At 32.8% G+C, this 167,289-nt stretch carries 124 protein-coding genes, 1 tRNA gene and 1 riboswitch; of the genes, 50 read left to right on the top strand and 75 right to left on the bottom strand.

The window, feature by feature from the left end:
- Positions 1-347: 347 nt before the first annotated feature.
- A complete protein-coding gene (locus DMZ43_RS12175) occupies positions 348-2,084 on the top strand; it encodes an FG-GAP-like repeat-containing protein (protein WP_131508598.1) in 1,737 nt (578 codons plus the stop codon).
- A 68-nt stretch (positions 2,085-2,152) separates the two neighbouring features.
- Here the strand turns inward: DMZ43_RS12175 and murA are convergent, their stop codons facing one another.
- The 3 genes from murA to DMZ43_RS12160 form a co-directional block, all read right to left on the bottom strand.
- Positions 2,153-3,469 (bottom strand): UDP-N-acetylglucosamine 1-carboxyvinyltransferase, encoded by a 1,317-nt coding sequence (gene murA, locus DMZ43_RS12170; protein WP_129761673.1) that lies wholly within the window; start codon positions 3,467-3,469, stop codon positions 2,153-2,155.
- A 6-nt stretch (positions 3,470-3,475) separates the two neighbouring features.
- Positions 3,476-4,114 (bottom strand): DUF4290 domain-containing protein, encoded by a 639-nt coding sequence (locus DMZ43_RS12165; protein WP_131508596.1) that lies wholly within the window; start codon positions 4,112-4,114, stop codon positions 3,476-3,478.
- Positions 4,115-4,200: 86 nt separating this feature from the next.
- Positions 4,201-4,494: a DUF493 family protein gene (locus tag DMZ43_RS12160; protein WP_131508594.1), complete on the bottom strand. Its 294-nt coding sequence runs from the start codon at positions 4,492-4,494 to the stop codon at positions 4,201-4,203.
- 170 nt (positions 4,495-4,664) lie between these two features.
- Here DMZ43_RS12160 and DMZ43_RS12155 point away from each other — a divergent pair, with 170 nt between their 5' ends.
- The 5 genes from DMZ43_RS12155 (at position 4,665) to DMZ43_RS12135 (ending at position 9,216) form a co-directional block, all read left to right on the top strand.
- Positions 4,665-5,204, top strand: a complete 540-nt coding sequence (locus DMZ43_RS12155; RefSeq protein ID WP_131508592.1) for an AAA family ATPase — start codon at positions 4,665-4,667, stop codon at positions 5,202-5,204.
- A 2-nt stretch (positions 5,205-5,206) separates the two neighbouring features.
- The gene (locus DMZ43_RS12150) at positions 5,207-7,105 is read left to right on the top strand and encodes an ATP-dependent DNA helicase RecQ (RefSeq protein ID WP_131508590.1); all 1,899 of its coding nucleotides are present in this window, start codon (positions 5,207-5,209) and stop codon (positions 7,103-7,105) included.
- A gap of 3 nt (positions 7,106-7,108) precedes the next feature.
- Positions 7,109-8,059, top strand: a complete 951-nt coding sequence (gene fmt / locus DMZ43_RS12145) for a methionyl-tRNA formyltransferase (RefSeq protein ID WP_131508588.1) — start codon at positions 7,109-7,111, stop codon at positions 8,057-8,059.
- 195 nt (positions 8,060-8,254) lie between these two features.
- Entirely contained in the window at positions 8,255-8,527 is a 273-nt protein-coding gene (locus tag DMZ43_RS12140; protein ID WP_129761679.1) for an HU family DNA-binding protein, read from the top strand.
- A 125-nt stretch (positions 8,528-8,652) separates the two neighbouring features.
- The gene (locus tag DMZ43_RS12135; protein WP_131508586.1) at positions 8,653-9,216 is read left to right on the top strand and encodes a YqgE/AlgH family protein; all 564 of its coding nucleotides are present in this window, start codon (positions 8,653-8,655) and stop codon (positions 9,214-9,216) included.
- Here the strand turns inward: DMZ43_RS12135 and DMZ43_RS12130 are convergent.
- Both DMZ43_RS12130 and DMZ43_RS12125 read right to left on the bottom strand, forming a co-directional pair.
- Positions 9,213-10,058 carry an aminotransferase class IV gene (locus DMZ43_RS12130; RefSeq protein WP_131508584.1) on the bottom strand — a complete coding sequence of 282 codons (846 nt, stop codon included), beginning with the start codon at positions 10,056-10,058 and terminating at the stop codon, positions 9,213-9,215. The two genes, DMZ43_RS12135 and DMZ43_RS12130, sit on opposite strands and share 4 nt — an antisense overlap.
- Positions 10,059-10,113: 55 nt before the next feature.
- Positions 10,114-10,506 carry an START-like domain-containing protein gene (locus DMZ43_RS12125; protein WP_129761682.1) on the bottom strand — a complete coding sequence of 131 codons (393 nt, stop codon included), beginning with the start codon at positions 10,504-10,506 and terminating at the stop codon, positions 10,114-10,116.
- 136 nt (positions 10,507-10,642) lie between these two features.
- On the opposite strand from DMZ43_RS12125, the gene DMZ43_RS12120 reads away from it, so the two are divergent.
- The 3 genes from DMZ43_RS12120 (at position 10,643) to DMZ43_RS12110 (ending at position 12,773) form a co-directional block, all read left to right on the top strand.
- Positions 10,643-10,716: transfer RNA gene (locus tag DMZ43_RS12120), tRNA-Met, on the top strand.
- Positions 10,717-10,771: 55 nt separating this feature from the next.
- The gene (locus DMZ43_RS12115) at positions 10,772-12,115 is read left to right on the top strand and encodes a tyrosine-type recombinase/integrase (RefSeq protein WP_131508582.1); all 1,344 of its coding nucleotides are present in this window, start codon (positions 10,772-10,774) and stop codon (positions 12,113-12,115) included.
- A gap of 4 nt (positions 12,116-12,119) precedes the next feature.
- The gene (locus DMZ43_RS12110; RefSeq protein ID WP_131508581.1) at positions 12,120-12,773 is read left to right on the top strand and encodes a hypothetical protein; all 654 of its coding nucleotides are present in this window, start codon (positions 12,120-12,122) and stop codon (positions 12,771-12,773) included.
- Positions 12,774-13,292: 519 nt separating this feature from the next.
- On the opposite strand, the gene DMZ43_RS12105 is transcribed toward DMZ43_RS12110, so the two are convergent.
- The 10 genes from DMZ43_RS12105 to hsdR all read right to left on the bottom strand — a co-directional run bounded on the left by DMZ43_RS12105 (position 13,293) and on the right by hsdR (position 31,646).
- On the bottom strand, positions 13,293-14,540 hold the full coding sequence (locus DMZ43_RS12105) for an McrC family protein (protein ID WP_131508579.1): 1,248 nt from the start codon (positions 14,538-14,540) through the stop codon (positions 13,293-13,295).
- Complete coding sequence (locus DMZ43_RS12100) at positions 14,527-17,601, bottom strand: EVE domain-containing protein (protein ID WP_131508577.1); 3,075 nt, start codon at positions 17,599-17,601, stop codon at positions 14,527-14,529. Before DMZ43_RS12100 ends, DMZ43_RS12105 begins: the two co-directional genes overlap by 14 nt.
- 2 nt (positions 17,602-17,603) lie before the next feature.
- The gene (locus DMZ43_RS12095; protein WP_131508575.1) at positions 17,604-22,421 is read right to left on the bottom strand and encodes a RecQ family ATP-dependent DNA helicase; all 4,818 of its coding nucleotides are present in this window, start codon (positions 22,419-22,421) and stop codon (positions 17,604-17,606) included.
- A 3-nt stretch (positions 22,422-22,424) separates the two neighbouring features.
- Positions 22,425-23,063, bottom strand: coding sequence for a viroplasmin family protein (locus DMZ43_RS12090; protein WP_131508573.1), 639 nt, complete (start codon positions 23,061-23,063; stop codon positions 22,425-22,427).
- A 36-nt stretch (positions 23,064-23,099) separates the two neighbouring features.
- A complete protein-coding gene (locus tag DMZ43_RS12085; RefSeq protein ID WP_131508571.1) occupies positions 23,100-24,638 on the bottom strand; it encodes a reverse transcriptase domain-containing protein in 1,539 nt (512 codons plus the stop codon).
- 336 nt (positions 24,639-24,974) lie between these two features.
- Entirely contained in the window at positions 24,975-25,352 is a 378-nt protein-coding gene (locus tag DMZ43_RS12080; protein WP_131508569.1) for a hypothetical protein, read from the bottom strand.
- A 15-nt stretch (positions 25,353-25,367) separates the two neighbouring features.
- Entirely contained in the window at positions 25,368-26,546 is a 1,179-nt protein-coding gene (locus DMZ43_RS12075; protein WP_131508567.1) for a restriction endonuclease subunit S, read from the bottom strand.
- Complete coding sequence (locus tag DMZ43_RS12070) at positions 26,539-28,080, bottom strand: class I SAM-dependent DNA methyltransferase (protein WP_131508565.1); 1,542 nt, start codon at positions 28,078-28,080, stop codon at positions 26,539-26,541. The genes DMZ43_RS12075 and DMZ43_RS12070 overlap by 8 nt, the downstream gene beginning before the upstream one ends.
- 11 nt (positions 28,081-28,091) lie before the next feature.
- The gene (locus DMZ43_RS12065; protein ID WP_131508563.1) at positions 28,092-29,339 is read right to left on the bottom strand and encodes a PD-(D/E)XK nuclease family protein; all 1,248 of its coding nucleotides are present in this window, start codon (positions 29,337-29,339) and stop codon (positions 28,092-28,094) included.
- Positions 29,340-31,646, bottom strand: coding sequence for an EcoAI/FtnUII family type I restriction enzme subunit R (gene hsdR, locus DMZ43_RS12060; RefSeq protein WP_131508561.1), 2,307 nt, complete (start codon positions 31,644-31,646; stop codon positions 29,340-29,342).
- Between the two features lie 214 nt (positions 31,647-31,860).
- Here hsdR and DMZ43_RS12055 point away from each other — a divergent pair, with 214 nt between their 5' ends.
- On the top strand, positions 31,861-32,895 hold the full coding sequence (locus DMZ43_RS12055; RefSeq protein WP_131508559.1) for a hypothetical protein: 1,035 nt from the start codon (positions 31,861-31,863) through the stop codon (positions 32,893-32,895).
- Positions 32,896-32,899: 4 nt separating this feature from the next.
- The gene (locus DMZ43_RS12050) at positions 32,900-35,977 is read left to right on the top strand and encodes a choice-of-anchor D domain-containing protein (protein WP_131508557.1); all 3,078 of its coding nucleotides are present in this window, start codon (positions 32,900-32,902) and stop codon (positions 35,975-35,977) included.
- A gap of 3 nt (positions 35,978-35,980) precedes the next feature.
- On the opposite strand, the gene DMZ43_RS12045 is transcribed toward DMZ43_RS12050, so the two are convergent.
- A complete protein-coding gene (locus tag DMZ43_RS12045; RefSeq protein ID WP_131508555.1) occupies positions 35,981-36,754 on the bottom strand; it encodes a LexA family transcriptional regulator in 774 nt (257 codons plus the stop codon).
- A 52-nt stretch (positions 36,755-36,806) separates the two neighbouring features.
- Between DMZ43_RS12045 and dinB the strand changes: the two genes are divergently transcribed.
- From dinB to DMZ43_RS12015, 6 genes are all read left to right on the top strand, one after another.
- Entirely contained in the window at positions 36,807-38,021 is a 1,215-nt protein-coding gene (gene dinB, locus DMZ43_RS12040) for a DNA polymerase IV (RefSeq protein ID WP_131508553.1), read from the top strand.
- A complete protein-coding gene (locus tag DMZ43_RS12035; protein ID WP_131508551.1) occupies positions 38,021-41,005 on the top strand; it encodes a DNA polymerase III subunit alpha in 2,985 nt (994 codons plus the stop codon). The genes dinB and DMZ43_RS12035 overlap by 1 nt, the downstream gene beginning before the upstream one ends.
- 52 nt (positions 41,006-41,057) lie before the next feature.
- Complete coding sequence (locus tag DMZ43_RS12030; RefSeq protein ID WP_131508549.1) at positions 41,058-41,795, top strand: SOS response-associated peptidase; 738 nt, start codon at positions 41,058-41,060, stop codon at positions 41,793-41,795.
- 448 nt (positions 41,796-42,243) lie between these two features.
- Positions 42,244-43,368, top strand: a complete 1,125-nt coding sequence (locus tag DMZ43_RS12025; protein ID WP_129761706.1) for a T9SS type A sorting domain-containing protein — start codon at positions 42,244-42,246, stop codon at positions 43,366-43,368.
- 464 nt (positions 43,369-43,832) lie between these two features.
- A complete protein-coding gene (locus tag DMZ43_RS12020; RefSeq protein ID WP_131508547.1) occupies positions 43,833-44,579 on the top strand; it encodes a hypothetical protein in 747 nt (248 codons plus the stop codon).
- Positions 44,580-44,677: 98 nt separating this feature from the next.
- Positions 44,678-45,172, top strand: a complete 495-nt coding sequence (locus DMZ43_RS12015) for a YqiA/YcfP family alpha/beta fold hydrolase (protein ID WP_131508545.1) — start codon at positions 44,678-44,680, stop codon at positions 45,170-45,172.
- A gap of 84 nt (positions 45,173-45,256) precedes the next feature.
- On the opposite strand, the gene DMZ43_RS12010 is transcribed toward DMZ43_RS12015, so the two are convergent.
- The 14 genes from DMZ43_RS12010 to DMZ43_RS11945 all read right to left on the bottom strand — a co-directional run bounded on the left by DMZ43_RS12010 (position 45,257) and on the right by DMZ43_RS11945 (position 74,970).
- On the bottom strand, positions 45,257-46,603 hold the full coding sequence (locus tag DMZ43_RS12010) for a hypothetical protein (protein WP_131508543.1): 1,347 nt from the start codon (positions 46,601-46,603) through the stop codon (positions 45,257-45,259).
- Positions 46,603-49,953 carry an AAA domain-containing protein gene (locus DMZ43_RS12005; RefSeq protein ID WP_131508542.1) on the bottom strand — a complete coding sequence of 1,117 codons (3,351 nt, stop codon included), beginning with the start codon at positions 49,951-49,953 and terminating at the stop codon, positions 46,603-46,605. Before DMZ43_RS12005 ends, DMZ43_RS12010 begins: the two co-directional genes overlap by 1 nt.
- A gap of 103 nt (positions 49,954-50,056) precedes the next feature.
- Positions 50,057-53,266 (bottom strand): type I restriction endonuclease subunit R, encoded by a 3,210-nt coding sequence (locus DMZ43_RS12000; protein ID WP_131508540.1) that lies wholly within the window; start codon positions 53,264-53,266, stop codon positions 50,057-50,059.
- 3 nt (positions 53,267-53,269) lie between these two features.
- Entirely contained in the window at positions 53,270-54,562 is a 1,293-nt protein-coding gene (locus DMZ43_RS11995) for a hypothetical protein (protein ID WP_131508538.1), read from the bottom strand.
- A complete protein-coding gene (locus tag DMZ43_RS15115; protein WP_305036027.1) occupies positions 54,552-56,918 on the bottom strand; it encodes an AAA family ATPase in 2,367 nt (788 codons plus the stop codon). Before DMZ43_RS15115 ends, DMZ43_RS11995 begins: the two co-directional genes overlap by 11 nt.
- Positions 56,915-58,243: a restriction endonuclease subunit S gene (locus DMZ43_RS11985; RefSeq protein WP_131508536.1), complete on the bottom strand. Its 1,329-nt coding sequence runs from the start codon at positions 58,241-58,243 to the stop codon at positions 56,915-56,917. Before DMZ43_RS11985 ends, DMZ43_RS15115 begins: the two co-directional genes overlap by 4 nt.
- Complete coding sequence (locus DMZ43_RS11980) at positions 58,240-59,847, bottom strand: class I SAM-dependent DNA methyltransferase (protein ID WP_131508534.1); 1,608 nt, start codon at positions 59,845-59,847, stop codon at positions 58,240-58,242. The genes DMZ43_RS11985 and DMZ43_RS11980 overlap by 4 nt, the downstream gene beginning before the upstream one ends.
- A gap of 9 nt (positions 59,848-59,856) precedes the next feature.
- Entirely contained in the window at positions 59,857-62,088 is a 2,232-nt protein-coding gene (locus DMZ43_RS11975) for a hypothetical protein (protein WP_131508532.1), read from the bottom strand.
- 386 nt (positions 62,089-62,474) lie between these two features.
- Positions 62,475-63,206 carry a hypothetical protein gene (locus DMZ43_RS11970; RefSeq protein ID WP_131508530.1) on the bottom strand — a complete coding sequence of 244 codons (732 nt, stop codon included), beginning with the start codon at positions 63,204-63,206 and terminating at the stop codon, positions 62,475-62,477.
- 242 nt (positions 63,207-63,448) lie between these two features.
- On the bottom strand, positions 63,449-64,114 hold the full coding sequence (locus DMZ43_RS11965; protein ID WP_131508528.1) for a response regulator transcription factor: 666 nt from the start codon (positions 64,112-64,114) through the stop codon (positions 63,449-63,451).
- On the bottom strand, positions 64,114-65,766 hold the full coding sequence (locus tag DMZ43_RS11960; protein ID WP_131508526.1) for a tetratricopeptide repeat protein: 1,653 nt from the start codon (positions 65,764-65,766) through the stop codon (positions 64,114-64,116). Before DMZ43_RS11960 ends, DMZ43_RS11965 begins: the two co-directional genes overlap by 1 nt.
- Positions 65,767-66,256: 490 nt before the next feature.
- Positions 66,257-67,261, bottom strand: a complete 1,005-nt coding sequence (locus tag DMZ43_RS11955) for a PorP/SprF family type IX secretion system membrane protein (protein WP_131508524.1) — start codon at positions 67,259-67,261, stop codon at positions 66,257-66,259.
- A 9-nt stretch (positions 67,262-67,270) separates the two neighbouring features.
- Positions 67,271-73,267, bottom strand: a complete 5,997-nt coding sequence (locus DMZ43_RS15050; protein WP_131508522.1) for a PKD domain-containing protein — start codon at positions 73,265-73,267, stop codon at positions 67,271-67,273.
- Between the two features lie 188 nt (positions 73,268-73,455).
- Positions 73,456-74,970 carry a hypothetical protein gene (locus DMZ43_RS11945; protein WP_131508520.1) on the bottom strand — a complete coding sequence of 505 codons (1,515 nt, stop codon included), beginning with the start codon at positions 74,968-74,970 and terminating at the stop codon, positions 73,456-73,458.
- A gap of 476 nt (positions 74,971-75,446) precedes the next feature.
- On the opposite strand from DMZ43_RS11945, the gene DMZ43_RS11940 reads away from it, so the two are divergent.
- The 4 genes from DMZ43_RS11940 to DMZ43_RS11925 all read left to right on the top strand — a co-directional run bounded on the left by DMZ43_RS11940 (position 75,447) and on the right by DMZ43_RS11925 (position 95,958).
- Positions 75,447-85,604 carry an HYR domain-containing protein gene (locus tag DMZ43_RS11940; protein ID WP_131508518.1) on the top strand — a complete coding sequence of 3,386 codons (10,158 nt, stop codon included), beginning with the start codon at positions 75,447-75,449 and terminating at the stop codon, positions 85,602-85,604.
- Positions 85,605-85,769: 165 nt separating this feature from the next.
- Positions 85,770-86,588 (top strand): hypothetical protein, encoded by an 819-nt coding sequence (locus DMZ43_RS11935; protein ID WP_131508516.1) that lies wholly within the window; start codon positions 85,770-85,772, stop codon positions 86,586-86,588.
- A gap of 128 nt (positions 86,589-86,716) precedes the next feature.
- Positions 86,717-89,239 (top strand): M14 family zinc carboxypeptidase, encoded by a 2,523-nt coding sequence (locus tag DMZ43_RS11930; protein WP_131508514.1) that lies wholly within the window; start codon positions 86,717-86,719, stop codon positions 89,237-89,239.
- A 185-nt stretch (positions 89,240-89,424) separates the two neighbouring features.
- Positions 89,425-95,958 carry a choice-of-anchor D domain-containing protein gene (locus DMZ43_RS11925; RefSeq protein WP_131508512.1) on the top strand — a complete coding sequence of 2,178 codons (6,534 nt, stop codon included), beginning with the start codon at positions 89,425-89,427 and terminating at the stop codon, positions 95,956-95,958.
- Between the two features lie 60 nt (positions 95,959-96,018).
- Here the strand turns inward: DMZ43_RS11925 and hisS are convergent, their stop codons facing one another.
- Positions 96,019-97,389, bottom strand: coding sequence for a histidine--tRNA ligase (hisS, locus tag DMZ43_RS11920; protein ID WP_131508511.1), 1,371 nt, complete (start codon positions 97,387-97,389; stop codon positions 96,019-96,021).
- Positions 97,390-97,675: 286 nt separating this feature from the next.
- On the opposite strand from hisS, the gene DMZ43_RS11915 reads away from it, so the two are divergent.
- Complete coding sequence (locus DMZ43_RS11915) at positions 97,676-98,917, top strand: ABC transporter permease (protein WP_129761358.1); 1,242 nt, start codon at positions 97,676-97,678, stop codon at positions 98,915-98,917.
- A gap of 112 nt (positions 98,918-99,029) precedes the next feature.
- On the opposite strand, the gene DMZ43_RS11910 is transcribed toward DMZ43_RS11915, so the two are convergent.
- The 4 genes from DMZ43_RS11910 to rpsF form a co-directional block, all read right to left on the bottom strand.
- Positions 99,030-99,503 carry a DUF6495 family protein gene (locus tag DMZ43_RS11910; protein WP_131508509.1) on the bottom strand — a complete coding sequence of 158 codons (474 nt, stop codon included), beginning with the start codon at positions 99,501-99,503 and terminating at the stop codon, positions 99,030-99,032.
- Between the two features lie 67 nt (positions 99,504-99,570).
- A complete protein-coding gene (gene rplI / locus DMZ43_RS11905; RefSeq protein WP_129761356.1) occupies positions 99,571-100,032 on the bottom strand; it encodes a 50S ribosomal protein L9 in 462 nt (153 codons plus the stop codon).
- A gap of 12 nt (positions 100,033-100,044) precedes the next feature.
- A complete protein-coding gene (gene rpsR, locus DMZ43_RS11900; RefSeq protein WP_187347862.1) occupies positions 100,045-100,344 on the bottom strand; it encodes a 30S ribosomal protein S18 in 300 nt (99 codons plus the stop codon).
- A complete protein-coding gene (gene rpsF, locus DMZ43_RS11895) occupies positions 100,345-100,683 on the bottom strand; it encodes a 30S ribosomal protein S6 (protein WP_129761354.1) in 339 nt (112 codons plus the stop codon).
- Between the two features lie 199 nt (positions 100,684-100,882).
- On the opposite strand from rpsF, the gene DMZ43_RS11890 reads away from it, so the two are divergent.
- On the top strand, positions 100,883-101,578 hold the full coding sequence (locus tag DMZ43_RS11890) for a LytTR family DNA-binding domain-containing protein (RefSeq protein ID WP_129761353.1): 696 nt from the start codon (positions 100,883-100,885) through the stop codon (positions 101,576-101,578).
- Between the two features lie 3 nt (positions 101,579-101,581).
- Here DMZ43_RS11890 and priA read toward each other — a convergent pair whose 3' ends face one another.
- From priA to DMZ43_RS11870, 4 genes are all read right to left on the bottom strand, one after another.
- Positions 101,582-104,035, bottom strand: coding sequence for a primosomal protein N' (gene priA / locus DMZ43_RS11885; RefSeq protein ID WP_131508507.1), 2,454 nt, complete (start codon positions 104,033-104,035; stop codon positions 101,582-101,584).
- 145 nt (positions 104,036-104,180) lie between these two features.
- The gene (locus tag DMZ43_RS11880) at positions 104,181-105,080 is read right to left on the bottom strand and encodes a tetratricopeptide repeat protein (RefSeq protein ID WP_131508505.1); all 900 of its coding nucleotides are present in this window, start codon (positions 105,078-105,080) and stop codon (positions 104,181-104,183) included.
- Positions 105,067-105,498, bottom strand: coding sequence for a hypothetical protein (locus DMZ43_RS11875; protein WP_131508503.1), 432 nt, complete (start codon positions 105,496-105,498; stop codon positions 105,067-105,069). Before DMZ43_RS11875 ends, DMZ43_RS11880 begins: the two co-directional genes overlap by 14 nt.
- Before the next feature lie 12 nt (positions 105,499-105,510).
- Positions 105,511-106,650, bottom strand: a complete 1,140-nt coding sequence (locus DMZ43_RS11870) for a T9SS type A sorting domain-containing protein (protein WP_131508501.1) — start codon at positions 106,648-106,650, stop codon at positions 105,511-105,513.
- A gap of 163 nt (positions 106,651-106,813) precedes the next feature.
- On the opposite strand from DMZ43_RS11870, the gene DMZ43_RS11865 reads away from it, so the two are divergent.
- Together DMZ43_RS11865 and DMZ43_RS11860 are read left to right on the top strand one after the other, a co-directional pair.
- Positions 106,814-108,592 carry a histidine kinase gene (locus tag DMZ43_RS11865; RefSeq protein ID WP_131508499.1) on the top strand — a complete coding sequence of 593 codons (1,779 nt, stop codon included), beginning with the start codon at positions 106,814-106,816 and terminating at the stop codon, positions 108,590-108,592.
- Between the two features lie 3 nt (positions 108,593-108,595).
- The gene (locus DMZ43_RS11860) at positions 108,596-109,330 is read left to right on the top strand and encodes a LytTR family DNA-binding domain-containing protein (RefSeq protein WP_131508497.1); all 735 of its coding nucleotides are present in this window, start codon (positions 108,596-108,598) and stop codon (positions 109,328-109,330) included.
- On the opposite strand, the gene DMZ43_RS11855 is transcribed toward DMZ43_RS11860, so the two are convergent.
- Both DMZ43_RS11855 and nadC read right to left on the bottom strand, forming a co-directional pair.
- On the bottom strand, positions 109,327-110,280 hold the full coding sequence (locus DMZ43_RS11855) for a YihY/virulence factor BrkB family protein (protein ID WP_131508495.1): 954 nt from the start codon (positions 110,278-110,280) through the stop codon (positions 109,327-109,329). The two genes, DMZ43_RS11860 and DMZ43_RS11855, sit on opposite strands and share 4 nt — an antisense overlap.
- A gap of 24 nt (positions 110,281-110,304) precedes the next feature.
- Positions 110,305-111,165, bottom strand: a complete 861-nt coding sequence (nadC, locus tag DMZ43_RS11850) for a carboxylating nicotinate-nucleotide diphosphorylase (RefSeq protein WP_131508493.1) — start codon at positions 111,163-111,165, stop codon at positions 110,305-110,307.
- Positions 111,166-111,257: 92 nt separating this feature from the next.
- Here nadC and rlmH point away from each other — a divergent pair, with 92 nt between their 5' ends.
- Positions 111,258-111,731, top strand: a complete 474-nt coding sequence (gene rlmH / locus DMZ43_RS11845; protein WP_131508491.1) for a 23S rRNA (pseudouridine(1915)-N(3))-methyltransferase RlmH — start codon at positions 111,258-111,260, stop codon at positions 111,729-111,731.
- Between the two features lie 256 nt (positions 111,732-111,987).
- On the opposite strand, the gene DMZ43_RS11840 is transcribed toward rlmH, so the two are convergent.
- Positions 111,988-114,051 carry a M3 family metallopeptidase gene (locus DMZ43_RS11840; RefSeq protein WP_131508488.1) on the bottom strand — a complete coding sequence of 688 codons (2,064 nt, stop codon included), beginning with the start codon at positions 114,049-114,051 and terminating at the stop codon, positions 111,988-111,990.
- Between the two features lie 131 nt (positions 114,052-114,182).
- On the opposite strand from DMZ43_RS11840, the gene DMZ43_RS11835 reads away from it, so the two are divergent.
- Together DMZ43_RS11835 and DMZ43_RS11830 are read left to right on the top strand one after the other, a co-directional pair.
- The gene (locus tag DMZ43_RS11835; RefSeq protein ID WP_129761338.1) at positions 114,183-114,758 is read left to right on the top strand and encodes a non-canonical purine NTP diphosphatase; all 576 of its coding nucleotides are present in this window, start codon (positions 114,183-114,185) and stop codon (positions 114,756-114,758) included.
- Between the two features lie 102 nt (positions 114,759-114,860).
- Positions 114,861-115,346: a hypothetical protein gene (locus DMZ43_RS11830; protein WP_131508486.1), complete on the top strand. Its 486-nt coding sequence runs from the start codon at positions 114,861-114,863 to the stop codon at positions 115,344-115,346.
- Between the two features lie 78 nt (positions 115,347-115,424).
- On the opposite strand, the gene DMZ43_RS11825 is transcribed toward DMZ43_RS11830, so the two are convergent.
- Positions 115,425-115,919, bottom strand: coding sequence for a hypothetical protein (locus tag DMZ43_RS11825; protein ID WP_238155817.1), 495 nt, complete (start codon positions 115,917-115,919; stop codon positions 115,425-115,427).
- A 267-nt stretch (positions 115,920-116,186) separates the two neighbouring features.
- Between DMZ43_RS11825 and DMZ43_RS11820 the strand changes: the two genes are divergently transcribed.
- Positions 116,187-117,992: a DEAD/DEAH box helicase gene (locus DMZ43_RS11820; protein ID WP_131508484.1), complete on the top strand. Its 1,806-nt coding sequence runs from the start codon at positions 116,187-116,189 to the stop codon at positions 117,990-117,992.
- 96 nt (positions 117,993-118,088) lie between these two features.
- Positions 118,089-118,868, top strand: a complete 780-nt coding sequence (locus tag DMZ43_RS11815; RefSeq protein WP_129761335.1) for a carboxypeptidase-like regulatory domain-containing protein — start codon at positions 118,089-118,091, stop codon at positions 118,866-118,868.
- Between the two features lie 9 nt (positions 118,869-118,877).
- Here the strand turns inward: DMZ43_RS11815 and DMZ43_RS11810 are convergent, their stop codons facing one another.
- The 3 genes from DMZ43_RS11810 to DMZ43_RS11800 are packed head-to-tail and all read right to left on the bottom strand — an operon-like array spanning position 118,878 to position 120,488.
- A complete protein-coding gene (locus DMZ43_RS11810) occupies positions 118,878-119,252 on the bottom strand; it encodes a VOC family protein (protein ID WP_131508482.1) in 375 nt (124 codons plus the stop codon).
- A gap of 7 nt (positions 119,253-119,259) precedes the next feature.
- Positions 119,260-119,793 carry an SRPBCC family protein gene (locus tag DMZ43_RS11805; RefSeq protein ID WP_131508481.1) on the bottom strand — a complete coding sequence of 178 codons (534 nt, stop codon included), beginning with the start codon at positions 119,791-119,793 and terminating at the stop codon, positions 119,260-119,262.
- A 38-nt stretch (positions 119,794-119,831) separates the two neighbouring features.
- Complete coding sequence (locus DMZ43_RS11800; protein ID WP_131508479.1) at positions 119,832-120,488, bottom strand: RNA methyltransferase; 657 nt, start codon at positions 120,486-120,488, stop codon at positions 119,832-119,834.
- A gap of 37 nt (positions 120,489-120,525) precedes the next feature.
- Between DMZ43_RS11800 and DMZ43_RS11795 the strand changes: the two genes are divergently transcribed.
- Entirely contained in the window at positions 120,526-121,203 is a 678-nt protein-coding gene (locus DMZ43_RS11795; RefSeq protein ID WP_131508478.1) for an NAD-dependent deacylase, read from the top strand.
- Here DMZ43_RS11795 and DMZ43_RS11790 read toward each other — a convergent pair.
- The 3 genes from DMZ43_RS11790 to DMZ43_RS11780 form a co-directional block, all read right to left on the bottom strand.
- Positions 121,192-123,678, bottom strand: a complete 2,487-nt coding sequence (locus DMZ43_RS11790) for a T9SS type B sorting domain-containing protein (protein ID WP_131508477.1) — start codon at positions 123,676-123,678, stop codon at positions 121,192-121,194. The two genes, DMZ43_RS11795 and DMZ43_RS11790, sit on opposite strands and share 12 nt — an antisense overlap.
- A 95-nt stretch (positions 123,679-123,773) precedes the next feature.
- Positions 123,774-125,015 carry a glycosyltransferase family 4 protein gene (locus DMZ43_RS11785; RefSeq protein ID WP_131508476.1) on the bottom strand — a complete coding sequence of 414 codons (1,242 nt, stop codon included), beginning with the start codon at positions 125,013-125,015 and terminating at the stop codon, positions 123,774-123,776.
- 17 nt (positions 125,016-125,032) lie between these two features.
- Positions 125,033-125,500, bottom strand: coding sequence for a heme-binding domain-containing protein (locus DMZ43_RS11780; protein ID WP_131508475.1), 468 nt, complete (start codon positions 125,498-125,500; stop codon positions 125,033-125,035).
- Positions 125,501-125,537: 37 nt separating this feature from the next.
- Here DMZ43_RS11780 and DMZ43_RS11775 point away from each other — a divergent pair, with 37 nt between their 5' ends.
- From DMZ43_RS11775 to DMZ43_RS11765, 3 genes are all read left to right on the top strand, one after another.
- Positions 125,538-126,101 (top strand): adenylosuccinate lyase, encoded by a 564-nt coding sequence (locus DMZ43_RS11775; protein ID WP_131508473.1) that lies wholly within the window; start codon positions 125,538-125,540, stop codon positions 126,099-126,101.
- A 77-nt stretch (positions 126,102-126,178) separates the two neighbouring features.
- Positions 126,179-127,522, top strand: coding sequence for an adenylosuccinate lyase (purB, locus tag DMZ43_RS11770; protein ID WP_131508471.1), 1,344 nt, complete (start codon positions 126,179-126,181; stop codon positions 127,520-127,522).
- 29 nt (positions 127,523-127,551) lie between these two features.
- Positions 127,552-127,740 (top strand): hypothetical protein, encoded by a 189-nt coding sequence (locus DMZ43_RS11765; RefSeq protein WP_129761325.1) that lies wholly within the window; start codon positions 127,552-127,554, stop codon positions 127,738-127,740.
- 41 nt (positions 127,741-127,781) lie between these two features.
- On the opposite strand, the gene DMZ43_RS11760 is transcribed toward DMZ43_RS11765, so the two are convergent.
- Genes DMZ43_RS11760 through DMZ43_RS11745 form a run of 4 tightly spaced genes read right to left on the bottom strand, consistent with a single transcriptional unit; the run spans position 127,782 to position 129,906 of the window.
- A complete protein-coding gene (locus DMZ43_RS11760) occupies positions 127,782-128,333 on the bottom strand; it encodes a DUF4252 domain-containing protein (RefSeq protein WP_131508469.1) in 552 nt (183 codons plus the stop codon).
- Positions 128,334-128,340: 7 nt separating this feature from the next.
- A complete protein-coding gene (locus tag DMZ43_RS11755) occupies positions 128,341-128,907 on the bottom strand; it encodes a DUF4252 domain-containing protein (protein ID WP_129761323.1) in 567 nt (188 codons plus the stop codon).
- Positions 128,908-128,921: 14 nt separating this feature from the next.
- On the bottom strand, positions 128,922-129,410 hold the full coding sequence (locus DMZ43_RS11750) for a hypothetical protein (RefSeq protein ID WP_129761322.1): 489 nt from the start codon (positions 129,408-129,410) through the stop codon (positions 128,922-128,924).
- Positions 129,397-129,906, bottom strand: coding sequence for an RNA polymerase sigma factor (locus DMZ43_RS11745; protein WP_129761321.1), 510 nt, complete (start codon positions 129,904-129,906; stop codon positions 129,397-129,399). Before DMZ43_RS11745 ends, DMZ43_RS11750 begins: the two co-directional genes overlap by 14 nt.
- A 163-nt stretch (positions 129,907-130,069) precedes the next feature.
- Here DMZ43_RS11745 and DMZ43_RS11740 point away from each other — a divergent pair, with 163 nt between their 5' ends.
- The gene (locus tag DMZ43_RS11740; protein ID WP_131508467.1) at positions 130,070-131,533 is read left to right on the top strand and encodes a S41 family peptidase; all 1,464 of its coding nucleotides are present in this window, start codon (positions 130,070-130,072) and stop codon (positions 131,531-131,533) included.
- A gap of 33 nt (positions 131,534-131,566) precedes the next feature.
- Here the strand turns inward: DMZ43_RS11740 and DMZ43_RS11735 are convergent, their stop codons facing one another.
- Positions 131,567-133,495, bottom strand: coding sequence for a TonB-dependent siderophore receptor (locus DMZ43_RS11735; protein ID WP_131508465.1), 1,929 nt, complete (start codon positions 133,493-133,495; stop codon positions 131,567-131,569).
- Between the two features lie 66 nt (positions 133,496-133,561).
- Positions 133,562-133,800, bottom strand: a riboswitch (cobalamin riboswitch).
- Positions 133,801-133,868: 68 nt separating this feature from the next.
- On the opposite strand from DMZ43_RS11735, the gene DMZ43_RS11730 reads away from it, so the two are divergent.
- Entirely contained in the window at positions 133,869-135,017 is a 1,149-nt protein-coding gene (locus tag DMZ43_RS11730; protein WP_131508463.1) for an ABC transporter substrate-binding protein, read from the top strand.
- A 2-nt stretch (positions 135,018-135,019) separates the two neighbouring features.
- Here DMZ43_RS11730 and dapB read toward each other — a convergent pair whose 3' ends face one another.
- Genes dapB through DMZ43_RS11715 form a run of 3 tightly spaced genes read right to left on the bottom strand, consistent with a single transcriptional unit; the run spans position 135,020 to position 136,540 of the window.
- The gene (gene dapB, locus DMZ43_RS11725) at positions 135,020-135,826 is read right to left on the bottom strand and encodes a 4-hydroxy-tetrahydrodipicolinate reductase (protein WP_131508461.1); all 807 of its coding nucleotides are present in this window, start codon (positions 135,824-135,826) and stop codon (positions 135,020-135,022) included.
- Positions 135,823-136,065 carry a YgjV family protein gene (locus DMZ43_RS11720; protein ID WP_131508459.1) on the bottom strand — a complete coding sequence of 81 codons (243 nt, stop codon included), beginning with the start codon at positions 136,063-136,065 and terminating at the stop codon, positions 135,823-135,825. The genes dapB and DMZ43_RS11720 overlap by 4 nt, the downstream gene beginning before the upstream one ends.
- Positions 136,049-136,540: a MarR family winged helix-turn-helix transcriptional regulator gene (locus tag DMZ43_RS11715; RefSeq protein ID WP_131508458.1), complete on the bottom strand. Its 492-nt coding sequence runs from the start codon at positions 136,538-136,540 to the stop codon at positions 136,049-136,051. The genes DMZ43_RS11720 and DMZ43_RS11715 overlap by 17 nt, the downstream gene beginning before the upstream one ends.
- 185 nt (positions 136,541-136,725) lie before the next feature.
- Here DMZ43_RS11715 and DMZ43_RS11710 point away from each other — a divergent pair, with 185 nt between their 5' ends.
- The 4 genes from DMZ43_RS11710 to DMZ43_RS11695 all read left to right on the top strand — a co-directional run bounded on the left by DMZ43_RS11710 (position 136,726) and on the right by DMZ43_RS11695 (position 140,703).
- A complete protein-coding gene (locus DMZ43_RS11710) occupies positions 136,726-137,748 on the top strand; it encodes an iron ABC transporter permease (protein WP_131508456.1) in 1,023 nt (340 codons plus the stop codon).
- A 111-nt stretch (positions 137,749-137,859) separates the two neighbouring features.
- The gene (locus DMZ43_RS11705; RefSeq protein ID WP_131508454.1) at positions 137,860-138,654 is read left to right on the top strand and encodes an ABC transporter ATP-binding protein; all 795 of its coding nucleotides are present in this window, start codon (positions 137,860-137,862) and stop codon (positions 138,652-138,654) included.
- 107 nt (positions 138,655-138,761) lie between these two features.
- Positions 138,762-140,153 carry a DNA recombination protein RmuC gene (gene rmuC / locus DMZ43_RS11700; protein ID WP_131508452.1) on the top strand — a complete coding sequence of 464 codons (1,392 nt, stop codon included), beginning with the start codon at positions 138,762-138,764 and terminating at the stop codon, positions 140,151-140,153.
- On the top strand, positions 140,140-140,703 hold the full coding sequence (locus DMZ43_RS11695) for an acyl-CoA thioesterase (RefSeq protein ID WP_370450275.1): 564 nt from the start codon (positions 140,140-140,142) through the stop codon (positions 140,701-140,703). The genes rmuC and DMZ43_RS11695 overlap by 14 nt, the downstream gene beginning before the upstream one ends.
- 5 nt (positions 140,704-140,708) lie before the next feature.
- Here DMZ43_RS11695 and DMZ43_RS11690 read toward each other — a convergent pair whose 3' ends face one another.
- From DMZ43_RS11690 to rpmH, 5 genes are all read right to left on the bottom strand, one after another.
- Positions 140,709-141,500, bottom strand: coding sequence for a T9SS type A sorting domain-containing protein (locus DMZ43_RS11690; protein ID WP_131508448.1), 792 nt, complete (start codon positions 141,498-141,500; stop codon positions 140,709-140,711).
- Positions 141,501-141,618: 118 nt separating this feature from the next.
- Complete coding sequence (locus DMZ43_RS11685; RefSeq protein ID WP_131508446.1) at positions 141,619-142,416, bottom strand: T9SS type A sorting domain-containing protein; 798 nt, start codon at positions 142,414-142,416, stop codon at positions 141,619-141,621.
- A gap of 7 nt (positions 142,417-142,423) precedes the next feature.
- Positions 142,424-142,945 (bottom strand): ankyrin repeat domain-containing protein, encoded by a 522-nt coding sequence (locus tag DMZ43_RS11680; protein WP_131508444.1) that lies wholly within the window; start codon positions 142,943-142,945, stop codon positions 142,424-142,426.
- A gap of 77 nt (positions 142,946-143,022) precedes the next feature.
- Complete coding sequence (carB, locus tag DMZ43_RS11675; RefSeq protein ID WP_131508442.1) at positions 143,023-145,875, bottom strand: carbamoyl-phosphate synthase large subunit; 2,853 nt, start codon at positions 145,873-145,875, stop codon at positions 143,023-143,025.
- Between the two features lie 100 nt (positions 145,876-145,975).
- Positions 145,976-146,137 (bottom strand): 50S ribosomal protein L34, encoded by a 162-nt coding sequence (gene rpmH, locus DMZ43_RS11670; protein WP_129761309.1) that lies wholly within the window; start codon positions 146,135-146,137, stop codon positions 145,976-145,978.
- A 168-nt stretch (positions 146,138-146,305) separates the two neighbouring features.
- Here rpmH and DMZ43_RS11665 point away from each other — a divergent pair, with 168 nt between their 5' ends.
- Positions 146,306-146,884 (top strand): DUF2892 domain-containing protein, encoded by a 579-nt coding sequence (locus tag DMZ43_RS11665; RefSeq protein ID WP_131508440.1) that lies wholly within the window; start codon positions 146,306-146,308, stop codon positions 146,882-146,884.
- A gap of 4 nt (positions 146,885-146,888) precedes the next feature.
- Here DMZ43_RS11665 and cls read toward each other — a convergent pair whose 3' ends face one another.
- From cls to DMZ43_RS11650, 3 genes are all read right to left on the bottom strand, one after another.
- Positions 146,889-148,343: a cardiolipin synthase gene (cls, locus tag DMZ43_RS11660; RefSeq protein WP_131508438.1), complete on the bottom strand. Its 1,455-nt coding sequence runs from the start codon at positions 148,341-148,343 to the stop codon at positions 146,889-146,891.
- On the bottom strand, positions 148,343-149,281 hold the full coding sequence (locus DMZ43_RS11655; protein ID WP_131508436.1) for a lytic transglycosylase domain-containing protein: 939 nt from the start codon (positions 149,279-149,281) through the stop codon (positions 148,343-148,345). The genes cls and DMZ43_RS11655 overlap by 1 nt, the downstream gene beginning before the upstream one ends.
- 131 nt (positions 149,282-149,412) lie before the next feature.
- On the bottom strand, positions 149,413-150,075 hold the full coding sequence (locus tag DMZ43_RS11650; RefSeq protein ID WP_129761305.1) for an alpha/beta hydrolase: 663 nt from the start codon (positions 150,073-150,075) through the stop codon (positions 149,413-149,415).
- Positions 150,076-150,236: 161 nt separating this feature from the next.
- Here DMZ43_RS11650 and DMZ43_RS11645 point away from each other — a divergent pair, with 161 nt between their 5' ends.
- Positions 150,237-150,533 carry an N-acetyltransferase gene (locus DMZ43_RS11645; RefSeq protein WP_187347861.1) on the top strand — a complete coding sequence of 99 codons (297 nt, stop codon included), beginning with the start codon at positions 150,237-150,239 and terminating at the stop codon, positions 150,531-150,533.
- A gap of 52 nt (positions 150,534-150,585) precedes the next feature.
- Here the strand turns inward: DMZ43_RS11645 and DMZ43_RS11640 are convergent, their stop codons facing one another.
- Positions 150,586-151,068 (bottom strand): hypothetical protein, encoded by a 483-nt coding sequence (locus tag DMZ43_RS11640; protein WP_131508434.1) that lies wholly within the window; start codon positions 151,066-151,068, stop codon positions 150,586-150,588.
- Positions 151,069-151,161: 93 nt separating this feature from the next.
- Positions 151,162-152,493 carry a tRNA (N(6)-L-threonylcarbamoyladenosine(37)-C(2))-methylthiotransferase MtaB gene (mtaB, locus tag DMZ43_RS11635; RefSeq protein ID WP_131508432.1) on the bottom strand — a complete coding sequence of 444 codons (1,332 nt, stop codon included), beginning with the start codon at positions 152,491-152,493 and terminating at the stop codon, positions 151,162-151,164.
- A gap of 44 nt (positions 152,494-152,537) precedes the next feature.
- Between mtaB and DMZ43_RS11630 the strand changes: the two genes are divergently transcribed.
- On the top strand, positions 152,538-154,172 hold the full coding sequence (locus DMZ43_RS11630; RefSeq protein WP_131508430.1) for an ABC transporter substrate-binding protein: 1,635 nt from the start codon (positions 152,538-152,540) through the stop codon (positions 154,170-154,172).
- Between the two features lie 51 nt (positions 154,173-154,223).
- Here DMZ43_RS11630 and DMZ43_RS11625 read toward each other — a convergent pair whose 3' ends face one another.
- Together DMZ43_RS11625 and DMZ43_RS11620 are read right to left on the bottom strand one after the other, a co-directional pair.
- Positions 154,224-155,399, bottom strand: coding sequence for a GlmU family protein (locus DMZ43_RS11625; protein ID WP_131508428.1), 1,176 nt, complete (start codon positions 155,397-155,399; stop codon positions 154,224-154,226).
- Between the two features lie 137 nt (positions 155,400-155,536).
- On the bottom strand, positions 155,537-155,788 hold the full coding sequence (locus DMZ43_RS11620; RefSeq protein WP_129761299.1) for a type B 50S ribosomal protein L31: 252 nt from the start codon (positions 155,786-155,788) through the stop codon (positions 155,537-155,539).
- Positions 155,789-155,951: 163 nt separating this feature from the next.
- Between DMZ43_RS11620 and DMZ43_RS11615 the strand changes: the two genes are divergently transcribed.
- From DMZ43_RS11615 to DMZ43_RS11585, 7 genes are all read left to right on the top strand, one after another.
- Entirely contained in the window at positions 155,952-156,482 is a 531-nt protein-coding gene (locus tag DMZ43_RS11615) for a DUF4199 domain-containing protein (protein ID WP_131508426.1), read from the top strand.
- Between the two features lie 44 nt (positions 156,483-156,526).
- Positions 156,527-157,474 (top strand): glycosyltransferase family 2 protein, encoded by a 948-nt coding sequence (locus tag DMZ43_RS11610; RefSeq protein ID WP_131508424.1) that lies wholly within the window; start codon positions 156,527-156,529, stop codon positions 157,472-157,474.
- 84 nt (positions 157,475-157,558) lie between these two features.
- Positions 157,559-159,289 carry a phospho-sugar mutase gene (locus DMZ43_RS11605; RefSeq protein WP_187347860.1) on the top strand — a complete coding sequence of 577 codons (1,731 nt, stop codon included), beginning with the start codon at positions 157,559-157,561 and terminating at the stop codon, positions 159,287-159,289.
- On the top strand, positions 159,289-161,112 hold the full coding sequence (locus DMZ43_RS11600) for an ABC transporter ATP-binding protein (protein WP_131508422.1): 1,824 nt from the start codon (positions 159,289-159,291) through the stop codon (positions 161,110-161,112). The genes DMZ43_RS11605 and DMZ43_RS11600 overlap by 1 nt, the downstream gene beginning before the upstream one ends.
- Positions 161,113-161,418: 306 nt before the next feature.
- Entirely contained in the window at positions 161,419-161,961 is a 543-nt protein-coding gene (locus tag DMZ43_RS11595; RefSeq protein ID WP_131508420.1) for an RNA polymerase sigma factor, read from the top strand.
- A gap of 32 nt (positions 161,962-161,993) precedes the next feature.
- Positions 161,994-162,494 (top strand): hypothetical protein, encoded by a 501-nt coding sequence (locus tag DMZ43_RS11590; RefSeq protein WP_131508418.1) that lies wholly within the window; start codon positions 161,994-161,996, stop codon positions 162,492-162,494.
- A 2-nt stretch (positions 162,495-162,496) separates the two neighbouring features.
- On the top strand, positions 162,497-162,943 hold the full coding sequence (locus DMZ43_RS11585; protein WP_131508416.1) for a Spy/CpxP family protein refolding chaperone: 447 nt from the start codon (positions 162,497-162,499) through the stop codon (positions 162,941-162,943).
- A 30-nt stretch (positions 162,944-162,973) separates the two neighbouring features.
- Here DMZ43_RS11585 and DMZ43_RS11580 read toward each other — a convergent pair whose 3' ends face one another.
- From DMZ43_RS11580 to DMZ43_RS11555, 6 genes are all read right to left on the bottom strand, one after another.
- Positions 162,974-164,071 carry an oxidoreductase gene (locus tag DMZ43_RS11580; RefSeq protein WP_131508414.1) on the bottom strand — a complete coding sequence of 366 codons (1,098 nt, stop codon included), beginning with the start codon at positions 164,069-164,071 and terminating at the stop codon, positions 162,974-162,976.
- A gap of 94 nt (positions 164,072-164,165) precedes the next feature.
- Complete coding sequence (locus tag DMZ43_RS11575; protein ID WP_131508412.1) at positions 164,166-164,861, bottom strand: SCO family protein; 696 nt, start codon at positions 164,859-164,861, stop codon at positions 164,166-164,168.
- Positions 164,836-165,456, bottom strand: coding sequence for a toxin-antitoxin system YwqK family antitoxin (locus DMZ43_RS11570; RefSeq protein ID WP_131508410.1), 621 nt, complete (start codon positions 165,454-165,456; stop codon positions 164,836-164,838). Before DMZ43_RS11570 ends, DMZ43_RS11575 begins: the two co-directional genes overlap by 26 nt.
- 15 nt (positions 165,457-165,471) lie before the next feature.
- Entirely contained in the window at positions 165,472-166,215 is a 744-nt protein-coding gene (locus DMZ43_RS11565) for a YHYH protein (RefSeq protein ID WP_131508408.1), read from the bottom strand.
- A gap of 26 nt (positions 166,216-166,241) precedes the next feature.
- The gene (locus DMZ43_RS11560; protein ID WP_131508406.1) at positions 166,242-166,565 is read right to left on the bottom strand and encodes an EF-hand domain-containing protein; all 324 of its coding nucleotides are present in this window, start codon (positions 166,563-166,565) and stop codon (positions 166,242-166,244) included.
- A gap of 145 nt (positions 166,566-166,710) precedes the next feature.
- Entirely contained in the window at positions 166,711-167,208 is a 498-nt protein-coding gene (locus tag DMZ43_RS11555) for an EF-hand domain-containing protein (protein WP_131508404.1), read from the bottom strand.
- Positions 167,209-167,289: the final 81 nt, after the last annotated feature.

Raw genomic sequence — 167,289 nt, 5'->3', positions numbered from 1 at the left:
AACATCAGTTAAACCAACCCTTTGTTCAAGCTTACTAGCAGGACTAGATTGTGGTGTTTCAATTTGAGCATTCACGCTAAATGTAAACGCAATTGCCAAAGTGAGTAGTAATAGTTTTTCATTTTTGATTAGATTTTAATTAGAATTAATGTATCGCTTTTAAAAAATTAAAATTACAAATTAGAAAGTCCTCTAGATGTTAATAAAACCTTAAATTAAAGCATAAATCAACCATCTTGACCACAAAAAAAGACTAAACATTCTACAAACTTTTAAAGAACAAATTAACTAACAATTAGACAATTATATAATAAAAACACTATATTTAATCACAAAAAAATCTCATCATGATAAAAAAATTACTTTTAAGTAGTATACTACTTTTTCCTTCTATTTATTTCGCACAGGTAACATTTACTAATGCAACTTCAAATTTGGTAAACCCTAATTTAACTAGTGGAGTGGCCATAGGTGTTTGCGATATGAATGGAGACGGTTTAGATGACATCATTAGACTGGATGATGCAAGATATCTTCAAATAGAATATCAAAATACGAATGGCGTTTTCACAAGATTAAATTATGGAAATTTAGCTGGCACTGGTAATGAATGGGGACTATGTATTGCCGATGTTGATGAAAATGGCTATAACGATATTTTTACAGGAGGAGCTTACAATGGCAAAAAGCTATTAATTGCAAATTCAACTGGAACAAATTACACTTCAAATTCATTAAGTGGTTCAAATATTTTCATTCAAAACCTTAATTTTATTGATATTGACAACAATGGTACAATTGATATTTTTGCTTGTCATGATGAAGGTGTTTCATCTGCTTACAATAATGATGGCAATGGTAATATGACACAAGACAATGCTGGTTTAATAAATGCTGTTTCTACGATTCCTTCTGATAATTCAGGTAATTATGGTTCTATTTGGGTTGACTATGATAATGATGGCGACCAAGACCTTTACATCTCAAAGTGTAGACTTGGAGTAAGTAACCCAAACGATGGTAGACGTGTCAACCTATTATTTCAAAATGATGGCAGCGGTAACTTTACCGAAGTTGGTGTCGCAGCTGGTTTAGTGCCTTATGCACAATCATGGTCAGCTAATTTTGAAGACATAGACAACGATGGCGATTTAGACTGCGTGTTAATAAACCATGATGTTAGCAGTATTATATACGTAAATAATGGTAACGGTACGTTTACAGATATAACTGCAACTTCTGGGATTGCTACAGAGTTGAACGATTTAGGTAGTGGAGGAATTCAGGTTATTATGGAAGATTTTGACAATGACACTTTTATTGATCTTTTTATCACTAGTAGATATGCTTCTCATGCACTATTTAAAAACAATGGCGACCTTACTTTTTCAAAAATGCCATCACCTTTTGGTTTAGGCAGTGACAATATACAAAGTGCTGCTGTTGGAGACCTCAACAATGATGGTTTTATTGATGTTGTAGCTGGTTTTGCTATAGGCTATAACAGCCCAACAAACGACCCAGACATTTTATTCTACAACAATGGAAACTCTAATAATTGGAGTGAAATACGTTTACAAGGAGGTCCAAGTAATATTAATGGTATTGGAGCAAGAATAGAATTACATACTGCGACTGGTGTTCAAATTAGAGAAGTACGTTCGGGTGAAAGCTACGGAACTATGAACTCACTAATGACACATTTTGGTTTAGGAACACAAACTGCAATCACTAAGATAGTTGTTAAGTGGCCTTCTGGTATCGTTGATGAGTTATTTAACCCTAACATTAATGAATCTATATTAATTATTGAAGGTGCAACACTTGGAGACAATCAATTTACTAATACTGATATTAAAATTTATCCTAATCCAACAAAAAACAATGTAACTATTGAAGGCTTAAAAGATATTACTAATGCCTCTTATTCAATCTTTGATATTTCAGGGAAAATGATAAAAAACAATAGCATATTTTTTAACAATGAAGCTACTATAAATTTATCTAGTTATGATAGTGGTGTATACTTTGTACATCTTAAAACTGATAGTAAAAAACTTGTTTACAAGGTTGTAAAAGAATAACCTTGTATAGATACATACAAAAAAAGGCTTCGAAATTTCGAAGCCTTTTTTATACTTATATTTTAGGTTTAGTTACCTTCTACTCTAGTAATTTTTGCACCAATTGCTCTTAAGCGTTCATCAATATTTTCATAACCTCTATCAATTTGTTCAATATTATGAATTGTAGATGTTCCTTTAGCTGATAAAGCTGCTATTAATAAAGACACTCCCGCTCTAATATCTGGCGATGTCATAGTCGTTGCTTTTAATGTAGATTTAAAATCATGACCAATAACAGTTGCTCTATGTGGATCACATAGTATAATTTTCGCTCCCATATCAATCAATTTATCCACAAAAAATAGTCGGCTTTCAAACATTTTTTGGTGTACTAATACACTACCTCTAGCTTGTGTAGCCACTACCAAAACAATACTTAATAAATCTGGTGTAAATCCAGGCCATGGCGCATCAGCTACAGTAAGTATTGAGCCATCAATGTAACTTTGTATTTCGTAACCATCAGTATGCGCTGGTATATGAATATCATCACCTTGTTTTTCAACAGTAATACCTAGTTTTCTAAATACATTAGGTATTTGTCCAAGGTCATCCCAACTTACATTAGTAATGGTCAACTCACTTTTTGTCATTGCAGCAAGTCCAATCCAGCTTCCTATTTCAATCATATCAGGAAGCATTCTGTGTTCAGTTCCTCCTAAGCTATCAACACCTTCAATAGTTAGCATATTAGAACCTACTCCAGTTATCTTTGCTCCCATTCTATTGAGCATTTTACAAAGTTGTTGTAAATAAGGCTCACATGCAGCATTGTAAATTGTAGTAGTCCCTTCGGCTAAAACTGCAGCCATAACAATATTTGCTGTTCCTGTTACTGAAGCTTCATCTAAAAGCATATAAGTACCTTTTAGTTTTTCGGCTTCAACACCATAGAAATAGTCTTCGCGATTGTATCTAAATTTTGCACCTAAGTTTATAAAACCCTCAAAATGGGTATCTAGTCTACGTCTACCAATTTTATCACCTCCAGGTTTAGGAATATATCCTTTTCCAAAACGTGCTAAAAGTGGACCAACAATCATAATTGACCCTCTTAAACCTCTACCATCTTCTTTAAACTCGGCAGATTCAAGATATTTTAAGTTAACCTCATCTGCTTTAAACGTGTAAGACCCAGAACCTATTTTGTTGATTTTTACACCTAGCTTTTTTAATAATGCGATAAGTTTATTAACATCAACTATATCTGGTATGTTATTAATAGTTACTTGCTCTGGAGTTAGTAAAACTGCGCATAAAATTTGAAGTGCTTCGTTTTTTGCGCCTTGAGGTTGTATTTTTCCTTTTAATTGGTGACCTCCTTCAATTACAAATGTACCCATGAAATGTTAGTAGCGTTTTCTGTTACGATTAGAATTACTTTTTTTGTGTCCTTGTTTTTTAGAATACTTCTTTTTACCTCTCATTAAACTTGTTGAGTCCGAAAGGTCTTCATCACTATTCTTAAGGTTTATTTTACCACCTGAAAGTTCAAATAAATGATCAAAAATTACATCGTCTTCAACTGTGTCTTTGTTCCAGTTTAAGAAGCATTTTTTCATGTGGTTTGCAATGGTATAGATTAAAGCGTCTTTTAGCTCTCCTTCTTCCCATGTATTAGCAACGTCAATCATCGTCTTTATATTGTTTCCATAAAAACGATATTTAGGATGATTTTGCGGGTATGTTAAAGGCTCTGGTCTTGCTTGCAACTCATCTTTTGATGGTTGTGGATATGGCGAATCAGCATCTAGCTCAAAATCGGCCATAATAAATAATTGGTCCCAAAGTTTATGTTGAAAATCTGGTACGTCTCTTAAATGAGGTTGCAAATTTCCCATTACAGATATAATGGCTTTTGAGACTTTATTGCGCTCTTCCTTTGTTGGAAGTTCTTTAGCGTAATTAATCATTTTCTGCAAGTGCCTTCCATATTCCGGAATGATTAAATGCTCACGCTCTGTATTGTATTCTAAATCGTTTATCAAAATAAGATATAGGTATTTTATTACTGTGCATGTAGTTGTTTATGCACTAGCGCAAAATACAAAAAAATAATTAGTTCTATCTTAAATTATAATGAAATTACGCCTTCTACTTTCTCGGTAACTTCCTTATATTTTGCAATAACAGCATCAGGATCTCTCATCAATAAATTAATCGAAACACTAGTATATTTACCGTTTTTAGATTCAATAGTATTTATAACTGCTCCCATATTATCAAAAAGCGCTTCTATTTCAGCTATTTTATCTAGTTCTGATTTTACTATAAATTTATATAAATACTCTGAAGGCCAACTAGCTGTATCGTATAATTGTGCTCTTAATTTGTCATAAAATTCCTCTGTTCTTTTATCTTCTGCCATAGTTTTTATTTAAAAATGCAAAAATACATTTTGCTTTACTTTATTCTGTTATATTTTTCAGGTAATTGTTGCTTCAAAAATATTATGCAATTAAACCTTTGTTTTGTTAAAAAATAATTATTTTCGACCAAAACACATTATACGCTTTATATAGCTAAAATCTTGCCAATTTGAGTACGAAAACAATTGTTATTACTGGAGGACCAGGTACAGGAAAATCTTCTATAATTAACGAACTAAAAGAAAGAGGATATACTTGCTTTGATGAAATTTCGCGTCAAGTAACACTTGAAGCTAGAAAAAATGGTATAGAGCAACTATTTTTAACTGAACCTTTACTATTTAGCGAGCTTCTTTTAAAAGGTAGAATTAAGCAGTTTGAAGATGCAAACGCTCACAGCTCCAATACTATTTTTCTTGATAGAGGTATACCTGACATATTAGCATATATGGATTATATTGGTGACACGTATCCTGAACCTTTTATTGAGGCTTCTCAAAACCTTGTCTACGATCATGTTTTTGTTTTAGCACCTTGGCAAGAGATTTTTATTAGCGATGCTGAACGCTACGAAAATTTTGAGCAAGCAGTAGAAATACACAAACATTTACTAAACACTTACAAAAGATTCAACTACAATTTAATTGATGTTCCTTTTGGTCCTATTGAAGAAAGGGCTAACTTTATACTAGAGTTGTTAAATTTATAGTGATGCAACATCCTATAACCATACTTGAACATTATTTTAACCACACTAGTTTTAGACCACTGCAAGAAGACATCATTAATGCAGTACTAGATAATGAGGATACTTTTGTATTACTCCCTACTGGTGGAGGAAAATCTATTTGTTTTCAAATTCCTGCACTTATTAAAGACGGTATTTGTATTGTTATTTCTCCATTAATTGCCTTAATGAAGGACCAGGTTAATGCACTTAACCAAAAAGGAATAAAAGCAATGGCTTTAACAAGTGGCATTTCTTATGACAGGCTAGATACGCTTTTAGACAATTGCATTTATGGCAACTATAAGTTTTTATACTTATCTCCTGAACGTTTGCAACAACAAATTGTAAAAGATCGCATACAGCAAATGAATGTAAACCTAATTGCTGTTGATGAAGCGCATTGTATTTCGCAATGGGGAAACGACTTTAGACCTGCTTATAAAAACATAAGTATTTTAAGGCAATTACATCCTTCTGTTAATATTATTGCACTTACAGCTACTGCAAAAGCAAACGTTGTTGATGAAATTATAACCGAACTGGATTTTATTTCACCAAAAGTATTTAAAGCCTCATTTAGTCGTCCAAACATTTCGTATCAAATCATTGAAACCGAAGACAAGTATTATAAACTTGAGCAAGCTTTACAAGCCAATAAAGGATCGTCGATTGTTTATGTAAGAAATAGAAAAGCGACCGTTGAAGTAAGTGAGTTTTTAGCAAAAAAGGGGTTTAGTTGTACTTTTTTTCATGGTGGTATAAATACTAAAGAAAAGCAAGACCGTTTGTACCAATGGACCAACAATGCGGTTGAAATAATGGTTGCCACAACAGCTTTTGGAATGGGAATAGACAAAGCCGATGTAAAAAATGTTATCCACTTTAATTTACCAGAGAGTCTTGAAAGTTATTATCAAGAAGCAGGTCGAGCAGGAAGAAATGGTGATGATGCTTATGCTATTTTATTAAAAACAAATGCCGATGAGCAACATTTAAGAAATCAATTTTTAAAAACATTACCATCAATAGACTTTATAAAACTGGTATATAGAAAACTATGCAATTACTTTCAAATCTCTTATGGCGAAGGTGAACAAACCCAGTATCAGTTTAGTTTTGTCAATTTCTGTAAAGCTTATGACTTTAAATCTTCATTAACCTTTAACGCTTTACAAATATTAGACAGAAATAGTGTAATTAGCTTATCGCAACAATTCAATTATAAAACCAAACTACAATTTATTGTAAGTAATGCTGCGTTGTTCAATTATCTTGAAACTCATGAAAAGCAAGCTTTAATTATAAAATCTATACTTAGAACTTATGGAGGAATTTTTGAACATTTACTTAATATTAATGTTTCAATAATCGCCAAAAAAGCATCAACTACAGAAGAACACGTTCTTAAAGTATTAAGCCAACTTAAAACCGATGAGATTGTAGACTTTCAATATTCAAACACTGATTCTGAACTTACTTTTCTACAACCTAGAGAAGATGATAAAACCATAAACAGGATTGCTGCAAATATTGAAAAACAACATCAGCTAAAGCACGATCAAATTGAAGCTGTTTTACACTATACAAATACTAATTCTGTATGTAAAAACACTGTATTGCTAAATTATTTTGGCGAGAAAACCTCTACTAATTGCGGAATTTGTTCAGTATGCAAATCCAAAGAAAAATCTAAACATTCAACAGATACTAAATCCGTTAAAAATGGTATTATTGTTGCTTTAAAAGGACAAGACATGTCCTCAAGAGCATTGATAGAATTGCTTCCGTTTGATGACACCGAAATATTACATACTTTAAAATTACTGTTGGAGCACAACATTATAAGTATTACTCCAACAAACACATATAAATTAAATTAATCTATGACTGAAAAGTTACGAATAGTATTTATGGGAACTCCAGATTTTGCAGTTGCCACTTTAAAAACTTTGGTTGAACACAATTACAATATTGTAGGTGTAATTACTGCACCAGACAAACCTGCTGGTAGAGGACGAAAACTAAACGAATCGGCAGTAAAGGTTTATGCACAATCACAAAACCTTAATGTGATGCAACCTACAAATTTAAAATCTGAAGCTTTTCTAGATGAGTTAAAAGCACTAGATGCTAACCTTCAAATTGTAGTTGCTTTTAGAATGCTACCAGAAGTGGTTTGGAGCATGCCTAAATATGGAACGTTTAATCTCCACGCATCATTACTTCCTAATTACAGAGGTGCAGCTCCAATACATTGGGCTATTATTAATGGTGAAACTAAAACTGGTGTTACCACCTTTTTTATTGATGAAAAAATTGACACAGGAGCTATGATTCTTCAAAAAGAAACAACTATTTCTCCAAACGAAACTGTAGGTCAATTACATGACAAGCTAATGAGTATTGGTAGTGAATTGGTTATTGATACTGTTAAGCAAATTGAAAATAATGAAGTTACTACAACTATTCAACCTAAAAATGACAACCTAAAAACAGCCTACAAGCTTAATAAAGACAATTGTAAGATTGACTGGACTATGCCTTTAGATGCTATCTATAACAAAATACGAGGTCTTAATCCGTTTCCTTCTGCTTGGAGCTTTTTAGAAAACAACGGAGAAACTGTTAGTGTTAAAATTTTTGAAGTTGAAAAGGAGCATACAGCCCATTCAAATACTGTTGGTTCATTAAAAATTGACCATAACAGCTTAAAAGTTTCAGTCAAAGACGGTTACATTATTATTAAGGAAATTCAGCTTCCAGGAAAGCGAAAAATGGATGTAAAATCATTAATAAATGGATATTCATTTAATGACGACGCTAAAGTGCTGTAAACCCTTATATTTACTGATATATTAAAAACATCGATAAAAAGCACCTTCTTTATTAACAAATTCTCAAAGTTATTAACAAAAATTTGCATTTCCCTTGCTATTACTTGCGTGAATGGATATTCCGTATAAATTTGTACGAGGATTAACAATAACGTTTAACCCAACTATTATTTTAATAATTAAAAATTTAAATTTATGAACAAAACAGATTTAATCAATGGAATGGCAGAAAACGCTGGAATTACTAAAGCTGCTGCAAAAAAAGCATTAGATTCATTATTAATTGATATCGAAGGATCTTTACAAAAAGGTAACAGAGTTTCTTTAGTAGGATTTGGTTCTTGGTCAGTTTCTAAAAGATCTGCTAGAGAAGGAAGAAACCCTCAAACAGGACAAACAATAAAAATAAAAGCTAAAAACGTAGTAAAATTTAAAGCTGGTTCAGATTTAAATAATGCTATCAACTAGTATTTTAATTTCTTTTAAAAAAGCCCACTCCCTAAAAGTGGGCTTTTTTGTTTTATAGGGTTTCCTAGTCAAAATGTTGGTTTTTATTAAAATATGTTTTAGTTTTAATACAAAATCATTTGCCTATGATTACTTTAAAGCCCGAAAAAGGATACTTACTCATTGCCGAACCTTCTATTATTGGTGACATGTCGTTTAACAGATCAATAATTTTACTTGCCGATCATGGTACAGAAGGCTCTATTGGTTTTATTTTAAATAAACCTTTACAATACAAGCTAAAAGACTTAATAACAGATACTGACGCCGATTTTAAGATTTACAATGGTGGACCAGTAGAACAAGACAACTTATACTTTATCCATAAAGTTCCTGATTTAATACCTGACAGTATTGAGATTTCTTTAGGAATATATTGGGGAGGAGATTTTGAAGTTGTTTTAGACCTTATTAATAATAACAAGCTTAAACCCTCTGATATTAAATTCTTTTTAGGCTACTCTGGATGGGAACCTAACCAACTAGATATGGAGTTACAATCTAACTCTTGGGTAGTTTCAATGAACATGTATAAAAACGGTATCATTGAAAAAAGCTACGATAATTTCTTTTGGAAAGAGAAAATGCTAGAGTTAGGTGGTGATTATTCTATTTGGTCCAATGCGCCTGAAAACCCTAGTTACAACTAAGATAGTCTTACCTTAATATTTAATTTTTCAACTAGTAAAGTAGCTACATCAGTTGTGAAACTTTTCTTTCTATAATTGGTTATAGGTTGTATTCCTGTAATTACGTTTGTTGTAAACAGCTCATCTGCTTTTTGAAGCTCAAAAGGAGAAATTGATGCTTCTAAAAGCTCGTAATCTTCTAGTTTTGTAATTATCTCAATAAGTTGTTTTCGCATTATTCCTTTTAAGCAACCATCTTCTAGTGGTGGTGTTTTAATGGTTTTGCCTTTTACTAAAAACAAGTTTCCATTAAGTGCTTCAACTACATTTTTATTGGTATTAAGCAGTAAGCAGTTTTCAAAACTGTTTTCTTGAGCGTAAATACTTCCTAGAACATTAATAATTTTATTGTTTGTTTTTATAGTACTTAGTAAACCAGGAGACATATAGTAGTCTTTAAACAAATCGACAGTATAAGGTTTTGTATCTATAGTGTAAAACTCGTTTTCTAGTTCATCAACTACAATGCTATAATTTATGTTTTTAGTAATTGGCGTATACTTACCTCCTTCTCCTCTATCAATGTTTAATCTAACGCGAGCAGCAGACTTTGCTAAACCATTCACTGAAATTGTTTTGATAATTTCCTGCTCTAAAAATTCCATTGTAAACTCCATAGGAATTTCCATACGCAGAATACGCATAGAAGCCATAAGTCTAAAATAGTGATCTTCCCAAAAAAATATTTTGGAGTGCACCACTTTTAATGTTTCAAAAAGTGCGTCTCCATACTTATAACCTCTATTTTCTAGTGTTATATTTACTTCGTTTTGGTCTAAAATAGTTCCGTTTAAATTAACCATAAAAAAAATCCCGATTAAAAATCGGGACAAATATATCAATTATAAAAGTGTTTGTCTAAGCAGAACCTAAAACTTGTTTTAAATCTGAAATTTGATTATCCCAAAGCATTTTGGCTTCGTCAATTTCATCTTCTTCAGTAAAATCTGTCACAATCAAAGACACGTCTTTAGTTATTTCATCTACTTGAATTTTAATTTCAAAAAAATATGATGCTCCATCTTCATCGTCACTCATCCATCTAAATTTTATACGCTCGCCACTTTTTTTACTTAACATTTTTGCTTTCTCCTCACTACCATCCCAAATAAAGGTATATATTTCTCCTCTAGAATTTACATTATCAGCAAACCATTCAGATAGTCCTGAAGGCGTTGAAATATATTGATATAACAACTGTGGAGAAGCGTGAATAGGGAATTCCATTTCAAACTTAATCTTTTCGTCCATAGGTAAATTTAATTATAGTGCTCAATATATACATTAATTGTTTAGTTTAAAAACTAATTTTTAAAAAATATTTTAAGTGTATTATGTTTGTTGACATTAATTTTGTTTTTATATTTGCAGCCGCATTAGAGCAAATGGCGAGGTAGCTCAGTTGGTTAGAGCGTCGGATTCATAACCCGGAGGTCTCGAGTTCAAATCTCGATCTCGCTACAGAATTTTAATTATTTGTAAATAAACGGTTTAGTTCGCGCTAAACCGTTTTTTTATGTGTATTATTTATGAATTAATTACCTTAGAGTTTTCAAATGAACACGATTTAGAACACGAATTGGAACACAAAAGAAAATTTTCAACTCCTAAAATTTTTGATGCTAATGGCGATTTAAAGAAACGTTGGTATGTTTATTTCTCATATCGAGACCCAAATACGGGAAAAATGAAACGAATGAAAAATATCTATGGTGGTGTTAATAAATTCAAGACAAAAGCTGAGCGTTATAGTATTTTAAGTCTTTATCGCAAACGGCTACTTTACTTCTTAAAACAAGGCTACAATCCTTTTGAAGACAACACACAGTTATATAAAAAACATACCCAGTTCAAGAAACAAGAAAAGGAACACATTTTAGAAGAAAAACTCATTTCGAAACCAACAGTTTCTGAAAAACAAGTTCCAGCTAAGGAAATCGGCAAAGCGCCAAAGCCTAAGTCACCAAAGGTTTTAAAAGCATTTGAGCGCGCAATAGAACTCAAGACCAATGTCATCAAAGAGAAATCACTTGAAGATTATAAATCTCGGATTTTTGCACTTGAAAAATGGTTGAAAAAACATCATAAAGATGTCACACATGTTGAGCATATAACTAAAAAACATATTATAGAGTATCTAAACGAGGTACAACTACGTTCATCCGCTAGAAACAGAAACAATTACAAAACTGTTTTTAGTGCTATTTTTCAAGTTCTTGAAGACAATGAAATCATTAAAAAGAACTTTATAAAAAGTATTAAATCCTTAAAGACTAACCCAAAACGTCATAAAACTTATACGAATAGGGAGCAAGAAACCATATTTAAACACCTTTCAAAAAAAGATCCTTTACTTCTACTATACATTAAATTTATTTCCTACAATTTCCTGAGACCATTAGAAGTATGCAGACTAAGAATTAAGGATATTAATATTGATGAAAAGACTTTAAAGTTTGAAGCCAAAAATAAAGCTTTGAAAACAAAATTAATACCAAATCTTTTATTTGATGAATTACCTGATCTTTCAAAATTTAGTCCTAACGATTTACTATTTACATCTAAACAAATTGGTGGTGAATGGGATGCAACAGAAATCAATAGAAGGACTCACTTTGGCAAACGCTTTTCGAAAATTAAAAAGGAACTAGGATTTACTAACAACTATAGTTTATATAGTTTTAGACATACATTTATTACAAGATTATATCGAGCTATGGTCAAAGACTCCTCACCATTTGAGGCTAAAAGCAGGTTAATGTTAATTACAGGACATAGTACTATGGCTGCTTTAGAAAAGTATCTAAGAGACATTGACGCAGAGTTGCCAAAAGACTATTCAGATTTATTAAAACCGTAAAAAGATGCATAGAAAAATAGAAGAACTTATTGCCAGTGTTAAACAACCACTACTCTTTTTCTTGCCAAAGTCAAGTATTGAGAAATTTACTTCTATAAATTTGAATAATTTTGAAACTCACGATGTATTAAATAAGCTTTATATTTTTGCAACTGATGGTCGGGTGATACAAATTAAAAATGACTGTGACTATCTACAGATATTGAAAAAGGAAAAAATCCTAAAATCAAACTTGTTTGAATTAATACAATTAAAATCAATTTTAGACAAGTTAGCTTTTGATTTCTTTATAAATGAATATTACAAGGAAGTTGCAACTTGGACTTTTACCACTGAAATTATTAAAAATGAAGCTGCAAAACATGCTAAAAATTACAATATCAGTTCACAGGAATATCTAAATTACCAACATAACATATTAAAAAAGCATTGCAACGACGTAGTACAACATTTTGCAACAATTGATATCCAACCTCAACAAACCAACCGAATATTAAACCTACCTACATTTAATAATAAATTAGATGTAGAAAAAAGTAGTACCACTACCACCCCAAAATCATCACTTAATAAGAATGAAGATAAAACATTATTAAAACCTACAGTAAAAGAGATCGACACATTCCTATTACAAAATGTATTTAGTGTAAATTTATAGAGTACTTTTAAGTAGTTGCACTACCATTACTTCCATTCTATTAGATTTTCAGTAATTAATTGGTTCCATAATTAAAAAGTTGTACAACATAACTGAGAAGTTGCACCACCATCTCAACAATTACTACATTTACTAAATTATTGAATAAAATGCTCTACAACCAACTAACTAAATGGTTGCACAACTACAAAATACGAGCTTAGTTTTGATCGAAATTCAAGGTTAAATCGGACTACTTACTTTTTAAATGCGCTACAACCAACATAAAAAGTTGCACCACTATATTTAAAACTACGACTTTTATTTCAAAATAAATAAAATGTGGTACTTCACTCTATAAAAATGTTGCACTACCAGAACACTAGAATGTAAATCTAAAAACTTATACCGTGATAAAAAGGTTACAACTAATCTGTAATCTTGTTGCGTTAAAACTGAAGTCAATTTTACATAACATTACTATTTAAATTTGAATCATACATTACTTGTTAAATAGTATTATTTTTTAAATTAAGTCACTTAGATTGTAACTTCTATAATTCTTAATATATCTAAGCCAATATCAGGGTTTAAATTTTTTCCACAACTATCAAAGACATCTACCATCCCTAATTTACATTGATGCTTAATATCCTTTGGTTCATTTTCTTCTGACTTCGAATAATCATCAGTCTTATAATCTTGAAATTCAAAATTGCTATCACCAGGATATAACAGTATTCCTTTTTTAGCATCCCAAAATCTGCAATAGGTATATATTTGTCGGAGATCATTTACAGATGCTGATAATTTTGGACGTTTCCATTTCGTATCTATGATATAGGCTTCATCATTTTTTCTTAGTACGATATCTGGTCTTAGGTAGTTATTACCCCAAAATGGTTTAGATTCCTGTCCTGAAATTTCAAAATTATATTGATCACTAATCTTGGTGAGTTGCTTTAATATGTAAGTTTCCCACAACTCATTCATATCAAATAGTAAAGACAACATTTTTTCTTTACCACTTGAAATGTCAGGCGAAAAATTTAAAATAATCAATCTTGCCAACTCTAAAGCATACGAATAGTCTTTGGTCTTTCTATTTAGCTTTATGTTCTCTAATTGATTTTTAGTAATGTTAGAATTTGAGACTTCAGGAAAGTTTAATTGCGCTCTTTTCACATGATCGTACAATCGCGTCCCTTTTGTAAAATAACTAACAATTGACAATGCTTTATATAATACTTGGTGCAGTAGATGATTCTCATCATATACTTGATGCGTGGTATAAAATCGCTCTTTATGAATTATATTTTTTTGAAGATGACCAGCAAACTCCAGTTTTCCTTTTAATGCTTTGGTGTTTTTGGTTTGCTTTCGGTATTTTTTCACTAATCCTTTTCTAAGTAAACTATCTATTTCTTGCAAATACAGCTCAAAATAGACTTCTAAAAGGTTTAGATTCTTACGATTTACGTTGGCAAATCCAACCGAACTTGCCTTTAGTTTACCACAAGCCTTTAACATATTTAACAAAACACCGCTCCATCGAGAATCGTCATCATCCTTATCTGCCTTTGGGTGAATTTGAATAACTAAACCATTGACTTGAATAATACCAACATATTGGTTAAATTTTAATCCTTTTGCAATAGGTTCAAAATATTTACCATCATGATACTCATTAAGTTTTAATAAGGCATCAAGATGCACCTGTTTAAAACCATTTGTACCAACCAATAAACGTTGATGTTCAAATACTGATATTTGTTTAATTTTCTTCAACAGCCTTATTTAATAATTGATGTAAAGCATCTATAATATTTTCAGAATCAATGATCTTTAAATTATAACTAGGTATTTTAAAATCTTCGGAATTTTCATAACCAAAATCTGCAAAGGTTATTTTGTCATTCTTAATTGTTTCAACAAACCCCTTTCCTAACACTAAACCTATTTTACCATAATCTCCATAAAAGTATTCTTGTAGGAGTGGTACAATCTTATTATTAAAAGCATGTGCCAACTTCTCTTTAGTATTAGCATTTACGAAATACGAATGTCCTATGGTGTGATCTCGATCAACTAATAGCTCTATACGTTTATTAATTGTCTCTAAAACTTCTGACAATAAAACTTCTTCGACTTCTAAACCTTCAATTACATCTACATTAGGCATCATTTCTTTAAATTCAAATCGACGACGTAACGCTGTATCTAAAGCTTCTACTGAACGGTCTGCGGTATTCATGGTTCCATAGATATCTAAATTTGATGGCACACTAAATTTCTTCTTAGAATATGGAAGTTCTATTGATATTTCATTAATTGCTCCTCGCCTTTTATCCTTTTCTATTAAAGTTATAAGCTCACCAAAAATAGCAGACACATTTCCTCGGTTTATCTCATCAATAAAAATAGCATATCGGTTATTAGGATCTAATGCAGCATCTTTACAGATTTCTTTAAAAATTCCATCTTCTATTTTATAACCTAAATCTTCTGACATTTCAGTATTATCAGACATAACAGGTTTAATACCTTCAATAAAATCCTCATAGCTAAATGACTGATGAAACGTTACAAATTTGTATCGTTTTATTTCTTTGTCGGGACTAGGATTAAAGTTCTCCACCTTGTTAATCAACTCATATAATTCAGGCACCTCGTTATCGACTTTGTCTTTTAAAATTTCCCAACTAGAATCTTCTGTTTTATTAAAAATAAGTGGTTGTTGTTTTGACTTTACATTGACATAATTACACTCTTCAATTGTATGACTCTGCAACTGTCCCCAAAGCGTTGGTTTTACCGTGTTAGAATTAGATAGTTCCGCCTTTTTTTGTACCCATTTATGATTAAAAACATCATTAACTTTAGATTTACCTAATTGTAAAAGTGCAATTGCAATAACTTCCCACCATGAACACTCTTTCACAACAGATTCAAAATGTTGATCTAAACTAATAGAAGTTTCTTTTGTTGTATATAATGGAAAAAGTTCTCTTTTTAACGCATATGTTTTTCCTGTACCTGGTGGTCCGTAAAAAATTTGATTCTTGGCGAGAGTCATTTGCTTATCTTTTATTATGTTAGATTTGATTTCAAAGACATAATTTTCAAAATCAATGTCATTAAATTTTGAATAACCCGATCTCTTAGTTTTATCTAAAACAGCTCCAACAGCATCAATAACAGTTCTCCTCTCATCAACTTGTAAAACAAGTTCATTAAGGTAGTTATAGTATGTCTTTGGAGATTGTCCTGAGAACTCAGTACTCCTATCGGTAAGTCTTACAGTAGATATTACACCAAAATTCTCTTTATTTTTAGAATTGTAAACATTGCAACAATATTTTTGACCAACAATAAAATTTAGACTATTCTCCCTAACACTAAAGACAACCCTAGGATCATTAGGTTTTAATTCCAATGATTTTATTACAGATCTTAAGAAAGTTATATAATTATTAAAAACTGTAGAGTCTAATTTTACTCTTGTCTTTTCAAAAGAATTATCTTCATTAACAGTTCCCAAACTTAACAATGCATTGTACTCTTCTTCTGTTGCACTAAAATTAGTGCCTTGATTGCCACCCTTGAAATTTGAAAAAATTGGGTCTGTAAGAACCTCATCTTTTAATATAGGTCTATCTGTAAATTCTTTTGTTATTTTAATTTTTACACGTTCTGTAGCTTCAATCTCTTTAGTGTTTGTATAGTACTGTATTTCAAATTCATCTTCCTCCATTCTTTCAACATTAGAAATAACCTCAGCTAAAGCATAACATCCAGATTCCTCACCTGTTTGCCAAAGAATTATTTTATCACCAATTTTGATATTGTCTTTATGAGCAGCTACCTTCCAACTGCTTACATGTTGCGCCTTCAATGCAGCTGTCAAATCATATATCTTAGGATTTCCTTGAAAAACCCAATAGTTTATTTCATCTTTCTTTTCTAGCATTTGATATAGAATATCTTGAGCTAATAACAAATGATTATCTCCTTTGTAATATTCTGGAATTAGACCTTTCACAAGATCTATCAATTCCACATCATCTACTATATAATCCTCAATTAGATTATTAATCAACTCTAAATAATGAATATATTTTTCATTTTTCTTAGCTTGTTTTATCCCTAGTAATTTGCAGTAGGCTTTATAAAATGAATGTTTATAGAACGTATATTTATCAGGATTTCGATAGGTTAAATAGGTTGCAATTGTGCGTTCATCTTGATGATGCTGCAAGGTTTCTCCAATACTTCTATAAAGTTTTAGAGTTTCTGTATTGTAATTTTTAATTCTGGTTTTTAAATCAATCTGTTCATCAAACAACTGTTTTAAGAGCGATCGTATCTCTTCAGGCTTTTCAGTTACTAAGTGCTTTAAAACTGCTTTACTCATTGCATACAATAAATTACTATAGTCTATGCCTTTAAGTTCTTCCCATAAGTTATCTGCATCTAAATTTGGTTTGCCTTTATAAACATTTAACAGCTCCCACTTATATCTTTCATCTTTTAAACCTGTATTTTTTATACGCTGCTTATAGTTTTCTATTAAATTAATAATTGGGTCTCTTTTTTTACTGACTGAGAATCCATTTCGCTCTAAAGCATTGAAACAATCGGTACCGACACCACCTTTGAAATAGCGCTCAATTTTTCGACCTTCGGCATGAAAATTAGCATAGGCCATAATTGCTTTTGGTGGATACGCTTTTCCTTCGTGAACAATGTCGTAAGTTGAAGATGGACCAAACTCGTTTGGGTAGCCTTTTTCTTCAAAGTCTTTTATTCCTTGTATTATGTGTTCTCTTGTAACTGAATCAAATTCCATAGTTATTGATATGTACTTAAACCTTTTTTAAACGTTATTCTTGGTAATACAATTTTGTATTGCTTGTTATCATCTTTATTATACCAAAACACAATATATTCAACACGAGCGTTAATAAGCTTATAACCTTGACTTAACATTGGATTGTATGTGTTTTCGATGAATTTTTTTGAAAACAATAATAAATTGCCCTTATTAGACTTTTTCAGTCCTGGTATTTTATCACTCCCAAAAATCATTTCGTCCTCCTCAAGTAATTCTCCAGTTTTGATGACACGAAGTATTCTAAGTGCATCAGGATAGTTCTGAGAGCTTAATCTAACATCTTTATGATTCAGAATCATATCATATTGTGAAGGAGGTTCAAGTTTACCTTCATACTTAAATAAGGAAAGATAATCTGCTTTAATAGCATCATAAAATTGAACATTTGAATGAATATGTAACGTTTTCTTTGCTCTCGAACTTGCTACATATAATAATCTTCTTGACTCAGAACTTGAGTAGTCGAAGTTATTAAGCATCATTATGACATGGTCAAACTCCTTTCCTTTTGACTTATGCATTGTTGATACAATAATTTTGTCTGAATTTGGCAAAATAGCATCCTCCATATTGATTTCTCTGCAATACTCCCTCCAATCGACTAATAATTTCTTTTCTGGATTGGCAAAATCAAATTTTCTAATTAAATCTATACATGTTTGAAAATGTAAGGAATGTTGAAATTGTTGCTGAAACCATGTATTAGCTTCTTCCCAATTTGCTTCTAATATGATACCTGATTCACCTATTGAATCTTTTAAATGACTGTCAAAGGATTGAATCTCAAACAAATCAGACACACGAAACCCTTCAAAACCAGCTATTAGCCTTGTTGGAATTCCTTTCTTATTTAGTAAAGAACTGATTAACAAAGCCTCCATGTTAGTTCTCGTCAAAACAGCTTTTGTTCCCGTTAACTTCAAACTGGCTATGTAATCAGATGTAGGCTGCTCTATATATTTCCCATCATATTTTGCAATATGAACACTCCCTCCACCTCTACTTTTACCAGCAATGAGCTGTTGTGACTTAAGTCTGTTCTTTAAATAAATAAGAACTCTATTGTTAAAATCAACTATTTCAGGGTAACTCCTATAATTTTTTGGCAAGGTATAAAGTGTTGCCTCATAAGACTTCCTGAACTTTGCCATATAAGCATTAGATGACCCTCTAAAACCATAAATATTTTGATCATCATCTCCTACTGCAATAACCCTTGGATTTTCTGCTTTTTTAATTATTAATTCGATTAAATCCCACTCTTCCTTATTAATATCTTGAAACTCATCAAACATTAATATGCTTTTGTTTTCAATTTGTGAAATATCAATATCATCATTTTCAATTGCCTTGATACAATCTCTGATGACATTCTGAGACTTATAGAGATCTCCTAATTGTCCCAATAATTGAAAGCAAAAACCGTGAAATGTATTTATTTTAATTAATCCAGAATATTCAGGAATAAGTTTTCTTACACGATGTTTAAATTCTAATGCGGCAGCTTTTGAAAAGGTAAGCATCAAAAACTGTTCTGGTTTTATATCTTCTATCAATAATAAACTCGCAATCTTATGCACTAAAACTTTTGTTTTACCGCTTCCAGGACCTGCATATACCAAAATCTTATCAGATTTGTTATCATTTATAACTTTACTCTGATCTGTATCTAAATCTCCAATGATTTCAATAAATCGTTTTGGTGTTATTGAACGCTGAATTTCTTTTTTCTTTCTTGGAAAATATCTTGCCAAAAATTCCTCATAGCCAAGCGTAAAATAATCGTTAACATAAGTTAAAGCTGACTCATAATTTTCAACACATTTCCTTGCATATTCCCCAACGATATGAATTTGTTCAGTACGATGAAGGTAAAAATCTTTCATTTTTTCGTAGTCATCGACCGTAAAGGTTCTCTTTTGCGTATCAACTTCCGATATATTGAGCTTATTGTAGGAAACCATAAAGCCACCTTCTAATTTAATTGCCTTTATATCATTTAAGTATAATAAGCATTGCTCATACTTCTTGGTATTTTCTTCTATGAGCTCACCCATGAATTGATTAGATTCTTTTAACTCGATTAAGCTAAATGATACTGGTACTTCGTCTCTATTTCCTTGGTGCTTCGTGTTTGAGTTTGCTAGATTTTCTAAATAACCTAATGTTGATAATGTAAGATTATGCCTCCATTTAATATCATCAAGTAACCTATCTTTATTGATGAAAATAATTTCATAAATATCTCTCTCCTTGTCTTTTCGACTTTTCTTCACAAATCTATTTTTATCCCAATAGGTCAAAAGTAATCTAATATGCTCAACGCTAGATTCAATTATACCGTCATCTAATAGTCTTTGATTAAGTTCCCTTAAAGGGATGGTAATTTTATTAGATTTAATTTGTTGTACTAATCCTTTCTCTATTTTTAGAATTGCATCAAGTATCTTGGTGGAACTATTCTTAGATTGCATTAAATTTAAAAAGGCCGTTAAATCTTTAGCATCACCTAAAATTGCATGATCTCTTAGTATGCGAATAACATCTTGTATTCTGCGTGTGTTTAATTGCGTAATATCTGCCAGATAATCTACACGTGTTTCTTTATCTGTAATAATTCTTTTGAGTACGGTTGCACAATCTTTTTTATCTTCTTCAGTAAGACGTTTGCTTCTGTGTAAAATATCTTGTCCACTACTAAAACTTTTTACCAATAAACTATCTGCAAAAACCCTAGGTGTATTTAAAGACCTAACCAAAAAGCCTTGATTTTCTAATGCTGAAATCGCTGTCTTTACTTTAGTTTCGAGATCTAACATTTCTGCATCCCAACCAGACTTTTTGGCTATCTCTAAAGCAGACTGACTAATTTTACTACGATATTTAGCTTGACCTTTTATGGCCCTCCATATATCTTTAATCTCTTTATGATTAAGCTTAGTTTGTTGCAATAAACTAAAATGTTTGTTCAAATCCTCATCACTAAATAAGATATAGCACTTGGCTTGAATACGCTCATCTCTACCTGCTCGCCCTGCCTCTTGGATATAATTTTCCAGAGAATCTGAAATATTATAATGAATAACAGTTTTAACATTTTCTTTATCCACACCCATACCAAAAGCAGACGTTGCCACTATTATTTCTTTTTCCCCCTGAATGAAGAGGTTCATGTTTTCTTTCTTTTGGTCTTTATCTAATTTTCCATGAAAAAAAGTGGCATCAAAACCGGCTTCATTTATAAGTCCACTTATTTCCTCTACACGTTTGGTCCTTGAAGCATAAATAATAACTGGTTTTTCACAAGTTTCAAGTATAGGCAGCAAATAGCTCATCTTTCTTGCCGGATCTTCAACATTAACTACCTCATAGGCTAAGTTCGTCCTGCCCTTGTTTGTTATGTATTCATTCAACTCTAGACCTAGCCTGTCTTCAAAATAAAATTTAATGTCCTTTATAACTTCTGGTTTGGCTGTTGCTGTAAAACAAGACACAGGTATTTGACTCCTATTTTTCTCAGTTTCGATTTTCTTTATAAAGTCTGCAATAAAGAGATAATCTACCCTAAAGTCTTGTCCCCAATTAGAAAAACAATGTGCTTCATCAATAACTACTCTACCTATAGTTCTAGAAAGAATCAATCGATAGATAGATGGTGATCTAAGGGACTCTGGTGACAAATACAGTAAATCGGCTCTTCCATCTGAAACCATTTCAAAAGCCTCCTGACGTTCTAAAGGAGATAATAAACCATTTATAGCAACAGCTCTTGTAATTCCAAAACGATCTCTTAAATTATCAACTTGATCCTTCATTAAGGATATCAAGGGAGAAATAACAACTGTTAAATGCCTGGTTGAAGCACCTCGCATTAAGGCTGGTAACTGAAAGGTCAAGGATTTACCACCACCTGTTGGAAACACGGCTACAAAGGACTCTCTTTGCAAACCAGCTCTTACGGCTTGCTCTTGTAGACTTATTGCTCTATTTTCTTCAAACTTTCTAAAATCAGAATAGTTAAAGTATTCCTGAAGCGCTTTTTTGGGATTTAATTTATTTTCACAATAACGACACTTTGGATCACCACAAAGGTTAAATCTAATTTCATTAAGAATTTGTTCCGCCTCTGGAAACTCATTCTGAACCCATGGTGGTAATACAGCACCTTTATCACCTAATTTTAATAAGGTAAATACATATGACAAACCAACTGGATTGTTTTGTATAAAATCTTCTAATTTGATATTAGAACAAATAGTCTCTCCTAAGATTTTTTTAATACTGGTGTCTTCAACATTAGAATGGTTAAAACCAGCTAAATCAAAAAAAGAATTAAATGCAGGTTGTTCTTTTAAAAGCATATAATACACGCTCTTCTCGGAATTACTTAAAGCATTAAATCGATTCAGTTCTTTTATTAAGTAATTCTCTGTTAACTTACAATCTGAAAGCGGATTATTTACTTCCGAAGGGTTTACTATTCTATAGCCTTTGGTGAGTTTATGGTTGGGGCGTTTTACAAAAAGTAATGGTGACCATAATAAAGTATCTACATATTTTTTATTGTCAAAAATTGAACTCCCTAACTTTTTTTTGAGTTCAGGTATGTCGTGCTTTATAATATTATGACCACAAATATATTTTGCCGCCTTTATCCATTGCTCTAGTTTAGCCGTATTCCTTTCATGTAATTCTTTACCATTGAATACCGCTCCGTAATCAATGGTTTTACTTTTAGGGTTAGTCTCTATGTCAAGAAAAAGTACGTTTTGCATATATTACTTTCTTCCAAAATCAGCAGGAATCTCTCCCCAAGCTTTAGTCTCCCATTTAAGGATTTTATTTTCTATTTTATTTTCCTTCAACCAATTTTCAGCTCTTTCTAAAAGTTCAAATGACTTTTTATTCCTTTCGGTTTTTTCTAGATAACTTCTATGAGTTTTGTCTTTAACCCACCCCATGGCAATTTTACTATCTGTATAAATAGGTCTCCTATCATTAACTTTTTTCATATGAGCTAATGTATGGACAAGGCCTAAAAATTCTCCGATATTATTTGTAGAATCGTAAAGAGGTCCAAAGTGAAAGATTTTCTCTTTTGTTTTCGTATCAACACATTGATATTCTACTATCCCTGGACTACCACTGCAAGCCGCATCTACTGAAACAGTATCTAAATTTGGCTTTCCAATTAAACGCAATTCTTCTGTAGATAATGTCGTTTCAAAAACACTCTTTCCTTTATAATCTTCATACTTTTCTGAGAATGCTTTTTCTGCCAATTCCAAAGTTTTAAATGATTTATATTCTGCACCTTTAAAACCATGAATGGATTTTTTACATTCTTCCCATGATTGTAAAACTCCAGTTTTAAAACCTTTCCATACCACATAATATTTTTTATTTTTTTTACTCATATAAATTTGGGGTTTATATTGTTGAATATTTTTAATTTACTTTTGCTTAATTAATCTACTCTCATGGAATCTCATTAATTTGTGAAATTGATTCCAAAATTTTCTACTTTGTCTCTTAATTATATCTCTACCATCATTTAAAGATCTCATACTATCATTTGCTTTATAGATGTAGCTTAAATAATTGCCCCAATAATATTTTTTTGTCCTTTCATATATGGTCGGATCTGTTTTGGAAGGATGGTAAATGAGCTTTCGTTTGGCACCTCTATGAGTAAATCGCTTGTATAATTTTGGTTTAAAAATCCTCTTATCAGGATTTTTACTGTAAAGCGCTAAAGAAGTAGATTTTTTAAAGGATCGTTTCATAGACCTATAAAACTTTGAAAAGCCTGAATCTTTGATTAGTACTCGTTGTCCATCAAAAATAAAACCTAAATACTCAAGACTCTTGTTATAATTACGTTCCTTAGATTTTTCATCTATTTCATACCCTTTAAAAATTCCATTAATTTCCTCAAATCTATAAACTGTAGTTTTAGATGGATGTATTTCTAATTTTGCTAAGTTTTGAACTTTATCTCTTATGTATTTTATTATTTCGTCTTCATACTTTTGTTCACAGACTATTATTAAGTCATCACTATATCTCTGATAATAACCACCAATAGCCTCAACTTTGTCATATACTTCCTGATCAAAACTCAACATATAGACATTTGCTAAAGTAGCACTAATTGGACTGCCTTGAGGTATTCCCTTTTTATTTTTTCCAGAAATAATAAGGTTTAGATTGTTTTGTATAAATTCTTCTTTAGTACAATATGCTACCGCATTTTTCTCTTTGAAATATTTATTAGATTCTATTTCTATTCTCTTTATTTCTTTTTCCTTATAAGAGTTGGGCACTCCTCTCTCAACTAACATTGACCCTTTGTAACTGTTAAAAAGTTGATCACTTTCAACATAACGTAATTTGGTGAGTGCTTTAAAGACATTGTAATGGTCTTCTGGCAGCGTTTTTAGATTTAAAACTTTGCACCATTGTTTTTTTAAAACTTTGTGATCTAAATTATCGAAGAAAGCCGTAACGTCTGCAACAATTGCAGTTAGCTTTTTTTCTTCATTCTTCTTTATAAATTCAAAAGTACTTTTAGCAAAATCTATATTACATTTATTTTTATCAGAACCTTTAGTGATTGGTATTTTGCGATAAGCGACGATAGATTCATTAAAGTTTTTAGTTGCTATTAATTTTTCATACGCTTCACTAATTAGATGATTGTAATATGAAAAAACTATAGAATCTAAGTGAGATGCGTAGTAAATATGTCTAACTTTTGGTTTATCAATAAAACGCATACGTTCACCTGTCTTTTTATTCCTAACAAGGTTAACCGTATCTGCTCTATACTTGCGTTTTATAATGCATTTATGAATTAAGGGTAGAAAACTATGCTTTTTAACAGATACTGGATTTTCCACATAAGCTTTTATCCATTTATAATCTTTTAATGATAATGGCTCACCAATGTGTGGGTAACGTTTTAATTTAAACCAATCTTCTGTTTCCATAATTTTTAAAATAGGGCCAGATACTAATAGTAGCAGGTTTAGAATGTACATGCCTTTCGAAGCTTTCACTCTATTGAGCTATTGCGACGCTACTCTTTTCAGGTATAGAAATTGTTATCTTTGTAATAACCCTCTTAAACACCTTTACGATGCTTAGAAAATTAATCCTTAGACACAAGTTCAGGAAGCCAACAGTTATGACACTGTTGTCAACCATATCCTCATTTCTCACTTTTCAGGGTGATTATTTGGATATTGGTATCATCCTTCCAATCTAACGTAGATCTTAGAATGTAAAACTGAGTAAAACGTAACATTCCGACCTTCTGGCCCATTTTATTTTATCAAATTATTATTCCATAATGCCAGTACAACATCTAGTTGAGAATTATGAGATTTTCCTTCCAGTTTTAATTTTTCCCATAACTCTCTTGTTGAGTATACTTCATTATTGTTTTCCTTTAAAATCTTTAATGCTTTCAAAGCATATGATTTATTTAATTTTGAACGTGTATAACTCCCTTTCATGATTCCTTTAACCAAACCTTCTTTACATAATCCTAAGAAAGCATCTTTAGGACAACTTTTATTCTGAGAAGAAATGCTATTAAAGTAATTTTTACACGCAGCCTCCCAAGCTTCTTTGGGTGATGAAAATTCTGAAATAGTTCTTACAGCCTCTACAGCTACCGATCCATAATTATTATATTTCATTTTTTCTAATATTATTTACAACTTGCCCTTAAAAGCCTGATCTAACAAACTACTTTTTAAGGCTTTTAAATTTTCTAAATTTTGATTAACTAAATCTTGAGTTTTGTCAATTTTAGGAATAGCAGATTTTATTTTATTAACTATAACTTTTTGCTCTTCTATTGTAGGAATAGCAATTTCATAAGCTTCTAATGCTTTTTTATTAACTCCTGATTGACCTGCAGAACGTTGAGAAATTGAGATAATATAATTTTGAATTTTACCATTCATTAAAAAGTAATACAAATAGTCTTTTAAAATTACTTTTTCATCTGGTATTGCTTTCATTAAAGCAACATTATAAGCACCTTTAATTCCTCTTAATATTTGAAATACTGGTGGACCATAACGACCAATCATAACATCATCTTCTTCACAAAATTTCTTTGTACTATCTTCCTTTATATAAACTAAATGCTTATCGCTTTTGTAGTCCCTAATCTGAATTAGCCTAACATAACCTTCTTTCTGTTTATATGAAAAAGAACTTTTTGGCGGTTGCGAACCACCAACAAATTTCACATATTTTAATAACGGTACAGCTTTATGTTCTTCAGACACCTTATCAAAAATACCATCCAACACGCTACCCATTAAGGCTTGGGTATGTTGTAGGTTGGCTTCTAAAAAACTAATTGCCTGATCTATCTTGGCAAACAAACCATCTAACTTGGTGACGATACGTTGTTGTTCTGGTAATGATTGAGGGTAACTTATTATTATTCTATCAATATGCTTATTATTAATTTGAGGAATAGTACTTTCATCAACAAAATCTGATAAGTCAATAGAATGCATAAAAGAAAAAAGATAATCATCTGAAATAATATCATTTTTAGCTTTCAAACCCATAATATTACTATCATATGAAGCATCTTCAACAAGAATTCTTTTCTTATTGGTTAATATTGCTCCTCCTCTTTTAGGTATCAAAACAGATCCTTTTGGAAAAATTTTGATTCTTGCTTCCTTGGCTATTTCTCTATCAAAAGTCAACTCAGAATCAATCATAATACTTTTATGATTATTCATTTGAGCTACTTTATAAAAAGGAATATCTCCTGAAATATTATTTCCTCTAAATATTTTAGGTAAAGCAATTCCACTATTTATATAGACAACTTCACTTAATTTTTTTTCCTTCCACTTACCCATCAATCAAACTTTCAATTTGGGTTAATAATTGGGCGATTTCGGCATCGTTTTGTTTAATGCTGGTCAATAGCTCTTTTGGGCTTTGGTGTACCACTTCTACTATTTTGTGTGGGTTTTTGGCGCTTAGGTCGTAGTCTTTAATATCTGCGATGTTAATGGTCCAGTCGTTGCAGTCTTCTCGATACAATTCACTCGTGCCTCGCGAATCACTCGAAGTGACGGCTACTTTGGCGTTGGTGTGATTGCGTTTTTCTGGATTATGGAACAGGTCTATAAACTCGGCTAAATGCTCGTAAGCAATGGGCTTGTTTTTGGTGAGTTTGTATGGTGGGTTGACCTCATAATACCAAATATTATTGGTGGCACCTTTACGGTCAAAATACAAGATGTTGGTTTTTACACCACTATAGGGTAAAAACACACCACTTGGTAAACTTACAATGGTATGCACGTTGTAGTTTTCTAACAAGGATTGCTTTACTTTAGTAAAGGCATTATTGGTTTGAAACAAGACGCCTTCTGGCACTACAATAGCAGCACGACCTTCTAGCTTAAGCATTTTCATAAAATGCTGTAAAAACAAAATTTCGGTCGCATTACTCTCTACAGGAAAGTTTTGCTGTATTTGCTTTTTTTCTTTGCCACCAAATGGTGGGTTGGCTAAAATTACATCGTGTCTGTCTTTTTCTTGAAAGTCGCGTATGTTCTGGGTAAGTGTATTGCCTTTAAAAACGTTTGGGCTTTCTATACCGTGTAGGATCATATTCATCATACCCATTACGTAACCCAAACTGGTTTTTTCTTGCCCAAAAAAGGTGTCGTTTTGTAGGGTTTCCCAATCGGCAGCCGAGAGTTGTTCTTTTTTACCGTTAGCGGTTAAATATTCAAACGCTTCTACTAAAAATCCACCAGAACCTACAGCACCATCATAAATGGTATCGCCTACCTTAATATTGGTGGTTTCTACCATCGCTTTGATCACCGCACGAGGTGTGTAAAACTCGCCAGAGTTACCACCATCGCTACCCATGCTTTTTAGTAGGTTTTCGTACACTTGAGAGAGTTCAAACAACTCGTCACTACTTTGAAAATCTAGCGCATCTATAATATCTAATACCTCACGTAGTGTATGACCACTTGCTATTCTATTATCTAGATATTCGAAAATCGCTCCTATTTTATAGGTTAAAGATTTTGGATCGTTAGTTGTGGCTTTAAACGCTTTTAAATACGGAAACAAGGTATCGTTAACAAAATCGATTAAATCGTCTCCTGTTAAGGCGCGTTTGACATCTAGTTTACCATCGTCGTCTTTAGGGCAAGCCCATTGGTGCCAACGTAGGTCTTTACGCAATACGTAATTATAGTCGGTACCTTCTAAAAATCCCTCATCGGCTTTATTGTCTTCGTAATCGTTTAAAAATTTGAGGAACAGAATCCATGAGATTTGCTCGGTATAGTGCATAGCACCGCTAATACCATCGTCACGACGAAGGATGTCTGTTATTCTATCTATGTTGTTTTGTATGCTCATTAAAATTTAATTTAGTTCAGATTTGTTTTCCAGTCTATAACTATATCAACAAAATCCTTTATTTCATCCCACAACTCAACTACCATCTGAAGTCTTTTTTGTTGATTAGCCAAATCTAAAGTATCAGTATGATTAAAATGTTCAAAGTTAATTTGCTTTTTAGGGTATTGATAAACAATCCACGGTGACCTATCATGTCCTAAAACAGAGTGAGTTAAAGATTCACTCAATAATTGTATGTCTGAAGAAGATTTTATATTCCAATCTTTATCATTATTTCTATCTTTCGTAAAATCAACTATAATTCCATAAAATAATCTTTGAGAATTTCTTTCAATATATAAACATATATCTTCATTATTATATTCAAAAAGTTTTATAGCTAAACCATATTCATAATTTCTATTTCTTTCATAATGTATGGCATTATCTAGCTTATCACTACTAAATAAAAACTCTTCAACAATTGGTAATCCTTTTAAGCTATCTGGTATTTGATTGTAAAAATCATTCCAAAACTCCCATTCTGTATGCCATTTCATATGAATCCAATTATCTGCTATATAATGAGCTTGCTTCATATTGTCGCCTTTCCCCAAAAAATTTAATAATGCTTCACGTTCTTTTATGTCATTACTCATAGTTAAATGGTTTAACAGTTGTTTGTATTGCACAATGGTTTCTCTAATTTCAGGTTGTGTAGCACATTCCTTGACACATAAGGACAACCACGGATTTATAAACTTTTTATATGATTTGTTGTAAAGTCTATTATCTTTAATATCATCAGGTAGATTCTCTATACTCTGTTGAGACGGCTCCTTACCATCTAAACTTAAATACACGATATGTATATCTTTAATTTTACTACTATGAACAATATTGTAATATCTAGACAATTGTTCAGGCTGATCACCTGCATTAATTTTATTCTCTATAATTATAGCTTGCGAATTGTTCTGAATCAATAAATCAATGTTGTTTTTTTCGCAGAAAACTTCAACATTTTCCAATCTAAAATCTACACCTAATTGTTGAATGAACAATTTTAAAAAAAGAGCTTTCTTTTTGTGAGATCCTTCAGGTGAGAGTAACTCAAACAAAAATTTAGAGTGCAAACCTACTTCTTCATGCCCATTTCGAATAATAGTGAATATATTGAACTTTTCCCTTTCTCTTAAAGGTGTTTGAGCCTTATTAAATAGTGCTATTTCTTTTAGAAAAAAGTCTAGTTGTGTAAAATCTAATAACGTGTTCATTTATCCAGCTCTATAAATGTTTTCTTGTAGTTTGTAGTATGCTGACAGTAGTGTTTTCATATCTCCGAAAGCCGTTTTAGCATCTTTAGGTGTACCTAATTTTAGTTTAACTAAATCACCGAGCTTATCACGTTGCAACTCCTCAATGCCATACTCTTCATAATGTTTAAGAATAAACTCTAGAAACTCTCTAGCCTCAAGATTTTTATATACTTCAAAGAACTTGGGTTCTCCTTTTACAAATTCTACACGTTGTTTTCGTGTCATTAGATTGGTTTCAAAAGAAATATGAGATAGCACATCAAAAATATCGCAATCTGGTGAAGCAATCATATTTCGTAAGTCGTTTAATTGTTCGTTATCAAAACCTAGCTGACCCAATTGTTTTAAAAGATCAGTACGTGTATCTGGGTTAGACCAAATTTTACGTAAATGCGCTTCGTCTTTATAAATGGCTGGTAACTCACCGATTAGTTTTTCTAAAAACTCACGTGCGGTTAATGGCTTTCCGTTTTCGTCGATATATCGTGTGTCGACATCTGTGACCTTTAATTGTCTACCATTTGACAACTCTATGATTAATTTTTCTTTACGTTCATAAGGTTCTCCAGGTTCCTTAACTTTAGGTTTACGCGGTGGTTTTGGTGTTGGATCACCATCAGGTCCTTCTCCTTCTGGTGCTTCAGGTTCGCCATCCCATTCTGCATCATAAAACAAATTGGTAGCGCCTACAAAATCGATAATGGTAAAAAAGTCTTTGCCATCAAACACACGTGTACCACGACCAATGATTTGTTTAAACTCTACCATAGATCCTATGGGTGCAGTTAACACAATATTGCGCACATTACGCGCATCTACTCCTGTAGTTAGCATCTTGGAAGAGGTTAATATTACAGGTATATCCTTATCATTGTCCTGAAAAGCTTCTAACAATTCTCTACCATGTTTACCTTCGTCACTGGTTACCCTCACACAGTAATTAACATCAGAAACTTCTTTGTGCTTATTAATAAAATCTCTCAAATCTAAAGCATGGTCTTGGTTAGCGCAAAACACAATTGTTTTATCCATTTTTCTGATGTGTTGCAAAATGGTTTTGGCAACTAACTCTATACGCTGTTTTACTGTAATACTTTTATTAAAATCCTTAAGCTCGTAACGGTCTTTTGTAACTTCTCCCTGAACAATTTTACTGTCATTTGTATGTATATACTCGTCAATATTTGTTGTTACACGCTTTACTTTATAAGGCGTTAAAAATCCATCTTGTATACCATCTTTTAGAGAATATTCATAGACTGGTTTCCCAAAATATTTATAGGTATCTACATTGTCCTCTCGTTTAGGTGTAGCCGTTAACCCTAGATGTACTGCTGGTTTAAAATGATCGAGAATAGCACGCCAAGAACCTTCTTCATTGGCACTTCCACGATGGCACTCGTCAATAACGATTAAATCGAAAAAGTCACTAGGATACTCTTTGTAATAGCCTCCAATATCTTCACGTTCTGCAATGGCTTGATAAATAGCAAAGAAGATATATGCATTTGTAGGTACTACTCCATTTCTTTTTCGTACTTCTTCACCATCAATCTTTATAACATCTTTTTCGTAAGGATTAAAGGTGTTAATCGCTTGATCTGCTAATACGTTTCTATCTGCGAGAAAAAGAACTCTCGGACGTCTATCATTACCATCTAAATTCCATTTTGCTTGCAATAATTTATGAACTATTTGAAATGAAATAAATGTTTTGCCTGTACCTGTAGCTAAGGTTAAAAGGATACGTTTTTCACCGTCAGCAATACTTTCCATTACCTTGCTAACCGCAATTTCTTGATAATAACGAGGTGCGAAATTACCAGTAAGTAAAAACGGAATATTATGCAGTTTTTCTTTTAATTCGTTTTTTGCTCCAAAAAGCTTGTTGTATAATTCTTGAGGTGTTGGAAAATTATTAACGTAACCACCTTTACCAGTTCGTCTATCAAACTCATAAATTTGTTTACCATTAGTAGCGTACACAAAATTGATTTTAAGCTTTTCGGCATATTCTAAAGCTTGTTGTAAACCTTTTGTTGGATGATCACCAAGCTTTTTAGCTTCAATAATAGCTAAATTGGTATTATTAAACTTAAGAAGATAATCTAAGAACAAACGTTTACCACGTTTATTCCCTAAAAGCTTTCTTCCATCTGTAAAGTAATACTCTCGGACTATATGCATAGCGTCCCATTGACTTTTTGCAAGTTTAGGATCTATAAAATTAGCTCTAGTATCTGATTCTGATATTGGTTTGGTCATATATAAGCAATAACAATTCGCATACAATCGAAAAAATGTACAAAAAAGGTCAAACGAGAATTAGTTATTAAGGGAGTTTAAATATATGAAATGACTGTTCAATCACAAACATCTAATTGAAATAAATCAAAATTCATCATATTAAACTGAAAGTTAGACGGTTTAATATTTAGAAGTAACGTTTTTTTTATATTTTGTACTAAAATTCGTAATAATGAAAAACTTACTACTCTTTACATTTCTTATATCTATTTTCAATTTAACTGCTCAAGATTTAATCGCTGTTCAAAACGGAAATGATCCCACCTTTTACACTGATTTGAGCGAAGCAATTGAAGGTTCTGTTGCTGGTGACACATTATATATACCAGGTAGAAACTATGTTGTTAACGATACAATAAATAAACCAATACATTTAATAGGTACAGGAATAAACCCAAACTATACTCAAGCAACAGGAATTACAACTGTGGCAAGTTCTTCAATTGTACTTCCTCAACTAGTATTAGGTGAAAATGCAGACGGTGGGTCTATTACTGGTATTTTTTTTACAACTAACTATTACAATGGTAACCCATACAATAATATTACTGTAGAAAGTGGCGCAGATGTTAGTAATTTTTTAATTGATAGATCTTATTTTGGAAGTAATGTTGGTGGTAAATTTTCAAATTCTCTGATAAAACAAAATATTTTTAGACATAGAAATAATTTTAACGCTCAAGACGGTAACAGTCTAATCTCAAACAATATTTTTTGTGACAGAGGAAATACATTTACTAATTGTAAAGTAGCAAACAATATATTTTTAGTAAGTGCGCAATATTACGAAGCAATCGATGCATCAAATAGTATAATCGAAAACAATATTCTTCCAGCCAATTATGCTTTTGATTATTTAAACAATTGTAATATCAGAAATAATGTTAATACTTCTAATGGAGTATCAGGTAGCATTATAAGAAATGGTAATTTTAATGATAGTGCCGATTTAACTACTGTTTTTTCATCATACTCCAGTATAAGTGATGCCGTAAATCAATCAGCAGATTTTCATCTACCTGACAACTCTCCATATAAGAACGGTGGATCAGATGGAAATGATATTGGTATCTATGGTGGTCGCTACCCATGGAAAGATGGCTCGGTACCTTTTAATCCTCATATCGTTTCAAAAAACATATCTGGTACAACAGATGAAAATGGTGATCTACCAATAGAAATCGAGGTTGAAGCACAACAAAACTAGACTTATGAAAATGATAGTTTTTTTAATGTTGGGCTTATTCTCGCTGGTTGGTTTTGCGCAGTCGGATTTAGGGTTTCAATCTTATTTTGCAGGCGCACCTGGAGCCACACATTACAAAGGAGAAGAGCTAGTTTGGGAAATTAATGTTATAAATAATGGAACAAGTTCCGCTTCTGTAGTAGACTTTAAGATTTTCCTATCTGAAGATGAAAATTTAGATCCTTTAGAAGATATAATACTAAAAGAGGGTGAAATTTCTCAAGACCGTTTTACTAATTTAATCGGTCTAGGTGTAGGAGATATAGCTGAAAGAAAAGAATTCTGGGAAGGATATATAAGACTTCCATTGGATATTGAAGCTAACAAAACCTACTATTTTATTTTTTGGATTGAACAAGACATTGATAATGTAGAAACTAATATTTCTAATAATATCGTTACACAATCAGTTTTTGTTGGATTAAAGGATAAACTAGATATTTTTCCTGTGGATATCAACGTATTAGATGATATTCAATGTGTCGCAGATAATTATGAATTAAATGATAGGACACCATTACTTTTGATACATGGTTGGCAACCAGAAGGTGAGGATGTGGAAGGTAACATAAATATTTGGACTAATTTTTTAAGATATTTCGTTTGTGATGAAGATTTGAAAAGTCAATATAAACCATATTATGTTAAGTATAATTCAAACATCGTAACTGTTGATGATTTAGGGCATCAACTAAGAATTGAGCTAGATGACAACTATGTTGAGTTCCATGATAGAGAGATTACAATCATAGCGCATAGTATGGGAGGCTTGGTTTCAAGGTCTTTTTTGAACAGAAATAGGTTAGTTGGACCTTTTTCGAATCAAAAAGGTGGTGAAAGAATAGATAAATTAATAACGTTAGGAACACCTCATCACGGAAGCCCTGTAGCAAATGGTAGTATTGTCTCAGATGTATCATCCTATAATTATGCACTTTTTAATGAATTAATATTTGATTTAAATATTGCTTGGTTAGGGATAAATTATACAATGTATGGTGTTTTTTCAATTCCGACATCAACCAAAGTTAATAGATGGGATTTAAGATGGGATAATTATGATGACTACTTCGATTACGATATATATCCTATTGAGGAAAACACATGGCTAAATGGTGAGAAAATGAATCTAGATACTACTTTTGACAATAAGATTATTGCTTATGCAGGAGGATTATTTGATACAAGAGAGGAAACTAGTATTTCTGATGATTTAATTAGTAAAGGATATTTTAAAATAGAAAAAGCATTTAAAAATTTGGGGCATGTTAATGATGGTGTAGTACCTTTTCTAAGCGCAATATATCAAGGACATCAATTACAAGAGGTTAGGCCTTTTAGTGGATACTACCATGATGAGATAGCAAAGGGGAGATTTGATATGTTGGATGCTAATGGATTGGATTCTCTTCTGTTTAACTTTTTAAAACAAGATTTATTAGACGAAACCATAGATGCACAAGTTATGGTTTCATCTAATGACGTTCAATATCCACAAACCTCTTTAGGAAATTCTTCTCAGCAAACAATAACAATTCAATGCATAGGTGATGTTGCATTAAACATTTCAAGTATTCAATTGTTGGGTTCAGATAATAGTCAGTTCGATTTTACGTTTCCAACAGTTCCGTTTGATATTCAACCTAATCAAACCGAAACCTTTGAGATAGATTTTGCACCAAACTCAATAGGCGAAAAAGAAGTTGTTTTTAGAATCAATAATTCCTCTGTCAATAACCCTCAATTAGATATTCATCTTTCAGGATTAGCAGTAGAAACCGCAGAAACAGATTACAACACCAATACAGACTCAGTCTATGATTTTGGTGATGTTTACATTTATGGAGGTACAGAACTTGTAACATTAACGGTTTCAAATTCTAGTAGTGCGCCTTATACAGTTACAGATATAGACATTACAGGTGATGATGCAAATTTGTTTAGTATTGTGCAACAACCCGAACTGCCAAAATTGTTTAATCCAGGTGATTCAGAAACAGTTATTATAAGTTTTGATCCCGATTCGGTTGGCGAAAAAACAGCAACTATTGAAGCAAGTTTTCAAGACAACTCAATACTAGATACTGCTAATTTAATTGGAAATGGTGTTAGTACAATAGGCAATCCTAATGCGCCAAAGTTAGCATCTTACGAGTATTGGTTTAATAATTATTATTTTACAAGACAAACAACAAGTTTAAACTTTGCGAACTCAATTGAAAATTTAAGTTTTGATGCTTATACCTTTAATTTAAGTAATGGATTAAATACACTACATTTTAGGACTAAGGATGAAGATGGTCAATGGTCTTCTGTACTATCAGAATTTGTTTATGTTCAAAATCAAGAAACAACTGGTACAAGCAATATTTCCGAATATGAATATTGGTTTGATAGTGATTATGCAGGTAAAGTAACAGGGAATGGTAATAATACAAATACTTTGATTTTAAATTTAAATGCTAATGTCGCAGGACTAGATAAAGGATTACATCAATTCCATATGAGATTTAAAGATGACAAAGGTGCTTGGTCATCTATAGTTTCGGAATTTATATATAATAATAATCCTGAAAGTTTAGGTGAAAATAAGATTTCAGCCTACAGATATTGGTTTAATAATGATTTTGACAATAGAGTGTCAGAAATTGTTAGTCCAGAGGTTAACTATATGTTTTTAGAGGATATAAATATTTCTGGCTTACAAAACAATACAATTAACTATATCCATTTTCAATTTAAAGACATTTATGATAATTGGTCCTCTGTTTTAACTGAAGAGTTTTTATTTGAAACGTTGTCTAACGAAGAATTTAATGAAAGTCATTTTAGAATTTTTCCTAATCCTACAAATGGTAAGGTCGATATTGTGACTAGCTATAATACAGGTACATTGAATGTTTACAATAGCTTAGGCAAAACTGTTTTAGAATATAATTATATCCCATCAAAAATTAACTTAGAAAATCTTGATAGTGGGCTATATATATTTGAGATTAAGACAGAGGATAAAGTAATTAAGAAAAAGTTAGTAAAAAGGTAGGTTTTATTTCATAACATTTTCCAAAGCCTTTAACTCAACACCAAGCTCATTAAACATACTAAGAATACTACTAATTTTAAGCTCTTCCTCTGTATATTCTTGCGTATTTATACTACATGTAAATTCCCAAATTTCTAAAACCTCGTCTATAGGCACACTGTAGTCGTTATAGGTTTTGTTATCTGACATCAATAACAATGACCCATTAAAATCTATATTGTTCATTACGCGTTTATACACCATACCATCATTAAGTGTAACCAGTACATAGGTACGTCCTGTCTTAATTTCATTTCTATCTTCTATAAATCTACCTACAACAAAAGCTCCATCTTTCATAGGTAACATAGAATCTCCTTTTATAGGAAAAGCTCTGTGCTTTCCAGTAGGTAAAAAAGGCAACTTTATCTTTTGCAGCTGTTCAATATATTCAGGATCATCATAGCCACTTAAATATCCAGCAGATGCTTTAGCAGGAACAATTTCGATTAAATCATCACTATCAGTATCTACAGTTATAGGGAATAAAACACGTTGATTACCAATTTCAATAAATGATGCATCCTTTGATTTAGTTAAATCATTTTTCAATAGTATGTCTATAGGCAATTTAAAAAAATCGGATAGTTGTATTAAAAACTCTATAGTAGGCGCTGATCTATTTTCCTCATAAGAACCAATCCTAGACCTTGATACGTTTAGATGTTCAGCTAACGCTTCTTGGGTTAACCCTTTTAGCTTTCTAAGATGACGAATATTTTTTGCTACAATTTTCATAATACTACAAATATAAGCAATAATTGCTTTAATATGTAGCTAATTTTGTGTTATGGAAAAGAATATTTTACATCTGGATTTAGATACATTTTTTGTTTCATGTGAGCGTCTTATTGATAGGCGTTTACAAAACAAACCATTATTGGTTGGTGGTACTGGAGACAGAGGAGTTGTAGCTGCTTGCAGTTATGAAACTCGACCTTTTGGTGTTCACTCTGGGATGTCTATGAAAGTTGCTAGAAGATTATGCCCTGAAGCAATAGTTATTAGAGGCAATTCTTCCATTTACACTAAATATTCGCACACAGTAACAGAAATTATAAAGGAGAGTGTTCCTGTATTTGAAAAAGCTAGCGTCGATGAGTTTTATGCAGACCTATCAGGTATGGATAAATTTTATGGCTGCTACAAATACGCCTCTGAGTTACGGAAAAGAATTATTAAGGAATCTGGACTTCCAATATCATTTGGTTTGTCAACAAATAAAATAGTTTCAAAAGTTGCAACTGGAGAAGCAAAACCTAATAATCAATTAAAAATCGATACAGGTTTTGAAAAAGAGTTTCTTGCGCCTTTATCGATTCGAAAGATACCATCTGTTGGAGAAAAGACGTATCAAGTTTTACGTAATCTAGGAGTCGACACAGTGGGTGTTGTACAACAAATGCCTTTAGAAATGATGGTAAGTGCTTTGGGTGTAAATGGAAAAACGATTTGGAAACGCGCACATGGCATTGACAATCCACCTCTAGTACCATTTCATGAACGAAAATCAATATCAACAGAGCGTACTTTCAACAAAGATACAATCGATATTAAAGTATTAAAGACTACAATTTTTGCAATGGCTGAAAATTTAGCCTTTCAATTGAGAAGAGGTAACAAATTAGCTGGCACTATAAGTGTAAAGATTAGATATTCAGATTTCAACACCTACAACAAACAAGTAAAAATACCGTATTCAAGTGCTGATCATATTATAATTCCTAGAGTACTTGAGCTATTTGAAAAACTATACCAGCGTCGCTTATTAATCCGATTAGTTGGTGTTAAAATTAGTGATATAGTAAGTGGTCATTATCAAATCAATCTATTTGATGATACTGAAGAAATGATTAGTCTTTATAATGCCATGGATAAAGTAAGATTACGTTATGGAGAGTTAAGTATAATGAGAGCTTCATCTATGGGAGCTAAAACTATTGGTCGTTTTAATAATCCTTTCAGTGGTGAACCTCCAGTGTTACTGGCACATCGAAAACAATAATGTATTTAAACTGTCACACATATTATTCACTACGTTATGGCACGTTTTCTGAAATTGAACTTTTAGAGCTTGCCAAGGATAACAATGTAGATGCTTTAGCTCTAACAGACATCAATAATACTTCTGCATGTTTAAACTTTATTAGAAAAGCAAAAGAATTTAACATTAAGCCTGTAATAGGAATTGACTTTAGAAACGGTAACGATCAATTATTTGTAGGCATAGCTAAAAACAACGAAGGGTTTAAGGAGTTAAACCAATTTTTATCTTACCATTCTGAAAATGATATAGAATTACCAGATGTACCGACTAAAACACTAGATAATTGTTATTTAGTATATCCTTTTGAAAAAGTCTTACAACTTGAAAAAAATGAGTTCAAACCTAACGAGTTTATTGGTGTTTCGATTGAAGAACTAAAAAAGTTACGCTTCTCAAAGTTGTTAAACCTCAAAAACAAGCTGGTTGTACAACAACAAGTAACTATTAGAAACAAACGAGACTTCAATGCACATCGACTGCTTCGTTCAATTGATAAAAACTGTTTATTAAGTAAGCTAGATAAATCTGAAGAATGTTTAGCAACTGATAAAATGCATCAAAAAGAAAGTTTAGAAGATGCTTTTAAAGATTTTACATTCATATTAAATAATACAAAAAAGATACTTGATAACTGTACAATAGACTTTTCATTTGGCAATGAAAGAGTATCACAAAATTTAAAATTGTATACAGACTCATCTGAAACTGATTTTAAGTTATTAGAGAGCTTATGTTTTAAGAACTTAAACAAACGATATACCGATCCTACAAATGAAGTTTTGAAACGATTAAATACTGAACTTCACACTATCAAAACATTAGGCTTTGTTTCTTTTTTCCTTGTCAACTATGACATTGTTAATTATGCAAAAAGTAAAGGGTATTTTCATGTAGGTCGTGGTAGTGGAGCTAATAGCATTGTAGCCTATATTATAGGCATAACTGATGTTGACCCAATTGAACTCGATCTTTACTTTGAGCGTTTTATAAATCCTTTTAGAGCTTCGCCTCCTGATTTTGACATTGACTTCTCTTGGAAAGATAGAGATGATGTTACTGCATATATTTTCAAGCGTTTTAACCATACAGCTTTGATGGCTACCTACAACACCTTTAAATATCGTGCAGTGGTTAGAGAATTAGGCAAAGTTTTTGGTTTACCTAAAGAAGAAATTGATAAACTTAGTAAAGGAAATTATAGGCAATCCGATTTAGACGAACTATCTCAATTGGTTTTACGTTATGGAAAATTAATAGAGGGATTTCCTAATTACCTTAGTGTACATTCTGCTGGAATAATAATTTTAGATAAGCCAGTACATTATTATTCAGCAACAGATTTACCTCCTAAAGGCTTTCCTACTGTTCAGTTTGATATGATTATTGCTGAAGATGTAGGCATATTTAAGTTTGATATTTTAGGGCAAAGGGGTTTAGCTAAAATAAAAGATGCACTAGAAATTATTAAAACCAATAGACCTGAAGTTAATGATATTGACATTACAAATGTTGAAGCATTTAAGACTGACAAAAACATCAACCAACTTCTAAAAACAGGTGGTGCAATTGGAGCGTACTATGTTGAGTCACCTGCTATGCGAGGTTTAATGCAACAACTCCAAACTGAAGATTACTTGGGCTTAGTGGCAGCTAGTTCTATAATAAGACCAGGTGTATCTGGTTCAGGAATGAAAGACGAATACATTAGACGCCATAGAAACCCTGAAAAACGAAAAGATGCGCATCCAATATTATTACAAATAATGCCAGAGACCTATGGTGTCATGGTTTATCAAGAAGATGTATTGAAGGTTGCCAATCAATTTGCAGACCTCACCCTTGGGGAAGCGGATATATTACGTCGAGGTATGAGTGGAAAATATAGATCGCGAAAAGAGTTTTTAGAAGTAGAACAAAAGTTCATTTCAAATTGTAGAAACAAAGGGTTTGAAGATGACTTAATTTTTGAAGTTTGGAATCAAATTAAAAGTTTTGCTGGTTACGCTTTCGCTAAAGGACACTCAGCATCTTATGCTGTTGAAAGTTATCAAAGTTTGTTTTTGAAGTGCTACTACCCTTTGGAGTTTATGACTGCAGTTTTAAATAATGGCGGTGGATTTTACAGTACAGAACATTATCTACATGAAGCTAAACAACAAGGTGCAAAGATTTGTTTGCCATGCATTAATAGAAGTGACCATCCCAATAGATTAATTGGTAGTTCCATTTATTTAGGGTTTGGGTATTTGAAAAATTTAGAGACCTATACCATACAAAGAATTTTAAGTAATAGACAATTATTTGGCGCTTACAAGTCTCTTGATGATTTTATAGATCGTGTTTCTATTAGCATTGAACAATTAACAATCCTCATACGCATTAATGCATTTAGATTTACAAAAAAACATAAAACTGAATTGTTGTGGCAAGCTATTTTTAAACTAAATGCCCAAGGTTCTAAAACTAAACAAGCTCAGCTATTTAAAATTCAACATAAGAAATTTGAGCTACCTAAATTAAAGACTAATTGGATTGAAGATGCTTATGATGAAATGGAACTACTAGGTTTTCCATTATGCAATTACTTTAATTTAGTTAGTGAAAAAATACATGGTGGTATTACAGCAAGTGAGATGAAAAACCACATTGGTGAAAATGTAATAATATATGGGAGTCTTGTGACTACTAGATTTAATAGAACATCACAAGGTAAATTAATGCGGCTTAGCACATTTATAGATCAAGAAGGCAAATATTTTGACGCTGTACACTTTAGTGATAATGTAGATAAATTTCCTATTAACGGTCTAGGAGTGTACATGTGTTACGGTTCAATTAAAGACCGATTTGGCTTTTATAGCATGGTTGTCGTATCAAGTAAAAAAATGGGTATAATTACCGATCCACGTAACGCATCCTTAAAACATCTTAAATCAATATAGCCATAAACTTCGCCTAATCCATTTGATTTCTTAATTTTAAGAAAAAATAAACATGTGTTTTCATACTAGTACCACTAACAAGGTTAAAAAATTAGAGAAACATTTTAAAGTAAGTGTTGTTGACCCTTCAATGGAATCTTATTTTGACAAACCTACTTATCATCACAATGGTTTTTCACACCCAAACATGCTGGTAATACCACAAGAGCGTTCGGACGTATTAGCTCCTGGGATTTGGGGTATTGTCCCCAGTTATAAAACGAAAGATGACATAAAAGATTACCACAAAGAGGCAGTCCGTTATGGAGGAGGTCTAAACGCCCGATCAGAAAAAGCATTTGATCATTTTATATACAAAAATACCATAATGGAAAAGCGTTGTATAATTCCTGTTTCTGGTTTTTTTGAACCACATGATTATAAAGGAAAAAAATATCCTTTTTATTTCAAAAATAAGGAAGACTATCCTTTAGCATTAGCAGGTCTTTATACAGTTATTGACACATACATAACTTTTACAATTTTAACCAAAGAAGCTTCTCCTCTATTTGCTAAAATTCATAACAAAAAGAAAAGACAACCTTTAATATTGGATGAAAAATTGACCCACAATTGGCTATCTATAGATTTAAGCGAATCTGAAATAGAGGACATACTACAATTTAGTTATCCAGAAGAACAACTTAGTGTTTTTCCTGTAAGTAAAGATTTATTTAGTCCAAAGGTTGATAGTAATAAAAAAGAAATAATTGAAGAGGTCACTTATTCTGAGCTAACAAACCTTGCTTAATTTTTTTAAAAAAATCTAAAAAATTTACTATCTTCACCCTATAAATCAGCGAACACAATCCGAACACGTTTTGAACACGATTCAAAATTTTACAAAAAATTAAAACACTGCAAATCAGACACATAAAAACAAGATTTAGCAATTCATAACCCGGAGGTCTCGAGTTCAAATCTCGATCTCGCTACAAAATGTTAAATCAAAACAAATCAACGGTTTAGTTCACACTAAACCGTTTTTTTATGTGTATTATTTATGAATTAATCTGCTTAAACTTTAATGCACTTTATTTTTTATATGAAAAGGGCACGATTTTAATACTAAAGTATTTAATCAAAAACTATAAATACTGTATAGCTTAAAAATAAGATTTTTACTACATTGCGACTCAAAACGATACCGCTTAAACTTAACACGTTTTAGTTAACATTAAACCAAATTATCAAATCAAATGAAACAAACCTACTTATCTCTTGCCCTATTTTTTTATTTATTCTATGCCAACACTGTTAATGCCCAAACCGATTTAATATACCATGTTGATTCTGGAGAAGGTATATTTACTACTCACTTAGATGGTACTTCAAAAAACTCATTAGTTTCTTACACAGCTAGCTCTTCTTCTTTAGCGCATGATGTTGAATTAGATGTTGCCAACAGCCATATATATGTGCTTGACTTTAATGGCAGAAACTTAATGCGATATGATTTAGATGGTAACAACTCTACACTTATTTACTCCTACTCAACAATACCAAGAGATATGGAATTAGATACCACAAACGGTATAATTTATCATACTGTAAATGGTGAAGTATTCTCAACAAATTTAGTGGGCAACAACAAAAACTCTCTTATAACATATACACCATCAGCTACTAATTTATTGGACGAACTAGAGTTGGATGTCAATAATAATCATATGTATCTTTTAGATGTTAATGGAGATCATTTAACACGATACAATTTAGATGGTAGTAATAGTACTCTTATATATAGCTATACAGGTGGTACACAATACCCTAGTGACTTTACTACAGACCTCGCTAATAATTTAATTTACCACATTAGTAGAGATTTTACCGCTGGAGAAATTTTTACAACAGATCTATTAGGGAACTCAAAAACTGTATTAACGACCTTTACTGCAGGTGCTTCGCTTTTATATGTTGATATTGAGTTAGATGTTGAAAACAACCATATGTATCTACTTTCAACAAACGGAGATTTACTGGATCGTTATAATTTAGATGGTTCTAATAAAACTACAATACAGAGTTATCCTGGTAGTTTCCCTAAAGATATTGTTATTTTTAAAGTTGATTCTACATTATCTTTAAATGACTCTGAAGTTTTTAATGAGACACTCTCTCTTTACCCAAATCCGTCAAGTGATTTTATTCAAATTATGAATATAGAATCGAAGCTTTCTTATACTATTTATAATGCATTAGGTGCAGAAATTGAAAAAGGTAGTATTACCAGTGAAGATCAAATTGATGTTCGAGGATTCGTAAATGGATTGTATTTTATAACATTTGAGAATGGGACAGCGCTTCAGTTTATAAAAAAATAAGACTTCTTTTGTCTTTTAAAGTCGAAAGCCACAACTACACGTTGTGGCTTTTGTTTTTATAGTTGTTTTTAAGAAGTAAGCTCTACAAATGTCCTCAGTATTACCCGCTCAAAAAATTACGATTCAAGCTTCTTTGAGCTCATTTTAATTTTATTTTTTCCTATTAATAGAAAGCTCCTATACTATCCTAAGACAGGTGTGCTAATAGATTTTGTTGCAATAGTGTCTCTTCTATTTCTTATGTTTTAACATGCTATACTTTACTGCTTATTTTATACTAAATTACTGGAAGTTGTAGTAGATTAGGCATAAAAGATGGTTTGGTATTGGTGGTGACCTGGGTTTGTATTAAGGTTAATGCAAGGAAAACCCGAATAAAACCTGAATATCACCTAGAGTTAATACGCTATACATACGCTATACCTATTGATTAACTTACTAATTTTCATTACCTTATATGCATTATGGCGCAACAAAAAGGCATATTGAAAATTAGTGGTACACTAGACGGTATTAATTATTACTTCATTAAAGGTGTTGGCTATGCTAGAAAGGCAGGTGGTGGTTTTAATAGTAAAGCTATACGTACACAACCCAATATGCAGCGCGTACGTGAAAACGCTAGTGAGTTTGGGCATTGTAGTCAAGTGAAAAAATGTTTGCGATTAGCTTTAATGCCTTTTTTACATGCGCATAAGGATAGTACTTTGCATGGTAGAATGATGTCTTTACTGATCACAGTAAAAGCTCTTGATTTGGTTTCGAAACGTGGGTTTCGACGTGTTGGTATTGGGCTACAAACTGCAAAAGGGAGGACCCTTTTGCGACAGTTTGCATTTACTCCTCATCACAAGTTGCTTGAAGCTTTTACAAAATATTGTCATTTTGATTGGGCCTCACAAAAGTTATCTCTTTCTGATTTAAAGATTAGCGGTTTTAAGTCTCCTAAACCTGCTACTCACATTGGAATTAGTCTTGGTGTTATGGATTTTGACTTTGAAGGTTTAACCTCTTCATTAGAGGTTTCGCCCACACATTTTTTTGCTATTGACTCTGACTCCATCTCTTTTGAATTGATTCCTGAGGTTGTTGTTGCTCCAACATATATTGGTCTTGTTGTTCTTGGTATACGCTATTATGAAGTCATTGACAATGAGGTTTATGCTTTGAATAGTCAAATTGGTGTAGGGTTGTTGGATGTTAGGGTATAGTTATATAACTGTGAAGACTTTTGTTTGAGTCTGTTTTTTTTATATACACTACATTCCTCGGTTTTCTTATAGTATATTTGATTTTAATTTAAAACACAATGAATATCTTATACCTACACGGATTAAATGGTAGTTTAAAACCAGAAAAGCGCAACATACTTGAGGCTTATGGAACTGTTATTGCGCCTTCTATTGATTATCAGAATAACTCTAATGCTATTTCATGGCTTTACGACTCATATGCAAACAAAAGTATTGATGTTGTTATAGGTAGCAGCATGGGTGGATTTACTGGGTTTCACCTTAGTAAACTGATGCAAATACCAGCACTACTTTTTAATCCTGCCCTAGCCTCTAGATCTGTTGTGCAACAACTACCAAATACGCCTTCTAATAATGGAAGTACTATTTCTATGGTGCTAGGTGCAAAAGATACTGTTATAGACCCAAAAGGCACGCTGTCTTTTTTAGGCAACACCTTATCACAAAAGCAGCTTTACAAGCTAACTATTCTCCCAAATATGGAACATCGTATTCCACTAGATGTTTTTGAGGAGGCTGTTTTAAAATTTTTAAAAAATAAAAGGGCATAAAAAACTTGTAATTACACCCTTAAAGAAAATAAATCGAATTTAATATACGCATTTATTACTTATATTAATCTCATCTAAATTTGATTATTTCAAGTTAAGGTTAATTTCATATTCTTTCAGGGTATTTTCCCATTTCATTTCCACATTTTGAGGAATTAATGTGCTTTCTTCGTTTGCTATTTTTTGACCTTGTTCTTTATTGAATGAGAGGAAATTAAAACTTCCGTTTATATAGTAATCGTTGTCCTTAATAATTAGTTTTTTGTGAGTTCCTGTCATTTTAGAATTACCTATTTTATCAAAATGAGTAGGCAAATGTATTAAATGAAAGTTTACATACAGGCTAGTCAATCGCTCCATTTCCTTTTCAGCTTTTCTATGATGTTCATCTTTTTCTTCAATGCCGTATAGTACAATCACATTCACATTCCGTTTCAATGCTTGTTCAAAGGCTTCAATATATTTCAAAGTTGCACGCTTTATCCAAGGGCTTTCTATCAGTATTTTAGATTTAACTGTTTTTAATGCTTCAGCAAATTTTTCTTGCGTTTCCCAAACGGATAATGTTTGAACTTCTGTGTCCTTTTTCTCTGTAAAGCCTGAATGAAAACTTTCTAAATTTTCTTCTTGAATTTTTGAAAAACTAGTTCTTTCAGAATCCGATAATAGATCGATTAACTCCTGATGTCTATTTTTTAAAATTCCAGTTAGCCTTTTTTGTTTAGAAACATCTTTGTCTGTATTTCTAATTTCCATATATGGTTCTAACTCATTTTCTTTTTCCTTTATTGGAATATACTCAATAAAATAGTACATACAGAATTCTTTATTTTCACTATCAAACTTAATATTTGACTTGTCATAATCTACTAAATAGGCTGCCCCTTCATTCTTATTTTTATAAATATCAGAAAGCTGTACACTCCTATCTTTTAATAATTCAGGGGTTCTATTAGGATATGTTATTTCAGATGGTAATTTTTTAACGTCCTGTTTTATTTGATGTGTTTTGAAATCTTTATTTAGAACTTCATTTGATATTCCATCAATTAAAAATTCGAACTCTTCCTCTTCTAGAATTTTTAAAATACTATTATCTTTTACAAATTCTTCTCCTTGTTCGGTTACTGACCAAACGCCCGAAGCAAAATTCACAAAACCTCTTTCACGTAGAAAGTATAACTCTCTTAATATGAAGTCCTCTTTATTAAGTCCTAAAAACTTAATTATTTGTTCTTCTTTGTTGTAACCTGCTTTTATTGTTCTTAAAAAAACTGAATACACTTGCTGTATTGACTTTTCAGGCGATTTATTTACGGTTGCGTTTATACGAACTCGTCTGTAAGGATAAGCAAATGGTATAATTTCGTTTATTCTATAATCGCTTGGACATTGATTATCCAGCTTTTTATGTATTTCTTGTATGTCCATTAAAATATTTGTTCAACGTTTTTAACAACCCAGTCTTTCTTCAATTCACTTAAATATTTTTGTAATGCTGGTTTTTGATTTTTATCCTCCAAATTTTTTGGTGGTTTAACACTTAATATACTGTCTAAATTACCGACAATAATTAATAGTCTTTTTTGCCTTGATAAAGCAACATTTATACGATTTGCATTAGATAAAAATCCTAATGTTTGTTGCTGACTTCTTACTAAATCAAAAATGATAATATCTTTTTCTAAACCTTGAAATTTATCTACTACATCTATAACTACATTGTTAGATTTCACATTTTTTAGTTTACGATAATCAACTTTACGATTAAGAACTTTTGATATTTCTCTTTTCTGTGCTGAATATCCTGAAAGAATACCAATTGTGTAATTCTTTACTTTATTAAATTTATCTAAACCATTTAGAAGTTCTGGAATTAATTCAGCACTTAATTTATTTCTAGAGGAACCATTTCTGTCAACTTCACTTTTGTATGAATTACCAATATCAAGAAAGACAATTGAACTATCAATTTTTAAATCAAGATTATGTTCTTTGTCTGTGTTTCTTTCAACTGGTTCTATCTTTTCTTCAAAAGGCTCGTAAAAGCATTTTGAAGTAAGTAAAACTTGGTCTTTTGAACATCTTCTACATTCTTCTAACTGACTTTTAAAGTCGTCCCCAATAATTTCTATAATATTTTCAAATAAACTTGGTCTATTAAAATAATCATCCCAACTATCGAATTCATCCGTATCATTTTTAAACTTTTTTCTTAACCATTTTTCAACTTCTCGATTTGCAGTTAGCATTGGTCTTAATTGCCTGTGGTCGCCAACTAAGACTAGTTTATCAGCCATAACAATGGGTATTAAAGCTTCTGCTGTGGTTGCTTTACCACTTTCGTCCATTATGACATAGTCAAACTCAAAATCATATTTTTGATATTTTTTTGACGCAATATGATTAGTTGTTGCTCCAATTACTCTAATACTATCTATTAATTTTTGATTGAGATTGCTATTTTCATCTAACGAACTAATTGCATATATCCAATCTGTATATATTTTTTGTTTTAAAAAATAGTCGCTAAAATTTACTTTTACCAAACCATTGATTGATGTTATAAACTCTGTTTCAGAATTTAAAGATTGCTCTAAATCTATAAAGGTTTTAGAAAATGTTAACGCCTTTTCTATATCTCGTTTTTTTACATTCCATTCTACATCAAGTGAGAGTATTTCAAAAATTTGTTGAATAATCAAATTTTCGTTTTTAAGTTTTTTTTTGATTTCAGACTTATATAAATTCCAATTCGCTTTTGCTTTTTTCTTAACCTCATTTTTCCAACCTTCAATTTTTCTGTCTAAAGTATGTTTTTGTAAACTTTTAATTGGTTTTCTGACACCACTTAATCGGACAATTGGAACTTTTTTTTCTAACAGGTTTTCTAACACATTATCAACTGCATCATTTGTTTGAGAAGTGATTAAAATTTTAGCATCAGGATTGTTATTTAAAATTTGAAAAACAATTTCTGTGATTACAGTTGTTTTTCCTGTACCTGGTGGTCCTTGAATAACAGTTAAAGGTTCTCTATGTATTGCGTTTAGTATTGCTGTTTGTTGATTAGCACTATACTCAAGTGGAACATTATTATCATCAGTCTGATAAACTTTCTCTAAGCCATATTTATCTATAGGTTTATTTGGAATATCTAGAGGATTAAAAATATAATGTATTAAATCTCTATTTTGAACTTCATTATGTTCTACTTTTCTGATAGCATCTTTTTGTCTTCTTTTCTCAACCTCTTGTTTACTTGTATCTTCAAATATGTATCCATTTTTCGGTATTTTATTAAAATTTAAACCTTCACAATCTCTAAACTTTAAAACTCGTGATCCACTATTGAAATTATAAGCAACTCCAGAAAACAATAATGGCTCTTTCATCTTTTTTTCGTCCGCAGTATCACTTATAATAAATTGAATAGGATCTTTATTTTCTTTGTCTAAATTCCCTGCCTTTTTAATGTGAGAGTCGATTAAACCATTTTTACTGTATTTTTCATTGTCTTGAATTTTAAATGAAATTTCATGGTTTCCTTTTTTTTCAAAACTTACAAACTTAAGTCTCAATGAGTTTGTTTTAATTACATCCAATTCTTTGTCAATTAAATCTTTAAAAAACTTTAACTCTTTAGTAATTTTTCTTTTTCCTTTTCTATAATCTCCTTCGTGCTGTTTTTCTTTTTGTATTTTTTTTAAAAAAGGTGTTAAGTTGAAATGTTTACCATAACTATATTGCGAAGTGTAAACTATTGGTAAACCCAACATTGTTCCGTTTTTTAAAACTCTATTATATTTATTTTCATCTCCTGACTTATGCGCATAGTTTCTAATTAGTAATTTGTTTTCAGAAATCAACCATAGGCAGTGGATATTATAGTTATAAGTTATTATGTCAATTAATATATTTCCTCCTGATTTTGGGCTAACATCAAACTTTGGTGTAAAATCAATTGTTTCGTCAATATATTTGTTGTTAAGTTCTTCAATTAATTCTGAATTAAATTCACCATCAATTAAAACTGTATTCACATTATCAAACGATATTTCGTTTACTATTTTAGATAATTGTTCTAAAAAAGCAGTGTAGTTTAATCTATTAGATGGTAATTGTTCACAACTTTTATCTATTAGTTTTTTTATTTCTTCAAATTCATTAATTTCATTCTTTTCAAAATACCATTCAATAACTTTACCTATAGAATAGATATCAGATTGATAAGAGAATCCCTTTGGGATATTTCTATCCCATTTTTCAGGTGGTGCAAATGCTTTTGCGAAAATCTCTAATTCTTGTGATTGGCTTAATGTTGCGGAAATATCTGAAACTCCAAAATCAATTAAGTAGAAATCAAAGTTTTCATCTACAAGTATATTTGCAGGTGTTATATCTCCGTGAGTAAGTTTATGTTTTTGTTGCAATTGCTGTAAGCAATTTGTAATTTGTTCAATTCCTTTTAAAAAATGCGTTGGTTTAATTTCAGAAACACTTTCTTCTAAAGAAGTTGCGGTTTTGTTTTCGAATATGATGCAATAAGCACTTTGATTTTCATCCCAATCATATTCAAAAATTCTTGGCAAAGAATTATGAAATGCTTTTTTTAAGTGTCTTAATTTGTTGTAAAGAATTTTACTCGGTTGCGAGTTTTGCTCAATTCCTTTTATCCATTTGGCAAAATAAATTTCTCCACTTTCATCTGTTACTTTTGCGGTTGATGAATAACCTCTGTTTTGGATTTCTCCGTATTGTTGATATTTGTTTAAAATCATTTAATTAAATTATATCCTAGATTTTTATAAATGCATAAATGAGATGGTAAAACTAAACTTTGATTTTAGATGAACTAAAAAAGATCATTTAAAAATATTACTATTAGCTAACATTGGAATAAACACTCTTTCCACTCCCATAATAGTTAGTAAAGATATGCTGGTAAACATTGGCTGTTTTTATTCCTACTTCTTCATCAGAATATTGCTCTTGTGGCAAGTACAGTAAATTGTCATAAATTAAGCTCTTTACTTGTGCTTTAATTTGACGACTCTCTCTCCAATTATCTATTTTAAGTTTTTCAGACTTTAATGTTTCCAATGTTTTGGCTGCTACTTTTTTTACGTCTTTAATTTCTTTACTTGATAATTCTTTACCCTCTTTTAGCAGATCAAAAATAGCTAGGGTTTCTTGATCTTTTAAATTTTCACGAACTACACGTTGTTCTTCAAAAGAAAGATCTTTTATAAAATCACTTAAGTTCTCAAACGTCTTCATGGTATCTTCAAGACTTTTTCCTTTGTTATATTCTTCTATGATTTTTTTATATCTATCGTAAAATTCTATCCGTAACGGATTTTCTTTCATCATTTGTTCTAAACGTTGCTCAATCGCATCCTGTAAATTAAACACTAAAGTGTTCTTTCGTGGTGTCTTAGCAAAAGCTGCTCTTAATTTATCAAAATCTAAGGATGCTAAATCAACATACACTTCTTCTTCATCTTCTTTAATTATATTATCTTGAATAGTTACACTTTCGCTCACAATCGCTTGAAGATCCATTATGATTTGCGTTACATCTGCTCCTTTTACATTTTGATTGAGAGCTGTATAAATGGCTTCAATTGCATTAAAATCTTTAACATGCTTCTTTAATTTATCTGAAGGAAATAGTGCTTTGTATTTTCTAAATACATTACGCGCCATCGTCTCAAATGTAGTTCTTGTAGTCTCATTAAGACATACAGCATCTGTTGCTTGTTTTATTTTAGCAATTTTAGACATTGGCTTCGCATCTTTTAACTCTTGTAAAGAAAAATTAAGTTCCTTTAAATAGGCTTTTACGTCTTTAATGGCTTGTTTTAACTCTACCTCAACATCTTCTAATGGTTCTACTGGTTTTCCTGGCTTATTTGTATTACCTGAGCCTTTACTTCCTTCTCCATAAATAGAATACGCTTTCTCTAATTGTTTATACACATTACCATAATCGACAATTAACCCATTTTCTTTCTCGTCATCATACACACGATTGGCTCTTGCTATAGTTTGCATTAAGGTATGTCCTTTAATAGGTTTATCTAGATATACTGTAGAAACACATGGCGCATCAAAACCTGTAATCCACATGGCACAGACTATTGCTAAACGAAACGTATTATCTTCGTCTTTAAACTCTTTTTCAAGATTACGCTCAACCATTTTTTTTCGGTGTATTTCAATGTCTAAATTCATTTTCTTGAACTTATCCACTTCATTTTGTTCACCACTAACCACCACACAAACTTCAGTTTCCTTAACTTTGTTATACTTTCGTTTTAACTCCTGCTCTTCCTGCTGGTCGGTTGCGTTATCTATACGCTGTTGCAATTCTTTAAGGTATTCTGGCCTATATTGTTGTACTAAGTCGTACATTTTTACTGCAGTAGGTTTATCTAAAGCCACATACATGGCTTTACCTTGATAACCGCGTTCGTTAAAGTGCCAAACCAAATCTTTCGCAATAGCTTCTAATCTTGGTTGAGAAGTTAATATTGGATAATCTCTACTAAAAAGGTATTCTAATTTCTTTTTTTGATCATCATCTAAATCTTCATTTTCAAACACTTCTGCCATACGTTCATCCAATTCTGGATTAGTAATGTCTAGCTTTTCACCTCTATTCAAGTATCGCAAAGGAAGCGTTGCTTCATCTTCAATCGCACGTTTAAAGTCGTATATAGACACATACTCACCAAAAATGTTTTTGGTTAGCTCTTCTTCTTCTTTTATAATGGGCGTACCTGTAAAGCCTAAATAAGACGCATTTGGTAATCCATGAAAACGCATATTTCTAGCATAGGTACCTGACTGTGTACGATGGGCTTCATCACTGATGACGATAATATTTTTACGCTCTGTAATAAGTGGATATTCGTTTTCTATTTTGGGGTCTATCGAAAATTTATGAATCAACGTAAATACATAACGATGATTTTCGGCTAACAACTCTCGCAAATGCTCACGACCTGTCATACCTTTTTTCTTTCCTGCTATTATATTTTTATCATTAACAACACCAACACCAGAAAACGTATCGTACAACTGGTTTTCTAACTCGGTTCTATCAACCGCAATTAAAAACGTATAAGAACCACCGAGTTTACGATGAATTTTTTCGCATAAAAACACCATAGAATAGGATTTACCAGATCCTTGCGTGTGCCAAAACACACCAAGTTTACCTTCTAGGTCTTCTATATTATCAACATTGTCTATAACTTTATTTACACCAATGTATTGATGATTTTTAGCCATTAATTTAATAACATCACCTTGAGAATCGTCAAACAAGAGAAAGTTTTCAAAAATATCCATCAATCGATGTTTGGCGCAGGTACCACGTAACATCGTATCTAAGCTAACTTCTCCTTCTTCTTCCTCTTCTATACGTTTCCATTCTAAAAAGAATTTGTAAGGGCTAGTTATGGTACCTACTTTAGCATCTGTACCATTACTCAAAATCACAAATCCATTGTTATGAAACACATGTGGTATTGTATCTTTATAATCTTTTAAATTATCGTTGTAGGCATGACGTAAATCTTGGTGATGCGCTTTTAGCTCAAAAAACACTAAAGGAATACCATTTACAAAACCTACCACATCTGGTCTACGTAAATAGAGTTCACCTAAAACCTCAAACTGTCTAACGGCTAAAAAGTGATTGTTTTCGTAATTTTTAAAGTCAAATACCTTTAGCTTGGTTTTTACCAATTCGCCTTTAGTATTGGTATAACTAACTGGCACACCATTTTTAAGATAGTCGGTTTTTTCTTTATTGATTCTTCCTAAGGTTTGATCTGCTACGTTTTGAGTAATTAAATCGATTGCCTGCTCATAGGCTTGCTCTGGATGGTTTGGATTTAGTTTTTGTATGGCTTGGAATAGATAGCGTTTTAAAACTACCTCGGTTTTATCTTCTCTACCTAACAAACCCTCTGTACCGAAAGATTCTTTTTTCCAAGCAGTCACCACAGTCCACCCTAATTCTTCTAACACATCTTGTGTAGCCTGTTCTATTAAACCGTCTTCTGAGTATTCGTAGCTCATAATTTATTCTTTTACTAAAGGTAGTTTAACACCTAACTTATATACATCGTAATACTGGTCTATTTCTGTTTGTTTTAAATCTATTTCTTTCAAATCATCAAAACCATTGTCTTGATCTGGATGAATTATCAAACAGTCTATTATTTCTCCTTGTTTTTTATTTAATGCTTGGTATACTTTTTTTAATCTAGCATAACCGCTTACTTGCCTAATATCTTCATCGTATTTACCATTTAGGTACTTTAACTTATACTTCGCATCTATAACCATTTGGTATTGTTCGTTATTCAATAAATAATCCAATTCATTACCATAATACTTATATTGAAACTTTACTTGATTATGAAATCGATCCTTTAATAACCCCAAAACATACAGTTCAAACAACTTGGTCATATCTATCCAAAATGGTGGTGATTGTACTGTTTCTTTTATGGTATTAGAAATGTTATAACCAAAACGTTTTAAAATTAGTTTTGCTAAATATAGTGCCTGCTCATACTCTTTATAAAACACATTGGTTTTGGTTTGTTTTATTTCCGAAACATCAATAGCATCAGTCACTTGTGCAAAAGCTGGATTGATATAATTATAGGTGTTTTGCAAGTCTTTATGATTTGTTAATTGACCATAAGTTGGCAAATAACGTTTTATAAATAATAAGGCCTTTTTTAATAATCGGTTTTCTTTATTATCAATACCAAACTCATCAAAAGCGCAATATGTATAAAGGCTTTTATTTTTAACCAAGTTCTGTTTTATAGTTTTAGCAACTTGCACTTTACCTTTAACTCTACCTTGTAAATTTTGCTCTACTTTGTAGTAGGATTTTTTCAATCCTTTTCTAACAATCTGCTTTAATAAACTCAAAAATTCTACCACTAAAAAAGGTGTTAACAAGTCTTGTTTTTGAGTTATCTGTATGGTTGGTTTATGCCATTTTACTACAAATAGTTCTTCTAAATTTTTGACTACTGCTTCGTGTTTTAAAGACGATAACAACATTGCTATAAAATCTATTTCTTGAGCCTCATGATTAAGCTTTGGTGCTACATACAATGCCGATTTGTTTGTCTCTATCCAATCTAATCCTATAAAATACCATGTATTTAGTAGATATTCCTTGTCGTCTTCATTTTTTTTATGGATTGAAAAACAAGGCAAACTCGCATCATTACCTTTATGTTGTTTTGCAAATTTTTTTTGGTATTGTGATTTTACAAATCCAGAAGTTTCATCTGAATTTAAAATCACGTTTTGCTCGTGCTCGTAATATGTAAATGGCTTAACACTCAAACTCTGAAATCTCTTTTATTTTGTCTTTTGCTGTTTCTAATAATAAACCATCTTTTACATATTCGCTTAAGATTGGTAAAATTTCATAATCTAATTTTAGTTGTAATTGTTCCGACTCTGTAAGCTCACTATTTTCTTCTAATAAAAAGTAACTATGTCCTAAATGCACATCTTTAGCATCAAAGTCTGACGCTAAATAGTCATCGCTAAACAATTCGCTTACTTTATTAAATAAGGCTTTCGCTTTTTCGTTGATAATCACCTCTGCATTTGGTAATACATCTACAAAAGCAAAACGACGTTTTATAGCATAATCTATATGTCCAACACTACGGTCTGCGGTATTCATAGTACCAATAATATATAGGTTTGCTGGAATGATAATTTTAGCATCACCATCAATGGCGTACATACTTTCTACCGCTTCACCTCTATATTCTAATGCATAAATAAGCTCACCCAAAACTGATGGTAAATTTGCTCTGTTTATTTCGTCAATGATTAGGACGTAATTTTTTAATTGTGGTTTAGAAATGGTTTTAGTTAAAGCTTCATTAATTTGTTCACTAAACTCTTTTCTGAATTGCTCTATTACTTTATAAAAATAGGTTGAATGCTGTTTAGCTAAACCTGAAACATTTTCTAAGGATTTAAAATCTCTTCGTGAATCTACGTTTTGCAAAATAGCTGAAACCAAATCCTTAAATTTCATACGTTGGCTTGTTTTCCACTTGCCTGTATACCTAAAGGCATCTTCTTCTACAGCAACAATAGAAACTGCTTCCGTAATTTTATAAATTTCCTCCTCGTCAATGGTATCTTGAATTTTTTCAGCAAATTCATCCAACAGTTCCCTTAAACCTTCTTCTTTTGAAAAGTCTTCTACATCTTTTTTACTTGCCACCAAATTATTATAAGCTTCCTCAGCAAAAGCTGCTAATGTCTTATTTTCTGTTTCATAGCTAATATGCTCTCCTTCGCTTTTGACAGAAATACCTCTAATAAAATCTTCATAAGAATAAGATGGATGAAACTGTACTAACTTAAACCGTCCACTCTGTTCTAACTTTTCTTTTTGAACTTTTTTATCATTAGAAATTGGGTGATTAGGAAAAATAATTCGTTCTGCTAAATCTTTCCCTGAATATGTTTTACCTGTACCTGGTGGACCTTGTAAAATGATTTGTTTCTTATAATACAGTAAGTTCTCAAATTGACTCTTTTCTACTTCAGTATTCATATTTTCTAGTTCAAGTAAAAATCCATTGTATTTTTTTAGTGATGAAGAAAACATACTATGTCCTACTCGATTTTTTTCTAAATATTCATCATCATTTTTTAATTCTTCCATTAAAACATTGTAAGCTGTTATATCCTGGACTTCATAAAGAGTCTCATTCAATGCGCCATTATTTAATCCGATATTGTTAATAGTTGAAACAGCTGACAAATAGTTTTTAACGCTATTAGGTATTACTCTCGTTAAATAATCTTTGAACATTTCCTCCATTTGTGAAAAAGTAAATCTCATAAATTTTTCTTTTTTATTAGCAACAACTTCTTTATAGGTTTCAAATAAAATACCTTTAAGATTGTTTATCATTTCTTGATAAAAAGCATCGCTTATCTCATAATCTCCATTTTTATTAACAGCATCGGTTTTTTTACCAATTAAAACATAGTTATCGTAAGCCAAATTTTTTAATTGACTTTCATCACCTATGAGATAATCAAAACCTAAAGACTTTAAATTATTGTAATACTCTGATTTAGACAGAAAGCTATCTGCATAAGGTTTTATATACTCAACAGGTGTTTTTTTATTAGCAAAAGGCACGTACTGGGTATTAAAACCTAAACCATAACCAATTTCATTATTTCTTAGATACAGATGATATTGAAGTTCTGTTCCACCACCAGGATTAATCACCCAATCTCTATCATCCTTTGATATAATAAAGAGTTTATCTCTATTGGTTGCACTACCCATATTTAAAAGCTCCTTACGCTTATACTGAAATTGCGAACAAAAGTCACCTAAGTCTTTGTTTATTAGTTCTACTAAGTCTTTTAAATCTTTAAATGTCATTGTATTTTTTAAATTTATTACTGGATAGTTTGTAATTTCTTGAAGGTTGGTTCTGTAATGCGCATTACTACTAAAATCACTTGGCTTTAAACTAATACCAACTAATTTGGCTGCCTCTGTTATCAATAGCTTAAAAGGGTAATTTTTTCCGTTGATAACTACAGCATATTTAGTTCCTTTTCTATCAGATGGAATACCATTTTTATCAATTTCTAAAACAGCCTTATCTATCAGCTCTTTTGTAACAAAATCTAGCTTTTGATTCATTTACTATAAATTTTATTCTCCTCTGCCACCATACCTAAACTATCATTAACTTCATACGTCAAGCTTCCAACATCAAGCTTATCTACATCTATCATCCCACTCATTAAGCGTGGTAACAATATATCGCGTGCTTCTTTTAAGTGTTGGTTTTGATCCTTAAGCTTCATTCTCAATTCTAAAATTGGCTTATAAATTTTCGTGAAATTTTCGATGACATCCTTTGAAGGTAAAAAAGTCTCATAATTAACTATGTCTTTTGTATTAAAATAAAATTGTACTGCACCTTTAGACATAGCTTTCATTCTGCCTATAAATCTTGGATCACTCAATAAAGCATATAAAAATGCGTAATCAAATAATTCAGTATTTGGTCTCAACATTCCGACTCTTTGATTCAATGCATAAGTATTGTCTTTATCAATTATTGCAGATTTAGCAAGAATTCTTAAAGCACTTGTAACATCAGTCATAGCAATTACAATATCATACTTGTTTAAATGAAATTTTGGCAATTCATTGTATAGCTCTTCAGAAATAAATTTTTCTTTTCCAGTTATATTTAGATCACCATACTCTGAGACATTACCTAAATCAATTATTGTATAACCATTTTCAGAATAACCTTTTGTGTAAAAAGCATAACCATTTTGAAAGTCTGCTATTTGATTCAACTTCACCTTTTCCCAACCCTCAGGCAATCCAGTCTCTTCATCAAATTTTGTGGTTTCGTGACCCGGAAATTTAAAGCGTACAAACCACTCTTCATACGTGAGTTGTGCTTGTTCTTCTAAAAGTTTAATGCGCTTTAGGTTGTTTTCTATTAAATCATCATAGGCTGATAAGATACTGGCTATTTTGCGTTGGGTGTTTAATGGTGGTAGGTTGATTTTTATTTTACAAAAAATTGATTTAGGCACAATCGGTGTGACAATTCCCGCATCATGAGACCTAATAAGTGACGTGTTATACCTTAATAAATAATAAACAAAATTGAAATCACTAACTTCAGGGTTCGCAACAATAGAATGGATTTGTTGATTAGTTAAACAAATATCCTTTGCAATCCCCATTTTCCCAAAACCATAACTCAATGAAGTAAAGAAAATAGAATTTTTCGGAAGCACTTGGTTTTTAAATTTTTCAATTGCTAATTCAGTAATAGTTGTTAGTGTATTATTGATATAACGTGAATCATCCCCTAAATCCTTAGGTGAAATAAATTGATATTTACCATCAAAATATTTTTTCTCCTTTGTAGATGGTGTTTTTCCTGTAACAACTTGACCTAAATCACCTATAGTAACCTCTTTCCAACCTTCCCTCATAACTTGACACTTTGTATTTGTTGCATTAGAGTATTAGCTTCGGTGTTTAGCTGGGCTAGTTCGGTATGTATTTCAGCCATTCTGCCTTTATAGTCAAAATCCATATCTATATCTATCTTTACTCCTACATAGCGTCCTGGTGTAAGGCTGTAATCTTGCTCTTTAATCTCGTCTAGTGTGGCAATTTTACATAGGCCTTCTACGTCTTGGTATGTGCCTTTTGGGAATTGCTCTGCTAACCAAGCGTTCTCGACTGTTCCTTCGACAGGCTCAGGATGACAGCTCAAGGTGACATCGTTGTTTCTAAAGGCATTTATAATAGCCGTTAAACCTTCTAGTTGGTCGTCGCTAAAATCGTTAATGGTAGTGCTTACTTTTCTAAAGGTATTTCGGGCATCTATCATGAGCACCTTGTCTTTATTTTCTTTGCTCTTTCCTTTATTAAAAAACCATACATGGCACGGTAAACTACGTGTGTAAAAAAAGTTGTTGCTAATAGCAACAATACATTCTACATCGCCTGTTTCTATCAGTTTTTGGCGTATTAGTTTTTCGGCATTACCAGCATCAGTCGCGGAACTTGCCATTACAAAACCTGCTCTACCAGTTTCGTTTAAATAACTGTGGAAGTATTGCATCCATAAATAGTTACCATTGCTTATGGTACCTTTTCCTGTTAATGGTGCACCAAAAGGTAAACGATCATCGTCTGCTAAAAACTTATTCTTTGCATCGATCTTGTCTACGTTAAACGGTGGATTCGCCATGACGAAATCGCACTTTCCTGTGAGGTTATGTGGGTTCGTATAAAAGCTATTACTTTCTATAATTTTTCCTTCTATACCATGAATGGCTAGGTTCATTTTGGCTAAACGTGTATTGTTACTTTTTAGCTCTGTACCATACACGGTAATGGCTTCGTTAACGCTTTTGTTATCGTGGTCTTTTATAAAATGTGCGGTTTGCACAAACATACCACCAGAACCACAAGAAGGATCGTGCACGATACCATGGTTTGGTTGTATAAAATTAACAATGAGGTTAACCAACGATGGTGGTGTAAAAAATTCGCCACCTTCTTGCGCACCTGCACCTTGCATAGAGAATTTCATTAAGAAAAACTCGTAAATGCGCCCAAACACATCGCCTTTAGCATTTTTTACGGCATCTTTATTAAACACACGTACCAAGTCGCGCAACAGCTTGTCATCAAACTCCTGATAGCTTTTTGGCAGAATACCTTCTAGGTCTGGATATTCGGCTTCAATAAGCTTCATAGCACTATTAATGGCTTGTGCTATATCTTCGCTTTCTGGTAAATTGGCTAAATAATCGTACTTGGCTTTTTCTGGCAACATAATAGCACCAGCTGCTGTGTAATCTTCTTTATTGGCTTCTCGTTTTTCTCCAGTACGCGGATTTATAGGAAGGTTGTTTTGCACTTCAATTTTGGCATCTTCGTAACGGTTTTGTGCAAAACGCAGTAGTACCAAACCTAATAATGGATCTTTATATTCGGCAGCGGTCAATTTAGAATTGGCTCTTAAGTCGTCTGCTGCATCCCAAAGTTCGGTTTCGAGTTGTTTTATATTTTGTTGGGTCATTATGTTTAGTTAGTCTTTTAAAATTCCGTCTTTATATTTTTCTTTTTTAAGCTTATCACCTGCTTTGTTGTAGTAGGTTGTAGTTCCATTACGCAATCCATCTCTAATTCGTCGTTCTTCGTAATTACCGGTATCCTCATCAGTATAGATAAATTCACCATCAAATAATTGGTTGGCATCTAAAGTATAATATGTTTCGGAATTAGGTTTATTACTGTGATCTACGTACTTAGTAATAATCTTTACATTTTGTTTTGGATAGTTATGCTCCCAAATACCAGTCATAGCTGTTTTATACATTTTACCTTTAAAAGAAACACTTCCGTCTGCATTGGCTAGTAAAACAATACCATCTTGGTAGCTTTTACTAGACCCTTTCATTTCTTTATGAAACAATTCTATAAAGTCGTAATGCGGTACTTCTGCTGTTGGTTTAGCAATGTGGTAATCGGCTTCAAGTCTACCTCCTTCTTTAAAGTGATTGATAAAACGTACTTTGTATGCACTTCGGGATTCCGATAAGATTTTATAGACTTTTTCTATGTTATGCCCTTGTGCATCATATACTCTGAGTTCTTTAAGCTCATTACTTGTAAATAGCTTTTCTTCTTGTTTTATACCTTCAAGGTTGTATTTGGTATATAAGCCATTTAAAACATTGTATTTATAATTACTCTCAACTAGAATATGCTCATCGTTAAGATATTCAATCCATTTCCCATCTTTAGCTCCGCTTTGGTAGTTTCCTTTTTTATAGACGTATATTGGGTCTTCTTCTGTTTCTATGGTATAGCTTTCAATCCATTCTCCATGTTCTTTACCATAAATATAATTGCCTTTATAGCGTAAATTTCCGAGGCTATCTTTTAGAATATATTCTCCATGCAGTTCATCATCTTTGTAATTAGCTAAGAGGTGTAATTTTGTATATATACGCCTTTTGCAAGAGTCTACAGGTTTGTTGTTTTCATCTACTTCATTGCACTTATACGTTTCATAGTGCAATTGTGAAAATCGTTCTGATAACCCATTGCGCATACCATTGGTATAATTTTCTACAAGATAAAACTCTTGAGAATAAGGTTCTTCCTTATCGTTACTACTCATTCTTGAGTAATAAAATTTCCAAGGTCCTGTTTTTAAATCTTTACTATAATTTCCTTCACTTAAACCACCAGCAAGATCATAATGCTTCCAATATCCTGTTTTAAGCGCGTTTTGGTATTGACCACTATCAGTAAGATATAACTTTGTTGTATCGGTTTGTATTATACCTCCTGCAAATAGCTTTTTTATATCTCTATACAGCCTGTAATTACCGTGAAGTTTATCATTTTTATAATTGGTAATAATTAAGGTATCTTCAGAGATTTCTTGCGCAAAACCATTTTTTAAGTCATTTTCAAACATCACTTTTGAGAGTACTCGCTGGTTCTGGTCTTCATCGAAATAAATTAATTTAGTCTCACCTTCTAATTTCCCTTCTGAATAGTTTGTAATCAATTTGACCTTTATGCGGTTTGTTTCTTCGTAATAAAAATAATCAATAGTTTCTCCGTGTAATATTCCTTTTTTAAAAACCTTAGTCTTTTTGATTTTTCCGTCAGGCTGATATTCTTTTGATTCGCCATCCAATTCACCATTATTAATGTTATAAACATAGACTATATTTCCACTCTCATCATACTCTTTCCAAAGTCCTTGTTTTTTGTCATTTTTATAAACACCTTCAATACGCAAATTGCCATTTTTATAGTACCCTTTATAATCGCCTTCAAACTTACCATCCTTAACATTGTAGATGATTTCCACTTTTTGGCTATCATCAAAGTATAGTTTTTTTAAACCATTACCAGGATCATAAGCACTCGATTTTTTGATAAGTGTAAAACCATATGCTGTAATACTTTTATCGAAACTGGAATAACTGTCTTTTTCTCGTTTTTCTGTAGATATGGTGAGTAAGAATTTTGAACTAGCATAATTTGAAATTAATTCGTTGTCTTCTATTTCACTATCTTTTAGTTTATAGCCTTTAGAACTTAAAGATTTCTGAATAGCATTATATGATGGCTTATTGAAAACAGAATAGCTCACTTTATTTGGGAAACCCTCATACGTGTATAGATAGAACCATGCAGATGCTTTATCATCATAAGATTTATTGTAAGACCAAGTAATAGTATTGTAACTCTCAGAATCTCCTTTTGAAGACTCGTAATACTCCCATCCTTTATTCATCAAGAACTGGTTAACACTTTCCCAGTTTTTTTTCTGGCAGATATTTTCTAAATCATTTAGAGAAAGTTTTTGGGCTTGAACCTTAAACAAAAACAGGCAAAAGATTGCACACAGAAATCGTAATTTCATTGATTGATTTTTTTTAATTAATAGCAAAATCATTACAACAATTTGCAATGATTTATTAAACTTAGAATTAATTATTAAGGGACTTTAAAGGTAAAAAAAAAGTGATATCCTCAAATACTTTAAAGGTTTTAAATTACCCTTTCTTGTTTCTTAAAACAACTACAAGGTATTAAACATGGCTTATTGCTGTTTACGGATTTTCATAATGTAAAAACGTACTTAATAAGGACACTTAAATTAAACTTTTAAAGTGATAGTTAGTCATTATCCTCATCAAAAAAAAACTCATGAATCTTAATTAAATCCCCTCTACCCATTTGCACTAGGTCTTTAGTTTCTTTTAAAAAAATGCCTAATGAGCGTTCGTTATAGAGTAGTTTCATTTTATCATTATAATCGGTAACCACATACATATCACCTGACAATTTATAAAAAGGCACCACTAATTTACTTTTTATCTTTACACCTTTGTTTACTACCTTACCTTCTTTTAACGTATTTTGGAGTGTTGCATCATCTTTTTCTTTTGAAGACACTTTTACATAGGCTATCATCATGTTCATCCATTCATTGGCATCAATAAGAAACCACTGTATTTTGTCAAAATTAATACCGTATTCGTTTATCCAACCTTGACTTGTAAATGCCAACAGCACGTGTTTTTTACCGTTAAGTTCTGGTTTATCATCTGGCTCAAACTCTTGAATCGTAAAAGACACTACAGAAACCGAAGACATATCTTTAAGTTTTTTACCATCAAAATCCAAGGTTTTAAGGCTAAAACTTTCCATTTCGGGCAAATTAGTCAATACCCATTGTGTCGCAGTTAACTCTGCACTTTCTTTCATTTGTTCAACAGCTGCTATCCCAGAACCTATTGCAAGAAGACCACCAGCTATACCAAGTACTGCATCACCATCGTTTTGTGCTTTTACATTTTGGAAGTTGCAAAGTAGTAGTAAACTTATTACCAGAATTAATTTTTTCATTTTATATGATATATTAAAGATTGTTAGTTAGTACTCTATAAGACTAAAAAATTGCCTCTCAAAAATAGAATTCAACATGCTTAATTCCTTACGGAATTCCGTAAACCGTCCTAACCCATAAAAAAAGCGCACCAAAAACATGATGCGCTTTTACTCCCTATATATTAATTTAATACAAACTAATAGTAAGACAAAGTTATAGTCAAAACACTAATAAGTATTACTGTTATCCGTAACAGTCCTTAAATTAATCCTAAATCTTTAGTAATTGCTACTAAATGGATTGTATTATTGGCTTTAAATTGAACTTTTAATTTATTAAGTCTTTTTTCAATGGTACTTAAGCTATTGGGTGAGATATTTTTCGTTTTTAAATCTTCGCTAATATCATCTTGAGACCATCCTTTGGACAAAAGGTTGATAAGCTGAATATCAAACTCATCTATCTCCATATTAGTATTTGGGTGTAAGGCTCTGTCTACTTGTGGAGATAAAAACAATTGGCCTAAAGCTACAGATTTAATAGCTTCATATAACTCTTTAGAGCCATTACGATCTTTGCAGACATATCCATTAACACCATATTGATTTACCAACAGCCTTACTTTTTGAAGTTGATCTTTCATGGAATATACTATGATGCTCATGTTTGGAAAGTCTTCTCTTACTTTTTGAATGAGATCTTCTCCATTTTCCAAATTAGCATTTCGATGATCTCTTTTAAAGGACAAATCGGTTATTAACAAATCAAATTCTGCAGTTTCTAGCTGAGCCTTTTTTAGTTTTAAATATGCTTCATCACAATACTGTGCACGTTCTATCACATTAACTCCAGCGCTTTTCAGTATTTGTGTTATACTAGAAAGAATTGCATCGTGATCGTCATTTATTAAAACTTTTTGAAACATTATGAAATATTTATTATTGCTTTAAATCCTTTATTTTCTTTGGATTCAAAAGTAATTGTTCCATTAATTGCTTGAATACGGTTTTCCGTATTTTCTAGTCCATTTCCTTTTTTTATAGTACAGCCCACTCCATTGTCGCTATATTTTATTTCAAGTTTACCCTTAGTTTCCAGAAATGAAATAACTACCAAAGAAGCCTTACTATGTTTTTTCATATTAATTAATAACTCTTGTAGCACCTTGTAAACTGTGATTTTATTTATTTCAGAATATCCCTTCCATACAATGTCTTTTACACCTTTAATAATTACATTAGTATCAGTATCATTGTAACTATTCATTAACTCTATCAAACTATCTTCAAATGAGTTTTTCACATCTATGACACTGTGTTGTTTAGAAATATCTCGTGCTTTATAGTATAAACTGTTTAACTCCTTTATCAGTTTGCTTTTTTGTGAGTTCTCTTCCTGATTATCGAACTTTATCATTACTTGAAACACTTCATTTGCAATTTCATCATGGACTTGATTTGAAATGCGCGATTCAGTTTCGACAACTTGTAAGAGTTTGTCTTTGTTATGTTTTGTTTTTAGAAAAACGTATAAAATTAAAGATAGTAGTACTACACCAATAGCTACAACAGAAGCAATAACGGTTTTTGACTTTTGTTTTTGTTCTTGTAACTGACTTAATAGTAGTTTTTTTTCAAAATTAGAATAATCATATTTGAGCAAAGCGAATTTATTTTTCGTCTCTTTTTCTGCTTTATTTATACTATCATTTACTTTTTTATATTGCGTAACATAAGGATCTTCACTTAATGTTATTAATAACCCTAAAGCATCTTGCCTGTAGGATGCCGACTTAATTTTTTCTGCTATTTCAAATGCTTTCAACGCATTTTCTTTAGCCAAACTACTATTGCCTGTATTAAAATAGTATTGTGCTAAATGTGTATAGCTTTTATACTTAGAAACTGTATCTTTAACAAAGTTCCTCATTTTTAAAGCTTGCTTCATTAACCTTAATCCGTCATCAGTATTAGATAACTTTGAATTTATAAATCCTAAATTATCCATTACAAGCGCAATAGTTAAAGTATCGTCTATTCGCTTTGTTAAATCATAAGCCTTAGACAATGCTTGTTTAGCCTTATTAAAATCATTATGTTTTTTATAAGTATTAGAAATATTATTATAGACAATAGCACTATCTTTTGGATTTACCGACAACTCTAACACCTTATTATAAAGGCTTAAAGATTTCTTTTTATTTTGTTGCTCATAATAAAGCATTCCCAAAAGATTATAAAAGCTTTTTTGATAATGTATACTATTTGGAATAGTTGAATGCTTGTTCAAAACACCTATAGCTTTAACTGATATTTGCTCGCTTTCATCATAAGCTCCCAGTTTATAATTGATACTCGACAAATAATACATGCTATTTAATTGACTAGGTTTATCGCTTTTTAATTCAGCCTTTTTTAGTCTTTCATTGAAGAATTTATACGATTGAAATACATCTGTAGCGTTTTTGGGATAGAGAACTTTATTTTGGTAAAAATATAAGCTATCCTGTGCTTGTTGTGAAAAACAAGAACTTAATCCAAGACATAAAAAGAGAAATGAAAATAATATCTGTTTCATTCCTCTAAAATAACAACTTTTTTATTTAATCAACTGGGTCGATTGGAGGTGGTGCTATTGGGTGTATTGTACTTTTCTTTCTATTTTTTTACAACAAAACTGAGCCAAGACTAATGGTATGGGATATAGACCACTATAAAGAAGTTAAACTTGATTTAGAACTATATATATGATTTAAAAGATTTAAAATACTACAAACAAGAACGTATCGATCATTTTAAAAAGGTTCTTCCGGATTGTAATTATGCTTTTTTTAATGATGATGGTAGTGTAAAAATTTGGTATGGAAAAAACCGTGCTAAACAATTAGAATATTTTACTGATTTGGGATTGCATCCTGAAACTGGTAAAACCCTAAAACCCATTACAAAATACATGATAAAAACTCATATTTGTGAATAGTCTAATCTTTTCTGAGTATCGCTATAAAAGGAAACCCCAAATTATAATTTGGGGTTTTTATTTGATATACTAATTTATTTCTCAAGCATTATCTTTTTCTGCCTCTTTGGGTAGTACAACTACGACATCTTGATAAATAGGTAACTGACAACTCATACACGCCATTTGTTCTTCCTATTTGAGATGTATTGAAATCGTACGACACTCCAAATCTAAAATCAGTGTACTCCAAACCAAAAAACGCGTTTACTGAAGTTAACAAATGACTATTAGAGCTACTTCCATTTGGGTTTGAAGCCGCAGTAATTGCAGCTAAAAACTGATTAACCTGAAACATTGCACCTAAATCTAAACGATTGTACTCGCCTTGTTGCATGTAATTGGTTGTCAACATTATACTATAATCGTTTAAAAAGGGAAAACGATAGGTCGCATGAAGTGAATAAAAAATATCTAAAGGAAGATTTTCACCTTGTACAAAAGAAATATTAGGTCTATTAAGATGCTTTACGGAAGCCCCAAACCAATAGGCGATTCCGTTATGCTCTTCTTTTTCAAAAACAATTCCTGAAGAGATATCTAAAAAGAAGACGTTGTCATTATTTAATGCTAAAGGGTCTACTGATGTTGAGCTTACTGTTCCTGTATTGATATTGATTTGGTCAGCAAGTGTTAGGGAACTAAACCTAAAGTCTTTAAAACCTGCTCCTACCTCAACTGCAGGTCTAAAATACCAACCTCCATTAAGGTTAACTCTATGCGCATAATTGGCATTGATTTGATGGTGTGAATAATTGGTAAACGATTCGTGGTGCCTTAATCCACTGAGTCCAAAACCAAACCCTTGTCCTGAACCGTATTCTATAGATTTATTCCAAAAAAAGTACTGCGTGTTGATTTTTAAGTCCAAATTAGGCCATTGTGTTCTGTGTAACAGCCCTAAATGGGTTCGACCGTTATCTTCAAACCCTGAAAACGCAGGGTTTAAGGTTTCTTGCACAAAAAATGATTGTGTAAAAATAGGATCTTGTGCACGTGCAACATATCCAAATAAAAACAATAAAATAGTTAGTAGTGATTTTTTTATCCTCATTATAACGCTCTATTTAATAAATACAAATGCACCTTGTTTTGTAACCGTATCGCCATAAAATGTTTTGGCAGAAAAGGTGTAGTAATAGTTTCCGTTTTCGGCTTCTTCTTCTTTTACTTTTCCGTCCCAACCTCTAATATCGTCTCCAGACTCTGAGTAGATAAGGCTTCCCCAAGTATCATATATGTTAATTTCTAAGGTGTTTAAGCCTACATAAACAGGTCCAAAATAATCGTTTAAAGTATCTTCATTAGGTGTAAATGCATTAGGCATTATAAGTTTATAACCAGGTTCAACAATAAGCGTTATTGTATGGGTGTATACACATCCAAACGGATAGGTTACTGTTTGCGTAACCACATAGTTTCCTACTTCTAAATAGGTATGTGTTGGATTTTCTTCAGCTGAAAAATTGCCATCTCCAAAATCCCACAGAATGCTTTCAAAATCGCCAGTTGCAGTATTTGTAAACTGTATAGGGTCGCTAATAGCATACACTCCATAGTTTTCAAACCCAAAAGACGTAGTCTCGAATCCTGGGTTTCCTAAAACTGGGATGTCTACATTAAAACTATAATTGGTCGTACAACCCTGACTATCTACAACTTCTAAAAGCACTAGTCCGTTAATATCAGTAGTCATTAATTCATTGTTTGCTCCACTAACTGTACCGCTTGACCAATTGTATTGAAATGGTGGCACTCCTCCGCTTGCCATAGCTACAAATGTTTGGTTAACAGTTTGTGTTTCACAATCTACATCAGACTGTGTTTCGACTTGCAACTCTAGAGGTTCAAACCTTGTTACGTCCCAGCTTCCTTGAATTTCGCAACCATTAGCGTCAGTAACTACAACTGTGTAGGTATTTGGAGGTATGCTATTTAAATCTTCGGTAGTTGCACCATTAGACCATAACACATCAAATGGTGGTGTACCTCCTTGAATGAGTAAATTTATTGCACCACTGTTGGTATCATCACAATCAAGCGCATTAGTAATGTTGGCAGATAGTACCAAAGGATTGATATCAAAAATTGTAAAACTTTCTTGAATGACGCATGGTGTTCCGTCAGTAATAGTAACTGTATACGTCCCAGGTGCTAAATTATTACGCTCCACTCCTGCTGTTGGGTCGTCATTCCAATCGACCGTAACAGGGTCAATTCCTCCAACTAAATTTAAAGCTATACTTGCATCGTTTTCTCCTGCACAAGACATTTGAGTAACAACAGGGTCTATTAGAAAAACTGGAGCTTCTTCAATTTCTATCGGAACATCTCTTTGACAGTTTTCAGCATCAGTAATTGTAATGGTATAAATTCCTGCAGAAAGGTTTGTTTGACTATTACCTGTACCAAAATTACTCCAAGCGATGTCGTAAGGCGGAACACCTCCTGAAATGTTATTGATTGTAATTGATGCATTATTATCTCCATAGCACTCTATTTCGGTAGTTGTCACATCAATATTTATTTCATCATTTTGAATAATCGTAACTTCTAAAACAGCAATACAGTTAGAACTATCTGTAACCGTTACTGTATATAAACCAGCAAATAAAGTATCAATATCTTGGTTAGTACTCGCATAACCGTTTGGTCCAACCCAAGAAAAAGTATAGTCTGGTCGACCACCTGAAGCTTCAATTGTAATAGCACCTGTATTATCTCCAAAACACAACACATTGGTTTGGTCTAGTAAACTTACCGTTAACAAAGGAGGTTCATCAATAACAAACTCTTGAGTTATTGGTCCACAGCTATTACCATCGGTTACTGAAACTTCGTACACTCCAGGACCTAAATTTGTTACATCTTCATCCGTTGAAAAAGGACCTCCATTAAGCGTCCAGTTATAGGTGTAAGGCATTGTTCCTCCTGAAATATCAATACCTATTGACCCATCATTTGCACCAAAGCAAGATATTGTATCAGGATCAAAATTGACAGCACTAAACACAAGCTCATCTGGTTCAATAATTTCAAAAATTTCGGTATAAGGACAACCTCCATCATCTTCTATGTTAAGCACATAAGTTCCTGCTTCTAGATTAAAAACATCTTCGTTAGTACTTGTAAATCCGTTAGGTCCTGACCAATCGATATTATAAGGATTTCCTGTTGAAAAAGGCACACCTCCAACAATATCAATTTCTATTGACGCATTATTAGACTCAAAGCAGGTATTATTAATAACTGTTGTAGTTACAGAAATTGAAGGATTTACAGTAACTATCACTTCAAAATTTGCTCCTACACAATTTCCTGAAATAGGCGTAACTGTATAAGTTACAGTAGAAGGATTAACTGTTGTGTTTTCTAAAAATTGTGTTATTGAAGCTACAGGCGTTAACTGCTCAGAAGCACCAACACTACTTCCTGCAGGAGTAACCGTTGGCGTAGACCAAGTATACATTGTATTTGCTGGTACTGTATCTCCATTGGTAGCATCTGGATTGTGTACAAACGCGTTACCACTACAAATTAACACTGTTGCATCGCTAATATCTGGTGTTTCGTTAACAGTAATTTCAGCAACTGCAGAAATCAACTCTGAACAACCACCTGAATTAAACGTTATAATACAGTAATAAAATGTGGTTCCCACAGAAGACACATCAGGTAAATAACTTGCTGTTGTTGCTCCTGCAATAGCTGTTCCTGTTGTGGTGTCATTAACTGTATTTTCATACCATTGGTATGTTGGAGTTCCTGTTCCGTCTACGTAAGCTACTTGAAGCGTTGCTGTTGTTTCTCCTAAGCATAATACATCAGACATTGGTTGAGTTGTAAATTGCGCGCCTGCACTAATTTCAACTTCAGCAGTATCACTTACTACCTCACAACCAGACACATCTTGCTGCACCACGCAGTAATAGTAAAACGTGCCTACAGTATCAACTGGTGGTGTGTAAGTGCTACTTGTTGCTCCTACAATTAGGGTTCCTCCTGTATTACTATTTACAGTATTTACATACCATTGATAACTCACTGTTCCTAAACCTCCATTAGCAACAACTTCTAAATTTTGTACACTGGTATTTTGACATAAACTTTGAGATGCAATAGGTTGCGTTGTTACTACAGGATCATCAACCACTACCACTTCTGCTACATCGCTTACCAAACCTGCACATCCACTTGCTGTAAACACAACCTCAACATAATAGTAATAATTTCCAGCTGTTGTATATGCTGGAGGTGTATAATTTGCCATTGTCGCACCTGCAATTGGTGTTCCTCCTGTTGTACTACTAGTAGTGTTACTAAACCATTGGTATGAAATTGTTCCTGTTCCTCCTGAAGTGACTACAGACAACTCATCTGCTAGACCACCAACACAAACAGATTGCGTAGCAATAGGCTCAACATCAATTTGAGAAGAATTAACTACTTCAACTAGAGCTGCATTAGACGTTATCTCATTACAACCACCAGTTGAAAACGTAATTACGACATAATAATACATCTCTCCAACAGTATCTGTTGGTGGTGTATATGTTGCTGAAGTTGCACCTGCAATAGGTGTTCCTGTTGTAGTATCGTTAACCGTATTTTGATACCATTGATAGTTTGGTGTTCCTGTTCCTTGAATGGTTACCGACAAATCATCAGGTGTTCCATTTAAACATACCGAATTTGGTATGGGTTGATCTGTGATTAATGGTGCAGGTTCTACTGTGATTTCAAAATCTACTGGAGCTCCATTACAACCATTAATATCAGGTGTTACTGTATAAATAAGAATGATTGGATTAGATGTGTTATTTACAAGTGTTTGAGCAGGAATTACATCGGAAGTTCCTGATGGCACATATCCTGTTAAACCTGCAGGATTATTTGATACCCAACTGTATGTTGTAGCACTATTATCAGACGTTAAGTTAATAGCTGCGGTTTCGACTCCAGAACAAATGGATTGCGTTAAATTGGTATTTGTAATTGTAGGTGTTTCATTAACCGAAAAATCTTGAGTTACTGTTGTTGTACCACAACTATTAGTAACACTGAATGTTATTGTGTAGTTACCTATTGTATTATAAGCAATGGTTCCTGGGTTAAGTGTATTGGACGTTGCAGGAACACCTCCAGGAAAGCTCCAACTGTAAGTGACCGTTTCAGATGCTGGAGCACAAGACACAACTGTTGCTACAGGATTTACAGAAGCTGTCCCACAACTATCAGTAACTGGATTTAAGGTCGCTGCTGGAGGTTGTTTAACTTCAACTATTTCAGATATTGTGCTACTTCCACAAGCATTAGTTGCAGTTAGTGTTATTGTATATATTCCTGCATTATCAAATTGGAACGATGGGTTTACAGAATTTTCGTCTGTACCATTAGTAAAACTCCAAGATTCAGTAGTACCACAGAAATCAGGTGTATAAGCTATTTCCCATAAATACGTTTCAGCACTACAAGTCATAGATGTATCTGTAGTATTAGTAGCAGCTACTATAAATGGAGCACAACCATTATTAGCATCTAATGTAAAGTCGGCTACTAGTTCTGGTTCTACACAAATGGTTTTAATTATTTCATCGGTTTCACCACAAAAATTTTCGGCATATAAGGTAATGTTAAAAGTTCCTGCTGCAGTGTAAGTGTGCGACGGATTTTCATCGGTAGACGTATTGCCATCTCCAAAATCCCAATAATACAGTGAGTTTGTGGTACAGTTTTGGTTATAACCTCCTGTGGTTAAATTAGTAAATTGAACAGGTACATCTACACAAGCAGGCGATTCAAATTCAAAATCTACATCAGGCTTACTTAATATAATAATTGGTCCTGCTGTTAAATCGGTTTGTCCGCAAGAGGTCACAATACTCAAAAAGACTGTATAGTTTGGACTTGGACAATTAGATTCAGTATAGGTATGTGGTATTGGATAATTTTGTGATGCAGCAGGATTTGAGGCATTATAATATGTAGATGCTTCTAACTGTGTTTGCGTGTAAGTAACTTGGGTGCCATCTCCATAATTAACATAGTATACAGTGTCTGGTGGGTTAATTCCCCAAGACCCAATAGCAAAATCTATTGGAGACACAGGCAAACAAAGGTTTACTGTATTTCCAGGAATTTCAATCGCTCCTACTGGATTACTTGAATTTTTAATTAAAATCGTTTCGGTATTTATACAGCCTGTATCGCTATAACCAGTAACAACCATATTAAAAGACCCTAACTCCAAATAAGTATGCGAAAGCGGAAACGTCACGTTAGTTTCTGTTGTGCCATCTCCCCAATCAATGTCATAAGATACGATACAGCTATCTGAAGGTGAGGTATTCCCAACGTTTACAGTATATTCTGGATCTGATGTGTTATTTCCACAATTATCAAAAGGTGGACTAAATTGTGCATCTAAATCTTCAAAACTCATATTTGGCTTTTGTTCAACACTAATGGTTTTAGAAATAGACGCTGTACATCCATTAGTATCGGTTACAGTAAGAGTTGCTGAAAAAGTAGAAAACCCACAGCCTTCAGCTACATATTCGTGAGATGGATTTTGAGCAGTTGAAGAATCTCCATCTCCAAAAGCCCAATCGTAAGTATAAGGTCCATTTCCTGTTACATTAGGCGTAAATACAACTGGTGTTCCTGAGCAAGCTCCATTATTACTAAATGTAAAATCTACTGTAGGAGGTGTCCCGACAACTATTGTTACTGTGCCATTTTCGTTAGTTGCGTCTCCATTAGCATCAGTCACTGAGATTAACTCATAAACAAACGTTCCTGCTGTTGCTGTACTTGCATTAAGAGCTACCGAATTATTGCTACCAGTTGTAGAAACCGTTAAAGACGCTCCACCATTTATAGTATAGGTAAAGGTATAAGGTGTAGTTCCATTAGAGCCTGTAAATGTAACTTGCGGATTAGGACTATCGTTAAGACACACGTCTGCATCTCCATCAATAGTAGCGTTTGGCATCATTGCATTGTTTAAACTAATTAAATCTTTATTGTACAGTGACTGAGTAAAAACGTCTTTATTCATATTAAAGACACTAAATAAACAACACACTATGCAAAACGCTATTGCAAGCAAATGGAATGTATTTTTATTCATAAGCAAATGATATTAAATGGCTTAGAAAAAATAAATGTAGTTAAATTCTTATTAAATTAACATTTGTTGTATATTAATTTTAAGTCAATTCAACACTTTGACTATAGGTTTAATTTTTAAATTCTCACAAAACGTTTTTCGGTATCGCTATATTCAAATTCATAAATATCATACTTACCATGATTAGAATCTTTTTCAAGCTTTTGGGCCACAATCATTTTATGTCCATCGCTTCTTAGGTTAATCATACCATGTCTTGTTAAGTAAGAATTAATCTCTTTATATTTTTTTGTAGCATCCTCTTTAAGCGCCTTTATAGCTTGTTCATTTTCGGGTGTATCTACAAAATTATTGAGTAAGTTTTCATAATCTTTTTGAGCTCGCTCCCATGTTTGGTATTTTAAAACCAGTTCTGGTATTGTAGCTGTTGAGAACTCTTTATTGGATCTAGCCAACTCAGTACTAAAAATCAAAGGTTTTTTACTATATCCTGTTTTTCCTATTGCACCTAAAGTATCAGGTCTTGGGTGACTATAGTTTTCATCGTCACCACTAGAGATTACAGTTCCTAATGCATTAACATGCTCTAAAAATTCATAATTAAACAAATGACTTCCATGATGGCACGCTTTTGCAATATCAACTTGAAGTTTATCAGACGCTTCATCACCCAAACATGCATTAATATACTCGCCAGCTTCTTCATTTATATCGCCACCTAATAGTACTTTGAGCTTTTTGTACTTTAGCTTTAATAATACTGAATGTCCGTTTTTGGTTTTTCCTTGACTACCAAAGTATGGCAATGCTTTTTTTCCGTCAATATTTGTAAGAATTGGACTTAACACTTCTAATGAAAAACTTGTATCAGAACCATCACCTACTATAAATCCGTCACTACTATTTAACCCTATAAACTCTGGGTCTTGTAGTTGATTTAATGTCTTAAAAATAGTTTTACAATATTGTGAACCGCTACCGCTTAAGTTTTCGTCATCACTCAATACACTTTTTACTTCATTATCTGAAAACAGCAACGTTGTTATGTAATCTTTACCATCAGAAAGTTCTTCTTTTTTGCCTAATTGAGTGTTCCAGCCTTTATCAGTACGCTTTGGTCTTTGAACTATGCCACTGTGATAAATTTTATCAAACTCAACCGCTGGAGCTTCAAAAATTTGTGAAAACCCTAAAAAATGATCATTATCAGGATGACTCAATAATGCTTTAAACTTAAAGGGCAACGCTGTGTTTTTATCTAAGTTAAATCGCCAATACAAATAGCGATACATATTATCGCCTTTACCAGCATCGATGAGATAATGTTCGTCATTAGGAGTGATTAAATGACACCCATCGCCTTGACCTATATCTACAAAGTTGACTTCTAGAACACGTTCTTTTTGAAGATCGTTAATGTGTATCCAACCTAATTTATTTCTTGATTTTACCTTAACATGACTATTAACAATTTCTAAATCGACTATACTTATATAATCACCAAAAAGAAGGTGTTGAGTCCATTTTCCATCCTCATTTTCATCAGGATAAATTTTCGCATCCGGAAACGCTGCAAAAGAATAATTGGAGTTATTTTTTACATTATACTTTGAAGTATCTAATTGAGCCATAATTAATATTTTAGAGTTAAAAATGAAGTTGACTAAACTCCATGCTATTAACCCATCATTTAAAATGACTATTAGTATATAGGGAAGGGATTATAAATTTACAAAAATCTTTTTAAGCTCCTAGTTTTGCAGATTAATTAAGTATTAAATTATCAAATCACGTTAGTATTTTAACTCAATTTCGCACTTTAATACAGTTTAACAAACCTACTCTACACTTCTGATTGACAAATAATTACCCTCTTGATAATCATCGGGTAAAATTGCATTTTATCGAAGAATAGTTTTTCTCTATTTTTTTTAACAACCGTCAAAGTATAAATAAGCATTTCAACGAGTATTTTTCGTGTAAGGTTATATTGACAATAAATTTGGCCATTCCCTTTTATTTATACAATTAATAGCTATTTAACAACTAAACAATTAGCCCCATTTTTTAAAACAAAGACACATAGTTTGTACAAATTATAGCTAAAATGAAAAAATATTTACTTCGCATCATTGCAATTGTAATTGCTTTGATTTCTAATTTAAGCATTGGTCAATCCAACATATACGAGAGTTATTTAATACTAGATATCAACAGTTCTGGAAACACCTTTTATGATTTACAAGCAAATACAGGAAACCAAGATTTTGATGGTTTAAATCTTGGAACTTTTACCTCATCAAATAGTTTAATACTTAATGGTGCTCAAAATCAAACTTATAAATGCTTTAGCGATAATATTTTAAATAGCTGGTTGGACTACAGGGTTTATTTGATAAGTGATGCTCCTTCAGCTTTTATTCCTCACGAAATTTTATTTAACACTGATGACGGAACTTCTAATCATTGTGGCGGAAACAGTATAGATCAAACTTGGGAATCTTCAGGTGCTAATATTAATATTTTAAACGGATTACCTTCAGGTGATTATTACCTTGAAGTTTATACTAGGTCAGAATACGATACAAATAGTGACAATATTCCTGATGGAACTCACTACGCTAGCAATGGTGGCGCTAACTACAGAGCTACTTTTAGAGCAGATAATCCGCCAACTGCTAACTGTATTGCTACACTAACAGTTTATCTAGACGCTACAGGTAACGCATCAATAAACACTACTGATATCAATAATGGTTCTACTGATGACTTTGACACTCCTACTTTATCAATTGATGTCAACTCATTTGACTGTTCCAATATTGGAAGCCCTGTAATTGTTACCTTGACCGCTGAAGATTCTTTAGGTCAGACTGACACTTGCACTACAACAGTAACAGTTGTGGACACTATCAATCCTGACACACCTGCATTAACAGATATAACTGCTGAGTGTAATGCTACTGTTACAGCTCCAACAACAACTGATAATTGTGGTACTATCATAACAGGAACAACTTCTGACGCAACAACATTTAACACTCAAGGAACGTATACTATAACTTGGAATTTTGATGATGGTAATGGAAATTATATAGATGTTATACAAAACATAGAAATCGATGATGTTACTGCTCCTGTTCCTGATGTGGCGACGCTTGCTGATATGACGGATGAATGTGAAGTGACAGCTTTAACGCCTCCTTCAGCTACTGATAACTGTGGTGGCTATGTTACAGTAACACATAATGCGACTTTACCGATTACCACTCAAGGTACAACTGTAGTGACTTGGACTTATGATGATGGGAACGGAAACTCGTCTACCCAAACTCAAGATGTAGTTATAAATGATGTTACTGCTCCTGTTCCTGATGTAGCGACACTTGCTGATGTGACTGCTGAATGTGAAGTGACAGCTTTAACGCCTCCTTCAGCTACTGATAATTGTGGTGGTACTGTAACGGTAACTCATAATGCCACTTTACCAATCGCTACTCAAGGTACAACTGTGGTAACTTGGACTTATGACGATGGTAACGGAAATACGTCTACACAAACCCAAAACGTGGTTATTGATGATGTTACTGCTCCTGTTCCTGATGTGGCGACGCTTGCTGATGTAACGGATGAATGTGAAGTGACTGCTTTAACACCTCCTTCAGCTACTGATAATTGTGGTGGTACGGTAACTGTAACTCATGATGCCTCTTTACCAATTACTACTCAAGGTACAACTGTAGTGACTTGGACTTATGATGATGGTAACGGAAATACATCTACACAAACTCAAAACGTGATTATTGATGATGTTACTGCTCCTGTTCCTGATGTGGCGACGCTTGCTGATGTAACTGCTGAATGTGAAGTGACTGCTTTAACACCTCCTTCAGCTACTGATAACTGTGGTGGCTCTGTTACGGTAACGCATGATGCCACTTTACCAATTTCTACTCAAGGTACAACTGTTGTGACTTGGACTTATGATGATGGTAACGGAAATACATCTACACAAACTCAAAACGTGGTTATTGATGATATTACTGCTCCTATTCCTGATGTGGCGACGCTTGCTGATGTGACTGCTGAATGTGAAGTGACAGCTTTAACGCCTCCTTCAGCTACTGATAATTGTGGTGGTACTGTAACGGTAACTCATAATGCCACTTTACCAATCGCTACTCAAGGTACAACTGTGGTAACTTGGACTTATGACGATGGTAACGGAAATACATCTACACAAACCCAAAACGTGGTTATTGATGATGTTACTGCTCCTGTTCCTGATGTGGCGACGCTTGCTGATGTAACTGCTGAATGTGAAGTGACTTCTTTAACACCTCCTTCGGCTACTGATAACTGTGGTGGCTCTGTAACAGTAACACATAATGCGACTTTACCGATTACCACTCAAGGTACAACTGTAGTGACTTGGACTTATGATGATGGAAACGGAAATACATCTACTCAAACTCAAGATGTAGTTATAAATGATATTACTGCTCCTGTACCTGATGTGGCGACACTTGCCGATGTAACTGCTGAATGTGAAGTGACTACTTTAACGCCTCCTTCAGCTACTGACAACTGTGGTGGTACGGTAACTGTAACTCATGATGCCTCTTTACCAATCGCTACTCAAGGTACAACTTTAGTGACTTGGACTTATGATGATGGAAACGGAAATACATCTACACAAACTCAAAACGTGGTTATTGATGATATTACTGCTCCTATTCCTGATGTGGCGACGCTTGCTGATGTAACTGCTGAATGTGAAGTGACTGCTTTAACACCTCCTTCAGCTACTGATAACTGTGGTGGTGCTGTAACGGTAACACATGATGCCTCTTTACCAATTGCTACTCAAGGTACAACTGTGGTAACTTGGACTTATGACGATGGAAACGGAAATACATCAACTCAAACCCAAAACGTGATTATCGATGATGTTACCGCTCCTGTTCCTGATGTAGCGACACTTGCTGATGTAACTGCTGAATGTGAAGTGATAGCTTTAACGCCTCCTTCAGCTACTGATAACTGTGGTGGCTCTGTTTCGGTAACGCATGATGCCTCTTTACCAATTGCTACTCAAGGTACAACTGTGGTAACTTGGACTTATGATGATGGTAACGGAAATACATCTACTCAAACTCAAAACGTGATTATTGATGATATTACTGCTCCTGTTCCTGATGTGGCGACGCTTGCCGATGTAACTGCTGAATGTGAAGTGACTACTTTAACGCCTCCTTCAGCTACTGACAACTGTGGTGGTACGGTAACTGTAACTCATGATGCCTCTTTACCAATCGCTACTCAAGGTACAACTGTAGTGACTTGGACTTATGATGATGGAAACGGAAATACATCTACACAAACTCAAAACGTGGTTATTGATGATGTTACTAACCCAACTATAAATTGCCCTGGCAACATTACAACAACTAATGACACTGGACTATGTTCAGCTATCGTAACTTATGCAGCTCCTTCTGGTTCTGATAATTGCGGTTCAGTTACTATTACTCAAACCGCAGGTTTACCTTCAGGAAGTGCATTTCCTGTAGGAACTACTACAAACACATTTGAAATTGAAGACACAGCTGGTAATACAACGTCTTGTTCGTTTACAGTAACAGTTAATGATAATGAAAACCCAACAATAGCCTGTCCTTCTGATATCACAGTAGACGCTGATAACAATTGTGAAGCAACTAGCGTAACATTAATCAGCCCAACCGTTAATGATAACTGTAGCATTGACACCATCACAAATAATGCACCAGCTACATTCCCTCTAGGAAATACAACAGTTACTTGGACTGTAACTGATTTAGCAGGAAACAGTAGTCAATGTACTCAAATTATAACTGTAAATGACGTAACACCTCCTACGATTACTTGTCCTGGAGATATTACTGTAAATGCTGATACTGGACTTTGTACTGCTAGTGGTGTAAGCTTAGGTACTCCAACAGTAGATGATAACTGTGGTGTTGGTTATAGTAATGATGCGCCTGCTATTTTCCCTCTAGGTCAAACGATAGTAACTTGGACAGCAAATGATGGATATAGTAATTCAACTACTTGCACTCAAATTGTAACTGTAGTTGACAATGAAGCACCAAATGTAATATGTCAAAATTTAAGTTTACAGTTAAACCCAACAACAGGCTTAGCAACAATTACTGCTAATGATATAGACAACGGTTCAACAGACAATTGCTCTATTTCAAATATGACATTGTCGCAAACTACTTTTGATTGTAATGATATTGGAACAAACACAGTAACATTAACAGTGACTGATGGTTCAGGAAACTCTGATTCTTGTACTGCAACGGTAACCATAACCGATGCTTCTCAAGGTGCCTCAGTTTCTATAAGTGTAAACAACAACCCTGTTTGTGCTGGTGAAGCAGTAACTTTTACTGCTACACCTGTTAATGGTGGAGCAACTCCATCGTATGAATGGTTTGTTAATGGTGGTTCTGTAGGAAACAATAGTAATACTTTTACTACAAGTACACTCACCAACAATGATCAAGTATCAGTTGAAATGACTTCAAGTGTTTCGGTATGTGCTACAGCAGTGAGCAGTAATACAATTACTATGACTGTTAACCCACTTTTACCTGTATCCTTCAACTTAAACGCATCAGCTAATCCTGCTTGTAATGGAGATAATTTAACCTTTTTTGTTACAGGTTTAACAAATGGAGGCTCTAACCCTTCTTATCAATGGTATGTTAATAGTAACCCTGTTGGAACAAATACCAACTCTTACAGTTCCTCAGCCATTAATAATGGAGATATCATCTCAGTTTCTGTGACATCAAACGCTACTTGCGCTACTCCTATACCTGCTACTGAAAGTTTAACAATGACTGTAACACCTGATGCTACAATTTCATTAACTTCAGCTAATAACAATCAAACAATTTGTAATGGAGATAGTTTAGTTAATATTACATATAATATCACTGATGCTCCTTCTATAACCGTAACAGGTTTACCAACTGGCATAACAAGTTCTTATGTAGGAAGTATTTTAACTATAAGTGGTTCTACTACCCAAACAGGAACTTTTAATTATAATATTACAACAACTGGCTGCGGTACAGCTACAGCTTCAGGGTCAATTACCGTGAACCCTAATGTTACACTTGATTTAATTTCAGATGATGCCTATGAAGGTCTTTGCAATAATGGTTCTGCAATGACTCCTATAGAATTCCAGGTAGGTATTGGATCTACTGGAGTCACTGTAACAGGTTTACCAACTGGAGTTACAGGCTCTTATAATTCAGGAACAGGAATTTTAACTATACAAGGTAGTTCTACACAGGTTGGAACACATTCCTATACCGTAACCGCACAAGGATGTGGACCTGATGTTACAATAGATGGTATAATAAAAGTTTTTAATGGAGCACCTTCACAACCAAACTTAATAAACAATGATTATAACGTTGCAAATGTTTGTACTCCTCCTCAAGCAATAAACTTACAAGTACCACCTGATTCTAATGTTGAATCTTATACTTGGACTTTCACAACTTCTGGAGGTGCACCTGCTGATGCTTTTTTCAATATAATATCAGCCAATCCAAATAGTAACGATATTGATGTGATGGTGACTGCAACTCCACAACTATTTCCTTATCGAGTTTATGTTACTGCCAATAATCCTTGTGGGTCCTCAACTCCTCAAGGTGGGCTTATCCTTGTTTGGCCTTTAGGAAATATTGATATAGAAGTGTTCACTCCTGATGATGCCACAGGAGATACAGACATAATTTACGTTTGCGAGGGAACCACTGAAATACAAATGTATGGCGACAATGGTGGATTAAATTATGAAAACTGGACTTGGACAGATAATAATGCTTTAAATGGCACTGGTTACTTTTCAACTCAAATAATAGGTCAAGAATGTGATTACTATTGCTCTGGAATTGAGGTTTTTGGCAGCTGTTGGTTTGGTGATTGGATTCCTTACAACTGTGTTGACATAACTGATTACGCTGAAGATAGCGTATACTATTTACCAACAAATGCTCAAGGAGGTGATATTATTACAATTACAATGATAGGTAGCAGTACAGCTTGTACTGATGTCGTTGATAATTTAGAAATTCACATTTTAGAACCAACTGAGGCTGAAATAACCTCAACGGACACTACTATTTGTCAAGGAGATAGCACTACAATCACATTTGAAGGTTCTCCTGATAGTCAAATAAGAATTGATGATGGTAGTGGAAATACATGGTATGATGTTCAACCTGATGGAACCTTTTCAATGACTGTTTCCCCTACTGTAACAACAACTTACACATTAAACAGAAGTAGATACCATCAAAACACTTTTCCTAGCTATCCAAATAACACTCTTAATGATAACCGATGCCCAACTCCTATTTCTGGAGAGTCTGTAACCATTACAGTAAACGAACCTATTTCAGTGACTGCTCCTAACGATATTACAATTTGTGAAGGAGAAACCGTTAACCTTTCTTCAACTACTTATTCAGGAACAAACGCTGTAGTAACGTGGACGACTTCTGGATCAGGTAACTTTTCTGGTAACACATATACACCAAGTGCTGGTGATATCTTTAATGGTTCGGTAACACTTACAGCAACAAACACACCTAGTGATGGAATATGTCCTAGCGATAGCGATACTATGGTAGTTACAATAAATCCTTTAGCTACAGTGTATGCTGGTGTTGATCAAACGATATGTGAAGGAGAGTCTGTAACGCTATCTTCAGCTTCTTATGGAGGAAGTGCTACTTCTGCTTCATGGAGTACAGCAGGTGATGGTGGCTTTGTTGGCAACATATATACTCCTGGAACTTCTGACATAACAAACGGAAGTGTAGTGCTTACCTATACCACAAATAACCCTAGTGGACCTTGTGGTTCAGCAAGCGACACTATAACTATAACGATTAATCAAGCGGCTACTGTTAATGCTGGAAACGATGTAACCATTTGTGAAGGAGATGTTGTGAACTTATCTTCTGCTAACTATAGTGGAAGTGCTACTTCAGCTACTTGGAGCACATCAGGAACTGGTAACTTCTCATCTGGAATCTACACTCCAAGTGCTGCTGATATAACTAATGGCTCAGTTACTTTAACTTATACGACAAACAATCCTGCAGGACCATGTGGTGTAGCAGTAGATTCAAAAGTTGTTACTATCAACCCATTACCTGTAGTTGATGCAGGTACTAACCAAGCCATTTGTGAAACAAGTGGTAGCATTAACCTTAACGCAACCTTAGGAGGAAGCACAACTGCCACTTGGTCTTCGTCTGGTGATGGAACTTTCAATAACAACAATCCTAATGCTGTTTATACGTTAGGAGCTAATGATATTACTAATGGTAGTGTAACATTGACTTATACTACAAATTCAGCCATGGCTCCTTGTAGTAACACATCTGACTCTGTTACCTATACTATAGTTCCATTTACAACAGCATCAGCATCTATTGCGGTTCCTGCTACTGGATGTACTGCTCAAATTACTTTATCAGGAAATGGTTCTGGTCAATGGTCAGCAACTTCAAGTACTGGACATAGTTTTAGTTTTTCTAACGTAAATGACCCTAATGCTACATTTATAGGTGAAAGTGGTGGCACGTACAGTATTATATGGACTATTACAAATCCTTCTCCTTGCGGTAATTCACAAGCCACTTTGGCTAATATTAGTTTCCCTAACTGTGGTAATAATATTGATTTTGATGGTATTGATGATACAGTTTCATTCAATGATAATTTTGATCTTAACGGTCCTTTCAGTATAGAAATTTGGGTAAAACCAAATGCACTTGGAACCATCAAGACTATTTATTCTAAAAGGAATGCGCTTAACTTAAGTACTGGTTTTGATTTAAGATTAGTAAATAATACACTATCGTTTAGATGGAATGGTGGCGGACAAGTTTCAGCAACTGGATTAACCACTAACAGATGGTATCATACAGCTGTTACATTTGATGGTTCAACATATAGGCTTTATGTAGATGGTGTTGAAATAAACAGTAACACAGGTGGTGCTCCTAACGCAAACAACAGAAGATTTTTATTAGGTGCAATGGACAGAAGCACTAACATACCAACTAACCATTTTAACGGTTGGCTAGATGAATTGCGTATTTGGAATACAGCACTTACAGCTACCCAAATTCGTGAAATGATGAATCAAGAAATTGAGCAAAATGGTGCAAATGTTAGAGGTTCTGTTTTAGGTTTAGATATTGTTGGATTAACCTGGGCAAATCTTGATGCTTATTATCAAATGAATCAAGCCTTTGATGTTACTGGAGGTCTATTAAATGCAAACCTTGGCGGAATTAATGGTAATCTATTAAACATAAATTCAACGCAGCAAGAAACTTCTCCTCTTCCTTATGTAAGTAATCAAAACGGGACTTGGAACAATCAAAACACATGGTTAAATGGTACTGTACAACAAGTTCCTAACACCAATGGTATTAATGGAACTTTAGTAAACTGGAATATTGTAAGAACTCAACATGATGTAACATCTGGAAATAGAGCAACTACTGTTTTAGGTTTACTTGTTGACGCTAACAGATATAGCATTACCAATGACCAACAGCTAAACGTTAGTAAATACTTAAAAATTGATGGTGTTCTGGATTTAGTTGGTGAGTCTCAGTTATTACAACCGAATAATAGTATTGTTGATTATACAGGGTCAGGACGATTAGAACGTGATCAAGAAGGAACAAGTAACCTATACAATTATAATTATTGGGGAAGCCCTGTAAGTACATTAGGCGCTAGTAACTCTAGAACGTATGATATTGGAAGTATTCTTTACGATGGCAACAATCCTGTGAGTTGGACTACAGGCTATGATGCTAATGGAGCAACCAACCCTGTTACATTAAGTAGCAATTGGTTATATAATTTCCTAAATGGTGCTATCAATGATTACAGCTCTTGGATATCTATTAACCCTACATCAAATGTAAATGTAGGACTTGGATTTACCTTAAAAGGTAGTGGAGCTGCAACACCAAATCAAACTTACACCTTTAGAGGACAACCAAATAATGGTACTATTACTCATTCAATAAGTGGATTGAATCTTGCTTTAGTTGGTAACCCTTATCCTTCAGCAATTGATGCAAATACTTTTATTGATGATAATGGACCTCTTGGAAGCAGTACATTATTAGATGGCGCACTTATATTTTGGGAGCAAGCTCCATCTAACAACTCGCACTACTTGTCTGAATATGAAGGAGTTTACGCATACTACACTAAATTAGGTGGTGTACCCTCTGTAACACCTCCTGAAATTAATGGCTCAGGTAATACAGGAAAAATACCACAAAGATATGTACCAGTTGGTCAAGGTTTCTTTGTACTAGCTGATGCTGATGGTGGTACTATTACTTTTAATAACTCTCAGCGTACTTTTGTTAAAGAAACAAGTGGAGCTTCTGTATTTATGAGGTCAAACGGACTTAATTTAAACTCTGAAAACAGTGAAAGTGAAGCATACAATGATGGTATTAAACGCTTAAGATTAAAAGTAACAACCTCTGAAAATGCTGGTAGACATTTATTGTTAGGTTTTACTCCTAATAATGAAGCTACTGATGGTGTTGACTATGGATATGATGCGCAAAATAGAGATCAACTAACCAATGATGCTTCTTGGAGTATAGAAGATAACAATTATATTATTCAAGGTGTTGGCGAGTTTGATGAACTAAACACATATCCTCTTAATATCCATCTAAGCGATCAAGGAAATGTAAGCATCTCATTAACTGATTTAGAAAATTTTGATGAAGACATTGATGTTTTTGTATATGACAGTACTGAAGACAGTTATACTCAAATTAACTACAGTAACTTTAACATTAATCTTGAAGCAGGTGATTATAATAGTAGGTTTAATATTGTATTTGTCGAAGACAATTCACTATCAGTAATTGATACTCAACTTAAAGATATTACTGTAAAATATTTACATAACTCTAATGAGTTATACATTAAAACACCTTCATCAATCAATGCTAAGCAAATTTATATGATAAATATTGCTGGACAGGTTGTAAAATCATGGAACATGACCAACCTTCCTCTTTCTGATGAACTAAGAATTCCTGTAAAGAACATTTCTGAAGGAAACTATGTAGTAAAAATTGAAACAAACACTAGTTCATACAGTAAAAAAGTTATTGTTAAGTACTAGTTAAAGCACCAAATTTTTAAGTTATTCAAAAAGAGCAAGATATCTTGCTCTTTTTTTATTTTTATGTATTTCATCGATTTTTTGTGCGTTTAATAGATAAAACTGATTATTTCTTATATATTAGCCTGCAACTAAACATATTATGTTCATTTAACCCCAAATCAAATGAATAAAACTACCTACTTAACACTGCTTGTGTTATTACTAAGCATTGCTGTATTTGCTAATACCAATAGCCAAAACACTAGCAACCAAGAAACTCAATCTAGCACTATACAACGTCTTAGAGTAGACTTTGTCACTCCATTAGGTTATACCAGACACCTTTTATTAGGTTTTACTTCTGATAATTCAGCTACTGATGATGTTGATTACGGTTATGATGCCTTAAACATTGAAAACCTTCCCGATGATTTAAGTTGGAGAATTAACGATCAAAACTATATCATTCAAGGTGTAGGCGAGTTTGATATTTCAAAACAATATCCTTTAGGAATGTTTTTGAGCAACTCAGGCGAAATTCAAATTGCATTGAATTCACTAGAAAATTTTGAAACCGAAATAGACGTGTATGTATATGATTCATATTTAGATACCTTTACCTCAATTAATGATAGCAACTATATAAACTCACTTTACAGTGGAGAATACTTAAACAGGTATCATATAACTTTTACCAACGACCTTTCTTTAATAAACTTTGCCAATAGCTCAGCACAATTATCTATTGATGAGTTTGGGTTAGAATCTGCTAGTATTAGATACATAAAAAACACTTCTCAAATTAATATTGACACACAAAACTCAACCACAATTAACTCGTTAAAAGTTTACAGTATTAATGGTCAACTACTTTTTGAAAAGCAAAACATTTTCTCTTCTAGCTTTAAAACTACAATTAACAATATACAATCTAGTACAGTAATTGTACAGATTGAAAACAACAATAAAGCTTCTCTTAGCAAACTTTTATTAGTGCATTAAAACGTAATCGAAATACTACGAATTAATTAAAAAATTGCACTTTATCGGATTTTTTTGCATTTTATGGATGTTTTTTAAAAATTAATTATATATTAGCGCCATAATAATTCATTAAACACGTAAAACTGATGAAAAAAACTACCCTTCTACTTGTAACGCTACTTTGTTTAGCAGGCATAAATGCCAAAGCGCAAACTAGCTTAGAAAAAGCCGAACAATATTTAGATTCGAAAAAAGAAGTTTATTTTGATTTTAAAATAGAAGATGTTTCTGAACTTCAAGAGTTTACAGATAAATTATCTATACTTAATTATGACCCTTCTACTAAAACAGTTTATGCTTGGGCTAATACACAACAATTCAACTTATTTTTAGAAAGAAACCTTAGTTTCAATGTAAACGCAGTAGACAATGAAGCCTATGGTATAGTTATGAGTAATCAGGTAAATACTGTAAACTCGACTGAAGGTTCATACCCATTAACTTTTCCTTTAACTTATTACCCAACTTACGCAGACTATGAAGCTCAAATGTATGCATTTGCTACAATGCATCCTGATATTTGTGAATTAGTTGATATTGGCGGAACCACTGAAGGTGTAGGCGGTGGAGACAAGCGCTTACTATTTATTAAACTATCTGACAACATCGCTACTGAAGAAGCTGAGCCAAAATTAATGTACACCTCCTCAATGCATGGTGACGAAATTACTGGTTATCCTTTAATGTTAGATTTAATTGATTATTTTATAACTGCTTATAAAACACCATCTCACCCAGATAATGCTAGAATTACAAGTCTTATCAATAACTCTGAAATATGGATAAACCCAATGGCAAATCCAGATGGAACTTATTACAATAGTGCTTCTAACACATCTGTAGCAAACTCACGTCGTGCAAACGCTAATAATGTGGACTTAAATAGAAACTATCCAGATAATGTTGCAGGAGCTCATCCTGATGGAGAAGAATATCAAATTGAAACCCAACATTTCTTAGCTTTAGCAGAAGATAATCATTTTGTGCTTTCAGCTAATTTTCATGGTGGAACCGAAGTTGTTAACTATCCTTTTGATAATACGCATACAGATCATGCTGATAGCGATTGGTTTTTCTTAGTAAGTAAAGAGTACGCTGTAAACTGTCAAAACAATAGTCCTTCTGGATATATGGACGCTACTTATAGTAACTATCAATGGCCAGGAGTTACAGAAGGTGCTGATTGGTATCAAGTATATGGTGGTCGTCAAGATTACATGAACTTTTACAAACAGTGTAAAGAAGTAACTATTGAGCTTTCAAATACTAAAGTGATACCTGCATCACAATTAGATGATCATTGGGATTATAACCGTGAAGCTTTAATTGAATATTTAATACAAGGAACTTACGGTTTTCAAGGATTTGTAAAAGACGCTGTGTCTAATAACCCAGTAGAAGCAACAGTTACACTAGTTGGTCACGATGCTGTAGGCTCGCACACAATAAGTAGCGCTCCTTTTGGAGATTATTATAGACCTGTGAAATCTGGAACTTACGACATCTTGTTTGAAGCTCCATGTTACCAATCTTTTACACTAACAAATCAAACAATTTCTGATTATCAAACTTTAGTACTGTCTGATATTCTTTTAACTCCGTTAACAGCATCAGCTCCTACTGGTTTAACAACTACAGGAACAGACTCAAGCTCAACTAATGCATCTTGGACAGCTTCTACTGCTGATGATTTTGACATTAGATATAGAGTAGTTGGTGCCTCTTCATGGATTGAAGTTACAAGTGTTACAAACCCATATCAAATAAGTGGTTTAGACCCTGAAACAACTTATGAGTTTCAAGTTCGCTCTTATTGTGGATCTAATAATACAAGTTATTCTACTTCTCAACAATTCTCTACAACAGGTGTTAACTATTGTGATGCAGAAGGTGGAGATATTGGAGATGAATACATTAGTAATGTCACCCTAAATAGTAGCAGTAATAACACTCAATCAACTACATCTTCAGGGTATTCAGATTTAACAAGCACAGTTTTTACATTAGATTTAAATTCTTCTGGAAACAATATTAGTGTTACCAAATATTGGACAGGTACTCAATACAGAGAAGCCGTATCAGTATGGATTGACTTTAACCATAATGGCACCTTTGAATCGTCTGAAAAAATAATGGAAAGTGCATCTTCCACTACGACACCAGTAAGCACAACCTTTTCAGTACCTAATGCACCTGATGCCAAATTAGGTACAACAAGAATGCGTGTTATAATGAAGTATTATAATAGTGCAGGAAATACAGCTGACGACCCATGTGAAACATTTAGCTACGGAGAAGTTGAGGATTATACTATTGATATTATAGATTCAACTTTAAACACAGATACATTTAATGAAAACAATGTGTTGATTTACCCAAACCCATTCAACAGCAATATTTCAATAAAATTGAATAACATAAACACAAATATAAACCTTAATGTTTATGATGTTAGCGGACGCTCAGTATTAGATTTAAGAGACTTAACCCCTACAAATAATGAAATAAATTTAACCAATTTAAATTCATTATCTAGCGGAACGTACTTTTTAAAAATAACTGACAGTGAAACAAATACGTCGTTTGTTAAGCGATTGGTAAAGCAATAATATATTAAGCCCTCAAAGAAAGACTGCAAACAATTATGCTTGCAGTCTTTTTAAAAAACTTTATATCAATAAATTACAAATAACAAATACACTTTATCGGTTTTTTTTGCATTTCATGGAGTGTTTTTATATATTTGTATCGCTTTTAATTAATTAGTTAGTCCCAAACTAAAATTTAACCGCTTATGAAAAATTATACTTTCACAGTATGTAAGTACCTTATAATATTATGTGTACTTTTAGTTTCGACTATTACTTTTTCTCAAGATTTCAATGTGCAACATCTTGATAGAAACGTTCCAAGAACAGGAGCTACATCATCAATAACAGCTGTTTCTTCTCTAAATAATGCCTTTGTATTAAATAATAACAACAGATTAGCTCAAGCTGGTAGATCTGACGAAAATTCGTCAACTGCTCCTGGGAGAGATGTATCTGGAGCTGTTAGATTAACAGCAACCAATACAGTCACTTATTACAGAGAAGGTAATTCAACTAACAATAACACTAAATTTAACGCATCTGTTTGGGAGTACACAGGGTCTCCAGGAGGTGCTAATGAATTTATAGTTAGAGGTCGATATACAATTACACTAAATGGAGGCACTAACAATGTTACTCAATCTTTAACAGGTATTAGTAACGCAAACGATTGCATTCCTTTTATTACTGGTATTGTAAACAGCGCATCATCGGCTGGTTCAGATTCTGGTTCAGCAATTGCGTATCTTGAAAACGCATCCACAATGCGTGTACAAAAAGGTTCAAATGCTGATAATGTGACTGTTTATATCACTTTGGTAGAATTTACTGGTAGCAACTGGACCATACTTCATGGTGATTCTGGAAGTGTAAATACAGATACTGGTAACATCACTTTACGAACGAATGCTAATGGAAGTTCTGGAGGAACTGCTAGTGTTTCTGATTGGAGTGAAGCTATGATTTTTACGCACCATAGAGGAAACATGAGTGATAATGGTACTGACGATGCTATCGCAGATAACTGGCCAGTTATGAGTCCTGGAGGAAATAACCAAACTGTTTCTTGGGCTTTTCATAGTGAGCATGATGCTCGTACCAATGGCAATCGCCAATTTGTTCACGTAGTAAACAACCCAAATATTCAAGTTACGAGATATACTAACACGAGTAATACTTCTGGTGAAACAAGCATTAATATTTCATCTGCTGGTTTAGGCAGTACTAATGAAGCATTAATCATTGGTACCTCTACCTCTAGTGGCGGTGGTACAGCCTATGGTAGAGGCTGGCGTAATTATTACTTTAACTCAACCACGCAAGCAGCACATTGGGCTCATAGAAGTGGTAATACTATGGCTCATGAGATTCAGGTAGTGAATTTCAGCCCTTCAATTACGTATTGTGCATCATCTGGTAACACCTCATATGAAACTGGAGTTACTAGAGTTGTATTTAACACTATAGACAACAGTGACGGCCCTAATAAAGATATAGGCTACGAAGATTTCACTCATATTTCAACTTCAGTTTCTCAAGGCAATTCATATAACTTAACGATCAATGTTAATACCGATGGAAGCTACTCTGCACATGCAAAAGTTTGGATAGATTGGAACCAAAACGGAAGCTTTGGTGATTCTGGTGAAGAATATGATATGGGTAGCGCATACAATGTTACAAATGGAGCTACAAATAATTCTCCATTGAGTGTAACTGTTCCTATTGGAGCAACAATAGGAAACACAAGAATGCGTGTTTCTGCTAAATATAATTCAGATCCTACATCATGCGAAACTAATTTTGATGGTGAAGTAGAAGACTACACCATAAATATTACTTCAGGCACACCACAACCTGAAATTAACTTAGTTGGAAATGGTAACACCATAAACAACAATGACACAACACCATCGGCTACTGATGACACTGATTTTGGTTCTGAATTTGTATCTGTAGGATCTAATGCAAATACATTTACCATTCAAAACACAGGATCAGCAACTTTAAATTTAACAGACCCTTCTCCTTATATTTCAATTTCCGGATTACATCCTGGAGACTTTGCGCTCACTGCAAATCCTTCAGGTTCAATTTCTGCAGGAGGTAACACAACATTTACAATCACATTTTCTCCTAGTGCTGCAGGCTTAAGAACAGCAATAGTATCTATAGCAAATAACGATAGCGACGAAAACCCATATACTTTTAATATTCAAGGTAATGGGTACACTACTGCTCCAGAAATAAACATACAAGGAAACGGAACAACAATAGTGAGTGGAGACACTACTCCATCTCCTTCTGATAATACTAATTTTGGTAATACTAATGTTACAGGAGGAACTATTATAAAAACATTTACTATACAAAACAATGGAAATTTACTAGACTTAAACCTTACAGGCAGTTCTCCATATGTATTAATCGGAGGTACCAATGCTAGTGATTTTACAGTAACCTCTATACCTTCTAATACAATTGGTTCTAGTAGCAGTACCACTTTTGATATTACTTTTGACCCAAGTGCAGTAGGTACACGTACAGCTACAGTTACCATAGCTAACAATGATAGTGACGAAAATCCTTACACCTTCAACATTGAAGGATCTGGTTCTACAGCTCCAGGAGGTGTTACTAGCGATTTAGAGTTATGGCTTAAAGGAAATGACGGATTAGGCTATACTGATGGACAAAGCGTTAGTTTGTGGATTGACCAAAGTAAAGATAACGATGCTACAGTAAACACGCCAGGTCAAGAACCAACATATTATGATAATCCTTACAGAAATGTAAATTTCAACCCAGTAGTAGAGTTTGACAATACATTTTCATCTTTTAATTTAGATTCTGACTTTTCATACGACAATACCAACACTCAATTTTTAGAAGGTGATGGTGGTCTATACACCCAAGATATGTTTGTGGTATTAATACCTGATGATACAGCTATAAATGATTCATTTGGGTTTATGGATACTTTTTGTGGAGATGCTAATACTAGCTCAAATGAAACTGATGCAACTGGTATAGGTATGGGTGATTATACTGGTCGTGTTTGTAATGAAAGTATTGCTTTTGCTATTGGAACATATAGCACAGGTGGGAGTTGCCCTAATAGAGATGGATATGCAGTATATGATCAAAACACATCTTATGATAATGTAGGAATTATTAATGCAAGAAACAATACAGCTGTAACACAACAAGAGCTTTATTACAATGCCAACAACATAGAATATGCACAAAATGATGTTGTTGAATTTTTAAATGTAAGCGACTCAAAATATTGGATTGGGCGTAGTGAAGGTTGGGAAGCCACATTGAATGCAAGAGTATGTGAAATCATTACTTTTTCATCTAGAAAAGACGATGCAAACTTAACACAAGAGCGTAACCGTATTCAATCTTATTTAGCGATTAAGTATGGAATTACTTTAGGAGTTAATGGTACATCTCATGATTACGTAGACAGTGACGGAACTGTAATTTGGGATGTCAATACAGGAACACCTAGTGAAGACGTGTTTAATTATGACATAGCAGGAATTGGACGTGACGATGCTTCAGATTTATTACAAAAACAATCTAGAAGTGTTAACAATGATTTAGATGGAGGAACCAGAGGTCAAGGTGTTGTTACAATGGGTATATCTAGCATATATGACACAAATAACTTAAACCCTGACACTCAATTACAAGACAAACAATTCTTGATTTGGGGAAATGATGGTGTTGATTTAGATGATCCAGCTGTAATTGTTGATGTTAACATGAGCTCTAGCATAACTCCAGGTTTATCAACTTGGGTACAATTTAACGGAATAGCAAGAACTTGGAAAGTTGTTGAAAGAGGTGGAGACATTCCTTCTGTTGAAGTCGCAATTCTAAGAAGTGCTGTTAGAACAGCTACTCCTCCAGACGGTCGTTATTTAATGTTTATTTCTGACACACCTAATTTTGACCCAACAGCAGATTACAGAGTAATGACTGAAGACGTTAACGAAATTGGCGAGCCAATTGTAAAAGCTAATTATGATTTTGATGGCACTAAATACATTACTTTTGGTTGGGCTCCTGAAAGAGTTTACACCAGATCAGTTTACTTTAACGGAAGTACAGACTACATAGACATGGAAGACGCTGTAGACCTTAATTCTTCTGAATTTACAATATCTGCATGGATAAACAGAGAGTCTGGATCAAACAATACATCAATTCTTTCTAAAAGAAATGAACCATTTACTGAAGGTTATGATTTTAAAATATCAAGTTCTGGAAGGTTAAATGTTATATGGGAAAATGGAGGATCAACACAGCAACTTTCATCCACCCAACCAATTCCAGAAGATGAATGGCATCATGTTGCCATTATTTATGGATCTGGTACTGCAACACTATATATTGATGGAGTAAGGGATTCATCCTTTAGTAGAACTGCTCCAATACCTACAACACAATCATTCTATATTGGAGCTGCAAACAAAAATACTCCTACAGCTTTCTTTAGAGGTAATATTGATGAAGTTAGAATATGGGATGTAGCACTTACCGAAGACCAATTACGATTTGTAATGAATCAAGAAATAGAAAACAACTCTAGTTTTGTTGGTGGGTCTTACTTTATTAGCAGAGGAATTACTCCTACCAAAAACGACATTGGTACAGTGCCATGGTCTAGCTTAGCTGCCTACTACCCAATGACTAGATATACGTACACAAACACTAAGGATGAATCTGGTAATGGTAATCAAGGTGCATTAAGACATCTAAGAACTGTAGATAGACAAACAGCTCCACTTCCTTATATATCTAACAACAATGGAAGCTGGGACACTAATAACACATGGTTAAATGGATCATTACAATATGCTCCTGGTTCAGTTTCAGCAATGGATAATACCCAAACTATCGATTGGAATATTGTAGAAACTTCTCACAATATAACTATGGATAACAGCTCTCTTCCTTCAGGAAAAAGCAACAACAGATTATTATTAGGTCTTTTTGTTGATAACAATGAACTGACTGTAACAGGAAACAACGCAACACATACAGGAAATGGTGTAACTGTAACGCATTATTTATCTATAGGAAATGGTCAACCAAATGCCAAAATTGACCTTGAAGGTGAATCGCAATTAATACAAACTATAGATAGTGACCTTGATGTACAAAGTGAAGGTACTTTAGAACGCGACCAACAAGGAACAGCCGATACCTTTACATACAACTACTGGTCATCTCCTGTTGGAACTGGAAGTTCAGTTACAAACAATAATAGCTATACTGTATCAGATGTTATGTATAACGATAATGGCGCAAACCCAATAGTCTTTACTTCTTCAGGATATGATGGATCTAACACCTCACCTGCAGTAACAATTGCTGATTATTGGATTTGGAAATTTGCTAGTCAAGCTTCAGGAGATTATTCATCGTGGCAGCATGTACGTCAATCTGGTAACTTATTAGCAGGTGAAGGGTTTACTATGAAAGGACCTGGTTCTGGTTCAATATTAACCGACCAAAACTATACGTTCTTAGGAAAACCTAACAATGGAGATATTGGGTTTAGTGGCACAAACGACCTAGACCTAGCGGTTAACAACGACTACTTAGTTGGTAACCCTTACCCTTCTGCCATTGACGCAGTTCAGTTTATTAACGATAATGGCTCAACAATTACAGGAACATTATACTTCTGGGAACATTGGGGAGGAGGCTCTCACGTACTATCTGAATACCAAGGTGGTTATGCTACTTTAAACCTTTCAGGTGGCTTACCAGCTTCTTCTTACGGAACAAACGACCCTGATGTTGGTACTGGTGGTACTCCTGTAAAACGTCCAGGACGATATATTCCTGTAAGTCAAGGATTCTTCGTATCAGCTGATGCTGGTGGTAAAATCAATTTCAATAACGGTCAACGTATTTACCGAATTGAAGACGGAACTTACGATGGAGAAAGTGGGTCACAATCAGTATTTGTGAGACAATCAAGTTCATCTGATAGCGACTATGATACAACAACTAATTCTGTTGACAGCTCTGACGACAGATTAAAACTAAGACTTGGGCTTAACTCTGTTAATACCATTAGAAGACAGCTGTTACTTACAATTGATGAAAACGCAACTTTAGATATTGATTGGGGTTACGATGGAAAGATAAATGAAACCCAAATTGATGATATGTTCTGGATGATTGAAGGCGAAAAATATCTTATACAAGGTAGTAATGAAGCTAATGAAGACACAGTATATCCATTAGGTATAAAGGTTGAAACTGATGGTATGAACACCATTACTATTGATGCGTTACAAAATGCTCCAGAAGACTTAACAGTTTACATTCACAACAAGATAACAGACGCTTATCATAACTTAAGCGAAGGCGATTTTAATTTTTATTTAGATGCTGGAGAATATCTAGACACTTATGAAATAACCTTTAGTGCAGAAGACTCTGCATTGGGTGTTGAAGACAATGAATTGAATCTAGTAGATGTTTATTATGATAACACTTCCAAAACCATTGTTTTACTAAACCCTGGATTACTAGAAGTTAAACAAATGGAAATGCTAAACATTTTAGGACAATCTATTACAACAATTGACAATATACCTCAGAGCAACAATTCTGAGTATGAAGTTAAGAACTTAAGTACAGGAACTTATATTATTAAAATTCATACTGTGAGCGGTTCAGTATCAAAGAAAGTTTTAGTTAAATAATTTCTCCCAAATCTTTAAAATCTTAACTAAATAAAAAGCCCTGAGAAATCAGGGCTTTTTTTATTGTAAAGTAGTAATTAAATCTTCAAGCGATAGCTGCTGCTGTTCGCCATTAGCCATATTTTTAAGTGTAAATGTATTGCTACTCATTTCAGACTCACCAACAAGCACAACGTAAGGTACTGCTCTTTTGTTGGCATAGTTCATTTGCTTTTTCATTTTAGCAGCATCAGGATACAACTCTGCATTAATACCATGAGCTCTTAATGCTTTTATTGCTTTTAAACAGGTTAACGCTTCAGCTTCTCCAAAATTAATACAAAGCACTTTTATACTTTCTGATATAGTTTCAGGAAATAAATTAAGTTCTTCAAGTACCAGATAAATTCTATCTAAACCAAAACTAATGCCTACTCCACTCACATCTTTAAGTCCAAATATTCCGGTAAGGTCGTCGTATCTTCCTCCTCCACCAATAGAACCCATCTTTACACCTTCTGGAGCTGACACTTCAAAAATAGCTCCTGTGTAATAGTTAAGTCCTCTTGCTAAAGTAACGTCTAATTGCAAGTTGGCAGTTTGTAATTTTAATTCTGAAATTGCTGTATTGATAAACTCCAGTTCTTCAATACCTCTTTTACCTTCTTCAGAAACCGAAAGAATAGCTTTTAGTGCTACAATTTGTTCTGAGAAATCACCTTGCAATTCAAAAAGCGGTTGTAGTTTTTCAATACCTTCTTTAGAAATACCTTTACTAAGCATTTCTTCTTTTACTTTCTCCTCTCCTATTTTATCGAGTTTATCTAGAGCTACCGTAAAATCAATGAGTTTATCTTGCGCACCAATAACCTCTGCAATACCTGAAAGTATTTTACGGTTATTGATTTTTATAGTCACTCCTTCTAGCTTTAAAGCCGAAAATACTGCATCATATAATTGTACAAACTCCACTTCTTGCCAAAGAGATTGCGATCCAACAACATCAGCATCGCATTGGTAAAACTCTCTAAAACGTCCTTTTTGCGGTCTATCTGCTCTCCAAACTGGTTGCATTTGGTAGCGCTTAAACGGAAAGTCAATTTCGTTTTGGTGCTGTACTACATAACGTGCAAATGGCACTGTAAGGTCATAACGAAGGGCTTTTTCGGAGATATAAGGTGTAAGTTTATTAGAATCTTTATCTAAATAATATTTATTATCAACCTTTGACAAATAATCCCCAGAATTCAAAATCTTAAAAATCAATCGGTCTCCTTCATCACCATATTTACCCATTAAGGTGTCAGAGTTTTCAAAACTTGGTGTTTCAATAGGTTGAAACCCGAAGTGCTGAAACTGTGCTTTTATAGTGTCAAAAATATAATTGCGTTTTGCTACCTCTATTGGGTTAAAATCTCTTGTGCCTTTTGGTATACTAGGTTTTTGTGCCATAATATGTCCTACGAAAGTGGGAATCTCTTTTAGTGAAACTTTATAATTATTATTGTCATTTAGAGCACAATCATCTAATTCTACCTTATAATTTAGTATCTGCTTGCGTAAACAAACTCTTCGACAGGCTCAGTGTGACAGATGAAATCCATGTAAATTCATTTCATTCAGCACAAAAATATTATATTTTTATAGGCAATGCCAAGTTATTTCAAATTTATAGTAACTTTATTGTGCTTTTGTAGTCTTATACTATAACATAACCTTTTACATGATATCTTAATTTATGTTTTCACTCGCTAAAGAGAATATAAAAATTGCTTTTGACTCTATAAGAACCCAGTTACTACGTACTATTTTAACTATACTTATTATTGGTATTGGCATTATGGCTTTGGTAGGTATTTTAAGCAGTGTATCGGCTTTAGAGAATACTATTTCTAGTGATTTTTCTTCAATGGGAGCCAACACATTTAACTTACAACGTTACGAGTTTAACGCACAACGACAAAGTGGTGGCGAACGTCAAAAAATAAACCCTATTATTAGTTATAGAGATGTAAAAGCGTTTGAAGATGCTTATGATTTCCCTTACACTAGAACGTCTATTTCATTTTTTGGTACTTCAACTGCAGAAGCAAAACACGAAAACTTAAAAACCGATCCTGAAGTAGCGGTTTTAGGTGTTAATGAACATTACATCCAAAATTCGGGTCTTGAAATAGAAAAAGGAAGAGCTTTAAATTACTTTGATGTGCACAACAATAACAACGTATGTGTTATTGGTAGCGATTTAGAAAAAGCCCTATTAAGCGATGTTAACCCTATTAATAAAACCATAAGCGTTAGAGGTGCAAAATTTAAGGTGATAGGTGTGCTAAAATCTAAAGGGTCTACATTTGGAAACAACCAAGACTTACGAATGCTCATACCATTACAAAAAGCAAGAAGTATATTTACTAGCCCTAATATTAATTACGGTTTAAGCGTTAAAGTTGACAAAAAAGATTTCTTACAAGGTGCACAAGACGAAGCCATCTTATTGTTTAGAAACATTAGAGGTCTTAATCCTATTGAAGAGAATAACTTTGGAATAGAGCGTAGCGATGACCTTATTAATCGTATTGGTGAAATGACCAAATACCTTTACTTGGCTGCTTGGATTATAAGTATTGTTACCATTTTTGGGTCATCAATAGCACTAATGAATATTTTATTTGTTTCGGTTTCTGAGCGTACTCGTGAAATTGGAGTTAGAAAAGCTTTAGGTGCTAAACGAAAAACAATAGCGTTTCAATTTTTTATGGAAGCTATTATCATTGGACAACTAGGTGGTATTTTAGGTATTATTCTAGGTACGTGTATTGGGTTGATAGTAGCAACAGTAGCTAAATTTCAATTTGCTATACCTTGGTTAGCGATGTTTAGTGCATTCACTATTGCATTTGTTGTAGCTATAGTTTCAGGATTACTACCAGCTGTTAAAGCAGCAAAACTGGATCCTGTAGAGTCTTTGAGGTATGAATAATTTTTAACTGTTAGCTGTTAGCTGTTAGCTGTTAGCTGTTAGCTGTTAGCTGTTAGCTGTTAGCTGTTAGCTGTTAGCTGTTAGCTGTTAGCTGAAAAATAAAGAAATCTATTTACTTCTTTATTAGGTTCTCGAAATATCTATATAAATCACCTTTAGTAATTACGCCTCCTTGTTGAATTAATTTAAATTTATCTAAGGCTTTGTCTTCAGTATAAGTCTTTTTTGCAGTGAGTAACTCAACATCATCAGACAAGAGGTTGTTTCTAAACCAGTCAAAACCTTCGCTTGTTGTTAAGTCGGTTGTTTCATTTTTAATTTTAATAGCAATTAGTTCCATTTCATTCTCTTTAAGATGAAACAAATGCATTTGTTGAGGCGATATATGTTCTAGATAATTAACTTTAGTCAACACACCTTCCCAAACCAAATCACTAAACACATCTAACTCTTGTTCGGCAACTTCAGGTTTATTAACCTTTATGTCTGCCCATTCATCTGCAGTGATAGATTGGGTTGCTAAAAAGTTTATAAACTCTTTATGGAGTTCTTCAAATTGTTCTTTAGTAAGTCTAGCGTATTTCATTGCTAATGTTTTTTGTAATTAAAAAGCCCCAACATAGTTGAGGCTTTTAAAGATATTATTTTGAATATTAAGCTTCTGCTACAACTTCAAACGGTAAATCTACAGTTACGTCTCTATGAAGTCTGATTACAGCTTCGTATTGACCTAAACGCTTGATGTTACCACCATTGATAGAAATGTATTTCTTTTCAATAGCATGTCCTTGGTTATTTAAAGCATTAGCAAGGTCTATATTAGTAATAGAACCAAATAATTTATCACCAGCAGTTGCACCAGCACCAGCTTTAGCAGCGATTTTAATTTCTAACCCTTTAAGTAACTCTGCAGTTTTGTTAGCTTCTTCAATAATTGACTTTTCTTTGAAAGCTCTTTGCTTTAAAGTTTCAGCTAATACTTTTTTAGCTGAAGCTGTTGCCATAACAGCATGTCCTTGAGGAATCAAAAAGTTTCTACCATAACCGTTCTTAACTGTTACAATATCGTCTTTAAATCCTAAATTTTCAACGTCTTGTTTTAATATAAGTTCCATAGTTATGTTATTTTATTTTAATAAATCTGCTACATAAGGCATCAACGCAAGGTGACGCGCTCTTTTTACTGCTACAGATACTTTTCTTTGGTATTTTAAAGAAGTTCCTGTTAAACGTCTTGGTAATAACTTACCTTGTTCGTTTACAAAACTTAATAAGAAATCTGGATCTTTATAATCGATGTATTTAATTCCAGACTTTTTAAAACGACAATATTTTTTCGTTTTAGAGGTATCTATATTTAATGGAGTTAAATATCTAATTTCTCCATCTTTTTTTCCTTTTGCTTGTTGTTCAATTGAAGACATAATTTACGCTTTTTGTTTGTTTCTAGTTCTTCTCTTTTCAGCCCAAGCAATAGCATGCTTGTCTAATTTCACTGTTAAATAACGCATAAAACGCTCATCACGTCTAAATTCTAATTCTAACGGAGAAATTACTTCGCCATCTACAGTGTACTCAAATAAGTGGTAAAATCCACTTTTTTTGTTTTGAATTGGGTAAGCTAATTTTTTTAAGCCCCAATCTTCTTTGGCTATCATCTTCGCTCCTTTAGAAACAAGAAAATCTTCGTATTTCTGTACTGTTTCCTTTATCTGAGTCTCAGATAAAACGGGATTTAAGATGAAAACAGTTTCATAATGGTTCATATAAATATAATTTTATAATTAAAAATGGGTGCAAAAATAACTATTATTTCTAATTCTGGCAACATTTTTGAAAGGAAAAATACAGTTATTGCAATAGTGTTAAAATTTTGTTAAAAGAAACACTTTACCGATGTTTTTTGGTTTTTATCCGAATTTTTCGTACTATTGTCGATATCTTAACCTAAAATATAATAATGTTATGACTTTAAATTGTGTAGTAGTTGATGATTCTGCAATCCAACGATTATCTATTGTAAAGTTAATTGAGAACCACTCCTCACTTAACCTTATTGCAGAATATAGTAGTGCTTTAGAAACAAAAAACGGATTAAATACTCATAAGGTAGACCTTATCTTTTTAGATATTGAAATGCCTGTTTTAAATGGTTTTGAACTTTTAGACGTACTTAACAACAAACCCCAAATTATTTTCGTTACAGGAAAAACAGAATACGCATTTAAGGCTTTCAATTATGATGCTACCGATTATCTGCAAAAACCAATCACTAGAGAACGTTTTAACACTTCTGTTGAAAAAGCATTAGAACAGCATAAATTAAAGCTAGATTTTAATGAAACTGATGGCGAGCACATCTTTGTTAAAAGTAACCTTAAAAAACGTAAGGTATACATTAAAGATATAAAATGGATTGAAGCTCTTGGTGACTATGTAAAATTAGTAACCGAAGAAAATAGCTTAGTAGTATTATCTACAATGAAAGCTTTTGAAAAAGAACTACCTGAAGGTAAGTTTTTAAGAATTCATAAATCGTATATCGTAAATCTTGACAAAGTAGACCGATTTAACAGTAAGAATGTTGAAGTTGGAGCTTATGAAATTCCTTTAAGTAGAAATAAAAAGACACAACTTGTTGATGCGTTAAACAACATTTAAACTTTAATAATTATCGACATTTAAAACTACTCTTACAGGTCTAAAATCTTTAACACTTTGGAAGCTATTATTAATTTTAATAATAGCTTCTTTAGTTTTTGAAAGAGACTGTTTTGGTGGTATTTTCACCAAAATATTTTTATGATATAAATTTCTAATCCTAGATACAGGAGGAAACTCAGGTCCTAACACATTATCTCTAAAAACTTGTCGTAATGATTTTGTATACCAGTCTGCTGCAAAATTGACTTTATTAAAATCTCTATGCTTCAGTGTAATTTTAATAAGCCTATACAATGGTGGATATTTATAATTATGCCTATCATTCATTTGCTCATTAAACATCTCCACGTAATTATTGGTAGAGACTTGCTGTAAAATACGATGATAAGGATTATAGGTTTGAATAAGTACTTTTCCTCGCTTATCGGTTCTTCCTGCTCTACCTGCAACTTGTAGCATTAATTGAAAACTACGTTCATGCGCTCTAAAATCAGGAAAATTAAGCATATTATCAGCATTCATGATTCCTACAAGCTTTACATTTCTAAAATCCAATCCTTTGGTAAGCATTTGTGTTCCTACCAAAATATCTATTTCCTGTTGCTCTAAAGCTGTAATAATTTTTTCATAACCATATTTTCCTCTGGTTGTATCCAAATCCATACGAGCTACTTTATGGTTAGGAAACAACGCTTTCACCTCCTCCTCTACTTGCTCAGTGCCAAATCCTTTACTATCAATTTCTACACTTCCACAAGCTTGACATTGCTGTTGCATTGCCATGTGATAGCCACAGTAATGACAACGTAATTCATTTTTATATTGGTGAAAGGTTAAACTCACGTCACAATTTGGACATTGTGGTGAATGCCCACAGGTATTACACTCAACAATTGGAGAAAACCCTCTTCGGTTTTGAAACAATATAATTTGATGACCTTCTTCAAGCGTTTCGGTCATTTCTTCAATCATTCTATCACTAAAATGACCATTCATACGCTTTCTTTTGTGCTTATCTTTAATATCGATTAGCTCAACATCTGGCATCATCACATTATTGTAACGCTGATTCAGCTCTACAAAACCATACTTATTTTGCATTGCATTGTAATAGCTCTCCAGACTTGGTGTTGCTGAACCTAGAAGTGTTTTTGCTTTAAACATGTTTGCCAAAACAATAGCTGTATCTCTTGCATGATACCTTGGCGCAGGATCAAATTGTTTATAGGATTGCTCGTGTTCTTCATCTACGATAATTAATCCTAGATTATGAAATGGTAGCAATACCGAAGACCGAGCTCCTAAAATTACTTGTGCTTTTGGTGAATTGTCTAACATATTATTCCACACCTCAACACGCTCGTTAACCGAATACTTGGAGTGAAATACCGATACTTGTTCGCCAAAATAGTTTTGCAGTCTATTTACCAGTTGGGTTGTTAAAGCAATTTCTGGCAACAAATACAATACTTGTTTGTTTTGTTTTAAAACCTCTTCAATGAGCTTGACATAAATTTCAGTTTTACCTGAAGAAGTTACACCATGCAACAGTGTTATATTTTGGTTTTGAAAAGACTCTTCTATTTGCTCTAACGCTTTTTCCTGATGTTCGTTTAATTGTTTTGAACTTTCATTTTCTTCACCTTCATATTGCACTCTATCGGTTTGAATAAAATACTCTTCAAGAATACCTTTATCAATTAAAGCTTTTACAATAGTTGAAGACGCGCCACTTTGATTGGTTAAATCTGAAACTTTAACTGGCTTTTTGGTTTGTGCAGAAATTGAAAACAAGGCTAACACAACTTCTTTTTGTTTGTGCGCTCTTCCTAATTCTTCTAACAAATTTTGAAGTGCTTTCTCTGAAGAAAAACTAGAATGCAATTTTACATAACGAACTAGTTTAGGCTTGTACTTTTCATAAATTTCTTCTTCAACAGTAATTGCATTTTTTTCGAGTAAACGCTTTATAACAGGAAGTACATTTTTTTTATCTAAAATAGACATCAAATCCTGAATCTTTAATGATGACTGATGGTGTAAAGCCTCATAAACCAAAAACTCATCGTCTTTTAAGTCTTCATCATTAACAATCCTATCTTTATTTTTTGTGATTATAGTTTCACTTTCCAACAAAAATGCACTTGGTAATGCTGCACGCATAACTTCACCTACCGAACACATATAATATCTAGAAATCCAATGCCAATGTTGTAATTGAGTTTGCATAACTACAGGTGTTTCATCGAGTATTTGATGAATGTCTTTAGCCTCATAAACCACTGGAGCAATATTGTGAACACTATGCACTATAGCTGTGTAAATTTTAGATTTACCAAAAGGCACAGACACACGCATACCAGGTTTTAAAAAATTGGCTTCGGCTTCAGTAATACTATACGTAAATAGTTTTTCTAAAGGAATTGGAAGTATGACGTCTATAAAATTTGGCATAAGCCAAAGGTAAACTGTTTACACAAAAAAACCATCTCAAATTGAAATGGTTTTTTTACTCTACTAAAGTATTGACATTTACTTACTAGTCCTTTAACTAATTTCACACACAAACTTTATTGCATTATCTTTAAAAAAAAGCGACTTAATTCCCCTTCTTATTATCGATTTTAAATAACTTTTTTAGCGAAGAGGTGTCTTTCTTTTTCTCTATTACTTGCTCTGAAGTTACTTTGGTTTTTACAGTTCCTGTTGCACTTCTTCTTCCTCTTGCAGAATTTTTATTATCATTAGTACTCTCATTAGTTTTTATAACATTAGGAACACTAGCCGAAGTGCCTCCTGACTTTTTATGTGCCAAGGCTCTTAAAACTGCAATTTTAGTATCAAAATCTCCTGAATATAATTGATCATAAATAGCAATTGCATCTGTAAATTTGTTTTGTTCTTCATATATCCAAGCCAATAGCAGCAACTCATTTCTTGTAGATTTTACATTCGCTTTATATGGATTTACATCTAAACTTCTATTAATATCTGCTGCGGCTTCTTGTAAATTACCTAATTTAAATTGTAATTGCGCACGCATGAAATAAGATATAGAGTTTGGAGTTAAAGCAACTTGTTGATTGTAGGCTTCTAAATCAGTTTCTTTAGTATGTTCTCTAGCGATAAACATTTTACTAACACGCAAGCTTTCTAAAAACTCAAAATAAGTATTGCAACTATAAATTAATTCGTACTCTAAAGCTAAAACTAATTCCTTTCTTGCTAACTGACCTTTGTAAAATTTATGATTAGGGTCTTCTTCAACTATTTGTGCATCAATTTGAGCTGCATACTTAGTTAATGTTTCTCTAAAACATGTTTTATATGTATTTTCGGTAAGTCTTCGTTTTAAATTTTCTTGCTCAATGCAATGACACATATCATCTTTAAAAGCTGCTTTGTAAGATTGTGCATAAATACCATTAACGCTTAATAAGAAAAAGCATACCATCAAACTAAATTGTTGAATTGTAAAGTATAATCTACTCCTTTTCATCTTCCTCTTCTTTTGTGCCAACAAAGTAAGTCTTGATGGTAATTCCACAATACTTCAATGCTTTTTTTGCCTTGTTTAAATTAAGTGTCGCTTTGGCTTGTCGCATAAATGGTGCATCACTGATATCATCTATTAAATCAGGTACAATTTGTAAAAGACTATCCACATCTTGTTCTGCGTGTTCAACAAGTTCATCTTCAATCTCAGCAGGAATTTCAACTCCTGCATTAACCAAACTGTCATAAACAAAAACTTTATGATACAGCTCAAATGTATTGTTTACAAACGCATCAACACTCTCTACCTTAGAAGCTCTTTTTGGTGGTTTGATTCGTTTTTGAGACCAACTAAGCATTGGCAATAAAAAAACAAACACAAGGCATAGGGCTATTCTATTTTTAAAACTTACTTTTTTCATAAGAAACTGTTTTTACTGTTTTATAATGCGTTTGGTGTAAACTCCTGATTTATTTGATAGCTTTAAAATGTAGACCCCAGAATTAAAACTTGATACGTCTAGATTATTCCTGTAGTTTAATAATTGCTCAGCTTTGATAAGCTTTCCATTAATATCAAATAATTGTAATGCAAAGTCTTGATGAGTTGTATTTTCAATCGTTAATTCATCTGTAGCAGGAATTGGATATATATTTATTTCTTCAAAAGCCACTTCTTCATCACTCAACGTAAGACAATCTGGATACGTTCTTCTATCTCTTGTTGAATTCACCCAAGACCCAAACAAGTAGGATTGAGTTATCATTTCTATTGGGTTTCCTTCTTCATCATTTGTAATTAACTCTCTACTGTTCGTTTCATAACTAGATGAAGCGGTATTCCAGTCTGATTTTAGAGTTTCTATCAAAAAGTGATTAGCGTCATAAGTAAATACTTCTAAAACATCATTTACCCATTGTTCGCCTTCCCAATCTTCAAGTGTAGATTGAGTTGCTAATTGATTTGTGTCATAAACATAAGTTTGTCGGCTTCGATGTACCCAATCGTCTTCAACAATATCCCAATCGTAATATAGAATGTTATCAATCCGCTCAAAATTATTATACTGAATAACATTTCTACCTGTATTAACATAAGTATCTGTTGCACTCACATAATCTTGATAAATTACTTCGTAAGTCATCGCTTGGGTATCATATTCTTCAATAATTACCTCCACTAAAACCCATGCTTCATTTTGCCATTCGTAGTTTTGTGTTGTGGTTAAATTTTCAGAATTATATATATATGTAGTACGCAATTCATTTTCCCACGAATTGCTTTCAACATTCCAAAGCTCATTTATATTTTCTAATGGTTCATGGTTTCCATTATAGGTTATTGTTAATCTTGAACTATCAACAAACACACCTGAACCAAAATCTAGAACCTGAGACTCTACTAGTGTTGGCATACAATTTTCGTTAAAAGTGTACTCTATATTTGAAAAATGTAACCAACTACCACCATTCCAAATGTCAATATCCCAAGTTTCTGGAATATTGAAAATTTGCTCTTGAGCATTAGAATAGATACTTAAAAAAAGTAGCGTAAAAAATAACTTTAACTTCATGAAATTGCCTTTAAAAATGAATTAACACCTAAAGCAAATACTTATTTCGGCAAAAACCCATAACCAACTTATTATCGTTAGCTTTGAGTATATTAACGTAAAAACAGCCGGTTTTTCTGACAAGAAATTGCTACTTTTAACCAGCTATTAGTTAACTATTAAAATGAAAAATAGTTTATTCTTATTCTTTTTAATGCTTTCATCATTTTGTGTTTCTCAAAACAAAATGCTTGATTCGTTAGAAACTGTTATAAACAACTACAAACAAGAAGATACTACTTACGTAAATTTAAGATTGAAATTTGCCGCAAGAAAAATGTATTTAACACCATCAGACACTAGTTGGTTAGGATACAATTTAAAGACTTTAAAAATCTCAAAACAAAACAACTATACAAAAGGAATAGCTGTATCTTACAACAACATAGGTATTATTCAGCATTATTTTTTATCAAATCCAGTAAACGCTTTAAACTACTATCAAAATGCTTACGCATTAATTGAAAACAACCCTAAACTTCAAAAATATGCAGTTGGAGTACTAACTAATATTGGCCTCATTAATTACGAACAACAAGAATACGACAAGGCATTGAAGAGTTTTAAAACGCTACTCCATTTCCCAGAAAACAAAGCCAATACATTTTTTAACATTGGGAATATTTATGGTCAAACAAAAGAGCTCGATTCGTCCATTTACAATTATAAAAAAGCTATCATAGAAGCCAAAAAAAGCAACTCTAGCAACCTATTGATAGCTAATACCAAAAGCAATTTAGGTTTAGTACAAACTAATGCTGGATACTTAGAAGAAGGCTTAAAAAACACTATAGAAAGTTTAAACATAATTGAGCAACATAATCTAGAGATTTTAAAAGTAGCTGCTTATACTAATGCTGCAGAAGTATACCTTAAAAACAATGCTATAGAAAAAGCCGAACATTATGCCACAAACAGCTTAAAGCTAAATGAAGCCTTAAATAGCTTAGCTACAAAAAATAGTGCTTTAGGCACTCTTGCAAATGTTTATGAAATAAAAGGCGATTATAAAAACGCACTAACAACATACAAACAACATATTATTTTAAGAGACAGTCTTATTAATGCCGATAGAAAACTTGAAATTTCGCGAAAGGAAATTCAATTTGAAGCTGACAAAGACCGAGCAATTGCGCAAGTTGAAATTGAACGTCAAAAGTCAATAAAAAATGCATCAATAATTGGTGGTAGTGCTTTTATAGCAATTTCTCTTATCGGTTTTATGCTTTATAAACGTAAGCAAGAAGCAGTTTCAAAATCTAAAGAAGCTGAGTTTAATGCTAAGGTTTCTGACACTGAATTGAAGGCGTTACGCTCGCAGATGAATCCGCATTTTATTTTCAATTCCCTAAACTCTATTGGAGATTATATTTTAAAAAACGACACGCAGTCTGCTAGTGATTACCTGAGTAAATTTGCTAAACTAATGCGTTTGACCTTAGAAAACTCAGAAAAAAAAGAGATTTTATTAAGTGAAGATATTTCTCTTTTAAAAACTTATATGGATATTGAGCGTAAGCGGTTTCAAAATAAATTTAATTACACAATACAAGTTGACGAAAGCATAGAAACTGACGAAATTTTGGTTCCTCCCATGATTCTTCAGCCATTTATTGAAAACAGTATTATACACGGTTTATCACAAATTGAAGAACCTGGAAATATAACCATCAGCTTTAAAAAAGAAAACAATATGCTTATTTGCAGTGTTGATGACAATGGTGTTGGTAGACAAACTATTGAACGTAATATACCAACTAAAAAATCGTTAGGAATGACTATTACCAAAAGTAGAATTGAAATCATCAATAAACTAAAGAACACTAATGGAGATGTAAAAATTATAGACAAAGAAAAAGGCACAAGAATAGAAGTGTCTCTACCAATACATCTTGCCTACTAAAACATGATAAAAACAATAATAATAGACGACGAAGCACATTGCGTTGAGAGGGTTTTGAGCCTTATTAATAGACACCCAAATACTTTTAATGTACTTGCAATATGCAATACTGTTGAAGAAGCATTAGAAGTTGTTACTAAAATGGAACCAGACTTGGTGTTTTTAGACATTAAAATTCATGATAAAACAGGCTTTGATTTTCTTAAAGGTATGAGTAAGATTAATTTCAAGGTAATTTTCACAACTGCATTTGACAATTATGCTATTAAAGCATTTAAGTTTAGTGCATTTGATTATTTATTAAAACCTATAGATGCTGATGATTTTAACGATGCTGTGAATAGACTAAAAACTAGTTTACAAGAAAGTAATATTGAACATCAAATTCAAAATTTATTTAAAAACCTAAAACAAGATCAAAAAAAAGTTATAACAATTCCAACGCTATCAGGCTTTGAAACTCTAAAAGTAGAAGACATTATACATCTAGAAGCAGACACGAGCTACACACATATTTTTACTAGCGAAGGCAAAACTATGGTTTCTAAACCAATTAAGTTTTACGAAGATTTACTGGAAGACAATTCATTTTTTAAAACCCATAAATCTCACTTAATTAACCTAGAACATGTAAAAAAATACTACAAAGGCAAACAAAGTTATGTTGTAATGTCTAACAATTCAAAAGTACCCATTTCTGTAAGACGAAAAGAAGAATTTTTAAAACACTTTAGTTAATCATTTTTAATGTTGTACTTTCTCAATACATGTAGAGAAGCATTAAGTTCATAACCTAATAATAAAATATTGGAGTTTAACCATAAGTACAATAACAGTATTAACAAAGCTCCAATAGAACCATAGAGTTCATTGTATTGCGAAAAGTTATTTATGTAAATACCAAAAAGGTAAGACGTTGATATTATTAATAAAGTGGTTAATAATGCGCCTATCGAGAAGAAACGAGATTTTCTACCTTCTTTAGTTCCAAAATAGTACAAAGTAGCTGTTGCTAAATACACCATTAAAACAAAAAACATGTATTTTGCAAATACAATCCATCCCAAACCTGAGTCACTCTCTAAGACATCTTTTCCTGTAATGCCTTGGTATATGGGCTGTATCACATAAATTTGAAAGTATCCAAACACTGCAACGGTTAGCAATACTAAAAATGCTAAGATTAAAGCAATCCCTAGTGCGTAGAGGTATTGCTGAAACACATTTCTTGTGAGTTGTTCATGATAAGAATTTTCAAAACCAGAAAACACTGCATTTACGCCATTTGCCATTAGTAACATAGACAATAAAAAAACCGATGACAATAAACCTGCTCCTCCACTTCCGCTAATGTTTTCAAAAATATTTGAGAAGAAAAAATCTGATGTTTGAGGAGGTAAAAACGAATTTAGAAACTGCTCAAACTTAATTTGAAAATCGTCAATAGGAATGTATGGAATTACAATAATGACAAACAGTAAAAACGGGAAAATAGCGGTAAAAAAACTAAAAGCAATTGCACTTGCTCTTGTTGTTAGAGCACCTTTAACAATTCCCATAAAGTAAAGTTCCATTAAATCATAAACAGATAAGCCTTCAAGACCTGGCAATTTTATCTGTTTAAAAAACCTAACAACCAGGTTGATTACTGGCAACTTTTCAAGTTTATCTTCAATGGGTTTGGTCACGTATTGCTATTTAAGATTATTATCTTACTCTACTGCTTTTAAACTTAAATCCATGTTATAAACTGAGTGCGTCAATGCGCCTGATGAAATATAATTAACACCACAAAGTGCATATTGCCTAACAGTTTTCTCGTTAATACCACCAGAAGATTCTGTTAAACATTTATCTCCTATTAGCTTTACAGCTTTTTTAGTGTCTTCAAAATTAAAGTTGTCAATCAAAATTCGGTAAACGCCATCACTTTGCAAGATTTCTTTAATTTCATCAAGATTTCTAGCTTCAACAATTATTTTTAAATCTCTTCCTGTGTCTTGTAAATATTGCTTGGTTTTTTCTATAGCTTTAGTAATTCCTCCTGCAAAATCAATATGGTTATCCTTAAGCATAATCATGTCATAAAGAGCAAACCTATGGTTTTCGCCTCCACCAATTTTTACAGCCCATTTTTCAAGAGCTCTAATTCCTGGTGTAGTTTTTCGAGTATCTAAAATTTTGGTTCCTGTACCTTCAAGTAAGTCTACAAACTGTTTTGTTTTGGTTGCAATAGCACTCATACGTTGCATAGAATTAAGCACAAGTCGCTCAGCCTTTAAAATAGATTGCGAAGACCCTTCAACATAAAACACAATGTCTCCCTTTTTTACATTACGACCATCGTTGATAAACGTTTGCACTTTTAAGTTTTTATCTACATGCTTAAATATAAGTTTCGCAAACTCTACACCAGCTATTATCCCATTATCTTTCACCAATAGTTTAGCTTTTCCTTTAGCTGTAAGTGGAATACATGCTAGTGAGCTATGGTCACCATCACCAACATCTTCTCTTATGGCATTTGCAATTATTAAATCTATTTCGTTATTGAATTGTGCTTCGGAAATCATGATTTTAGTATTTAATGTAAAAATAGCAATAGATTTTCGAATTACGAATTATGATTGCTTATTTAAAGCATCAAAAATTGTAAATTTGGCATATGACCATAAAACTCTTAGCCATAGGCAAAACAGATAGCAAAGCGCTTCAATCATTAATTGACGAGTACACAAAGCGTCTTGGGTTCTATATTAAGTTTGAGCTTGAAATTATACCAGATATCAAAAACTCAAAAAACCTAAGCGAAACACAGCAAAAGCAAAAAGAAGGCGAACTTATTTTAAACAAACTTAACCCAACAGATGTATTAATTTTACTTGACGAAAAAGGAAAACAACTAGATTCTGTTGCTTTTGCCAATTACTTACAAAAACACATGAACTCAGGCATTAAGCAGCTTGTATTTGTAATTGGTGGACCTTATGGATTTTCAGAAGAAGTTTACAGCAAAGCAGCAGGCAAACTGTCTTTATCTAAAATGACTTTTTCGCATCAAATGGTGAGATTGTTTATGGTTGAACAACTCTACAGAGGCTTTACTATTTTAAGAAACGAACCTTACCATCATAGATAAAAAAAGATGCCAAATGGCATCTTTTTTTATCTGTTCTTTCTTTATTTACAAGTTGTTTTTCTTTTATGCTTAGTTAATAATAGAGAGTTTACTATTGTAAAACCTGATATAAGGAACAAAAACATATATTTCCAATTATCATGATCTTTAAACAAAAATGAATTAACAAGTATTAAAGCAGCCCAAACAATTGCGTTTATAAGTATTATTTTTCTCATACTTATAGGACGTCAAAAACAACAAAATGTTACAAAGACTACTCTAAGCCCAAGCTTTTAATGTATGCTTTATTGTTTGATGGTCGACCTAAAAACTCTTCTACAACCTCATTAACAGGTCTTTGACTTCCGTTGCTAAGTATTAATTTTCTGTATTTAACTCCTGTTTCTTGATCTCTCAATCCGTTTTCCTCAAAAACTGTAAACATATCTTGCGCATACACTTCAGACCACAAGTAACCATAATAGTAAGTTGGGTGTGTATTAATATGAATCCAGCTTGCTTGAGGGTGTGTTCCTTCAACATACCAATCCATTACATTCATTTCAGCATCAATATCTTTCCATAACTGGTCTGTATCTAATGGTTGATTTGGATCATATTTATCGTATAAATTCATATCATAAATACAACGTCTTAGTGATCCTTGTGCTGAAAGACCTGAAGATACATTTTTAGCGTTTACCATATTATCAAACAACTCTTTAGGAAAAACCTCTCCTGTTTTATAATGTTTTGCAAACGAACTTAAGATATCGTAATCCCAAGTCCAGTTTTCAAAAATTTGAGACATAGCTTCAACAAAATCAGATTTTGTACCTTCTTGTAAGCTATATTCACCTTCGTAAGACATAGAATCCATTATATGTCCAAACTCATGAAACAAAGTATTTAATTCATTATGACTTAACAATGAAGGCATTGTTTCGGTTGGTTTTGTAAAGTTTCCTAATAACATTGCTACAGGAACTTCATAACCTTCAGCTGTTTGTTTTCCTGATGAAAGAGGCACACAGTAAAACCACGATTCTTTATTTGGTCTTGGATATAAATCTAAATAAAAGCGTCCTTTCAATTTATCGCCTTCATACACTTTATAAGCTTCAACGTCTTCATGCCATACTGTAGCAGTTTCATCTTTTTTAAACTCAAGACCTAATAGCTCTTGATAAATATCAAACAATCCACCTAAACACGCATCCATTGGTAAATATTCGCGTATTTTTTCGTTGTCTACTTTATAGTTGTTTTTTAATATTTCGTTTTTATAAAAACTTAAATCCCAAGAATTAATAGGCAAGCTCTCATCAATCCCAAAGGCTTTAGCTCGTTGTGCTTTTAAAACCTCTATATCGTTAATTGCTTTCTCTTTAGATTCTGCTACTAAACCGTTTACAAACTCCCAAACAGTTTCAGGGTTTTTAGCCATTTTATTCACTAAGTTATATTCGGCAAATGAGTTATAACCCATTAGCTGTCCTAATTCATAACGCTTTTTAACCAACTGCTCTAACACATCAAGGTTTTTATCTGCTCCTCTATTTGCATAAAGTTTATCAAACTCTTTTCTAGTAGATTCTTCAACTGCATTATCCATAACAGGACCTCTAGTTGAAGACATTACTGGAATTTCGTAACCTGCTTCGGTTTTATATGTTGTTTTAAAACTTTCAGGTAAACCTTTAGCTCCTTTTTCATCTAGTTTTAATACCAAATCTGCAGTATTCATGTTTGTAGAATACTGAGATGTCAAATCAGTAATTTCAGATCGTAAAGCTTTATATCTTTCAAGTTTTGCTTCGTCAAGATTAACACCTGATTGCTCAAAATTTTCAATCACACCATCAACAAATCGCTTTTTACGATTTTCTAATTGAGTGTAGGCATCAGAATCCTTAAACTTCTTTAACTGTGCAAATAACGCTTTATCTGCTCCTAACACTGTCATTAATGAGTCTATCTTTTGTGAAGACGCTAAACCTTTTGCTCTTGTTATTGAATCGGTTGAAGTCCAGTACATCAAAAACGCATTACTATACGCTTTGGACAATTCATTGCTAACACCATCATAAGCTTCAAATGTATTAGCTAATGTAGGAGTGCTTCCTTTTTTAATCTCTTCAATGACCTGTACAGAGTTGTCAATAGTAACATCTACATACTCTTCAATAGCAGCTCCTGTTACATTTGCAAAATCAAACGGTTGATTTAATTCTACATTAAATGGATTATCGGCTGATAGTTCTTTTTGTGGTTTTTCTTCTTTATCGGAACAACTCATAAGTAATATTAGTGAAAATGAGTAAACTAGTTTTTTCATAAAAAATGTGTTATTGTTTCAACAAAGATAACATTCAAAAACTATTATTTACTGTTAAAAATTCATACAGGTATTCTGTTTTTGTTTCAACGCATATAATTGTACTTTTGGTTGAAATTAAACACTAAGAAATGCAACTTGTATTTGCCACCAACAACCTTAATAAACTCAACGAAGTACAAAAGCTTATTCCTGACACCATACAATTATTAAGTTTAAAAGATATAGGTTGTTTTGAAGACATTCCTGAAACTCAAGACACCATTGAAGGCAATGCGATACAAAAAGCCGAATACGTTAAGCAACATTATGGCTACGATTGTTTTGCTGACGATACTGGTTTAGAAGTTGAAGCTCTACAAGGTGCTCCTGGAGTATTTTCGGCTCGTTATGCAGGACCACAACGTGATGCAAACGACAACATGGATAAGTTACTACTGAACTTAAAAGACAAGCCTAACAGAAATGCTCATTTTAAAACCGTTATTGCTTTAGTATTAAATGGAACTCTAAACACCTTTACTGGCATTTGTGAAGGTTGCATTACCGAAACCAAATATGGTGATTCTGGTTTTGGTTACGACCCAATTTTTAAAGCTAGCGGTTATGACAAAACCTTTGCCGAAATAACTCTGGAAGAAAAAAATAGTATTGGACATAGAGGTAAAGCTGTTTCCCAATTGATTTCATTTTTAAACAAACACTAAAAACACTCTCTAGTACTAGTTTTTAAAAATCATAAAATTTAGACTTCTTTAGAAAAGAATAGAAAAAATGCGTATACTAGTCCAAGCCAAAAAAATAAGATTATGAACTATTTTAAAATTATCGCTTCAATATTATGTATCTCAATGATTACTTTGAGTTCTTGTAAAGACAAAGCTAAACCTACCACTTCTCAAGACACTGAAGCAACCACAAAAACATCAGAAGCACCTGAAAAAAAGAAAATTACTGCTGCTAATTTTTTCCACTACATCTGTAGTAGTGGTTGTATTAATGGAGCTGCTGTTGCTGGAAATTGCAGTAACTGCGGAAGCGTGTTAGAGCATAATCAAGCTTATCACAATAACACGAATAATTCAACAACACATAACACTCCTAACACCAATACTCCTACTACGACGTTACCTATAACCACACCTACAACAACGCAAAAAACCGAACCAAGCCAAAATGCAAATGGTGTATGGCATTACACTTGCAATAATGGTTGTGCTGGAGGTGCTGGTGCTGCTGGAAGCTGTAGTAGCTGTGGTAATGCTTTAGCTCACAACAGTGCTTATCACCAATAAAACACAACCGTTTTAAACGTCTATATACTAAAAAATCCAGCCAACGCTGGATTTTTTTATACTTATAATTCGGTTTGATTATTTAATTACTGAGTTTTTTGCTTTCTCTATAGCTTCAGCATATTTTGCATCTGCGGTTTTATCAACCATTCCAATAAACATTAAAGAGGTTTCATCATCAATTCCTATACAGTACATTTCAACATTAAGATCAGAGCCTTCTGCCTCAGTAGTTCCTTTCATGTATAAAACCTTTACACCATTAATTTTAGTTTCACCTTTATCTTTAATATCCATTTTGTCACCTACATCATTTTTCATTTTTTCTTTTGAAGTCTCATAATCTTCAGGTGTTAGCATAGCCATGATAACAGCTTTTGGGTCTTCAGAGACATAGGCGTTTGTGCTTACCTTACTAAATAATTCGGTATTCACATCCATTTCAATAGTTTGGCTCATTAATTCCATCATTCGAGTCATCTTCTCTTGGTCTGCATCAGACATCGTTGTTTCTTGAGCTTGAACATTAAATGCCATAAATAACATGGCAAATACAATACATAATTTCTTCATAGTTATAGTTTAAAGAACCGAATATAACAAAACCAATAGTCATAAAAGACGTTAATGATTTATTTTTTAAACTTAATGTTCAACAACACATTAACTTAGGTTATATTGTTTATTGGAATATTAGTGTATCTTTGCCGCTTGAAACGCAAAAAGATGCGTTGTAAATTCCTCAAGGTGAGGATGTGTTACCAAGAAGTTTCAGGTTAAGTATGTCGATTCGCTTCTGTTGTAACACTACATAACATAATCGAATACTTACAAAAACGAATGAGCACATTCCAAGATTTAGGTCTTAATGACGACCTATTACAAGCTATTACTGATATGGGTTTTAAAAACCCTAGTGATGTACAAGAACAAGCAATCCCTATTTTATTACAAGAAGAACGTGATTTAGTAGCACTAGCACAAACAGGAACAGGTAAAACCGCAGCATTTGGTTTTCCTATGTTACAAAAAATTGATATTGAAAGCAGAACCACTCAAGGATTAATACTTTCTCCTACTCGCGAACTTTGTTTACAAATTGCAAACGAATTAAACCTATATGGTAAATACTGTAAAGGATTAAATGTTGTTGCCATTTATGGAGGAGCAAGCATTACTGACCAAGCTAAATCGGTAAAAAAAGGAGCACAAATTATTGTAGCAACTCCTGGTCGTATGAAAGACATGATTAGCCGAAATATGGTTGATATTTCTAAAATTGAATATTCAGTTTTAGATGAAGCTGATGAGATGTTAAACATGGGATTCTATGAAGATATCACTGACATTTTATCGCACACACCAAAAGATAAAAGCACTTGGTTGTTTTCGGCAACAATGCCAAAAGAAGTAGCTACTATTGCTAAAAAGTTTATGCATAGTCCTATAGAAATTACCGTAGGAAGCAAAAACGTTGGTAGTGACCAAGTATCTCACGAATACTATTTGGTGAATTCAAGAGATAGATACGCTGCCTTAAAAAGACTAGCTGATGCTAATCCTGACATTTTCTCGGTAGTATTTTGTAGAACAAAGCGCGACACTCAAAAAGTTGCTGAGAAACTTATTGAAGATGGTTATAATGCTGGAGCACTTCATGGTGATTTAAGCCAAAACCAACGTGACTTGGTTATGAAATCGTTTAGAAACAACCAAATACAAATGCTTGTCGCTACTGATGTAGCTGCTCGTGGTATTGACGTTGACGACATTACACACGTTATCAACTACCAGTTACCTGACGAAATTGAAACCTACACACACAGAAGTGGTCGTACAGGTCGTGCAGGAAAAACTGGAGTATCAATGGTAATTGTTTCTAAGAGTGAATTAAGAAAAATAAAAAGTATTGAACGCATCATTAAAAAGAACTTTGAGCAAAAAGAAATTCCTAGCGGAATGGAAATTTGCGAAGTACAATTAATGTCGCTAGCCAATAAAGTCCATAATACTGAAATCAACCATGAAATTGATGAATATCTTGAAAGCATCAATCAATTGTTTGAAGATACTACCAAAGACGAACTAATCAAAAAATTCTTTTCAGTAGAGTTTACACGTTTCTTTAATTACTACCAAAAAGCCAGCGACCTTAATGTTTCTGCACAACATAGTAGCGAACGCGATAGCAGTAACGATGGCAACTCCACTCGCTACTTTATAAACGTAGGAAAAAAGGATGGCTATGACTGGATGAGTTTAAAAGATTTCTTAAAAGAAGTTTTAGAACTTGGTAGAGACGATGTCTTTAAAGTAGATGTAAAAGACAGTTTTTCATTTTTTAATACTGAAAAAGCATTACAAGAGAAAGTATTATCGTTTTTTACCGACTTTAAATACAACGGACGTTTTGTAAACGTTGAAGTATCTGAAGACAAAGGACGAGGCACTAGCAGACGCAAAAGACGACGTGATGGTGGTGGAAAAAACAGACGTAGCGACAAACCAAGATCAGAAAGACGCTCAGGTTTTAATAACGATTCTGGGAACAGAAGTAGCAGAAGAAAATCTGAAGGAAAATCAAGACGTTCAGAGAGTTCAGGAAGCGGCAAAATGTCATCACGTCCAAGACGATCAAGACGTTAATGATTTTAAACCTTCTTGTTAATTTTTAGTCAAAATTTTTAAGTATAATCTTATAAATGTTTTTTGTTTAGTACTTTTATATCATAAATGATTGCTATGAGGTATTATTATATCACTATTTTACTCTTTTTATTTACAACTCTAGGATTTTCGCAAGACCCTACTACAGTTAAAGGAACTGTTGTAAGTTCTAGTACTGGTGGTATTTTAGAAAGTGTAAATATTGTTAACCTCAACCAAGTTGTGGGTACCTCAACCGATGACAAAGGTCGTTTTGAAATTAAGGCCGAAGCCAATGACACACTGCACCTTTCATACTTAGGTTACAAGTCTATTAAAGTACGTGTTACTAACGACTGGATAAAATTTGGAGACACTCAAATTGAGTTAACCGAATTGGCATTAGCGCTTGAAGAGGTTGTAGTTAACCAATTACAACTTACAGGCTATCTAGAAGTTGACATAAAACAAATGCCTATAAAAACCAATTATAGATATAGCATTTCAGGTTTACCAAATAAAGGTTATGAAGCAGGAAATAATTCACCTAACGCTGTAAACAAAGTGTTAGGTGCTATTTTTAATCCTGCTGATTTTTTATATAATATCTTTGGAAAAAAGCCTAAAGAACTTAGAAAGTTAAGGCAAATGAAAGAAGATGACGAAATTAGAAATAACTTAGCTAGTCGTTTTGATAGAGAAATGCTAACCGTATTGCTACAGGTTGACAAACACGACCTTGACGAAATTGTTAGTCATTGTAATTATTCCAAAGATTTTATTGAAACTGCAAACGACCTTCAAATCTTGGATGCTATTAGCGAATGCTATGAAGAATACAAGGTCTTAAATAGAAACAGACCTAGCAGGTTTTAATTCCTCTTTTTATTTTCTTGAATGTAGCGCAACTCTGTTGCCTTCAGTATCAATAAACGCTGCCATAAAACCATGTTCAGGAGAAATTTGGGTTTTTGGTTGATATAGTTTTCCACCAGCAGCTTCAATTCTGTTAAGTTCGTTTTGTACATCCTCACAAATAAAATAAACCAACGTTCCCTCTTGACTTGGAATGTAAGTGTCTTGTTTTATTAAAGTACCTGCTGCTCCTTCTTTTCCTTCTTCATAAGGAAACCAACCCATCAACATGCCTCCAAAATCAACAATTTGAATATCAACCTTGAAAACAGCTTCATAAAACGCTTTAGCTCTATCCATATCATTTACTGGAATTTCGAACCAACCTACCATATTATGTTTCATACCAAAATTATTTACCTTCTAATATGTGTTTTAGACTTGTTAAGCCTTCATCAAAATCCTTTCCTACTGCCTTTTCAAAATTGAAAAACAGCATAAACACATTAAACGGAATTGGGTTTTTCCCTTGAAATCCCCAAACCACTTTGGTTTCATTAGTATTAAGTTCTTCAACTGTGTAATAGCCTACAGATTGTGATTTCCATGGTTTAAAAAATCGTAACTGAACCTCTATTTTGTCATTTTCCTTTTGAATACTGATAAGCTCCTGCTCACCTGTTCCAACATCTTTATTACCTTCCCATTTAGAAATAAAACCAACCTCACCATCAGTTCCTATAAATTCTTGTTTCATGTTTGGGTCCTTCTTTTTCCAAGGCGACCAATCGTTTTGATTTTTTATAAAGGTCAAATACTTAAAAACTTCGTCTTTTGGCGCATTTATAACAATGCTTCGGTTAACATCATAAGCTTTTGGTGCAATTAATGCTAAAATAATTATCAAGGCAATTATACCTAGAATAACGTAAAGTGCTATTATCATCTTTTTTAGTTTAGTTAGTTCTTTTAAAGTTACAAAAATTATTGCTTTGAGTAATACCTTTCTACAATCTTATCGTAGCTTTTTATGGTTTTCTTAATCCAATCCATACGTTTTTCGAGCCTTTCAGTTTCTGTCAATTGCCAATTAATTCCTGTCTGTTTTAACTTTGTAGTAACATGCTGAAGGATAATTGCTGCTGACACTGAAATGTTCAAGCTTTCAGTAAAACCACTCATTGGAATTTTTAAGTAGCAGTCTGCATTGTCTAGAACTTCTTGCGATAACCCTTCGGTTTCCCTTCCGAAGAAAAAGCATGATTTTTTAGTAACATCAAACTCATGCAGTAGGCAATCGTTAGTATGTGGTGTGGTCGCCACAATTTGATAGCCTTTGGATTTCAAATCTTTAATACAATCTTTCACTGTATGAAATCGGTTTAAATCTACCCATTTTTGGGCTCCCATTGCAATTTCTCTATCTATTCGTTTGGAGTTAATTTCCTCAACAATGTTTACCTCTTGTATCCCAAACACATCGCAACTTCGTATAACTGCACTTGTGTTGTGAAGTTGATACACATCTTCAGTTGCAACCGTAAAATGTTTTGTTCGTTGGGACAGTACTTTATTAAAACGCGTTCTTCGGTTTTCGGTTAAGTAGGACTCTAAATAGTCTAAAAGTTTAATATCAATCATAAGTTCAAATATAATTTTAAAATAGTAATTTGCAGCTATGAAGCATATAGTTGTACTTACAGGAGCAGGCATGAGTGCCGAAAGTGGTATTAAAACTTTTAGAGATGCCGACGGTTTATGGGAAGGACACGATGTAATGGAAGTTGCGTCACCACAAGGCTTTGAGGCAAATCCGGAACTGGTTTTAGAGTTCTACAACCAAAGACGCAGACAATTGTTTGAAGTAAAACCCAATGCTGCTCATAAAGCTTTGGCAGATTTAGAATCTGAATACAAAGTGACTATTATAACACAAAATGTGGACGATTTACATGAACGTGCAGGAAGTTCAACCATAGTTCATTTACATGGTGAACTGTTAAAAGCACGTAGCACTTTTGATGAAAATGATGTTGTTGAGTGGAAAACAGACCTTGTTCTTGGAGATTTGTGCAACAAAGGGCACCAAATGCGACCTCACATTGTGTGGTTTGGCGAAGCAGTTCCTATGATTGAAAAAGCAATTGCTATTTGTGAAACTGCTGATATTTTATTAATTATTGGCACTTCAATGCAAGTATATCCTGCTGCAAGCTTAATGCATTACGTAACACCTAATACACCTACATACTATATTGATCCAAAACCAAATTTAGATTCATCAAAAAACGTTACTGTCATTGCAGAACCAGCTACAACAGGTATTAAAAAATGGATTGAATTATTATCGAAGTAAGCTAAAATGCCCCTTCAAGGTTCTAACCTCACCATTAAGTTTTATCATTTCTGCGATAAACCAATAATCGGTTTTTGGTAATTGTTTGCCTTTAAAAGTTCCATCCCAACCTATTCCACTAGGTTTTATGCTTGTAATATGTTTTCCGTAACGGTCAAAAATATGTACTAAAGAACGTGAGCTGTAACTTTCACTAAACCCTTTTATATTCCAGGTTTGGTTATATAAATCGTCGTTAGGACTAAAAAACTTAGGAAACCCTAAAACATAAATTTCTAAAGCGGCTACTCCACAGCCATTTTTATCTCTAACAAATAAAATATGTTCTCCTGGAGCAACTTGGTCGAAATAAGGTTCATCTTGATAATATACACTAGTGTTTAACCCATATTCATAATCTCCAACACCTAATCCTGAAGGATCGATAGTAATTGTATTGTTACTTGTAAAATCAGTAATTGTAATATCATCCATATCTAAATCAGCCACTGAAGATTCTAAAACCAAAAATGTAACAGGAGGTGAGCTACAGTTAAATCCTGAACTAGCTGTTGCAGAATACACTCCTCCTGAAGTCACCTCAACTGAAGTTAAGTTGCTTATTACTGTTCCACTTTGGTCAGTCCATTCATATTGATAATTCCCATTTGGATTCACAATTTCTAATACTACTGGATCTCCATTAGAACAATACACTGTTTCTCCTTCAATTTCAAACTCAGGAATAGGATGTACAATCAATCTTAAATGTGGTCCAATACCAAAACAATCTCCATTATCATCACTTTCAACCCTAACGTAAATAGTTTCTAAAAATGCTGTTTGATTTGTATAATTAGTTTGTGGAAGTATTTCATTTTGCTCTAGTTGAGCGTCGTTTAAACTACTGTAGTAATGCACACTTAAATTTTGTCCTGAAGGAAATTGATCTAGAAAAACTTGAGACGCTTCAGATAAATTAAACGTGTTAAACCCATCAGCTACATCATCATCACATTGCTCTATTGTATGCAAAAACCCATCTTGAAAAGATGTTGTAGATACTTCTAAATTGGCAGTTGCGACTTCATAACAACCATTACCACCTTCAATACGAACGTAGACTGTTGCAGATTGTGCATTATTAAACGGAAAAGCAGCTTGTTGATTGATGTTAAACTCAGCATCGTTTTGCGACAAGTGATACGTAATATCAAATCCTGAGCTATTATTGTTGGTCACTAAGTCATCAAGTTCGTTTAAGTTAAAATCTGTAAACCCATCAGCAACACCATCTTCATCACAATTTTTTAATGTTACTGGACTTTGTACAGTAGGCAAACTATAAATAGTTGCTACAACAGGTACTTTATTCCCTTCTAAACATCCATCTACAGAAGCCATTGCTAAATAAGTTGTTGTTTCATTTAAAACTGGAGTCACAAAAGTATCTCCAACTGATAGCTGAACTCCTGTATCAGCATCAAACCAAATTACTGTCCCTGATGATGCTGTAGCTTCTAACATAACTGTTCCTGAGCCACAATTAGAGTTATCAGTAACACTTACAATTTCAGGAATAGTAATCATTGTACTTGCTGAAATATCAAGTATTGGATCTCCAGGCATTCCTCCATATTCTACGATATAACCTTTGGGCTCATAATCGTCAATACTTCCTCCGTTTGGTAAATCATTCCACGAACCAGTAATACCCACATCAGGAGCTGTAATATGTGCATAATCTTCATTTCCTTGATTATTTGGTTCGTTCGTATTCCAAAAAGCAAAATTTGGTGTTGAACCATTTATTCCTCCATTCCAAAATACGGTTCCTTCTTCTGGTCCTGTTGCCCATTTCCAAACACCTTCGGTTTCAAAATCTGTTCCTCCTATCCATCCTGCTCCAGCAGCCTGTTCACCAGTTAATTGAGCTTCTTCTGTAGATGTGATTGTAGCCAAATATCCTTGCAAACCAAAATAGGTGCTATTTTCAGCAGCTTGTCTTGCATCAGTCCAAGTAATTCCTAAATCGGCTACATATTGGTAATAGTGACCTGTAGAGGGTAAATAATTGGCATCACCAATGGTGAACGAAAAGTACTTTTCACCTGACACAGTATCAGATGTACTTTCATAAACCACATCTAATACGGCCGCAATAAGATCAGTATAACTTACATTTACTCCTCCTACTCCACTTAATGTCAATTTACCTTGATTAGCATCCCAATTGGTTACAATGTTTGGATGTGCCCCTGTTAAAGACAATAAATCGTTTCCCATGTCATAGCCTGTAGATATCTGTATGTAAACAGCTTCTATTTCTGTATCATCAGGATCGATAATATCAAAATTTGTAACCACATTTATTTGGCTCAACGGACAATACATTTGGTTACCATCAGCTACAATTGTTGGTGGAACATTGGCTTGACCATATGTTAAAATAGCTTGAACACAAAAAATGATTAGAACTGAAATTTTTTTAGACATTAGTTAGCAATGGAAAGTTTGTGATTTGTAAATGTAGGAAAACATATCTCTTTTAGTGATATTTTAGTATAATAATCTGAAAAACTCCTCTAAATTCAATTAGTTTTAGTCTTTTTGTTCTTTTCTTCAATCCATTTACTCATATATTTTGTGCTTTGTAAAGTATGGTGCATGAGCATTTGACCAGTGAAATTATTTTGACGACACTCTTTTAAGTGTTCAACTACATACTGAAGCTTTTGCTTAAACGTTTCTATATGATAGCTTTTACCAAAACGCTTTTCAAGTAAATTATATCCTAAATTTTGCTGTTCTTGCCAAAGTTTTTTATCACTATACAGCCTAATTGCATACTCTACTATAGCATCTACATCTTCTGAATTAAGGGTATTCATATAACTAGATTCTAAAATACCTTCAGCTCCTATTGATGTGGTTACAAAAGGTGTTCCGTTACGCATAGCATCAAAAAACTTGCCTTTCAATCCTGCTCCAAACCGCAAAGGTGACAAACACACTTTTGCTTGTTGCATAACATCATTTACATCTTCGGCAAAGCCTTTAATTATAAATCCGTTATCATTGGTTTTAAACTGTTGCGCTTTGTTATTTTGATAGGCTCCATAAATGTGCATTTCTGCTTTTGGAAGTTTAGTTCTAATTTTCGACCAAATAGATTGGTATAAAAACTTTACCGAATCTAAATTTGGTGGATGTAAAAAATTACCAATAGTTATAAAGTGATTTCGGTCTTCAAACACTGGTAATTTTCGTTTGCCTTCGTCAGCAATAGGTTCTATCAAAAAAGGCATGTAATGTAACAACTCAGTAGGAACACCAAACTCTTGGGTTAAGAGTTCCATTTCAGCTTCAGAAATTATCAAACTCACATCACAACGATAAATACTTGCTATTTCACGTTTTGAGGTATCGTTATGTAAATATTCAACATTAAATGGTGTATTGTTTTTTAAAGCTAATTCACGTCCTTTACGCAAACCGTGTATATCTTCGGTATCTAAAATTCGTATTGCTTTTGGACATTGCTGTGCGACTCGCCAACCAAACTGTTCTTCGATTAAAAACCTATCAAACAACACTATATCAGGCTGTAACTGAGAAATAAAATCATCAAACGTTGAGCTATTCAATTCAATAGTTTGCTCGTGTATTCCTAAGCTTTTTAAATTGATTGCATTTTCAGTTTTTGATGTTGATGTCGCAAAAGTGACTGTATAATTTTCAGCTAAGAAAAATTGAATAAGTTGCATCATTCTGCTTCCAGCTGCAGAACTTTTGGGTTCAGGCCATACAAACCCAATTATTAATACTTTCATACTATCTCAAACCATTTTTAATGAGATTCAACGGTATAACTTTGTCTTACTTGTTTAGCCCAATCTATTAAGTCTTTAATTTGCGTGTCGGTTAATTTAGCTTCAGGATGTCCCCAAGTATAAGATTCTAAAGGCATTTCTTTGTCCTCAACCATTTCAATAAGCTCTTCAAATTTATGGTCTTTTCGTTTAACGGAAAGGGTATCCCAATTTGAAACATTAAAGTGTCTTTTACCATTGTTAACATGCTCTGCCATCCAATAATTAACAGGTGTAATTTTACTATACCAAGGATAACGAGTTACATTACTGTGGCAATCCAAACACGCTTCTTTTAATATCAACTTCACATTATCAGAAGGGTTAGTTTCTTCATAAAAAGCATTTAAGGATACTAAATCGCCTTCATTTTTTTCTGGACCAAAAAATTGTGCTACAACAAAAATCAGCAATAAAACTAACAGAAGTTTTTTAAGTATTTTCATTTTTAGTTTAATTTAGAAACTTAAAAATAACAAAAACTTGACTACAGAACACCTATACAACGAGTTAAATTATGTTAATCACTCTCGCGAAAAGCGTTTGAAGTATGCTAATTTGGTGATTGACAACCCTGGTTTGATTCCTAAGTTATTAGATATTTTATTTATGGTAGACGATAAAGTTTCCTGTCGTGCAGCTTGGGTTTTAGAATTTATGTGTGGCGAGCAACTAGAAGCCATAATACCTCATCTTGATGCGTTTACCAAAAATATGCACAAAGTACATCTTGACCCAGCAGTAAGACCTGTAGCTAAAATTTGTGAATACTTAACAAAAGCTTATTACTCTAAGCATGAAACTAAAATTAAAGCAGCTTTAACTCCCGAATATAAAGAACGAATTATTGAAGTGTGTTTTGATTATATGATAAATGACGAAAAAATTGCACCAAAAGCCTATGCTATGAATATCTTATTTTTATTAGGAACTGATTATGATTGGATACATCCTGAGTTGGCGCTTATTTTAGAACGTGATTTTCAAATGCAGAGTTCTGGTTTTAAAGCAAGAGCTAGACATATTTTAAAAAAGATAAAAAACTAGGCAGAAAAACTAAAGCTTCAGGCTTCGGTCTTCCAACGAAAAAAAGTATCTTTGCAACTTCAAAAAACAACACACTCATGCAGTTATCATCATTAAATGCCATCTCTCCAATTGATGGTCGTTACAGAAGTAAAGTTGAAGCCTTATCAAACTATTTTTCAGAAGAAGCTTTAATAAAGTATCGCGTACTAGTTGAGATTGAATATTTTATCGCTTTATGCGAAATTCCTTTACCTCAATTAGAACAATTTGACGCTAATTTATTTGATGATTTAAGAGCTATTTACAAAAACTTTACTGCTGATGATGCACTTAAAATAAAAACTATTGAAAGTGTTACAAACCATGATGTAAAAGCGGTTGAATATTTCATTAAAGAACAATTTGATGCTTTAAACATTTCGGAATATAAAGAGTTTATCCACTTTGGATTAACCTCTCAAGACATAAACAACACTGCAATTCCATTGAGTATTAAAGAAGCGATGAATGATGTTTATGTGCCTGAATACTTTAAAGTACTTAATGAATTAAAATCACTTTCTAATGAGTGGAAAGCGGTATCAATGCTAGCAAGAACTCATGGTCAACCTGCTTCACCTACACGTTTAGGCAAAGAAATTGAAGTGTTTGTTGTAAGATTAGAAGAGCAATTTAATTTATTGAACGATATACCAAGTGCTGCAAAGTTTGGTGGAGCAACAGGAAATTTCAACGCTCATAAAGTTGCTTATCCAGCTATTGACTGGAAAGCTTTTGGAAGTAAGTTTGTGCAAGAAAAGTTAGGGTTACAACACTCTTTCCCTACTACTCAAATTGAACATTATGACCACATGGCTGCTTTGTTTGACTGTTTAAAGCGTATAAACACGATTATCATTGATTTAGACAGAGATATTTGGACCTACGTTTCGATGGACTATTTTAAACAAAAAATCAAAAAGGGTGAAGTTGGAAGTAGTGCAATGCCTCATAAGGTAAACCCAATAGATTTTGAAAACAGTGAAGGTAACCTTGGTATTGCTAATGCAGTTTTTGAACACTTAGCTGCAAAACTGCCTCTATCTAGACTACAAAGAGATTTAACCGATAGTACTGTTTTACGTAATGTTGGTGTTCCTTTTTCGCATACAATAATTGGTCTTAAAAGCACGTTGAAAGGGTTAAACAAATTGTTATTAAATGAAGCCAAATTTGCTGAAGACCTAGAAAACAATTGGGCTGTTGTAGCTGAGGCAATTCAAACTATTTTAAGAAGAGAAGCTTATCCTAATCCTTATGAAGCTTTAAAAGGATTGACAAGAACTAACGAAAAAATAACCCAAGACTCTATTTCAAATTTTATTGATACCTTAGAGGTTCCTAATTCTATAAAAGAAGAACTAAAACAAATTACACCAAGTAACTATACTGGAATTTAATTTAGCAAGTAAGTTACTGAACTTATCGTATGAGTAAAGATACACTAGCTTTAATATATGCCTCAGTATTAACTTTATGTTTTTTTGTGGCTGGCATTTTTAATGTACTAGATAATTTTATGATTAAAACCTTATTATTTGTAGGGTTTGCGCTTTTTGCAGTGTATTTGGTGATTCACTTTTTAAAAGATATAGAAAACAAAAATCACCCTGAATAATACAAGGTGATTTTCTATTAACATTTTAAATAACTATCAGTTTATTTAAAAAAGTTTTTAAAACTTTCTAATTGGTCATTGTCTAAATCTGCTTGTTCCAAAACACCAGATAGTTTCATTAGTTTTCCTGCATTCATATCATCACCTAAAACTCTGGCAACAACAAATCCTTTATCTTTAGCATCACCAAATAAAATAAGCTCATCAATACTTGTTTCAGATTCACCAATAAATTTTATTACAAACTTTCCGTCTGAAGTATTTCCGCCTCTCATTAATTCTTCATACTTCTCATTTTTAAGAATCTCTTTTACTTTTTTAAGCTCCACCTCATAATCATTTTTATTAGTCTCATTAATTTGATATGCTAAAATATTAAGCTTATCAATAGACTCGTAAGCTTCTTTTTGATCGTCAGTAAGATTCTCAATTTCTTCAATATTAATAATACTTGCAGGCACATCTCCAGAGATAAATCCTGGACTTAACTCATTGTCTACAAAATAGGTTTGTAATGTTGGACCTTGGTTACAACTTACTATAGTTGTAACCAAAGCCATCAACATAATTGATTTTTTGATTGATGTTATCATTGGTTGATTAGTTTTTGTTTGCTTTTTTTAAGTGCTCTCCACCAGGTACATTCATATTGCTCGTTAACTTAGATATTTGACGTAAATCTATATCTCCTGTTAATGATAATAAAACGGTTTCAATTTCTCTTTTCTTTCCGTTTATTTCAATGTCAGCACCTTTAGTTACTTCTTTTAACCCATTAATGAACATTAATAGCTCCTTAACATGGTTTTCATCTTTACCTTCTTTTACGTAGAATTTTACTGTTTGGTCTCCATCTTTTATTCTCATTAACTCTTGTAAGCTAGAACCTTTTAGGTAAGATGTTACTGTTGCATTCATGTCTTTTGAAACGGCTTCATCTCCTGTAGTAAATACTTTTAATCCTGTTATCTTTTTAGCCATTTCTAAAAATTGTTGCGCTTCTGGGTCATCTAAGTCTATATTAATACCAGCAAGCATGCTAAACATTTTTTGGTTTACTATAACCGAAGTTACTCCTTCTTGATCTTCGTATTTATCAAAAATGCTTTGTCCGAAAGATACTATTGGCATCAAAGCCAAAACTGCAATTACAACTAATTTTTTCATTTTTTTCTGTTTTTCTAGTTTGTTTTAAAAATTTTGTTTGTCGATGTGTTGAACTCATTAATTAAGCTCATGTGGTCTACGCCTTTTTCTAAATTTTGAGACGCAAGTGTTAAAGCATTTAAGCTACTTGCTCCATCATTAAACTTAGATGATAAAAGACTTAGCGCTTCTTTGGTTTGATTGTAGGCCAACAATTGTTCTTCATTAAGGCTTCCCAATCCTTCCTCTTTATTGGTGAAGGTAAAAACCGACACCATAAGAACTGCTACTGCTGCGACAGAAATCCATTTATACAAATTTTTGTTTCTAGATTTTAATGGAACGTCTTTGGTAAACTGCTCTTGTTTTGTTACCTGAAAGTAGTTAAACATGGCTTTGTAAGACTCTAAATGTGGAGCGACTTCCTCTTGTGCAAAATAGTGTTTTAAGTGTTGCTCTTCTTTTAAAGTAGTCTCTCCGTTTTCGTACTTTTCAAGTAATTTTTCTATGTTATTTAATACCATAACTATGTGTATTAGTTAATTTTTCTCTTATTGTTTTTCTTGCTCTTGAGAGTGCTACTCGTATGGCTGTTTCATTCATATCCAACACTTTTGCTATTTCTTCAAACTCATACTCTTCTATATCTCTCAGTTGCAAAATTATTTTTTGTTGTTCTGGTAGCTCCTCCATTATTTTAGACACCCAGTCTACACTATCATTAAGCTCTACCTGTTTTTGCAACGACACATTATTATCTTGATAGTTACTGTGTACTATCTTTAAATTTTGTGCCTGTTTGGATTTTAATCGGTCAAGGCAAAAATTCTTTGTCATGGTCATGGAAAAAGCTTCTACATTTTTATACTCAGAAATTTTTACTTTGTTTTTCCATAACTTCAGTAAGATCTCTTGAGTAGCGTCTTCAGCTTCCTCACTAGATACCAACAAGCGTTTTGCTAGCCTGTAAACCTTATCCTTAAAAGGCATTACTAATTTTATAAAATCAGTTTGTGTCATTTTGTTTGGTTAGTTAGACGGTTTTTATCCCGTTCTATCATTACGACGATACACTTTCAATTTTGTTACAATTAATTTTTAATTTACAATATTGTAAGTAAATTTAGAGTTTAATAGACATATATAGTATGTATGTTTTGAAAAAAGAATTATTATGAAAATTATGAGAACCCTACTTATTGCCATCATCTTTGGTAGCCTAACCACAAGTTGCTTTGAAGATAGAGATGACAATGTTATTTTATCAAGCAGTATACATGATTTTGTATGGAAAGGTATGAATGCTGTGTATTTGTATAAAGCTGAAATACCCGATTTGGCGAATGACAGATTTACAAGTAATGAAGAATATGGCAATTACCTAAATAGCTTTTCTTCACCCGAAGAACTCTTTGAAAGTTTAATTTATCAAAGACAAACAGTTGACAGGTTTAGTATTATAGTTGATGATTATATTGCTTTACAACAAGCGCTAAGTGGTGTGAGTAAAAGCAACGGACTTGAGTTCAATTTTTATTATGAACCAGGAAGTACTACTGATGTATTTGGAATTATAAGGTTAGTACTTAACAATAGTGAAGCTTCGAATCTTGGTTTACAACGTGGACAAATTATACATGCTATTGATGGTGTTGAACTTACTGAAAGTAATTTAAGTTCACTTTTTGGTCAAGACACTTACACTCTTCATTTTGCTGATTATAACGACAATGGAACTACTGAGACTGATGACGACTCCATTGTTTCTAATGGCTCTACAAGTAGTTTAACTAAAGTTGAATATACAGAAAACCCTGTTCATACTACTGAAATTATTAATGTTGGAGGTGAAAATGTTGGGTATTTATTATACAATGGTTTTACTGCCGATTTTAATAACCAATTAAATAATGCCTTTGCAGATTTTCAAGCTAACAACGTACAACATTTAGTTTTAGACTTAAGATATAATGGAGGAGGATCTGTAGACACTGCAAGGTTATTAGGAAGTATGATCACTGGTCAATTTAACGGTTCTGTGTTTTCAAAATTGAATTATAACGATGATTTACAAGAACTAAATTCAACTTTTAATTTTACTAATAGCTTTAATGGCAATTCCATTAATAGTTTAAATCTTGATAAAGTTTATGTTCTTACTACCAATAGATCTGCTTCTGCCAGCGAAATGATTATAAACAGTTTAGGCGAGTATATTGATGTTGTTCATATTGGAGACAACACAACAGGAAAATCACAAGCTTCGGTAACTATTTACGATTCTCCTGACCTAGGACCTAATGATGTTAACCCAAACCACACTTATGCTATGCAACCTTTGGTAGCTATTTCAGTAAATGCTAATGATGGTGTGGTTCCTTCTAGTGGTTTAGTTCCTGATGTTGGTTTTGAAATCAACGAAAGCGTATTAAATTTCGGAATTTTAGGTGATGAAAATGAGCCTTTACTTGCTGCTGCTTTAGCTGATATTGAAAGTAGCTTAGGAAGATATAGTATTGACCAAAGTATAAGAAATACACCTCAATTAACTCCTGTAAAAAAAGATATAAACCTAAAACCTTTTGAAGATGAAATGTATATAGATAATGAGTTTATATCCATCATTAAAAAAGAATTTAATCAATAAAAAAATCCGCTCGAAATGAGCGGATTTTTTGTTTTATAGACTTAGGTTAAAACCTATATTAACGTTTCTTCCTCGTGTTGAATACCCAAATAATTCTTGGTAATCTTCATTAAAGATATTGTTAACGTTAGCAAACAACTTTAACTTGTTCTCCAAAATAGTATGGCTTACGTAAAAATCTAATAAGCTATAGCTTTTTAAAGTAACGTCTTCTGTTGTAAAAGTAGTATTGTTAAAATAGGCATCATTTCTATCATCATTATATTGGTATGCTAAACTTAAAAATGTAGCATCAGATAGTTTATAATCCAATCGTGCATTTCCTTTCAATTCAGGAATTCTTAAATTCAAATCATCTTCTACCTTTGTATAGGTAACATTAGCGTTTAATGTTAGCGTGTTTGTAATACTATAATTAGCTGTAAATTCTAAACCGCTTGCTGTAAAATCCTCATCTACATTATCGTATTGGTACACAAAATTACCCATGTCCACAAAATCGATAAAATTAGTTTCGTTTCTAGTAAAATACACTAAACTGAACGTAGCTTTGTCTTTAATTCCTGCTTCAATACCAACTTCTATAGTTTCATTTTCTTCAGGTTTTAAATCGGCATTTCCATAAGCAGGTTCAAATAATTGATACAATGAAGGTGTAATATATGCTGTACTGTAACTAGCCATTCCTTTTAAATATCCAAAATTGAAGCTTTTTCTATAGGATGGATTTAAACTGTAAACCAAATGACTTCCATATTCGCTATGATTGTTTAAACGTGCTCCAGCATTGACATTTAAACCAAAATCAGAAACATACACCACATTAGCATAAGGATCAACAATGTTGAAAGTTGCTGTTTCTGGATCAATGCTTTGTTCTAAATTGGTTGATCCAAATGGAATTACAAAACTTTCCATATCATTCTCCTGAAAATTCACACCTAAAATAGTATAGAATTTATCATTAAAATTATATCTATTAAAAAGGTCTGCAACCAAACTTGTAGCATAGTATTCAGCAGGATAACTCGACTCCACAATACGCTCAACATCATTATATGCAGCATTTAAAGTAATGCTTCCTTTCTTATAGCTAAACTCTGGCGCAATCCCAACACGATACTGCTTACTTGTAGAATGGTTGTTTGCATCTGAAAATGTTGAAGCGTCATCAAAATCGGCTTTAAACTTATCAAAACTTGCATAAGCATTCAATTTAAATTGCTTGGAAAATGTGTATCCTAATTTCACATTACCATTTATAGCATTGTAAGCATCAGATTCGGTTCCAGCCTCCATTGCAGATAAACCATCAGTAAACTGATTACCAAAACTAGCTAAGTAATTAAACTCACCAATGGTTCCATTTACTGACACGCTATTTCTAAAATCTTCGATAGCATAATTGTTATCATCATGTGATTGGTTAGTACCAAAAACACTTCTAAAGTTAGCTGAAACAGCATCTTTTGAAGCTTTTTTAAGTTTAATATTGATTACTGCGGTTGCAGCTCCAGTACCATATAATGTACTAGACGCACCTTTTAAAATCTCAATACTTTCTACTTGATCTGGATTTAACAAACGTAAATCGTAATCGTTAGCTATTTGAGAAGGATCGGTTAATGCAATACCATCTATCAATACCAAAACCTGACGGTTTCTACCACCTCGAACGTAATATGCTAAATTTTGTCCAGCATTACTTTTTGTTCCGTTAATTTCAATTCCTGCTGTAGCATTGATAATTTCAGCAATGGTTTTTCCTTGCAAATGCTGAAGTTCTTCTTGGGTGATTTTGGTAATTACCTTACCAGAATTTTCACGTTTTAAGTTGAATTTTGAGTCGGTAATCACGACTTCATTTAGTTGTTCTACTTGCGTAGAATCAGTTTGCTGTTGTGCAAATCCAAAAATTGAAGTAGCACAAAACACACCAAAAAACAATGTTTTTTTGTTCATTTTAAAATTAATTGTTCGAGAAAGTATGGTAATGCATACTCAAACCTTTATCCCGAAAGTTCGACTTATTATTTTTTTGAAATTGGCAGGTCTCCTGACTTACATTTTGTTGTGTTACCTTCCCAGTTTTCACCAGTGGTTTATTGAAGTGCACAACAACTCTTCGTTAAAGAGATGCCCAATTAAGTTGAGCAATATGCTTACAGTTGCGGGAACAGTTCTGGACTTGAAAAAAATACTCTCACCAGATTCCCTTTTAATCGAGATTAAAACAACAATCTCGAACCAAAATTCGCCGCAAAATTAAACATTTTGTTTAATGTTTTACCTATAAGGTTAAATAATATTACTTTTGAATGAAAATAAATACACAGTGAGAAAACTATTTCCAATTCTACTTTTAATTATCTGTTTTGCGTGTAAAGACAATAAAAACAGTATCACAGACCGATTACCTGCAAAAGACTATTCAGAAATTATACGTTTGCATGCTGAAGGGTTTAGTATTATTAATCATGGCCACTACAAAGTTTTAACTATAAAAAGTCCATGGCCTAAAGCTGAAAAATCGTTTAAATATGCTTTAATCCCAAGAGAAAATCTTGCTACAATTACCTTAAATAGTGATGAGTACGATGGCATTATTGCAACACCTGTTGAAAAAATAGTTGTGACATCTACAACACATATTCCTGCATTGGAATTGTTGGGTGTTGAAGAAACTTTGGTTGGTTTTCCTGGAACAGATTATATTTCATCTGAAAAAACCAGAGCTTTAATAAACGCTGAAAGCATTAGAGAATTAGGAAAGAATGAAGGTATCAATACCGAAGTTTTGCTAGAGTTACAACCTGAAGTTGTTGTAGGTTTTGGCATTGATGGTAATAATAAAACCTTTGAAACCATTAAAAAATCTGGTATTCCTGTGATGTACAATGGCGATTGGGTTGAAAAATCACCACTTGCAAAAGCCGAATGGATTAAATTTTTTGGAGCTCTTTACAACAAAACTGTTGAAGCTGATTCTATTTTCAACAGTATTGAAAAAGAGTACAACGACGCAAAACTACTAGCCTCAAAAGTTAGAAAAACACCAACTATTTTAAGTGGTGCGCTTCATAAAGATGTTTGGTATTTACCTAGTGGCACAAGTCCTGAAGCACAACTTTTAAAAGACGCCAACGTAAATTACCTTTGGCAAGACGTTGCTGGTGAAGGCAGTTTAGCATTAAGTTTTGAAGCTGTTTTTACAAAAGGGAAATCGGCAGATATTTGGTTAAGTCCGTCGTATTATAATTCATTAGAAGCTTTAAAAAACGCTAACGAACACTACACCGAATTTGATGCTTTTAAAAACAAAACAGTATATTCATTTGTAAATGTTACAGGAGCAACTGGTGGCGTTACCTATTATGAAGAAGGCACTGCAAGACCCGATTTAGTTTTAAAAGACATTATAAAAGTGTGTCACCCAGAATTATTACCAGAATACGAAACTCATTTTTTTAAACCTTTGAAATAAGACTAGTTTTTAAAATCCATAACACTATCGAGTCCGCGTTTAAGTCCTTTAAAAGTTCCAACTTTTTCAATAGCTAAAAGTCCACCTTTTACATAAGGTTCTGCGCTTGCTCCAGAATCATGTCTGATAGAGAGTTTTTCATCTTTTAAACCAAAAATAGATTCTATAGAAATAACATGGCCTGGTAACCTAACCGAATGTACTTGCACTTCGTTTAATGAAGCACCTCGACTTGATTTTTCTCCAATAAGTTCATCTTCTGTTACAAACTTATTTGGCTTTTGAACTTTTGAAAGTCGATACGCTAATTCTCTAGCTGTTCCGCTTGGCGCATCAATTTTATCCTCGTGTGTATAATCTATAATTTCAAAATTGGGAATGTATTTTGCTGCCATTTCTGAAAACTTTTGAAGCAAAACCACTGTTATGGCAAAATTTCCAACAGCTAAAACAGAAGTGTCATTTTTACTTGCTTCATGTGCTATTGTTTCATAATCTGCTTCTGTTAATCCTGAAGTTCCTATTACCACTTTTTTACCATGTTTTAATGCTGAAATAATATTCTTTTTTGCTACATCTGGCTTTGTATATTCAACTAAAACATCAAAATCGGTTTCTTTTAAAGCTGTTTCAATATTATCGTAAATTGGAATTGCTTCTGAATCTATATTTAATACTTCGGCTAAATTCTCTCCTTTATGTCGTCTTGATAATGCACCCACAAGTTGCATATTGGCATTGTTAAAAACACCCTTACTTAATGCAGATCCAGCCCAACCTGTTCCGCCTGCTATAAATACTTTTATCATAATGCTTGTGTTTTATTATTACCATTCTTTTTTAGTTTTCTTAAATGATAAATGTGTATGATGCAAAATATAACTCCTGCTATTACTAACGGACTTGATTTTAAAAACAAACCATAAATAATATAGAAAAAACTAGAGATGAGATGCCATAAACGAAATGTTCCCATATCTTTTTTGGTAATTGCAAAAAAACCTGTTGCAATGGCCAAATACCCTAAAACTTCAGCTATCCAATTCATTATTTTTTAAATGTGTTAACGTTCTTTCCATGTAGTTTTTTTCAGTTACTAAATTCTCAAAAGCGGTTAAATCCTTTATAAAATTTGGACTTTCTTCTAATAGTTCTTTAGTGGTTTTTATACAAGCATCCCAATGTTTATGAAAATCAGGAAGCTTCTCTTTTGCTTTTTCAGATAATTCTAAAAGCTGTTTTCTTGAGTCTGTTTTATCAACTTTTGTATTTATATAATCCTTCTTTTTCATCTTATTCACAATCTTAATACATGCAGGATGTGACATTCTTAACTCTTGAGAAATCTCTGTGATAGTTAATGATTCATGTTTTTCTAATATTAAAAAAATAAGATGCCAGTTAGGTTCTATGTCTAGGTTTACCGATTTGTAATAATCTCTTGTACTGTATAAAAGATCATCACTTAAACGTTTAATCCTACTATTAATTCCTGCTAATCCTATTTCTATTAAAAAATCCATTAATTATATGTTTTTACGTAACCAGTTACGCAAATGTATTGAATTTATTGTAACTGGTTACGTTTATTTAAAATTTTATGAAAAATTTATATTGAAACTAAAGTCCTTATTTTCGGCTAAATTTTAGAACTTTGCTTTTTGCATACTATTATTCTGATGAATGAATAAATAATAAATTCACTTTATTGAAAACCAAAGTCAAATATCCTTTTGTAATACTAACAATAACACTTATTGTATGTTTTTTAGGTAATATCAGCCTAGGTTCGGTATCTATTCCTGTAACATCTGTATTTAAAAGTTTATTTACATCCATAGACAACGATTCTTGGCATTACATTATTCACAACTACAGATTACCAAAAGCATTTACAGCGGTTTTAGTAGGTTCTGGATTGGGCATTTCCGGATTATTAATGCAAACCTTGTTTAGAAACCCATTGGCTGGTCCTTTTGTGTTAGGTATTAGCTCTGGAGCTAGTTTAGGAGTCGCTATTATAATTCTTGGTGCAGGAATTTTTGGTGGCAGTCTTGCTACACTTTTACTTTCAAAATGGAGCGTAGTTATTGCGGCTAGTTTAGGTAGTTTTTTAGTGTTACTATCTGTTTTAGCTGTGTCTTTAAAAGTGAGAGATACTATGGCTATTTTAATTATTGGGTTAATGTTTGGTAGCATTACTTCTGCGGTTGTCAGTGTACTCTCCTACTTTAGTTCTGCCGAACAACTACAGCAATACATTTTTTGGGGATTTGGTAGTTTAGGAAACCTATCTTGGAACGAGTTGTTTATTTTCTTCTGCATTTATCTCCTAGGATTATTTATGAGTATCATCTCAATCAAAGCCTTAAATACACTTTTATTGGGTGAAAATTATGCTAAAAGCCTTGGGTTGAACATTAATCAAAGTCGGTTTATCATTATAATTGCAACAAGTTTATTAGCAGGAACTATTACGGCTTTTGCTGGACCAATTGCTTTCATAGGATTAGCAATTCCGCATATGGTACGTCAAGTTTTTACAACAGCCAACCACAAAGTGTTATTACCTGCTGTGTTTTTGTTTGGCGCCATAGTCATGCTTATTTGTGATAGCATTGCGCAATTGCCTACAAGCGATTACACTTTACCTATTAATGCCATAACTTCATTAATTGGTGCGCCTGTTGTAATTTGGTTATTGGTACGCAAACGTAAAATGTTGTTTTAATGAGATACAAGAAGAAAGAGAAAAGAATCAAGACTGTCATTCCGCACTTGATGCGGAATCCAAAAAAAATAGATTCTGCGTCGTAGCGCAGAATGACAAAACAAAATATTTGTGACAAAAACGCAACCACATACTATTCTAAAAACTGAAAGTCTAACCATCGGTTATACACAAAAAAAACATCACACCGTTGTTGCTGATGATGTAAACATTGCGCTACAACAAGGTGAATTGGTTGGTTTGGTTGGTGCTAATGGTATTGGAAAATCTACTTTATTACGAACACTTACTAAAGTACAACCACCACTTGGTGGCTCTGTTTTTATTAATGATAAATTACTTGAGAATTCCTCACATTTAGAGCTTTCCAAGAGCTTGAGCGTAGTACTTACCGAACAACCTGCTTCAAAAAACTTAACCGTTTTTGAACTCGTTGCTTTAGGCAGGCAACCTTACACCAATTGGGTTGGTAATCTTTCAGAAAACGATATGTCTATTATTGAAAACGCGTTATTACAAACCAATATTCAACAATTAAAAGACAAAAAGTGCTTTGAATTAAGCGATGGTCAACTACAAAAAGTCATGATTGCACGAGCGTTGGCTCAAGACACGCATTTAATTATTCTAGATGAACCTACAACCCATCTAGACATGTACCACAAAGCCTATATTTTAAAGCTTTTAAAAACCTTGGCAAAAGACACCAACAAAACCATTTTGTTTTCTTCTCACGAAATTGATTTAGCCATTCAACTGTGTGATAAAATGATTGTGATGACACATTCACAAGTAATTTCAGACACGCCTTGTAACTTAATTTCAAAAGGTGTTTTTAATGAATTGTTTCCAGAAGACATGATCGCTTTTGATGAGAAAACTGGAAGTTTTAGAGTGAAAAAGTAATGCTTTGAAAATGAAACAAATTTAAAACCGTAATTTAGGTTTCTGTTTCAAATTCGATTTCAATTTCAGACTAAATCATTTATCTTTGATAAAATTCTTTTCACTGTATGACCGAAACACTCATTTTATTTATCGCTATTATTTTTTCTGCTGGAATTGGTGCTTTTTTGGGCTTAAAATTTGCTCAATTAAAAAGCAAAGGAAATACGAGCACACTTGAAGAACGCAATACCAACTTAAGCAAACAGCTTGAAGATTTAAAATTAAATACCGAATCTGAAAACCAAAAACAAAACGCACTTTTTAATCAGCAATTACAAGATTTAAAAGAAACTATTTCTAAAATTGAAACAGAACGCGAAACCATTAGAAAAGAAAAAGACCTTTTAAACACCGAACTTTCCAGAAGAAATACAGAGCTTGAAAACCTTCAAGAACAAAACCTTAAACGCGACGAAGAGCTTGCTAAACAACAAGAGCAACTGCGTAAAGATTTTGAGTTAATGGCAAGTAAAATTCTTGATGAAAAAAGTGAAAAATTCACCATTCAGAATAAAGAAAACATTAAACAAATTCTGAATCCGCTTCAAGAAAAAATCCAGACGTTTGAAAAGAAAGTTGAAGATTCTCAAAAGGAAAGCATCAGCATGCATTCGGCTTTAAAAGAACAACTTTTAGGTCTTAAAGATCTTAATCAAAAAATGACCATAGAAGCCAATAACCTAACCAAAGCTTTAAAAGGCGACAGCAAAATGCAAGGTAATTGGGGCGAATTGGTTTTAGAGCGTGTTTTAGAAAAATCTGGACTAGAAAAAGACCGCGAATATTTTGTTCAACAAAACTTTAATCGTGAAGATGGTTCGCGTGTTATGCCTGATGTTGTCCTACATTTACCAGATGGCAAGCGCATGATTATAGATAGTAAAGTATCACTTACCGATTACGAACGTTTTGCTAATGCTGAAGATGATGAAAAAGCAATGCATTTAAAAGCGCACGTTAACTCTATAAACAAACACGTTAATCAGCTTTCAGAAAAGAAATACGAGGATTTATACGATATGGAATCTCCAGATTTTGTATTGATGTTTATTCCTATTGAACCTGCTTTTGCCATTGCTATAAACGAAGACAATACGCTTTATAACAAAGCTTTTGAGAAGAATATTGTAATCGTTACGCCTTCTACCCTTTTAGCTACATTGCGTACTGTTGACACGATGTGGAGCAACGAAAAGCAACAGCGTAATGCCTTGGAAATCGCAAAACAAGCAGGTGCACTTTATGATAAATTTGAAGGTTTAGTTTCTGATTTAACAGGTGTTGGCAAAAAAATAGATGCAGCAAAAAGTGACTATTCAGCAGCGATGAATAAACTGGTAGAAGGCAAAGGAAACATTATTGGTCGTGTAGAAAAACTTAAAAAAATGGGTGCCAAAGCCAAAAAATCACTACCAGAACCAATTTTAAAACGCGCTATAAACGATGACGATGAGTAAACACAATTTTAAACCCGTTGATTCTTCTAGAGTTTCTATCTCACAACTTATGCAACCTTCGCACTCTAATTTTGGTGGAAAAATTCATGGTGGTTATATTTTAAGTTTAATGGATCAAATTGCTTTTGCTTGCGCCTCAAAGCATTCTGAAGCCTATTGTGTAACAGCATCGGTTGATACGGTTGATTTTTTAAACCCTATTGAAATTGGTGAATTAGTTACCATGAAAGCCTCGGTAAATTATGTTGGTCGCACATCTATGGTTGTTGGTATTCGTGTGGAATCTGAAAACATTCAAACCGGAACTGTAAAGCATTGTAATTCGTCTTACTTTACCATGGTTGCTAAAGATGATAATGGAAAAACTGTTGATGTTCCTGGTTTAATTTTAAACGATAAAACCGAAGTAAAACGGTTTTTAAAAGCCATAAAACGTAAAGACACTAAAATACATCGTCAACAAGAGTTTAGTAGTGATTCTTTTGCTCTTGACAATTATATTGAAGACTTAAAAGGCTATAAGATTAAAATAGAGTTGCCTGAAAGCTAATAGTATTACTGCTTTACAAATCGTCTGGTTTGTGTAAAGTTATTAGCAGATACTTTTACTAAATACACTCCTGTATTCCATTTAGAAACATCAATTGAAGCTGTTAAAGAATTAAGTTCTTTAGAATACACCCTTTTTCCTAGCACATCATACACATTTACAACAGCATTTTGTTGTCCTTGTGGCAAACGAATATTTAACTTAGTCGTAGCTGGATTAGGTGAGATTGTGAATTCTTGACTTGCTTGAGAAACCTCTTCATCCCATAATGTGAACGATTGCATAGTAACACCTTTATTTTCTCCATGATAGCCTATAGTATAACTAAACCCAAAAGACCAAACTAATTCAATTGAAGTATCAGATGTAGAAAACACATAATCATTTGTTTCTCCTGTATCCAAAGCTCTAGTAGCTACTATTGTTCTTTGCTCTCCATCTAATGTGTTGGACGTTATTGTCCAATTTTGATTGGCATCAACAGAAGGTTCAATTCCAATAGCATCAGAACCATCTGGTTGCCCTGGCAAACCAAAATATCTATCAGAAATAGAAGTTCCGTCATATATAATAACATCATCACCTGCAATCATGCTTGATGTTCCAAATCCTAAACCTAAAAACCGATTATCTGGACCATCTAAGGTTAAAGTTACTAAGGTTGAAGTGACATCAATTTGCGCAGAGTAATACAACTCTCCATCATCTAATAATACAATCTCTCCTGTAGAATAAGTTTGACAGAAAGCGAATGATGTCATTAAAAATGTAACTAAAAAAAGCGTAATTTTTTTCATAAATAGGTTTATTTACAGCTAATATAATAAATTATGTGATTGATTGATAAGTTTTTATTTAATCAAAAAAGCCATTGACTAAAACCAATGGCTTAAATTTATTTAACTGACTATCAACCTACTGCTTCACAAAACGCTTAGTAGAGATATTATTTTTTGTAGCTAACCTCACTAAATACACACCACTATTCCATTTTGAAATATCGATAGTAGTCGATAATTGATTAAGCTCTTTAGTGTATATTTTTTTACCTAACACATCAAACACTTCCATTTTTACAACACCATCTATTCTAGGTACAGATATATTAAATCTTGATTTAGCTGGATTTGGAGTTATTGAAAACTCTTTTGCAACAACCTCTTCATTACTTAAAGTAAAAGATTGCATTGTGATTCCTCTATTAGAAAATCCATGATAGTCTAAAACAAAACTTGATTCAAACCCTCTTGCCCAAACCAAATTTATAGATGACGCAGACGTTGTAAACACATAATCATTAACATTTCCGGTATCTCTATCTCTTGTTGCAACTAATGTTCTTACTCCTGAAGTAACATTATTAGACATAATTGTCCAATCTTGTCTTTCATCTAAAGTTGGCGTAAAACCTATTGCAGGTTCATCATTAGGCTGACCAGGATACCCAAAATGTCTATCAGTAAGGTCAGTACCATCAAAAATAACAACATCTCTACCAGAAGTCATACTTACTGCATCAAAGCCTAAACCTAACCATCTATCACTTGGTCCAATTAGCGTTAATGTTACTTCATCTGTTGTAACATCAATCTGCGCTGAGTATTCTAATCCTGGTGTGGTAGACAATTCCATCATACCTGTAGAATAGCTTTGACTAAACGTATATGTTGTTAAACTTAAAAAAGCTATTAAAGCCAAAGTAGTTTTTTTCATATTTATATTATTTTACAATAAGATTAATAATTTCCTCATCTTGAGTCATATTCGCGTAATCTATTGCTGTATTTCCTCTATTATCTTTAGTACTCGTGTCTGCATTTGCCTCAACCAATTGTTTAATTATGGTTTTGTTTCGCATAATAATAGCATAATGTAAAGGAGACGTTCCATTAGCATCGGCTAAATTTGGGTCTGCACCATGCTCTAAAAGCACTTTAACAACTGCTTCTCTGTTTTTATAAACTGCAGCCATTAATGGTGTTCCGTATTTACTTTCACCATCAATATCCTCAATTTTTGATGCTAAAAATATAGCGACCTCATCATTTCCTCTGTAGCATGCCAATGTTAATGGAGAATATCCTGAAGCATCAACCACATTAATAGTGTCTGGGTTTTTAGCAATTAATTCTTTTACATCATCAATTGTACCAAAACGAGCTGCATCAAAAATATCTTGCTGAGAAAAAGCAAAACCTGATACTAGTACGCTTACTATTAACAAAAAGCCTTTTAGCTTCATTCTATACTACTTGAGTTACACAAAGCTAAAGTAGTAATTTTTAGGAGATTGTATTAACCGTTTATCGATTTTTACTGCTATTTGCTCAAATACATTTTACGTCTTGAGTACAAGTTGTAAAATTCATCGTCTTTTAGGCTATCAATAAACAAGATGCTTTCTCCTGTACTCTTCATTTCTGGTCCTAACTTTTTATTAACGTTTGGAAACTTATTAAATGAGAATACTGGTTGCTTTATTGCATAACCTTCAAGCTTAGGATTAAAGTCAAAATCGGTTACTTTTTTATCGCCTAACATGATTTTAGTAGCATAGTTTACATAAGGTTCGCCATACGCTTTTGCTATGAAAGGCACAGTACGAGACGCTCTAGGGTTAGCTTCTATTATGTAAACTTTATCATCTTTAATAGCAAACTGGATATTGATTAATCCAACAGTATTTAAAGCTAATGCAATCTTTTTGGTGTGATCTTTTATTTGTTCTAATACTAAATCTCCAAGGTTAAAAGGAGGTAATGTTGCATTACTATCACCTGAGTGAATTCCGCAAGGTTCAATATGCTCCATTATACCAATAATGTAAACGTTTTCACCATCACAAATAGCATCAGCTTCTGCTTCAATAGCACCATCTAAATAATGGTCTAATAAGAGTTTGTTATTTGGTATTTTACGAAGTAAGTCGACGACATGCTCTTCTAGTTCCTTCTTGTTAATTACAATTTTCATGCCTTGACCTCCTAACACATAAGATGGTCTTACCAAGATTGGGAAATCTAACTTATCAGCTACAGCTAAAGCTTCATCAGCAGTTTCGGCAGTATCAAACTCTGGATAAGGAATGTTATTCTCTTTAAGTAAGGTAGAGAAGCTTCCTCTATCTTCAGCTAAATCTAAAGATTGGTAAGTAGTTCCGATTATTTTTATTCCGTAACGGTCTAATTTTTCAGCAAGTTTAAGTGCTGTTTGACCACCAAGTTGAACGATAACACCTTCTGGTTTTTCATGACGGATGATGTCGTAAATATGTTCCCAGAATACTGGTTCAAAGTACAGTTTATCAGCGATGTCAAAATCGGTTGAAACGGTTTCAGGATTACAGTTAATCATTATAGTTTCGTAACCACATTCTGCACTTGCCAATACTCCATGCACACAGCAATAATCAAATTCAATTCCTTGTCCAATTCTGTTTGGTCCAGAACCTAAAACAATTATTTTTTTCTTATCTGAAACTACACTTTCATTAGCTGAATATAGTTTACCATCAGCTGTTTCTAATTCGTTTTCAAATGTAGAATAGTAATATGGTGTTTGTGCTTTAAACTCAGCAGCACATGTATCTACAAGTTTATAAACACGATTAATTTTTAACTCATCACGTTTGTTATAGACTTCACTTTCTAAACAGTTTAGCATGTGCGCAATTTGACGATCTCCATACCCTTTTTGTTTAGCTTCTAGCAGTAAGTCTCTGTCTATAGTATCTATAGTGAATGTTGAAATTTCTTTTTCCAACATATATAGTTCTTCATATTGCTTTAAGAACCACATGTCAATTTTTGTGATTTCATGAATTCTGCTTAATGGAATTCCCATTTGAATAGCATCATAAATCACAAATACACGATCCCAACTTGCATAAGTAAGTTTCTCGATTATTTGGTCATAATCTTTATACCCTTTACCATCTGCACCAAGACCATTTCGTTTTATTTCTAATGATTGTGTTGCTTTATGAAGTGCTTCTTGGAATGAACGACCAATTGCCATCACTTCTCCAACAGCTTTCATTTGAAGTCCTAATGTTCTATCAGAACCTTCAAACTTATCAAAGTTCCAACGAGGTATTTTTACGATTACGTAGTCTAAAGTTGGCTCAAACAATGCCGAAGTAGACTTGGTAATTTGATTTTCTAATTCATCTAAATGATACCCAATAGCCAACTTAGCAGCAATTTTTGCAATAGGATAACCTGTTGCTTTACTCGCTAATGCTGAAGAACGCGATACACGAGGGTTAATTTCAATAGCGATAATTTCTTCTTCTTCATCTGGACTTACCGCAAACTGTACGTTACATCCTCCTGCAAAATCACCTATACTACGCATCATAAGTATAGCCATATCACGCATTTTCTGGAATGTACTATCTGAAAGTGTCATTGCAGGCGCCACAGTAATAGAGTCTCCAGTATGAATTCCCATTGGATCCATATTTTCAATAGTACAAATAATAACTACGTTATCATTCTTATCGCGTAATAACTCCAACTCATACTCTTTCCAACCCATCATCGCTTTATCAATCATCACCTCATGAATTGGTGAGATTTCTAAACCTCTAGTCAAGGCTTCATCAAACTCTTCTTCATTGTAAACAATTGAAGCTCCTGCTCCACCTAAGGTAAACGATGCTCTAATACATAATGGAAAACCAAACTCTTGAGCTATTTCTTTACCTTTTAAAAACGAAGTTGCTGTAGCTTGTGGTGCCATTCCAACTCCAATTTTTAACATTAACTCTCTAAACTTCTCTCTGTCTTCGGTAATGTTAATTGCATCAATATTTACACCAATAATTTTTACACCAAAGTCTTCCCAAATCCCTTTTTCATCTGCTTCAATACAAAGGTTTAAAGCAGTTTGTCCTCCCATTGTTGGTAAAACAGCATCAATTTGCGGATGCTCTTTTAATATTTTAACAATAGATTTTGTATTAAGTGGCAACAAATACACATGATCTGCCATTTTTGGGTCAGTCATGATTGTTGCAGGATTAGAATTAATTAAAATGGTTTCGATTCCTTCTTCTCTTAACGATCGTAGTGCTTGAGATCCTGAGTAGTCAAACTCACATGCTTGACCAATAATGATAGGTCCTGATCCAATAATTAATACAGAGCTTATGTTTTTATTCTTTGGCATTGTGTTGTGTTTTTTTGGTTTACAAAAATAGGTATCTATTGGGTACAAAAAAAGGTGCTACACCTAAGTAACACCTCAAAATATTAACAATTGTTAATCATTATTTCTTATGTCTTGATTCTGAAGACACAGACAATTTCTTTCTTCCCTTAGCTCTTCTACGAGCAAGTACTTTTCTACCGTTAGCAGTAGCCATTCTTTCTCTAAAACCGTGTTTGTTTCTTCTCTTTCTTTTTGACGGTTGAAACGTTCTTTTACTCATTGTCTTATATCTTTAAAAAAATAATCTTAGTTTCCGTTAATTACTTTTGAAGTTTGTTTCAAAATTGGCTGCAAATATACAAAGACTTTTTACTTTGACAAATCAAAAGTTAAAAATATTTCCAATTGTTTTTACTAACTTTGCACACTCAAAAATTTAATAGAAAATATGTACAATAAAAATATAAAGTTAGTAATTGCTGTTTTAATTATTGGTTATGCCGTTTATCAATTTACCGAAGGCTACATTGGTAATGGTATTATGTTGATTTTACTTTCACTTATTTTTGTATTCCTTTATTTTAAAAACGAATTTATTCTTCTAGCCTTTTTAAAACTTCGTAAGCAAGATTTTGATGGTGCAAAAAAATGGCTTAATAAAATTAAAAACCCTTCAGCTGCTTTAGTGAAAAAACAAGAAGGCTACTACAACTACTTACATGGTATTATGGTTTCTCAAACTAATATGAATGAAGCTGAAAAATACTTTAAAAAGGCGGTTAGCCTAGGTTTATCTATGGATCATGATTTGGCAATGGCTAAATTAAACTTAGCAGGAATTGCTTTTTCTAAACGCAGAAAACAAGAGGCTCAAATGTTATTAAAAGAGGCTGAAACTCTTGATAAAAGAGGAATGTTGACCGACCAAATTAAAATGTTTAAGCAACAAATGAAAAAAACTGCTATTCCTAAACAGCAGTATGGTCAACCTACTTCGGCTAGACAAAACAGACGTAGCAGAAGATAATTTTTTACAATAAAGGAGCCCAAAGCCTACAAAAAGATTCTTTAAGCCTACTTAATCTAGGTCTTTTTTGCCAGCTTTGTAAAGTTAATTGTTCGCTATCTTTAATATCATCATTAAAAAACTTTTTAAGCGCCTTACTTTGTGTTTCGTCATAGATTAAAGCATTTATTTCAAAATTGATATTAAAGCTTCTATAATCCATATTAGAAGTTCCTACAGTACAAAAAATATCATCAACAACTAATGTTTTAGCATGAACAAATCCTTTTTTGTATCGATAAATTTCCACTCCTGCCTCTAATAACGACTCCAAATAAGAGTTTGTAGCGTGTTCAGCAGTCCAAGAGTCAGAATGTTTTGGAATTAATAATTTCACCTCTACACCACTTTTTGCAGCTACTTGCATTGCAGTAATAACTTCATCATTAGGAATAAAATAAGGCGTGGTTATGTACACATATTTTTGCGCAGTAACTATAGCTGTAAAAATAGTCTCCATAATATTCGCCCAATCAGTATCTGGACCACTAGCTGCAATCTGTACTGGCACTTCTTCAGTAACTTCTATTTCAGGAAAAAAGGTTTTAGAAATTGGCAAATCAGTATTAGATACAAAATTCCAAGTGGTTAAAAAGTTTATCTGCAACGGTTTTACTGCTTCGCCTTCAATTCTCAGGTGTGTATCTCTCCAATATGAGTTATCAGTTTCGTAGTTTACATAAGTATCAGAAATGTTTATACCTCCTAAATAACCAATACGCCCATCAATAACCACAATTTTTCTATGGTTTCTGTAGTTCATCTTTCCTGTGAATTTTGGAAACAACACAGGCATAAAAGGTGCAAACTCTACTCCACTTTCTTTAAGTTTCATTTTTATTGCTTTTGAAAGCTTGCTTCCTACATCGTCAAAAGTTAATCTTACATTCACTCCTTCTATAGCTTTTTCACACAATATATCCAAAACTTGAGTGCCTATTTTATCATCCTTTAGGATATAGTATTCCATGTGGATGTGAGATTGGGCTTGCTCTAAGTCTTTAAGTAATAGTTTAAATTTTTCTTCTCCGTTTTTAATCAGTTTAACTTTGTTGTTGAGCGTTAAAGGCGACTGTTCGCTATTGTAAAGCAACTTTACAAGCTTTACTTTTTCGTCAAGAGTTTGCTTAATTTCTCTCTTTTCTTTGTTATTAAGTTGCAACTCTTTATTGATGTTTTTTACAACTCTTTTATTTAGAATATGTTTGCGATTGAATATTTTGTTCTTTCGATATTCTTGCCCAAAGAAATAGTAAACTAACAACCCTAAAAAAGGAAAAAAAACCAAAACCATTATATAAGAAATGGTTTTGGTTGGGTTAATGTTTTTTAGAAGAATTGTTATTGCAGCAGAAATTGCCACAACATAATTAAGAACAATTAAAATGTTCCAAAAATTGTGCTTAACAAAATCAATCATTAAGGCGTTGTAGGATAATATCCTTCTTTAGGTATTTCAATAAAATACTGCTTTCTAGAAGCATTGTTAAGATGATCTTCGCGCAACCAAGGATTATGGATTTTCAATATTTTGTAATTGATACCAAACTGTTTTGCAAATCTTGAAAAATCAGTCACCACAGTATCTACTGACACTTTATAGGTTGGTATATTTTTATACAAATCGTTTTCTTTAAAATTGAATCCGTATTTTTTAGGGTTGCTTAAAATTTCTTTAAGTGCCACAATTCTAAATAGGTAACGTCCTGTTTCTTCACCTAAAAGTAAATCGTAGTAATCCGTTACACCTTGCTCTTTTAATCTTCTAGAAACACCAGCGTTTCCTGCATTGTAAGCAGCAGCAGCCAATGTCCAAGATCCTAATCGTTCTTTAGAGTCTAAAAGGTACTTACAAGCCACTTCAGTAGCTTTTTCTAAATTGTAACGTTCATCAACATTATCATTTACCTCAAGTCCATTCTCTCTTCCTGTTGCTTTCATAATTTGCCATACACCTCTTGCTCCAGCAGGAGATACAGCATTTGTTAATCCGCTTTCAATAACTGCTAAATATTTAAAATCGTCAGGAACACCATGTTTTTCCAAAATAGGCTCAATTACAGGAAAATACTTTTCAGCTCTCTTAAACATTAGCAACCCATTAGATTGCCAATACGTATTTACTAAAAGCTCTCTATCCATACGCTCTAAAACATCTGGATCTTCTAACGGAACAGCTTCACCTGCAAACTCCAGATGATCTGGAACTGCTAAAGCATACACATTATAATCGTTGATTAATTTTTTCTGTTCTTCTTGTATTGTATTATCAGAAGGTGATTTTTGGGCTGCAAAAATAAAAAGCCCAGACAACGCTATTAAACCTACAGCAGCTAATATATTTTTTAAAGTTTTCATAAGTAACACTTATTTGTTTGACGTTTTTATGGTGAAAAGTTCATTTTTTCAGCATTTACAACGCTTTGACACAATGAATATTTCACAAATTTGTTTTTATAAATGTAGAGAAATCTACAATGCTTTCAAAATTAGTTTAATATAAGATTTGGTAAATTTTCGTTAAACCATTTATACTTATTTATAATCATGATATGCGTTCCTCCTTCAATAACTATACAGTCTCCAGAGCACGAATGGTTAAAAACCATGTCTTTATTTCCATGAATATAAATAGCGTTTGGATGTGGTTTTTCTTGTTTCCAGGTAATCACTTGCTCAATTGCCCAATCCAAGTACTTTTTATCATTTACTGAAAGGTATTTTTTATACAGTTCCACTCTTTTCTTTACTGTATTACCAAGAGCGTATTTTGCTAACAACTCTACATTACTCATTAGTTGTGTAGGCAACAATTTATAGGCCTTAGTAAACTTTGCCACCTTCATACGTTTTGGTAACTCGTGTTTAGACTTTACACTTGAAACTACTATTACTTTTTTGCAGTCTATAAATTTGCTCATTTCCTGAACCAAAATACCTCCAAAAGACACTCCAAGAAGCACTATGTTTTTATGTTCAATCTTTTTTACCATACGTTTCGCATAGCCTTCTAAAGTTTCATTATCTAGAGGTAACACCCACTCTAACCAATGCATTTCAAATTGGTCTTCAGGGAGCTTAATGTACTCAAAAATTGATGGATTAGCTGCCATACCAGGCATAAAGTAAACATGTATGATATCTTGTTTCATTTTAGAGCTATTGTAGTTTTAAAAATCTTAATAGTTTATTCCATAAGCATTTAACCATCACTATACTTTAATATGTGCGATATTTTTTATAAATTTGCATTGCAAAACTATACAAATTGTAGTTTTTATCCTTACCGACCTTAGATTAAAATTAATTTATTATGATTGATGCAGCTGAACTAATAGACAATGACTTTTTACGTCAATTTGAGCTAAAAATTGATGACCAATTAGCAAAAATTGAATATTCACTCCAAGATCGAAAGATTTTTTTAACAAAACTAATAATTCCAGAATGTATTAACTCTGAAGGATTTGAAGAGGATTTTTTAAAACTTGTTTTTGAAAACATACAAGAAAGAAATATAAGCGTAGTTCCTACAAGTCCTGAAATTGCAAAATTTATCAGAAGAAATAGACGCTACAAAAAAATGCTCCCAGTTGGCATTAGAATATAACTCACAAAAAAACCGAAGCTTTTACTTCGGTTTTTTTATATTTCTCAAGTTGTTACTTAGTGTAAACTTTTATTAAATCTTTGGTTTCAATCACTTCTGTGAAGTCTTCGTTATAAACTTTAACTGCATTTGCATAGACTAAGGTTAGCTGGTTACCTTCAATATACGATTCGTACTCGGTAAACTCTTCTTCAGTAAGCACATTAATAGAACTTATATAACCATCACTACATTCAACATTTACTAAATAGGAATCATCAACCTTAGATACTTTTACTTCGTGATGAAAAGAATCGCTAGAAGTCATAGATTTATTAGTTTCAAACTCTAATGTTTCATTGACGTTACAAACTATTTCATTTAAAATATTTTTGTGCTCTACTCCATCTTTATCCACATCAGTAGAAATACTAATATCATAATTAGTTAATTTCCATATACCAACAAGATTTGAATCGTTATTGCTGTCTTTAGAACAAGAAAATAGTGTAGTAAACGAAATGCAAAGTACTGCAAGTGAGAGTAGGTTTTTCATATGGGACCAATTAATTTGCAGTAAATATATAACCTCTAACAAGTTAGCTGTTATAATTTAGATGAAACGCTAAAAATATAAGATTAACAGTATTTAAACCGCTTCCTGATTTATCAAATCAAAACGTACAATACCATCGTCATCAATTTTGGTAAGCTCCACATCGTGAATCGTATTTACTAAATGTGGATTCCAAGGCGATTTTACTTTTACGTAGTTTTCGGTAAACCCATGAATGTAACCTTCTTTATTTTCGCTTTCAAATAACACTTGTCGTTGTGTTCCAATTTGGCTTTCATAAAATGCTCTACGTTTTTTAACCGATAAACCTCGTAACATTTTACTACGCTTTGACCTTACGTTTTTAGGAACAACGCCATCCATTTTTGCAGCTTCGGTATTATCTCTTTCAGAATAGGTAAACACATGAAGATACGAGATATCTAAATCGGACAGAAAATTATACGTTTCTAAAAAACGCTCATCAGTTTCACCAGGAAAACCAACAATAACATCAACACCTATACAAGCATTAGGCATTATTTCTCGTATTTTGGCAACTCTATCCACATAAAGTTCTCGCATATAACGACGCTTCATTTTTTTTAGAATATCATTACTTCCACTTTGTAATGGAATATGAAAATGAGGCACAAAAGCTCTAGACTGTGAAACCAACTCAATGGTTTCATTCTTTAAAAGGTTAGGTTCTATTGAAGATATACGTAAACGCTCAATACCTTCTACCTTATCAAGTTCGGTTACTAAATCTAAAAACGTATGTTCATGACGCTTGTTACCAAATTCGCCCTTACCATAATCGCCAATGTTAACACCAGTAAGTACAATTTCTTTAATGTCTTTTTCAGAGATTTCTTTGGCATTTTTAATAACATTATCCATGGTATCGCTCCGCGAAATACCTCTAGCTAATGGTATTGTACAGTAAGTACATTTATAGTCGCAGCCATCTTGTACTTTTAAAAATGCTCTTGTTCTATCACCTATAGAATAGGAACCAACATAAAAATCGGCATCGTCAATATCGCAAGAATGCACTTCTCCAAAGTCATTTTTGCTCAGGTCATTAATGTAGTCGGTAATTTTGAATTTTTCGGTAGCACCAAGCACAAGATCAACACCATCAACATCTGCCAACTCCTGAGGTTTTAATTGCGCATAACAACCTACTGCTGCAACAAAAGCTTCTGGATTAGATTTTTGAGCTTGTTTAACTATAGTTTTAAATCGTTTATCAGCATTTTCGGTAACAGAACATGTATTGATAACATATATATCTGCTGTTTCAGAAAAATCAACACGATCAAAGCCTTCATCCTTAAAACCTCTTGCTATAGTAGAAGTTTCAGAAAAATTAAGCTTACAACCCAAAGTGTAAAATGCTACTTTTTTTCTTCCGTTCATTCTTGTACTTTTACCAAGTTGCAAATTTACAACTAATAAATAAAATGGTAAAACGCTTTTTTCTTAGTAGCTCAGAACTACCACACTACATATCAATATGTTGTGCAATTTTTATTCTAATCTCATGTGAAAGCAACAATCAAAGCAATTCAAATTCAGTTTTTAGATACAATGAACATAAAAACATTGGTTCATTAGATCCTGCGTTTTCAAAAGACAATGCCGATATTTGGGCAACTAACCAATTGTTTAACGGTTTGGTACAAATGGATGACAGCCTTAACGTAATACCTTGTATTGCTAAAAACTGGACTGTTACAGACAGCGCAACAACTTACACGTTTAACTTACGAAATGACGTTTATTTTCACAAACACGAGTTGTTTGGAAAAGACTCTACAAGAACTGTTACTGCTCAAGATTTTGAGTACAGTTTAAACCGATTACAAGACAAACAAGTTGCCTCTCCTGGAAGTTGGGTATTAAACAAAGTTGCCAATTTTAAAGCGGTTAACGATACTGTTTTTCAAATACAGTTAAAACAACCTTTTCCTGCTTTTTTAGGATTACTGACTATGAAATATTGTTCGGTTGTTCCTAAAGAAATTGTAGCGCATTATGGTTCTGATTTTAGAAGTAATCCTATTGGAACTGGTCCTTTTAAATTTAAACGTTGGGAAGAAAATATTAAACTCGTATTCAGGAAAAATAATTTGTATTTTGAAAAGGATACAAACGGAAACCAACTTCCGTATTTAGAAGCAGTTGCTATTACATTTTTACCAGACAAACAAAGTGAATTTTTACAATTTGCTCAAGGAAATATTGATTATGTATCTGGTTTAGATGCTTCTTATAAAGATGAAATTTTAACCTCAAAAGGAGAACTTAGAGCTCAATACAAAACAGACGTTGACATCATTAGAGGTCCTTATCTAAATACTGAATATTTAGCGTTTTATTTAGATTCTGAAGTTAGCGAAATTCAATCCAAACTATTACGACAAGCAGTAAATTATGGGTTCGACAGACATAAAATGATGACTTACTTGCGAAATGGTATTGGTATTCCTGCCAATGGTGGATTTATCCCAAAGGGATTACCTGGTTATAACGAACAGACAGGTTACAGTTATCAACCTGAAAAAGCCAAACAACTTATTGATGATTTTAAAGCTGAAACAGGAATTACCCAACCAAGCATTACCATTACAACAACTAGTAATTATTTGAGTTTTTGCGAATATATACAACGTGAACTTCAAAAAGTTGGTTTACAAGTAAATGTAGATGTTATTCCTGCGGCTACTTTAAAAGACGCTAAGGCAAATGGTAAATTAGACATGTTTCGTGCAAGTTGGGTTGCCGATTATCCTGATGCTGAAAACTACCTATCCCTTTACTACAGCAAAAATTTTGCTCCTAATGGTCCAAACTACACACATTTTAAAAATGAATTATTTGACACTTGGTACGAACAAGCTTTTACTGAAACCAACACTAAAACACGTGAAGCACTTTACACCAAAATGGATAGTTTAATCATGCAAGACGCTCCTGTTGTGGTTATGTTTTACGATGAAGTCGTTCGTTTTACAAGAAAAAATGTAAACGGACTAGGGATTAACCCTATTAATTTATTGGAATTAAAAAAGGTGAGAAAAACTACTCTTCAATAGATTTTCCTATAGTTTCAATTTCATCAACTTGTTTGACAACACTCCACTACTTTATTTAGTTCTGTATTTTTGAGTGATTTCAAACACATGCTCTAAAATATCAGCATCTTGTTGTGTAAATTCAATTGACCTACGTTGCATAACTACCTTTGCAACCTCAAATGCTTTTTTAGTTAGATATGTTGTAAATCCGCTATTTCCTCCCCAACTAAAACTTGGCACAAAATTTCTTGGAAATCCACTACCAAAAATATTTGAACTTACACCAACTACTGTTCCTGTATTAAACATAGTGTTAATACCACATTTGCTATGATCTCCCATCATTAAGCCACAAAACTGCAAGCCTGTTCTTGCAAAACCTTCGGTTTCATAACTCCACAGTCTTACTTCAGCATAATTATTTTTAAGGTTGGAATTATTGGTGTCTGCACCAAGATTACACCATTCTCCTAAAACTGAATTTCCTAAAAACCCATCGTGTCCCTTGTTTGAATATCCAAAAATTACCGAGTTATTTACCTCTCCTCCAACCTTACTATGTGGACCAACCGTTGTAGGACCATAAATTTTGGCTCCTAATTTTACAGTAGCATGATCACATAACGCAAAAGGACCTCTTATAATACTACCTTCCATTATTTCGGCATCTTTACCTATGTAAATTGGACCATTAGTAGCATTTAAAGTTACAAACTCTAGTTTTGCGCCTTCTTCTATAAAAATGTTGCTTGCTTCAATGGTATTGTTACTTGCAGGTATTGGTTGCGATTTTCGACCTTTTGTTAAAAGCTCAAAATCTTCAGCTATAGCATTACCATTTTTAGAGAAAATATCCCAAGTGTATTCAATCTTTATAACTTCAGCATTAAACTCAATCGCTTCATAGGTTTCAAAATCCACATCATCTTGTGTGTCTTTAGTAAAAAATGCAATAACGTCTTCATCCTTAAAAATCGCCTGATTTTCTTCAAGGCTTTTCACCATTTCTGCAAGCTCAAAGTTTGGCACATACGATGCATTAATCATTACATTCTCATCCATTTCAACCATTGGGTATTTATTGGATAAGTAATCTTCGGTTAAAGTTGTGGTAGTATAACCAAGGTACATTTCCCATTTTTCCCTAATGGTTAAAATTCCTACACGTATATCGGCAACTGGTCTTGTATAGGTAAATGGCAACAAACTGTTACGACAAGGACCATCAAAAAGAATATAATTCATAATAAAAGTTTAAAGTTTAAAGTTTAGAGTTGTCTTTTAAAACCTAAACTTTCATTTATCCAAAAGTAACTTAATTGCCTAAAATAAAAAAGCCTTTCAATAGTTGAAAGGCTTTAATAAATATATTTTCGAGAAATTTATTTCTTGAATTTCGCGTATTTGTTTTTAAACTTGTCAATACGTCCTGCTGTATCAACTAATTTAGATTTACCAGTGTAGTATGGGTGAGATGTTCTAGAAATCTCTAATTTTACTAACGGATACTCTACACCATCTACTTCTAAAGTTTCTGTAGTATCTGCAGTTGACTTCGTTAAAAATACATCATCATTAGACATATCTTTGAATGCTACAAGTCTATAATTTTCTGGATGTATACCTTTTTTCATCTCTAATGCTTTATTATCGTTTCGTTTTTTTCGAGGTGCAAATTTAAGCAAATTTTATTATTGTACAATCTTTTTATTGTTTTTTATTTCTTAAAATTCATGTAACGTTTTGTTATCTTTGAATACATATTAGATATATAAACTAATAAATTAACTAAAACTTATGGAAAAATCGATTAAATCTTCATCAATAAACTATGGCTTATACCTTGGTTTATTTCTTTCTACAATAACAGTTTTATTTTATGCTGTTAACCTAGAAATGTTGACTAAATGGTGGTTAGGTATCATATTATTCTTGGTCATCTTAATTTTTGGAATTGTATCTACAGTAAAATCTAAAAGCCTTTTAGGAGGATTTATTTCTTTTAAACAAGCATTTTCCTCGTATTTCATTACAATAGCAATAGGCTTTATTTTAAGTACAGCAGTGAGTGTTTTATTATTTAATGTTATTGATCCTGAAGCTGCTGAAATTTTAAAAGAAAATGTCATTGAAGCTTCTCGACAAATGATGGAAAATTTTGGAGCTCCTCAATCTGAGATTGACAAAGCTATTGCAGAAATGGCTGACCAAAATCAATTTGCTATAGGAAATCAGCTAAAATCGGTTGCTTTTCAATTAATTTTCTACGCAGTAATTGGATTAATTGTTGCATTGTCAATGAAAAAGAAAGATCCTAACGTAGCTTAAATAATTTCTTTATTTTTGAACGATAGAATTTAGAAATCATTTACATGAACATATCAGTAGTCATACCACTACTTAACGAGAGCGACTCTTTAACAGAATTACATGATTGGATTGCAAATGTTATGCAATCCAATCATTTTTCTTATGAAATTCTATTTATTGACGATGGTAGTACTGATGGCTCTTGGGAGACCATTACATCGTTATCTAATAAAAATCCAAATGTAAAAGGCATTAGGTTTCTTAAAAACTTTGGGAAATCGCAAGCACTACACGCTGGTTTTGAAAAAGCAAAAGGCGACGTAGTAATTACTATGGATGCCGATTTACAAGACAATCCTGACGAAATCCCTGAGCTTTACAATATGATTGTTAAAGAGGGTTACGATTTGGTTTCTGGCTGGAAAAAGAAACGCTTCGACTCCGTAATTTCTAAAAATCTACCTTCCAAACTTTTTAATTGGGCTGCACGAAAAACATCAGGCGTAAAATTGCACGATTTTAATTGCGGTTTAAAATCATACAATAATAAAGTTGTAAAAAACATTGATGTTAATGGCGAAATGCACAGATACATTCCTGTGCTTGCCAAAAATGCTGGTTTTACTAAAATTGGTGAAAAAGTGGTGCAACATCAAGCCAGAAAATATGGCGAAACCAAATTTGGAATGGAACGTTTTATTAATGGTTTTCTAGACCTTATCACCATTTGGTTTTTATCGCGTTTTGGTAAACGTCCTATGCATCTTTTTGGTGCTCTTGGAGTGATTATGTTTGCCATTGGATTTGGGTTTGCACTATACTTAGGAATAGATAAACTCTTTTTAAACCCTACAGGTCGACTCATAACCCAACGACCACAATTTTACATCTCACTAGCCACTATGATTATTGGAACACAGTTTTTTGTTGCTGGGTTTTTAGGTGAGATTATTTTAAGAAGTAAGCAGGACAAAAAACGCTATTTGGTTAAGGATGAACTAAATTTATAATCCTTTTCTTATAAATTAACGCCTAATTAAACTTTAACATTTACCTAATTGTTTATTTTTGTTATATACAATTTCAGATAACTTATGATTTATATTGAACCAGAATTATTAGAGAGAGTGAACACTTGGTTAACACCAACTTTTGACGATAACACTCAACAACAGATAAAACATTTAATTGCAACCAACCCAAAAGAGCTTAAAGAATGCTTTTACAAAGACCTTGAGTTTGGTACTGGAGGAATGAGAGGTATTATGGGACTTGGCACTAACCGAATTAACAAATACACACTAGGAAAAAACACACAAGGACTAAGCAATTACTTAAAACAAGTATTTTCTGGAGAAACTATAAAAGTTGCCATTGCTTATGATTGTAGACACAACAGTAACACTTTTGGTAAAGTTGTAGCAGATGTATTTTCGGCAAACGGAATTCAAGTGTATTTATTTGAAGATTTAAGAGCTACTCCTGAACTTTCATTTACGCTAAAACATTTAGGTTGTCACTGCGGAATTGTACTTACTGCTTCACACAATCCACCAGAATACAATGGATACAAAGTATATTGGCAAGATGGCGGACAATTAGTACCACCACAAGATGCTGAAATTATTGCTGAAATAAACAAGTTGGATTATTCTGAAATTAAATTTGAAGCAAATACAGATTTAATCGAATACATAGGTGAGGCTATTGATAATGTGTTTATTGATAACTCAGTAAAAAATGGAAGTTTTAACACCTCCACAGAAGCTAGAGAAAACTTAAATATTGTATTTACCTCTTTACACGGAACCTCAATTACTGCTGTTCCTGAAACTCTAAAAAGAGCAGGCTATACCAATGTAAATATAGTAGAAGAACAGCGTCACCCTAATGGCGATTTCCCTACTGTGGCATCACCAAATCCTGAAGAACCCGAAGCTTTAAAAATGGCTATGGAACTTGCTGAAAAAGTAAATGGAGATATTGTAATTGGCACTGATCCTGATTGTGACCGCTTGGGTGTTGCTGTAAGAAACCTAGATAATGAATTGGTGATTTTAAATGGTAACCAAACCATGATTTTAATGACTGATTTCTTATTAAAACAATGGAAAAACTCTGGCAAAATCAATGGCAGTCAATTTGTAGGCTCCACAATTGTGTCTACACCTATGATGTCGGTTTTAGCAAATGCTTATGATGTAGAATGCAAAATTGGTTTAACTGGTTTTAAATGGATTGCTAAAATGATTAAAGACTTCCCTAATATGGATTTTATTGGTGGTGGTGAAGAAAGTTTTGGATTCATGGTTGGTGATTTCGTAAGAGACAAAGATGCTGTAACCTCTACCCTTTTAGCTTGTGAAATTGCTGCTCAAGCAAAAGCTGAAGGTAAAACACTATATGAAGCATTAATTGATTTATACGCTGAACATGGATTGTATAAAGAGCGATTAATATCATTAACCAAAAAAGGAATTGAAGGCGCTCAAGAAATTAAGCAAATGATGATTGATGCTAGAGAAAATCCGTTAAAAGAAGTTAATGGCTCAAAAGTAATTAGAATTGAAGACTACCAATTATCTATTGCAAAAGATGTAAAAAACAATACTGAAGAAGCCATTGATATTCCAAAATCTAACGTATTGATTTACTATACCGAAGATGGTAGTAAAATAGCACTTAGACCAAGTGGTACCGAACCAAAAATTAAGCTTTACATCAGCGTAAACACTACATTAGACAATGTGTCAGACTTTAAAACAGTGGAACAAAAATTGGAATCGAAAATTGACGCCATTGTTGACGACATGAAAATAAATTAATGAATTACTTTAAGCAAATACTTCGCTTTGCGAAACCTTATAAAAGTTATGCTGTACTTAATATTATAAGCAATGTTTTTTATGCATTGTTTGGTACTTTAGCTATGGTTTCACTATTTCCAATGCTTAATGTGTTATTTGATAAAACCAAACAAATAAACACTAAGCCAACTTGGGAAGGCATTTCTAAAATTAAAGATTATTTAGAAAGCTATTTAAATTACTTTGTTACTCAAAAAGCTAACGAAGGACATGACGATGTCCTTATTTTTATGGTAGTTTTGGTAGTAAGTATGTTTTTACTAAAAAACCTATTTAGCTATTTAGCAATGTACTTTATCACCTTTTTAAGAAACGGTGTTTTAAAAGACATAAGAAATGAACTGTATGACAAAGTGGTAGATTTACCTATCGCTTATTTTTCTGAAAAACGAAAAGGAGATACTATTGCTAGAATAACAACTGATGTTCAAGAAATACAAACCTCATTCTTGTCGATACTAGAACTTATTGTTAGAGAACCGTTAATGATACTATTTACAATCATTACCATGTTTCTCATTAGTGCTAAACTCACGTTGTTTGTTTTTATTTTTATTCCTGTTTCTGGTTTTATTATTTCCAGAATTGGAAAAAGTTTAAAAAAACGCTCTGATAGAGTTCAAAGTGAGCAAGGTCAATTACTATCTATCATTGAAGAAACTCTTGGTGGACTTAAAGTGATTAAAGGTTTTAACTCTCAAAAGATATTTGGCGAAAAGTTTAAAGAATCTACAACACGATTCAACAAGTTTTCAAACAACCTACTTAACCGTCAAAATTTAGCATCGCCAACTAGTGAGTTTTTAGGTATTTTGGTTATTTCCATTCTACTATGGTATGGAGGACAAATGGTATTAATTGATGGTAGCTTAGAGGCTGGTTTATTTATTGTTTATATGGGATTAGCATACAATATCTTAACACCTGCAAAGGCAATAAGTAAAGCAAGCTATAGTGTAAAAAAAGGAAATGCTGCTGCCGAACGAGTACTGGAAATTCTAAACACACCTTCTCCACTTGAAGATAAACCTAATGCCAAAAACAAATCGGATTTTAATTCTGAAATAGCGATAAACGATGTGTCTTTTAAATATGAAGACGATCTAGTGCTTAAAAACTTTTCTATTAAAGTACCTAAAGGCAAAACCATTGCTTTAGTTGGGCAATCAGGCAGCGGAAAATCTACAATTGCTAATCTTGTAACTCGTTTTTATGATGTTACTAAAGGTAGCATTGAAATTGATGGTGATAACATCAAAGATCTTACTAAAAAATCGTTGAGAAACCTTATGGGATTGGTTACTCAAGATTCAATATTATTCAACGAGTCTGTAAAAAATAATATTCTTCTTGGTAAAAAAGATGCTACTGATGAAGAAATTATTGAAGCATTAAAGGTAGCTAATGCTTGGGAATTTGTTAAAGATTTACCTAACGGAATAGACACCAACATTGGCGACTCTGGAGGAAAATTATCTGGTGGTCAAAAACAACGTTTAAGCATTGCAAGAGCAGTCTTAAAAAATCCTCCTATCATGATTTTAGACGAAGCAACTTCTGCCCTTGACACAGAAAGCGAACGCTTAGTACAAGTTGCACTAGAAAACATGATGAAAAACAGAACATCAATTGTTATAGCGCATAGGCTGTCTACCATTCAAAATGCTGATGAAATTATAGTTATGCAAAAAGGTGAAATTGCCGAACAAGGCAGACACAACGAACTTATTGCTTTAAATGGTGTTTACAAAAAACTTGTAGACATGCAAAGTTTTGAATAAGCTACTATTTCACTTAAAATAAATAAGTAAATATAAAAGGGATACATCTATTTAGGATGTATCCCTTTCTTTATATTACCAGATTTGGGGACACTGGCAATAAGCTAGTAGGTTAGGTGATGTAAACATAAAACAAAAATTCTTACAAAGCAAGAAAAAAATGCATTTCATCGTAATTACATTACACTTAATCGATAAAAATTATATTAACATATTGCAAATCAGTATTTTAAATTTTAAAATAAAAAAGCACTCTTTTTAATTAAACTTTTCATATTTTCAAAAGTCTAAATAATAAACTTATAAGTGACTGACGAAAAAGAGCTATTACTTAGATTAAGAACCGAAAACACCAAAGAACAAGCCTTTAAAGAATTACTATCGCTTTACAAGGAACGCTTATATTGGCATATTCGGAAAATTGTGATTTCACACGACGATGCTGATGATGTTCTTCAAAATACATTTATAAAAGTGTATAAGAACATTCATAATTTTAAAGGAGATAGTAAATTGTTTTCATGGATGTATCGTATCGCTACCAACGAATCTATAACTCATTTAAACAAAAATGCGAAACACCTTCAAATTAGTAATGAAGAGCTTCAGCAAAACTCAATTTCCAATTTAAAAGCTGATGTATACTTTGAAGGAGACGATATACAATTAAAATTACAGCAAGCCATTGCAACGTTGCCTCAAAAGCAACAAATTGTATTCAACATGAAATATTTTGATGATATAAAATACAAAGACATGGCTGAAATACTAGATACAAGCGAAGGAGCATTAAAAGCATCCTACCATATTGCAGTAAAAAAAATAGAAGACTACCTAACCTCAAATTAAACCTTTTGAGTATATTTTAGTCAAATAAACAAATGAAAAACAAAAAATTAGAACATATTAAAACAACTGGCTTTAAAACTCCAAAAAACTATTTTGAAGGTTTAGACGATTCTATACTAAATCAAGCTAAGCTATCTTCAAAAATAGATACTAATGGATTTAAAGCACCTGAGTCTTATTTTGAAAATTTAGATGTAAAGGTGTTAGATGCTGTGAAAACGCAACCAGAAACCAAAGTTATAAAGTTGTTTAATTGGAAAAAAACAGCGTCAGTTGCAGCAATTGCAGCATGTATGGTTTTAGCTTTTAATTTGTTTTTTGGTTCTGAAGACCAAATAAGTTTTGATGACCTAGAGCTAACATCTATTGAAAGCTACATTAGTGAAGAAGATTTTACCAATGAGGACTTTGCTTCTTTAGTTACCAATGACGACATTAGCATTTATGACTTTTCGGAACTATCAATAACCGAAAACACCCTTGAAAATTATATTATTGAAAACACAACTGTTGAAGATTTAATTACTGATTAATAATGAAAAAATTAATAGTATCCCTTTGTTTTATTTGCCTTTTTGCTACTGCTTTTTCTCAATCTCATGAAGAAAAAAAAGAACGCATTAACGCGCTAAAAATAGCATTTATAACAGAACATTTAAACCTTACCGAAAGTGAAGCACAAAAGTTTTGGCCTATATATAATGCTTATGAGCTAGAAGAAGACATGCTACGCGAACTATCTAGAGAAAAGAAGCGAAAAATAAATAATGATATCTCTGAAGCTGAAGCTAAAGCTATTTTAGATGATCTTATAAAACTAGAAAACGAAAAACACAATTTAAGAACTGACTTTTTTGACAGTTTAAGAAAAGTGATTAGTTCAAAAAAAATCCTGCAGCTTAAAACTGCCGAAGAAAACTTTAAACGAAAAATGTTTGAAGAGTTTAAAAAACGTCGACAAGAACGAAAAAACAATCCCTAAATAATTAAAGAGCCTATTCAGGCTCTTTTTTTAGTTCTTAAAAGTAAGCTTAGAAATTCGTCCTTTACCAGCTGCATAAGCTACTGAATCGTTTAAAAACCTTATGGTATAAAACCCTTCATCACTAAGATGTTTCCATGAATCTCCTGCATTATTAGTGTAGTCAATTCCTTTAAAACCTACAGCAACTAATTCTCTGGCATTACTATTTGGTACATATTGCACACAACTTCTATAACCTGGTCCTTTTCCGTTAGCAACCACACTCCATGTTTTTCCTCCATCTTCTGTTCGTATTTTATTGTTTAAAGTAGCATTAGGTTGGGTATAATCTCCTCCTATTGCAAAACCATGTTGTGCATCATAAAAATCCAAAGAGTACATTCCTGTAGTTACTGCACCTTGAATAATTGGAGTATCATAAACTTCCCAAGTTGCCCCTTTATCTGGTGAATATAAAATTCTGCTCGTTTTTCCTCCTGTAGCAACCCAAGTATAGTTGTCAACTATAGCAATATTAGTATCGCTTGCAGCAAAAGCGGCTTCGCCATCTAGAGTTTTTGGTAAATCTTCACAAGGCAATTTAATCCATGTTTCTCCACCATCTCTTGTAATTATTACACTCATACAATCATCAGTTGGATCACCAATAGCAATACCTTCTTGGTCGTTCCAAAAATCCATAGAATCGTAAAATGCTTTTGGATGGTTTTCTTGGTAAACAAGTTTAATTTCATTGTCTTCAAATTTATATAACATGGCTGGTGAAGCTATTGACAACACAAATAATGCATCTTCAATCTTATCTATTGATCTAATGGCTAGCGCTGAAGTATCTGATTTAAAAAGTCTTGACCAATAGGACAATCTTTCACCAAAATCTGAAGAACCAAATACATTTGAATTCTCTTTATTCATTTCATCAATTGATTCAAAACCAAAATTACCATTAGAACCAGCAAACCAAACTTTGCCATTCGCAATTTTAATTGCTCTAACATCTAATAATGAATCTTCGGTAATAATAGTTTCAATTTCAACACTTGTAAAACTATTGCTTCTTTTAGCTTCCTTATCATTACATGAACTTAACACAATTAGCAATACAGCAACAACTAATATTCTCATCCTTAATATATTTTTCTTAAAAATAGAAAAGCTTTGCGATATACCACAAAGCTTTTCACTCATCAATCAATCAAAAAAAAACTAGGTTACCAATCTAGCTTTCGTCTTTAAGTGCTTTAATATCTATTATTAATTGTTGTATTGAAGCTCTATTTAACCCATTATAGATTCCTCTTATGTGTTTATTTTTATCTATTAATAAGAAATTTTCAGTATGTAAAAAATCTTCAATGTTTTTTGGTTCGCCTAAATCATTTTCAACAAAATAATGCTCTCTACCTAAGTTGTATATATCTAATTTGTTTCCTGTTACTAAATGCCATTTATTTTCAATTACACCATGTTTTTCTGCATATTTTTTTAAAACAGGAACAGAATCTCTATTTGGTGTAACAGAATGCGACAAAAACAATACTTCATCATCATTTAAAAACGCTTCTTGTACTTTAAACATATTACTAGTCATTTGAGGGCAAATTCCTGGACAACTTGCAAAAAAGAAATCGGTAATATATATTTTATTATCAAAAGTCTTTTGGGTTATTGTGTCTCCTAATTGGTTAACGAGTTTAAAGTCTGGTATTTTATGAAATTGCGCTTCTTCCTCTGTTCCTGGCGTTATCCAATTAGGTGTAAAAGAAGCTTCATTATAGTAAGGCAAATAGTTAACTCTACTAGTCTCTAAAGCTTTAGGCGGTTTAGGCTTTATAGTGTTATTACAACTTAATACTATTAATGCAATACAAACCGAAACGACGTCTATATTATATCTTTTTAGTAACTTTTTCATTCTCTAATTTATAACATGAATTGGAGCGCATTAGCCCAAAAACTCTTCCGTTTTTCACTTCATAATTAACATATAGCTTTCCGTTAGACAACCATGCTTTTTGCATTCCTTTTTCTTTACCATCTTCTAACCATCGTTGTTTAGCCAACGTTCCATTTGGGTACCATTGCTTTTCTTCACCTTGTTTCTTCCCGTCTTTGTAATGAACTTGCAAAGCTAAATTTCCGTTTTCCCAGTAACTTTTATAAACTCCTGTTAATTTATTTTGGTTATAAAATGAGACTGTACGTAATACTCCACGTTCTGACCAAGTTTTTGCTTGTCCTTGTCGTTTACCTTTAAAAAAACCTAGTTTTTCCTTAAGCAAATCATTTTTATGGAACTTTAAACTGTAACCATTATAAGGTTGATTATTATAATACCAAACTCCTTCTATTTGATTTAAAACCAACTCTGATTTTAAGACTCCAACATTAGCAATGGCTATAGCATCAGTATCAGTAGACAATAATACATTTACGTTTGCAGTTTTATCAGGAGAGTTACCACAACCTAAAAGAACTGCCAAAACAATTATTAACAATGTTGGTTTCATAATAAAAACGATTAATTAATATCCTTGATATGGTCCTGCAAATGCTAAATACGAGCCTGTTGTTGAATACACTTCATTTATAATGTGGTAATGATATTCACCATCTGGATTATGTGGTGTAGGTCCAAAATGGCCTCCTGATTCATCTAAATCTGTTGGGTATTCATTTGAAGGGTAATCTCTACGTCCATAAAGAAAAACGCCATCTAATAAAATACCTACTAAATTATCATCATCATTACTGAAAGCCTTTGGTTCTAAATGATAGTGGTATACTCCTGGACCAATATGAGCTCCTGTCCAGTCTAAACTAGCTGCTGCAGCATCAAGAGGTCCTCCTCCTTCTTGATCATTAAATATTGATGCTCCACTAACTGCTATACCTATAGTATCAAAAGTTGTGGCAACAGTATTTCCTGTTAAATTAGGCGTTGCATCTACTACAATTGTTGTTGCATTATTATTACTATTCATAATGCTTGGTGTTAACGCAACATCTGGTTCTTCCATATAAAGCTCGTGACCAACTCCCCAATATACTGTTTCATGGTTTGGCAAACCTGTAGTTTCAATAACCACATTAGAACCCTCTAAAAAAATTGTTACTGCATCACTATTAAATTCTGAAAAAGCTGGGTGAAGTTCAGATACAACTTCTTCTTCATTTGATGCTGTTGAATCGTCTCCACTAGAACAAGCAATAAAAGATACAACGACTAATCCTAAAATAATTAATATGTTATAATATGTTATTTTCATAATTTAAATCTTGATTTATTTATTATTTAGTTTCTTCCTCTTTGAGGTCTACCTCCTCGTTCATCTCTACTAGGTTTAGGAGCATTCTTTAACTCTTCTAGACTTAAAAATCCATCTTCATTAGTATCTATTTTAGAAAAATCTTCAGCTAATGGTCCTTTTACTTCTTCTTTAGATAACTTACCATCTCCATTAGCATCCATTTCTTTAATCAACTCGGTTACATTTGGTGCTCCACCTGATTCTCTTTGCTCATTACTCTTTGTTTCTGCTGTGTTTTCAGAAGATTTGCAACTCATAAAACATAAAACTCCTATTACAGCTACTACATGATAAAATTGTCTTTTCATTTATAATTTGTTTTTTGGTTATATTTATTTAGATGCTACTTTCAATTAAAACTTGTGTTTTTTTATACCTTTATTAGCTTAGGCTATAACCAAAACAACAATTTAAAACCAAATTCTTTTAGCATCATCATACTTAATTTACTTTCTATCGCTTCTCCTTTTTCATGCTTGAGTAAAATGTTTTTAATTCTTCAAGATTAAGTTGACCATCCTCATCGGTATCAATAATTTTAAAATTATTGATGAGCTCTCTTCTATCTTTTGCGGCTACTTCTAGCTCATTTAACAATCCATCTTCATTATCGTCTACCTCTTTTAAAACCTTTTCTGCAGAAATTTCTCTAGGTTTATCCATAGATTCTAATGATGCTTCTAGCTCATCTAAATCTATCACTCCATCTTCATTGGTATCTATTTTAGCAAAATCTTCAGATATTTTGCCTCGTCTATCATTAGAGGCTTCGTCTTTATCTATAACTTTATCATTATTAACATCTAACATTTCTAAAATTTTAGATGCACTAGGTTTCTCACCTCTTTGTTGATTTCCATTACCTCTTCCTCCTCTACCTCCTGGTCCTTGAGCAAAAAGATTTATACTTGTTAAGATAAAAATGGCAGTAATTAATGTTTTTGTTTTCATATTTTTTATTGTTGTTAGATATTTTTAGATGTGGTTTTCATTTTATACTTGTGCTTAATGGTGTTAAAAAAATCACAAAAA

The organism is Meridianimaribacter sp. CL38, assembly GCF_004328055.1.
GTDB lineage: Bacteria > Bacteroidota > Bacteroidia > Flavobacteriales > Flavobacteriaceae > Gaetbulibacter_B > Gaetbulibacter_B jejuensis.
Note: the sequence above shows the minus strand (reverse complement) of the source record. Positions and strands in the feature narration are given on the sequence as shown.

Excerpts from the sequence above, each read along its gene's own strand:
- DMZ43_RS12175 (WP_131508598.1), top strand. The coding sequence starts at position 348 with ATGATAAAAAAATTACTTTTAAGTAGTATACTACTTTTTCCTTCTATT.
- murA (WP_129761673.1), bottom strand. The coding sequence starts at position 3,469 with ATGGGTACATTTGTAATTGAAGGAGGTCACCAATTAAAAGGAAAAATA.
- DMZ43_RS12160 (WP_131508594.1), bottom strand. The coding sequence starts at position 4,494 with ATGGCAGAAGATAAAAGAACAGAGGAATTTTATGACAAATTAAGAGCA.
- DMZ43_RS12150 (WP_131508590.1), top strand. The coding sequence starts at position 5,207 with ATGCAACATCCTATAACCATACTTGAACATTATTTTAACCACACTAGT.
- fmt (WP_131508588.1), top strand. The coding sequence starts at position 7,109 with ATGACTGAAAAGTTACGAATAGTATTTATGGGAACTCCAGATTTTGCA.
- DMZ43_RS12140 (WP_129761679.1), top strand. The coding sequence starts at position 8,255 with ATGAACAAAACAGATTTAATCAATGGAATGGCAGAAAACGCTGGAATT.
- DMZ43_RS12135 (WP_131508586.1), top strand. The coding sequence starts at position 8,653 with ATGATTACTTTAAAGCCCGAAAAAGGATACTTACTCATTGCCGAACCT.
- DMZ43_RS12130 (WP_131508584.1), bottom strand. The coding sequence starts at position 10,058 with ATGGTTAATTTAAACGGAACTATTTTAGACCAAAACGAAGTAAATATA.
- DMZ43_RS12125 (WP_129761682.1), bottom strand. The coding sequence starts at position 10,506 with ATGGACGAAAAGATTAAGTTTGAAATGGAATTCCCTATTCACGCTTCT.
- DMZ43_RS12115 (WP_131508582.1), top strand. The coding sequence starts at position 10,772 with ATGTGTATTATTTATGAATTAATTACCTTAGAGTTTTCAAATGAACAC.
- DMZ43_RS12110 (WP_131508581.1), top strand. The coding sequence starts at position 12,120 with ATGCATAGAAAAATAGAAGAACTTATTGCCAGTGTTAAACAACCACTA.
- DMZ43_RS12100 (WP_131508577.1), bottom strand. The coding sequence starts at position 17,601 with ATGGAATTTGATTCAGTTACAAGAGAACACATAATACAAGGAATAAAA.
- DMZ43_RS12095 (WP_131508575.1), bottom strand. The coding sequence starts at position 22,421 with ATGCAAAACGTACTTTTTCTTGACATAGAGACTAACCCTAAAAGTAAA.
- DMZ43_RS12090 (WP_131508573.1), bottom strand. The coding sequence starts at position 23,063 with ATGAGTAAAAAAAATAAAAAATATTATGTGGTATGGAAAGGTTTTAAA.
- DMZ43_RS12085 (WP_131508571.1), bottom strand. The coding sequence starts at position 24,638 with ATGGAAACAGAAGATTGGTTTAAATTAAAACGTTACCCACACATTGGT.
- DMZ43_RS12080 (WP_131508569.1), bottom strand. The coding sequence starts at position 25,352 with ATGAAATATAATAATTATGGATCGGTAGCTGTAGAGGCTGTAAGAACT.
- DMZ43_RS12075 (WP_131508567.1), bottom strand. The coding sequence starts at position 26,546 with ATGGGTAAGTGGAAGGAAAAAAAATTAAGTGAAGTTGTCTATATAAAT.
- DMZ43_RS12070 (WP_131508565.1), bottom strand. The coding sequence starts at position 28,080 with ATGAGCATACAAAACAACATAGATAGAATAACAGACATCCTTCGTCGT.
- DMZ43_RS12065 (WP_131508563.1), bottom strand. The coding sequence starts at position 29,339 with ATGAACACGTTATTAGATTTTACACAACTAGACTTTTTTCTAAAAGAA.
- hsdR (WP_131508561.1), bottom strand. The coding sequence starts at position 31,646 with ATGACCAAACCAATATCAGAATCAGATACTAGAGCTAATTTTATAGAT.
- DMZ43_RS12055 (WP_131508559.1), top strand. The coding sequence starts at position 31,861 with ATGAAAAACTTACTACTCTTTACATTTCTTATATCTATTTTCAATTTA.
- DMZ43_RS12050 (WP_131508557.1), top strand. The coding sequence starts at position 32,900 with ATGAAAATGATAGTTTTTTTAATGTTGGGCTTATTCTCGCTGGTTGGT.
- DMZ43_RS12045 (WP_131508555.1), bottom strand. The coding sequence starts at position 36,754 with ATGAAAATTGTAGCAAAAAATATTCGTCATCTTAGAAAGCTAAAAGGG.
- dinB (WP_131508553.1), top strand. The coding sequence starts at position 36,807 with ATGGAAAAGAATATTTTACATCTGGATTTAGATACATTTTTTGTTTCA.
- DMZ43_RS12035 (WP_131508551.1), top strand. The coding sequence starts at position 38,021 with ATGTATTTAAACTGTCACACATATTATTCACTACGTTATGGCACGTTT.
- DMZ43_RS12030 (WP_131508549.1), top strand. The coding sequence starts at position 41,058 with ATGTGTTTTCATACTAGTACCACTAACAAGGTTAAAAAATTAGAGAAA.
- DMZ43_RS12025 (WP_129761706.1), top strand. The coding sequence starts at position 42,244 with ATGAAACAAACCTACTTATCTCTTGCCCTATTTTTTTATTTATTCTAT.
- DMZ43_RS12020 (WP_131508547.1), top strand. The coding sequence starts at position 43,833 with ATGGCGCAACAAAAAGGCATATTGAAAATTAGTGGTACACTAGACGGT.
- DMZ43_RS12015 (WP_131508545.1), top strand. The coding sequence starts at position 44,678 with ATGAATATCTTATACCTACACGGATTAAATGGTAGTTTAAAACCAGAA.
- DMZ43_RS12010 (WP_131508543.1), bottom strand. The coding sequence starts at position 46,603 with ATGGACATACAAGAAATACATAAAAAGCTGGATAATCAATGTCCAAGC.
- DMZ43_RS12005 (WP_131508542.1), bottom strand. The coding sequence starts at position 49,953 with ATGATTTTAAACAAATATCAACAATACGGAGAAATCCAAAACAGAGGT.
- DMZ43_RS12000 (WP_131508540.1), bottom strand. The coding sequence starts at position 53,266 with ATGAGCTACGAATACTCAGAAGACGGTTTAATAGAACAGGCTACACAA.
- DMZ43_RS15115 (WP_305036027.1), bottom strand. The coding sequence starts at position 56,918 with ATGAATCAAAAGCTAGATTTTGTTACAAAAGAGCTGATAGATAAGGCT.
- DMZ43_RS11985 (WP_131508536.1), bottom strand. The coding sequence starts at position 58,243 with ATGAGGGAAGGTTGGAAAGAGGTTACTATAGGTGATTTAGGTCAAGTT.
- DMZ43_RS11980 (WP_131508534.1), bottom strand. The coding sequence starts at position 59,847 with ATGACCCAACAAAATATAAAACAACTCGAAACCGAACTTTGGGATGCA.
- DMZ43_RS11975 (WP_131508532.1), bottom strand. The coding sequence starts at position 62,088 with ATGAATAAAGGATGGGAGTATTACGAGTCTTCAAAAGGAGATTCTGAG.
- DMZ43_RS11970 (WP_131508530.1), bottom strand. The coding sequence starts at position 63,206 with ATGAAAAAATTAATTCTGGTAATAAGTTTACTACTACTTTGCAACTTC.
- DMZ43_RS11965 (WP_131508528.1), bottom strand. The coding sequence starts at position 64,114 with ATGTTTCAAAAAGTTTTAATAAATGACGATCACGATGCAATTCTTTCT.
- DMZ43_RS11960 (WP_131508526.1), bottom strand. The coding sequence starts at position 65,766 with ATGAAACAGATATTATTTTCATTTCTCTTTTTATGTCTTGGATTAAGT.
- DMZ43_RS11955 (WP_131508524.1), bottom strand. The coding sequence starts at position 67,261 with ATGAGGATAAAAAAATCACTACTAACTATTTTATTGTTTTTATTTGGA.
- DMZ43_RS15050 (WP_131508522.1), bottom strand. The coding sequence starts at position 73,267 with ATGAATAAAGACGTTTTTACTCAGTCACTGTACAATAAAGATTTAATT.
- DMZ43_RS11945 (WP_131508520.1), bottom strand. The coding sequence starts at position 74,970 with ATGGCTCAATTAGATACTTCAAAGTATAATGTAAAAAATAACTCCAAT.
- DMZ43_RS11940 (WP_131508518.1), top strand. The coding sequence starts at position 75,447 with ATGAAAAAATATTTACTTCGCATCATTGCAATTGTAATTGCTTTGATT.
- DMZ43_RS11935 (WP_131508516.1), top strand. The coding sequence starts at position 85,770 with ATGAATAAAACTACCTACTTAACACTGCTTGTGTTATTACTAAGCATT.
- DMZ43_RS11930 (WP_131508514.1), top strand. The coding sequence starts at position 86,717 with ATGAAAAAAACTACCCTTCTACTTGTAACGCTACTTTGTTTAGCAGGC.
- DMZ43_RS11925 (WP_131508512.1), top strand. The coding sequence starts at position 89,425 with ATGAAAAATTATACTTTCACAGTATGTAAGTACCTTATAATATTATGT.
- hisS (WP_131508511.1), bottom strand. The coding sequence starts at position 97,389 with ATGGCACAAAAACCTAGTATACCAAAAGGCACAAGAGATTTTAACCCA.
- DMZ43_RS11915 (WP_129761358.1), top strand. The coding sequence starts at position 97,676 with ATGTTTTCACTCGCTAAAGAGAATATAAAAATTGCTTTTGACTCTATA.
- DMZ43_RS11910 (WP_131508509.1), bottom strand. The coding sequence starts at position 99,503 with ATGAAATACGCTAGACTTACTAAAGAACAATTTGAAGAACTCCATAAA.
- rplI (WP_129761356.1), bottom strand. The coding sequence starts at position 100,032 with ATGGAACTTATATTAAAACAAGACGTTGAAAATTTAGGATTTAAAGAC.
- rpsF (WP_129761354.1), bottom strand. The coding sequence starts at position 100,683 with ATGAACCATTATGAAACTGTTTTCATCTTAAATCCCGTTTTATCTGAG.
- DMZ43_RS11890 (WP_129761353.1), top strand. The coding sequence starts at position 100,883 with ATGACTTTAAATTGTGTAGTAGTTGATGATTCTGCAATCCAACGATTA.
- priA (WP_131508507.1), bottom strand. The coding sequence starts at position 104,035 with ATGCCAAATTTTATAGACGTCATACTTCCAATTCCTTTAGAAAAACTA.
- DMZ43_RS11880 (WP_131508505.1), bottom strand. The coding sequence starts at position 105,080 with ATGAAAAGGAGTAGATTATACTTTACAATTCAACAATTTAGTTTGATG.
- DMZ43_RS11875 (WP_131508503.1), bottom strand. The coding sequence starts at position 105,498 with ATGAAAAAAGTAAGTTTTAAAAATAGAATAGCCCTATGCCTTGTGTTT.
- DMZ43_RS11870 (WP_131508501.1), bottom strand. The coding sequence starts at position 106,650 with ATGAAGTTAAAGTTATTTTTTACGCTACTTTTTTTAAGTATCTATTCT.
- DMZ43_RS11865 (WP_131508499.1), top strand. The coding sequence starts at position 106,814 with ATGAAAAATAGTTTATTCTTATTCTTTTTAATGCTTTCATCATTTTGT.
- DMZ43_RS11860 (WP_131508497.1), top strand. The coding sequence starts at position 108,596 with ATGATAAAAACAATAATAATAGACGACGAAGCACATTGCGTTGAGAGG.
- nadC (WP_131508493.1), bottom strand. The coding sequence starts at position 111,165 with ATGATTTCCGAAGCACAATTCAATAACGAAATAGATTTAATAATTGCA.
- rlmH (WP_131508491.1), top strand. The coding sequence starts at position 111,258 with ATGACCATAAAACTCTTAGCCATAGGCAAAACAGATAGCAAAGCGCTT.
- DMZ43_RS11840 (WP_131508488.1), bottom strand. The coding sequence starts at position 114,051 with ATGAAAAAACTAGTTTACTCATTTTCACTAATATTACTTATGAGTTGT.
- DMZ43_RS11835 (WP_129761338.1), top strand. The coding sequence starts at position 114,183 with ATGCAACTTGTATTTGCCACCAACAACCTTAATAAACTCAACGAAGTA.
- DMZ43_RS11830 (WP_131508486.1), top strand. The coding sequence starts at position 114,861 with ATGAACTATTTTAAAATTATCGCTTCAATATTATGTATCTCAATGATT.
- DMZ43_RS11825 (WP_238155817.1), bottom strand. The coding sequence starts at position 115,919 with ATGAAGAAATTATGTATTGTATTTGCCATGTTATTTATGGCATTTAAT.
- DMZ43_RS11820 (WP_131508484.1), top strand. The coding sequence starts at position 116,187 with ATGAGCACATTCCAAGATTTAGGTCTTAATGACGACCTATTACAAGCT.
- DMZ43_RS11815 (WP_129761335.1), top strand. The coding sequence starts at position 118,089 with ATGAGGTATTATTATATCACTATTTTACTCTTTTTATTTACAACTCTA.
- DMZ43_RS11810 (WP_131508482.1), bottom strand. The coding sequence starts at position 119,252 with ATGAAACATAATATGGTAGGTTGGTTCGAAATTCCAGTAAATGATATG.
- DMZ43_RS11805 (WP_131508481.1), bottom strand. The coding sequence starts at position 119,793 with ATGATAATAGCACTTTACGTTATTCTAGGTATAATTGCCTTGATAATT.
- DMZ43_RS11800 (WP_131508479.1), bottom strand. The coding sequence starts at position 120,488 with ATGATTGATATTAAACTTTTAGACTATTTAGAGTCCTACTTAACCGAA.
- DMZ43_RS11795 (WP_131508478.1), top strand. The coding sequence starts at position 120,526 with ATGAAGCATATAGTTGTACTTACAGGAGCAGGCATGAGTGCCGAAAGT.
- DMZ43_RS11790 (WP_131508477.1), bottom strand. The coding sequence starts at position 123,678 with ATGTCTAAAAAAATTTCAGTTCTAATCATTTTTTGTGTTCAAGCTATT.
- DMZ43_RS11785 (WP_131508476.1), bottom strand. The coding sequence starts at position 125,015 with ATGAAAGTATTAATAATTGGGTTTGTATGGCCTGAACCCAAAAGTTCT.
- DMZ43_RS11780 (WP_131508475.1), bottom strand. The coding sequence starts at position 125,500 with ATGAAAATACTTAAAAAACTTCTGTTAGTTTTATTGCTGATTTTTGTT.
- purB (WP_131508471.1), top strand. The coding sequence starts at position 126,179 with ATGCAGTTATCATCATTAAATGCCATCTCTCCAATTGATGGTCGTTAC.
- DMZ43_RS11765 (WP_129761325.1), top strand. The coding sequence starts at position 127,552 with ATGAGTAAAGATACACTAGCTTTAATATATGCCTCAGTATTAACTTTA.
- DMZ43_RS11760 (WP_131508469.1), bottom strand. The coding sequence starts at position 128,333 with ATGATAACATCAATCAAAAAATCAATTATGTTGATGGCTTTGGTTACA.
- DMZ43_RS11755 (WP_129761323.1), bottom strand. The coding sequence starts at position 128,907 with ATGAAAAAATTAGTTGTAATTGCAGTTTTGGCTTTGATGCCAATAGTA.
- DMZ43_RS11750 (WP_129761322.1), bottom strand. The coding sequence starts at position 129,410 with ATGGTATTAAATAACATAGAAAAATTACTTGAAAAGTACGAAAACGGA.
- DMZ43_RS11745 (WP_129761321.1), bottom strand. The coding sequence starts at position 129,906 with ATGACACAAACTGATTTTATAAAATTAGTAATGCCTTTTAAGGATAAG.
- DMZ43_RS11740 (WP_131508467.1), top strand. The coding sequence starts at position 130,070 with ATGAGAACCCTACTTATTGCCATCATCTTTGGTAGCCTAACCACAAGT.
- DMZ43_RS11735 (WP_131508465.1), bottom strand. The coding sequence starts at position 133,495 with ATGAACAAAAAAACATTGTTTTTTGGTGTGTTTTGTGCTACTTCAATT.
- dapB (WP_131508461.1), bottom strand. The coding sequence starts at position 135,826 with ATGATAAAAGTATTTATAGCAGGCGGAACAGGTTGGGCTGGATCTGCA.
- DMZ43_RS11720 (WP_131508459.1), bottom strand. The coding sequence starts at position 136,065 with ATGAATTGGATAGCTGAAGTTTTAGGGTATTTGGCCATTGCAACAGGT.
- DMZ43_RS11715 (WP_131508458.1), bottom strand. The coding sequence starts at position 136,540 with ATGGATTTTTTAATAGAAATAGGATTAGCAGGAATTAATAGTAGGATT.
- rmuC (WP_131508452.1), top strand. The coding sequence starts at position 138,762 with ATGACCGAAACACTCATTTTATTTATCGCTATTATTTTTTCTGCTGGA.
- DMZ43_RS11695 (WP_370450275.1), top strand. The coding sequence starts at position 140,140 with ATGACGATGAGTAAACACAATTTTAAACCCGTTGATTCTTCTAGAGTT.
- DMZ43_RS11690 (WP_131508448.1), bottom strand. The coding sequence starts at position 141,500 with ATGAAAAAAATTACGCTTTTTTTAGTTACATTTTTAATGACATCATTC.
- DMZ43_RS11685 (WP_131508446.1), bottom strand. The coding sequence starts at position 142,416 with ATGAAAAAAACTACTTTGGCTTTAATAGCTTTTTTAAGTTTAACAACA.
- DMZ43_RS11680 (WP_131508444.1), bottom strand. The coding sequence starts at position 142,945 with ATGAAGCTAAAAGGCTTTTTGTTAATAGTAAGCGTACTAGTATCAGGT.
- carB (WP_131508442.1), bottom strand. The coding sequence starts at position 145,875 with ATGCCAAAGAATAAAAACATAAGCTCTGTATTAATTATTGGATCAGGA.
- rpmH (WP_129761309.1), bottom strand. The coding sequence starts at position 146,137 with ATGAGTAAAAGAACGTTTCAACCGTCAAAAAGAAAGAGAAGAAACAAA.
- DMZ43_RS11665 (WP_131508440.1), top strand. The coding sequence starts at position 146,306 with ATGTACAATAAAAATATAAAGTTAGTAATTGCTGTTTTAATTATTGGT.
- cls (WP_131508438.1), bottom strand. The coding sequence starts at position 148,343 with ATGATTGATTTTGTTAAGCACAATTTTTGGAACATTTTAATTGTTCTT.
- DMZ43_RS11655 (WP_131508436.1), bottom strand. The coding sequence starts at position 149,281 with ATGAAAACTTTAAAAAATATATTAGCTGCTGTAGGTTTAATAGCGTTG.
- DMZ43_RS11650 (WP_129761305.1), bottom strand. The coding sequence starts at position 150,075 with ATGAAACAAGATATCATACATGTTTACTTTATGCCTGGTATGGCAGCT.
- DMZ43_RS11645 (WP_187347861.1), top strand. The coding sequence starts at position 150,237 with ATGATTGATGCAGCTGAACTAATAGACAATGACTTTTTACGTCAATTT.
- DMZ43_RS11640 (WP_131508434.1), bottom strand. The coding sequence starts at position 151,068 with ATGAAAAACCTACTCTCACTTGCAGTACTTTGCATTTCGTTTACTACA.
- mtaB (WP_131508432.1), bottom strand. The coding sequence starts at position 152,493 with ATGAACGGAAGAAAAAAAGTAGCATTTTACACTTTGGGTTGTAAGCTT.
- DMZ43_RS11630 (WP_131508430.1), top strand. The coding sequence starts at position 152,538 with ATGGTAAAACGCTTTTTTCTTAGTAGCTCAGAACTACCACACTACATA.
- DMZ43_RS11625 (WP_131508428.1), bottom strand. The coding sequence starts at position 155,399 with ATGAATTATATTCTTTTTGATGGTCCTTGTCGTAACAGTTTGTTGCCA.
- DMZ43_RS11620 (WP_129761299.1), bottom strand. The coding sequence starts at position 155,788 with ATGAAAAAAGGTATACATCCAGAAAATTATAGACTTGTAGCATTCAAA.
- DMZ43_RS11615 (WP_131508426.1), top strand. The coding sequence starts at position 155,952 with ATGGAAAAATCGATTAAATCTTCATCAATAAACTATGGCTTATACCTT.
- DMZ43_RS11610 (WP_131508424.1), top strand. The coding sequence starts at position 156,527 with ATGAACATATCAGTAGTCATACCACTACTTAACGAGAGCGACTCTTTA.
- DMZ43_RS11605 (WP_187347860.1), top strand. The coding sequence starts at position 157,559 with ATGATTTATATTGAACCAGAATTATTAGAGAGAGTGAACACTTGGTTA.
- DMZ43_RS11600 (WP_131508422.1), top strand. The coding sequence starts at position 159,289 with ATGAATTACTTTAAGCAAATACTTCGCTTTGCGAAACCTTATAAAAGT.
- DMZ43_RS11590 (WP_131508418.1), top strand. The coding sequence starts at position 161,994 with ATGAAAAACAAAAAATTAGAACATATTAAAACAACTGGCTTTAAAACT.
- DMZ43_RS11585 (WP_131508416.1), top strand. The coding sequence starts at position 162,497 with ATGAAAAAATTAATAGTATCCCTTTGTTTTATTTGCCTTTTTGCTACT.
- DMZ43_RS11580 (WP_131508414.1), bottom strand. The coding sequence starts at position 164,071 with ATGAGAATATTAGTTGTTGCTGTATTGCTAATTGTGTTAAGTTCATGT.
- DMZ43_RS11575 (WP_131508412.1), bottom strand. The coding sequence starts at position 164,861 with ATGAAAAAGTTACTAAAAAGATATAATATAGACGTCGTTTCGGTTTGT.
- DMZ43_RS11570 (WP_131508410.1), bottom strand. The coding sequence starts at position 165,456 with ATGAAACCAACATTGTTAATAATTGTTTTGGCAGTTCTTTTAGGTTGT.
- DMZ43_RS11565 (WP_131508408.1), bottom strand. The coding sequence starts at position 166,215 with ATGAAAATAACATATTATAACATATTAATTATTTTAGGATTAGTCGTT.
- DMZ43_RS11560 (WP_131508406.1), bottom strand. The coding sequence starts at position 166,565 with ATGAAAAGACAATTTTATCATGTAGTAGCTGTAATAGGAGTTTTATGT.
- DMZ43_RS11555 (WP_131508404.1), bottom strand. The coding sequence starts at position 167,208 with ATGAAAACAAAAACATTAATTACTGCCATTTTTATCTTAACAAGTATA.